This is a genomic window from Roseovarius albus, assembly GCF_900172335.1.
Lineage (GTDB): Bacteria > Pseudomonadota > Alphaproteobacteria > Rhodobacterales > Rhodobacteraceae > Roseovarius > Roseovarius albus.
Genome location: NZ_FWFX01000002.1, coordinates 167,576 through 385,968 on the forward strand (window position 1 = coordinate 167,576; position 218,393 = coordinate 385,968).

The window sequence follows — 218,393 nt, forward strand, 5'->3', positions numbered from 1 at the left end:
GGCCAATTTCTCTTCCGATGTCGTGCACCAGACCTGTTTCTTCAAGCAGTTCGCGTTGCGCGGCTTGCTCGAAGCTTTCATCTTTTTCTACGCCACCACCGGGGGTGGCCCAATAATCTTGGCCAGCAAGTGGGCCGTCATTGAAGGTGTAGCGAAAAAGTAGAATACGATCTTCAGGGTTTAAAACTAAAATCCGCGCGGCAGGCCTTGTTCTCATGAGAGTGTCTCCGCTGTGAAGTGGTATCCTTGAAAGCCGATCGAGGCTCCTAGCATGAAAATTGCCGGTTCAGAGGTCGCCGGCATCAATTCCCGAGTTATGCTCACTGTCATAGCGAGACGCATTTTCACGCTTTCTCCTTTTCGCAGGGGAATCGAAAACAGTAAAAATGAAATGTGCCGCCAGAGCGAAAATTGCGATTGGTGCCACTGCAGTTATGAAATCTGATAGCATTGGCACCTCTCTTGTCCGTCTCCTTAAAATTGCATTTTTCTAAGAGATTAGCAACTTTTGAGTTCTGTGAAAGAGCTGGTGCAGCGCTGGGCTGGCACCCACCCAACGGGCAAACGAGTGGGTGGGTTTCGGGCAAAATCATTATTTTTGATGATCTTAGCCCAAAATTTCCCCGTTTATGTTATGCTGCGTTCAGCGCAGGGTCATGCGCAGGTCCGGGGAACGGCCCGGAAGGCAAAAGGAACAGTGAAATGAAGAAGCAGATAGCAGAATTTATTGGCACGTTTACGTTGGTCCTGCTGGGCTGTGGCGCGGCGGTGATTGCGGGGGATCTGATCGGCTTTGCCGGGATCAGCCTCGCGTTTGGTCTGGCGTTGATCGGTATGGCATATGGTATTGGCCCCGTGTCGGGCTGTCACATCAACCCGGCGGTGTCGCTGGGCGCGGTGGCGGCAGGCCGGATGGAGATGGGCGAGGCGGTGAGCTACATCATCGCGCAGGTCGCCGGTGCCATCGTGGCCGCATTGGTGTTGATGGCCATTGCTAGCGGAACCGAGGCCTATAGTGTCGCTGAAAACGGTCTGGGTCAGAACGGTTGGGGTGCCGGATATAACGGCGAGTACAGCATGATGGCCGCGCTGGTCTTTGAGATTGTTGCAACCTTCCTGTTTATGGTGGTGATCCTTGGCTCGACCGGGGCAAGCGCGCCTGCAGGCTTTGCCGGGTTGGCGATTGGTCTGGCGCTGGTGGTGATCCACCTCGTGGGCATCAACGTGACCGGTGTGTCGGTAAACCCTGCGCGCTCGATCGGGCCTGCATTGTTTGTGGGCGGCACCGCATTGTCGCAACTTTGGTTGTTCATCGTGGCCCCGATTATCGGTGCCGTGGCGGCGGGCTTGCTATTTCGCAGCGGATCATTGGACGGCGAATAAAATACAAATAGGGGTCGGACTGAACCGACCCCTATCTATTTCTATCCGTCAAATTCGTAGGCTGACCCCCGCCGCAATTTCAAAGTGCTATTCGACAGCAGCCTCTTCAGATCCTGTATCTTCGTCTTCGGAGGCTTCGGCATTGGCCAAAATACCGTTGTCCCATTCGCCGGATTCTTCTGCGCCTGTAGCATAGCGCATGGTGCCGTTGCCCTGACGTTTGCCGTTCTTAAACGTGCCTTCGTAGATGTCACCATTTCCGTAGGTAGCTTTGCCGCTACCGCTGATTTCACCGCTTTTCCAGTCGCCGGTGTAACTGAAGCCGTCAGCCATCTTGATCGAGCCTTGGCCATCGCGTTGACCGTTTTTGAAGGTGCCCACATAGACGGTTCCATCAGGATAGGTGGCAATGCCCTGGCCGTTGCGTTGGCCATTTTCCCAAGTGCCGTTGTAGTTGTAGCCATCGGGGTAAGTCATAATGCCTTGCCCTTGAAGCTGCGCGTTGACGAATTCTCCTTCGTATATCAAACCGTTGGGGTAGGTTGCTGTGCCCTGACCCTCGATCACACCACCGACCCATTCTCCATCGTAGGTGGCCCCGTCCGGGTAGAGGATTTTGCCTTGACCATTGGCCAGATCGTTTTCCAGTTCGCCCTCGTAGACGGAACCATCAGGATAAGTGACCGTACCGGAGCCTGCGATTTTGCCTTCATTCCAGCTGCCAGAGTATTTGTATCCGTCGATACCGGCGAAGGTACCGGTGCCGTGGCGATGGTCATCCTTGAAGTCGCCTTCGTAACTGTCACCATTGGCGTAGGTGACCTTGCCTTTGCCTTCGCGACGGCCATTGACCAGCTCGCCCTCGTAGATGTCGCCATTGGGTTGAGTCAATTTCCCGGTGCCATCGATCTGACCAGCTTTCCATAGGCCCGTGTAGACCAGCCCGTCAGACATGGTCAGGGTGCCCTCGCCTTCGCGCTCCCCATTCAGAACTGCACCATCATATCGTGCGCCGTCAGGGTAAGTGATCTTGGCTGTGCCCTCTTTCACGCCGTTGACCCAATTGCCGTCATAAACGTAGCCCGCCGGGCTGGTCATAACACCAAACCCATGGTGAATGGCATTGCGGAACTCGCCCTCGTACCGGACGCCATTGTTATAAAGGGCGATCCCCTGACCGGTGATTTTTCCGTCTTGCCAATCGCCTTCGTAAGTGCCGCCATCGAGGAAAGTGATTTTGCCGACCCCTGCGGGCTTGCCCTTGGCGAATTCGCCTTCATAGAGCGAACCGTTTGGAAAGCGGGCAGTGCCCTTGCCGCGAATTTCACCCTCGAGCCATTCGCCCACGTATTTGTAGCCATTGGGAAGCGTGTAAGTGCCGATGCCGTGCTGCAGACCGTCCTTGAACGTGCCCTCGTAGACGCCGCCATCATCATATTCTTTGGTTGCGACCTCGCCCTCTTGAGCGAAGAGCGGGCTGGCTGTCGCCATCAAGGCCGCCATCAGTGCAATACTGGTGAGTCTATGTATCATGCTATTCCCTGCATCTCTGGCCATGTATGGGCCACCACCCCCCGCGGGTTGGATGGAAATCTAGAGGACCAAACGCGCGGTGACAACGGGGTTTGGGCAAATCCGCTTTCACTTATGTGATGATCTGCTAAATCAGAGGGGATTTTGGTACGAGGCACGACGTATGACCGACAGGTTTCGCCTGACATTGGCACAATTGAACCCCACCGTGGGTGATCTGGATGCAAACTTCGCGCTGGCGCAGGATGCGTGGCAGCAGGGCCGGGATGCCGGCGCACAGATGGTGGCGCTGCCCGAAATGTTCATCACCGGCTACAATACACAGGATCTGGTGATGAAGCCCGCGTTTAACAGAGCAGCGATTGCCAAGCTGGAAGAACTTGCCGAGGCCTGCAAGGACGGCCCGGCACTTGGTATCGGAGGGCCGGCGGTTGAAGGCGAGGGATTGTATAATGCCTATTACATCCTCAAGGGCGGGCGAATTACGGCGCGAGTGCTGAAGCACCATCTGCCGAATGAGACCGTGTTTGATGAAGTGCGGATTTATGACGCCGCGCCAGTTGGTGGGCCATATGTAGTAGATGACGTTCGAGTCGGTAGCCCGATTTGCGAAGATAGCTGGCACGAGGATGTGCCCGAAACGCTGGCGGAGACGGGGGCAGAGTTTCTGTTGGTGCCCAATGGCTCGCCGTACTACCGCGACAAGATGGAAGTGCGGCAGAACCTGATGGTTGCTCGGGTGATCGAGACTGGCCTGCCGTTGATCTATCTGAACCTTGTCGGCGGGCAGGATGATCAGGTGTTTGATGGCGGCACCTTTGCGCTTAACCCCGGTGGGGAACTGGCGCTGCAGATGCCAGTAATGCGGGAAGCGGTGACGACGATCGACCTGACCCGCGGTGACGAGGGCTGGCGGATTGAACCGGCGGAGCTGGCCCGGATCCCAGACTCGTTTGAACAGGACTATCACGCCATGGTGCTGGCGCTGCGCGATTATCTGCGCAAGACCGGGTTCAAGAAGGTGTTGCTGGGTCTATCTGGCGGGATCGATAGCGCAATTGTTGCCGCTGTTGCGGTGGATGCGCTGGGTGCCAACAATGTGCGCTGCGTGATGCTGCCGTCAGAGTATACCTCGCAAGCGTCATTGGATGATGCCAAGGCGATCGCGGAAAATCTGGGCTGTCGCTATGATTTTGTGCCGATTGCTGAGGGGCGGGCGGCGATTACCAATACATTGGCACCATTGTTTGATGGCACCGAGGAAGGGCTGACCGAGGAAAACATTCAGTCACGCCTGCGCGGGTTGCTGTTGATGGCCCTGTCAAACAAGTTTGGCGAGATGCTGTTGACCACGGGCAACAAATCCGAAGTCGCGGTGGGCTATGCCACGATCTATGGCGATATGAACGGCGGCTATAACCCGATCAAGGACATGTACAAGACGCGTGTTTTTGACACCTGCCGCTGGCGCAATGCCAATCATCGCGATTGGATGATGGGGCCGGGTGGTGAAGTGATTCCCGCGAATGTGATCCAGAAACCGCCAAGTGCAGAGCTGCGCGAAGATCAGAAAGACAGTGATTCACTGCCCGACTATCCGGTACTGGATGCGATTTTGGAAATTCTGGTGGATCAGGACGGTAGTATTGAAGATTGCGTTTCCGCCGGGTTTGAACGGGATGTGGCCAAAAAGGTCGAGCATCTGCTTTACATCAGCGAATACAAACGTTTCCAGTCAGCCCCGGGCACGCGCCTGTCGAAAAAAGCCTTCTGGCTGGATCGGCGGTATCCAATTGTGAACCGGTGGCGGGATGGCAGCGGATCTTGAACCGGGGAAAGGGTGCAATCCAATCGCTTTCTTTGAAACGCCGAAATAACAAATAAAATTTGACTTCTTTTCAAGTCCCGGGATCTGGCAGCTGATCCAAAAGCCATTGGCGAAAGGCGACGATATTTGCGATCTCGGCTTTTGCGGGGGGGATGGCAAGGTAGTAGGACTTAAGGGATTGGATCGCCAGATCAAAGGGGCGGATCAACTGGCCGTTTGAGATGGCTTCGCCGCAAATGAATTCATCCCCTAATGCGATGCCCTGCGCCTTGATCGCCGCGTTATAAATCAGGTTCATATCCGCGAAGATGATGCCTGGCTTGATTGGTTTTGAATGAACATCCGCCAGCTTCAGCCAGCGCTCCCAATCCTCACGCTCGGACAGGTGCAAGAGCTCACTACGAAGAACATCCGCCGGGGTCTGCACGTTGCCCATTCGATTGGCCAATGCCGGGCTCAGTAAGGGCGTGAACTCAACTTTCTTCAAAAGCTCAACGTTTACACCTGTGAGGGTTTCATTGGAAAATGTAATGAATACATCAGCTTCCGGATTAGATGCTTCGTCTAATGTGCGGGGTGTGATGATGGATAGCGCGACATCGGGACAGATGGTGCGAAAGCTTTCAATCTTGGGGCTGAGCCAGCTTGCAGCAAACCCGGGGGTGCAACTGATCGTCAGTTGACCCGAAAGCCCGTGCGCCGCGTTGCGCGAGGCGGAGCCGCTGATTTGTGTCAATGCGCCCCTGACATCTTGGGCAAAGGCCTCACCACGACTGGTGAGAATGAGACGCGTTCCCACGCGGTTGAACAGAGCAAAACCCAGATCCCTTTCCAACAATCGCAACTGATGGCTGACGGCGCTGCGTGTCAGGTGCATTTCCTCTGCCACCGGTCGCACCGCCCCGTGGCGCGCAAAACTTTCCAGCGCGCGTAGGGCTTGGGTCGAGGGGATACGGGTCATTTAATTCTCTCTTTCTGCAGCACTGTACGCAATCTTGAGAGTGTTCACTAAGGATTTGACAAAAATAATTTGTCAGTATGGCGAAAAAGTTTCACTTGGAATTTGTCGATCAATTGGCTTGAATTCCGGGCAACCGAAGATGAGCGAGGAACTCCTATGGCACTCGGTAAATCAACTGGCGACTTTACATTACAACGCCGCAATACGAACGGAGGCACCGCGCCGCTGACCAACTGGGGCTTTCGCAATGAGACGGATCCTTTGACCGATGTGCTGTTGGGCTCACCCGCGCATTTGTTTCATCGGGCGACCTCGAGCCTGTCGCGCAAGCACCTGCGCGAGGCCCCCTGCAATATCCAGACCGCGCAGGCACAGCACGCCGAACTGGTCGATGCCTACCGCCATTTCAACGTGAACGTGCATATGCTGGAGGCTGAGCCCGAGCTGACGATGCAGGTCTATTCGCGCGACAGCAGCTGTATGACACCTTATGGGGCGTTTATCACCGCCATGTCGCAATGGTGGCGTCGGGGTGAAAACTATGCCGCGATCCGGGCTTACGAAAAGCTCGGCATTCCGATCTATGACATGGTCACGGCGGGCACCTTTGAGGGCGGTGATTTCAATGTGATCGAGGAAGGCTGCGTACTGATCGGATGCGGCGAGGCCCGCACCAACGAAGCCGGGGCCAAGCAGGTTGCGGGCTGGTTTGAAGCCGAGGGCTGGGAAACCCGGATTGCCTATATCGACGAATATTACGTGCACATCGACCTGATGGTCGTGCCTGTGGCGGATAAGCTGACTGCCGTTTGTCTGGCCTGTACCGAGCCTGCGATTGTTGAGTGGCTCAAGGCGAAAGGCCATGAGATCATCGATGTGCCCTTTGCCGACACCATGGCGCTGGGCTGCAATATGATGTCGCTGGGCAATGACAAAGTGATCGCGCCGTCGTCGTCAACCGTGTTGATCGATCAGCTGCGCGCCCGCGGCTTTGAGGTGGCCGCCGTGGAGACGGCCGAAATTTCAAAAACCGGAGGTGGCATTCACTGCATGGCGCAGGCGCTCAAACGCGTGGCCTAAGGGTCAAAGCTGGAGCTGATAGCTTTCGGGCACATAGACGTAGCTGTTGCCGTGGGCCAATACATAGCCGACACCGGGCCATGGCATGTGATAGCCGACAAAGGGGACTTTGTCTGCAGCCATCATATCCAGCAGACTGCGGCGGGTGGCGGCTGCAGCGGCTTTGTCCATGTCGAACTTCACTTCCCAATCGGGATGCGCCAGCGACCAGACATAGTGGTTGGCAAAATCGGCGGCGATCAAGAGCTGCTGACCATCGCTTTCGATCATATAGGTCATGTGGCCGGGGGTGTGGCCAAAAGCCGGGACCGAGGTGATGCCTGACACGACGTCCTGTCCGCCCTCAAGCATGGTGGTCTGATCACCCAGCGGACGCATCAGGGCTTCAAACCCTTCGTTCCCGGCTTTGGCCCAGGTATCAAATTCCACCCGTCCGGTTATATAGCGCGCGTTGGTGAATGTTGGTGAGCCATCGGTCATCAAACCACCGATGTGATCTGGGTGCATGTGTGTGATGACTACGACGTCAATCTGATCGGGGGCGTAGCCTGCGGCTGTCACGGCGGCGGCCATGCCTGCGCCATTCAAGCCTGTGTCAAACAGCACCAGCTCACTCCCGGTATTGACCAGCGTGGGGGTGAAAAAGAACTTGGCTTTGTCGGTTGGCAAGTTGGCCGCGGCTGACACTTCGGCAAATTCCTCGGGGCTGACATTCATGCCAAAGATTTGTTGTGGGCCTTCGACGGTGCGGCTGTCGACCAGCAGGGTTGTGACCTCAAACGCACCAACGCGGAAGCGATTGAACGGCGTGACGGCGGCCCCCAGCATCGGGGCGGCGGCCTTGACTGAGGTGGCTGCAGCCAGCGGTGCGGCGGCGGCGGCGGTCAGGAATGTGCGGCGGGCGAGTTTTGTCTGGTGCATGATAGTCTCCCTTGGATGCGCGGATGATAGCGCGCTGGGCCATGGTCGGGCAGGGGGAGTCACGCTATTGTGAGGAAGCGGGTATGTATAAATAGTGGGGGTACAATTATCAGTTGACCGTTTGCCCAACCCGTGTACCAATTTAATATTGAAAGTACATCATGGTTAATGGAATTAAGGCTTGCCATCTTTTTCACGGACACTCGAAATTGCGGTTCATGCGGCTCTGGAATTTGCAAATGCTCGCAGGCATGAATTCACAACACTCGAACATCTCTTACTTGCGCTTATAGATGAGCCAGACGCATCTAGAGTGATGAAAGCCTGCAGTGTTGATTTAGACCGATTGCAAGAGACACTTATCGATTTTATTGATGAAGGGCTGGCAAATCTCGTGGTCGACTATGAAGGCAATGAGTCTGTACCGACTGCAGCCTTTCAGCGAGTTATTCAGCGTGCTGCAATACACATTCAATCATCGGGTAGAACAGAAGTGACTGGTGCAAACGTAATCGTAGCAATGTTTGCAGAAAGGGAAAGTAAAGCAGCGATTTTTTTACATGAGCAAGATATGACGCGCTACGACGCTGTGAATTTTATTGCTCATGGCGTGGCCAAAGATCCAGCGTATAATGAATTTAGACAAGTAGAGGAAATTGAAGGCGATTGGGATGAGGAACCTGCCGACGAAGAAGAGCGCTTAACAGAAGCCGAATGGCGGGCTCGATACATGCCGATAGAGACGCAAAGTTCTAGTGAACGAGACGGCAAGATCGAGTCTGAAACTAAAACTCGGAAAAAGGTAATTTCTTCCGGTCCATTTGTGTTTTTGTCTTATGCGCATTTGGATCAAGAAATCGTCACAAATTTTCTGCCGTTTATACACAGCAAAAATATTAGAACATGGTGGGATCAGGACATAAGCCCGGGAGATGAATGGCGTTCAGAAATTGCTGACAAGCTGGAAAAGTCCAACGTTATTCTCACTTTTTGGACGGAAAGCAGTACGGTTTCTACTTCAGTAATCGAAGAGGCATCGACTGCGCAGTCTAAAAAGAAACTTGTTCACGTGAGAATGGATGATAGCACAATTCCATACGGTTTTTCTGAGACGCAATATGTAGATTTGCGAGCTTGGGATGGCACCGAAAGCGATCCTAACTTCCAGCGGCTGATTTATGCGATTCAGGACAAGCTTGGCAGCCAAACCATTGAATTTGCAAGTTCCAGAATTTCGCACTCAAGTCCCATGGAGATCGTGGCGCGAGAGGGGAAGCTGTCAGTTAAGGATGCGCCTTCAAACGTACCGCCGGAAGTTGTTAACCCGATAGATTTGGATGTGCGCCTGAAGGGCGTCCAGCAAACATTGAACAACATGTGCATGATGTGTTCTGACAATAGAACATATCAGTTACCTCATACTCTTCATCATTGTTTGGAAGCACTAAAATCTGCGGCCACCACAGAACCTGTGACGTGGTATGCTTTGGAAGACGCAAAGTGCCTTTTAGTAGATTGCATGACTGATAGTTATGCGGCTGAAACTTGGAACGTCGTTGTATACAAGGGACTTTCCAACTTGATTGTCCGAATTGAAGAAATTCGGCCATTGTTACAACCAAGGCAAATCGACCCGGAGACAAATGAAGCCAAGCCGCCACCTCCCGAACCGACAATTAGGGAAGATCAAATATCTGACGTCGTTAGTATAGCAGAAGATGTGAAATCTGAGCTTTCCTCCGCAGAAAGTCAGGATGTTTTAGATAACAACACCAAGCAAAACTTTGAAAGTACGGTTGAGCAAATTGCCGAATTGGGTGCATCCACCGAACCGAAAGATAAAAAGCTATTCAAACTTCGTCGGGCAATGAAAGGATTGGCGTATTTAACTGGCGGGGTCGTGACTGCAATTGGAACAGGAGTTATGGTTAACCTTCTGACTTCGCCCAGCGCTGCCACCACGTTGCTAGCGCGATTGAAACCAATTTTTGAGAGTATTCTGCAGTTCTTTGTTTAAGTCAGGTGTATCGAGAAAGGCCTTATGGGTTTAGAAGGGATGACGCAGAATAAGACACAACCTTCGGATATTGACCCGGCTGCCTTCATTTCAGGCGTAGAGCATCCGACGCGGCGCGGGGATGGCGAGGCGTTGCTGGACCTGTTCGGCAAGGTCACCGGGTTTCAACCGCGTATGTGGGGGCCGACGATCATCGGGTACGGGCGGTATAACTATCGCTATGCGTCCGGGCGCGAGGGGGATTTTCTGGCGACCGGGTTTTCACCGCGCAAGGCGAACCTGTCGATCTATATCATGCCGGGGTATCAGGATTACGGTAAGATCCTTGCGCGACTGGGCAAGCATAAGCTGGGCAAGTCTTGCCTTTATGTGAACAAGCTGGCGGATATTGATCTGGAGGTTCTGGGCGAGTTGATCCGGGCGGGACTGGCAGATCTGGATAAGATCTGGCCGGTGATGCCCGAATAGCCCGCCTTGTACCCCAAATGAACAGCGCCTGAGGCCCTGCCAATTCTGGACAATCGCAGCCACCTGTGACATTGCCCCGTCTGAAGCAGGAGCCTTGATATGACCACCACCCGTTTTGCCCCGTCGCCCACCGGATATATCCACGTTGGCAATTTGCGCACCGCGCTGATGAACTATCTGATCGCCCGTAAAAATGGCGGTACGTTTATCTTGCGGATCGATGATACCGACCCGGAGCGCTCAAAGGAAGAATATGTCGACGGGATCAAGGCCGATCTGGAATGGCTGGGCTTGCATTGGGACCGGGTTGAACGCCAGTCAGAGCGGTTGGACCGCTATGCCGAAGCCGCTGACAAGCTGCGCGAGATGGGCCGGTTTTACGAGGCGTTTGAGACGCCGGTCGAATTGGATCTTAAGCGCAAAAAGCTGCTGAATATGGGCAAGCCGCCGGTGTATGATCGAGCGGCGCTGGATCTGTCAGAGGCAGAGAAAGACGCTTTGCGTGCTGAGCGTGGCGAAGGTGTGTGGCGCTTTAAGCTACACCAGCAACGCATTGAGTGGGCTGACGGCATCGTGGGTGATGTGTCGATCGATGCTGCGTCCGTGTCTGACCCGGTTTTGATCAAGGCGGATGGTCAGGTGCTTTATACGCTGGCATCGGTTGTCGATGACACGGAAATGGGCGTGACCCATGTCGTGCGTGGATCAGATCACGTGACCAATACCGCCACGCAGATTCAGATGATCGAAGCGCTGGGCGGGACGGTGCCAAGCTTTGCGCACCACTCGCTGATGACCGGCCCAAAGGGTGAGAAATTCTCGAAACGCTTCCAGATGGCGTCTTTGCGCGATCTGCGGGATCAGGGCGTGGAGCCAATGGCACTGCTGAGCCTGATGGCGCGCTTGGGGTCGTCCGATCCGATGGAACTGCGCACCACGATGGAAGAACTGATCGAAGGCTTTGAAGTCTCGCATTTCGGCACCGCGCCGACGAAACTGGACACAAACGACCTGTTTCCACTGAGTGCGCGCATCTTGGGTGGGCGCGACTTTGCGGATGTGGCCGATAAGATTGCCGAGATTGGAGTGCCTGCTGATCTGGCCGAGCAGTTCTGGGCCGTGACACGCGAAAACATCAACACGATGTTGGATTTGGGCAGCTGGTGGAGCCTGTTCCGTGACGGCGTTGATCCGGTGATCGAGGACGAGGACAAAGATTTCGTCGCTGAGGCGATGACGCTGCTGCCTGACGGCCCTTATACTGCGGACAGCTGGGGTCAGTGGACTGCTGCAGTGAAAGCGGCCACAGGTCGCAAAGGCCGTGGATTGTTCATGCCCTTGCGCAAAGCCCTGACCGGCCAAAGCCACGGCCCGGATATGTCGCAGGTTCTGCCGCTTTTGCAGGTGATCCGCGCGAAGGGATAATCGCCTTGACGCTTTGAGAGCAGTGTCAATGAACCAAGAGCCGCTTTGTCGGCTCTTGGTTTTTTTAGTGTTTTGACGAACCGAATAATTGGCGCGCGACATCCGGGGCGACAGCCCGTGCTGCTTCGAGCGAGGGGTGGGACCATTCATCCCGGTACAGAATGATGGTGTCATTGGTGCCGTAATTGCACACCGGGCCGGGGCAGAAAAAACCGAACAGATTGATGAACTGCAGAACGCCTTCCTCCTTAAGCGTGGTCAGCTGTGATTGCAGAGGCTTTAGTCGCTTGAGGGTCTCGTCACGGGTATAAAGATGACAGGGGCCACCTTTGGGGGCGAACCATTGACTGATGGCGACGTTGGGGGTGCACTCGGCCTCGCGGACCAAGGGTAGCGGTCCCAGCACGGCGAGTTTCAGGCCGGATGCCCTTAGTGTTGTAGAGAGAGAACGCAATCCGGTTTCATAGGTTTGGCGGCGTTTCTCTGTATCCGCCGGGTATTTCGGGGAAAGCTCTGCAAGGTCGCTGACCATCAAGATCAGATCCCCCTCTTGCAGGTCTTCTGCCATGCTCGGGATCGCATCTTGCCAGTAATATGCGTTGGCGTGTTTCCAAGGGCCGTGAAAGCCGAATTCGGGAACTGCGGGCGCACCCCAGCTGGAGGTGAGTAGGATGGCGGTGTCTGTCTGCTTTGCAAGCTCTTGGAATGTGCCGGCAAAGGCGGTCGAAAAGGAATTCCCGATCACGAGGATCCGCTTTTGCGCCGTGTCCCATTGGCCAAATGTGCATTTATCGATTGGGATGGCGGTTCCGATGCCGCCCTCTCCGGTGATGACACAGGGTTCCCCGGCCCAGCCTTGGCCATTGCTGTCGCGCAGGGGTGTGACAAGGCTTTCTGCGCCGCGCTGCTTCAGATTGGCGGGGGTGCCAGAGTACAATGTCCCCACGGCAGGGTTGTTGATCATGGTCAGAATGCCAATGGCGACCAGCAGACCCAAGAAACCAGTGAGCGCTCCGTACACCGGAGTTTTGCCCCAGGATTTATGACGTAGTGGCGTCTCAATGTATGTGAATGACAATTTGGCCAGCGCATACATCAAGAGGCTCAGGAATGGTAAGAGTGCCCAGCTCAGGCCGATGGTCCATTTGGCCAGCACCACGACGGGCCAGTGCCATAGGTAGAGCGAATAAGAGATCAGACCCAATTCGCACAACGGGCGGCTGCAGAGTGTCGACAGAGTCAATGGGCTGGATTGGGCACCCCAGAGCAAGACACTGCTGAACGCGACCGTTGCAATTGTCAGCGCGGCTTGATTCAGGGGAATGGGAGTAACCAGCAGAACCACCATCGCCGCGAAAGCAATGACAATGATCCCAGCCATACGGTCCGGGGGCTGATAGCGGCTCGACACCACAAACACTGCTGCCCCAGCGGCCAATTCCCATGCCCGGAAGGGCAGCAGGTAAAAGGCGGCTTGCGGATTGCGGGGTGACACGTAGATGTAGCTGGCAAGCGACAATAGGCTGAGACCCATGAGAGCCCAAATTACGGTTTTTCTCACCATTGCCGGTTGCCTGCCAGAGAGCACCAGCCAGGCTAGGACTGGAAAGACAAGGTAAAACTGTTCTTCAACGCCCAAGGACCATGTGTGGGTAAAGGGGTTCAGTTCTAGTGAGGAACTGAAATAATCCAGTTCTCTTGCGTAGAGAAAGATATTGGCCAGCCCAAATGCGGCAAATCCGGCCGTGTCGCGGTAATCATCCATGTCCTGAATAAAAAACGAGGCAATGACCGAGGACAGTGTCAGGCAGACCAGCAAGGCAGGGGCCAAGCGCTTGAACCGCCTGGCAAAGAAGTGCGCTGCGTTGGATCGGAACGAGGACCAGTCCCATTTGGAGATTGATGCGGTGATCACATAACCGGAGATGACAAAAAAGACATCGACCCCCAGATAGCCGTTCGGCACAAAACTGAAGCCAAAATGGTGCAGGATAACGACCAGCACTGCGATACCACGCAGGCCTTCGATTTCGGCGCGAAATGAACGGGATGGCTGGTGCACGCGTTATGGGCCTTGTGGTGTTATTGGGTCAAAATGCTGGCCGTGAAGTTCGTGTGACGGCGAATTTTTCAAGTCTGCTTTGGACTAGCTGTCCTGTGTTTTCTTGGCAAGCCTTTGCGCCATGCCGCGGATATAGGATGGTCGAAGTGAGGGTTTCAGATCGCGCTGGAAATGATTGGTAGACCTCGACTGCGTAGATGTTCATCCACCAATGCTCTCTCATACGGTGAAAGGTTTTGATGGCGCGGGTAGATCGGATCACTTCGGTCGTTGATGATGGGGGCATCCCATCCGTCGGTCGTTTCAAAGAACCGGCTCACGCCGGATTTACCAAATTCGTTCAGGTATCCTTGCACCACGACATCGAGATAACTCAACAGCACAGAGGTTTGTGTTGCGGGTTTATCGTGCTTGATTTCAGATATGGCATAGACGGCGATATTGGGTGTGGGCTGCAGTGCATGTTCAGTCTGCTCTGTGGCGCTGATCCGGTCATAGGCGCGCTCGCGTTCGTCCAGTGCAGCCCAATCCGCCCCGGGCACCGGGGCGATCAGACCTTCAATCTCGGCTCCGGGAGCGGGATGCACAGTGAGGTAGGCCACTGGGCGCAACGTTGTGTGCCGCCAAACACGGCGCCATCCCTGCAAACGGGCAGGATGCGCCGGGGCAAAGTCGTGGGTGCTGCGATTGACCAGGCTGCCATAGCCGAAGAAATAGGCGAGTGGATCCGTGGTCTTCATCAATGAACCTTCGGGCAGAGCGGGGTTGCCCTTTTGTGCAGTGAAGGCGCGCTGGACGCAAGCCACAGATATTGACGGATTGTCATGCGCTGCATTTATTGATTGTAATAGTCCAAGGGCTAAGTTTAACAGCCCGGCGTACCATCAAGGGAGAGCGTTATGAAATTCACCGAAGAACACGAATGGCTGCGGGTCGAGGACGATCTGGTGGTTGTCGGGATCACGGCACATGCCAGCGAACAGCTGGGCGATGTAGTGTTTGTGGAGCTGCCTGAGGTGGACACCGAAGTTGCCAAAGATGATGAGATCCTAGTTATCGAAAGTGTCAAAGCCGCCAGCGATGTTTTAGCCCCGATTGATGGTGAAATCGTTGAGGTCAACGAAGCGCTGACGGATGATCCGGGCAAAGTCAACGAAGACCCAATTGGTGACGGCTGGATGTTCAAGATCAAACCGAGTGATCCGTCACAGATGGATGATTATATGAACGAAGCGGCCTACAACAAATTCATCGCCTGAGGCCTTTATTTTGTTGTTTGCAAAATGAAGAAATCAAGGCCACTCCCCATAGGCTGGCCCTGTTCTGTAATCATTTCAGGATCTGGCGAGCCAGCTTCATCAGATCTTGTGCGTTTAGATATGATATACTAAGCGCCACCGGAATTCCGGGCGGAGCCAAGCCATGACCAAGACGGAAACGTTTGTCTTCTACCTCGTCGATGAGTTTGCGCATATTGCGATGTCTTGCGCTGTGGAGCCGCTTCGAATTGCCAATCTGGTCAGTGGCAAGCAGCTTTATGAGTGGAGCTTTGCCTCGGAAAACGGGCAGACGGCCCTGGCCTCTGATGGCACCGTGATGTTGGTGCATGGTGGATTTGACAAACGGGTGCGCTCTGATCGGTTATTTGTTCTGGCCGGATCGAACGTCAAAAACCACCTGTCGAAACCGCTGCTGGCAGCCCTACGGCGCGAACGTTCACATGGGGCCAGAATTGGGGGGCTGTGCTCGGCTTCTTACATTCTGGCGCACGCCGGATTTTTGGACGGGATGCGTGCTGCGTTACATTGGTTCTATCACGATGCTTTTGTTGAAGAATTCTCAAATGTCGAATTGGTTCCAAGTGTGTTTGTCGCTGATGAAAAGATCATCACCGCCTCAGGCGGGACGGCGACGGCGGACTTGATGTTGCACCTGATCCGGGAAACCCATGGCGAGGATCTGGCCAACCAGGTTGCGGATCAAATGGTCTACAACACTGTGCGCGAATCCTCAGCTGAACAGAAGATGTCAGTGCAGTCCCGCCATGGCATGCGCAATCAACGCTTGACCGAGGCGATCAAGTTCATGTCGGAAAACATTGAAGAGCCGCTATCAACAAAGGAAATCGCATCTGAGGTCGGGATTTCCACCCGCCAGTTGGAGCGGTTATTCACACGCTACCTGCAAAGCACGCCCAGCAAGTATTATCTGGAAATGCGCTTGCAACGGGCACGTAACCTTTTGCTGCAGAGTGAGCGATCCGTGACAGAGATCGCCGTGGCCACCGGTTTTCGATCGACCACGCATTTTGCGCGAGTCTATCGTGGGTTCTTTGGCGTATCGCCCACGGCGCAGCGGGCGCGGTTGACTTAAAGATCCATTAAAAACGCAAACCGTTCTTGCAGCGCGCTCCATGCGGTTTCGCTGTTTGTGGTGAGCAGGAACCCTTCGGTGATACCTGCATTGTAATCTGTGCCGTCCAGCATACGGGCAATGCCGCCCGCTTCCTGACAGGCGACGATGCCGGCTGCATGGTCCCATGGGGTCATCATGGCGGAGAGGCAGAAGTCTGCCCCGCCTTGCGCCAAGGTACGGTATTCGTGGCAGGAGCAATTGAGCACCTGCGTGCGGGCGAATTGCGGCAGATGCGGAGCAATCGCTTCTTGTAGATCCTGTGGCATCAGATGTAGATGGATGAAGCCTGACATGTTTCCAGGCGTTTCTTCGCTGCCCATTCTCAATGGGCGTGGTGTGCCCGATTGTCGAACTTTGCGTGCGCCATGGCCTGTGCTGGCAATGATCCAGTCGTCGCGCACGGGATCATAGAGCAGGCCGAAAATGGGCACGCCATAGCGGGTGATTGACAGAATTACCCCGAAGAGCGGCAGGTCATTCGAGAAGTTCCACGTTCCATCCAAAGGGTCGAGCAAAATGCAGAATTCAGCCTCGGCAATCTGCGCGCGCACCTCTGAGTGTTCGGATGCTGATTCTTCGCCTATGATCAACGCATGTGGAAACATCTGCTGCAATCCGCGCCGCAACATTGCCTCGGCGGCAAGGTCAGCCTGCGTGACCAGATCGAATCGCCCCGATTTGCGGGTCACATCCTGCACGCCGTGATTCTGGAACAATGGTATAATCTCTGTGCGGGCGGTGCGGCGGATCAGGTTGATCACAGCGGCCTCTTGCGCCTTGGTCAGCGGGGTGGTGAGGGCGACGGGCAATGAGTTGGGCATAGATAAGTCCATAAAACAGGCGTGTAACTCTGAATGCCACCCGGGCCGGCAAAGTTCAACGCGCTTCCGGGATTTGACACAATATGTCGCTTTCTGACTTGTACGTGCCCCATGTCCTGCTACGTTCAAGGTCTGAGGTGCCACCTTTCGCAAGGTGGAGAATTGGGAAGCTGGTGAGAAACCAGCGCTGCCCCCGCAACGGTAAATGCAGGAGGCGAGACGACAATATGTCACTGGGATAGCTCCCGGGAAGGCGTCGGATCGCACGGTTTTTTAAGCCACCTGTTTCAGCCCGGAAACCAGCCTTGGAGTACGTCAAACCGCGGAGGGCGGTGCGGGCGGAAACAGTCAGGTTTCTAAACTGCCGGTTTTCCCCAATCCCCTTTCGCCCCAATTCAGCCCGGGGTGTGGCTGGGGAGAAGAAGAACATGGTCCTGACACGTATTCTGGACGGATTGGAACAAAGCCCGGCACAGGGCGATGAGGCCCAAAACATGGCCCGGCTGGGGTTTTTGGAGTGGGTGCTGTCCGCGCCCGAGGGCATTACGGTGCAAGATGCGAAAGACGCATTGCAGCAGCCACATGTACGCGACGCTGAAAGTGCGGCGGCGCAGGAGTTTGTGAATTTTCTAGAGCAAGCCACGCTGAAGGTTTCTGCACGTCGTTCGCGTCGGAAACGGACGGAACGGCTGCATTAACAACTCTGAATCTGTGGCGGTTGCTTTGACCGCCACAGATAACATTGGTTTTTTGTTGTCGACAGTTGTGAATGATCTTGCTGCCATTTTGCGGACCGAATCCAACGTTCGCTTTGGTTATGTCGTCACCACCAAAACACGAGCAAAAACAATCTAATGACATGTGCATTGACGCGTCACGCTCAGGTATAGTTTGCGGCTAAGACAAGTTTTGTACATTGATGGTAAGAAAGATACATCAAACAACATGAAACGTATCTGTCTATAGGTCGTCATGCATTGGGCCCGACGCATGGCTTCCTACTCGATAACCTTTAGATATTGAAGCGGATCGCCGTCTGCAGAAGCGGGCATTTTCGATAGTGCTTCAAGAAAAATCGAGAGTAATTCTCCCTGCGAGGCGACATTAAGTTTGGTATATATACGTTTGCGATGCACTTTTATCGTCTCGGGACTGTTGTTGAACTCCCACGCAATTGCTTTCGATGAATGCCCTTTCAGGATCATGCGAACAATCTCTCCTTCGCGGGGGCTTAAAACTGATGTGCCGAAGGCTTCGAATGCTGCTTGCAAGTGGGCTCCTAACCGACCTGATCCATCTGTGTTGCCCAGTGAAAGATTTGTCCAATGACGACGCGAAAGTGACGCGACAATTGGGAAGGCTTTTTTTAACCGATACGGATTCGCTGAAACACCTGCCTTTTCTATACCCATGGAAAAGAAAAGCGCGGTTGCCTCATCAAAATGCAGAATCATTCCACATTCATCCGTCAGCCCCATATCGCTCCAAAACTTTGCGAAATAATCCGATTGTCTAAAATTATCCGGGGCTATTTCATCCAGCGATAACACTTGGTTTCCCAATTTTTTGCGGAACTGGAGAACGAATGGATCCAATAGGTATGCAGCCTTAAGATAAGCATTCAGCAAAACCCTTTGCGAGGCTTTGGAGTGATTGCCATATAGGGCGACAGGTGCGTTATTGTCAAAAAGAACTGTCAAGTACACGTTGTCTGAATCGCAAAGAAAAGCGCAAAACTGACCTATTGTCTGCGGAAATTCAGGTGTGCCAATCGCGTCAACGCAATCGGCAATCAGCTTGGTTTCATCATCGGAAAGTATCAAATCCATCCCCTAGATAATGTACTAAGCCAAGCCAAAACGAAAGCAGCGCAACTACTCAAGTTGCTGAAGATCTGCGAGTTGAGTGGAAAGTGGAATTCCATGTTTGCAACGACTGTCAGGTAGTTCTGCGATGTATAGTCCGGTGTTCTCTCGACTGGACACGAGGGAGCTACCATCAGATCCATATATGGAAGACATGCCTGTGTAAGAAATTCCCCCCTCTGAACCACTATAGTTTGCGTAGACAATGTTTATACCGTTTTCCGCTGCGCGGCTGGGCACCATGATCTGATTGACGTTTACAAATGGCATCATATTGGCTGTCGGCACCAGAACAATTTCCGCACCGGCGCGAGCAAGAGCCCGGACATGCTCAGGAAATTCAACGTCGTAGCAGATTAGCAATCCCCATCGTTTGCCTCGATAGTTGAATGCCACGTAGCGATTTCCAGTAACGTATATCTCCTTCTCGCTGGAGCCAAAAAGCTGGATCTTGCGATAGTGCGCTAGTGTGCCACCGTCGGGACCAATAACAACTGCAGTGTTGAAGACTTGTCCCAAGTTGTATTCAGGCAATCCAATTGTCAGTGCTGTTGTGTAACGTCGACATAGTTTTGACAGGCGGTTTGCAACCGTGTTCCATTCAGCGGGCTTAGTTTGGGTTGTTGCCCCATACCCCGGTAGAAAAGCCTCGGGCAGCACGAGCATGTCGACTTTAGCGTCGGACGCCTCTCCGAGCGCCTTTTCGACTGTTGCCAGTCCCGCATGTAAATCACCTTTGGGGGATGGGCATTGGTAAAATCCAACAATCATGTCTCACAGCCACAAATGAGTAAAGGGAATACGTTTTTGTAAAGGGGCTGAGAAAACTTTTTTAGTGCAGTTAAATCACTATCGCGTTCAATCGGATCTAGGGCACTTGTCGAATTCCATGTGTCTGTCATAGCGTATTTCCTGTTTTTGCCAAGGCTGGAACAGGAATCCAAGCTTGAGCTAATTGAAACTCTAGCAAAGCAAATCCGCCAGGTGCAGTTCCCATGAAGGGGTATGATCTCTTAGTAAGTGGGAATGGCGACTTGTTTCCAATCACCAGTCTGACAGTGGCGCGTCAGTAATTTGGGTCGATCATTATACATCCGGAGACAAGATTATTTTGTTCAATGTCATCGCGGCAGGTTATGTCGTTGAGCGGATTGGCCCCAAACCAGAAATATATTCTTGCACCGAGAATCAGAAACGGCGGCACCCGGGAGGAGGGTTGCCGCCGTTCTGATTACGTCCGGCCCAGGGAGGAGGAGGGGCCATTCGCAAAGGGGGTGGATCAATCTGAAAGGCAAATTGATCCGGTAACAGGCGCGGGAAGGGAGGAGGAGGATTGCGCCCGTATTCTGCTGTGGTCTTAACCGTAGACTGCTTCGCGTGCTGCGGCGTGAATGCCGGCGCGGTAAATGCCCATATCGGCCAGTGTCTTGCTGTCCAATTTGGACAGCTCACGCACGGTTGTGCGGTAGGCGCGATAATCGGCGACGTTCTGCATCAGCTTGTGAACGCCTGCGCTGATTTCAAGCGCGAGGCTATCGGTGCGGGTTTCGGTTGCGAATGCCATGTTCTTCATCCTTGGGTCATGCGCCGAAAGTGGCGCTGTTGTTGAAACTGAAAATAGTCGAATGCTGCGGGTGCACAACGGATGAGATCGCAATCCCGATATGCGTCACGCGCATGACTCTGCGGAGTTTGGCTGACCTTAGGTCATACCTCCGACACATTTGGTGAATTCTACGACATTGCGGCGTTGCCCCCTTGCAGAGCGGGAAAATTCTGCCACCTATGCCGCAAATGGATGGAGACCTGAGATGAGCGACTTGAAACAGGATTTGCTGGCAGAGCTGAACCGACTGGAATTGCCGGGCGGCGGCACGCTGGTGTCGCGCGATATGGTGCGGGCGGTGTCGATTGAAGATGGCGTGGCAAAGTTTGTGATCGAAGCGCCTTCAGCCGAGATGGCGCAGCAGATGGAACCGCTGCGCGCGGCGGCGGAACGAGCGGCGCTGTCCGTTCTCGGGATCACCAAGGCAAGTGTCATTCTGACCGCACATGAGGCGAGTCCAGTCAAGAAACCTACGGACCCTAAAGGACCGGCACCTAGCCTCAAGATGGGTGGTCACCCGACCGGGGGGGATAATTCCATCCGGCCATCAGGGGTAAAGTCCATTCTGGCTGTGGCTTCGGGAAAAGGCGGCGTCGGCAAATCCACGGTGTCTTCAAATCTGGCTGTGGCACTGGCCAAGCAAGGCCGCAAGGTTGGCTTGCTGGATGCCGATATCTATGGTCCCTCGCAGCCGCGCATGATGGGGGTCAACAAGCGCCCGGCCAGCCCTGATGGCAAGATAATCGAACCCCTGCAGGCCCACGGCGTGACGATGATGTCAATCGGGCTGATGCTGGACCCGGATAAGGCGGTGGTCTGGCGCGGGCCGATGTTGATGGGGGCGTTGCAGCAGATGATGTCTCAGGTCCGTTGGGGCGAGCTGGACGTTTTGATCGTCGATATGCCTCCCGGCACTGGTGACGTGCAACTGACCCTGTGCCAACGCGCGGCACCCACAGGCGCGCTGGTTGTTTCGACACCGCAGGATGTGGCCCTATTGGATGCGCGCAAGGCGCTGGATATGTTCAACACGTTGAAGACGCCCGTGCTGGGCCTGATTGAAAACATGTCGACGTTCCATTGCCCCAAATGTGGGCACGAGGCGCAAATCTTTGGCCATGGTGGTGTAAAGGATGAGGCTGGCAGGCTGGGGCTTCCGTTCCTTGGAGCCTTGCCGATCGATCTCGATACTCGTCTGGCAGGGGATGATGGGACGCCGATTGCCGCGGGCGATGGACCCATTGCACAGGCCTATGCGCAACTGGCGGATCGTCTGATCAAGGGCGGAATGGCATAAGGCATGGTTTTTGTCGCAACTCTTTCAGATCTATGTCGCAAAAGGGGCTGGCCTCAAGGGCCGCGCTTTTGTAGGAACACCTGAATCATAAGTTTAGCGGAGTCCCGACTCATGGCGAAAATTACCTATATCGAGCACAACGGCACGGAACACGTCGTCGAAGTGGCCAATGGCCTGACCGTGATGGAAGGCGCGCGCGATAACAACATCCCCGGTATCGAAGCTGATTGTGGCGGTGCCTGTGCCTGTTCGACTTGCCACGTCTATGTACATGCCGATTGGGCGGAAAAGGTTCCGGCCAAGGACGATATGGAAGAAGACATGCTCGACTTCGCATTTGAGCCTGATCCCTCCCGCTCGCGCCTGACCTGCCAGATCAAAGTGACCGATGCGCTGGACGGGCTGGTTGTTCAGATGCCGGAAAAACAGATCTGATGCATCTTTGGGCGGTTTCGAGTGCTTGTGGCACTTTGTTGCGTGACCCTGCAATAGTGTTGAATAGAGGGCTGATAGCAGCTCTCTTTTTCTTTTGTGCGGTTCCTGCTGCCGGAGCGCAGGACCGTATTTCACCAGACGCATTCTTGGATCAGGTGGTCGGAAAAACGGTTACTTTCATCGACCGCGTTTCAAGACAGCGAACTGGAGTAGAGCAGTACCTGCGGCGGGATCAGTCCGTTTGGGCAGATGAGACAGGCCGATGCACCTATGGGCAAATCGAAATACGCGGGCCATATCTGTGCTTTCTCTATGAAGATTTCCCCGAGGCTGACAATTGTTGGCTTCCGCATATTCTTGAGGGGCAATTGACGGTTCTGTCCGGTAAAGACTGGCAGATCCAAATCGCATCAAAATACAGCGACGAGCCGGTCGTGTGCGAGGGCGTACCGATCTCATAGTGGACAGGCGCGCGCTTGTCTTGAAGGTCAGCTAAGATAGAAGTTTTTGGGCGACAAGGGTTTGGGTGGCTCGAGCCCCAAATGTGGAGTCAGGCTGATCTCGATTGTGCGGCACATTGCATCCAACGGCAGGCCGTTCACAGTTTCCCCAAAGGGATCGGCCAGTTCTTCGGTAACCTCGGCCAAGCCAAAGAACATATACGCGACCACGCCAACAAATAACGGCGTCAGCCAACCTGCGCCTTCGAGCAGGCCAAAAGGCAGGAGCAAGCAATAGAGATAGGTCGTGCGGAAGATCAGCAAGGAATAGACATAGGGCAATGGTGTTGTGGCGATGCGCTCGCAGCCTGCTTGAGCGAGCGCGATGGAACCCAACCGTTCGCTCAGTGCTTTGCGGGCAAAGCCATCGACTTCGACCTGTGTGATCTCTGCACCCATCTGATTGAGCGCAGCGCAGGGGGGATGGGGGGCCTCGGCGAAATCGGTTTCGCACCAGTCTTTGGCGGCCTGCGTATCAGAGAGACGCCGCAGATTGATCCGGTGCAGGTGGACGAAGCCCAAGGCCAGCCGGATCAACCGCTCGCGGACTGCACCGTCGGGTAGGAACATCTGAGCCTCGCGCCCCAGACTGCGTAGATCAGCGACTAGTTGCCCCCAGAGCTTGCGCCCTTCCCACCAGCGGTCATAGGCGGCATTGTTGCGAAAGCCCAGAAATAGCGACAGGGCCACGCCAAAGACAGCGAAGGGCGCGGCGTTGGTGTGGGGCAGGGTGACGCCGTATTTGTCGATGGCCACCAAAATGGCGGCCAGAACGCTGACGCCCAATACACGTGGCAAAATGCGCGGCAGAACCGAGCCGCGCATGGCGAAAAGCAACTGCCAGAACCCGGGTTTGTCGCGTACGATCATGGCGTTGCTCCTGTCCTGTTACAAAGCTCGCCAGCCGATGTCACGGCGGTGGAACCCTTGTGGCCAATCAATCTGATCAACCATGGCGTAGGCGCGATCACGCGCCTCTTGCAGGTTTGCCCCGCGTGCGGTGACGTTCAGTACCCGGCCACCAGTAGCGACGATCTGGCCATCGCGTGCGGATGTGCCCGCGTGGAACACCATATTCTTGCTGTCTTCAGGGCAATTGCCCAAGCCGTTGATCACTGTGCCCTTTTCGTATGATCCGGGGTAACCTTCGGCGGCGAGAACCACGGTCATCGCATGATCATCGGCCCAATTGACCTGTGCCTTGTCCAGACGCCCCTCGGCTGCGGCCTGCATCAGGTCCAGCGCCTGTGCGCCCAGACGCATCATCAGCACCTGACACTCTGGATCACCAAAGCGCACGTTGTATTCGACCAAGCGGGGCTGGCCGTCTTTGATCATCAATCCGGCGTACAAGACACCCTGATAGGGCATACCACGATCAGCCATCGCCTTCATCGTGGGGCGCACGATTTCATCCATCGCCTTGGCTTCAATCTCGGCCGACAAAACTGGCGCAGGGGAATAGGCGCCCATGCCGCCAGTGTTGGGGCCGGTGTCGCCTTCACCAACGCGCTTGTGGTCTTGTGCGGTGCCGATGGCCAGAACGTCTTCACCGTCCACTAAAACGAAAAGCGAGGCTTCCTCGCCTTCCATGAATTCTTCGATCACGACCTCGGCGCCCGCGCCGCCAAAGGTGCCGCCGAACATGTCGTCAATGGCGGCAAGCGCTTGCTCTTCGGTCTCGGCCACGATTACGCCTTTGCCTGCGGCCAGACCATCGGCTTTGACTACAATGGGTGCGCCCTGTTCGCGAATGTAGGCCTTGGCCGCCTCGGAATTGGTGAAATGGCCGTAGCCTGCGGTGGGGGCCTTGGCCGCATCGCAGATTTCTTTGGTGAAATTCTTTGAGGCTTCTAGCTGAGCCGCCGCTTGCGAGGGGCCGAAGGTCAAAATGCCCGCTTCGCGCAGCCGGTCAGCTACGCCAGCCGCCAGCGGGGCCTCGGGGCCGACAATGACAAAATCAATCGTGTTTTCGCTGCAGAAGGTGGCCACGGTGGCCCCATCCTCGATATCCAGTGCGGCGCATTCAGCAATCTGTGCCATGCCCGGGTTGCCAGGGGCGGCGATTAGTTTGTCGCATTTGGGGTTCTGCATGACCGCCCATGCCAGCGCATGTTCACGCCCGCCACTGCCGAGGATGAGAATATTCATGTTCAGGGGCTCCGATCTGCTTGGCCTTGCTTGCCGGGCGTTCTAAGCTGGCTTGGCAAACGACACAAGACACCCCCGTCATAAGGCAGCCAATATGTCAGACCTGATCGACGACCCGCATCCGGGTCAGAACATGCCAGAATTCACCGTGTCCGAGATATCGGGTGAGGTGAAGCGCACGCTTGAGGGCACCTTTGGGCGTATCCGGGTGAAGGGTGAAGTGGGACGGGTGTTCAAGGCGCGATCCGGGCATCTCTATTATGACGTCAAGGATGACAAAAGTGTGCTGGCCTGCACCACTTGGAAAGGGCAGGTGTCCGGCTTGTCTGTGGTGCCCGAAGAAGGTCTTGAGGTGGTTGTCACCGGCCGTCTCACGGCGTTTGGGGCGCAGTCCAAATACAACATGAACGTTGATGAGGTCGCGGTTGCGGGACAGGGCGCGTTGATGGCGCTGTTGGAAAAGCGCAAAAAGCAGCTCGCCAGCGAGGGATTGTTTGAGGCGTCGCGCAAGAAGCGCTTGCCGTATCTGCCGGGTGTGATCGGGGTGGTCACCTCACCCTCTGGCGCGGTCATTCGGGACATTCTACACCGGCTGCGCGACCGATTTCCGCGCAAGGTGCTGATCTGGCCTGTGGCAGTGCAGGGTGATCGCTGTGCGCCCGAGGTCTCGGCCGCGGTGCGTGGCTTTAACCAATTTACCCCGGGCGGAGCGCTTCCTCGGCCCGATCTGATCATCGTGGCGCGTGGAGGCGGATCGATCGAGGACCTTTGGGGCTTCAATGAAGATTCAGCCGCCCGCGCGGTGGCTGAATCTGAAATTCCGGTGATCTCTGCTGTCGGCCACGAAACCGATACAACACTGATTGACTATGTGTCCGACCAACGTGCGCCGACGCCCACAGCAGCTGCTGAGCTGGCGGTGCCGGTGCGCTTGGACCTGTTGGCCTGGCTGGGCGAGCAAGACGCGCGGCTGACCCATGCTTTGACATCCGGGTTGAGCCGCCGACAACAACGCTTGCGGGATCTCTCTCGCGCCTTGCCGCGCCCCGACAGTTTGCTGGAAGGGCCACGCCAGCGGCTAGACCTGCAGGCCGAGCGCCTACCGGCCATGCTCACCGGGCTGGTCCAGCGCAAACGGGTGCATCTGCTGGAACGCGCCGGAGCCCTGCGACCTGGTTTGCTGCGTCGTGGGTTGGACAATGACACGCGTCGGTTGGCGCAATTATCGGCACGTTTGAACCCTGAGGCGCTGCTGCGGGAAAACGCCCGCCGCCAAAAGGATTTGGCCCAGATTGGTGCGCGATTCAACACGGCAGCCACTCGACAAGTTGGTACATGGCGCGACCGGCTGGAGGGGTTGGAGCGCTTGCGTCAAACAGTTGGCTATGAAGCCACGCTGAATCGTGGCTATGCGGTGGTGCGCAAGGGTGACAAGGTGCTGACAACCAAGGAAAAAGCGCAAAAAGAAGCCGCGCTCGACGTGCAGTTCGCCGATGGTGTTCTACCGGTGCAGGTGGGTGGCAGCCCAGTCGCGAAGACAGCGCCTAAGCCTCGAAAAGCAATGCCGTCTTCAGACGATCAAGGCAGCCTATTCTAAACCCCGATTTTGGGCCCCAGACACAGCAATGGCTCTGAGCTTTGTTCTACCTCGTAGAGCGTGGTGCTGGTCGGGTCGTTTTCAAACCGGGCCACCAGCCCGCCGCCGGATTGGGCAAAGCTCCAGCATTGCGGCTCGGGTGTTTCATCGTAGCGAAAGCAGATCAGATCGCCCTCAGGGTACCAATATCCTTCTTGGCATTCGCCATCGAGGAAAGACCAGCGCACCCGGCGGTTTTTTAGATATTCCTCGGCGCCATAGGCATTCCCATCCGAACCATAGTAGAAAGTCTTGGACTCGGTATAGGCTTCAAACTCCTGTGCACTCATCAATGGTTGGGCATTGATGGCCAGCGGCCAGCCAACCAAACAGAAGATAAATGCGCAAAATTTCATAACGTCAGCTCATCAAGATGTTACCGATAACCGTTACCGCGACCATTGTCCGGTTTCCTATCCACGACATTGGTGCCGGATCGGGTGAATTTCCAGCGTTTATTAGGGACTTCATGTCGCTTTTGGTCTCGCCTTGGCGGCATCTCCCTTGTATCTGTGCAGGCCAGACAAAGACAGAGGGCATCTCATGGCACTGGACGATCGCAAGGGCGTGTGGAAATCGGGTAAAGGCAAAGGGCGTAAAACACCCAAAGGCCGTCAAGTGGATGACACAGCCTGGGAAGAGGTCCGCGACCTGCTGGGCGATACCCCGCGTGACCGTGATCTGCTGATTGAGTTTCTGCACCTGATCCAAGACCGTTTTGGCCACCTTTCAGCAGCGCATTTGCGGGCTCTGGCTGAAGAAATGCGGATCGGTCAGGCCGAAATTTACGAGGTTGCCACCTTCTATGCTCACTTTGATGTGGTTAAAGAGGGCGAGACACCCCCGCCCGCGCTGACCATTCGTGTCTGCGATTCGCTGAGCTGCGAATTGGCGGGCGCCGAGCAATTGCAAAAGGCGCTTGAGGACGGTCTAGATGCCTCGCAAGTGCGGGTGCTGCGCGCGCCCTGCATGGGGCGGTGTGACACTGCGCCGGTACTGGAAATCGGTCACAATCATATCGATCACGCCACACCGGAAAAAGTGCAGGCTGCGATTGCTGCCGATGATACCCATGCGCATGTGCCCGAATATGAAGACTTTGCCGCATATAAGGCCGATGGCGGTTACGCCAAGCTGGCCGAGCTGCGTGCTGGTGGTGATTTTGAAACGGTTCAACAGGAGTTGCTGGATTCTGGCTTGCGTGGTCTGGGCGGAGCGGGATTCCCATCGGGTCGTAAATGGGGTTTTGTCCGGGCCGAAGCAGGCCCTCGCTATCTGGCCGTAAACGGTGACGAGGGCGAGCCGGGCACCTTCAAAGACCGCTATTATCTTGAGCGCACGCCGCATCCGTTCCTTGAAGGCATGCTGATCGGTGCTTGGGCGGTTGAGGCTGAAAAATGCTTTATCTACATGCGCGACGAATATCCTGCCGTGCTGAAGATTCTGGCAAAAGAAATTGCGGCACTGGAAGAGGCGGGCATTGTCGAGCCGGGCTATATCGACCTGCGCCGCGGTGCCGGGGCCTATATCTGCGGCGAAGAAAGCGCGATGATCGAATCGATCGAAGGCAAGCGCGGCCTGCCACGTCACCGCCCGCCATTCGTGGCGCAGGTCGGGATCTTCAACCGTCCGACCTTGGTGAACAACGTTGAAACCCTTTATTGGGTCGCGCGCGTGCTGCGGGAAGGCAAAGACATCCTCAGCAGTGTTGAGAAAAATGGCCGCAAAGGCCTGCGTTCCTACTCGGTTTCGGGCCGTGTCAAGAACCCGGGCGTACACCTGCTGCCAGCCGGTTCGACCATCACCGACATCATCGAGGCCTGCGGTGGCATGCTTGATGGCTGCAGCTTCAAGGCTTACCAGCCGGGTGGTCCTTCATCGGGCCTGCTGCCTGCGTCGATGGATGATGTGCCGCTTGATTTCGACACGCTTCAGCCGCATGGCACGTTCATCGGTTCGGCGGCTGTTGTCGTGCTTAGCGATCAGGACAGCGCCAAAGATGCCGCGCTGAATATGCTGCGCTTCTTCGAGGATGAAAGCTGTGGTCAGTGCACGCCGTGCCGTGTGGGTTGCGAAAAAGCCGTCAAGCTGATGCAGGCCGACACATGGGATCAACCGCTGCTGGAAGAGCTGTGCACCGCGATGGGTGACGCTTCGATCTGTGGTCTGGGTCAAGCGGCACCAAACCCGATCCGCCTGACAATGAAGCACTTCCCAGACGAGGTGTAAGCTGAGATCTGCCATTCCGGGCGCTGACGTAACGGCATCCGGGACAGGCCGCACAAGACAAGGTTAACTGCTCTCAAAGACCTTGAGGCAAGAGCACAGATGACCGTTTTTGAAGAAATCGCCTTGAGACAGTCCATCATGTTTGGTGGGCTGTCTTTTGGTTTTCTGGCTGCGATTATCTTTGCGTTTTTCTTCTGCTATCGCGGGCCATCGACGCTCAAAACCTTCATTAAGGTCCTGACACCGCTTGCCTTTGCGGTTGCGGGATACGTGAATTTTGCGGCACCGCTTGTGGTGCTTGGGTTGCTGGTATCTGCGATTGGTGATGCGTTCCTGTCGCGCGATGGCAAAAAGAGCTTTCTCACCGGCTTGATCGCCTTCGCTGCGGCGCATGTCTTTTACATCGCGCATTTTCTGCCAATGGCGTCGCTGGCGGATTTGACGTGGTTGCCTGCTGTGCTGCTTGTGGTGTTGGCTGTGTCGACAGAACGCTGGTTGATCCCGTACACTGATGACATGGCTTGGCCTGTGCGGATCTATGTTTTGCTGATCACGGTAATGGGTTGTGCGGCATTGGGGCTGAGCGGGCGCGAGATTGCAGTGCTTGGGGCCTTTGCCTTTATCTTGTCGGATCTGATTTTGGCGATCAACCTGTTTCGCTTGCCTCCAGACTCCCGCCTGCGCATCCCAAGTGAGATCGCGCTGTGGATTTTCTATGTTTTGGGGCAGGCGGGGATCTTGATCGGGGCAGGCTTTGCGCAGCCGCTCTTTTCAATCTGATCATCACCCTTTAGGGGAAAAGGAGGGTTGATCGGAGGCCGCAATGGCATTTTTCAAAAAGCTCAAGGATAAGCTGTTCAAATCTTCCTCAAAGCTTGAGGAAGGGCTGGATGCTATCGTCGAGGATGGCGGCGAAGAAGAGGTGGTAACACCCGAGCCTGTAGTGGTTGTTGACACGCCCGCTGCGCCTAACGAACCCACTCCAGAGCCAGAGCCAGAGCCAGAGCCAGAGCCAGAGCCAGAGCCAGAGCCAGAGCCAGAGCCAGAGCCAGAGCCAGAGCCAGAGCCAGAGCCAGAGCCAGAGCCAGAGCCAGAGCCAGAGCCAGAGCCAGAGATCACGTCCGCGCCGGAGCCTCAAGCCTCGGCGGAGCCAACTCCTGTGGCGCCGACGCAACCCGCGCCAGCCAAGCCCGGTCTGTTGGGCCGTTTGTTGGGCCGTGGCGACAAGAAAACCGTGGTCCGCCGCGTGCTCGATGATGACATGTTGGAGCAACTTGAAGAGTTGCTGATCACCGCTGACATGGGCGTCGATACTGCCCTGCGCGTCACTGCCAACATGGCCGAAGGCCGGATGGGCAAACGTCTGTCCACCCAAGAGATCAAAGAGCTTCTGGCCAGCGAGATTGCCCGGATCATGGAACCAGTCGCCCGCCCAATGCCGCTTTATCCGAACCGACCACAGGTAGTACTGGTGGTCGGTGTCAACGGCTCTGGCAAAACCACAACCATCGGCAAGCTGGCCAGCCAGTTCCGCGCTGCGGGTAAAAAGGTGGTCATCGCGGCCGGCGATACCTTTCGCGCTGCCGCTGTGGAACAGCTGCAGATTTGGGGCGACCGCGCAGGTGTACCGGTTCTGACAGCACCCGAAGGTTCCGATCCCGCTAGCCTGGCATTTGATGCCATGGAGCAGGCGCAAAAAGACGGCGCTGACCTGCTGATGATCGACACCGCGGGCCGCTTGCAAAACCGTCAGGATTTGATGGAGGAGCTGGCCAAGATCGTTCGTGTGATCCGCAAGAAAGATCCAAGCGCCCCGCACAACACATTGCTGGTACTGGACGCCACCACAGGTCAGAACGCGCTAAGTCAAGTTTCGACATTCCAAAAGCTTGCGGATGTCTCAGGTCTTGTTATGACCAAGCTCGACGGCACTGCTAAGGGCGGTGTTCTGGTGGCATTGGCGGACAAGTTCGGCCTGCCCATCCATGCCATCGGCGTGGGCGAGCAGATCGACGATCTGGCCCCGTTTGATCCCGAAGAATTTGCGGCTGCGCTCACCGGTTTGGATGCGAATTAAACGCCATAACATTGGCGGTTCCCAATGAGTGATTGGCTCATCTCGCTTGAAGGCACTGAGGCCGGTCATCATTGGGCGCTGGGTCTGGCGATTTGGGCGGCGTTTTTGCATGCGGTGTTTGGCGCGCTGCAAAAGGGGCGGCATGACCCATGGCTTACCCGTGGTGCGATTGATTTCAGCTATTGCCTGATGTCGGCACCGTTTGCGTTTTTTGTGGTGCCCTGGCCCGAGCCGCATATGTGGCCGATCTTTTTTGGCGCATGGGCATTGCATCTGATCTACAAGATCCTGCAGGCGATGGCTTACACCCGTGGGGCCTATACCGTGGTTTATCCGGTGGTGCGGGGGACGGGGCCGCTGTTTACCGTGATCGGGGCCTATCTGCTCTTTGGCGAATCCTTCACGGCAATTCAGTGGTTGGGCGTCTTGGTACTGCTTTGCGGGATTTACGGCCTTGCTGTTTACAACATGCGCACCATCGTGGCGCAGCGAGAGACATTGATCGCGGCTTTAGGACTGGCGGTGCTAACTGGTGTGTTCGTTGCGCTCTACACCACGTTTGATGCTTACGGCATTCGCGCGACGGCTGACCCTTTCACCTTCCTAGCGTGGTTTTTCATGTTTGATGGGTTGGTGATCCCATTCTACGCCTACTACCGCTGGAAGCACATGCCGGACGCACCAGCCCCTGCACCGTTGATGTTCAGGGGTTTTGTTGGTGGCTTGGTTGCCTATATGTCATTCGGGTCCATCATGCTGGCGACCCGGTTGGACAAAGTCGGAGAGGCGGCGGTGCTGCGTGAAACCTCGACTGTGTTTGCAGCCATAATCGGCTGGCTGGTGCTGCGCGAAACCGTGGGGCCGCGCCGCATTGCATTGATGGCTTTGATTGCCGCAGGTGCGGTGATAGTGGAGATGGGCGGCTGATGGCCCGCGACAGTAAGGACAGACAGATGAGCGAAATCAATTCCCCCAAATGGCTAAAACCCGCGTTGGAGTTTGGCCCGATTTTGTTGTTCTTTATGGCTTATCTGAAGCTCAAGGATCATGTGTTTACCGTCAGCGGGACTGAATATCAGGGTTTTATCGTTGTGACCGCTGGTTTTATCCCTATCTTTCTGCTGTCGATGGTGGCACTCTGGAAATTGACCGGGCATTTGTCGAAAATGCAAATCATCACGGCAGTGTTAATCGTGGTTTTTGGTGGGTTGTCTGTCTGGTTCAATGACCCGAAATTCTTCAAGATGAAGCCGACGATCATTTATCTGCTATTCGGAGGCGCGTTGGCGTTAGGGCTGATGCGTGGTCAGTCTTATCTGCAATACGCCATGGACGGGCTTATGCCCTTGACGGACGAGGGTTGGATGATTCTGACCAAACGGATCATGTTGTTTTTCTTCGGGCTTGCTGTTCTGAACGAGCTGGTCTGGCGCACACAGACCGAGGAAACTTGGGTCTATTTCAAAACCTTTGGTTTGACAGCGGCGATGTTCGTTTTCTTCATGACGCAAGGTAAGTTGTTTCAACAACATGGCACAGAAGACGACAGCGCGAAATAACCGCATTCACAAAGGGTTGAAGGACAGAGAAAGTCATTCGTTTGCCAGTCTTTTGACGTAATTTCTGTGTAGGCAAACATTATGGTTAGCAGTCTGTCTTATCGTTTATGGAACGCAATTTCGTCGGTGCCCCCGATAAATCCGGGGAATATTCTGCCTTTGGTGATCATGCTGATTCTCTGGGTTGGTTTACATCAGTTCCAGATCGATGAAGACACGATCTTTGTTATCTCGGTTGTGGTGGCCGAAGGGTATATGATCTGGCGAAACCTGCCCACAGCCGCGGCAAGTCTTGGGACAATTCAAAAAGATAAGCCCCGTCTTCTGCGGTGGCCAGTCATGGCTGTGATTGGGCTGATCGCCATTCAGCTTTGGCTGAATGATCCCCTTTTCACTCAGCGCGTCTTAACCGGTGCATGCTTGTTTGTGCTAATTGTTATGTTGTTGGGTTTGCGGCGCGAACAGATTCTGCTTGATCGGGTGGTGCCGTTGAAACAGCACTCGGGTCGCCAGATCAAACGTGTCGGACTGCTGCGAATCAATGCGCTGGTGCTGGCGATTGTGATCACCGTGAACGAGACTCTGATTGCATCAGAACCTCTGGCGGTCTGGATTACGGTAATGCCACTGCTGGCGATCTTGCTGCATGGGTTTTACTGGTTCGCCGTCTTGATGGTATTACCCTCCGAAGAAGCTTCATAATAACGCGCCTTTCAGAACGCATTGCGTTCAGTAACTATGCTTTGGTACTGAGAACGATCAGCGAGAAACGCGTGTTTGCGATTGCGGGCATCTGAGTGCGAATGCTTGTTCTCCAGATCTTAAGCAAGTTCAGCCGGTCTATTCGTTGGAGTCTTCATCTTCGCATTCGGCCTGAACATTGCGACACTCTTCTGAATGTTGATCATCGCACAAGGCTTCGGCCAATTCAGAGATATGAGGGCTATGGAGAAATCTTGCACCAAGAAGGATATCCCGAAGTGTTGGATAGAACATAGTTTCACCTGTTGAATTCGGGTTTTGGGTTCTGCGGGATGAGGTGTTGCCCCCTGAGGAAAGGCACCACCTCACCCCGACGCTGGCAGGGCATGGCCATCAAGCCATCGCCGCACCTGCCAGAAGTGTTTTCAAGCGGCCTTCGCAATGCACAAGCTCATCTTTCAACTGCAACTTGCGGCGCTTGTATCCTTTAAGAATGAGCGTGTTCGGGCGGAGGCGAACTTGTTCCGCTTGCACTTGGAGGTCAGCCTCTTGATGGCGTTTGTGGAGCGCTTCGATGCGGGAAGAGATCGCGTTGATTCCCAGGTGTTTTGTAACGGCCACGGCAGATACCTCCTCGTCAGCCCCAAGCCTGCACAGGCGATCGAAACTTGGGTTTTCCGTTTGCATTGATCTCAGTGACATTGAAATGGGGACATTGGGTATTTGCTTCAAGGCTATTGTTTTTGAAAATACGATAGGAATAAGCTATTATGCAGTATCTCTGTTGCACCGCCGTGCAGTCGCTCTTTTCTGGGCAAGCCTGAGCAGGCCCTTGACGTGAATTGCCCGCAAGGATAAAGCAGCGCCGTGGCGATTTGTTACCGGATTGCGGGCCACGTTAAACAACACCGCTAAAAGGTCAGGATGAAAGCCCCCTTTCGCTTGACCGCGTTAGGGGTTTTTTCATGGGTTAGGCGCCCCGGAGGAAGAAGATGACAAAAGACTGGAACACACGTACCAAGCTGGTTCACGCGGGTAGCCGTCGCAGCCAATACAACGAGGTGAGCGAAGCGATCTTCATGACGCAGGGCTTTGTGTATGAAACTGCCGAGGACGCCGAGGCGCGGTTTATAAACTCTGGTCCTGATGAATTTATCTATGCCCGCTATGGCAACCCGACCGTAGCGATGTTCGAAGAACGTATCGCCGCTTTGGAAGGCACCGAAGATGCCTTTGCGACTGCCAGTGGTATGGCTGCCGTAAGTGGTGCGCTGACCTCAATGCTTCGCGCGGGCGATCACGTTGTTGCGGCAAAGGCGCTGTTTGGGTCTTGTCTCTACGTGCTCGAAGAGATCCTGGCGCGCTTTGGGGTCGAAGTGTCCTTTGTTGACGGCACGGATCTGGCCCAATGGAAAGCTGCAATCCGGGAAGACACCAAACTGGTGTTTTTCGAATCTGTTGCGAATCCGACGCTGGAAATTGTCGATATCCGTGCGGTGTCCGAACTGGCGCATGCGGTTGGCGCACAAGTGGTCATCGACAACGTTTTTGCGACCCCGGTGTTTTCGCGCGCGGTGGAGCAGGGGGCGGATGTGGTGATTTACTCGACCACCAAACATGTCGATGGTCAGGGTCGTGCACTTGGGGGGGTCATTCTGGGGACACAAGAATTCATTCGCGGCACGATCGAGCCCTACATGAAACACACGGGCGGATCGATGTCGCCATTTAATGCCTGGGTGATGCTCAAAGGTATGGAAACGATTGATCTGCGGGTTCGGGCGCAGGCGGCGTCTGCCTTGGCGATTGCGGATTCTCTGCAAGGACACAAGAAACTTTTGCGCGCCATCTATCCGGGACATTCAAGCCATGCCCAGCATGATCTGGTTGTTGAACAGATGACCAAAGGTGGCACTGTAATTGCTCTGGACATCGAAGGCGGGCAGGAAGGAGCGTTTCGTTTCCTCAATGCACTGGAGATTGTAGTGATTTCCAACAATCTGGGCGACGCAAAGTCGATTGCAACACATCCGGCAACGACCACGCACCAGCGCCTTTCAGACGAGCAGAAAGCCGAGCTTGGTATCACTCCCGGTCTGATCCGGATGTCCGTTGGCATCGAAGATACGGACGATCTGATTCAGGATGTCCTGAATGCGTTGAGCAAAGTCTAAGATTTTGGAAATCGGGCATGTTTCCTAGGCGTGCCCGGCATCCGCTGACAAAGCAAGCGCACTGACCCCCAATTTGCTCAGGGCTGCCTCCCATTTGTTGGCGTCCGCTGTTTCAAACACCAGCATCTGATCGGCCTCAGCCGTGAGCCAGCCATTCTGGGCAATTTCCGATTCCAACTGCCCGGGCCCCCAACCAGCATAGCCAAGCGCCAGAATGGCGCGCTCTGGGCCCCGGCCATCGGCGAAATCCTCAAGGATATCAAGGGTCGCGGTCATCGCGAATTGGGTGTTCACATCCATGGTCGAAATCGCGGAATGATAGCCATGCTCATGTAAAACAAATCCTCTGCCATGTTCTACGGGGCCGCCAAAATGAACGGGTGTTTCGCGTGTCTCAGGACCGGTTTTGATCTCTAGCTGCTCCAGCAGATCATGGAGTTTGAGCTCATCTGTGGGTTTGTTGATGACCAACCCCATGGCCCCATCTTCGGAATGGGCGCACATGAAGACAACTGACTGTGCAAACCTTGGATCAGCCATACCCGGCATGGCGATAAGTACTTGACCGCTAAGGTCTATTTCGCTTTCGCTTGTGTTTTCTATATCACTGCTCATGGTTCAATGATGGGTCTCTTACGGTCAAAGTGCAAGGGAAATGACATATTTGTCGCTGGAATGTGAGTTGGCATTTCCCTTTGCATGCCCCAAGTAAGGGACATGATAAAAACTCTATTTACCCTTTGTGCTGCGTGGTGTTTGGCGCTTGCTGCCCCGGTTGTGGCAGGCCCTGCTGACGATATAGTTGATGCCCGGATTTTGCCAGGCTGGCGTGGTTCAAATGGCGAACATGTTTCGGCCTTGCAGATTACGCTGAAGGACGGTTGGAAAACCTATTGGCGCGCACCCGGTGATGCGGGCATTCCACCGCGATTTGACTGGCAGGGGTCCGACAATCTGGCGGGTGTTCATGTTGTTTGGCCGACGCCAATTGTCTTTCGCCAAAGCGGTTTGCAAAGCGTGGGCTACAAGGATGTGCTGATTTTGCCGCTAAAGATCACGCCGAAGCAAGGGGCGGGATCTATCTCCTTGCGGGGCGATATCGAGATCGGTGTGTGCGAGGATATTTGTGTGCCCGTGAACCTGAAAGTGTCTCAGGACTTGCCGTCAACCGCTGGAAAGCGTGACCCGCGCATTGTTGCAGCACTGGCGGATCAACCTTATTCGGCAACGGAATCAGGGGTTTCGCATGTGTCTTGTCAGGTCACGCCGGTAAAAAATGGCATGAAGCTCAAGGCTAAGATCACACTGCCACGCAAAGGCAAATCGGAATTTGTGGCTATCGAAGCGGATGATCCAAAAATCTGGGTGGCGCAGGCGGAAACCAAGCGCGAAGGTCGGGTATTGTATGCCGAAACCACGCTTTATCATGCGGATGGACGCCCATTTTCGCTCAATCGTTCGGGGCTTCGACTGACAGTGATTGGCGGCAAATCCGCAGTTGATATTCAGGGCTGCCCGGCGGGCTAAGGCGCATTATTTGCGTTTCAAATGCTCATCCAGACGCGGCATAATTTCCACGAAATTGCAGGGGCGATGGCGGAAATCCAACTGATAAGCAAGGATCTCGTCCCAAGCGTCTTTGCAGGCCCCGGGACTGCCCGGCAGGGCAAAAAGATAGGTGCCACCGGCTACGCCGCCGGTGGCACGGGATTGAACAGCGCTGGTGCCGATTTTGTTCATCGAAACGATGGTGAATACTGTACCAAAGGCATCGATTTCCTTCTCGTAGACATCACGGTGCGCTTCGACCGTAACATCGCGACCGGTCAAGCCAGTGCCGCCGGTTGAGATCACGACGTCAATTTCAGGGTCCGCGATCCATGTTCTGAGCTGGTAGGCGATGGTGTCTCGTTCATCCCGGCAGATGGCACGGGCGGCGAGGATGTGCCCTACTCCTTCGAGCCGGGCTACCAAGGTGTCACCAGACCGGTCGTCGGACATGTCGCGGGTGTCGCTGACCGTCAGAACGGCAATGCGTACGGGGATAAACTCTTTGCTGTCGTCGATGCGGCTCATGATGTGTCCTGCAGGTTAGATGTCGAACCAGTTTGTTGTCGGGCCGAGGTTCACCACTTTGGTGCTCCCGATCAGCCCAGTTTGGCCCCAGCTGTCGTGGATATGGCCACAGACGGCGAGCTTGGGCTGGAGCCGTTCGATGGCTTCATAGAGTGCAACAGAGCCCACCGATTGGCCAATTGAGGTCTGATCGGCAATGCCTTTGGGTGGAGAATGCAGAATCAGAATGTCTGCCTGTTGGCATTGATCCAGATAGTCGAGTGCAGCTTCTTCGCTCAGATCACAGGACCAATCTCCGAATGGGGTTTCCGGTATTCCGTATCCGAGGCCAAAGATATTCAGACCTTCGAAAGCGGTGCCCGTGCCGTGTAGCACCAGCATGTTGGGGGGGGCGGCGGCGGTCAATTCATCCGCGCTTTCGCCATTTCCGGGCACGGCGATGATTGGGGCGGCGATGCCTGACAAAAGCTCCAAGGCCTCGGGCAGGCCCCGGCGCATGTTGCAGAAGTCACCAGCGCCGATCACCAAGTCAGCGTCTTTGCTGGCCTCGACCAGTTTCACCGCGTGGCGGCTAGAATGATGCAGATCGGAAAAAGCGAGGATCTTCATGAGCCGTCTTTCAGACGGGCCTTCAGCTCCAGCAGGTCAGCCCAGGCCTCACGTTTGGCATGAGGGTTACGGAGCAAATAAGCGGGATGGAACATGGGCAGGGCCGGTTTGCCGTAGGCTTGCGTCCATTGCCCGCGCAGGCGGGTGATGCCCCGCCGGCCAAGCGCGGCCTGACAGCTGATATTGCCAACCAGCACGATGACATCAGGGTTGGCCAGTTCCACATGCCGTTCCACAAAGGGAAGCAGCATGGCGATCTCTTCCGGCTTGGGGTCGCGGTTTTGCGGAGGCCGCCATGGCAGAACATTGGTGATATAGGCAGATTGCGCCGGATCATCGGACGTGCGGGAAAGACCAATCGCCGCCAGCATCTTGTCGAGCAGTTGGCCTGCGCGCCCGACAAAGGGGCGACCTTGCAGATCTTCGTCGCGTCCCGGGGCCTCGCCCACCAGCATGACGCGCGCGGCAGGGTTGCCATCGGCAAAGACGGTATTGCGCGCGCCGCGTTTGAGGTCGCAATGTGGGTAGGCGACTAGTGCCTCTTGCAAGGCGGGCAGAGTGGTGGCGGCTTTTGCCGTATTTCGCGCTTCGGCGACAGGGTCCGATTTTGTCTCTTGCACTTGCGCCACCGGGGTCGGGACAGCTTTGCGTGGCTTGGGTTTTTCAGGTGCCTCATAGCGGTTGATGGGAGCATCACAAATCGCCTCGGTCGCGCCAAGTTCGACCTGCCATTCCAGCAAGGCTTTTGCGGTGTGATAATCAAGCGCCGAATCCATGGAATACAGGCTAGCCTTTCGTGCCAATGAGTGAAACAGTCAAACGCAGATGGTCATGGGCCAAAGCGATAACATCAGCGAAAGATCGAGGAACGGAATGGACGAGATCGAAGTCGTATGTCTGTGCCAGCACTATGATATGAAGGAATTCTATGGCCATGGATTTGCCGCCAAGGCCCCTTGGATCAAGTTGAAGTTTCCACATGAGGTCAAGGATCCCCTAAGAATTCGCCACGCACTGGCGTTTTCCCCGGCGGATCAGGACTTTGCCCCTTACGGAAACCTCGAACTGGTTTCGAGCGGCGGGGCTGGCGTGGATGCGATCCTGAGTAACCCAAGCTTGCCTGCAGATGTAGCCGTGAGCAGGATCATTGTACCCGAGCAGGCGCAAAGCATGGCCAGCTTTGCCGTCTGGCACATCGTGAATTGGCAGCGGCAGATGCAGAGCTATCCAGCGCAACAACGAGAGGCGAACTGGAACATCATCAATCGCACGCCACCGTCAAATTTCCCGGTTGGCATTTTGGGCTTTGGGAAAATCGGATCACAATTGGCCGCCCCACTTAGGTTGCTGGGGTATCCGGTGACGGTTCTGGCGACCTCTGAACGTGAGATTGAAGATGGAACAGTTGTGGTGACCGGGGATGAGGGTCTGGGTGAGATCATCCAAAACAGCCGCGCGATTGTGAACCTTCTGCCCCTGACCGAGCAGACCGAAGGAATTTTGAATGCCGACACCTTTGCGCAGATGCGGGACGATGCCATCGTGATCAATCTGGGGCGCGGTGGGCATCTGATCGAAGATGATTTGCTGGACGCGCTTGAAAAAGGCCGACCCGCAGCAGCGGCGCTGGACACCTTTGCAACCGAGCCTTTGCCGACAGATCACCCGTTCTGGAAGCATGACAAGGTGTTTGTGACGCCGCATGTCGCAGGTGATGCGGATGCTGACGATGTGGCCGTATTCATCGCTGAAGGTATCCGCCAGTTCGAAGCAGGCAAAAACCCTGCCGGACTGGTTGATCGCGCCACAGGATATTAAACGCAGGCTCTTGCCCATTGGCCCTTTCGCCCCCTATAAGCGGGGCGAAACCGAACAGGAGCGGCGGATGACCTTTTCACATTCCCATCTTCTTGGGATCGAACCCCTAACGCCCTCTGATATTACTGCAATTCTGGATCTGGCGGATCAATATGTCGAGCTGAACCGGCGCGATGTGAAGCACAGCAATGTGCTGGCGGGATTGACGCAAGTGAATATGTTTTTTGAAAACTCCACCCGGACACAGGCCAGTTTTGAACTGGCGGGCAAGCGGCTGGGTGCGGATGTGATGAACATGGCAATGCAGGCTAGCTCGATCAAAAAGGGCGAGACCCTGATCGATACGGCGATGACGCTGAACGCCATGCATCCTGATCTTCTGGTGGTGCGGCATCCGCATTCCGGTGCCGTGGACTTGCTGGCGCAAAAGGTGAACTGCGCTGTGCTGAATGCAGGGGATGGCCGGCACGAACACCCGACACAGGCCTTGCTGGATGCGCTGACCATTCGCCGGGCCAAGGGACGCTTGCACCGGTTGAGCATTGCGATCTGCGGCGACATCGCGCATTCGCGCGTGGCGCGGTCGAACATCATGCTGCTGGGCAAGATGGAAAACCGCATTCGTCTGATCGGGCCTCCAACCCTGATGCCGTCAGAAATCGGTGCTTTTGGGGTCGAGGTTTATGATGACATGGCCGAGGGTCTGAACGATGTCGATGTGGTGATGATGCTACGGCTTCAGAAAGAGCGGATGGATGGCGGATTTATCCCGTCCGAGCGTGAATATTATCACCGCTACGGGCTGGATGCTTTGAAACTCAACCACGCCAAAAATGACGCCATCGTCATGCACCCCGGCCCAATGAACCGCGGGGTTGAAATCGATGGCGAGATTGCCGACGACATCAACCGCAGTGTCATTCAGGAGCAGGTCGAGATGGGTGTTGCCGTCCGTATGGCGGCGATGGAGCTTTTGGCGCGCAACCGTCGCGCCAAGTCGCCGGAGGTCATGGCTTGAGCGACCGGTTTGAGATCAGTGCAAATGAAGCCGGCCTGATACGCCTGTTTCAAATCGATCTGCCGGCAGATGAGATAGAGGGATTTTCCGGCGATCTGCACAATCTGCAGATGGCTCTTGGGACCAAGTGGTTGAACGCCGACTATGTCGAGGTGTTTGCCGTGTCTGATCTCAAGGGGTTGGGGTTGGCGGGATATATGACCGAAGGGTTGGGAGTCGCCACCACTGATCTTGCCGCAGAGCGGTCGCGTCTGGATGCCATGCAAGGGCATGTGCTGGTGGTTCTTTCAAAAGCCTTTGACGAGGTCGAGCAAACGTTGATTCCAAAGGCCCCACTGCGCTGGGTTGGCACCTATGCGGAAGAGGCGGCAAACATCACTTTTGAGCCACTCCCGGACGAAAGCGCGCAGGGTGTAGCCCCGGCGAAGGACAAGAAAGCGCCATCGCAGGCGGCGGTTCAGGGAAAAGTGGCGACACTGGTTTTGATTTTTCTGGCCCTGTTCGTCTGGGTTCTGATTAAGATTGCAGGATGAGAGGAACACGATGACCATCCTATTCAAGAACGCGCGGTTGATAGATCCGGAAGCCGGGACAGACAGCGAGGGTTGGCTGCTGATTGACGGCGGTACGATTAGCGCGGTTGGCGGCGGGTCCGAATTGCCAAAGGCCGCGCAGGTTATTGATTGCCAAGGAAAATGTGTAGCACCTGGGATCGTGGATATCGGTGTGAAGGTCTGTGAGCCGGGCGAGCGCCACAAGGAATCCTATCGCTCTGCCGGGGCCGCTGCGGCTGCAGGTGGCGTGACCACCATTGTGACGAGACCTGATACTGCCCCAGCGATTGATAACCCTGAAACGCTTGAATTCGTAGCGCGCCGTGCCAACGAAGATGCACCTGTAAACGTTTTGCCGATGGCAGCGCTCACCAAGGGTCGTGAAGGCCGTGAGATGACTGAGATCGGGTTCTTGAAAGACGCCGGTGCGGTGGCCTTTACCGATTGCGATCATGTGGTCCGCGACACCAAAGTGCTGAGCCGGGCCTTTGCCTATGCGCGTTCCTTGGGTGCGCTGGTGATGTGCCATCCGCAAGAGCCCGGCTTGTCTGCCGGGGCGGCGGCGACGTCGGGCAAGTTTGCCTCGCTTAAGGGCCTGCCTGCCGTGACACCAATGGCAGAGCGCATGGGGATAGATCGTGACATCGCCTTGATCGAGATGACCGGCGTCAGTTATCACGCAGACCAGATCACGACGGCTCGCGCCTTGCCCGCGCTGGAACGCGCCAAGCGCAATGGGTTGGACATCACCGCTGGCGTGTCGATCCACCACCTGACACTGAACGAGCTGGATGTGGCGAATTACCGGACCTTCTTCAAGGTCAAGCCGCCGCTACGCTCAGAAGATGATAGGCAGGCAATCATTACTGCCGTGCGCGAAGGGTTGATCGATGTAATCTGCTCGATGCACACACCGCAGGATGAAGAAAGCAAACGCCTACCATTCGAAGAAGCCGCCAGCGGTGCGGTCGGGTTGGAGACGCTGCTGCCTGCGGCGATGCGACTATATCATTCAGGTGATTTGAGTCTGCCGCAGCTGTTCAGGGCCATGGCCTTGAACCCGGCGAAACGGCTTGGGCTGGCGTCTGGGCGTTTTGCAGAAGGGGCGCCAGCGGATCTGATCGTATTCGATCCCGATTTGCCGTTTGTGATGGACCGCAGCACGTTGCGCTCGAAATCCAAGAATACGCCGTTTGACGAGGCGCGTATGCAAGGTAAAGTTCTGGCGACCTATGTCGACGGTGAATGTGTTTACGAGGCTTCTTGATGCCCCCGATTGAAAGCAGTGTAACCCTTCTGATCCTGTGGGCCATCATTGGTTACTTGCTGGGCTCCATCCCATTTGGCATGGTGCTTACACGCTTGATGGGATTGGGAAATCTACGTGAAATCGGGTCTGGCAACATTGGCGCCACCAATGTTTTACGGACCGGAAACAAGGCCGCGGCGGCCGGGACGTTGGTATTGGATGGAGGCAAAGGCGCTGCGGCGGTTGTGCTGGCGCGCTGTTTGGCAGGGGAAGATGCAGCGCAGATTGCGGCCTTGGCGGCGATGATCGGGCACTGTTATCCGGTCTGGCTGGGCTTTCGTGGCGGCAAAGGCGTGGCAACGTTTCTGGGGTTACTGCTAGCGCTGGCTTGGCCCGTAGGGGTGGCCTGCTGCCTGACCTGGCTCGCCGCGGCAGTGGTGTCGCGTATCTCTTCCCTGTCGGCCATCGTGGCGGCGGCAAGCTCTTCGGTCTGGGCGGTTCTGTTGGGGCACGGTATGATGCTGGTCTTGGCTATCATACTGACATTGCTTATTTGTTATCGGCATTCTGACAATATAAAACGGATCAAAGCCGGGGCAGAACCCAAGATTGGAGAGAAGTGATTGCCGTGTTTCTGGCGGCCTTTGATGCGCTGCCTCTGGGCAGTTTCACCGGGCGGGCACATGGGCGGCAGTACCTTGTAACCCGGCAAGACTTCTCGGGCGCGAAAAGCCAAAAACTGGTGGCAAGAGAGATGGGCGGTACGGATTACATCAGCCTCAATCTCTACCGCCTTGCAAGTGGTGCACGCCTAAAACCCTGTGAAATGCCTACGCAAAAAGTGGTGGATTTCGTGCTGGATCTGCGCCCGGACAAGATCGAAGACCACCCATAAAACATGTACAACTTGTACAAGCTGTACGCGGGTTTTGTACATAACGATATGGAGTACGGCACATCCAAATCGCTGGTTCAAGAACCTCGACCTCTAAATTGCGCAACGGCTTGCCACGCGAGCGTTATCACCGCTATTCTAATGTTGGGGGTGGTCTTATGTGGCGTCTCGCTTTTTTGTTTATTCTTTTTTCAAACGCAACATTGGCGTGTGAATTTTGCAGTACTTCAGCGGTGGTTGATGAACGCCGTGCCCAGTGCTTTTCCGAAATTTTCGATGACCGAATGGAGCGATTACAACGATCTGATCGTGGGTTTATTCAGATTGACCTTGATAGTTGTGATGCTGGCAATGGCGATGATAGTGCGGCCAGGGCCGTTGGCACTGCACTCGATGACCCAAGCGGTGCATATGCGGAGGGCGGCAATTTAATCCTATCAGAGCAGCAGATGGTTTGCTTGCAGGCAATGATAGTAGATAAATCTGGGGCACTCGATCCTGGCCTTCTTATCGTAGTCCCGAATGAGTGTTAAATGATCCGTTCACTTGTATCGAAAATCGTTAATTTTTTACGAAACGCCGTGCGAGCTGAAGGCAAGCCAATTACGCTGATTTTCGTTGCAACTGGCCTCGTTATTACTCTCGTACAGTACCGGGAACACCTCGAAACGAAGCGCATCAAAACGTCTTATGAGCATGTCCAAGAGTGGGAAGAGGAAGGGTATAAGGCGGCCTTTGATGTACTCTCGAATACCATCCGCAAGGCGGAAGCCGCTTCGGTCTCAGTTCTCCCGGATGACTTGGATGCCGAAGCCTATGAGGCGGCGAAGCTTAATGTAGTGCAGCGGGAACTTGCGAATGCGTCTGAAGGCGAGTTGGGCGCAGAGATTGATAAGCTGATCTATTTTTTCGACAAGCTTTCCGTATGTGTGGATCGAAATCTGTGCGACGAAGATCTCTTGTCGGTTTTCTTTAGGGATAATCTCACGCGCATGTGGATTTATTCCAGCAGCTTTGTCGCCAAACGGCGACAAGAAATTGATGGGTATGCCGCGTTAACCATTGCTTATCAGGAGCGCCTGAAGAATCCGCCCAAGCCATCTGTTTGGGATAGCTTGCCGTTCTGAATGTTTTATTCAACGCGGGTTTGCAGTACGTATCTCCAAAGCTGTACTGGTCAGCTTCGTAGTTGCGGTTGTAATTTGGTTGCCGGAAAATAGCTTACCTGCAATTCAATGCGTTTTCGCGGGCAAGAAGGCGCTCAACCTCTCGTCGCTCGGCAGTCGAGAGTGGAATATTTTGAGCCGCAACACCCTGCCGACAGCCTGCATTGGAGAACGTTGCGCGTCCGCGTGCTCCCCGGAAGCAATATCCGTTGCGCGCGAAAATCGCGTTACGTTCATACCATAAGGTTTCGCAGTTTTCGGCTGGGCTCGCGGATTGCGAGCCAATAAATCGGATCCAGTTGGAGTGCGCCCATCCTTGCAATCCTGCTTCCGTTCGCACATTGAACCAAACGCCTTTTTGCCCCAAGAATTCCAGCTTTGTGCCCTCGGTCATTTTGGCCAGCCGTGTCGCCTGCGATGTAGTTCCGTTGCGCAGCGCCAAAAAACCATCACCGTTCGGGTCAAGGCCGCTGACTTGGTAAGTATAAACAGTCTTTGGTGGCGAAGGTTCGGAGATTTCGCTTGGCAAAGCGTTGGAGGGCTGCTGGCTGGTTAGCCCGCCCGGATTCGACAGGTAGATACGGTCGATCAAGGAAGAATTTTCCCACGGTATCTGCGAGCTTTGTGTTGCATTCACGACGTCGCGACGCACTTTCCTCATAACCTCGTGCAGGTCGTCCTGAGAGGACGGGAGATGACGTAACAATGCTTCTGTAAAGGGGCTGTTTTCACCGCTGCCATCAAGCGCAACGTTGCCGGGTTGTGTGGAAAACGCGATGAAGGATCCGACACCAGCATCCACTTTGGCCAATCCGCGCGCCACACCTCCAATACTTCGGTTTTTGTCGTCCAGCTCGAACGGGTTATTGCGACACGCATCCAGAATGACGATATTCCGATCTGCCTTTTGTTCCATTTCAGCCAGAATGGTCTGCAAACTCACTGAGGTCGAGCGAAGCATCTCGGCGTTGGTGCCAAACGCATCAACCGGGATGATGTAATTTTCGGACCCGATCTGAACGCCGTGGCCAGAAAAATAGAACAGGGCGACATCCTCTGGTGACAAACGGCGCTGCATTTCTTGCGCACGTGACAGAATTTCAGACTGCGTTAGGTCGAAACCATCGATCACCTGGAAACCAAGGTTGCGAAGCGTTGAGGACACATCCCGCGCGTCTTTTGCCGCATTCGGTAGATAGGAAACACTGTCATAATCAGAATTTCCAATGACGAGCGCAACGCGGTTTTCGGCCCATGACGATCCAGGAGAAAAGCAGCAAAAGCAGATAAATAAAATGCGTAGCAACATGCTAAGCATTATTCATAACTTAAATCTTCACACAACCCGCGTAAACATCACAATGAAAAATGGTCACTCAAGCAATCTGATACCGCGTGATCCCGTCAGCAGTATTGCGCAGCGGGGCGATCTTCGCCAAAATCCAGCAACGCGCTGACCTGATCAGTCATTTCCGGGCCGGACATGAAGATATCGGGCAGCGTCTCTATGATGGCATCGATTGGATCGTAAACAGCATGGGCCTTGGCGGCCAGATCCGGCTCAATCGCTTTTGGTGCGCGTTTCTCGAACGGAGGCGGCTGGAAGCGATAGCCGGTGAATTCGGCCACCTGATCGACCCGATCCCAGAGCGTCTCATACCGGATGCACAGCACAGTGGCGGCGTCAAACGTGGCCCAGGACGCCAGATTACGCGCCATATTCAGGGCATCGCAGTCGAACAGATGCGCGATATTGCTGGTGCTTTTGAGGTGTCGAAAATGCTCTTCCACCCAGTCTGCGCCGCGACGATCGAGACAGGAGTGCACCGAGAGGGCAGATTCGTATGCCGAGCCGAAAATATAGACCGCGCGAAAGTCACGCGTAGCCTGCCGCAGATCATCAGGATAGTCATGGGTCTTGCAGATGATGCCGGGGGTCAGTGGGGCGTCAGCAAGCGACTCTTCAAAGGTAAAAACATCGTCGTATTCGGGGCGTATGCCAAAGACGGTGCCCAAGGGGCCATGCCACTGTTTGCGGGCCAGAGCGCTGAGGCTTTGGGTCAACATCGTGCTGCCCGAACGCCCCATGCTGGCGACGATGACACAAGGTTTACGTGAAAACAGTCCCATTCTTCCCAGCACCTGCCGTTGTCCGTTTCACGGGCTATGACAGGTCTGGGGGGGACAGGCAAGCGTCGTACCGGGACGGGACGAGCAGGAGCTGAGAAGAGGGGAACAGGGGCCGTGAATGGCCCTTGTTCTAGGAGCGTAGAGTTTAGCGGCCGATGCGCGCGTCATGGGCGCGGGCGATCCGCTCGTCTTGCGTGATCGAGGACTGCGTGCTGACTTGTGCTTTGGTCACGGTGTTTTCGGACGATTCCTGAAAGTTGCGCAGCGGCTGGCGCTCGCTTGGGTCAGGCTGGGCAAAGGCCGGGGCCGAGGCGATGGTTGCAAGGGCGGCCACGGTCAGAGCGGCGGTTTTGATCAAGGTTGGACGTGTCATTTTCAAAGTCCTTTCTGTGTTGTTCATGACCATGATGTGGGGCGCAATCTGGGCGTTTAAACCCTTGGGGCGATCAACCGTGATCGCGTTTCGGTGAGAGGGCGTGAGAGAGTTTGTGAGATGCTGAAACAAAGGCTGTGATGGACCTTCCGGAATGCAAAACGGGCAGGCCCTGCGGCCCGCCCGGTGGGGGAGTTTATAATATTTGCAGCGGCTTAGCGGTCGCGACGTTCAACCAGTGCTGGGGAAATCCGCGCCTGTTGACCGTTGCGCGATTGAATGTTGGTCTGCGTCTTGGTGACGGTCTGCGCATGGGCCTCTTTGAAGGCGCGCAGGGGTTGGCGCTCGCTGGGATCGGGGCCGCCCTGGGCGGTGGCGGATACGGCCAGAGTGGTGACAGCGGTCAAAGGCAGGGCGGCGGTTTTGAAAATGTTTACATACATCATGGATCAGATCCTTCGGTTTGTTTGTGCGTCTGATCCAGATGTGGGGCGGCGCGCGTTGGATGGAAGGTTTGCACAGATCAACCCTGATCGCGTTTGAGTTAGGTGGGCCTGAGGACCAACTGAGCAGCGTACAACTTGTACAAGTTGTACGTGGGTTTTGTACAAAACTCGGGTGAGGTCTGCGGGTTAAAAACTGATCTGTGTCACGATCCGCAAACCGGTGTCGCGGGCGATGCTCTCAGCGGCGGTGTCGGCGAGGGTGAAGCCGAGCGCGGCGTTCACGTCATCGCGCAGGTCATCGGGAATCAGGCGCGCCTGACAGCTGGCGGGGTCCTCTTTCCATTTCGCGCGGCTGATTGACCCGCTGACGGCCGAGGTGATGGCGGCGGGGGCAATCTCACTGCTGCCGACCTGAGCGCTGTCTTCCATGGTGCGGATCACGTCGCCCATCAGGGTGGCGCTTTGGCGGAATTCCATGGCGCTGATGGCCCGGATCTCTTGCGGGTCCCAGCCTGGGGGATAGTCGGTCAAACCGGCGCAGTTTTTGACGACAAAGATCCAGTCATGCAGCATATAGGCCGGGGCATAGCCCCATGGGTTGAAGCCCCTGAACGCCTGCGCGATGCGGGGGATGGAGCCGCCATCGGTATACATCATCTGCGGGGTGATGCGGGTGACCGCGCCGTAGGGTTCGGCTGGGACAAAAACCAATGGGTCATTCGGGGCGGGGACAAAGAGAAACTTGCCGTCGCCGGAATTGCTGTCAAACCCCGGCTCCAGCCACATCACAAAGATCGACCCGGACAGCGTGCCGGGTTTGCTGTCGCTGTAATTCACAAAGCCACAGGCAGAGAGATTGGCCGAGAGAAAGGCCATGAGGAAAAAGGGAATGCAGGCACGAGGTGGCATCGTGCGGTCCTGTAATGAATGAACAATAGGGAGAGCATAACACAGGTTTGGGATTTTGCAGCGTGACCCCGCAGGTTTCGCGTGGGGCAGATGGGGAATGGTGGGTTGGCACCCACCCTACGGCGTTTAGCTGGCGTCACACCGACGGTGCCATATCACGAAAGCCGACCGCGGGCGAAGCGAACGCGCCGCCCATGGGGGCGGTCGGCGTGTGGCCTCTCTGTGAGTGGCTGGGAAACAGAGACGTCTTGTTTTTGGGAAGTTAATCGCTATTGGATTTTTTAGGTGTGTCGAGATTAATTTTTCTACCTCAGGATGTTGAATGTGAGTGCGTCGAATACCATATTTTAGGTGCCAATAAAAAAGGAGGCATTCTTTGAGTTACACAGAAGCAGACATCCGAATTGAAGCGCTAAAAGAATTGGACGCATCGCCAACCGGGACATTGACGACCGCTGAGCTAATTACCCTTTTAGAAGCTCGACTATCACCAACTGGGCAAGACGCAGAAATTTTGGATGACAGGTCTGATACCTATTTTTCCCAAAAAGTTAGAAACTTAGTTTCCCACAAAGATCAAAGTACCAGCTTACAAACGAGAGGGTTAGCGATCTATAATGGCGATAATGAGAGTTGGACGATTACCGACAAAGGCCGCGCTGAAGTTGCTGCTTTGACATAATTCATTTCTTGGTTTTATAGCCAACTGGCAACCAATTCAATTGTGTGGGGCCTTGATAGTCATGGTCCCATACGAACCATGCGTAGGCGGTTGTTCCGCTACCCTTGCGTACCGCGCCTTTAGGATAAAAAGTTATTCTTTCGCTAAAGACCCATACTGTGCTGGGAGGGCAAATAGAAAAGATTGATTTCTGCCGTCCCGCGCTCTCTAGGAAAGCTAGTCGAAGCAATAGAGCCAATTTCTTCTTGCATTGTCTCAACCCTGCATGAACGAATTCTTCAGCACTGTTAAACGGAGGGTTGGTTATAATGTTGTCAACGGACTTGTTAGATGTCCGGAAGTCTATTCCTGCATCACCAAATCCACGATCGAAAAGGTCCGATGACTGGACTTTGTAACCTCGTTCTTCAATCACTTGTGACATTGCGCCATCGCCGCAAGCAGGTTCCCAGATGTCACCCGAGAAGTTTTCGTTATCAATTAATACACGAGTTGCCCATTCAGGAGTGGGGTAAAAATCTGGCCCATCCATATCGGCCACGCGCTTCATTGTCGGCTGGGGTGCCGTTACGAATAGTTGGTTCATTGCCTGCCTCTATTTTATTTTTAGCCTGTCAGGTATTGAGGAATTTCGCAACTCAGCTGTGAATCCAGTTTGGTTTCAATGAATTAGCGAGAAAAGGCATTGAAATCCGCACAGACAGCGCTGTCTTTATCGCTCATGTGAACCAATACTGAAACAAATGGCCTCAGTTTTTCTGAGGCCAAATATCAATTATCCATCTTCAGCGCCGAGATGAACGCCTCTTGCGGAATATCCACCTTACCGAACTGGCGCATCTTTTTCTTACCGGCCTTTTGCTTGTCCAGAAGTTTGCGTTTCCGGGTGGCGTCGCCGCCGTAGCATTTGGCGGTCACGTCCTTGCGCATGGCGGACAGGGTCTCGCGCGCGATGACCTTGCCGCCGATGGCGGCTTGGATCGGGATTTTGAACATGTGGCGCGGGATCAGTTCTTTGAGCTTTTCGCACATGGCGCGGCCGCGCATTTCGGCGCGATCCCGGTGCACCATCATCGACAGGGCATCGACCGGTTCGTCATTCACCAGGATCGACATTTTCACCAGATTGTCCTGACGGTAACCTTCGAGGTTGTAGTCAAAGCTGGCGTAGCCTTTGGTGACGGATTTCAGGCGGTCGTAAAAGTCGAATACCACCTCGTTCAAAGGCAGGTCATAGACGGCCATGGCGCGGGAGCCGGCATAGGTTAGGTCCATCTGGATGCCGCGGCGGTCCTGGCAGAGTTTGAGCACATCGCCAAGGTATTCATCGGGCACCAGAATGGTGGCCTTGATGCGTGGTTCCTCAAGATGGTCGACCAGCGTCATGTCGGGCATGTCGGCGGGGTTGTGCAGGTCGATCTTGGTGCCGTCGCGCATGTAGACGTGGTAGATCACGCTTGGCGCGGTGGTTATCAGCTCGATATCATATTCGCGCTCAATGCGGTCGCGGATCACCTCGAGGTGCAAAAGACCGAGGAAGCCGCAGCGGAAGCCAAAGCCGAGGGCGGCGGAGGTTTCCATTTCGTAGCTGAAGGAGGCGTCGTTCAGGGCGAGCTTTTCGATGGCATCGCGCATGTCTTCGAATTCGGCGCTATCAACAGGGAAGAGGCCACAGAAGACCACCGGCTGCGAGGGGGCAAAGCCGGGCAGGGGCTCTTCGGCACCCTTTTTCTCATGCGTGATGGTGTCGCCCACTTTTGTGTCGCGGACTTGTTTAATGGAGGCGGTGATAAAGCCGATCTCGCCGGGGCCGAGCGCATCGATGTTTTGCATCTGCGGGCGGAAGACGCCGATGCGGTCGACGCCATAGCTGGCACCGGTTTGCATCATGCGGATCTTGTCGCCCTTTTTCAGAACGCCGTCCATGATCCGGACCAGAACGACAACGCCAAGATAGGAATCGTACCAGCTGTCGACCAGCATCGCCTTCAATGGCGCGTCGATGTCGCCAGTGGGGGCGGGTAGGTGTTGAACGATGGCTTCCAGCGTTTCGGTGATGCCGACGCCGGTTTTGGCCGACACCGCGATGGCGCCGGAGGCGTCGATGCCGATGACATCCTCGATCTGTTCTGCGACGCGGTCACAGTCGGAGGCTGGCAGGTCGATCTTGTTGAGAACCGGGATCAGCTCGTGATCGGCGTCGATGGCTTGGTACACGTTGGCCAGCGTCTGCGCCTCGACCCCTTGTGTGCTGTCGACGACCAGTAATGATCCCTCAACCGCGCGCATGGAGCGGGAGACCTCGTAGGCAAAATCGACGTGGCCGGGGGTGTCGATCAGATTGAGGACATAATCCTCTCCGTCGGCGGCGCGGAAGTCGATGCGCACGGTGTTGGCCTTGATGGTGATACCGCGCTCGCGCTCGATATCCATCGTGTCCAGAAGCTGTGCCTTCATGTCCCGATCCGCCACCGTATTGGTGGACTGAATGAGCCTGTCAGCCAGCGTGGATTTCCCGTGGTCGATGTGCGCCACGATCGAGAAATTGCGGATATGTGAGAGCGGTGTCATGGTAGGGGGATATGGAAGGGTTTTGAGGGTTGGTCAAGGTGAGCAATGCAGGCAGTGGCACTATAGGTGCGAAAAAAGAGGCTCAAGACAATGAACGCGTCTCATTGGGAAGCAAGAGAGTAATTTGGGAGCGTGTATTTTACGCCTTTGCCCTTTCCGGGCCTTATTGCAGTTATGAGCGCTATGGACAGCTAGTACTGGCTCAAACTACTACTTTAGCACTCTTAAGGGCATTATTGACCGCACATACTGAATTGCAAGGTGCGCTACCCAATTCTACTTTTGCTGAGGCTCTTGCAGATACATCGCTCAACTTACACCAATCTTTGATACAAGATGACAATGCTGAAATAGCTAGTAGCTTTGCTAAGGCCCGAGTAGGTGGTTCACCATATGGACGTGGTGAATATTTCGCTGCGCTAAAAAATAGAGACTTTTTCGGCATTGGAGATACTCTGGGGTTATTGTTGGCATCTCTATCTGATGAGATTGATTATAATACAATTTCAGCAGAAGAATTTGGAGAGATCGCGCGCACAAGCAGCTGGAATTTGTTAGCGGGCCATTATCATCGCGAAGAGTTCCTCAAAGGGATGGAAGAAGCTGAATCTCGGGGCCTACCGATAACTTCCCCTGACAATTCCAAGTTACTCTTGCTGAAGTATTTCTCAAAGCGTAAGTATTGGTCCTTCTGGCGTGAGTGGTATCAGGGATTTCTCGATGGCAATCCGATGGACCGGGAGTTGCAGCGTCGCGTTGCGTTGATTGAAGATCCGATCTGGGAATCAGGACCTGGTGCTGTAGCCAAGGAGATCGAGCGGATCCGGGCGGAGTATTTGCTTGAGAAGGTGCCGCTGGCTGAGAAAGTTGAGTTTAATCCCAAAACGGCGAAGTTTTTCGTCACTCCCATAGAAGTCGAGAAACCTGATCTGTTGGGCGCAACGCTGGCGCAGGTCGAAGATGCGCTTGAGGATGTCTTGGCCAGTGCCTCGAACGGGTTGCATGACAACGCGCGTGAGGTACGGGCGCTACGCCGGGTGTTTACCAAGTATGGTAATAACCCGCAGCAAATCGAAATGGGGTTTGTTGGCGTTCACAAAGGGTTGGTTCGGCAGATCCTTAATGATGAATTGCCGCCGAGTGAGGAAAACCTTGCCCTGCAGGATGCATTGGAAGAGGGTGCGCGGGCGATCCGGGCGACTCATCCGGATGTGGCCGAAAATCGAAAAATCCTGACGGAGCAAGCCATTCGTGAATTGCCTGAGGGCGCGAAGGAGCAACTGGAAGAGGCGCTGCCAATTTTGGTTGAGATTTCTGAATTTGAATTGGCGGAGGAATGGCAGCATGACATTCCGCAGTTGATCAATGATGCGACATTGCCTTTGCCCAGCGGGGCACCGCCCTTGCCGGGAGCAGATGAAACCACGCGAATTTTCTCTCGTGCCGCGAAGATTGCGCTGCATTTGAAGATTAAAGACGTCGTTAACAGAATAACAGAAAGTACGACGGTTAAAGCCGGAGCACTTATTTTATTGATTGAACAACTCGTGAAGTTGGGATTGTCGCTGTTCTGATTTATGTATGTCCCGCCCGGACGGAGGCCGGGCAGCGCCCGACCCCCCCCGTGGGAGGGCGCTTTTGCGGCTGATTTAGAGGTTGGCGCTTTTGGTGGGGTTTTGCGACTTTCTAAGGAAGATGTGCGCCCACCCAGGGTCGGGCGCTGCCCTTATCAATCATCGGTTCTGAGGCGGGAGTTTTGGACCAGGGCGATGGTCAGGAGAGGTGCGCCGACGGTGATCAGGGTGACCACGATCAGGAGTATCCCAAGCTGGCTGTAGTCGGCGGCGGTGGTGATGGCTCCCGTGCTGTCCGAAACCTCGCGGGTGACGATGAAGACCTCGTTGAGGTATTTGGTCAGCAAAGCACTCGCCGACAGCGCCAGATTGGTAAACGACGCCATGACGGCAAAGAAGGTGGCTTTGAGATCACCGGGCGCATTGCGAGCGATCCACGCCAGCATGGGGATGACGGCGACCTGCCCCAGCGGGGATTCCACCGCCGTGTCCAGAATGGCGATGAAACGCGCGTCGACCACGCCGCCGGTCAGGGCGGCGGTCCAGTTCTGGATGCCATAATACAATCCGATGTTGGGCAGGGACAGGATGCCGGCGGCGACGGTGAGGATGACCACAATGGCGGTGACCGAACGGCTGGCCATCAGCGGGCGTAGGACGACAAGGCCCACCAGCGTCAGTGCCGAGGTGATGAAGGACAAAAGCGACAGGAATTGTTGGTCAAAGCCGAGGATATCGATGCTGAACCATGTTTGCCCGTCACCGGGGCGGGGCACAGCGCGGAACACAAACAGGATCAGCGCGGTGCCGATGAGGGCGCGGGCTTGGGCGACGGGGAGGACCGTGAGCAGTTGGCGCATCAGCAGCGAGACGATGACCAGCGAGCCGAGAAAGATGATTTCCTGACCATATGGAACCTGTCTTAATCCGACGATCAGGGTGATGGCGACAAAACCGGCCCCGCCGATGAAATACCACGGATTTGGGGTGGTGGGTTCGTCTGGTGTGTCTAGGGCGGCGGTAATGGCTGCGGCGCTCAGGCCCTGTGCCTGCATCCGTTTGCGGCGGCTGTGACGGTGCCATGCGGCCAGCAGGATGCCCGAAACTGAGATCAGCGGGATCACCAGCCCGATCAGGTAGATATTGGCGTAGACGGTGGATTTCTGCGCCTGATCCAGCGCCTCGATCCCGGCGAACATAGTGATGTTGATGATGGCGACGACGACCGTGCCAAAGATCAGCGCAAAACGGCCCAGCGTTTGCATCGTGGTGTGCATCATGCGGGAGGTATCATGGTCGATGGCCATGCCGGAGTCGTCGGTGCGTGGCACCGCCTCGACCGACATGGCGTCGGCGACGGCGTCTTGCAGCACCAGCCCCGAGGGGGCGATGATGGTGCTGGCGATGAACCAGGATTTCAGCGGTGCGATGGTGCTCATCATCTCGGGCGCGGTCAAGACCAGATACATGATGAAGAAGCTCAGCGCTGTAAGTGCCGCGCCAAGCCACAAGAGCCAGGCCTTGTGTCGCCAGAGGATATCGACCAAATGGCCCAGCGGCATTTTTAGCGCCCAAGGGATGCCGGCCCAGAACCCCAGCCCCGCCAGATAGGCGGCAGAGAGATCAAGATATTCTTTGACAAAGAAGGTGCCGGTGATGCCGCTGATGGTGGCTAGGCCATAGGCAAAATAGACCATCAGGGGTGGCACATAGGACCAGCGCAATTGGCGGATCAGGTCGATGAAGATGTCATCAAACCACGTGGCGAATTTGCCCAATACCTGCATGCCAGCCCTGTGTGTTGTTCTTATTGCTCAAACATATAGGGGCAATTTGGCTTAGAGCCAATCATCGCGACCGGTGCCCACCGCCTCGGCCACGGTGGCAAAGCCATCGCGTTCCAGAAGCTGATCCAGCGCTTTGGCGATGTCACCGGCGAGCGAGAGGCCTTGGTACACCATGGCCGAATAAAGCTGCACGGCGCTGGCCCCAGCGCGGATCTTGGCATAGGCCTGCTCGGCACTTCCGATGCCGCCGACGCCGACAAGGGGGATTTGGCCCTGTGTCAGTTTTGAGAGCTGCGCCAGAACGCGGGTGGATTTCTCGAAAAGAGGCTGGCCAGAGAGGCCGCCGGCCTGATCGCGATTGATGCTTTGCAACCCTTCGCGGGAGAGCGTGGTGTTGGTGGCGATGATGCCGGAAAGCTTCGAGGAGGTCGCGACCTCGGCAATCTCGGCCAGTTCGTCACTGTTGAGATCCGGTGCGATCTTGAGGAAGATCGGGATCTGTTTTGGCAGGGTGTCGCGGGCCTCCATCACGCCTTTGAGCAGGGCGGTGAGGGCGGCGGCCCCTTGCAAGTCGCGCAGCTTTTCGGTGTTGGGCGAAGAGACGTTGACGGTGGCAAAGTCCAGATGCTGGCCGCAATGGGCCAGAACGCGGGCGAAGTCATCAGCGCGGTCGGTGCTGTCCTTGTTGGCCCCGAGGTTGAGGCCGATGATTGCGCTGGTCGGGCGCTGAGCGAGCAGGCGTTCGGCGGCTTCCATGCCGTCGTTGTTGAAGCCGAAGCGGTTGATGACGCCCTGATCGGCTGTGAGGCGGAAGAGGCGCGGTTTCGGGTTTCCTGGTTGCGGACGCGGGGTGATGGCCCCGACCTCGATAAATCCGAAACCTGCACGCGATAGAGGACCAAGCGCCTGCGCGTTTTTGTCGAAACCGGCGGCGAGACCGACGGGGTTAGGCAGTGCCATGCCCGCGAGATCGGTTTTCAGGCGCGGGGATGTGACCGGGCCGGAAAGCGGCACCAATCCGCTGCCCAGAGCCTTGAGGGCCAGGCCATGGGCGGTTTCCGGGTCAAAGCGGTGCAGGGCAGAGACGCCGAGGCGTTCGATCAGTTTCATGTCATGTCATCCGGAAAGATGTGGGTGCCATTTTCAAGGGGCAAAGGTTTTGTCCAGAGCACGTCAGGCATTGACAGCTCGCGGTAGAGGTGGGGAAACAAAGCGCCACCGCGTGAGACCTCCCACTTAAGGGTGTCTCCTGCAGCATCGGCATCCACGGCCAGCAGCATCAGGTCGGGTTCGCCCGCAAAATGCTTGGCCACGGTCTCGATCACCTGTTCGGCGGTTGAGAAATGGATGTAACCATCGGTCAGGTCGATAGGCGCGCCTTGGGTCTGGCCCTCGGCCTGCAATTGCGCCCACTCGGGTGCACGGAATATCTTGTAAATCAGCATGCGGGCCTGATGCCCTGATGCGCGGGGCGGGTCAAGATGGAAGCTGTCGCCAGCGTCTTGTTGCGGTGGCGATGCGTGCGCCGAAACGGCGGGCGGTTTCGAGATCATCGGTGTCGACCAGTTGGGTTTTGTCTCGTGAGGAGGTGGCGGCGAGGCCAAGCCAGCAGCCAGCGGTATTCACACCCGGGCGGTCGGGGTGCACCGGTGCGCCAACCTCGGCCTGACCGACCCAGATCATGCCCATCTGGGCGGCGTAGATCGCGAGGCGCTGCAAGGTGCTGAGCTTGTCGCCCGAGGGGAAAGTTGCCACAGTGAACCCGGCGGCGATCTTGTCGGCCCAGGCCAGATCAAGCCAACGGTCAGCGGCTTCTTCGAGAAACTGATCAAAGCGGGCGGCACTGGAACCCATGTAGGTGGGGGAGCCAAAGACCACCGCCTCGGCTGCGTCTAAGATCGCCCAGTCCTGATCGGTGATGTGTTCGACATCAATGGTACGCGCGCCGATGCCTGCGCCCTCAGATATGGCTTTGGCCACGGCACGGGTATGGCCGTTGCCGGAAAAATACGGGATCGCAATTTCGGGCGCGTGATCTGCGCCCTGATCCTGTGGCTTCATATCATAGGGGTTTGCGTGTGCCTGATCTTCCATGTCCCAATGATACTTTGATGGGGACAAAGATGCGATGGCTTTTCTTTTGGGATCATTGCGGCCTATCTTGCGGGCAAACCACCGAGAGGCCCCGATGAGCAGCGTCAAAGAACAATATGAGGCGTATCCTTACCCCGAGCGGAACCCCAAGGATGAGGCAAAGCGGTTGATCAGCGGATCGCCGTCCCTGCCGCAAGAGATTGACCATTTCATCTTTGGCGGGCAACGCGACTGGTCCAAGCCGTTGCGGGTCTTGGTGGCCGGGGGCGGCACCGGGGATGGGCTGATTCAACTGGCAGCGATAATGGCGCAGTTTAAAAAGCCCTGCGAGATCACCTATGTCGATTTGTCGAAAGCCTCGCGCAAAGTGGCCGAGGCGCGCGCAAAAGTGCGGAAGCTGAGTAATATCACCTTTGTGACCGGCAGCCTGTTGGATGCGCCTAAGCTGGGGGAATTTGATTACATCGACTGCTGCGGGGTGCTGCATCATCTGCCTGAGCCGGAAGAGGGGTTTAGGGCGTTGCATACAGCGCTGGCACCCGGCGGTGGTTTGGGCTTTATGGTCTATGCGCCTTATGGGCGATCAGGGGTGTATCCGCTGCAAGAGGCCTTCGGTGCGTTACTGGGGGATTTGCCGCCGAAAGAGCGTTTGAAACAGGGAAAACGGATTTTTGAGGCCTTGCCCGAGGGGCATCCGTTCAAGGCCAATATCAACGTGCATGATCACAAGGCCAGCGAGGCGGGGTTTTATGACCTGCTGCTGCACACGCAGGACCGCTTTTATGATGTGGCGCAACTGATGCAGACGTTCGCGGCCACGGGCTGGCACCTGAGTGGCTTTGTCACCCAGGCGCTTTATGATCTGTCGCGCGTGGCAAAGCGACCAGAAGGCATGGGTGATGTCGAAGCGATGGCGTTGGCGGAAAAACTGAACGGCACGATCAAAGTGCACACCGGTTATGCGGTGAAAGCTGAGGAGGCGCGCGGATCGGCCAATGGACGCAACCGGGCGGTGGTGCCGGTGTTGAAAGGCGTGCGGGCGCAGCAATTGGCTCAGGCGGTGGCGCAGGGAAAACCCTTGCCGATGGATATGGACGGATTGAAGGCCACGCTGAGTTTGCCCAAGTCGGCAGCTCCGCTGATCGCGGCCATAAACGGCCAGCGGAACTTGAATGAAATTGCATCGGCCAGCGGGTCTGATCCCATCAGCTTTGGGGCCAACTGGAGCAAGGTTGAGAATGTATTAGCCGGGTGGGGGCTGTTGCTTTATTCCGGGATTGCACGACAGGGCGTTTGAGGTTCAGCTGCAGAATTTTGTATAAAGCGCCGCGATCCAAAGAATGCCGGGGATAAGTGTTGCCAGTAGGACAGCGAGGGAACCGTAGTCCTTGGCCTGACGTGACAGTTCGTGCCGTTCCGGTCCGATACGGTCGATGGCGGCCTCAACGGCGCTGTTGAGGATTTCGACAATGACCAGCAGCAGAACCGAGATGATCAGCAGGGCGATCATGATGGCGTTCTGGCCGACCCAAAAGGCGGCGGGGACCGAAAGTACGAAGGCAATGAATTCGATGCGAAACGCCTCTTCCCCGCGCCAGATATCGCGAAAGCCGGTCATCGAATTGGCGTAGGCCGCACGCAGGCGCGCAAAGCCCTTTAACGGTTGATTGCCCATAGCTGCCTCTTGTTCTTCTGCCTGTGTGGCAGAGCATATTGCGCCAAGATTGACATGTCGAACACAATCACGGACGGTCATGAAAAACTGGAGCATACCACATGAACGAGATCAGCTTGCAGGGATTGGCGATTGTCACTGGTGCCGGACAGGGCATCGGCCGGGTGATTGCGGTGCGCTTGCTGCAGGCCGGATGTCGTGTGCTGGCGGTGGGGCGGACGCAGTCGAAACTGGAGGGACTGGCGGAAGAGGCGGGTGTCACTGAAGATCAGGTGACGATTGCTAGTGTGGATATCCAAGATAGTTCAGTCGTCGAACAGGTGGTTCAGGTAGCAAAAGAGCAGCACGGCGAGATCGCCTATTTGGTGAATGCGGCGGGGATTTTGGCTCCGTCAAAACTGCTGGAGACCGGCGTTGATGCCTTGACTGAGACAATTGCGGTGAATTTTACCTCGACGCTGGTGGTCACGCAAATTGTGGCGCGGGTGATGGCAGAGCAAAAAGCCGGCGCGATTGTGACCATCGGGTCGAATTCGGGCACGACACCGCGCACCGGGCTGGGGGCTTATCCAGCGTCCAAGGCCGGGCTGGCTCATGCGATGAAGTGTTTGGGGCTGGAGCTGGCTGAATATGGCGTGCGCTGCAATATCGTCTCGCCCGGGTCCACCGATACGCCGATGCAGCAATCGTTTCAAACCTCGGCCAGCGGTCTGGACCGGGTGCTGAAGGGCGACGCGAATTTGTGGCGGCTTGGCATTCCGCTGGGGCGGATGGCGGACCCGCAAGACGTGGCGAATATCGTGCTGTTCCTGCTCTCGGACATGGCGCGGCATATCACGATGGAGAATATCGTGATTGATGGAGGGGCGACGTTGGGGGCGCGGTAGGGGCGCGTTTGATCAAATCTTCATTTCACCCCTTGGAAATCTGGAAAACGCGCTTAAAAGTCAGATTTATTGACCTTTTGCGCCGGAGGCCGTGATGTCCCAAGATAAAATCAAGATTGCCATCAATGGATTTGGCCGGATTGGGCGGACGTTGCTGCGTATTCTGATGCGCGATCGCGATGCCTTTGAACTAGTGCTGATCAATGAAATCGAGTCGCTGGAGACCTGCGCCTACTTGTTCCAGTACGATAGTGTGTTTGGGCCGTGGATTGGGCATGTCTCAACCGGGGATCAGCGGCTGGTGGTTGATGGCCACAGCATTCCGTTTCATGCCGAGCGCGACATCCGGGCGCTGGACCTTAGTAGCGTGGATCTGGTGCTGGAATGTACCGGCATGGGTGGCAAACGTGCGATTGCCGAGCGAGGGTTGGAGGCCGGGGCCAAGGCGGTGCTGGTGTCGGGCCCGTCGGCCGAGGCGGATATCACGCTGGTGATGGGGGCGAATGATGAGGCTTTGAAGGATGAGCTGATCATCTCGAACGCGTCCTGCACCACCAACGCGTTGGCCCCGCTGGCGCGGGTCCTGGACGAGGCGTTTGGCCTGATTAGTGGGCAGATGACCACCGTGCACTGCTATACCGGCAGCCAGCCGACGGTGGACAAACCGCGGGCAGCACCAGAACGGAGCCGGGCGGCGGCGATGTCGATGGTGCCCACGACCACCAGCGCGCAGCATCAGACGGGATTGGTCCTGCCGCATCTGAAAGGCCGGATCGAGGCGCGGGCCATCCGGGTGCCGACGGCAAGTGTGTCGGCCATCGACTTGACCGTACAGACGCGGGACAAGGTGACAGAAGAGGCGGTGAACGAGGTGCTGCGCGCCGCCGCTGAGGTCAGCCCGGTGTTTGGTTGGATCGAGATGCCACTGGTGAGTTCCGATCTGCGTGCGCGGCCTGAATCCCTGATCATCAGCGGGCCGGAAACTTCGGTATCCACTGGCGGGCTATGCCGGGTGTTTGGTTGGTATGACAACGAGTGGGGCTTTTCCTGCAGGATGCTGGATATGGCCGAGAAGATCGCGCGGCGGGGGTGATATCGGGGTAGGTCAACGAATTAGCTTTGTCCGCTTTGCGAATAATGTTGTTGTTTGCAATCAACGGCATTTTTTCAAAAACGTTCCGTTGAGCTGCAGAAATACAACGCGAAAGAGACCTCCCCTGCACGAAGCAAATAGAAGATCATTTGGCCAAGAATATCATCATGAGTTCCGATAAGCCGCTTCGGTGATGCGTATCTCAGTAGATTTGAATCGTCGTCCTTTTGTTCCCAATCATTGATGATGTCGTCCAGGCGATCCATGATCTTTAAGGACAAGTATGAGCGCATATCTTGCGCGACCTACTCATCGCCGACAAAAGGATTGACCAGCAAGAGCGATCTAATGTCTAGCTCTAGTTGCCCCATAGTTTCTAGAAAATTACCGTCCGATCTCACTGTCATTCCCGCTAGGTGCGAGAAACTAGTATGTATGTACTCTGAAAATTCGCGGTCATCCGACGATTCTACGACAAACGCTTCTGCGAAGTCGGAGCGGCGGTCTTGGTTTAGGTAACTGATGCCGTCCAAGAAGCCACCGAGAGATGCGACCCTAGCGGCATAGGAAGGTACTGAAGATTCACTGTTCATATGAGGCGGCTTGCTAGAGCCGATGATTAACCACTGCTGTGGTATACACAGCTATTTGCTGCGGCTGCAAGCCCAAGCACTTTGGTCTCAAAGCAGATGAAAGATGGGTTGCATAGAGAGGGCGGTGTCAGACCGCGGGTGGGCGTTTGGATGGTCTCCAACTGGTGGTTTATCTTTCAAAGTACATCTGACCTGATTTAGGCTTGGAAGCGTAGCAAAAGAGCCCGCCCATTTGGGCGGTCGGGCTCTGCCCGGGGCGCCGCGCGCCTGATTCCGGGCTGGGATATTTACATATGTGAACTCTATTTATGAAGCGTGGTTCTTTGGGCCAATCTATTTGGGCGCCTTTCACACACCTACTGACAAATGGGCAGCTTGTACGGTTTTGGTTCGGGCAGGGACTGACGCCAGGAGTTGATGATCGGCTGGAGCTGTTGTTTGGGCCAGAACTTTGGGGCGCCGATGGCTTTGAGGCAGGCGGCGTTCCAGTAGAGCCCGGCCTTGGCGGGGGACTTCCCGCGTTTCACGGCTTTGGCGACGGCGTTGATGTCGCGCGCTTCCGGGTAGATGTAGAGGGTTGTTGGGTTGTTTTCGACCAATGCGAGGATCTCTTGTGTCGCGTTTCTGGACCAGGTGGTGCAGCCGTTGCTGCGGCCCGAGGTGTAATCAACTAACCTTCCATAGGGCGTGTAGCCGTCTTCGTCGGCATAGGGGCTTTGCGGGTTCTTAAAACGGCATTGCCATTTCAGGAACATGGCGCGGTGCCCGCCGATGGCGCGTTCGCGAGCGTTGCTGGTTTCGCCTTCTCCGTCGAATAAAAGGAAGGTGCGGTGAAACGGTTTTCTTTTGCCCGAGCTGGTGTAGTAACCTTTGAAGGAGGTGCGGAATTCAGCCGTGGTGTAGGCCCCGCCGGCGGTGAGTTTGGACCCTTCGGTGTTGCTGAAGTGTCTGGCGCATTGCCGCCCGTTTGCAAAATTTGCGCGTTGCAGTTTGCGCCCGTTTCCGTAACCGGAAGAGACTGCTTTGAAGGATCTCTTGTTTTCACAGATCACGTAGAACCGTGCCTTGGCGCTGCCGTTCGAAGCGGTGCTGGGGCGCGTGGCGTCCATGGCAAGATAGCAAGGGTTTTTGACTGCGCCGGATTTGAGTTTTTTCTTGTACAGAGCGCGAGCCCGTTCAAGAACAACAGGTGCGATCTGGCCGTTGCCTGTGCCGACATGTTTTTGCAGCCATCCGGGGATGGAAGATGAGAGGGCTGATGCCTGATTTGGCATTGTGATCGTCATGGCAGCGATTGCTGTTGCCATGATGGCGCACTGACGTAACTTCAAAATCATTGAAGGGTCTCCTGCTATTGTGCCTCGGGGGGAGTGTAGCAGAAATTGCACAAAAAAACACCTCCGTCCGTTTTCGAACGGGCACCTATTTTTTGTCGCGTGCGGCTTTCTCTTCTTTGGTCAGTTTGGCGTTCCAAACGTTATTGCTCAGGCCCAATTCGCTTGGCATTGGCTTGGTTTTGCCAACGTTGACTTTGCCACCCTTGTTCAGGAATTCCTGAACCAGAGCATCATCTGTTGTTTCTTTGGGAATGCGTTTCATGTTGTGAGCGTACACGTCGGGATGCATTGAAACAACAGGCGTTGTGCGGGACGTGAAACTTCTGCTGATCCGGAATGGGTGCTATGTTTTCTATCAGTTTTCTGAGCAATGATGCGAAATAACTTGTTTATGCCCTGCGTTGTTTGTTTTGCGACTTCAAGTTCAGAGGCATCAACTTTCACCATGTTGAAAAGCAAAACCCCGCCAGAAAGGCGGGGTTTCATGTTTCTTATTGATCTTAAATTTACCCGGCGATCAGGCCCATTTGTTCGAGCTTCAGAATGACCTGATGGGCGCAGTTGTCGACTTCGACGTTTTCTGTCTCGACGCTGAGTTCTGGATTTTCGGGCACATCGTAAGGATCAGAGATGCCGGTGAACTCTTTGATCTTGCCTTCGCGGGCCAGTTTATAAAGGCCCTTGCGGTCGCGACGCTCGCATTCCTCGATGGTGGTGGCGACGTGAACTTCGACAAAGGCGCCGAATTCTTCGACGTCCTCACGTACCGCGCGGCGGGTTGTGGCATAGGGAGCGATGGGTGCGCAGATGGCGATGCCGCCGTTTTTGGTGATCTCGGACGCAACATAGCCGATGCGGCGAATGTTAAGGTCGCGGTGCTCTTTCGAGAAACCCAGCTCGGATGAGAGGTTTTTACGCACGATGTCACCATCGAGCAGTGTCACCGGGCGGCCACCCATTTCCATCAGCTTGACCATCAAAGCGTTGGCGATGGTCGATTTGCCCGAACCGGAGAAGCCGGTGAAGAAGACCGTGAAGCCCTGTTTGGACCGCGCAGGTTTGGTGCGGCGCAGTTCTTTGACAACTTCGGGGAAGCTGAACCATTCAGGGATTTCCAGACCCTCAGAGAGACGGCGGCGCAGTTCGGTACCCGAGATGTTGAGGATGGTGACGTCGTCCTTGTCTTTGATTTCGTCCATCGGCTCGTATTGGGCGCGTTCCTGAACCCAGACCATGTGTTTGAAGTCGAGCATTTCGATGCCGATTTCTTCCTCATACTGGCGGAACAGATCCTGCGCGTCGTAAGGGCCGTAAAAATCTTCGCCGGCAGAGTTTTTGCCGGGGCCTGCGTGGTCGCGACCGACGATGAAGTGGGTGCAGCCGTGGTTTTTGCGGATCAGGCCGTGCCAAACCGCCTCGCGCGGGCCAGCCATGCGCATGGCAAGGTTCAGTAGGCTCATGGTGGTGGTGGAGGAAGGGTATTGATCCAGCACCGCTTCGTAGCAGCGCACGCGGGTGAAGTGATCAACGTCGCCCGGTTTGGTCATGCCGACTACCGGGTGGATCAGCAGGTTGGCTTGGGCTTCTTTCGCGGCGCGGAAGGTCAGTTCCTGGTGGGCGCGGTGCAGCGGGTTGCGGGTCTGGAAGGCGACAACCTTGCGCCAGCCCAGCTTGCGGAAGTAAGCGCGCAGCTCGTTTGGCGTGTCGCGACGGGCGCGGAAGTCATAGTGAACGGGTTGCTGAATGCCGACGATTGGACCGCCGAGATAGATTTTACCAGCGGTGTTGTGCAGGTAATTGACGGCTGGGTGGGCGTCGTCATCTGCGCCAAAGACCTTTTCAGCCTCATGGGCCTTGTTGGGCTCCCAGCGATCCGTGACAGTCATGGTAGCCAGAATGACGCCTTCTTGGTCACGCAGGGCGATGTCCTGACCCAGTTCGAGACCTTGTGCGAAATCCTCGGACACATCCAGCGTGATTGGCATTGGCCAAAGCGCACCGTCGGCCAGACGCATGTTGTCGACAACACTGTTATAATCTTCTTCGGACAGGAAGCCTTTGAGCGGGTTGAAGCCGCCGTTCATCAGCAGCTCCAGATCGCAGATCTGGCGCGGGGTCAGGTCGTGGCTGGTCAGGTCAGCCGCTTCGACTTTCAGCTTTTGCGCAGAGTCGTAAGAGACATAGAGCTCGGGGATGGGGGCAAGGTTGTTTTGCACGAGTTTGGTCCTGTGTTTAAAGGGCTCAAGGCCGCTGGTGGTACCGGTTAATTCCGCATGAAGCGCATCGTATTCGGCAAATTTCCGGGTGAGAAACTGATCGGTGAGGCGAAGTTTTTCCGCCGCGCCGCGTGATGTCAGGGTGTAGGTATAGCGCTGACGTTTGTCAGTGCCTGCGCGGTCGCTGATGGAGACCAACTTGGACTCGGTCGCTGCACGTAAAAGCGCGTTGAGGCGGCCAAGAGAAATACCAAGGGCCGATGCTGTCGCGCGCTGCGAAGCGTCCGGCGCCAGTTCCAACTGGCGCAGAAGGCGGAAGAGTTGATCTTCTTCCTGCAAAAGCGATTTTTCGGGCGCGGTGACCATGGTAGCGACTCAATGTGTGTTCATGGGTGAACGCATTGCATGAATTTGCACGGAAGGCAAAGAAAAAACACGCCGAGAGGTCAGTCTTGGCGTGTTTCAATTGAATTGTAATGTGATGCTGCTTCTAAAAGCGGCGTTTGGTTTAGTCTTGTTCTGCGAGGAACCGCTCGGCATCCAGCGCAGCCATGCAGCCCATGCCTGCCGATGTCACAGCCTGGCGGTAGGTGTGGTCGGTCAGGTCACCGGCCGCAAACAGGCCCGGGACAGATGTGCGGGTGCTGCCGGCTTCGACCTTGACGTAGTCGCCGTGGTGCATCTCGACCTTGCCTTTTACCAACTCGCTGGCGGGGGCGTGGCCGATGGCAATGAAGACGCCCTTGCAGGGGATTTCCGAAATTTCGCCGGTTTGGTTGTTGCGTACTCGCACGCCGGTGACGCCTTTGGGCATGTCGTCGCCCAGCACTTCCTCAAGCTCGTGGAACCACAGCGGTTCTATCTTGGGGTGTTTGAGTAAGCGGTCCTCAAGAATTTTTTCTGAACGTAGCTCGTCACGGCGGTGGATCAGTGTCACCTTGCTGGCGAAGTTGGTCAGGAACAGTGCTTCCTCGACCGCCGTATTGCCGCCGCCGATGACAACGATTTCGTCACCGCGATAGAAGAACCCGTCACAGGTGGCACAGGCCGAGACACCGAAGCCTTTGAAGGCTTCCTCGGACGGCAGGCCCAGCCATTTGGCACGAGCACCAGTGCAGAGGATCACCGCATCGGCGGTGTACACTGTTCCGCTGTCGCCCTTGGCCACAAACGGGCGGCTTTCTGTATCGAGCTCGGTGATGATGTCGCCGATGATTTCGCAACCCATCGCCTTGGCGTGGGCTTCCATGCGGACCATCAGGTCGGGGCCCTGCACTTCGGTATCGCCGGGCCAGTTTTCAACCTCGGTTGTGGTGGTCAATTGCCCGCCGGGTTCGATCCCTTGCACCAGGATCGGCTCCAGCATTGCACGGCTGGCGTAGACGCCAGCGGTATAGCCAGCGGGGCCGGAGCCGATGATCAGGGTTCTGGTGTGGCGGGTTTCGGACATGGGGGCCTCGTTCTGGCAGGACGGAAGTAAAAAGTTGATCTGATATAGCCATGGATGGCCAGGCTTGAAACCCCTTGGGTACGGGTTTTCCAATGTTCCATTGGATCGGGAATGCTGTGGCAGAATTTGCCTGCGAAATGGGACGTTGTGCCGGGATTCATGTTATGATTGTCTGCAGGCAAAGGAGAGCGAAGATGCGCATTTTGAAAAAGCTGTTTTTTGGACTTTTACTTCTGGTCGTGGCGTTCGTGATTATCGGAATGCTGTTGCCGCGTGAAGTTGCGGTTGAGCGCAGCATCGTGATTGAGGCACCTGCGTCAGAGATTTACCCGCATGTCAGTAATTTGCAAGCGACAACCGCGTGGTCGCCTTGGCTGGGGCAGGATCCGGAGACCAAACTGACCTTTAATGAGGTCGAAGCTGGTGTTGGCGCAGTGATGGAATGGGCGTCGGATAACCCGAATGTGGGCCGCGGACATATGGAGATTGTCGAAGCAGTCGAGAACCAGTCCGTCGCTGTGGCGCTGGATTTCGGAGACATGGGCACGGCCGATGCCAGTTGGACGTTTGAAGAGGCTGACGGTCAGACCACCGCGACATGGGGCATGGTGGCCGATATGGGGGCCGGGCCGATTGGCCGATGGATGGGGTTGAAGATGGACGATTGGGTTGGTGCTGATTACGAGCGCGGATTGCAAAACCTGAAGACACTGGTTGAGGGCGGATAAATCAGGGATGCCGCAAACGGTTTTTGAGATTTCCACACGCGGGCAGGGACTCTACGAGTTTACAGGTCTGGTCAAAGAGTGGGTTGCGGAACGTCAAGTGGACGAGGGGCTGTTGACGTTGTTTATCAGGCATACTTCGGCCAGCTTGCTTATTCAGGAAAACGCTGACCCTGAAGTGCAGACCGATCTGCGCAATTACTTTCACCGTTTGGTGCCACCGACCACCGATCCGTCGATGTCGTATTTGACCCATACCTATGAAGGGCCGGACGACATGCCTGCACATATCAAGGCGGCGATGATGCCGGTGAGCCTGCAGATCCCGGTGAGTGGAAGGCGGATGGTGCTGGGGACGTGGCAAGGGGTCTACGTGTTTGAACATCGCGATGCCCCGCATCGGCGGCAGGTTGTGGCGCATATGGCAGGGAGGTGAGCATGTTTGAAACCGCAGATGACTGGGTGGCGGCGCATCAGCAGGATTTATCTGATTGGTGTGCGACGATTTTTGATTATGCCGAGCCCGCTTGGCGCGAATATCGCTCGGCTGCGTGGTATGTGAAATGCTTGCGGGAAGAAGGCTTTTCCGTCGAGGAAGGCTCAGGCGGGATGCCGACGGCCTTTTGTGCCGAATGGTCGAATGGCGATGGTCCCAAGGTGGGGATGTATGCCGAATATGATGCAGTGCCGGGCAATTGTCAGGCCGCGCGCCCAGAACGCGCGCCGCGCGACGGGCTGGGCTATTTGGCGGCCGGGCACACCGATCCGCATTCGGGGTTGGGTATTGGGGCCTTGGGTGGGCTGTTGGCCACTAAGGCCGCGATGGAGAAGCATGGTATTCAGGGGGGGCTGCGGTTCACAGGGGAGCCTGCAGAGAAGGTGCGTGGCTCTAAACCAATCCATGCCGCCTTGGGGTACTATGACGGGTTGGCGGCGATGCTGTCATTTCATCCGTTTTATATGCTGCCGCTGTGCAACACGGTGCGTTGGAATACCCAATGCGGCGCGGCCTATTCGATGATTTACAGGTTTCGGTGTGAGACGCCAGAAACATGGGGTGCGCAGGATGGCACGCCGATCCCTCAAAGTCATTCTGATGTGCGGGCTCCGGGCGCCAATGACGCCTTGATGCTGATGTATCAGACGGTGCGGAACCTGCGCGATAGTATGCTGCCACATCGCGGTGGCTGGTCGGTGTCCGAAGCGATTTTGGGCATGGGGCAGGCGACGGCGGACAACTTGCCAGCCGTGCAGGCGGATATCCAATACATGATCCGGGTGCCGGATCTGGCGATGGCAGAACGGATCAGCGGGGAGCTGGACCGCATTTCCAACTCGGTCGCGGATATGACAGGCTGCGTGGTAGAAAAACATTGGGTCTGCAAATCGCGCCCCGGTTTGACCAATCATGCGATGGCCTCAGTCGTATGGGACAGCTTGCAAACTGTCGGTGCACCGGAATGGGACGCAGCAGCGCTGGATCTGGCGCGTCAAGTGCAGTTGGCATGCGGGAAAGAGGGGGCTGAGAACCCGTTGATAGACGCCTGCACGCAGATGATTTCGCCGCAGGAAGCGGAGCAGAAGTTGCGGCAATCACTGCCGCCTGAGCAGCGTAATTCCACTTCGGATGATTATACCGACATGAGCTGGCATGCACCGACGGCGCGCTTTTATATCGCACGGCCTGCGTTGCGTGATGGGCCATATCCGGCCTGGGCAATGAATGCGCTGGGTGGCATCCCGCAATTGATTGATCCGATGGTGACGACGGCGGCGCGAGTCTTGGCACATTCGGCCTTGCGGGTGTTGACGGATAAGGATGTTAGAGAAGCGGCTTGGGAGGAGTTTGAAGCACGCAGAAGCGGCGATAATTTCATTGCGCCTCTGTGCGATTATGAGCCTCCGCTCGACTTTGCCTGGCCTGAGTATGTGGAGACAAAACGCGGTCGTCACTGGCATTTGCCAGGGTAATTTGTCCAATTACCGTCTGGATGTAGCGGTGTAATTTCCCCTCTACCCAAAACCTTGCGGCTCCCCTATAGTGGCTGTGGATAAGTGGGCTTAAGCCCCATTGGGATGCAGGTAGATTAGAAAAGGGGATTGGCTGATGCGCTGCCCGTTTTGCGGAAATATTGATACACAAGTGAAAGATTCACGCCCGGCAGAGGATCACGTTTCGATCCGGCGGCGGCGGTTCTGCCCAGCCTGTGGCGGACGGTTCACCACCTATGAGCGGGTGCAGTTGCGTGATCTGGTGGTGGTGAAATCTAACGGACGCCGCGAAGATTTTGACCGCGACAAGTTGGAACGCTCAATCCGCATCGCCCTTCAAAAACGACCCGTTGAGCCAGAGCGGATTGACCAGATGATTTCGGGCATCGTGCGCCGGTTGGAAAGCCTAGGCGAGACAGATATTCAATCGAAAAACGTCGGCGAGATCGTAATGGAAAGCCTTGCCCGTATTGATACCGTGGCCTACGTGCGCTTTGCGAGCGTCTACAAGAATTTCCAGGCGGCGGATGACTTTGACAAGTTCGTTAGCGAATTACGCCCGGATTCCGTCACAGACAATTCCGAAGAAGAGTGACCCAGAACGACCAACGCTATATGGCGCTCGCCCTGTCTTTGGGGCGGCGCGGGCAGGGCAATTGCTGGCCTAATCCGGCAGTTGGCTGTGTGCTTGTGCGCGAGGGCCGGATTGTTGGGCGCGGATGGACCCAGCCAGGTGGGCGACCGCATGCGGAGCGTGTGGCATTGGATCAGGCGGGCGAAGCGGCGCGTGGTGCGACGGCCTATGTTACGCTGGAACCCTGCGCGCATCACGGGCAGACACCGCCCTGCGCCGAAGGGCTGATCAACGCTGGTGTGGCTCGGGTTGTCGTTGCGATTGAAGATACTGATCCACGAGTGGCGGGGCTGGGCTTTACCATGCTACGCACGGCCGGGATCGAGGTTGAAGTCGGCGTACTGGGCGATGAGGCGAGTCGCGATCTAGCGGGTTTCCTGCGCCGTGCGGAAACCGGGCGGCCTTGGGTGACGCTAAAGCTGGCCAGTTCCTTTGATGGGCGGATCGCCACAGCAAGCGGTCACAGCCAATGGATCACAGGCCCCGAGGCACGGCGCATGGTGCATGCGATGCGGGCTAGCCATGATGCGGTAATGGTGGGCGGCGGCACAGCGCGCGCCGATGATCCCTCGCTGACTGTTCGCGATATGGGAGTGACACATCAGCCGGTTCGGGTGGTGATGTCGCGCAGGTTGGACTTGCCGATGATGTCACAACTGGCGCGCACTGCGAAGGAGGTGCCGCTTTGGCTGTGTCATGGAGCAGATGCGGACGTCGCGCTGATCGAGGCTTGGGAAGGCATCGGTGCCAAGTTGTTGCCCTGTGCCACCCAGGGCCCGCAGCTGGATATGAGCGCGGTCTTGCAAACGCTGAGTGCCGAAGGATTGACACGGGTGTTTTGTGAGGGTGGCGGCGGAGTGGCCGCGTCCTTACTGGCGGCGGATTTGGTTGATGAACTGGTCGGTTTTACGGCGGGATTGTCTATCGGGGCCGAAGGGCTACCTGCCATCGGGGCGCAAGGACTGTCGCGGCTGGAAGAAACCAACCGGTTTAAGCTGATCGAAGCCCGCCCGATTGGCGGTGACGTCTTGCACCGCTGGGAACGTCGCTGAGCGCGACGGCTCTTAGTCTCGGGTGCCCGAGAAACGGGCTTGCCATTCTTCGCGTTGATCGTCGGTGATCTTGGCAAAAAGCACATCCGGGACGGTGAAGGCATGACCGGCGTTCAGGCTGTTGAGTGCGGCGGCAACGTCTTCAGGCCAGGTGGTGTCATCGCTGTTCATTGCTTTCAGCATTGTAGCGCTGGCGTCGGGAATGAAAGGGGCTGAGAGCACCGCGTAGAGATGGATGAGGTTCAGAGCCAGACGGATCTGTGCGGCGGCTGTTTCAGGATCTTCCTTGAAGGTCGACCAAGGCGCGGCCTCTTGCAGGTATTCATTGCCTGCGACCCAGATGGCCCGTAAATCTTGTGATGAACGTCTAACGAACTTTCTATCCATCATTTTTTGATAGCTCTCGATCCCTACAGTAAGGTCTTCGATAAGCTGCAATTCTTTAGCTCCGTATTCACCACCTGCGGGCACTACTTCGCCAAACTTTGACCGGCAGAATTTGGTGACGCGGCTGACAAAGTTGCCCAGCACGTCGGCCAGATCCTTGTTCACGCTGGCCTGGAAATTCTCCCAGGTGAATTCACTGTCCGAGCTTTCAGGCGCATGTGACAGCAGCCACCAGCGCCAGTAGTCGGACGGAAGGATTTCAAGCGCCTGATCCATGAACACGCCGCGCCCGCGCGAGGTGGAAAATTGCCCGCCGTCATAGTTCAGGTAGTTGAAGGATTTGATGTAATCCACCAGCTTCCACGGCTCGCCTGACCCCAGAATGGTGCAGGGGAAGCTGAGCGTGTGGAAGGGGACGTTATCCTTGCCCATAAATTGCGTATAGGTCACGTCATCCGCGCCTTTGTCGGTGCGCCACCAGCTCTCCCAGTCGGAGCCTTTGCCCGCGTCTTCCCATTCCTGCGCGCAGGCGATGTATTCGATCGGCGCATCGAACCAGACGTAGAAGACTTTGCCTTCCATACCGGGCCAGTCCTGATCGCCCTTTTTGACGGGCACACCCCAGTCCAGATCGCGGGTGATGCCGCGGTCTTGCAACCCGTCACCATCCGTCAGCCATTTCAGTGCAATAGAGGTAGTCAGAGTCGGCCAGTAGTTTTGGTCTTCGGGTTCGACTTTTTCCCCTTCAACTGTAAGCGTGGTCGGCTTCATCTTAGATTGAATCCAGTGCCGCAGTTCACCTCTCATTGCAGACTGGCGCAAGTAAAGGTGCTTGGTGTCACGCATCTCCAGATCGGTAGAGCCGGACACAGTGGAGCGTGGATTGATCAGGTCGACCGGGTCCAGCTGCTTGGTGCAGTTGTCGCATTGGTCGCCACGTGCGCTGTCAAAGCCGCAGTTGGGGCAGGTGCCCTCGATATAACGGTCAGGCAGAAAGCGGCCATCGGCGTGGCTGTACATCTGGGTTTCGTTGACTTCACGAATGAGGCCTGCGTCCTCCAGACGAGCGGCGAAATGCTGGGTCAGCTTGCGGTTTTGCTCGCTGGAAGACCGACCAAAGTGGTCAAAGCTGAGGCGGAAACCCTCGGCGAGGTCGGATTGAACCTGCCACATCTCGGCGCAATATTCGGCGACGGGTTTGCCGGCCTTGGCTGCGGCCAGTTCAGCCGGGGTGCCGTGTTCATCCGTGGCGCACAGAAACATCACCTCATGCCCACGCCCGCGCAGATACCGGGCGTAAAGGTCGGCTGGCAGCTGGCTGCCGACAAGGTTGCCCAGATGTTTGATCCCGTTGATGTAGGGAATGGCGGAGGTGATGAGATGCCGAGCCATGGGTTATGCCTTTGAATCTGTTTCAACGCCCCCTTTAGCGTGCTGCGGGCAGCAGGGCCAGAGGGTATCGGGATTTGCTTAGAATGCTGTGTTGTTAGCTAAGTGAAACGCGCTTAGGGTGACTAAAGATTGTTATAAGAGTGTAAAATGAATTTCATTTGTAAGGACGAAGGCGCGATCATACACTTTGCTGGCGACAACAGTTTGATTGATGGGCGGATTGAGCGCATTGATGTACGCGACACCGACCCATCTGTATCAATCCATATTGAAATCTGTATGAGACCGTCTTCCGAACATCGGAAGATTGAACTTAGATTTCTTGGCTGTAAGGAATTTGGTTTTTATTGGTCTGACGATTACTACTTTTACAACATTGAGCGAGTGAAGTTTTTCCAACGAGATGACGGCTTGCTCTACGTTTCATTCGATCCCGTGGATGAAGCCGAAACTGTTTCAGAATACGACCAGAGCTTCATTTCAAGTGCAGAGTTGCACGCTTACAGCTTCTAAGTGGCGCGAACGGTGATAAAGAAGTCTGCTCTATGTTTGTTAGGCGCTGATAAGCAGGTTTTAAATTTGTGAGACCATCTATGTAGGTAGGTTAGATAGCTTTGACGCGCGAAGGTCGTCTCCCAAAAGCCGCCTGACCGGCGATGGCAGTCAGGACGATGATCCCGCCGATGATCTCGGAGGATGACATCGCCTCATTGACAAACAGCCATACCCAGATCGGGCCAAGCACGCTTTCCAGCAGGACCAGAAGCCCAACTTCGGCGGCCGGCACGTAAGGTGTGCCCCAGGTGACAAACCCGATGCCGATACCAATGGTAAACCCACCCATGAACAGGCTGAGCCAGAGGTCATATTGTGAGACGCTTAGGCCGTTGCCCAGCAGTAGCGCGCAAGTAATGCCGATCACGACGCAGAAAATGCCGCCCATGAAGGTCCCGCCCAGCACATCGGTTTTGCGAGAGCGTCGTGCAAGAGTCAGCATCAATGCAAAGCAAGCAGCTGAGATGAAAGCGAATATATTGCCAAGGGAACGACCTTGCGTTGCGCCGCTTTGCACCATCAATCCAACGCCAATTATCGCCAGCCCCATGGCCACGAGAGTGATCTTGGTCGGGCGTTCGCCCAGCCATGCCCACGCCATCAGTGCCGCAAAGAGGGGAGAGATCGATAGAATGAACAGTGTCGAGGCAACGGAGGTATTGAGCATCGCAAAGACATAGGTGGTGAACGCGACAGAGAGGGCAAACCCCATGACCATATCATTGCGATCAAGGCTGCGCAGAAAACTGAGAGGAGACACTTTGCGCTTCAAACAAGCCATGAGTGCGATCATGCCGGCTAGCGCAGCTGAACGGTAGATTAGGATTTGAAAACCATCGGCCTGATCAATCATGCGCATTGTCAGGCCGACGAAGCTCATGAAGGTGGCACCGAGCAGGATGGTGGCGGTGGCTTGGGGTTTTGTCATTTGGGCTCGTGCTCTTCAGCCTCGTCGTCGCGCGAGGAACTGGTCAGGCGGCCAATCAGGAAGCTGGTGCGAGGTGACCAGACATAACGGGTTCGGTCGCCGCGTGTCGGGCGCGCGCGCATCCGGCCAAGACCAAAAACAATGAGTAGACCGTGCCCCACCGCGATCATCGCGAACATGGCCGGGGGGCCGAACATTTCGATCAGGTTTGAGGCCAGCAGGGGTGAGGCAATAGCCCCAATGGCGTAACAAAACATCAGAGCCGCTGATAGCTCGACCCGCTGACTGCTGTCAGCAAAGTCGTTGGCGTGGGCGGCAGAGACTGAATAAATAGGAAAAGACGTGAGGCCAAAGAAGAAGGCGGTGAGCAAGACCCCGGTTGTACTCAGATCATGCGAAAGCGCGGTCAGGATGCAGCAAATGATTGCAGCGATGGACAGAGCGATCAGCACCTTGCGGCGATCGTACTTATCGGCCAGCCAGCCGACAGGATACTGCGCTAGTGCGCCGCCCAGCACGAAAACCGCAAGGAAATAGGCGATTTGGCCCACTTCCAGCCCGACCTGTTGGCCGTAAAGCGGGCCGACCATGCGGAAGGTTGCGCTTGAAAGTGCAGCGACAACCACGCCAGCCGCCGCCAGGGGCGAACATTGCCATGCCAGCATCGGACGCAGGCGCGGGGCCTTGGGCACCGAGGGCGGGCTGGCACGCGTCAGGATCAAGGGCAGGATCGCGGCGCAACAAAACAGGGTCAGGATGTTGTAGGAAACGTAATGCGCAGGTGCGAGAACCGAGATCAGCATCTGCGCCATGAGGGATGCGCCCATGTCGACGATGCGGAACATGCCGAGGGTGCGGCCGCGGTTGTCATTGGTGACCTTGGCGTTGAGCCAGGATTCAACCACAGTGTAGCACCCGGCCACACAGAGCCCGCTGGCCATTCTCATTATGGCCCAGGCATAGGCATCGATGATCAGCATGTGCATCAGCAGGCCAAGCGCCCCAAGCGCGTTGAAGGCGGCAAAAGAGCGGGAATGACCGATGGCCCCCATCAGGCGCGGAGCCCACCAGCAACCGATGAAGAATCCCAAGAAATGCGCGGAACCCAACAAGCCGATCTGGGCTGTGGTGAAGTGCAGTGCAATGCCGGACAGGGCGTCAAGTGGCCCCACACCACCCGAGGACAACTGCATCAAGGCGATGGAGAGGAAGAGAGCGGCAAAGGAAATCAGCGTGCGCATAATGACTTAAGGATCGCAGGTCGGAAATTATTGGCCTGTGGTTATTCGACAAAGGCAGGTCGTTTTTAACCCTCTTTGTCGATTTGCGCTTGAATATTGAGCGTGATCAGATCGCCTACATAAGACGGAAAGCCGCTGGCACCGAAATCATGCCGGTTGATGGTGCCGGTCAGATGGACGACCAAGTTATTCCGGTTTTGTGCGTCGGTACCGCTTTGACGGAAGAGACCAGCATCAAGCGTGACATCACGGGTCACGCCGCGAATGGTCAGCTTGCCGGAGATCTTGGCCTTGGACAGGGAGCCAGTGATCTTGGTCGAGGTAAAGGTGATCTCTGGGAATTCCTGCGTGTGCAGGACTTGCGGACCCTTCATCGCCTCGGTGGCGAATATGAACCCCGCCTTTGCGTCATGGGCACTAAGCGTAACCGAGACCTGACTGGCCGAGATATTGCGCAGGTCCAATCGCATATCGGAGGATTTAACAGGCATTTGCCCCTTTTTAGGCGCGCCGCTGAATTCATAGCTGAAGCCGACTTTGGATTGTGCAGGATCCAACAGATAGATGTGCGGGGCGGCCTGCACGGCCGGGGTGGCCAGAGCGAGCAGGATCAGGCAGAAAGAACGTGAGATGAGTTTGATCATGCGGGGGACAGTAGGGCGCAGGTGCCGTGCTGGCGAGTCACTGTTTGTCACGCTTTTGTAATATGGGTCACGAAAAAGGGCAAAATTCATGCAGATGAAACAACTGGGTCGGACAGATCTGACGGTAAGCAAGCTGTGCCTTGGATCGATGACATGGGGGACGCAAAACACCCAAACTGAAGGGCACGCCCAGATTGATCGCGCGCTGGAGCGCGGGATCAACTTTGTCGATACGGCGGAGATGTACCCAGTCAACCCGATCTCGGCTGAGACCACGGGGCTCACCGAGGAGATCATTGGCAATTGGTTTGCGGCGACCGGGCGCCGGCAGGATATGATATTGGCGTCGAAACATTCGGGGGCGGGATTCAAGAATGCCCGTGATGGCGCACCCATTTCTGGACAGACGATTTCACAGGCAATTGAGGGGTCTCTGAAGCGACTACAGACGGACTACATCGATTTGTACCAGTTTCATTGGCCCAACAGGGGTAGCTATATGTTCCGGCAGAACTGGCGCTATGATCCGTCCAGCCAGCATAAAGCCGAGACATTGGACAATATGGCCGAATGTCTTGAGGCCCTGGAGCGTGAAATGCAGCGCGGGACAATCCGGACTTTTGGCCTATCGAACGAATCTGCCTGGGGCACGTCGCAGTGGTTGCGCCTGTCGGACGCGGGTCACGGTCCACGCGTGGCCTCAATCCAGAACGAATATTCGCTGATGTGCCGGATGTACGACACCGATTTAGCTGAGCTGAGTGTGAATGAAGATGTTGACCTGTTAGCGTTTTCGCCGCTGGCGGCGGGGTTGTTGACCGGAAAGTATCAAAATGGCGCCGTGCCCGAAGGTTCGCGCATGTCGATTGTCAGCGATCTGGGTGGACGGCGAACAGATCGGGCCTTTGCGGCCGTGCAGGCCTATCTGGATATTGCGCAGCGAAATGGACTGGAGCCGGTGCAAATGGTGCTGGCCTGGGCGATGCAGCGGCCATTCATGGGGTCGGTGATCTTTGGGTCAACCACGATGGAACAACTGGATTTGGCGCTGGGCAGTGTTGAGATCACGTTGAACGATGAAGTATTGGTCGAGATTGACACGGCGCACCGCGAGAATGCGATGCCGTATTGATTTCGAACTGGGTTCGGGGTGAGGTTGAGTCGTGCAGATGGAATCCTGTTTCGACACAGCCATAGCGAGGATGATTTGCGGTGACGCGATCCGAACACCCCACTCCGGCGGCTACGCCGCGCACCCGCGCCAAGGCGCGGCATATTCTGGACAACTACTATATTGGCCCCGCGCGTGACCCGGACGTATTGGAGATCTGGGGCTACACCGAGCATATATCTTATGCGCCGGGAGATACGGTGCAATTGCGAGTTTCGACCACGGCAGATCGTTGGGAATTGGAGGTGGGCCGAGATGGGTCGCGCTATGAGCCAAAGTTGTCCGAAGTCGGTTTGAGGGGAACACATCAGGATACGCCGGTTGATTGCTCGGTCCGAGGGTGTGATTGGGAAAGTTCCTACGACTTCTTGATCCCGGAAGATTGGCCAGCGGGGGGCTATCTGATCACACTACGAGCCGAACGGGACGGGGATCGTGTGGAGGAGCATCATATGTTTTTGCTTCGCCGATCTGAGGTCCCTGCACCTTACGTTCTGATTTGCGCAACGGGAACTTGGCTGGCCTATAATTGTTGGGGCGGATCAAACCACTACGAAGGGATCACCGGGCCTGAAGGGAATGCGTTTTCGCCGGTGGTTTCAACGCAAAGGCCGTGGACCCGAGGGTTTTGTAAACTGCCCGAAGGGGCCCCGCGTGCTGTGCCCGAAGTGCCGCATGTACCGAGGGCAATGGTGCGCTACCCCTACATGGAATGGGCCTATGCCTATGGCTACTCCAAGAAATACGCCTCAGCCGGATGGGCCGGTTATGAACGCCACTTTGCACGCTGGGCCGAGGCGCAGGGCTATGCGTTGGATTTTGCCACACAGCATGATCTGGAAACCGATCCAGATCTGCTCAGCCGATATAAATGCGCGATTTTTGTCGGGCATGATGAGTATTGGTCGGCCAATATGCGCATGACCGTCGATGAGTATACCGAGGCTGGCGGAAAGGTTGCTAGGTTTGGCGGGAATTTTCTGTGGCAGACGCGGATTGAAGACGGGGGGCACACGCAGGTTTGTTATAAATACGATGCGGAAAACGATCCGCTGGTCGGGAGTGATCAGGAGCATCTGGTGACAACCGCGTGGGAGGCGTCTCCGGTCGGTTGGCCCGGCACAAAGACTTTTGGTGTCAATGGATTGCAGGGCATGTATGCCGGATTGGGCCGGTGCGTGGGGCAAGGCAGTGGTGGGTTTACTGTGTATCGTCCGCAGCACTGGGCGTTTGAAAACGCGCAGATTGGTTATGCTGACCAACTGGGCGCGGGTTCTCGGATTTTTGGCTACGAGGTCGATGGAGTGGATTATCGGATGGAGGATGGTCTGCCATTTGTTACGGGGGCAGATGGGGCCGACCCGGCGATTGAAATTCTGGCGATGGGCCTTGCCACGCATGTTGAGCCGGATCATGGGCTATGGGGAGAGACCGTGTACATCGGGGACACCGACGCGCATTACAAAGCGCGGGTCCTGTTGGGCGAGGAAACACCTGAGGCGGTGGACCGGTCGACGCGCGGAAACGGCGCGATTGTTTCGTGGAAACGCGGTAAGGGCGAGGTGTTTACGGCGGGAACTTGCGAGTGGGTCATGGGGCTAACCCGACGTGATTGGCAGGTGGAGCAGGTCACGAGGAACGTGCTGGATCGTTTTGGTGCGTGAGAACGTGCAAAGCGCAAGAAACGGGTCGTGCGTGATCTAGCTCTGTGCGATCACGACACAATGGACGCGAACACAACACCGACGATTAACCTGACTTCTGGCCTCATGCTGCTGGCGCTAGCCGCTGTCTGGGGCGGGTCGTTTTTCTTTGCCGAAATTGCATTGCGCGAAGTGCCGCCGCTGACCATCACGCTGCATCGCGTATTCTGGGCGGTGCCGTTTTTGCTGGCGGTGGTTTGGTGGAAAGGTATTGCCTTGCCGCGATCGCCCAAAACATGGCTGTGCTACGGGGTGATGGGCGCGCTGAACAATGTGATCCCGTTTTCACTGATCTTCTGGGGGCAGACGCAGATTGAAGGCGGTCTTGCGTCTATTTTGAATGGCACGACCGCGGTATTCGGTGCCGTGGTGGCCGGGTTGCTGCTCAAGGATGAGCCACTGACCCCGCGCAAGATCGTCGGTGCTATCTTTGGCGTGATCGGCGTCGGTGTGATTATGGGGCCGGATGCGTTGACCAATTATGATCCGCGCAATCTGGCGCAACTGGCGATCCTGGGGGCGGCCTTGTCCTATGCCTTTGCTGGGGTCTGGGCCAAGCGCACTTTGGCGGGGCAGCCCCCCTTGATGAATGCGCTGGGCATGCTGGTAGGTAGCACGGTTTTGATGGTGCCGATTGTGCTGTGGGTGGATGATGTTCCATCGCTTGAGTTATCTTCTGGCATTTGGGCATCACTTCTCGCATTGGCCGCCCTGTCGACATCGCTGGCTTATCTCCTCTACTTCGCCATTCTGGTGCGGGCGGGCAGTGCCAACCTGATGCTGGTCACCCTGATGATCCCACCGTTTTCTGTCGGTCTGGGCGTGGCGTTTCTGGGTGAGCGGCTGGGGCCAGAAGCTTGGGCGGGCTTTGCGCTGATCGCGCTGGGATTGGTGGTGACCGACGGGCGGCTGTTACGTAAATTCCACCGGAGCCGTGTCGCCTAGCGAGCGTCCCATAGGCTTTGAATATGATCGGGCAGACCGCGTCCTCCGACGTGGGCCTCGCGCACTAGATGATCAAAATGGGCGGTCATGCTTTGCACCCGTTCAGTATCGCGAAACACCATATAGGTCTGGCCGATGTAGACAGCGGCCAGCAGCGGGCCGAAGATCGTGATTGGTGCTGAGAACAGGCGGCGAGCATCGTAGAGGTATATCCGCATGTTGGGATAGAGCTGTGCGGTGGTGCTTTGCAGGTGCGCAATTTGGGCGTCACGAATGCCTTCGGGCAGGCCGGAATAGTAGCCTTCGCCATGGACCAGAGATTGCATTTCATAAAGTGGGAAAACGATTTCGTAATCTGAATTGGTTTCGCGCATCCATTTCATCCGATCCTCGGAGGCACCAATCACCTGATCGGTGCTGCGGCCCAGATGCGGGGCATACTCCCATTCCAGCATCTCTCGGGTTTTGAGCATGTCGGGCAGGCCAGCGGGGACGTGGCGGATCTTGTAGCCGGCGGCCTCTTGGTGCCAGGCAAAGATCTGATCATCGATCAATGCACGTTTGGCCTGTGTCATCGAGAGCGAGCTGGCAAGGATATCGGCGGCGGATTCCGGGCGGTCCGTCAGGCCCAATAGCCAATCGGCCGAAACCCCAAGAGTTGAGGCGCATTCGCCGACAATCTGCGCGTTCGGCAGGCGCGCGCCATGATCCTTGAGTAGTTGTGAAATGGTTGATCGGTCCACGCCAATGGTGCGGGCCAAGGCGCTTTGATTGCTGCCGCGGTCTTTGATTGCCTCGGCCAGGCGGTTGCGAAACAGCGCGGCGCGGTCTCGTTTGTCGGTTTTATAACTCATATGGTGATAATAATCACAAATGCAGAAAAATGTTAACTGTATTCGGAATGCCGCCGCGGCAATTTATTCGGTAACAGAATTGTGAAGCTCACAAAGAGGTACGGAAATGGAAACGCAGCGGCGCACGCTGGTGAAGGCAGTCATTTGGAATGTGATGGGGTTAACTATGATGGCCCTTGTTGGGTTGATCATGACCGGATCGATGATGGTTGGTGGTGCGATGGCGATTGTGAATACCCTGATCGGCCTGTGCTGCTATTTCGCATACGAGCGTGCCTGGGCGAAAATTTCATGGGGACGGATTCATGGCTGATGTCAGCACTCCAACGCGTTCCATTGAGTGGCTAACTTTGGCGTTGCTGGTGTTTTGCTATCTGGGGTGGGCCATGGCCACAACTTGGCTCGCTGCGCTCTGGCTACCACTGGGCATGGTGGCGACGATCATCTTTGTGGCGTTGCATTCGTCATTGACGCATGAAGTTCTGCATGGTCATCCGTTTCGCGCCAAGTGGTTGAATGAGTTGACAGTTTTCCCCTGTCTTGGGGTGGCAATCCCCTATCAGCGATTTCGTGATCTGCATCTGCTGCACCATCAGGATTCGCGACTGACCGACCCTTACGATGACCCGGAATCAAACTTTTTCGACCCCAAGATCTGGGCGACCCTGCCGCGTTGGGGACAGCGGGTCTTGCAGTTCAACAACACCTTGCTGGGGCGGCTGACAGTTGGGCCATTGGTGGGGCAGTACGCCTTTATGCGGGCCGATTGGATCGCCGCGAACAAAGGTGACACTGCAGCGCGGAATGCCTGGCTGTGGCAGATCCCGGCGGTGATTCCGGTGCTTTGGTGGGTGGCCACTTCACCCATGCCGCTCTGGGCCTATCTGATCTGCTGCTATGTTGCCCTGTCGATCCTGAAGATTCGCACTTTTCTGGAGCACCGAGCCCATGAACGTGCCAGCGGGCGCACCGTCGTGATCGAGGACAAAGGGCCGCTGGCGTGGATTTTCCTTAACAACAACCTCCATGTCGTGCACCACATGCACCCCAAAGTGGCGTGGTACGATCTGCCTGCACTCTACGAAGGTGATCGCGAGAAGTACCTGCGGCGCAACGATGGCTATCGTTACGGTTCATATGCCGAGATTTTCCGCAAATATTTCCTCAAAGCCAAGGACCCGGTCCCACACCCCTTGTGGCGAGAGCTTGAGCCGGGAGAATAAAGCACTTTATTCGCGAGGAGATCGAAGGACGTTCTGGCCAAGCCGCGGAAAGGCGGGCAAGAAGGCCGGATGGAAGCCTGGATCTTTCTCTCAATCGCGGCCGCAGCGTTTCAAACGTTGCGATTCATGCTACAAAAGTCACTTAGCATGGGGACCCTGTCTTCGGGCGGGGCGACCTTTGCGCGCTTTGCATATTCCGCTCCCTTTGCGGCGACAGTAGCGGCTGGGTATCTGATTTGGTCCGGTGTAGGAGTGCCGGATCTGTCAGGGCGCTTCTGGTTGTTTGTGTTGAGCGGCGGATTGGCGCAAATCTTGGCAACATGGTGCGTGGTGGCGATTTTTGTGCAGCGCAACTTTGCCGTGGGCATCACGTTTAAGAAAACCGAGGTCATTCAGACCGCCTTGGTGGGCCTGCTGGTGCTGGGAGACCGGATCAGCATGGCGGGCTTTTCTGCTATCTTAGTTGGCCTTGTTGGCGTCTTGGTCTTGTCTGACCCACCCGAAGGGTCGGGTAAATGGTCAAGTCGGTTGATGAACCGGGCAGCGGGGCTGGGTGTGTTGTCAGGCGCATTCTTTGCCGTATCGGCGGTGGGCTATCGCGGGGCGACGCTGGAGATCGCCAGTAACGATGCTTTCCTGCGAGCGGTGGTGTCGATCGCTGCAGTCACAGCCTCTCAAACCATCGGGATGTCTTTGTGGCTGCGATGGCGAGAGCAAGGCCAGTTGGGCCGGGTCTGGGCGGCGCGGCGCCAGGCGGTGTGGATGGGTGTGACCAGCATGCTTGGCAGCCTGTGCTGGTTTACCGCCTTTGCTTTGCAGAATGCGGCCTATGTCTTTGCCGTGGGACAGATCGAGGTGATCTTATCGCTGCTCGCCTCGGTGCTGTTCTTTCGCGAGAAGATTACGGCGCGCGAGCTGTCAGGCATCGGCTTGCTCAGCGCCAGCATCCTGTTGCTGATCGTACTGGGGTAGCACGCGCTATTCGTCAGACTTGGGGCTATATCCACGCAGGCGGATGAACAGGCTGGCTTCGTCGTCATTCTTGAAAAACGGAACCGAAGCAGGCGGGGCCGGGTCATGTGCTTTGGCTTCAACCTCAGCCAACACCACCTCGGTGATGAAGGGCAGGTCAAACTCGCGCGCTTGAGAGAGCGGGATCCATTGCAGGTGTGACAGCTCATCACTGGCGGCGGAAAAATCATCCAGATCGCCGGAAAGATGGCTTGCGTCGAGCAGGAAGAACCGTGCATCGAACCGGCGCGGGCGACCCGGGGGAGTGATGGCACGGAAGAAGAATTGCAATCCATCGGCGGTGGGCAGAAAGCCACGTGCGGCGTAGCTCTGCCAGTCTTCAGGGATGTCGCCGTTCCAGCCACCGGATCGTCCCAGGATCAGGCCGGTTTCCTCCCAAAGCTCGCGAATGGCGGCGACGGCAAGTGCGTGCGAGAGATCTTCGGTGCTGTCTTCGAGCAAGCGGTCCGCGCACAGCGAAGGCAGGGGGCTTGATAGTGCAATGTTTGCGTCTTCTGCATCGACCGCGCCGCCGGGGAAGACAAATTTCGAAGGCATGAAGGCAGCCTTTGCGCCGCGTTGCCCCATCAGAACATGAGGGTTGCTCTCACGATCACGCAATACGATCACGGTGGCCGCATTGCGAATGGCAGTTTTGTCGATGGTCATGATGCCCCTTGCCTGTTGCGAAGAGGTTAGGGTTTGTCGGCGAACCCGTGCATGCGACGCGCCCACTGAAACGCGACAACCATCCCCTTCAGTCTGGGCAGAAGGTATAGCGAGAGCGCGACACAGCCAATAGAGAATATCGTTACCATCGTCATCGGGCTGGGGCGGAAATACACAAACACGAAGTGGATGGCGACAGCCAACAGGTGACCCACGATTAAAATTGTCAGATAGGCAGGTCCGTCATCGGCGCGTTGGTGGCTCAGGTCCTCGCGGCAGACCGTGCAGGTATCACGCACCTTGAGATATCCATTGAACAGCGGGCCGCTGCCGCAGTTCGGGCATTTACGCCGCCAGCCCTTGATCAGGGCCGGGCGCAGTTCACGTTCATGAATCGGTGCGTTGGTGATATCGGTCATGGTGGACTCGTACAGTTTGAATGGATCTAAAATAAGGGAAGTCCCCCTTAAAATAAAAGGTAGAATGCCGGGTTGCGTCCCGATGTCGCAAAATTCTGCAAAAACTTTCGAAACTGGCGACGGAAAGGGATTGCTGGTCCGTATAATAATAAGAACGGGCGATGAGGTACCGTTCAAACAACAAAAAATGGTAAAGTCCGGAGAACTGAAAATGAAAAACTCGATGTTGATGAGCAGCCTGGCAATCGCAATTGTTCTGGGTGGTGTAACACAAGGTGTCGCTGGCAGCGGCAAAGGCCACGGACCACATCATTCTTTCGAAGAACTGGATGCCAACGGTGACGGCCAGATCTCGCGCGAGGAAATGGCGGGCCACATGCAAAAACGTTTTGAAGGTGCAGACGCCAATGGTGATGGCAACCTGACCCGGGATGAGTTGGTCGAAAAGATCAAGGAGCGCAAAGCCAAGAAGGCTGAGAAATACGCTGACCACATGATTGAAAAACATGACGCCAACGGTGATGGTGTGCTGAGCACCGAAGAGATGACTGCGAAACGTGATGGTCGTTTGGAGAAGATGTTTGCCAAGGTAGACGCCGATGAAAACGGCACGATTTCCGCAGAAGAATTCGAGGCCATGAAGAAACACCACGGCAAAAAGGGTCACAAGAAGGACAAAGCCGACTCGGAATAATATCTTTATGCGCGGGGTGCGACCGCGCGCCCCGCATCCTATATGCACCACAAAGCAATGGTTGCAGGGTAAGTTTTGGCGAAGGATCTCTCATTGGCGTCGATCGAAGAATTGTCGGATGACGCGTTGCTGGTCATGTACGCCAATGGTGATCGTGATGCGGCGCGTGTCTTGACGCTTCGCTTGACGCCAAGGGTGTTCAATCATGCGCTGCGCTTGCTGGGTGACCGGGCCGAGGCTGAAGATGTGGCACAAGAGGCGATGTTGCGTCTGTGGCGGATTGCACCGGACTGGCAGCAGGATCAGGCGAAGGTGACCACATGGCTGTACCGTGTCGTGGCCAATCTATGTACAGATCGGTTGCGCAAGGCACGGCCAGTCGCATTGGATGCGGTAGAGGAGCCGGTGGATGAGGCAAGCGGTCCGGTCGAGAAGATGCAGGATCGGATCAGGGCGCAGGCCTTACAACGGGCCTTAAGCGATTTGCCTGAGCGACAACGCCAGGTGGTTGTTCTGCGCAACATAGAAGGGTTGAGCAACCCGGAGATTGCCGAGATCATGGAGATCAGCGTGGAGGCTGTGGAAAGTCTGAACGCGCGTGGACGTCGCAGGTTGGCGGCAAGTTTGAGTGATAAACGAGAGGAGCTAGGGTATGTCGACGCACACTGAAGACACGAAAGATATCTGGTTGGATGAGTGCTTTGCTGCTGCAAGACAGGACACCACGGCAGCTCCGGATGACTTGATTACGAAAATCCTTGCGGATGCAGGTACGATGCAGCAGGAATTTGCTACCCAGAGTCTGGTTGCGACTCCTGTGCGAGCGGGGCTGTTCGCCCGTGTATCGCAGGCGCTAGGAGGATGGCCGTCAATAACCGGGCTGGCGACAGCATCGCTGGCCGGAGTTTGGATCGGGATGAGCGCCCCGGCGGGGCTTGAAGGTGTGACGCAGGCCTTGGTCGGGGCTGAGGCAGTGATCGATGTGGTTGATCAGTATTATCAGGCAGAGTTTGAACTGGCGGGAGACCTATGATGCAGGATAATGCCAAAACACCAAAACCCAGTGGGCGCCGATGGATGCGGGGTGTGCTGGTAGCATCATTGGCGCTCAACCTGCTGTTTGTCGGTGCTGTGGGCAGCGCTTTCTTGAAACATGGCAAAGGGCACAAGCATCATGCGGGCTTTAGCAAGATGGGTGGGCCGTTGACGCATGCTCTGTCGCCTGAAGACAAAAAGAAAGTGCGCAAGAAACTACATGAAGCTTATGAGAAGAACGGCGCTGGCTTTCGACAGTATAAGGAAGAAAAGGCCAAGCTGATTGCTGTTTTGAATGTCGAGCCCTTTGATGTTGAGGCCGCCCGCACGCATCTTGATCAGATGCATGACGTTGTCTCAAGCCGGCTGTTGCAGGGGCGAGAAGTGTTGCTTGAGCGGCTGGTCGAAATGTCGCCGGAAGAACGTTCGGCTTTTGCCGAACGTTTGCAGAAACGTCACAAGAAATATCACAAAGACTGATCAGGCGGCGGAACGCATATCAAGAGTAACTGTGTTGCGGCCCAAAGATTTCGCGCGATAGAGCGCTTTGTCGGCGTGTTTCAACAGTGCATCTGCGGTGCAAGGGTTAGTTTTGTTGTCTTCGTGGGGGGCAAAGGTGACGCCGATACTTATTGTGATATGAATCGGCGACATCTCATCGGATAGCCTGATAGGCATTTCGCGAACTAGTCGACGCAGGCTGTTGGCGATGTTACGGGCTTTGTCTTGCGTGGCCGTTGGTAGAACGATCAAGAATTCCTCACCACCGATACGGGCGATCATGTCATGAGCATCCAAAGCACCACGTAACTTGTCTGCAACATGAGTGAGAACTTGATCCCCTGCGGCATGGCCATGTTGATCATTGATGCATTTAAAGTGATCCAGATCCGCCAACATGACAGTGAATTGCTGACCGCTTAAACGAGCGCGTTCTATTTGTTGTTGAAGGAAGGGCACCGCGTAGCGGCGATTGTAAAGCCCGGTCAGGGGATCTGTCATCGCAGCGTCGAGGCGTTTTCGCAACATTGCGCGCATTTCATCGATACGATGTTTGTCTTGCGCTTGGGAATGCAAGCGATGTGCCAATTCTTCCAGCGATGCATCGGCATCTAAGACATCATTGGCACCCAGATCCAGTAATGAGCTGGTCACGGCTGGATTGGGTTTATGCAGATATGCCAAGATACGGCAGGATCTAGTGCTTGGTTCACTGCTCAACCTCGCCAATCGGAGTAGATCCGCTTCGGGTGTGTCACTTGCTGCGATTGAAAATAGATAGATGTCGGCTTGTGGCGGAGCATCAGCAAGTGAGGTGAGGCAGTCGGGGTGATATCGCGAGATCGTATAGCAGCCAAGATCTTCCAATTTGTTATCAAGAGATGAAAGGGCGTTCGTATGAGGCGTGAATAAAGCAACTTTCAGCGGGAGCGCAAATTGCGATGACATCTCTGAAAAGCCAAATCCATCGGTTGTTTGGATGCTGTCGCGTAAATCAAGTTCTGCAATGTGTCCGCGCATGTGGTTGCGCAGGCGAGCAAGGAGTACAGGCTCATCCACAGGATGGGAAATTACGTCATCCGCACCGTTGCGGAATGCTACTAACCGCTGTTTCTTATTATAGTTTGATTGTAAAACGAGTACGGGTTGATTTTGATATGTTACTAATTTGCGAAGCCGTTTCGAGAACTCCTCTTGAAACAAATGCTCGGCGACAATGAGCAAATCAGGAGACTGGAATTGCACATGTGCAAGCAGTTCATCCGCCGTATCCACGAAGGTCACCTGATAATACGCCGCTGTCAGCTTGGCCTTGAGGAGAATTCTGCTAGTGATTGAGCCATCTGCGATCAGAATTTTTCCGGGCATTCGCTGGCCTTTCGTCTTGCTCTTTTCAATGGCTCGACTATCCATAGATTTGGTTAAGAAAACCTTTCCGGGAATTAATACAAATGAGCCTTTCTCAAGATGCAGCAGAGATGATCGGCCTGAAATGTTTGGCGTGGTTGGCAGGTGATGAAGAGTTGTTGCCAGTCTTCATGGGTACAACGGGTGCTTCTGTTGATGATCTGCGGGAAGGAGCGAAAAACCCAGAATTTATTGGTGCTGTGTTGGATTTTGTGTTGATGGATGATGCATGGGTGGAGGCTTTTTGTACTGCGAATAGCTTGGCGAATGACATGCCAATGCACGCGCGCGCGGCGCTGCCCGGTGGGGGGCAGGTGAATTGGACCTGACGGTCACAGAAATGAGCGAGAAAAGAAATGTTAACAGAAGTTGATGGGGTCTTGTTCGACAAGGACGGTACACTGTTCGAGTTTCAAGCGACTTGGGCGGTGTGGGCAAGGCAAACTATTGAGGATTTGTCGGGCGGCGATTCCGCACTTTGCACCGATTTGGCGCATACGTTGGGATTTGACCTAAACAGTAATCTGTTTACCTCCGACAGTCCGATCATAGCAGCATCGGTGAGGGAGATTGCTGAACATGTCCAGAAAGTTTTATCTGAACGCACCGTCGATGCCATAGAACAAGAGCTGGCGATCAGTGCGCAAACCGCCCCCTTGGCGCCCGCTGTTCCACTAGCAGCCTTCCTTGAAGCTTTGAAAGGGCTCGGTCTAGCGGTTGGTGTCATGACCAATGATGCCGAATCCGTGGCGCATGCGCAACTCAAGCAGGCCGGCGTTTTTGAGCAGTTCGATTTCGTTGCCGGATACGATTCTGGTTATGGTGCCAAGCCTTCCCCAGATCCGCTGCTTGCCTTCGCCAACAAGATGGAGCTATCCCCTGACCGCATCCTGATGGTGGGCGACAGCACGCATGATCTGGTTGCCGGACGTGCGGCGGGGATGAGGACAGTTGCTGTTCTGACCGGGGTTGCACTTGAGGAAGAGCTCAGCCCTTACGCAGACGTTGTATTCCCCAATATTGGTCATATCCCCGGCTGGCTGGCTGCATGACGCAATCCCCCAGTTTTGGGATCTTGCTGGCACTGATTGGCACCTTGGTGCTCACGCCTGATGCGTTGTTGATGCGCCTGTCAGGCATGGATGGCTACCAGATGGTTGGCTGGCGCGGCGGGTTGATGGGGCTGATCTTTTTACTTAGCTGGATCATCCTGAGCCGTGGGCGCTGGGCGGATATCATGCGGATGGCGACACCGTTCGGGCTATTGATTGTCGTTTGCCAGTATTTCAATGCCTCGCTGTTTGCCTTGGGCGTGTCCTGGGCCCCGGCGGCGATTGTTCTGATTGGCGTCGCGACAGTACCAGTGTTTGCGGCAGTGTTTTCATGGGTGCTGATGGGAGAGAAGGCCGGGCGATTGACCTGGATTACGATCGCCGTTGTGTTGGTCGGGGTGATGATCGCGGTGCTTGGCGGTGAGGCAGCGCATGTCAGCTTCGACGCAAAAATCATCCCCGGGGCGTTGGCCGGCCTTGGGGTAGGGGCGGTTTTGGCGATGAACTTTGTGGTGCTTCGCGCACATCCGTATCTGCCTATTTTGCTGTGCATTGGAGTCGGCGCCCTGATGGCAGGCCTGACCGGGGTTCTGGTGACAGGTCCTGAAGCGATGACGGATGGCACGGTCTGGGCGATCATGCTCGCGGGTGGGTTTGTGCTGCCGTTTTCGTTTTTCTCTCTATCCCTCGCCTCACGTTATACGGCAGCGGCCAATGTCAGCCTGATCATGCTGTTGGAAACGGTGCTCGGCCCGCTTTGGGTTTGGTGGGGTGTGGGCGAGGCACTGAACGCTAGCATGGTGATTGGTGGCGTGATCGTGGTGGTGAGCCTTGCGATCTACATCGTCTTGACCAGCCGGAATGGCCGTCAGGTCAAAGTGGAGAAATAAAAACGACGAGGTTTGTCGCAAACCGGCATACCTTTTTGGACTGAAGGTGGTTGCATAATTGAAACGCCTCTAGGAGATCAGCATGCCTCAGGACAGCAAACGCAGACGCCGCAGCGGTGGCCGGGCCGGAAACGCAGAGCGACGCGGCGCGATGGCCATTGAGCAAATGCCATGGAACCCGCCGGTTAATATCGACCGGCCAGTTGAGCCGCTCTACGAAGAAGGCGTGATGGCTGTGCATGACGGGGCCATGCGTATTCTTGAAGAGATCGGGATCGAGATCCTGAACCCTGAAGCATTGGAGATTTTCCGCGCCTCGGGTGGCTGTACCATCAAAGGTGAAAACCTTCGCATGGGCCGCGATTTTGTGATGGAGATGATTGCGAAAGCGCCTGAGCAGTGGACGATCACGCCGCGCAATGCGGATCGGACAATCACTGTTGGTGGTAACAATCTGCTCTTTGGCAATGTGTCATCGCCACCCAGCTATTGGGACATGAACTTGGGCCGCAAGGTGACCGGCAATCGCGAAATGTGCCAGAACCTGTTCAGGCTGAGCCAGTATTTCAACTGCATCCACTTTGTCGGCGGCTATCCGGTAGAGCCACAGGACATTCATCCGAGCATTCGCCACCTCGACGTTTTGTTCGACAAGCTGACACTGACCGACAAGGCGGCGCACGCCTATTGTCTGGGTAAAGAGCGGGTCGAAGACGTGATGGAAATGGTGCGCATCGCGGGCGGTTTGACAGACGAAGAATTTGAAGCCACGCCAAGGATGTACACCAACATCAACTCGACCTCGCCGCTGAAACACGACTTTCCGATGCTAGATGGCTGGATGCGCCTGGCGCGGCGCAATCAGGGCCTGATCGTGACGCCGTTCACCTTGGCGGGGGCAATGGCCCCGGTGACCATGTCGGGCGCTGTGGCGCAGTCGCTGGCCGAAGGATTGGTTGCCGTTGTTCTTGCGCAGTTGATCCGCCCCGGCGCAGCCTGTGCGATTGGAACGTTCACCAGCAACGTGGACATGAAATCAGGCGCGCCCGCATTCGGCACGCCCGAGTATATGCGCGCGACGCAGATGACCGGGCAGTTGGCGCGGTACTACAAGCTGCCGATGCGGGCCAGTGGGGTCTGTGCCGCGAACGTGCCGGACGGGCAGGCCATGTGGGAAACCTCGAACAGCCTGTGGTCGGCGGTGCAGGCGGGGGCAAACGTGGTCTATCACGCGGCGGGATGGCTTGAGGGTGGGTTGATTGCCAGCCCAGAGAAATTTGTGATGGATTGCGAAATCCTGCAGCAAATTCAGCGCTATATGGATCCATCCCTGACTGCGACGGGCCCAGATGAGATCGCCATTGATGCGATTCGCGAGGTGGGTGATCAAGGCCACTTCTTTGGCATCCAGCACACGCAGGACCGGTACGAGACCGCCTTCTACCAGCCGTACTTGAGTGACTGGCGCAACTTTGAAGCCTGGGAAGCTGCCGGCGGCGTCTGGACCGCACAGCGCGCGCATCAGACTTATCAGGATATTCTGGCCGAGTTCGAGGCACCGCCCATGGATGTGGCGATTCGCGAAGAACTGTCAGCCTTTGTTGAGCGTCGCAAGGCCGAAGGTGGCGCGCCCACCGATTTCTGATTTAGCATCATATGTTGGTTTTGAAGCCCGTCCCATTTGGGGCGGGTTTTTCTTTGATCGAGGAATCGTAAGGATTTTCGATAGATTTATAGTGATCAACTGACAGACGTTGAACCTTTGTTAATCCGGGCTTGCCACGCTCAGGCATCTGTAAAGGAGGCTGCGATGCACGGGTTGATCAACCAGTCAATTCAAGGGTTCGTTTGTGACACCTACGGTCACACAGTGTGGGAAGGGGTGATGCGGCAGATCGATCCTGGTTTTGCCGAGTTCGAGGCGATGCTGACTTATGAAGATGATGTGACCATCGCTGTGATTGATGCGGTATCAAACGCATTGGATAAATCACCTGATGATGTGCTTGAGGATGTTGGAACGTATTTGATTTCACACTCCAAGGTCAGAGCCGTACGGCGGCTGTTACGTTTTGGCGGGGTCGATTTTGAGGATTTCCTGCACTCGCTTGACGATCTGCCTGCACGCGCAAAATTGGCAGTTCCGGATCTGATATTGCCCCGCCTGGAACTGCGAGATCATGCGCCGCAGGCTTTTAGTCTCATGGTCTATCCCCTGCCCAGAGTTGCGGTTGCATTCGGACATGTGGTGTTGGGCGCGTTGCGCGCGATGGCGGATGACTACGGTGCATTGGTTTTTTTAGACCACCGTGGTCAGAGCGGAGAGGCGGAAATGATCGATATCACTTTGTTGGAAGCGGCTTTTGCCGAAGGAAAATCATTTGAGTTGGGTGTGAGGGCTTCATCATGACATCTAATCGGGCCAATCTGAATGTAGACGTGTTGGATGCTTTTTGTCCGTTGCATGTGGTTGTGAATAAATCCGGGCATATCACGCAGGCTGGCAGGGCTTTTCATAAGCTGTGCCCGGGACAGGATGCCGTCAATCGGCGGATTTTGGAGGTGCTGGAAATCAAGCGCCCGGGGCAGATCTATACTCTGGATGACCTGCTTGAGGCAGTTGGCACGAAATTGCATCTGCAAGTGCGCAACGAGCATCGGACGGAATTGAAGGGACTAATGGTGCCGTTGCCGAATGGGGGCGGGGCAGTTTTGAATCTCTCGTTCGGGATTTCAGTAGTCGAGGCGGTTTGTGACTATGAACTGACCAACGCTGATTTTGCCCCCACCGATCTGGCGATTGAACTGCTCTATATGGCCGAGGCGCAATCGGCAGCGTTGTCAGCGTCAAAGAAGATGAATTTGCGCCTGCAAGAGGCGCGGATGATGGCCGAAGAGCAGGCGTTTACCGATACGTTGACGGGGCTGAAGAACCGTCGCGCATTGGAGCCTATATTGGAGCGTTTGATCGACCGCGAACAGGATTTTGCCCTGATGCATCTGGATCTGGATTTCTTCAAAGCCGTGAATGATGTACAGGGGCATGCGGCGGGGGATCAAGTGCTGAAAGTCGTAGCCAAACGCATGTGTCATGAGACCCGCCCGCAAGACAGTATCGTCCGTACGGGGGGGGACGAATTTGTAATAGTCCTTCCCGGCCTTAAGGATGCTGCACAGTTGGATGGGTTGGCGACACGTCTGATCATCTCTATCGAAGGGCCGATCACTTTCGAAAACCAACTGTGCAAAGTCTCGGCCAGTATCGGAACAGTCTTGAGCCTGAACTACGATAGCCCTGAAATTGACCGCATGATGGATGATGCCGACGTCGCCTTGTATGGCGCGAAACGCGAGGGGCGCGGATGCCACGTAACCTATCGCACTGCGCTGAGATTGGATGATACTTCGGATCACTCTGCCGATGATCAACGGGCGGTGTCCTAGGGGCACGAACACTTAATCGCGACCGCCCCCTTGCGGCCCCCGGAGCGCGTGACTAAGACTCCGTTAGCACCTGATCAGGAAAGATCGTGACATTTAGACAGGCAGGCGGATGATGAGAGACCCAATTGATACGTATATGAATACCCTCGTGCCCATGGTGGTTGAACAAACCAGCCGAGGTGAACGAGCTTATGACATTTTTTCCCGCCTGCTGAAGGAGCGGATTATTTTCCTCAGTGGCCCGGTGCATGACGGGATGTCGAGCCTGATCGTGGCACAGCTGCTACACCTAGAGGCGGAAAACCCGTCAAAAGAAATCAGTATGTACATCAACAGCCCTGGTGGCGTGGTTACCAGCGGTCTGTCTATCTATGACACAATGCAATACATCCGCCCGAAGGTGTCCACCTTGGTTGTGGGCCAAGCAGCGAGCATGGGGTCGCTGTTGCTGACCGCGGGTGAGCCAGGCATGCGCTTCTCGCTTCCCAACAGCCGAATCATGGTGCACCAGCCCTCGGGCGGTTACCAAGGTCAGGCAACCGACATCATGATTCACGCCGAAGAAACACTAAAGCTGAAGCGCCGGTTGAATGAAATCTACGTGAAGCACACCGGTCAGACGCTGAAAAAGGTTGAAGAAGCGTTGGAGCGCGACAACTTTATGACAGCAGAAGATGCAAAAGCCTGGGGTTTGATCGATGAAATCGTTGAAAACCGGGCTAAGACGGATGACGAAAGTTAAGTGAGCGAAAGCAGACCGTTTCAGCCGGTGATTTTGCGATTGTGGTGCCGCGGCACCTGTTTTAAGCTGGCTGAGACGACCACAGGTTTGGGTCGGAAGACTCATTTATGCATTGTGCGAACGGCCCGAAAGGTAAAGTAGATGGCGAATAATTCAGGTGGCGACAGCAAAAACACCCTTTATTGCAGCTTCTGCGGCAAGAGCCAGCATGAAGTCCGCAAACTGATTGCTGGCCCGACTGTCTTTATCTGCGATGAATGTGTCGAACTGTGCATGGACATCATCCGCGAGGAAACCAAAAGCGCCGGCTTGAAGGCCAGTGATGGCGTTCCGACGCCACGCGAGATTTGTGATGTTCTGGATGACTATGTCATCGGACAAGCCGTTGCGAAACGCGTGTTGTCTGTGGCTGTCCACAACCACTACAAACGCCTGAACCACTCAGGCAAGAGCGACATCGAACTGCAAAAGTCCAATATCATGCTGATTGGTCCGACCGGATGCGGCAAGACCCTGTTGGCACAGACCTTGGCGCGCATTCTGGATGTGCCGTTCACCATGGCTGATGCGACCACGCTGACCGAAGCGGGCTATGTCGGCGAAGATGTCGAAAACATCATCCTGAAACTGTTGCAGTCTAGCGAATATAATGTTGAACGTGCGCAACGCGGTATCGTCTATATCGACGAAGTCGACAAAATCACGCGTAAGTCAGAGAACCCTTCGATCACACGTGATGTGTCGGGCGAAGGTGTACAACAAGCTCTGCTGAAGTTGATGGAAGGCACAGTTGCTGCCGTACCACCCCAAGGTGGGCGCAAGCACCCGCAGCAAGAATTCCTGCAGGTGGATACCACCAACATTCTGTTTATTTGCGGCGGGGCCTTTGCTGGTCTGGACAAAATCATCGCACAGCGCGGCAAAGGCAGTGCGATGGGCTTTGGCGCAGATGTGCGTGATAACGATCAGCGTAACATCGGAGAGATCTTCCAAGATCTTGAGCCCGAGGATTTGCTGAAATTCGGTTTGATCCCGGAATTCGTGGGCCGTTTGCCTGTGATTGCGACACTCGAAGATCTGGATGAAGACGCGCTGGTCACTATTCTGACTGAGCCTAAAAATGCTTTGGTCAAACAATATCAGCGGCTCTTTGAGCTGGAAGATACCGCGCTGAAGTTCACTGATGATGCACTCAAGGCGATTGCCGTACGTGCAATCGAGCGTAAGACCGGGGCTCGCGGCCTGCGCTCAATCCTCGAAGACATTCTGCTGGATACGATGTTCGACCTGCCGGGCATGGAAAACGTCAGCGAAGTGGTTGTGAATGAGGAAGCGGTGACATCAGATGCCGCGCCTTTGATGATCTATGCCGACGCGCAGAAAGAAGGCGCTAGCGCCTGATCCTTCAAAACGCAGCGGGTCCATAAGCGGCTGGCTGCGTTTGTCTTTCCCGGTGTGATGCAACGCTGGACCTTTCCGAACATTTGCGCCATATCTGTGACACGCATCGTCGGAGGAATTGATGGGCATTCTCAACACGCTACTACGTGCTGTGACATGGTGGAACGGCCAGACCCTGAATACGCAGCTATACACGTGGCGCAAAGGCGAGCGTGTGGGCGAAGACGAACAGGGCAATGTGTTTTACCGCACCCGTGATGACAAGCGCCGCTGGGTGATTTTTAACGGCGAGGCCGAGGCCAGCCGCGTCAGCCCTGATTGGCACGGCTGGTTGCATCACACCTTCAAGGAACCTCCTACCGACAAGCCGCTTGTCCATAAAACGTGGGAAAAACCACACGAAGAAAACCTGACGGGAACGGCACTGGCCTATGCGCCAATTGGGTCGATCCGACGTGTCGCGGCCCCGGCTGAGCGGCGTGATTATGAGGCATGGAGCCCGGAATAGTCGGGCCCTCAGAGTAGGCAGTACAATATGTCAGAAAATACCACTGAAGTCATCGTTGGCGGCGCAGTTCTTGCCATCGCAATAGGGTTTTTAGCCTATGCCGGTCAGGTGACCGGCGTCTCGGCAGCGGCCAAGGAATACCCGTTGGCGGCCAGTTTCCGCAGCGCAGATGGCGTAGATGTGGGCACCGATGTGCGCCTTGCGGGCGTCAAGGTGGGGCGAGTAACGCAGCTAAACCTTGATCCTGAAACCTATCGCGCTGAAACCGTGTTTACCGTGCGAGAGGGGATTGAAATTCCGGACGACAGTGCGGTCTTGATCAGTTCTGAAGGGCTGCTGGGAGGTAACTTCGTTGAGATCCAGCCCGGTGGATCACCTTTCTATCTTGAAGTGGGCGATGAGATTGAATTCACTCAAGGCTCGGTCAGCCTGATCTCATTGCTGCTCAAATTCGTCAGCGGTGACGATAAGGAGTCTGACGGATGAGGTCAGCAACGCTTGCTTTGCTGGTGGCCTGTGCCGCAGGAACAGTATCAGCACAACAAGAGGTCAGCACTGGCACTGGGGCCGTGTTGCGTGGGTTGGATAAACTGACCGGCCACGTCGAAGATATCACATTGGAAAATGGCGGCAGCTATCAGCTGGGCCGTTTGACAATTGCACTTGATGAATGTCGGTTCCCCAAAGGCAATGCGGTCTCCGACGCATTTGCCTTTTTGACGATTATGGACGAAGGCGAGGCAGAGCCCGCGTTTCGCGGCTGGATGATGGCCTCGTCTCCGGCGCTGAATGCGATGGAACATCCGCGTTATGACGTTTGGGTCATGCGCTGTAGCACCCTGTCCGAGGCAGGATCAAACGAGACCGAGTCTAGCGTAGAAGAGTGAACCAACGCTAGCTTGAGCAATTCTCGGTATTCGGCACGCGGGATTTCAACGGCCCCAAGGCTGGTCAGATGTTCGGTGATGAATTGAGTGTCCAGCAAAGTGAACTGACAACGGCGCAGATGGTCACAGAGGTGCGCCAGCGCCAGTTTTGACGCATCGGTCTGGCGCGAAAACATGCTCTCGCCAAAGAACGCCTGACCAAGCGCCACGCCGTAAACGCCACCGACCAGCGCTTCCTTTTCCCAGATTTCGAGTGAATATGCGTAGCCCATCTCGTGCAGCGCGGTGTAGAGCTGCCGGATTTCATCATTGATCCAGGTCTGCTCCCGATCAGCGCATCCATTTAAAACGCCGGGAAAATCGCGGTTCCATGATGCAGTGTATTCTGCCTTACGCATGCGGCGGGCGAGGGAGCGGGAAATGTGAAAGCCATCCAATGGCAGGATGCCACGCTGACGTGGATCGACCCAGAAAATTTCGGGGTCATCCTGCCCCTCGGCCATCGGAAATATGCCTGAAGCATAGGCGCGCAGCAATAATTGAGGGGTAATTTCAGGCAGTGCGTCGGTCATGAAGCATCCTGATCAGTAGTCGCACATTTGAAGGAAAACCTACCGGCCACATGCATCTGCGGCCGGTAGGGCAAAGCATCACGGCTTAGTCCTGAAGATTGGTCTCCAGCCATTTTTCGAGCCAGTGAATGTTGTATTCGCCGGTGTGAATGTCTTCCTCGGCCAGTAGGGCATCGAACAGCGGAACGGTTGTGTCGACACCATCAACGATCAACTCCCCCAAAGCGCGCGATAGCCGGGCCAAAGCGGCAGGGCGGTCACGGCCATGCACGATCAGCTTGGCGATCAGCGAATCGTAGTAGGGCGGAATCGAGTAGCCATCGTAAAGCGCCGAATCCATCCGCACACCCAGACCGCCGGGGGCGTGGAACTGGGTGATCTTGCCAGGACGTGGCGCAAACTCGGGCACCTTCTCGGCGTTGATGCGGACCTCGATGGCGTGGCCATTGATTTCCAGATCATCCTGACCAAAGGACATCGGCAGACCAGCAGCCACACGGATTTGCTCGCGCACCAAATCAACGCCGAAAATCGCTTCGGTTACCGGGTGCTCCACCTGCAGGCGGGTGTTCATCTCGATGAAATAGAACTCACCATTCTCATACAAGAATTCGATCGTGCCGGCGCCTGTGTAGTTGATCCGTGCAACAGCATCCGCACAAACTTCGCCAATTCTGGCGCGCTCTTCCGGTGTGATGCATGGGCCGGGTGCCTCTTCAAACACTTTCTGGTGACGGCGCTGCAGGGAGCAGTCACGCTCGCCCAAATGCACCGCCTTGCCCTTGCCATCGCCAAAGACCTGAATTTCGATGTGGCGCGGTGTGGTGAGGTATTTTTCAATATAAACTTCATCGTTGCCAAAGGCGGCTTTACCTTCGGACCGTGCGGTCATAAAGGCATGTTCCATCTCGCTGGCGTCGGCGGCGACTTTCATGCCGCGCCCACCACCACCGGCGGTGGCTTTGATGATAACCGGATAGCCGATCTCTTCGCCAATGCGACGGGCATCTTCCAATGTCGGAACACCGCCATCAGAGCCCGGCACACAAGGTACGCCCAGTTCTTTCATCGTATCCTTGGCGGTGATCTTGTCGCCCATGATACGGATGTGTTCCGCTGTAGGGCCGATGAAGGTCAGGTTATGATCTTCGACGATCTGCACAAAGTTGGCGTTTTCACTGAGAAAGCCATAGCCAGGGTGTATCGCCTGGGCGCCGGTCACTTCACAAGCAGCAATGATCGACGGGATCGACAAATAGCTGTCGGTGCCCGGAGGGGGCCCAATACAGACAGATTCGTCGGCCATTCGCACGTGCATTGCGTCGGCGTCAGCGGTCGAATGAACTGCAACCGATTGAATGCCCATTTCGCGTGCCGCCCGGATAACCCGCAGGGCAATTTCACCCCGGTTGGCGATGAGAATTTTATCGAACATCAGCCAGACCTTATTCGATGATCATCAAGGGTGTGCCGTATTCAACCGCTGCACCGTCTTCAACCAGAATACGCTTGACCGTACCGCCGCGTGGGGCGGGGATGTGGTTCATGGTTTTCATGGCTTCGACGATCAACAGGGTGTCGCCTTCACTGACCTGATCGCCAACGCTGACAAATGAAGGCGCGCCGGGCTCGGCCTGCGTATAAACCGTGCCAACCATGGGCGAGGTCACTGCGCCGGGGTGGCTGGCTGGATCTTCAGCAGGAGAGGCTTCGGCAGCAGGGGCTGCGGCGGCTGGTGCAGCTGCAACCGGTGCTGCGGGCGCAGCCATTTGCATTGCAACAGGAGCGGCCACTTCTTGACGGCGGCTCACGCGCACGTTCAGGCTATCGTTTTCGCCGTAGTCGCGTTTCACCTGCAGCTCGGTCAGGTCATTTTCATTCAACAGCTCGGCGAGCGCCTTGATAAAGGTCACGTCGGTTTCGTGTGTCTTATTTGGCATCAGTATCCTCGACCATAGGCGGGGTTTTGATCAGTTTGTCCCGCACATTTGTTTTGCTTCTTATAGGCCAGTCTTCCGCCCGAGAAAAGCAAGCAATTGTGGTGTTATGTGGGGTTAGATCGTTGAAATGACCATAGGGAAGCCGATTTTATTCGACATCGGGCCACTTCAAAGCGGCATGCCCGAAAGTTTGGCCACCAATTCAGGTAATTTACGCGCCTGAAACTTCTCCAATAACCGTGCGCGATACATCTCGATCGTGCGGTAGGACAGGTTCAGATCCAGCCCAATTTCCTTGGAGGTCATGCCCTGACAGGTCAAGATTGCGACCTGTCGTTCGCGGGCGGTCAACTCCACCAATGGCCGCTCGTCCGACAGGTCGGTAAAGGACCAGACTCCTTGTTGAAACGGGGCCTCGGGCGTGGTGGATTGACCCCGGACCCGGCACCAGAACAAATCGCCATCGCGCCGCTTCATAATGCGCTCGTCGTTATACCTCCCGGTTTCGCGCATGATGCTCAGACTGCGCGCGCCGATGCGGCGGTAATCCTCGATAGAAGGATAATAGAGTGCAAGCGGCACGTCTTTGTAGTCTTGCGGGGTATCGCCGAATATATCAGCAAAACGCTGGTTGCATTGCCGGATGATCCGGTGTTCCAACACTACCAGCCCCATGGGCGCATTTTCAAAGGCAAGTTCCTGCAAAGTCATACGCGCACTATGCCGCTCTGGCCAAGCGATGCCAAGGCCGCCTATAAGGGCAAAAATTGTGGGCGTGGCTTGACGGCAGGATATGGTCAGCGCAGTGTCCGCGCAAAATGTAACATTGGCCACAAGACGTTATGTCCGGGTCAACATAAAATACCGAGGTTGAACGTGGCAGGCACCCCAGCCCCCTTTGCCCCCTTTGAATGGATGATCGCATGGCGATACCTGCGCGCCCGTCGGGCCGAAGGTGGAGTCAGTGTGATGACATGGATCAGCTTGATCGGCATTACATTGGCAGTATTTGCATTGATCGCGACCTTGTCCGTGCGCTCAGGTTTTCGCGCCGAATTGGTCGATACCATTTTGGGCTCAAATGCCCATGTGACCGTCTATAATCTTGGTGTCGTGAACGAGCAGACCGGCCGGCTGGACCGGACTATCGAAGATTACACTGCCATGGCTGAACGTGTGCGCGAAGTCGAAGGTGTCACCCGCGTTGCCCCACTGATCAAGGGGCAGGTCATGGCCAATATGCGCGACCGCAACGCAGGGGTGCAAGTTTTTGGCATTTCGTTTGAGGATCTGCAGACCATTCCGCGGGTTGCAAACCCGGAAACCGGGTTGGGGGATATCGCCCGCTTCAACGAAGGCATCGCGCTTGGCTCTGGCGTGGCGCGTGAACTCGGAGTGACCATCGGTGATCGGATCAAACTAATTTTGCCGAATGCGAACAAAACAGCTTTCGGATCAACCCCTCGGATCAACGCCTACGAAGTGGTCTACATCTTTACTGCCGGGCGTTATGACATCGACAAGGTGCGGGTCTATCTGCCGTTTGCAGAGGCGCAGAGCTTTTTCAACCGCGAGGGACGCGCGGATGAGCTGGAGGTCATGGTCGCAAACCCTGAGGGAGTAGACGGAATGAACCTCGACCTCATCAAAGCCGCCGGAGAACGCAGCCAGCTCTGGAGCTGGCGTGATGCCAGCGGCGGGTATCTGCGCGCGCTTGAAGTCGAGGACAACGTGATGTTCATCATCATGGCCATTCTGGTCCTGATCGCGGCGATGAACATCACCAGCGGACTGATCATGCTGGTCAAAAACAAGGGCCGCGACATTGGCATTTTACGCACCATCGGCTTGACGCAGGGATCAGTCATGCGAGTGTTTTTCATCTGTGGAGCATTCACAGGGATGATCGGTACGGTCTGTGGCGTGATCTTGGGTTGCTTGTTTGCGGTGTATATCGATCCGATCTTTTCGGTTGTGAATGCCATGATGGGCGGTGGCGTTTGGGATCCGTCCATTCGTGGAATCTATCACTTGCCGGCCAAGCTGGAATTTGCGGATGTGCTCTCGGCAATTGGCTTGTCGCTGGGGCTGTCGTTCATCGTCACAATCTTTCCCGCCCGCCGCGCGGCGCGGCTGAACCCGGTAGAGGCGCTGCGCTATGAGTGAAGTGAAGCTGAAACTTTCAGATGTGTCCAAGACCTACAACAAGGGTTTGGAACATGAAGTGCCGGTGCTGAACAGTGCGGCGCTGGAATTGAAGGCTGGCGAGATCGTCGCCCTCGTCGCCCCCTCGGGTGCGGGTAAATCCACCTTGATGCATATCGCAGGCCTGCTGGACACGGCTGATGCGGGGCAGATTGAAATCGCCGGTACCGATATGACCCGTCTCAGTGATCGCCGCCGTACCAATGCACGGCGTCGCGACATCGGATTCATCTATCAGTTCCACCACCTGTTGCCCGAGTTCACCGCCAAGGAAAACATCGTCCTGCCGCAACTGGCCAATGGCATCCCGCGTAAACAGGCTGAACTACGGGCCTACGATTTGTTAACCCGCGTCGGCATCGCCGAGCGCGCGGATCACCGGCCTGCAGCCTTGTCTGGTGGGGAGCAACAACGCGTTGCCTTTTGCCGGGCTGTGGCCAATGAACCAAAGGTGTTGCTGGCAGATGAGCCCACTGGGAACCTTGATCCAAACACTTCGGATCAAGTATTCGAGGCGCTGGTCGGGTTGGTACGCGACACAGGATTGGCGGCGCTGGTCGCGACCCACAATCTGGAGCTGGCCGCGCGCATGGACCGGACGCTCAGGTTGGAAAACGGACAACTGGTGTCGGCTTAACCTACTTAACTTGCTGAGTCACAAAGACCCCAGCGGCCATGAGGCCTATCCCAGCAGCACGCGTGAGGGTTAAGGGCGTGACCGGAGAGCCGAACAGGCCGAAGTGGTCAATTGCAGCGGCACTGATCAACTGTCCCAGAAGGACGGCGAACACCGCGTTCCCCACTCCAAAATGTGGTGCGATATAGGTGATCGACAAGACATAAAAGGCGACCAGCACACCGGCCAAAAACAGGTGTTTGGGAGCACTGATCGCAGTAAACAAAGTGCTTGGTTTGTCGAAGAGCACCAAGACCACAAGAGCGCAGATGAACGCGATCGTGAACAGGAAAACCGCTGCACCCGCAGGAGAGCCAATTCGTACCCCGAGGGCGGCATTCAGAGCAGCCAGAATGGGGACACCGATGCCAGCGGCGAGCATGATCATCGCATAGAGGGTTGTTGTCGGCATAGCGTCCTCGTTCGTTAGAGTTTGCGGAAAGTGATAGCATCGCCTCTGCTAAAGGGGTTCAAATTTTTGACCTCGGATTTGACTTTTCGTGAAAGGCACGCCGGGATGAGTGCGTAGCTATTTAAATTTAGAGGTCGTTGATGACATTCCAGTACAAACCCGGGGACGACGTGGGCATTTTGGAAGACTGGCCCTTTGATAATCCGTTAAGCGACTATGTAATCCGCGAAGGACATCCACGCACTTCAGGGCGAATCGATGCGGGCGGTCCGGGGCACGCCAGCCGCTATGGCATATGGTGCTGTACCAAAGGCACGTTTGAATGCACTGAACAAGGTGACGAGTTGATGATGATCCTGTCTGGGCGGTGCCGGGTAATTGATCAAACAAGTGGAGTTACCAATGAACTCAACCCGGGGGACAGTCTGTTTGTGCGAGATGGTAGCCGGGTTATTTGGGAGATCATAGAAGATGTAACCAAGGTGTTCTTTGGTCAGAAGGCTGATGGGTACTGAGCGCTTATTGATCTATTGTGACATAAGAATCGTAATACTCAATGAAACATAGGGTTAATTCATTGAAAACGGCATTGGTCATTGGTGCATCCGGTGGGATTGGAGCGGCGGCTACTAAGGTTTTGGCCACAAAAGATGTGATCGTCACGGAGTTGTCGCGTTCGGTTGATGGTTTTGACATTTGCGATGAGCAGGTTGTTGTAGAAAGATTGGGACGTTTCGGTGCACCTTTTGATTTGATACTGGTCGCAACGGGCGCTTTGGAAATTGAAGGCTCGGAACCGGAGAAGACCCTAAGGCAGGTGAATGCACATGACATGACTAAGCAGTTCATGCTCAACAGCGTAGGTCCGTCATTGGTGTTAAAACACGCAATTCGGCTGTTACCCAAGGATCGTAGATCAGTTTTTGCCGCGCTTTCAGCACGGGTGGGTTCGATTGGTGATAATCGTCTAGGTGGCTGGTATTCTTATCGCACAGCTAAGGCTGCGCTGAACCAGATGATCCACACGGGTGCGATTGAATTGGCACGAAGTCACAAAGAGGCGATTTGCGTGGCGTTACATCCGGGGACTGTCGATACGGCTTTTACGCAGAAATACGTGGGACGGTACCCCGCAGTTCCACCTGAAAGGGCCGCTCAAAACCTGCTGTCAGTGATAGACGATCTGAAAATTGAAGACAGCGGAGGATTTTTCGACTGGAAGGGGGATGCCGTTCCTTGGTGACTTAAACTGTTGTGCCCGTTGTCAGATCCATGAACGCGCGAATGACGCGAACGTCCCGGCGGGTGGCCAGGTGTACCATGGTTTCGCTCATGCTAAGGGTGGTGTCACGCAGCGGAATTTTGACTAGGCGGGAATCGTTGCCAAACTCCGCTTCAGAGACAAACCCGATCCCGGTGCCTGCAGCCACCACTTCACGCATCGCTTCGCGGCCTTCGACTTCGAGTGCGGGAGTGAGTGTGATCTTTTTCTTTCGAGCCTCCTCTTCGAGTTTTTGACGGGTTTTCGATCCTGGTTCACGAAACACCAGCTGTTCGTTTTTCAGATCCTTGAGCGAAAGAGAATCGATGCCCCTGGGGAGATAGCCTTTGACACTGAATGCAGTGATTTTTGTGGCGCCTAAATCGACGGCAGTAAATTCGTGACCCGGATCAATGCTGCCGACAATGCCGATTTCGGCATTAAAAGTGCGCAACTCGTTCAGGATTTCTGTAGTGTTTCCGGTGCGTAGCGACACGAACACATTCGGATACCTGCGACGAAACCGGCTGAGGTGATCCGTCACGTGGTGGGCGGAATCAGCGATGATTCTAAGCTGCCCTTCGATGGCTGCCCCGGATTCCGAGAGATATTCTTCGACCTGCTGTTCGACTTCGAAAAACTGCTTGGTCAGCAGAAACAAATGCTCGCCTGCTGACGTCAGCTGAACGCCTTTTTTATCTCGGTGAAACAGCAAAATATCGTGGTCCTGTTCCAACCGCCTCACCTGTTCGGACAGGGCTGGCTGGGTCTGGAAAATGGCCTCGGCCGCGCGGGAAAATCCACCATATTTAGCCACATTATGAAAGGCTTTGATCTGACTGTATCGCATTTTTGTATGACACTTATATGATATATGTATTTCCTATGATGCCATACCAAATAACAATTTTACATATAAAAGATCATTGATCATTTATTCGGTATTGCGTTTATCTGGAGATGATCCGTGGAACACGTTGGTAACAAGATTGAAGCCCCTAAATTGGGTGAACCTTACTTGCTTACCCCGGGCCCGTTGACAACATCAATTGCTGTAAAGGAAGCCATGCTCAAGGACTGGGGAAGTTGGGACAAAGATTTTCGCGCTGTGACGCAGGAAATTCGCCAACGTTTGTTGACTTTGTTGGGGCAAGGGCATGAGGATTTCGATTGCGTTCCAATGCAGGGTTCTGGCTCTTTCGCGGTTGAGGCGATGCTTGGCAGCTTTATCCCGGAAGATGGCAAGGCGCTGGTGTTGGCAAACGGTGCCTATGGCCAACGCTCGGCCAAGACGATGGAATATTTGGGCCGTGATTTCGTATTGCTGGACAAAGGTGACTATCTGCCGCCACGCGGCGATGAGGTCGCGAAGATTTTGGCAGATGATCCGGCTATCACTCATGTCGTTGCGATTCATTGCGAGACCTCGTCGGGCATTCTGAACCCGGTTGAGGAAATTTCAGAGGTGACCTATGCCGCTGGTCGCAAATTATTGGTCGACAGCATGTCCGCCTTTGGCGCGGTCGAGTTGCAACCCAGCGAAGTACATTATGAAGCGATGGTGTCTTCGGCGAATAAATGTATCGAAGGGGTGCCCGGCTTCGGCTTTATCATCGCACGCAAGGATGAGTTGGAAGCGGCGCAGGGCAATAGCCATTCCCTGAGTTTGGATGTGCATGCCCAATGGGCGCATATGAACAAAACCGGCCAATGGCGTTTTACCCCGCCCACTCATGTTGTCGTGGCATTCCTTGAAGCGCTCAAAGCGCATGAAGCAGAGGGCAATGTTGCGGGGCGTGGCGCGCGCTATACCCGTAATCGCGATGTGGTGGTCGCCGGGATGCGTGAGTTGGGGTTTGAAACGTTGCTACAAAATCGGTGGCTCAGCCCCATTATCGTGACCTTTTTCTGCCCGGCAGATGAAAATTTCGTCTTCGATCAGTTTTACCAACTGATGAAGGACAAGGGCTTTATCATTTATCCCGGCAAGCTGACTGTGGTGGACAGTTTCCGCGTCGGCTGCATTGGGCAAATGGATGAACACATCATGCAGCAGGTTGTGACTGCCGCAAAGGAATCGCTTGCTGAGATGGGGGTTGCAAGCGCGGCCCCGCCGTCGGCAGCACTGGAAGAACGCGCCAAATTGGCGGCCTGATCAAAGGACCAAAGACTATGACCTTTCACTCTCCTGTTATTGCCAATGAGCGGGTTTACCCGGCGCCAAAAATTCCGGCGATTGCGATCTGTCTGGACGGCTGCGAGCCGGAATATCTGGATGTGGCCATCGCCAAGGGCTTGATGCCCAACCTCAAGCGGATGCGCGAAACCGGCACGGACCGACTGGCGCATTCGGTGATCCCGTCGTTCACCAATCCGAACAACCTGTCGATTGCCACTGGTCGCCCGCCAATCGTGCATGGCATCTGTGGCAATTACCTGATCGATCCCGATAGTGGCGAAGAGGTGATGATGAACGATGTGCGCTTCCTGCGCGCGCCGACCATCTTCTCGCAATTCTACGACGCCGGGTATCGCGTGGCGATGGTCACGGCCAAGGACAAGCTGCGTGCACTATTGGGGTCTGGGTTGAAGTTTGATGAGGACCGTGCGGTGGCATTTTCCTCCGAACGTTCGGGCGAGACGACGAAGTCGGAGCATGGCATCGATAACGCCAGTGAGTGGCTGGGCATGGATGTTCCAGAGGTTTATTCTTCGGAGCTGTCAGAGTTTGTTTTTGCGGCGGGTGTGAAGCTGCTGAAGGACTTCAAACCCGATGTGATGTATCTGTCGACCACGGATTACATTCAGCACAAATATGCCCCTGATCAAAAAGGTGCGCTGGATTTCTATGAGATGTTCGACCGCTACCTTGGGGAGTTAGATGAGCTGGGCGCAGCCGTTGTCGTTACCGCCGACCATGGCATGAAACCCAAGCACCACGCTGATGGATCGCCTAACGTGATCTATGCGCAGGATTTGATGGATGAGTGGCTGGGCAAGGATGCCGCCCGCGTTATCTTGCCGATCACCGACCCATACGTTGTGCACCATGGTGCGCTGGGGGCCTTCGCCACTGCCTACCTGCCCGAAGGCGCGGACAAATCTGACATCATTGCAAAACTGAAGGCGCGTGATGAGCTAATCCTTGTGATCGACAAGGAAGAGGCAATCAAACGGTTCGAGCTGCCGGGCGACCGAATTGGCGATATCGTGATGATTTCCGGCGAAAACATCTGCATTGGCACCTCCGAGCACCGGCATGATCTGGCGGCTCTCAAAGAGCCGCTGCGCAGCCATGGTGGCCTGACCGAACAGGAAGTGCCGTTCATCGTCAATCGGGTGATTGATCTGCCAAATGAGCCTGAGTTGCGCAATTTTGATGCGTTTTTCTACGCAACGACCGCAGCCGCGCTATAAAAGGGGATCAAAGAATGGATGGAAACATGACAAAGAGCGATATCCGCGTTGAAGGCATGCGAATCGGAGGCGAGATCGTCCATACCGATGATGTGGTTGAGGTGCTTTACCCCTATACCGATGAGGTGGTGGGTACTGTGCCCGCAGGGACGGCGGAACATGCGCGCAAGGCGTTCGAAATTGCAGCGAATTACAAGCCGAAACTGACACGCTATGAGCGCAGCCAGATCCTGCAGCGCGTAGGCGAGCTGATTGGAGAGAAACGCGACTATCTGGCCAAATGGCTGACGCTAGAGCTGGGCATTTGTCATCAACACGCGATTTACGAAACCAAGCGCGCGCAGGATGTGTATCAGTTTGCAGCAGCTGAAGCGCTCAAGGACGATGGTGAAATTTTCTCTTGTGATCTCACCCACAACGGCAAGGATCGCAAAATCTTCACCACGCGCGAGCCGGTGAAGGCGATTTCTGCGATCACGCCGTTCAACCACCCGCTCAACATGGTGAGCCACAAGATTGCGCCGTCGATTGCGACCAACAATTGCATGGTGTGTAAACCGACTGAGCTGACGCCGATGACCTGCCTGACGCTGGCCGATATTCTTTATGAGGCAGGCTTGCCGCCAGAGATGTTCCAGGTCGTCACTGGAATGCCGCAAGATATCGGTGACGAGATGATCACCAATGACAATATCGACATCATCACCTTCACCGGTGGTGTGCCGGTGGGCAAGATCATCGCGGAAAAAGCAGGCTACAAACGTCAGGCGCTGGAACTGGGCGGCAATGACCCGTTGATCATCTGCAACGACCTGTCTGATGCGGATCTGGACAAGGCGGCCACCATTGCCGTAGCCGGGGCAACCGGGAATTCAGGCCAGCGTTGCACCGCGATTAAACGTATTCTGGTGCAAGAAAGCGTCGCGGATAAATTTGTCCCATTGGTGCTGGAAAAGGCCAAGAAGATCAAATTTGGAGACCCTCAAGATCCTGCAACCGAGCTGGGCTGCGTGATCCATTCGCAAGCGGCAGAATTGTTTGAAAATCGGGTTTACCAAGCAGAGAAAGAAGGGGCCGAGATCCTTTATCATCCAGGCCGTCAGGGCGCTTTGCTGCCGCCGATTGTCATCGACAAGGTGCCACATGACAGCGAGTTGGTGATGGAAGAAACCTTTGGCCCCATTGTGCCAATCGTGCGGGTGCCTGATGACGATGAAGAGGTCATGCGTATCTCGAATTCGACTGAATTTGGCCTCTCCTCGGGCGTCTGCACTAACGATCTGAACCGGGCAATTGCCTATATCAATGGTTTGGATGTTGGTACCTGCAATATTTGGGAACAGCCCGGCTATCGCATTGAAATGTCACCCTTTGGTGGCATCAAAGACAGCGGCAACGGTGTGAAGGAAGGCGTCATTGAAGCGATGAAATTCTTCACCAACGTCAAGACCTACTCTCTGCCCTGGCCACGCTGAGGTCAGCACTCACGGTGAGAGAACGCCCCGGGCCGATGTGGCCCGGGCGCCAATACGATCAAGCGCGGTTTAACCGGCGCTGAAACAGCGAGGCGGCCCGATGTCAACCACCCATACCGAAGGCGAATCCAATACCTCTGAGGCGCGGGCGAAATGGTCCGCACGCGAAGGGGATGTCGCGACAAAGTCGCTTCTCAAGCGCGATGCAGATGTGTTCCTGCATCAGGCTCTGTCGTCGCCATGTGTCTCGACCATCGCCAAGGCTGAAGGGATTTGGATCGAAGATACTGCCGGTCGCCGGTATATGGATTTTCACGGTAATTCCGTTCACCACATTGGATACGGCCACCCGCGTCTGCTTTCGGCGATCAAGGCACAGTTGGATGACTTACCGTTTGCGCCACGACGTTTCACCAATGAGCCTGCGGTGGCATTGGCCGAGAAGCTGGCACAGGTTGCGCCCGGTGATCTGGGGAAAATCCTGTTCACTACTGGCGGGTCAGATGCCAATGAAGTGGCGCTTAAAATCGCCCGTGCAGCCACGGGTCGGTTCAAAACCATCAGTTTCTGGGATGCCTTTCACGGGGCCGGGTTTGGGGCCTCCTCCATCGGGGGGGAATCCACGTTCCGCAGCCATATCGCAGGGCCGTTGCTGCCGGGCGCGGAACATGTTGCACCATTCCATCCGACGCATTGCCCCTATGGCCACAAAACCCTGGAAGCCAGCGCCGAGGCCTGCGCCAATATGATAAACTACGTGCTCGAGCGTGAAGGGGATGTTTGCGCTGTCGTGGCTGAGCCGATGCGTGCCGTGCCAATTGTGCCACCGCCGGGCTTTTGGAAAGCCGTGCGCGCCGCATGTGATCGCCACGGGGCGCTGCTGATCTTGGATGAAATTCCCACAGGCTTGGGCAAAACCGGTCGGATGTTCTCGTTTGAGCATGATGAGATCGTGCCAGACATCGTTACCATTGGCAAAGCCTTGGGCGGGGGCATTTTACCGATTGCGGCCTGCGTGGCGCGGAAAGAATTGGATGTTTGCGGGGATTTTGCCATCGGGCATTACACGCATGAAAAAAACCCCGTAACCGCTCGTGCTGCATTGACCACCATTGAGATCATCGAAGATGAAAATCTGGTGGAACGTTCCGCTGAGTTAGGTGTCTATGCGCTGAACCGCTTGAAAGACGCACTTGGCCATCTTCCGATTGTAGGTGACATACGCGGTCGTGGTTTGATGTTCGGTGTTGAGATCGTCGAGGATCGAGAAACCAATGCGCCCGGTGTTGAAGCGGCAGAGCGGATTTACTACGCCTGCCTTGCTGCAGGGCTGAGCTTCAAAATCAGCCAAGGATCTGTGCTGACGCTGTCACCGCCTCTTACCATCTCCAAGGCCGAGTTGGACGTCGCCCTGATCATTGTTGAGAAAGCTGTTTTGACCGAGGCGGCGTGACCCCTGCAATTGTCTTGACGGTTCTGGCTGCTGCATTGCTGCATGCGGTCTGGAACGCGATGATCAAAGGGTCAGGTGACAAAACGGTTATGTTGGGCCTGATCGCTTTGGGGCATGTGGTGCCTGGCGTCGCAATGGCGTTTCTGTTTCCTGCGCCTGCATTGGAAGCGGTGCCCTATATCATTGCATCCACGGTCATCCATTGGGGATATTACTATTTCCTGAGTGCGGCCTACAAATTTGGCGACCTGTCATTTGTCTACCCGATTGCACGGGGCACGACACCGGTCATGATTGCAATGGGCGCAACGATTTGGGCCGATGAATATCTGTCTTGGCAGGCATGGGGCGGCATTTTGATTGTCTCGTTGGGAATCATAACCTTGGTGATTAAACGCAGCGGCTTTTCTGGTCCGGCGTTGCTGGCGGCGGTGATCACGTCTTTTACGATTGCGGCTTACTCTATTGTGGACGGCATTGGCATTCGGCTGTCGGGCAGCCCGTTGGGGTACATCGCATGGCTCTTTGTTGCCGAATTTATCGTGTTTGCGTTTGTGGGGTTACGCTTCGGTACACGCATGCGCGCGTTGACGCGGCGGATCGGCCTCATTGGTATTTGCGGCGGTGTGTTGTCTGGCGCTGCTTATGGGCTTGTTCTTTATGCCAAGATGTTTGCGCCGCTCGGGATTGTTTCGGCCTTGCGGGAAACATCGGTGGTCTTCGCGGCTTTGATCGGGGTGATATGGCTGCACGAAAGGCCTGTATTCCGAAGGCTCTTTGCCTCTGTGATTGTGGCATTTGGAATCATCGTTATCAGTCTTTAAAGGCAGTGTTTGTATTGCACCGAAGATGTCGGAAACCGTGTCATGAAAGACGATTCTTGATTTGCAGCGGAACAGGTTGATCTCTATAGACCATGATTGACGAAGCCCGTTCGCGGGCCGGAGAGGTGTGTATGCTGGGCTGACCCAAATCGGGGGCTTGCGGATACGTCGTCAGGAGGGGCAAAGCCCCTGTTGTGCTTTCCAGTCATTGTAAAGCTTTTGAAAAGGGAGGTCCCTGAATGAAATACGCAATGATTATTCCAGCACTGCTGGTTGGTTCCATGGCCAAGGCTCATGTTGGGCATTTGGGTGAGGTCGCAGGGCATGGCCACTGGTTGGGTGCGGCTGCAATTGGCGCTGCGATTGCCATCGGTCTGTGGGCCGGGTTGAAAGGCAAGTCGGACAAGGCGGATGAAGTCGAAGTCGATCAAGATACCGACGAAGAGCTGCAAGAGGCCTGAGTATATGACCAAAACAGGTGTGATGATCTGCGGGCACGGCTCGCGGAGCCAGTCGGCGGTAAATGAATTCGCTACGCTAGCTGAGAAACTCCCCCCCTATCTGCCCGATGACTGGGAGATGGAATATGGCTATCTGGAGTTTGCCAATCCGGTGATCCGCGATGGGCTGAACAAGCTGCGCGACAAGGGCTGTGATCGCATTCTCGCTGTGCCTGGCATGTTGTTTGCTGCGATGCATTCAAAGAACGATATACCAACAGTTCTGAACACCTATTCCACCAAACATGACGTAGACATTTCTTACGGGCGCGAATTGGGTGTTGACCCCAAGATGATCGCGGCAGCGGGTGGCCGCATTCAGGAAGCGATTGATGCGGCGAATGCAGCCTCTGGCGAAGTGTCCTTGCATGATACCTGCCTTGTGGTCATCGGGCGTGGGGCATCTGACCCCGACGCGAACGGCAATGTCTCAAAAATTGCCCGTCTGTTGCAAGAGGGGATGGGCTTTGGTTGGTGCGAGGTGGGCTATTCTGGTGTGACCTTCCCATTGGTTGAGCCATGCCTGCAGCACGTCGTGAAGCTGGGCTACAAACGTGTTGTTGTGTTCCCGTATTTCTTGTTCTCGGGTATTCTGATCGACCGGATTTACGGCTTTACCGATCAGGTCGCAGCGGAAAACCCCGGAATTGAATTCGTCAAAGCTGCCTACCTTGGTGATCACCCCAAGGTGCTTGAAACATTTGCTGAGCGGATCACTGAGCAAGTCGGAGCTGTGCCGCCGCCCAATTGTGGGACTTGTCAGTATCGCACACAGGTTCTGGCGATTGAGGGAGAAGGCGAACGCACAATCACACCTGAGCAGCGCGCGACAATAGCCGCTGAAAATGGCGCGGGTCATCCCGCCTTTGGTGATGTTCCACCGCCCACTTGCGTGATGTGCAAATACCGTACGCAGGTTCTGGGTTTTGAGGCCGAAGTGGGTGCTGTTCAGGAAAGCCACCACCACCATGTAGAGGGGCAAGGCGCCTCTGCTCCCGGATCGAACGTTGAAGATTGCAATCACTGCGACACATTCTGCACCGGCATGTGCCGTTTGTTGATGGGTGGGCATCACCACCATCATCATGATCACGACCACGATCATCACCACCATGAACACGGGCATAGCCACGATCATGACCACGGGCATCATCACCACGACCATGACCATCACCACGCCGAATACCCGCATGCTGACCACCCGCACGGGCCGGAAAGCGCCCGCAACGCAAAGGTATGACGCTGGACATGATGCGCCCTTATGAAAAAGATCCCTCGGCTATTTACGCCGAGAGCTTTGCAACCGTGCGCCGCGAGGCACGATTGGATCGTTTTGGCCCGGGATTGGAAGCACTGGCCATCCGATTGATCCATGCCTGTGGCATGGTCGAGGTGGCAGATTGGTTGGATTTCTCGCCGGATGTTTACGAATCTGGCCATGCCGCTTTGCAAGCCGGAGCACCAGTGTTGTGTGATTGCGAGATGGTCGGTGCAGGCATCATCCGTAGGTATCTGCCAGCAGACAATCAGGTGATCGTCACGTTGAATGATCCATCGGTGCCGGGCCGGGCCAAAGACATTGGTAATACCCGATCTGCCGCTGCAGTTGAGTTATGGGCAGAGCATCTTGAGGGTGCTGTTGTGGCGATTGGCAATGCTCCAACCGCTTTATTCCACTTGTTGGAATTGCTGGATCAAGGCGCGCCGAAACCGGCGGCGATCTTGGGCTTCCCAGTTGGTTTTGTTGGGGCTTCAGAATCCAAGGCAGAGCTGGCAGCACGTCCGCGGGGCTGTGAGTTTGTTGCCTTGCGCGGACGACGCGGTGGGTCGGCGATTGCCTCTGCAGCGGTGAATGCTTTGGCGGCTGGCCTACCGGAGATTGCCAAATGAGCGAAGCCTGGTTGCATATCGTCGGTATTGGCGAAGATGGGATGGACGGATTGGTTCCTGCGACCCGGGCCATTGTTGAGGCGGCTGAGGTGATTATTGGCGGCGACCGGCATCACAAGCTCTCGGATAATACAACAGCAGAGCGCGTGGCATGGCCATCACCATTTGATGCGCTGATTGATCTGTTGATTGCCAAGCGCGGCAAGCGCGTGGTGGTACTGGCCACAGGAGATCCGCTGTGGTTCTCGGTCGGTGCGCGGATTGGGCGTGAAATTGAAGCTAATGAGGTCGTCTATCATCCGCAGTTGTCAGCGTTCCAACTGGCTGCAGCGCGCATGGGCTGGTCGATGGCAGATCTTGAAACGCTGACCGTGCATGGACGCCCGGTCGAGCAGATGATTGCCTTTATCCAACCCGAGGTGCGATTGCTGATCCTGACTACGGGTGCGGAAACGCCGGGGCAGATCGCGCAGTTTCTGACCGAACGTGGGTTTGGCCGTTCTAAAATGAGCGTGTTGGCGGCGATGGGTGGCAAAGATGAAGCGCGCTTTGATGGCGTCGCGGAAAGCTGGGACCACGACGTGCCGGCTTTTAATACGCTTGCCGTCGAATGTGTAGCAGCCCCCGATGCGGCGCTGTTGCCACGTGTTCCGGGGCTTGCGGACGAGTTGTTTCAACACGATGGCACAATGACCAAGCAAGAGGTGCGCGCGGCGACCTTGGCCAAGCTGATGCCGATGCGCGGGGCGCTCTTGTGGGATGTCGGCACAGGTTGCGGTTCCATCGCAGTTGAGTGGATGCGTGGCGCGCGCTATGCCCGTGCGATTGGGATTGAGCCGCGTGCTGATCGCCGGGCGATGGCGGCAGCCAATGCCTTGGCGCTTGGGGTTCCAAAGCTGCAATTGGTCGAAGGACGCGTTCCTGACGCATTGAATGGCTTGGATGCCCCGGATGCGGTGTTCATTGGTGGTGGTCTGAGCCGCGAGACCTTTGAAGCCTCTTGGGCGGCTTTGCGTCCGCTGGGGCGGATGGTCTGCAATGCGGTCACGCTGGAAAGCGAGGCGCTGCTTTTGGAATTGCACAAGGAACATGGCGGGCAACTTGTAAAGCTGAGCGTCAACCGGGCGGAACCTATTGGTGGTCTGACGGGATGGCGGCCACTAATGCCAGTGACGCAGTGGAGCCTGATCAAACGATGAGTGAAACTGTGATGGTTGGTAAATTTTACGGTGTCGGCCTTGGGCCCGGCGATCCTGAGCTAATGACGCTGCGGGCGCATCGGTTGATTTCCAATGCTGCGGTCGTGGCCTATCCTGCTTTGGCGGGCGCAGAGAGTTTTGCACGAGCGATTGCCGCCGATGTGATTACACAAGGAGCGCGTGAGATCGTTATGGATGTGCCGATGACAGTGGAACGCGCCCCGGCACAGGCCGCTTATGACAAAGGGGCCGAAGAGATCGCATCGGCACTGGAGGCCGGGCAGGATGTTATCTGCCTGTGTGAAGGTGACCCGTTTTTCTACGGCTCTTTTATGTATCTCTTTATGCGTCTGTCAGATCGGTATGAGGTCGAAGTAGTGCCGGGGGTGACTTCGATCACAACCTGTGCGGCCCGGGCGGGCATGCCTCTGGTCGCGCGCAATGAACGGCTGACTGTTTTGCCGGGGCCTTTGCCTGAGGACGAGCTCCGCACGCGCATTGAAGGCGCGGAAAGCGTGGCGATCATGAAAGTCGGGCGGCATCTGGCCAAGATCCGTAGTGTGATTGACAAATTGGGCTTTGCTGACAAGGCCATGTATGTGGAGCGTGCAAGCCTGCCCGATGAGGTGGTGTTGCCGCTGAGAGAGGCGCCTGAAAAAGCGCCTTACTTTTCAATGATTTTGCTAACAAAAGGGGCCGATCCATGGCTGTGAATCCAGTGGTACTGGCGCTGTCGCGCTCGGGTGAGGAAGTGGCGCACAAGGTTGCTGCGCTGATCGGTGCGCCGGTGCATGGGCGCGAGGGACGCGTGGAAAAGGCCGATGCGTTTTTTTCCAACGCGCTGGATCATGCGCGGGATCTGTTTGCCGCAGGTGTGCCGGTTGTGGGCGTCTGTGCCAGTGGGATTCTGATCCGCGCCGTGGCCCCGATGCTGTCAGATAAACGTGCCGAACCGCCGGTGGTTTCTATCTCTGACGACGGATCGGTTGTGGTGCCGCTATTGGGAGGTCATCGCGGAGCGAACCGCTTGGCCACGGAGATTGCCAAAGGCTTGGAAGCCGTGGCCGCCGTAACCACGGCGGGCGATGTCGCCATGGGCGTGGCTTTGGATGAACCCCCTGTTGGATATCGTCTGGCGAATCCTGAAGATGCCAAAGGCTCGATGGCGGCGATGTTGTCGGGTGGCGGCATTTCGGTCGCTGGCGAAAACATCTTTGACCTTGAGAACAGCGGTGATTCTGTCGAACTTTGCGTGACCGAAGCGCCTGCCGAATCAAGTGAAGCGCGTTTGGTCTATCATCCTCAACGCTTTGCATTGGGCCTGGGTTGTGCGCGTGGCTGTGACAGCGACGAGCTGTGGACGCTGGTGCAGAAGAGCATGGCGGCAAATAACATTGCGGCAGGCGCGATTGCTTATGTGGCCTCGATAGATCTGAAAGCAGATGAAGTGGCGATGAATGACGTGGCCCGTCGTTTGGGCGTGCCGTTCCGCTTGTTCACGGCAGATGAATTGGAAGCGCAGGCTGGCAAATTGGCGAATCCATCCGATGTGGTTTTTGCTGAAGTGGGCTGCCATGGCGTCTCTGAAGGAGCGGCGCTGACTTGTGGTGGTGTCTTGGTCGTTGAGAAACAAAAAACCGCCAATGCGACCTGTGCGATTGCGCGGGCGGATGAAGTGATCACCGACATGCCGGGCCGTGCGCGCGGTCGACTATCTGTCGTGGGCATCGGTCCAGGTCAGGCAGCGTGGCGGACGCCGGAAGTGTCGAAGCTGGTGTCCGAGGCGGAAGAACTGGTCGGTTATGGCCTGTACATCGACCTGCTGGGACCGCTGGCCGCTGGCAAGGAACGCTCTGACTTCCCATTGGGCGGAGAAGAGGCGCGGTGCCGCTATGCACTGGAACAGGCCGCCAAGGGCAAGAACGTGTCGCTGGTTTGTTCGGGTGATGCCGGCATTTATGCAATGGGCGCATTGGTGTTTGAATTGCTGGATCGCGGTGAAGACGAGCACGGTGTCTCGGATGCGGCGCATCGGGTTGACGTCGTGTGCTCGCCGGGCGTGTCAGCCCTGCAAGGGGCCGCAGCGCGGGCCGGGGCACCCTTAGGGCATGATTTCTGCACCATCAGCCTATCGGACCTTTTGACCCCGCGTGACGACATCATTCGGCGCTTGCACGCGGCAGCGGAAGGGGATTTTGTGATCGCTTTCTACAATCCGGTTTCAAAAACCCGTCGGACCTTGTTGGCGGAGGCCCGTGATATCTTGCTGCAGCACCGCCCGGCGGATACGCCGGTAATGTTGGCTAGCTCACTCGGGCGACCAGAAGAATATATCCGCTATCGCCGTTTGGATGCGCTGGAAGTGGATGAGGTGGACATGCTGACCGTGGTGTTGATCGGGTCTTCTAACTCCCGTCTGGCGCAGCTGGGCGAGGGACCACGGATGTTCACACCGCGCGGGTATGCCCGCAAGATTGATGGTGATTTGGCACAACAGGCGTGATGGGGTCGGGCGCTCGTTGCCGGTTTCGGCAACATCGCCCCGCCCACAATCCCGCAATGGAGAGATGAGATGACGGTATTTTTTATCGGAGCAGGTCCGGGCGATCCGGAGCTTTTGACCAAGAAGGCAGAGCGGATCATCGGGGAATGCCCGGTCTGTCTGTACGCCGGGTCTTTGGTGCCACCTGAAGTCGTGGCTTGCGCGCCAGACGGGGCGAAGGTGATGGACACGGCACCAATGACGTTGGATGACACACATGCCGAGATCAAGGCTGCACATGATCGGGGTGAGAACGTCGCTCGGGTGCATTCGGGCGATCCGTCGCTTTATGGCGCGATTGCCGAGCAGATCCGCCGCTTGCGGGCGGATGGTATCGATTATCAAATCATCCCGGGTGTGCCGGCTTATGCAGCGATGGCGGCGGAAATGAAGCAGGAATTGACCATCCCCGAGATCGCACAATCGATCGTGCTGACACGGATGTCGATGCAATCAACCTCGATGCCCGAGGGCGAAACACTGGAAAACTTTGCCCGGACGGGGGCGACGCTGGCAATTCATCTTGCGGTGCGCAACATGCGCGAGATTGAGCGAGTGCTTGTGCCACATTACGGTGAGGATTGCCCGGTGGTCGTAGGATACCGTGTGGGGTGGCCCGATCAGATGCTGATCCGCGGCACGCTGAGTGATATTCGCAAAAAAGTGCGTTCTGAGAAGATCACCCGGACGGCACTGATCATGGTGGGACCTGCCTTGCGTGAAATGCAGGATTTCAAGGATTCCGCGCTGTATGACCCGTCGATTCCGCATGTATTACGACCGGTGACGGGTGTTGATTTGGTTGAAGATCACAACACTTAAGCCGATTCTTTTGCATCACGTTCTGCCGGGAGCGGTTTCGGCAGAATGCTCTATGATCCGCGCGGGGTGCGGTCATTGCGGTCGGATGGGAAACAATTGTTACTCAAAGGCAGTCTCTTTGGGGTTAAATTGTGGCAGTGCTCGCAATTTAACGTGATTGTTACACCGTTCTGCGACATCATTTATGCATTGTAGTGAAAGTGATGTGAACGATGATGAGTTTTTTGCCAAAGGAAATTTCCGAAGGATTGGAACGCGCTCGCAAATTGGCAGAGCGGAAGAATACCAAGTTGAAAATCCACGTCGATGGCAAATCCTATAAAGTAATGTCGGCTTGGGAAAACGGTTTCGCTTTGGAGCCGAGCATTCTTATCAGGGGACGTGTGGCGCTTTATGATGGGGAACGGTTGATTTCACATTGCCTGATCGTTGCCTCGGAAGAGGGAGACGGTGAACGTCGGTTTGAATACAAGCGCATCACCGAGGCGGTGGAAGAACAGCCTTTGGATTTTTACCGTGCGCCGGATGCACCGGTGGCGTTGATTACACAGCACTAAGCTTTAGGGGCGAATGACCACGACCGTACCATCAGGCGTGATGCGCCAAAGCTCTTCGATCTCAGCATTGCTGACCGCGATGCAGCCTGCGGTCCAATCTCCTGAGAGAGTAACATCATCTCCAAATTGATTTGGCTGGCCATGAATGAAGATGTCGCCGCCGGGGGAAACACCCGCGGCTTGCGCTCGTAAGCGGTCCTCTGGTTGTGGATAATCAATGCCCAATGACAGGTAAAAGGCGCTTTCCGGGTTGCGACGATTGATGGTGAATGTGCCCTCGGGAGTTTTGCCGTCGCCTTCACGAAATTTATTCCCTTCGGGTGCGAAGCCAAGGGCGATGTCATAGCTGCGCAGGGCGTCATCGCCGCGATAGACCGTCATCGTGCGGTCGGATTTGTCTATCTCGATGCGGTCAATCTGGCCCGTTAGAGGTGGCAACGGTGGGACGGCTGGTTGCGGGGCGAAGCGGATCCAGCCGATCAGGGCAAGCAAAACAATCACGCCACAGGCTATGGCATAGAGGATTGCCCTGATCAGCCGTTTAATCATTGCAGATCGGCAAAGGCCGTCTGTAGCCGTTCCAGCGCCTCTTGCAACAGCGGGCGTGGTAGCGCGATGTTGAATCGCAGGAAGTTTTCACCGCCTTTGCCGAATTCAGCACCAATGCTTGGGGCGACTCGCGCCTCTTGCTTGACGCGTTTCGTGACCTCGGCCATGTTCATGCCGGTGTTGGTGAAATCCATCCAACTGAGGTAAGTCGCCTGCATGGGCATCGGAACCACGCCGGGTATCTGGGCCATGCCATCAAGGAACATGCGGTGGTTGCCGTCGAGATAAGCGGCCAACTCATCAACATAGGCCGCGCCGCGTTCGCTGTAAGCGGCTTGCGTCAGAACCTTGCCAAACAGGTTTGGTTGAATATTGAGCGCGTTGACGAAGGACTTAAAACGTTCTCGCAAACCGGCATCCGGGATGGTGACACTGCCCAGACGTACGCCGGCGGTGCTGAAGGTTTTTGAAGAAGCGGTCAGTATGACGCTATGTGCGGCCGCATCAGGTGCGGCATTCAACATGGGCGTGTAGGTTTGACCCGGGTAAACCAGATCATGGTGAATATCGTCCGAGACCAGCACCAGATCATTGCGCGCACAGAAAGCGGACAGGTCGCGCAGTTCATCTGGCGTCCAGATGCGGCCGGCCGGGTTATGAGGCGAACAGAACAGCACCACCTTTTCCTTGCCAGTCAGCGTGGCTTCAAGCCCCTCCAGATCAAGCTGGTAGACGCCATTCTCAATTGGCATCGCCCATTGTTTGGGTGTGCGGCCTGCACGCAGAACCTTGGAGGTGAATTCGTGATAGACGGGCGTGAACATGATGATTTCGTCGCCGGGTTCACTATACACATTTATGCATAGCGCAATCGCATTGCCCAAGCCGTAGGTGTTGGTGATCCAATCGGTTTTGATTTCCCAGTTGTGGCGGGCCTTCATCCACCAGGCGACTGACTCCTTGAGTTCATTCTCGCCGGTGAAATAGCCGTAATTGGCCAAATCGACCTGTTTTTTCGCCGCTTCCTGGATAAAATCAGGCGCTGCGAAATCCTTGTCGGCGATCCACATCGCGATGCCATCGGGGGCCGAGACGCCGGTAAAGGCGGCCATGCCGTCCCATTTGGTGCTATTGGTGCCGTGGCGGTCGATGATGTCGTCGAAACTCATGGGGTACTCCGTATTGATCGGCGGCAAGCTAACCGATTGCAGGACAGGTGCAAGAGGCGTTGCGCAAATGTGAGCAATCCCCTACATGAGCGATATGATTAGGCCGATTTTGATCCACCCCGACCCGCGCTTGAAAAAGCTGTGCGAGCCCGTTGCAGACATCACCGATGAGCTGCGCGCGCTGGCGGATGACATGTTGGAAACGATGTATGACGCGCCCGGTGTCGGGCTGGCTGCACCGCAAATAGGCGTGTTGCAGCGCCTGTTCGTGCTGGATTGCGCGAAGGACGACACCGAAGAGCCGCAGCCTATGGTGATGTTCAATCCTGAAATTGTTGCCTCTTCGGAGGAGCTGAATGTCTACGAAGAGGGATGCCTGTCTATCCCCGAACAATATGCCGAAGTGACCCGCCCAGCCGAAGTTGACGTGTGTTGGATAGATCGTGATGGAAACGAACAGAAAGCTACCTTTGATGGTCTGTGGGCGACCTGCTTCCAGCATGAGCTGGATCATCTGAATGGTAAGCTGTTCATTGACCATTTGGGGCCGATGAAGCGTCAGCTGATTACGCGTAAAAGCCAAAAGTATAAACGCGAAAAGGCCCGTGGCTGATGGTGGTGCGCAAGTGCCTGCCCTGGCCGGATAAACGTCTGCGGACCAAAGCTGCGCCAGTGGAGGCGATCACCGATGAGGTGCGTGCTGTGTGGCAGGACATGATCGACACGATGGAAGCCATGCCAGGTGTTGGCATGGGCGCGAACCAAATCGGTGTGATGCAGTGTTTGGCAGTTGTGGATGCGAGCGTTGAGCGCGGCCAAGTCGTGCGTATGGCCAACCCTGAAGTGCTGCATGCCAGTATCGAGTTGCGCCCGCATGAAGAGGCCAGCCCCAATTTGGTTGGGGTTTCGGCCGAGATCAAACGCCCACGTGCGGTTACGGTGCAGTTCATGAATGATCAGGGCAAGGTGGAAGAGCGCGACTTTGTTGGGCTCTGGGCCACCAGCGTGCAGCATCAGATCGACCATCTGAATGGCCGGATGTATTTCGACCACCTTAGCAAGGTGAAGCGTGACATGTTGCTGCGCAAAGCAAAAAAGATGGTGGGGTAGCACCCAACCTATGGGGGATGGCATGCGAATTGTCTTTATGGGAACGCCCGACTTTTCGGTGCCGGTGTTGGATGCATTGGTGCAAGCCGGGCACGAGATTGCCTCTGTGTATTGTCAGCCGCCGCGCCCGGCGGGTCGCGGCAAGAAAGACCGCCCAACCCCTGTCCATGCGCGTGCTTTGGAACTCGGGCTGGAGGTGCGGCATCCGGTGAGTCTGAAGGGCGAGGTTGAGCAGGCAGAGTTTGCTGCGCTCAATGCTGATGTGGCCGTGGTTGTCGCCTATGGGCTGATCTTGCCAAAGGTGATTTTGGACGCACCGCGATTAGGCTGCCTGAACATCCATGCGTCGCTCTTGCCGCGCTGGCGTGGAGCGGCGCCGATCCATCGGGCAATTATGTCGGGGGATGCACAGACCGGTATCTGCATCATGCAGATGGAAGAAGGGCTGGACACAGGGCCGGTATTGATGCGGAAAGCAACGGACATCGGTGCTGAAGAAACCACAGGGCAATTGCATGATCGATTGTCCGATATGGGGGCGGCGTTGATTGTTGAAGTGCTAGAGCAAATTGATGCCTTTGCGCCGGAGCTCCAGCCCGAAGACGGCGTGACCTATGCGGCCAAGATCGATAAAGGCGAGGCGAAACTCGATTGGAGCTGGACCGCTGCAGAGGTGGATCAACACATTCGCGGACTGTCGCCGTTCCCGGGGGCTTGGATAGAACACGAAGGTGAACGGTTGAAGCTGTTGGCATCGCGTGTGTCATATGGATGTGGTGCGCCCGGAGTGGTTTTGGATGACCAGTTGAGGGTCGCCTGTGGCCGAGGTGCGGTTCAGATTTTGCGCTTGCAACGCGCAGGGCGTGGCGCGCAGGATAGCGAAACGTTTTTGCGCGGGATGCCTTTGACCAAAGGCGCGCGTTTGTAAGCGAGGGTTGGCATGTTTCTGCATCTGTTTGGCACTGTGGTGATCGCAGGGATCGTGGGCTACATCTCCGAAAAATCCCGCTTTACCAACAATGGTTATGTCCCATCGATCATCATTTGCGTCGGTGGGGCGTTCTTGTTCTATTTCATCCGGATCATGTTCGGAGTGAAGTTTGGCGCACCGGGCGTTGATGCGATACTATCATCCATAGGTGCGCTGATCATTGTGCCGACGCATTGGCGCAAGCGCAAATAAGGAGGCGGGCATGTCTGTCATTATGTTGTTGATCATCGGGGCTGCCGCTGGGTTTTTGGCAACCCGCCTGATGAAAATAGAGACCGGAATTCTGCCGACCGTGGCCATTGGTATGGCCGGCGCTTTGGTGGGTGGTTTGGTGCTGCGGTTGTTGCTCAGCGCTTTGGGCGCATTGTCCGGGCTGGTCGGAGCCGTGCTAGGGGCGATGCTGCTGATCTGGCTCTGGCAGACTTACATGAAGTGAGTGGATTACACCCGTGGTGGGCGGCTGCGGTATGTTGGTAGCTGCCAGCCCATCAACATGGATCCCGCGCGCAGGCCCCAAGTGACCACGGCGCAGCTGATCATGACATAGGTCATGTTGTTGGTGAAGGCATGCACCCAAAAGCCGGTCAACGATCCGGCAAAGGTTGCGGTGACGTACAGCTCGCCTTGTTTAAGGACAAGCGGCACTTCGTTGCACACCACATCGCGCAAGAGCCCACCCATGCAGCCGGTCAACATTCCCATCAAGACAACGATCATCGCGGGTTGCTGCATGTCCAGCGCCAGGATGACCCCGGCGGGCACGGCGATTGCTAAGGCAAAGCTATCCAGCCAAAGCAGCCAGCGATAGCGGCTTTCAACCATGGGCGCGGTGAAAAAGATCACGATTGCAGCGGCGCAAGCGATCAGAATGTAGTTTGGATTCCCGATCCAGAACACAGGATCACGATTGAGCAGTACATCGCGGATCGTGCCACCCCCAACCGCAGTAAGGCAGGCGATGAAAGCAAAGCCGATCAGATCGAGTTGGGCGCGGCTGGCGACCAAGGCACCCGTTAAGGCAAAGACCAGCACAGAGGCATAATCCAGAAATGACAATGCCGTCATTTCGCAGCCTTCTGCGGTTTGAATGGCTCCATTCCTGCCCGGGCGAGCTCATCGGCGCGTTCATTTTCGGGATGACCTGCATGACCTTTGACCCATTCCCATGTCACCGAATGGCGGGCTTGGGCGGTATCAAGCTGTTGCCAGAGCTCAGCGTTTTTCACGGGCTTTTTGGCGGCTGTTTTCCAGCCGTTTTTCTTCCAACCGTGGATCCACTTGGTGACGCCATCTTTGACATAAGAACTGTCGGTGACGACGGTGATGATGCTGGGGCGTTCCAACGCTTCCAACGCACTAATCGCCGCCAAGAGTTCCATCCTGTTGTTGGTGGTCTCAGGCTCACCACCGTTCAACTCGCGCTCCTTCAAGATTTCGCCGTCCTTGGATGCGCGCATCAACACGCCCCAACCCCCCGGGCCGGGATTGCCAGAGCAGGCGCCGTCTGTGTAGGCAAAAAGCTTAACCATGGGCTTCGATCACGATCCAACCTTCGGGATTCCCAGCCAGGCCTTCGGCCTTGCCGAGCCAATGGTTGACCGGATTCAGGCCTGCGTTTCTAAGCAGTGCTTCGAGCTCAACTTGTTCGTAATATTCATAAAAACGATCCAGTTTGTCACGTTTGCCACCGCTACCACGTTTCATACCGATGAAGAAAACGCCACCTGGGCGTAGTGCCGTGGCAATGCGAAACAAATGGTCGGGCAAGTCCTGACGCGGAGCGTGGAGCAAGCTGAAATAGGCCCAGATACCGTTGTAAAGGTTCTCACCGCTGACGTCTTCAAATCGGCCAAGCTGCGCTGAAACGCCTGGGATTGCGGCTGCGTGTTCTATCATCGATTCCGACGCATCAAGTGCACTGACGATCAACCCCGCTTCGGCCATCCGTCTGGCATAATGGCCTGCTCCGCAGCCCAGATCGAGCACATCTCCACCATCAGAACAGGTCGCAATGAAGTGGCGGATCATCGGGTCCTTGGCAGCCTCTTGATCCATCATTGCGACGTAGTCGTCGGTTTGCCGGTTATAGACAGCGAGAGTGCGGTCGTCGCTCATGCGATCTCTCGCAGTACACGTGGAACCTTGAAATGCACGCGCTCTTGAGCCGTTTCGACCAACTCCACATCTACGTCATAACGCTCACGGAAGGCGTCAATCACTTCGTTTACCAGAATTTCAGGGGCGGATGCACCGGCGGTTATCGCGATGCTCCGAATCCCTTCCAATGTGCGCCAGTCTATATCGCCTGCGCGCTGGACTAATTGGCTGTAATTGCAACCCGCCTTGGAGGCAACTTCAACCAATCGGCGTGAATTGGATGAGTTTGGGGCGCCAACAACCAGAAGCGCGTCGGATTTGGGGGCCACGGCTTTTACGGCCTCTTGCCGGTTGGTGGTGGCATAGCAGATGTCTTCCTTATGGGGGCCTTTAATGGCGGGAAAACGGGCCTGAAGGGCTGCGACAATATCCTTGGTGTCATCAACCGAAAGCGTGGTTTGAGTTACAAAGGCCAGTTTTTTTGGATTACGTATGTCAACTTTGGCAACATCATTCACGGTTTCGACCAACAACACTTCGCCATCCGGCAATTGCCCCATTGTGCCTATGGTTTCCGGATGGCCGTCGTGGCCGATCATGATGATTTGCAAACCCGCATCGAAGTGACGCTCAGCCTCGATATGAACCTTGGAAACCAGCGGGCAGGTGGCATCAACATAGACCATATTGCGGCGCGTGGCTTCTGAAGGGATAGATTTTGGGACCCCGTGTGCAGAGAATATCACAGGACGGTCGTCAGGGCATTCATCCAGCTCTTCGACAAAAACAGCGCCCTTGGCCCGCAGGTCATCCACCACGTATTTGTTGTGCACAATTTCATGTCGCACGTAGACAGGTGCGCCCCATTTCGTAAGCGCCATCTCGACAATTTTAATAGCGCGATCAACGCCAGCGCAGAACCCGCGTGGCGCAGCTAAATACAATTTGAGCGGTGGATTGGTCATGAGAGCCTCCTGTCTGGGCAGAGGTAAGCTGTCTTGCCGCGCACGTCCAGAGCCGAGGTGCCGCAAATGAAAACGCCCGCTGAGTGTGCGGGCGTTTTCATGATGGTTTTGGCAGAAAATCAGCCTAAAGCGCTATGGCTTTCAAGTTGTACGTCACGCTCGCCATGATTTTCACGCGGCGGACGTCCTACGACCTCGCGCAGGCCTTCAAGCTCGATGAAGTTGTCGGCCTGACGGCGCAGATCGTCCGAAATCATTGGCGGTTGGCTGCGAATGGTCGAGACCACCGAAACGCGGACACCTTGACGCTGCAGGCTTTCGATCAATGGGCGGAAATCCCCATCGCCTGAAAACAGCACAATGTGGTCAACGCGAGGCGCGAGTTCCATCGCGTCAACAGCTAATTCGATATCCATGTTGCCTTTGACTTTGCGGCGGCCTTGGCTATCGGTGTATTCCTTCGCAGGTTTGGTAACCATGGTGAAGCCATTGTAATTCAACCAATCAACCAATGGGCGGATCGGGGAATACTCGTCATTTTCAAGCAAGGCGGTGTAGTAAAACGCACGAACAAGTTTACCGCGGCGCATGAACTCTGTCCGGAGTAGCTTGTAATCGATATCAAATCCAAGTGCTTTTGCAGCGGCGTAGAGATTCGACCCATCGATGAACAGCGCCAGCCGTTCGTCCTTGTAAAACATTAAAACATCCTTCCAAATTCAAAAATCTATTCGCCGAAAAATTATTGAGTGGTTATAAAAACGAACAGATTTGTTTGGTTAAGCTAGAATTTCAGGTGCTATTATGCAAGAGGAGTGATCCTGAGCAAAAGGATAGGTCGCGGTGGGTGAATTGCAAGAGTTTCTGATCGCCTTTGGTGGGAACCAAGATGAAGATCCGGAAAAAATTATAAATATCATTAACTTATCAATTTTCGAACTCGAAAGTTCAGGTATCGTTCTGGATGCAATTAGCCGGTTTTATCGAACACCTTGCTTTCCAAAAGGTGCAGGTAATGACTATGTGAACGCTGCGGCACGATTTCATTCAGGTGAAGCGGCTGAAAATGTGTTGGAAAATTTACATCGAGTCGAGGCCCGTTGCGGTCGCGAACGTGTGCAACGTTGGGGAACGCGCAGCTTGGACCTGGATTTGATTGCTGCAGGAAATCAGGTGCGGCCAGATGCTCAGATTCAAAAAGAATGGATGGACTTACCGCTCGAGGACCAAATGAAGATCGCGCCGGAGCAGTTGATCTTGCCACACCCCCGCATTCAAGACCGTGCATTTGTTCTCGTTCCGCTTGCAGATGTTGCGCCGAATTGGATCCATCCCTTAACCGGTACTTCAGCCTCTGAAATGCTTGCAGCCCTCCCAGAAGAGCAAATTTCAGAAGTGGTTCCTTTGTGAATTCTGCCCTTGTAAATCCTGTTTGATGGCCTTAAATATCGCCTTTCTAGAATTGTCTGCCCTATGGGAGAGGTCCTGATGGCCCGCGTTACCACAGAAGATTGCGTTGATAAGGTTCCAAACCGGTTTGACCTTGTGATGCTTGCTGCGCATCGCGCACGTGAAATTTCGGCCGGAGCGCCACTGACCGTGGATCGTGACAACGATAAAAACCCGGTTGTTTCCCTACGCGAGATCGCAGAAGAAACCCAGTCCGCCGAGGATCTGCGCGAACGCCTGATCGAATCGAATCAGACCCAGATCGAAGTGGACGAGCCAGAAGAAGATTCTATGGCTCTGTTGATGGGTGGCGGTGAGCCAGAGGCACCAGCCGAAGACGACATGTCCGAAGAAAAATTGCTCCGGGCGTTGATGGAAGCTCAAGGTCAGGGCTGAACCTGACCCAAAGGTTGGGGTGCAGGCCGAATGATTGCCGTAGAAGACCTGATTGAACTGGTCCGGGCCTATAACCCAAAAACAGACGAAAAGCTCATTCGCGCGGCCTATGACTATGGCCGCGACATGCATGAAGGCCAGTTTCGCCATTCTGGTGAGCCCTACTTCAGTCACCCCGTTGCTGTCGCCGCAATTCTGACAGAACAGCGGTTGGATGATGCGACCATCATTACAGCTTTGTTGCATGACACGATTGAAGATACACGTGCATCCTACAACACAGTCGCCGAGCTTTTTGGAGGTGAAGTGGCTGACTTGGTTGACGGTGTTACCAAGCTGACCAACCTGCAGTTGTCCAGTACCGAAACCCAGCAGGCCGAAAATTTCCGCAAACTATTGATGGCGATGTCAAAGGACATGCGGGTGATCTTGGTCAAGCTGGCTGACCGGCTGCACAATATGCGTACGATCAAGGCTATGCGTCCGGAAAAGCAGCTCAAGAAAGCACGAGAAACCATGGATATCTTTGCGCCGTTGGCTGGGCGCATGGGGATGCAATGGATGCGTGAAGAGCTGGAGGATCTGGCATTTCGGGTGATCAATCCAGAGGCGCGCGCCTCGATCATTCGCCGCTTTATCACACTGCAAAAAGAAACTGGCGATGTGATTGCTCGTATTACTAATGATATGCGTCATGAACTTGATGAAGCGGGGATTGATGCTGAGGTGTTTGGCCGCGCCAAAAAACCCTATTCGATTTGGCGCAAGATGGAGGAAAAAGAGATGGGGTTTTCCCGTCTCTCTGACATCTATGGCTTCCGGATCATCACTCGCAGGGAGCGCGATTGCTACGGCGTTCTCGGGGTTATCCATCAGCGGTGGCGTGCCGTTCCTGGTCGGTTCAAGGATTATATCAGCCAGCCCAAGTCCAATGGTTATCGCTCCATCCACACCACAGTCAGTGGCCGAAACGCCCGCCGGGTAGAGGTGCAGATCCGAACCCGTCAGATGCACGATGTGGCCGAAACAGGCGTCGCCGCGCATTGGTCGTACCGAGATGGTGTGCGCAGCAAGAACCCTTTTGCCGTTGATCCGGCCAATTGGATCGCCAGCCTGACCGAACAATTTGACGCTGAGGATGATCACGCCGAATTTCTTGAGGCCGTCAAGCTCGAGATGTATGCAGATAAAGTGTTCTGTTTCTCCCCAAAAGGCGATGTAATCAAATTACCGCGTGGGGCGACTCCGATTGATTTTGCCTATGCGATTCATACCCGAATCGGAAATGCTTGTGTTGGCGCCAAGATCGACCACATGCGCGTACCACTTTGGACACGAATCAAGAATGGTCAATCGGTTGAAGTGATCACGGCGGATGGTCAAACACCGCAGGCGACATGGCTGGACATTGCGACAACAGGCAAGGCGCGCTCGGCCATACGTCGTGCATTGCGGGAACTAGACCGGGATCGCTATATAAAGCTTGGTCGCGAATTGGCACGTTCTGCCTTTGAACATATTGGTAAAAAGGCGACAGACAAGGCGTTGGATACCGCGTCCAAGACACTACGTTTGAAAGATAGAGACGAGGTGTTGGCGCGGCTTGGCAGTGCGGAACTTACGGCACACCAAGTGTTGAGCTCAGTCTATCCGGATTTCGCGCCTATCGAAGGGGCCGAAGTTCGGCTTGACCGTGCTGTAATTGGGTTAGCTGCAGATCAGAGTTTCAAAAGGTCGCATTGTTGCCAGCCATTACCGGGTGAGCGTATTGTCGGCATCACTTACCGTGGTAGCGGAGTATGGGTGCACGCGATTGATTGTGAAGTGCTGTCAAAGTACGAAAATCAGCCCGAGCGATGGCTCGACTTGCATTGGCACACCGGTACACACCCTCCTGTCTATGACGTGTCGATTGATGTCACTATCGGGAATGATGCGGGCGTGTTGGGGCGTGTATGCACGTTAATCGGAGAACAAGGTGCGAATATCGCCAATCTGGCTTTTCTGGATCGCAAGACAGACTTTCACCGTGTCTTGATCGATGTTGAATTGCGTGATGCCGAACATTTGCATGGCGTCATGTCTACACTTGATGCAGAAAGCGATGTAGCAGCCGTAGAGCGCCATCGAGATCCGAATCGGCTCGGGGATGAGTGAACCACGTAATTAGTCAGGAGTCCTAAATAAGTGGTCTTCAAAAGACGCGACAAACGTCCCCTGTGGAAAGTGGTTACAGATTTTGTGTGGCCAAAGGGCGGCTGGACGCGTGGTTTTCACTATGTAAAGCACCGATTGCGGCGTTTGCCTGATCCACCGCATCGTATTGCGCGTGGGATTTTCTCTGGCATCCTTGTGACATTCACACCATTTTTTGGACTGCATTTCTTCCTCGCGGCGGGGCTCGCATGGCTTATTCGGGGAAATATCGTTGCCTCGCTGTTATCGACGTTTGTCGGAAATCCGCTGACTTTTCCAATTATCGTTACGGTCAGCTTGCGCTTTGGTCATTTTCTTCTTGGACAACCAATGCCGACGGAAGTTGATGAAGGGCTGGCACGGATTTTTTGGGAAGCCATCAAGGAATTGTTTTGGAATATCTGGGCTGGGCTGACTGATGCGTATGCCGATTGGACACGTTTGGCAGATTTTTATCACGAGATATTCTTGCCTTATCTCGTCGGTGGGATCATCCCGGGATTGATCGCGGCCTTTATCGGGTATCATGTCAGCCTGCCATTGATCCAAGCCTATCAGAAGCGTCGCAAAGGCGCGTTGAAAGCTAAATTGGCGGCCTTGAAGGAAAAAGCCTCCTCCAAGGCTGACGGGCGGAACAAACACGACTAGGCTGCACGAGAATCGGACTTCGGCTGGGAAGGATAGAACATGCAAGGTTTAGGCAAGCTGCGCCTGGGTATAAATATTGACCATGTGGCGACGGTACGAAATGCACGTGGGGGAGAGTACCCCGATCCCGTTCGTGCGGCGAAACTGGCAGAACAAGCTGGTGCAGATGGGATCACCGCCCACCTGCGTGAAGATCGTCGCCATATCTCCGACACTGATATTGATGGGTTGATGGAAGCGCTGGACGTACCTTTGAACTTTGAGATGGCCGCCACAGATGAGATGCAGGCGATTGCCCTGCGCCACAAACCCCATGCTGTTTGTATCGTGCCCGAAAAGCGCGAAGAACGCACCACAGAGGGCGGATTGGAAGTCGCGCGCGAAGAAAATAGATTAGCGCATTTCATCGCGCCTTTGCGTGAAGCTGGCAGCCGGGTTTCCATTTTCATTGCCGCAGACAGCAAACAGATTGAAGCCGCGCATCGGATCGGTGCGGAAGTCATTGAACTCCACACTGGGGCTTATTGCGATGCTCACGCCGAAGGTCGGTTTGAAGAGCGTGATCAAGAGTTGAAAATGCTGCGCGAGATGTCTGCATATGCCCATTCCTTGGGGCTAGAAGTGCATGCCGGGCATGGGCTGACGTATGATTGTGTACAACCGATTGCGACTTTCCCAGAGGTCATGGAGCTGAATATCGGCCACTTCCTGATCGGTGAAGCCGTCTTCCGTGGCTTGACGCCTGCCGTGCAGGAGATGCGCCGTCTCATGGACGACGCGCGCAGCGGCGAATATCGGTCTGCCGTATGATCTGGCTTCGTTATGCAGGCGTGTTTTTAGCTGCGGCCTTAGGCACTGGGCTGATTGTCTCTATGCTCAATCAAAACATGTCTGGTCAATTGGGGTCGGCGGCACAATTGATGGTGCCTGCGATGATCGCCGCTCTGGTTGAGGGGCAAAATTGGGCGAAAAAGCGAAAAGCCAAGCCGAATTCGTCGCAGGTTTGGGGGTTTGCCTGGATAGGGGCCGCAATTGCGACAGGCTTGAACGTTGTTTTGGCCTACGGGGCTGGGGCGCTGTTGCCGGAATTTGCCAAACTGGCGATCGCACCCGCCTTGTCACAGCAATTTATCATTTTGCTTGGCATCTACGCGGGTGGTTATCTGATCTGCAACTGGTTCTTCTACAGGTTGGGCGCTGGCAACCAATTAACTCTGATGCAAGATCGCGACAAGTCGAAGTGATGAGGCACAGATGATTTTGGGAATCGGGTCTGATCTGGCGAATATCGAGCGGATCGCAAAGACAATTGAACGCTTTGGCGACCGGTTCAAGAACCGTGTCTTTACTGAAACTGAACGCGCCAAGGCCGAACGCCGGCGTGATGTGGCCGGCACCTATGCTAAGCGTTGGGCCGCAAAAGAGGCCTGCTCCAAGGCGCTGGGCACGGGTTTGGCCATGGGGATCTCGTGGAAAGACATGGCTGTTAGCAATCTGAAAACAGGCCAACCGGTTATGCAGGTGACCGGCTGGGCTGCGGATCGCTTAGCTGAAATGACACCGGATGGATATGAGGCGATCATCCATGTGACGCTGACGGATGATCATCCTTGGGCCCAGGCTTTTGTTGTCATTGAAGCGCGGTCAAAATTACCGTGACCTTCAGTCACAAATCAGTGCAAGCCTGTCTGCTTGACACCCGCTGCCCCACACCGCATGTAGCACCTGTATTGGGGACGGAGATTTTCGATGGCGAGTAAAGAAAAAAAGGGTGGCGCTGTACTTGAAACGATCAAGACGGTGTTCTGGGCATTGATCATTGCCGGTATCTTCCGCACAGTCTTTTTTCAGCCTTTTTGGATCCCTTCCGGGTCGATGAAAGACACGCTGCTGGTGGGGGATTTTCTGTTCGTCAATAAGATGGCCTATGGCTATTCTTATGCCTCTTGCCCGTCCATTCGTATTCAGCGCCTAGGCATAAATATTGACGCTGAGGATATCTGTGGTTTTCTGGACAGCGAAAATACCCGCATCTTGGGGAGAGAGCCCACACAGGGTGATATCATCGTCTTTCGCCATCCGGTCACCGGCGCTGATTTTATCAAGCGTCTGATCGGCATGCCCGGAGACCGTGTGCAAATGGTCGACGGTGTTCTGTTTCTCAACGACGAACCGGTGGATCGCGAAGAGGCCGGAGTGTTCGAAGAGGTGTACGAGGCGCAGGGTCCTATTGGTGCGCGACCGCGCTGCGAAAACGGTGTGATCGGCCAAGGTGCGATTTGCCGCAAAAGTCGCGAGCGGGAAACATTGCCAAATGGCGTCTCTTACGACATTCTAAACATCGGAAACCAACGCTCAGATAATACAGGTGTATACACGGTTCCAGAGGGGCATTATTTCTTCATGGGGGATAACCGCGACAACTCGACCGATTCTCGTTTTCCGCAGACGGTTGGCGGAGTTGGGTTCGTGCCCTTTGAAAATCTGGTCGGCCGTGCTGATCGCGTGGTCTTTTCCTCGGCTGGACGATCGATGCTGTATTTCTGGACCTGGCGCAGTGATCGCTTCTTCAAGAGGTTGGATTGAAACTATCCGCAGAACTCAAGGCCTTTGAGGTCCGGTTAGGGCATGAATTTTTCCAGCCCGAGTTGTTGGTGCGCGCGGTGACGCATTCGTCGATGTCGTCGCCAACACGCGATGATAATCAGCGGTTGGAATTTCTGGGGGACCGGGTGCTTGGTTTGGTGATGGCCGAGGCCGTTCTTGAGCATGATCAAGCCGCCAGCGAAGGACAATTGGCTCCACGGTTTAATGCACTGGTGCGCAAGGAAACCTGCGCTGAAGTGGCTGCCGAAATCGATTTGGGGCGCGTTCTAAAGTTGGGTCGTTCCGAAATGCTCTCAGGGGGACGTCGGAAACAGGCGCTTTTGGGCGATGCGATGGAAGCGGTGATCGCTGCTGTTTATCGTGACGCTGGATTCGAGATCGCGAAGAATACCGTTTTGCGCCTTTGGGGGGATCGGGTGAAAACCGTCAAGGCGGATGCGCGTGACGCGAAAACCGCCCTGCAAGAATGGGCGCAAGCGCGTGCATTACCACCACCAGAATATATTCAGATTGCCCGATCTGGCCCCGATCATGCGCCCCAGTTCACTATTGAGGCGCGTCTGAAGTCAGGGGAACACCAAAGCGCCTCAGCCGGATCTAAACGGCAAGCTGAGCAGGCTGCAGCGCAGGCACTTTTATCAAGCTTAAACTGATCAGGCGACGCGAATGTAACCGGCCAACCCGGTTTTCTGGTGTTCAATCACATGGCAATGAAAGGCCCAGTCACCGGGGTTGTCAGCAACCAGTGCGATGTCCACCACCTCATCCTTTAGCAGCAACAACGTGTCGGTGAAAAGCGGTGGAAGGTTCCGCAGGTTTGATCGCAAAGGAACAAAGGCCAAGCCATGTAAATGGATCGGGTGCAGGTTGGGGGATTCGTTGCGCAGGCGCAGGATATAGCTGCGGCCATAGTCCAACGTTGCCAGAGGGCCAGTACCTTCGACTGCATCCCCCAGCCACGGGGTGCGATTAATGGACCAGAACGTGTAGCCGAGCGATCCGCAATATCCATCGTTTGGAGCTGTGCCCTCCGGGCTCCAGCCAAAGATAAATTCATGGATTTGGGCGGCACCCAAGTCGGGAATTGCCAATGGGTTTTGGGGTAAGGCGGGCAGATCGTGCAGATCTCGTTTAAGATCGACACCAACAGATCGAAGTTGCGTCATTGCGCGCGCGGGCGCTCCGGGGAACTTTGCCAACAGCGATACGAATTGCCCCTCTCTTGTGGGCATCTTGATGGCAAAATCGACCCGCTGTCCAGGACCGAGTAACATTGGGTCGTCGGGGGATGGGAGCTTTAGATCGATGTTTACCGGATGCCCGTCCCACGCAACGATCCGGGCATCTGTCGTATCCAGATGCAGCTTGTAAATACGGGTGGTATCGGTGTTGAGCACACGCAACCTGATCAACCCGCCACAGGGGTGGTCGTAACTGGGCGAGTGCTGCCAGTTCGCGGTTTGAACGTTGCCAAATGTCCCAGCCCGCGCTGCGCCACGTGCGGTGTAGGATGGCAAAAGGCTGCCATCATCATTAATTCGGAAGTCGCGCAAGTTTACCACCTGATCTGCATCGAATTCAGGGTCGTTCGCCTCTTCAATGATTAAGGCTCCGGTCAGGCCATGCGCCATTTGTGACATGGTCATGCAATGCGGGTGATACCAATATGTACCAGCATCTGGCGGAGTGAATTCGTAGACGAAGGTCTCATCCTGCCCGATGGGCAACTGCGTGAGGTAGGGAACACCGTCCATCTGATTTTCGATGCGCATGCCGTGCCAGTGCATGGCGGTATAATCGTGGAGTGTATTCTTGACCGCCAGACGCAATGGCACGCCTTGTCTGCCGTATATGACGGGCGGTGGTGCATCTGGCGATAGGCTGACCAGATCTTGGGTGGGTTCTGCGCCAAACTGATAGCTTGCCGGTTGAATCGTTAAATCGTGTGCGATTGAGGTTGCGGCCCCCTGCGATGCGCGTGCCAGGCAAGCTGTGCCTGCGATTGCGGCGGATCCCAGCAGGAAAGAGCGGCGTTTCATGGCCGTATCCTCGTTGATGATGTGGGTAGGCTGCTGGCGTCTGGCTGGCAGGGATTTAAGAGGGGTACGGTGCCCAACGTACCCGCATATTGTGGCATGAAAATCCAAAAGGGTGCAATGTGTGTTCGTGCCGCATTGCCAAAAATTGCCCTCTGGCAGGCGTAAGCAAACTGATGTAGGGCATAGCGCTTAACACAGGAGCCGAAAAGATGAGCACACGCGCCGGATTTATTGCCCTGATCGGAGAGCCGAACGCAGGTAAATCCACGCTTCTTAACCGGATGGTGGGGGCGAAGGTCAGCATTGTGACGCACAAGGTGCAAACTACGCGTGCGCGCATTCGCGGTGTGGCATTGGAGGGCGATAGCCAACTGGTATTTGTTGACACGCCAGGCCTGTTTCGCCCACGCCGCCGGTTGGACCGTGCGATGGTTGCTGCTGCTTGGGGGGGCGCGGCGGATGCTGATGTAGTTGTGCTGTTGGTTGAGGCGCATCGCGGGATCACCGAAGGCGTGCAAAGCATCATTGAAGGTCTGGGCGATGTCACCAAGGGTCGCAAAGTTGCGTTGGCGATCAACAAGATCGACCGTGTGAAAGCCGAAGACTTACTGGCCTTGACGGGCAAGCTGAATGAGCAATTTGACTTTGCCGAAACATTCATGATTTCGGCCGAGAAAGGCCACGGGGTTGACGACTTGCGCAAGTGGTTGGCGGAGCAATTGCCTGAGGGGCCGTGGCTCTACCCTGAAGATCAGATTGCCGACCTGCCATTGCGGATGATCGCGGCCGAAATGACTCGCGAAAAGCTGACCCTGCGTTTGCATCAGGAATTGCCGTATCAGTTGACGGTTGAAACCGAGAGCTGGGAAGAACGCAAAGATGGATCCGCTCGGATTGATCAGGTGATATATGTCGCACGAGATGGCCATAAGGGTATCATCTTGGGCCATAAGGGCGAGACGATGAAAGCCGTCAGTAAAGCCGCGCGTGAAGAGCTACAGGAGTTTCTTGGCCGTCGTATCCATCTGTTTTGCCAAGTCAAAGTTCGCCCCAATTGGCTCAACGAGGCCGAGCGTTATTCCGAGATGGGACTAAATTTCAAGGATGGCAATGCATGAGCCGTTTGACGGCGGAAATTTGGGTGCAAGCCTATATGACACGGTTGCGCTTACATGAAATCCCGGCCTTTGTGGTCTCGCATGGGGACGACACGGCGGGGGCTGTGCTGGTTAAATTGAATACGCTGGACGGGCAGGCGCAGGCGTATCAGCGCAGTTTTGACCTGATGAGCGGCGAGCGTCAGTGGATCGTGCTGTCAGAAGGTATCGAATCCGAGGTGGATGAGGCGATAAAACGCCAACGGGGCTTCGACCCTGATCTGTGGGTGATCGAGGTCGAAGATCGCGATGGCCGTCACTTTCTGGATCAACCCGGGTTGGCGGACTAGCGGTTATTCCACCTTGATGACTTGCCGTGCCAGAATGTCCTGATTGCTGACATCCAAAAAGCGCAACTCATAAACTCCGGATGCATCAGGCATCTGAATTTGAACGGACGTGCCATCTGCGATCTTTATGGCAGAAATCCAAGTGAAGATCGCTTGTTCCGCCTTAGCCAGAGTGATCCGCTGATCCGCGCTGTCACTTTCTACCGTCCACGACACATCTATTGTTGAACCCGCAGCGGCATTTTCGGGTGCAGTCAGGCTTGCGCCTGTTTCAAGCGCGGCTTCGGCAGGCAAAACCTCAACCGTGTGACGCGTGATGACCCGATTGTTGGCATTCAGCATATACCTTAGCTCATATAGCCCCGTGGCGGATGGCACTGACATATCGTGCTCGGACTGAGATCGAACCGAGAAGTAATCGACATAAGTGCTGTCGTCGGTTCCGATTGGCACAAGATTGATATAGTCGCGTTTGTTCACCGCGCCGGACCATTTCACCCGCAATGTATCGCCAAGCCGAATCTGATCAGGAGCGTCTATCGTAACCTCGGGCAGGGTGACTTCGAATGCATGGCTCGCCATTGTTTTCGCGCCTTCGCGTAGAACATAGCGGACCTCGTACATGCCGGGATCACCCGGCACCATGATATCATGCTCCGATCTTTTGTTCACAGTGACGTACGTGCCAAATTGCCCGTCATCTGCGCCCATTGGGACGATGTTGATGTAATCGTTGTTGGCAACGGCACCTGTCCATGAAAAGCGGGTGTCGGCCCCTGCAAGGGCGGTTGCCGGACCCGAGATGGTGATTTCAGGCTCCGTCACCTCGATGGCTTGGCTGGCCATGGTCTTTGCCCCTTCACGCAGCACATAGCGGATTTCGTACATGCCCGGATCGGCCGGGGCTTTGAGTTCGCGTTTGGCGGCGTTGGAAACGGTTTGATAATTGCCGTAGGTGCCTTCCTCGGCGCCCATGGGAACGATGGTGACATAATCGCCCTTATCAACGGTGCCGGTGTAACTCACCTCGAACGGCGCGCCAGTGACCACGGATGCAGGGGCGCTGACCGTGACCTCGGCCAAGGCCACCTCTACCGGGGTGCTGGCCATAGTTTTAGCGCCTTCACGCAGAACATATCGCACTTCGTACATGCCGGGATCTGCAGGAGCCTTGAGGTTCTTTTTGTCTTTATCATTGACGGTCTGGTAGTTGCCGTATGTGCCCTCATCCGCGCCCACCGGTACGATGGTCACATAGTCGCCCTTATCCACCGCATTGGTCCAGCTGACCTCAAAAGACTGGCCGGTCAACACGGTTTCTGGCGCGGCAACGGTAACCTGCGCTTCGGTCACCTCAACTGGCGTGCTGGCGAGGGTTTTAGCCCCTTCGCGCAGTACATAGCGGACCTCGTAAAGGCCAGGATCTGCGGCGGCTTTCAGCGTGTTCTTGGATTTGTCGCGCACAGTGATGTAGTTGCCATAGGTGCCTTCATCGGCCCCCACGGGAACGATGGTGATGTAGTCACCTTTGTCCACTGCGCCGGTCCAGCTCGCTTCAAACGTAGCGCCACGCACAACGGTTTCAGGGGCAGAAACGGTGACATTGGCATCAACCACTTCGATCGGTGCAGAACCAAGGGTGGTCTTGGATTTGCCATCGACATAGCGCAGCTCATAAAGGCCAAAGTCTGCCGGGGCACGCAGGTTTCCCTCGCTCTTCTTAGCAACCCGCAGATAATTCCCGTAAACGCCTTCATCGGTGCCGACAGGGACAATGGTGATATAGTCGCCATCATTTAGGAGAGGGGCCCATGAAACCTTGAACTCTGATCCGATGATCGCAGAATCCGGCCCGCTGATCGTGACCTTCGCCAGTTCCGGTTCTGGTACGGGCTCGGGTTCTGGCTCAGGGGCGGCGGCAGCCACGGCTGTGCTGACGGTACTGAGCGCTGTTTCCAGCTCGCTGGCATTGCGTGCTGACAGAAACTCACCGCCGGTCTTTTCCGCGATGCACGACAGAGATGCGGTATCTTCATCGCCACCAAGGCCAAATCCGACAACATGTGCGGTGAAATCCACGCCACGCTTTTCAAGTGCTTCTGCCAGGGCGCAGGGATCGCGTTCGCAGCTTTCCAAACCGTCTGAGATCAGCACGACCGTCGCGGGCTCATCGGTGTAAGACAGGGCGACGGCGGCCTGTTCAACCGCCTCGGTCAGTGGGGTTTTGCCGGTGGGTGTGATGTTATTGATCCGGTCCAGTATATTCCCCCGAGCCCCAGCGCCAGGCTCAACAAGCGTTTCAATATCCGTGCAATCCCCACGGCGGCGGTGGCCATAGGCCATCAAACCGACCTGTCGGTCATTGGCCCATTCGCCGAGCAGTTTGTCCATGACGCTGCGGGCGATTTCGATTTTTGCTGTGCCATCGATCTGGCCCCACATGGAGTTGGAGCCATCAAAGACTACCATGACATTTTCATCGGCCGAACTGGCGACAGCCCAGGATGACAAAGCACTGGAGCAGGCAAGGGCGAAAGCGGTGCGTTTAAATGGCGTCATGAATTCCTCGAAAATGCTAAAAATATCTACGAACAGTGAACCACAATTGAGAGGCATTTTCCATCATTTGCGTCTGGTCGGCTTATGTCGGGGCTTGGCAATCCGGTTGGGCTGGTGTCGAATGGGGAAAACGGCAGGTCGTCGAGAGGATCCCGGCGCATGGAATGGCGCGATACAGGCATATTGCTATCCAATCGGACGCACGGGGAAAACGCTGCGATTATCGAAGTGTTTACACCGACACGTGGCCGCCATGCCGGTGTGGTGCGTGGGGGGGCGTCACGCAAGATGGCGCCAGTATTGCAGCCCGGGGCTCAGCTTGATCTGACATGGCGCGCGCGGCTGGAAGATCATATCGGGACATTTCACGCCGAGCTGCAGCAATCGCGCGCCTCGCAGTCGATGAACGACCGTTTGAGCCTTGCAGGGTTGAATGCGGTGACGGCGTTGCTGTTGTTTTGCCTGCCAGAGCGTGAGGCGCATGAACGACTGTATGAACGTACGCAAACTTTGATGGACCTCTTAGGGCAGCGCGACGTGTGGCCCTTGGCCTATTTGCAGTGGGAAGTGGCGTTGCTGGAGGACATGGGGTTCGGTCTGGACCTCTCGACTTGTGCGGTTGAAGGGGCGCAGGCCAATGATCTGAGCTATATCTCTCCCCGCACGGGCCGGGCCGTCTCGCGCAAAGGGGCGGGGGACTGGGCGGATCGTTTGTTGCCATTACCACCTTGCCTGATGGGGCATGGCCCTGCGCCCGATTCCGAGATCGTTCAGGGGTTCGAGGTGACCGGGCATTTCCTGCAGAACCATCTGGCACCTGAGATTGGCAATAAGCCTCTGCCGGATGCGCGGCAGCGTTTTGTTGATCGTTTTACGCAAAATCACTGCGCCTGAAACACCAATTCGCGCCCTGAATCATTGCTCAGGATAAGCGTTGGAGCGGCGATTTCAGACAGCGTCATCTCGGACAAGGCGGTGAGATATTGGCCCTCAAAAGTGAGTTCCGGACATGCCCGCTCTGTGCTGCTGATCTGTTCGGCCTTGAACCAGGGATAAGGCGCAGTTTGCTTACCGCTGTAACTGTTGCAAGGGCCAAGCCCGGTGAGCGCGCCGTGAGAGGGAAAGGTTAGGGTTGTTCCGGCGGGCACAGATTGTCCGTCCATTTCCAACAAGGCCCACGTTGTATCAGCACCGCCATAAGCAGTTAAGGTTTCATCGCGGCTACATTTCGACAGAAAAACCAAACTCAAAGTGGCCAGAACACGGATCACGGTCATCTCAGTGCTAAAACCAAATCAACCAGCGAGCCGATAGAGTCCTGATCCGATACTTCGCCCCGGCTTGGTAGCGAAGCCATACCTATGGCCGCCGAATAGAGGATTCGCGCCATTTCAGGATTGCTGATGCCGGTTTGGCTCAACAATCTTTCCTGTTGTTCGAGGCGGGTCGTGTCCACTTGCGAAACCGCAGCTTTGCATAGGGATTTGCCTGACCCCAAGACCGAATCGCATCGTCTGCGTCCGATGTTCTTTCGACAAGACTCTGCAGGTAGTCTCGCAGTTCCGAGACCGGGTTTTTGCTGATGTCCTGTACAGGGCAAATTGTTCGTTCGGTCCAATAAGACAAAAGCCTCTCGTGAAAGGCGTGAACGTCTTTGAAATGCAAATAGAATGAGCCCTTGGTCGTGCCTATCCTTCGCGCCAGTGGTTCGGCCTTCAATAAGTCTGGACCGTCTGAAATGAGAGCTGCAAGCCCGGCCTCTAGCCAGTCCTCTACTCCAAGACGGTGCTGTTTGTTCTGCTGCATTCCTTCTCAATACGGGAGCGAATGGTGCCTCGCAACCAAATGTATGAAAGCTTTGAATGTGACTATCGCTAACCTGCACATTGAGGCAGGATGACCGCATGAGTAGCGGTCTGTCCCATATTACCTTCATGGTCTCTGACTTGGATCGGATGCAGTTGATCTTGGAGAAGGTGTTCGATGCGCGCTGCGTGTACAACAGTGGCGCAAATCAGTTTTCGCTGTCCGAGGAGCGGTTTTTCCTGATCGGCAACGTGTGGGTCGCTACCATGTTGGGAGAGCAACTGCCCTCACGCACGTATAACCATGTGGCCTTTCATATTGAAGAAGATGAGTTCGAAGACCGTCAGGCACGCATCGAGAGCTTGGGTCTTGATCTGCGCCCGCCGCGTCCTCGTGTCGAAGGGGAAGGGCGCTCGCTTTATTTTTACGGGCCCGACAATCACCTGTTCGAGCTTCACACCGGGACACTGGCGCAAAGGCTGCAACGCTATGCACAGTCGCCAAGGGGGTAACGCTTGATCTGGTGGAAAAACCCATTGTCATCCTCGCCTACGAGACTGATGGCATCAAGGATCAGAGATCCGGTGAAGGGCGTTATCAAGGGCTCTAGACAAGACTGCACTGTGGGGATCTGTGCCTTTGGCATCTTACCTGTCAGGGTGATGTGAAAGCGGAAACCTTCCATCACATGCGGATATCCCCATTGTTGCAGGCGCTTTTCTTGTTCCGCAGAAAGTTTCACTGAACGGCGGCGCTCCAATTCAGCCTCGCTCATAGGTGCGCGAAAACCGTCGAACTGCTGCACTACATCGGCGGCAAAGTGATTGATCGGACTGCTATCACCCGTTGGTGTGAGAGCAAGAAACCGGCCTAGTGGTACTAGCGCGAGCCCTTCGATTTGCAGTGCAGAAGTTTGCTGTGAAAACTGCGCCAACTCTTCTGAGAGCTGAGATTCCGTCCGGCTATCAGCAAGGCGAAAGGGGGGCTTGAGAGTTGCGTGCAACCCGTACTTGCGGGGTGAATTGGTCAATTCAGATAGGGTGATTGGCAGGTTTTCGCATCTGAGCTGGGGATGCACACGCCCTTGCGTGATATTCCAACCCAACCAAGCCGCGCCGAAAGCCGCGAAGTCACCTGGTGGTGGAATGTAGTAAAGTGCATAGCGTTTGAACCGCATCTGGTGCCTTTTGAATTGATCAGGTTGTTCACCTCTTCGCACAACTTGGTGCGCAGGCCAATGATATGGGCGGATCTGTTTTGACAAGTGACGGTGCGCCCCGCATAACCAGAGCACGCGCCACCCAATTTGAGGCCAGATCATGACCATCGCCCCACTGTTTCCTTTGACGCCTGCCCCCGAAGTGCCGATCAGCGGCGAAGATCTGAGTTATCCAGTGCGGCGTATTTTCTGTGTTGGTCGAAACTATGCAGCGCATGCGGCGGAGATGGGCAATGAAGTGGATCGTGAAGCGCCGTTTTATTTTACCAAATCACCGTCAGCCATTTGTCTGACAGGGGCAGAAATCGCCTATCCACCGGGTACGCAGGATTGCCACTATGAAATGGAGTTTGTTGTGGCCATAGGTGCGTCAGCCTTTCAGGTAAGCCCCGAGCAGGCGAAAGATGCAGTATATGGCTATGCCTGTGGTATCGATCTGACTCGGCGTGATTTACAGGCCGCAGCCAAGGAGAAACGCCGCCCTTGGGACATTGGCAAAGATTTCGAGAATGCGGCCGTGATCGCGCCAATCACTCCGGTCACGCGTTTTGGCGATATCGCTGATCAGAATATCGCCTTGCAACACAACGGGCAGGTCGCCCAGCAGGCGCAGCTTTCGGATATGGTATGGTCTGTGCCCGAAGTAATCGCGCATTTGTCGGGCTTCTATCATCTCGAGCCGGGGGATCTGATTTATACGGGCACACCGGCGGGTGTAGGGCCGGTTACGCCGGGCAGCCGTTTACGCGGCATCATCGAGGGGCTGGACCCTGTCGATCTGACGATTGCACTGGCATGAATTTGGCATCGAGGGCGCAATGGCGTTAAAGCGACTGACGTGGTTGGAGCATTTTCCCATTGCGATGTTCACCATCACCATGGGGTTGAGTGGGCTCGCAATGGCCTTGCGAGGCGCCGAGCAAGTGTTTGATTGGGCGGGTGTTTTATCAACCGCAGTCTTTGGGTTCACGCTTGCGTTGTTTTGCCTGTTCATTGTTTTTTACCTGATCAAACTGTCCGGTTGCGTTCGTTCGGTTTGGGAAGAGTGGAATAATCCCGTGCAATTGGCGCTGTTCCCATCGATGTCGATTTCGCTTTTGCTGTTATCTGCTTTGATGTTGGACACATGGACCGGCTTGGCGCATGTGATGTGGATGCTGGGCATGGCGTTGCAGGGTATCCTGACCTTGGCCGTCATTTCTGGCTGGATCAGTTCCCGGGCATTTCAGCATGGGCATCTCAGTCCGGCGTGGTTCATTCCGACGGTGGGCAACGTGATTGTCAGTTTTGCCGGGGTGCCGTTGGGCTATCTTGAGATCAGCTGGTTCTTTATTTCGGCGGGGCTGATGTTCTGGCTGATTCTTGTCTCTCTGGTGATGAACCGGCTGATTTTTCATGATCCGCTGCCCGAACGATTGCAACCTACACTGGTGGTTCTGATTGCTCCTCCGGCGCTTATTTTTTTGGCGTGGGTGCGGTTAATTGGGGGCATCGATGCGTTTGCTCATATCTTGCTGAATGTGACCTATCTGTTTGTATTGATTGTCACAATCCAACTTCCAAAGATGCTGCGCCTTACCTTTACCCTCTCGTTCTGGGCACTGTCCTTTCCCATCGCGGCGGCCACGAGTGCAAGCTTTGCCTATGCCGCAGCGACAGGGTCCAATGCGCATCGGTTGATTGGGCTGGGGTTGCTGCTGGCGCTTTGCGTGATCATCGGGTTTTTGGTGTTCCATACCGTGCGTGCAATTGTATCTGGCAAACTTTTTACGCCTGATTGACCGGATTTCGCTTCGGATTTGAAGCGAGCCTCTCCAGTTCGGCTGGGTAAAAGTTTTGTACAACTTGTAGGTTTTACACCCCAGTTTTGTACAAAACTCGTTTTGATAAAAAGCGAGACCGTCTGTGACAACCGCGGACAGGAGAGAGCGTTTTTCGGTGAGGTGGACAGAAGGTGCCCACCTCGGATCGGCTTTAGCCCAGCAGGCGGCGGGCGATGACCTGCGCCTGAATTTCGGCGGCGCCCTCGAAGATATTCAAAATACGCGCGTCGCACAGGATGCGACTGATAGTGTATTCGGTCGCAAAGCCGTTGCCGCCGTGGATCTGCAGGCCGTTATCGGCTGCAGCCCAAGCGACGCGGGCACCCAATAGTTTGGCCATGCCAGCCTCAAGGTCGCAGCGGTGGCCGTGGTCTTTTTCCCAAGCGCTGAAATAGGTCAGCTGGCGGGCGATCATGATCTCGACCGCCATCATCGCCAGTTTACCGGAGACGCGGGGGAATTCGATCAGGGATTTGCCGAACTGTTTGCGGTCGATGGCATATTGCATCGCGACGTCCAGCGCCGATTGCGCGACGCCGATGGCGCGGGCGGCGGTTTGGATGCGGGCGGATTCAAAGGTTTCCATCAGCTGTTTGAAGCCTTTGCCTTCTTCCCCGCCAAGTAGGTTTTCACCTTTGACGTGGAAGTTATCAAAACCCAGTTCGTATTCCTTCATGCCGCGATAGCCCAGAACCTCGATCTCGGTGCCGGTCATACCTTGGGTCGGGAAGGGGTGTTCGTCTGTGCCCGGCGTTTTCTCGGCCAGCAGCATCGACAGGCCGCGGTGGTCGGAGGTGTCGGGGTTGGTGCGGGCCAGCAGGGTCATCACATGGGTGCGCGCGGCGTGGGTGATCCATGTTTTATTGCCGGTCACTTTCCAGTCGCCGTTTTCATCCTTGACCGCGCGGGTGCGCAGGCTGCCGAGGTCGGAACCGGTGTTTGGCTCGGTAAAGACGGCGGTGGGCAGGATTTCACCGCTGGAGAGTTTGGGCAGCCAGTTGGCTTTCTGCTCGTCCGTGCCACCGCAAAGGATCAGTTCGGCGGCAATCTCAGACCGGGTACCCAGAGAGCCAACACCGATGTAGCCACGGCTGAGTTCTTCGGAGACCACAACCATTGATGCCTTGGAGAGGCCCAGGCCGCCAAACTCCTCAGGAATAGTCAGGCCAAAGACGCCCATTTCGGCCAGCTCTTCGATGATCTCCATCGGGATGAGTTCGTCCTTGAGGTGCCAGTCGTGGGCGTTTGGAATGACCTTGTCGACCGCATAGCGGCGGAACTGTTCGCGGATCATTTCCAGTTCTTCTTCCAGACCGGTTGCGCCGATGGTGATCTCGGCGCTGCGCTCTTGCATCAGTTCAACCAAACGGGTGCGGGCGGCCTGCGAGTTGCCCTGCGCCATCAGGGTTTGCACCTCGGGACATTGGAAGCCGCCAAGTGCATCCCAGCCAAGGCCCAGATCCGCTAGTCGTACGACCTCGCCCTGATTCATCGGGATGCCGCCAGCGATTTGGTGCAGGTATTCGCCAAAGCCGATCTGCAGGAGAAGCTGTTCGACCTCGCCAAACTTTCCATCCGCGTCCAGTCGTTTCGCCCAGTTTCGCATTTGACGCAGAGCTTCCACATAGGTGGCGAGCCATGCCAATCCATGTGTAGCGTTCTGATTTGCTTCCATTGCTGCGCCAGCGACACGCCCATCGACGGTTACTAAGTCGCGCAATTTCTGCTTTGCAGCATCGAGCACGGATTCAGCGGGTGGCACGGCGGCTTCGACCAGTGAAATCAGGTTATCGAGAACAATCGGCTGGGTCATGGGGGCGTCCTGTCTTGGCGGAAAGTGAATCACAATTCCGTCCTAGCTATTTTGCACCTGCAGCGCAACTATTATGCATAAGAGTGCGTCGATTTGTTCAAATCTTGCGCGATGAAAATTGTGCTGCACACGTCAGGCAACCTGATATGTGTGGCATATGGAGATGTTGTTTGGTCCCGAAGCGCTCTGGATTGTGAGCTTTTGCTGTCTGGTTGCAATGGTGGCCGGGACGGTCAAGGGCGTTGTCGGGTTTGGCATGCCAATGGTGCTGATTTCGGGGTTGAGTACGGTGATGCCACCGGATCTGGCGCTGGCCGGATTGATCCTGCCGACACTGATCACCAATGGCTGGCAGGCCCTCAGGCAAGGGGTCGCTGCGGCCTGGGAATCAGTTCGCAAGTACCGCGTGTTTTTATTGGTGGGGCTGGTGTTCTTGCTCGGCTCGGCGCAGGTTGTTCGCGCTGTACCAAGTCAGGTGTTGCTGTTGGGGATTGGGGTGCCAATCGTAGCCTATGCGCTGACCTCACTTGCTGGGCGTCCGTTGCGCTTGCCCGCGGGGGCGGGTGCGCGGACAGAGGCAGCGATTGGTGCTGTGGCCGGATTCTTTGGCGGCATATCAGGTGTTTGGGGTCCGCCAACAGTGGCGATGCTGTCGTCGCGTGATACGGGAAAAACCGAACAGATGCGCGTGCAAGGTGTGATTTACGGCCTTGGCGCAGTCGCGTTGGTCGTGGCGCATGTCTCCTCGGGCGTGTTGAACCGTGATACAGCCCCTTTTTCGATGATTCTGATTGTTCCGGCGATGGTGGGCATGTGGATTGGGTTTCGTATTCAGGACCGGTTGGATCATGCCACGTTTCGCAAGCTGACGTTTTTGGTACTGTTTCTGGCGGGGGCCAATCTGGTGCGCCGGGGGCTTTGGGGCTGATGAGGCGCACAGGCGATGTGCGGGGATGCCGACTGGTTCTGATGCGATGATGGGTTAGGTTAGAGGCAACCGTATAAGCCAAGGAGCCTTAGCCATGAGCTGGAACCCGATGTTGGAGCCGCACCATTCTGATGCTGGATCGCTGGACGATATTGAAACCGTGATTATCCCGCGTGCGCGGGATCTGGGTGGGTTCGAGGTGCGGCGCGCTTTGCCTGCGCCGCAGCGGCAGATGGTCGGGCCGTTTATCTTTTTTGATCAGGCGGGACCGGCAGAGTTTGTGACTGGCAAGGGGATCGACGTGCGTCCACATCCGCATATCGGGCTGGGGACAGTGACTTACCTGTATAAAGGTGAATTTGAGCACCGCGACAGTCTGGGCACGCATCAGATGATATATCCGGGCGAAGTGAACTGGATGGTGGCTGGGGATGGCGTGACTCATTCCGAGCGTACCAGTCAGGCCACGCGCCAGAGTCCGAGCAGCCTGTTTGGCATTCAGACTTGGGTGGCCCTGCCGGAGGATCACGAGGAACGCGCGGCGAGCTTTGAACATCATGGAGAGGCGGCGTTGCCGTTTCTGGAGGCTGAAGGCAAGCAATTGCGCCTGATCATGGGGCGCGGCTGGGGCGAGACGGCCCCGGTCAGCACGTTTAGCGATATGTTTTATGCCGATGTGGTGCTGGAGGCGGGGGCCTTGCTCCCCTTGCCGGATGACCATGAAGATCGTGGGGTTTATGTGACTTCGGGATCGATTGAGATTGCAGGCGAGGTCTTTGAGGCCGGGCGCATGATGGTGTTCCGCCCCGGTGACGCGATCACCCTTATGGCGGGCGAGCAGGGCGCGCGGCTGATGGCGCTGGGCGGTGAGACGCTGAACGGCCCGCGCCATATTTGGTGGAATTTTGTGGCCTCATCTCGTGAAAAGATCGAAGCCGCCAAGGATGCCTGGGCGCAGGGGGATTGGGAGCATGGACGGTTCCAGCTGCCGCCGGGGGACGATGCGGAGTTTATCCCGTTGCCGTGACGCGGCCTATCGTAGCCAGACAGGTGGGTTGCCAATTTTTTCGACGAGGAAATCAATGAAGACCCTGACTTTGGATGTCAGCACATTTGATTTGGGATAAACCAGCCAGATGGCAGAGCTGTCTTTGATTTCATAATCGGGCAAGACTTGGACCAAAGACCCGTTTTGCAGTTCGCGGTACACGCTCCACATTGAATTCATAGAAATACCAGCCCCGGCGACGGTGGCCAGACGCATGCTGGCCCCATCATCGCAAGTCACACGGCTGGAGGTATCGGAAGGTGGAAAGCTGTGATCTTGCATGTCTCCCGCCTCGGATAGTTTTCGTTGCCCGCTGCTCATGAAGGTGAGGATTTGGTGACTGGAGAGATCCTCGGGTGTGGTTGGGGTGCCGTGCCGCGAAAGGTAGGTTGGAGAAGCGCAGAGGATCCGGGGATCATCTGCCAGTTTGCGGGCCTTCAGGCTGCTGTCTTCGATGGCATAGACGCGCAGAGCTAGATCGAAGCTGCCTTCGATCAGGTCCATCTGTGTGTCAGAGAACTTGAGCTCAAGATTGATGCCGGGGTAGCGTTCAAGGAATTCGGGCAGAAGAGGTACGATGAAAAGTTGCGCGAATGTGCTGGAGGCGGCAAATCGCAATGTGCCGGTGACGTCTTCATTGCCGTGGCCAAGTGCGGCAAAGGCGGCGTCTTCTTGGGCCAGTATTTCTTTGGCATAGGGCAGGAATTCTGCCCCTTCAATCGAGAGGGAAACCTTTCGGGTGGACCGATGAAGCAGGTCGGCACCGACTTGATTTTCAAGTTTTGCCAACCGTGCACTTGCAACGGCCGGAGCCAAGCCAAGTCTGCGCCCGGCTTCGCTGATGTTCAATAATTCAGCTGCCATGACGAAGAGTTTGAGGCCTGCTGTATCCATTATTATATCCAAATTACGAATTCTAAACCAATATTATGGGAATTTATTTATTTTATGTAGCTAATATTTTGCGCAGCAGATGCCGAAGACCTCGCCTGCATCTAACTCAGCGCCTCGGACATAAATCGTACCGGAGTCGTTTCAATGCTTGGGCAGATATAAGGATAGCTGCAATGAAATATGAAAACTTCACGACCTTTGACGTCGTTGTGAAAGATGCAATCGCCACGGTGACTTTTGATTTCGGTACTGTGAACGTTCAGGGTCAGGAAATGTTGGCGGACTTAAATAGCCTTGCTATGCGGCTTGAGCGCGACCGAGAGACAAAGGTTGTTGTGTTCCAGTCTGCCAATCCGGAAATCTGGGTTTGTCACTATGATACGGAATTGCTGAAAGATATGTCGACGGAAGCCGTATCACGTGACGAGGCGCAGCTGCTGGACCTGCAATCAGTTTGTGAACGCATCAGCAAGGTGCCACAGGCCACTATCGCGAAACTAGAGGGTTTTGCGCGCGGTGGTGGGCATGAGCTTGCTCTCGCATTGGATATGCGGTTTGCCGCGCGCGGTAAGTTCAAGTTCATGCAGATGGAAGTCGGAATGGGTATTCTGCCATGTGGTGGTGGCGCTTCACGTATGGCGCGCCAAACTGGTTTGGGTAGAGCGCTGGAAATCATTCTGAGCGCACGAGATTTCGGTGCTGATGAAGCTGAAGCAATGGGAACGATCAACAAAGCGCTAAATCCCGATGAAATTGGTGCATACGTTGATGACCTGGCAAAACGCATTGCCCAGTTCCCGGCTGAGTCAATTAATGCCTGCAAGCAGATGGTATATGAGTCCATCGACAAGCCGATTAATGAGGCGCTCAAGGCTGAGGCTTATTGGCTGTATCAGGCAACCAGTAAAACCGCAGCCATCAAACGGTTTACAATCGCTGATGAACAGGGACTGGAACACGAGATCCAAAACCAACGTAACTGGAATGAGCTTGTTATGAAGGTTCAGGAAATCAACAACTGAGTTTGGTCATTTAGACGGGTTTCGCCTGTGAGTTGGTGAAACTCGTTTTGGCCGCGATGATGGTACTGATCAACTTGGTTAAAAAAACACTCTCCACGCCAGTAGGGATAATGAAGAGTGTCTTTGTGACGATCAGGGATGCGTTTGATGAAAGCATGCGTTTCGATAGCTCCAGTCAGCAAAGACTATTCGCTTTCGGCTTTGGCAATATCACCTGAATCCGCACCGGCGGTTAAATCGGCGTCCGAGAACGCCTGTGTCTCGGGCAGTTCCAGATGCAACGAAGAGGTGTGGTCAATTTCGATTTGCCCCGTTTCCAACGTGTAATCCAGTACATGCCCTCCGGTTTGGCGGTCTTCGGAGATGAAATGCAAATGATATCCGGGCACGCCGATTCCGACGGCGTAGTTTGGGCAGCGGAAACCCAGGATTGTTCCAGTTACATCGCTCAATTCGAATTCAGCCTGTGACTTAACAACCTCTAACAGGGGTTTGTATGGCCGTGTCTGGCGCCAGACGTTTCGATATTTGATATGTCCGATCTGCCCAGTGAAGCGTACAGCGTAAAACAAATTGTGTGAAGCGGCCAAGGCATCAAGCCCGTCTTCGAAGGGGCCTTTGTGTATAGGGTTGTCCAGCGTTAGTGAAAAATCTGGTTCAAATTCGATGACAGCAGCGTAAGGGGTCAGGGCGTTATCGTCGGCCACCTCAGCCTTGCCGTCTCCTGTCAGGCGGTATGCGACGCGGTCTATGACGATCATTTCCCCATCGAGCGCATTGAATGTGCCCAATCCAAAGTCTCCATGTTTGAGCAATTCTCCGATTGAGACATTGCCATCGTATACGCCTTGCATCACGGCGCTGAGAAGCGATGTCTGGTAGTATTCATGCGCGCTGTCATGCGGTTTGAATTCTGGTGCTTTATGATGTGTGGCGATCGCTTCAGCGAATGTCAGTTCATGGTCGGGATGCATCGTAGAGCCTCGTTATGGATCAAACCATCTTAATGCGTTTCAGAGGGTTGCGCATATGTTTGTTTAAAGTAAGGAAATTGACGGTATCGGTTATGGTCATGATGGGCATTCGATTTCAATTGTAGTCGTGTTAAAACCACATACTGTGGCGAGTACAAGCCAAGCATTCGGAGACCAAAATGATTGAACGCGCCGACTATGTTTCTCTTAACGGCCTCGCCATCGCTGGGATGGCAAAATCTAAGGATATGATGTCTTCGATTGATGCGCGGTTGAGGGCCATTGTCGAACTTCGTGTCTCGCAAATCAACGGCTGTGCCTACTGCGTTGACCTTCATACAATGGAAGCGCGGCAAGCCGGTGAAACGCAGCAAAGGCTTGATTGTCTAACGGTTTGGCACGAGGTGCCGTTTTTTGATGACGCGGAAAAGGCCGCACTTGCTTGGGCGGAAGCCGTTACCTTGATCGCTGAAAGTGGTGCATCGGATTCTGTTTATGACGCTTTGTCACCGCATTTTTCCGAAAAGCAGATTGTTGATCTGACACTGATCATTGCGCAAATGAATGCCTGGAACCGTTTGGCGATCAGTTTTCAACATCTTCCAGACGCTAGGCCGGAATAAAATCATTTGTGGCAAGTAGTGGTCAACAGGATATCAGCAGGAGCAACATTGGAAAGTTGCGCCTTATGTTTTGTACGAAGGGAAGCAAGGGACATTTTATGCCACTTTTAAAGATTGCTTTGATCGTGTGCGCAGTCGCCTACTTAGTGGCTGCAGCGGGAATGTTTTTTCTGCAACGCCAGCTCCAGTATTTTCCGTCGCAGAACAACCCCTCGCCATCGGCGGTTGGTCTGTCTGGCGTCAACGTCGAGAACCTTGTGACCTCCGATGGGGAAACGCTTGTGATGTGGTATGCAGCTGCGGTCGAAGGGCAACCTACACTTCTCTATTTCCAAGGGAATGCTGGCGAAATCTCAGATCGTGCTGATCGGTTCGCCGCCTATCGTGCAGCGGGGTTCGGCGTGGCCTTTCTATCATGGCGTGGCTTTGGCGGCAGCACGGGAACGATTAGCGAGACAGGTTTTCTGATCGATGCTCAGACCGCATATGAATGGTTGATTGCGAAAGGCATCGCACCTGAAACCGTCGTCGCCGTCGGTGAATCCTTGGGGACGGGCGTGGCTGTGCAATTGGCTGCTGACCGGCAAGTTGGGGCTGTGGTGCTGGGTGCACCCTATGCCGCAGCAGTTGATATCGCGAAAAGTCGTTATCCTTGGTTACCTGTGCGGTTTCTGATGAAGGATCAATTCCATAGCATTGATTTCATCGGTGCCATCACGGCTCCGATTCTGATTCAGCATGGCACCGAAGATCTGGTTATCCCATTTGCAGAAGGCCAACGGTTATACGAGGCGGCCGTGGCGCCCGCGATATTCAAGGCGTTGGAGGGCAAAGGACATGAGGCACTGTATCAGCCAGCGACATGGGGTCATGAGATCGCATTTGTGCAAGATGTCTTCGGACCCTGATTGAAAGAAACCTGCACATGCGGGTATTCGAAAACTATTGAGTAGCGGGCTGCAACACGGAGAATGGCGCTAAAGTGTATACTCAGGATTAAAACGCTTCTGGCTTTGCCTCGCGTGCCATGTGGTCCAGTACGGCGTTGACGAATTTGGGCTCGCGGCCTTCGGGGTAGAAGCTTTTGGCGATGTCGACGAATTCCATGATCACCACCTTGGGCGGGGTATCAGCCTGCGTCATCTCGGCCCCGGCGGCGCGGAAAAGCGCGCGAATGGTCGGGTCGATCCGGTCGATGGGCCATTTGGCGACCAAAGCGCGGTCGGTCATCTGGTCAATGCTGGCCTGATGGTTGACCGCGTCTTCGAGCAGTTTGGTGAAGAGGTTAACGTCACCTTCAACCATATCGGTGTCTTCATCCACCTCGGCCCCGAAGCGAAAGTCAAGAAATTCAAGGCGCACCTTGTCCAGCGGCTGGCTGGAATGCTCCATCTGGAACAGCGCCTGCACGGCATAAAGCCGCGCGGCTGATTTCATCTGCCGTTTCTTGTTGCCCGAAAGCGGTTTGACTGCGTCGCTCATGCCTTTGGCGTGTCCTCTGTGCTGCCTGCCAGCTGGTATTCATCGGGGGTGGGTATGAAACCCACACCCTTGCGCTGACCGCCCCACTTACGGCTGAGTGCGATGAGATGCAAGGCCGCAGCAGCAGCGCCAGCGCCTTTGTTCATACGAGTCGGATCGGCGCGCACTTCGGCCTGTTCACGGTTTTCCACGGTCAGGATGCCATTGCCGATACACAGACCTTCGAGACCCAGCAGGGTGATGCCGCGCGAGCTGTCGTTGCAGACGGTTTCATAGTGGGTGGTTTCACCGCGGATGACGCAGCCAAGGGCGACATAGCCGTCGTAATTGCTCAGCTTTTCGGCCAAACCGATGGCAGTCGGCACTTCCAAAGCGCCGGGCACTTCGATCAGATCATAGGTGCCACCGGTGGTCTCAATCTCGGCCACAGCGCCCTTGATCATGTTATCGGCGATGTCGCGATAGAACGGGGCGACAACGATCAGCAGTTTCACCGGCTTATCAAATTCAGCGCGGGGCAGGGTGTATTCGGTTCCAGCCATGGGGTTATCCTTCGGTGATGCGGCGGGTGCCGACGATTTTGATGCCGTAAGCATCAAGGCCCAGATACCGGGTGTCAGGGCTGTCAGTCAGCAGGATCAGCTCGTGCAGGCCTATAGTCGACATGATCTGTGCGCCAAGGCCGGTTTGCTTGATGGTGCGGGGGCCTTCGTCGTCTTCGATCTCGCTGGAGAGTTTTGGACGGGGCTGGCGGAACAGGAAGACCGCACCGCGACCCTCAGTCGCGATGATGTCCATCGCATTGGAGAGCTTGCCGGAGTCGTCGTTGAGGCCAATGCCAAGTACATCCTCAAGCGCGTTCAGGGCATGGGTCCGAGACAGAACCGGTGCGCCATCGGCGATGTCGCCTTTGACCAGGACAACATGTTCGGTGCCGCTGATCTGATCCGCAAAGATCCGCATCTCCCAGTCGCCGCCATGCACAGAGTTTACGGTCTCGCGACGAACTTCGCGTACCAGATTGTCGTGCTTGTGGCGGTAGGCGATCAGATCGGAAATGGTTCCGATCTTGAGGCCGTGTTTTTGGGCAATTTCAATCAGCTCGGGCAGGCGCGCCATTGTGCCGTCTTCGTTCATGATTTCGCAGATCACGCCAGCGGGCGCGCAGCCTGCAAGGCGCGAGATATCAACAGCCGCTTCAGTATGGCCGGCGCGAACCAGGACGCCACCGTTTTTGGCCCGCAGCGGGAACACGTGGCCCGGTGTTGCGATCTCGGCCGACGTGTTTTGCTCATCGATGGCCACGGCAACCGTGCGAGCGCGATCTCCGGCGGAAATGCCGGTGCTGACACCTTCGCGGGCCTCAATCGAGACGGTGAAGGCGGTTTCGTGACGTGAGGAATTGTTCACCGCCATCATCGGCAGGCCCAGTTGGCCTACACGCTCGGCTGTCATCGGCAGGCAGATCAAGCCTCGGCCATGGGTAGCCATGAAGTTGATCGCGGCCGCATCGGCATGTTCGGCGGCGATGACAAAATCGCCCTCGTTTTCGCGATCTTCGTGATCGACCAGAATATACATCCGCCCAGCTTTGGCCTCGGCGATGATTTCTTCGGTTGTGGCAAGCGCCGTGCGCAGCCCCTCTTCGATGGGGCCAGGTGTTTCATATGGTATAGTATCGGACATGGGTGCCCTCTTGGCTGTCAGCGTTAGCCCGTCTATCGCAGGCGTGGCATGAAGGCCAGAGGGGATGTGAAAATCGACAAGCGCGGCAACGCAAGTTGGGCCGGGCTATTGGCATACATTTGATTATGCACTTTGTGGGCGAATGATTATGCACTTTGTGGGCGAAAAACAGCCGTCGAAGTGACACTGGGTTATGTCTGTTTCGTATTTCCTTGAGACTCGTTAATCTTGTGCTAGCTTGATTGCCATCACTGCAGAAGAATTGATCTATGCCGAAACTCATACGCCTTTACATTATTAATGCTGCCATTGGATTTGGTTTGGCGGCTGTGTTTGTTGGTATGCTGCTGTGGTTCAATATCGCCAATCTATGGCATTTGATCAGTACATCTGACAAAGGGTGGCAGGCCTTGCTGATATTGTGGGTTGCAAATGGTATTGTGTTTGCCGGTGTGCAATTCGCAATTGCAGTGATGCGAATGAAAGATGACGATGATGATGAGCCGCGCGGCGGGCTGCGGCAGCATGTGCTGAGACATGAGCCAGCGCGGATTCCCGTACGCATCGACGATCGCAAGGCGAATCCATTTACGGACAAGCGTTGAGTTTCTGACCTCCGTTGAGGTTGGACTGTTTTCAAATGCAGCAGAGTGCGGAGTAGATAAGTCTACGTCGTGCACAGATTATGTGGGCTGCTGTGGGAGGTCTTTTTGAACACAATTTTAGAATTTATTACTGCCACATTCGATCATTGATTTGCACAACTCTCGGCAAACTGACGCCACATTCTCAACGTCTCCTGCAGCCTCGTTATCTGCAAACTGGGTGGGTTGATTAAATGTTGATAGAAGTTGAAAACCAAAGAGCTAAGGGTGCCAGGACAGGTACGCTTGCCAACATGGGCCTTATGGCTAAAGGCTTTGCGAAGTTTGCAATTTGTGTCATGGCTCCGGTATTGTTTTCTGCCGGCGCTGCGAGTGCGGATACCGCGGGAAGAATCCAACCAAAACGTCAGATGGCAGCTCCGTCAGGGGCGGTTGAACTTTGTGCGCGTTACGCCTGGGCTTGCGCCAAAACGTCTGGCGGGGTCAAAATCAGCGCCCAACAAATTTCGACAGTTCAAAAAATCAACCGCAAAATAAATCAATCTGTGCGCAGTGTGCCGGATCAGCGGCAATATCGCAGCAAAGATGTCTGGGCTTTGCCGACACGGGCCGGCGGTGACTGCGAAGATTATGCATTGGCAAAGAAATTGAAGCTTGTGCAGATGGGCTATGCGCCGCAGGAGCTTTTGATCGCGACAGTCGTCCACAAAAGGCTAGGGCCGCACGCTGTCTTGGTCATGCGAACCGATTCCGGAGATTATGTTTTGGATAATCTGACCAATCGAGTATTGCCATGGAACGAGACCGACTACTTCTTTGTTCAGATGCAAGATCCCCGGAATCCTAAGGGATGGGTTGGCGTCTTTTTAGGTTAAGTTTGCTTATTGGAAATTTGCACCACTGCTATATATACGAGTGCCCCCAATGCAGAATTGGAGGCACTGATCTGATTCGACAGCTAGACAGCTAAAAGGTTCAGAAAATCAGTTTTAGTCAAAGCCCCCGCCCGTTGGGCCGCCATTAGGATCGTTTGATCCCCCGCCAGTCGGTCCCCCACCAGTCGGCCCCCCACCAGTCGGTCCAGCACCGGTTGGTCCGCCGCCAGTCGGTCCGCCGCCAGTCGGTCCACCGCTATCATTTCCACCATTGCTGCCGCCGGGATCACCGGAGCCACCCCCGGTGGCCGCAGGGGCAAAATCGGCCAGAACCGTGGCCAATGCTGGACATGCCGAATACAGTTCCGACGCCACATCACCAAAATTGCGTGAGCGTTGCAGGTAGCGCAACAAGCCCTTGGTGACGGTTTGACATTCGCAAAGCTCGGTTACATCGCTTACTGACTTTGCAGTTTGAACAGTGCAGGCCGTTTCGGCATGTGCTGACAAAGGTGCCAAGCTGAGGATGATAGCACCGGCAATTCCGGAAATGCGGCTCGATTTGATACAATACATTTTGGTCTCCATTTAACCTGTCGATGACGCTTGCCTGTCTTTCTGCGCCATTACTCATCACCCAGATAACACTCTACATGTATCTAAAATTTGCCACAATTTGCAATGTTATCGGGGTAAGGAATACCTCTATTGGGTGCTTTTTGGCAGTAATAGTGTGAATTACAAGTAATAGTTTCCGTATTCTCGCATAATGATGGAGTTCCTGTGCCTAAAATATGGCGTGAAAGTGGAGGGTTTGGCTGAGAATCATCGAGCCACTCTCGCCGGATTTCGAGCGCGGCTTTTTAGGGGGCGGTGCCGCCGGTTTCGAGTGAAATTTAAAAGTGGTGTGGCGGGCCCGCACGCAGCCGTTTGGTTATCTCATTCCCGAGGACCTGTATATACAGGTGGGCGCCGGGTAACCGAACCAGGGCCCGGACAGAGCCAGCTCCCTCGGAATTGCTTAAGGCCACCGGAATGCAACCGTAGACGAGAAGGGCAGCACCCGCCACCGGCCTTACCTAGTGTCTGAATGTCCGCGGGGCAAGGGGTTGCGTTTGTTCATGATTTGTTCATAATTGAGTGATGCAGAACATCAGGTCCAATGCCGAGCAACCCGGGCAGCTTTTGGCGCGTGGTGTTTGCCGTGGTTTACTGGGTTATGATTTTGCGTGCGTGACCGAATTTACGCCGGAGCGGGGGCGGCGTGTAGATGTCATGGCTGTAGGACCGAAAGGTGAGATTTGGGTCGTGGAATGCAAATCATCGCGCGTGGATTTCCAATCCGACGGAAAATGGGAGGGGTACCTTGGTTGGTGCGACCGGTACTTTTGGGCGGTGGATGCGTCGTTTCCCGTTGAGTTATTACCAGAGGATACCGGGCTTTTGATCGCTGATGCTTATGGGGCAGAGATTGTCAGGATGGGGCCAGAGAGTAAGTTGCCTGCCGCTCGACGTACAGCGCTTATACGCAGATTCGCCCGCCATGCCGCACAGCGCCTGCAGGCAATCCGTGATCCGCGATTATGAATTGCGCGCTTCGGTGGCGGCCACGGCCGCGAGAATCTCATCTGCGATTTCACGCGCTTCATCGGGATCAAAGTCCATCGGAATTTCGATGCCCTGAGCCTCAATATACAAACGAATCATCCCCTGATCGGTCGGGCCGATCTGAAGGTTGGCTTCGATATTGCTTTCTTTGTTGATCCCCATGGGTGTCTCCATCCTGATAAAGGGCTGGTAGACATTTTACCTGAAAATTACAAGCAGCCACAGGATTGACTCGGAGGCAAATTTCCTGCGAAATTGGTGATTAGTGCCCTTGCATTCATCGCGCGGGCCGGGTAAATCGCCCGACAGTGCCGCCTTAGCTCAGTAGGTTAGAGCGCCTGATTGTGGATCAGGAGGTCCCCCGTTCGAGCCGGGGAGGTGGTACCACTTCCAAACATCTGAAGATACTTTTACTGCCCGGCTTCGACTTGAATTGTTTGTTGCAGCTGTCCGGACACCCGGTTGTAAATCAGGATCTGGTTGTCTTTTGTCACAACGGCGTACCAACCATCCCCTTGGGTGAAGGCCGCCGCTTCACTGCCATCTGGTAAGGTGATGGTTTCAGGAAGCTCGGTTGCGCCAATGTCAGAGAAGCGGATGACAAACAGGGCGGTGATCACTATGAAGCCGATAATCATCGTCGCCGACAGGATTGTGACCAGCAGGCGCAGATATTTTACCATCGCCGGGTCGACCGGCTGAGATTCAGGATTATCCGTCATGGGCGAGGCCCCTCTTTCGTTTCAGATCGCTGCCGATCCGCCTGCGCGCCTTGATAAGGCGCTTTCACGGGATGTGCCAGAGGCGGTATCGCTTTCGCGGACCCGGCTGGCCAAGCTTCTGAGTGACGGGGCTGTTACCGTAAACGGTGTGGTTGCCTCGAACCCAAAGGCGCGGGTGAATGAGGGGGATTCGATTGAGATCTCTGTGCCCGAGGCACGCGAAAGCCATATCGAGGCTGAGGATATCCCGCTTGAGGTGGTTTATGAGGATGACGATCTGATTGTTGTCAATAAACCAGCGGGGATGGTAGTGCATCCGGCCCCGGGTAGTCCGAATGGGACACTGGTCAATGCTCTGCTGCATCATTGCGGTGAGAGCCTGTCTGGCGTCGGCGGGGCCAAACGGCCCGGTGTGGTGCACCGGATCGACAAGGATACCAGCGGATTGCTGGTGGTGGCCAAATCAGATGCCGCTCATCATGGTTTGGCGGATCAGTTTGCGGCCCATACAATTGAACGCAAGTATCAGGCGCTTGTCTATGGCGTGCCAGATGTGGCGCATCCGCGATTGCGCGGCGTGCGTGGTGTGGGAATGGAGCCGGGCAATATCATCCGCATCACCACAAACCTGAGCCGTCACAAGATGGACCGGCAAAAGCAGGCGGTTTTGTTCGAAGGCGGTAAACATGCCATAACCCGCGCGCGGGTGGTTGAGGCATTCGGCCAACCACCTGCGGTGGCGCTGATCGAATGCTGGCTGGAAACCGGACGCACGCATCAGATCAGGGTGCATATGGCCCATACCGGGCATGGGTTGATCGGAGATCCAGTCTATGGTGGGCGGCGCAAAATTTCGGCACGTGCTTTGCCCGAAGGTGCTGCGGACGCTTTGAGCGGTTTCACGCGGCAGGCTCTGCATGCGGCCGTTTTGGGGTTTGAGCATCCTGTTGGTGGAGAGCAAATGCGGTTTGAGGCGGCTTTGCCCAAGGATATGCAATATTTGCTGCAGGTTTTGCACGGATAGAGGCCATTTTGGCGATTTCTTGCGGAAATTCCCTGCAATAATCCGCACAGTTTCGTGTAAGATCTGACATAGATCTCGTAATGCGCCATGGGCGTATTCATATAATTTTAAACAATTTGGTTCAGTGGCTTGAAACGGACGTCACTCGTTCCTAAATAGAATGTTAAGCCAATATACATTGGAGGGACAGAGCATTGAGTAATTATCAGAATCTCCCGGCGCCGACGCCAGAAGGTGGGTTGAACCGCTATATGCAGGAAATCCGTAAATTTCCGCTGTTAGAGCCGGAAGAAGAGTACATGCTGGCCAAGCGCTGGGTCGAAGAGCAAGACAGTCAAGCCGCGCACAAGATGGTCACCAGCCACCTGCGTCTGGCGGCCAAGATTGCCATGGGCTATCGTGGCTATGGATTGCCGCAAGCCGAAGTGATTTCCGAGGCCAACGTCGGCCTGATGCAGGCTGTGAAACGGTTTGATCCCGAAAAAGGCTTCCGTCTGGCGACCTATGCCATGTGGTGGATCCGTGCCAGTATTCAGGAATATGTCCTGCGCAGCTGGTCAATGGTGAAGCTGGGCACAACGTCGGCGCAGAAAAAGCTGTTTTTCAACCTGCGCAAAGCCAAGTCACGCATAGGTGCGTTGGAAGATGGCGACCTGCGCCCCGAGAACGTCAAGCGGATCGCGCATGATCTGGGTGTGACCGAGGATGAAGTCATCTCGATGAACCGGCGGATGTCGGGTGGGGATGCTTCGTTGAATGCCACGGTTGGCTCTGAAGGCGAAGGCACGATGCAATGGCAGGATTGGCTGGAAGACGAAGATGCCGATCAAGCAGGCGATTATGAAGCGCGTGACGAGCTTGAGGCGCGGCGCGAGCTGCTGGCCGATGCGATGAGTGTGCTGAATGATCGAGAGAAGGATATTCTGACCCAACGCAGGTTGAGCGATCAGACGATCACACTGGAGGATTTGAGTGAATCCTATGGCGTCAGCCGCGAGCGTATTCGGCAAATTGAAGTGCGCGCGTTTGAAAAGCTACAAAAGCGCATGCGCAGCCTGGCTCAGGAAAAGGGCATGCTAAGCGCAAGCTGACGCCTTGGCGATGCCATAGAATCACGGTAGCCTCTCTCCGTCCCCGGAGGGGGGCTTTTGATTTTCAGGATATACGGTACGCACAAACATGTTTCTTCTCACGATTGCCAAACGCGGACTTATGATCAGCCTGTTTGTGGGCTTGGCGAGTTGTGGCCCGCGTTATTCTGCGCAACGCGCAGCACCATCACCGAATGCGACGATTACACCGGTCTATGTGGCGACTGGACGGGCCTTGGATCAAACAGGGCCTGCCTTTGGCGCGCGCCGAACGGCCGGGCTGAACTACTTCCGGGCTGACGTGTCGATCCCGCCGTCGCATATACCTGGTCATATTGAGGTGCATAAGGGCGAGGCGAATGCGGATGAGCATTTTGTGGTGACGGCAACACGGGTCTACGAGACAGAAAATGATTTTCGCGCACAGGTGATGCGCCATGCTCCGAACCGCGAAAGCATTGTGTTTGTGCACGGCTATAACAACACGTTGTCGGAGGCGATGTTCAGATCTGCTCAGATCAAGCATGACTTTGAGGCCAAGGATCCAATGGTCTTGTTTTCGTGGCAATCTGCAGGGAATGCCAAGGGCTACATCTATGACCGTGACAGTGTGCTGTTTGCGCGCGATGATCTGGAGGGCCTGCTGCAAACGCTTACGAAGGGAGGCAATGACAAGGTGTTTTTGTTTGCCCATTCAATCGGCTCGCATCTGGCAATGGAGGCTCTGCGACAGGCAGCATTGAGGGGGGATCAGCGGTTGTTATCGCGGATCAGTGGTGTGGTGTTAATGTCGCCAGATTTGGATATAGATCTGTTTAAAAGACAAGCCGCTGCGATCGGCGAATTACCTCAACCATTCTATATTTTCACCACACAGGATGACAAAGCCCTGGGATTGGCCGCCTTTGTGACTGGTAAGAAACCTCGGCTCGGACTACTTAACAGCACCGAGGAAGTCGAAGGTCTTGGCGTAACAATTATCGATTTTACCGCCTTGGAAGAAGGTGAAGGCGGAAATCACGCTGTGCCAGTCAGCTCACCGGCGGCTATTTCGGTCCTGCAGGGGATCGGACGACAAGCTGAATTGGGAACGAGCGGGTTCTCGCAATATTTGGCGCTTGAAGCCCCTCTGAACTGAGAAGGAGTGACGACATGGCAGGTGGTTGGGCCCGCGATGGGGCGGTCAGCGAACAGATCGAGGCGTCGATCTCAGATGAGCTTGCACGGATGAAGGCTCAGAGAACCCCGGTTGGTGAGAGCCTGACGCATTGCGCCGAATGTGAAGAGGAGATTCCCGAAGCGCGGCGTCAGGCCTTGCCTGGGGTCAAGCTGTGCATTGACTGCGTGCAAGAACGCGACGCTGCGTTCAAAGCACGTGGTGGGATCAATCGGCGCGGCTCAAAAGACAGCCAGTTAAAGTAGTTCAGGGTGTCTACTCCTGCATCAGGCAAACTCTCATCTAAGTTTCTGTGCAAAACTCAGATTGCAGCAAAGTTATACGCTTTCCATGGATGAGGCACTTTTCTTATTTTTTAACCGATTCAACACTGACGAGCTGGATCAAGTCTTTTTGGTTTTATCCAGCGAATATCTGAAATCGGTTCCGTTTATGCTAATCGTCTGGGCGCTCTGGTTCCTATCTGGAACGGACGCGCAACGAACGATGCGCCGAGAGCGCTTGACGGCCGTTTTACTGGCGACGATACCGATCATTGGCATCACGCGGTTTTTGGCGAACAACCTGCCATTCAGTTTGCGCCCCATTTATTCCAACATCGCCGGACTTCAGCTTAGAGATGATCAAAGTGTCGAGTTCATGGATGGATGGAGCTCTCTTCCATCAGATCATGCATCGCTCTTTTTTGGGTTGGCCGTAATGATATTTCTGATCAATCGACGCTTTGGTGTTTTTCTCTTATTCTGGGCTGCTTTTGTTGTTTGCCTGCCTCGGGTGGTGACAGGGTTGCACTGGCCTTCTGACATTGTTGTGGGCGCACTGTTGGGGGCTGCGTTGGGCGTCACTTTATTGGGCCCGATGACGCAGATTGTGCGACAGGTTCAGCTTGTTCCATTCTGCGAGAGGCACGAGGCCTTTGCCTATCCGCTGTTGTTTTTGGCGACTTACGAGGTAACCCAGATGTTTCAAATGACCCGCTACATTGTCTTCGCACTCGGCGGTTGATGCCGCAATTGAAAAGTGAGCGGGGGCATTTCACCGCTCACTTTGTTGCCGGGCGTGCTTATCCTTCCATCGCTTCCAATTCATCGATGAAGCGTGAGATCATGCTGAGACCTTTGTCCCAGAATTTGGGGTCTGAAGCGTCGAGACCGAAGGGCGCGAGTAGTTCTTTGTGGTGTTTTGAACCGCCAGCGCGCAGCATGTCGAAATACTTGTCCTGGAAGCCATCGGGGTTTTCCTCGTAGACGGCGTAGAGCGCATTCACCAGCCCGTCGCCAAAGGCATAGGCGTAGACATAGAAGGGCGAGTGGACGAAGTGCGGGATGTAGGCCCAGAAGCTTTCATAACCTTCCATGAACTCGAACACAGGGCCGAGGCTTTCGGCTTGGACCGACATCCACAAGGCGTTGATGTCATCGGGCGTCAGTTCGCCTTCACGGCGGGCGGCGTGGAGTTTGCATTCGAAATCGTAGAACGCGATCTGACGGACAACCGTGTTGATCATGTCTTCGACCTTACCCGCGAGCAGGACCTTGCGTTCCTGATCGTTGGCGGCACCGTCCAGCATTTTGCGGAAGGTCAGCATTTCGCCAAAGACACTGGCGGTTTCGGCCAATGTCAGGGGCGTGCTGGAGAGCAGTTCGCCCTGATCAGCGGCCAGCACCTGATGCACGCCGTGGCCCAGCTCATGCGCCAGTGTCATGACGTCACGTGGCTTGCCCAGATAGTTGAGCATCACATAGGGGTGCACGTCGGTGACGGTGGGGTGGGCAAAGGCACCGGGGGCCTTGCCGGGTTTTACACCCGCGTCGATCCAGCCTTTATCAAAGAACGGTTGCGCGATCTCGCCCATGCGGGGATCAAAGGCGGTGTAAGCCTCCATCACTGTGTTTTGAGCGCTGGCCCAGTCGACAGTTTTGGTGTCTTCAATGGGCAGCGGTGCGTTGCGGTCCCAGACTTGCATCTGGTCCAGGCCAAGCCACTTGCGTTTCAGCTCGTAATATCTGTGCGACAGCTTGGGGTAGGCGGCGACAACGGCGTCACGCAGGGCCTCGACCACTTCGGGCTCAACATGGTTGGACAGGTGTCGCCCGGTTTGCGCCGTGGGCATGCCGCGCCAGCGGTCGATGACCTCTTTTTCTTTGGCAGTGGTGTTGTGAACACGCGCGAAGGTGCGGATGTTTTCGCCCAGCACACGGGCCACTTCGCGCGAGGCGGCCTCGCGGGTGGCACGGTCTTGCTCGGTCAAAAGGTTGAGCGTGCCTTCGAGGTTCAGTTGCTCGCCGTTCACTTCGAATTCCAGCCCGGCGATGGTTTCATCGAACAGACGTTCCCATGCGTCGCCGACGACGCCCATGTCGTGCAGAAACTTTTCCAGCTCATCGGAAAGCTGGTAAGGCTTCATTGCGCGGATACGGTCCAATACAGGCTTGTAGCGAGCAAGGTCCGTGTTTTCAGCGTACATCGCTTCGAGCGCGTCTTCTTCCAGACGGTTCAGCTCGAGCGAGAAGAACACCAAGGGCGTGCTGAAGACAGTAACCTTTTCCTGGCAATCGGAGAGGAATTTGGCGCGTTCTCCATCGGTTGTCTGCTGGTAGTAACGCAGCCCGGCGAAAGACATGACGCGCCCGGCGATAGTGCTGATCTTCTCGTCGCGCTGGATGCATTCAAGCATGCCTGCGGCATCGAGTGTGTCGAGCTTCCCTTCATAGTCGGCGGCGAATTCAGCGCAGGCCTTTTCCAACCACTCCAAATCGCGCTCCAGCTCCGGTGCGTCTTCGCCTGAGTACAGATCGCTCAGATCCCATTCCGGCAGATTGCCAAGGTCTTTGCCCCCGGCAGTGGCGTTGGCGTCTTTGACAGGAAAGGGAAGGGTCAGCATGGGATACCTCGGCTTATTATTTGTTGACCCAGACATATTGTGCCGGTGCGGAGGGAACAAGGGCCGGGCTTGTCATTTATGTGGTGCAGCGTAGGGTGCACGAAAACAAGTGACGGGAGAAGGCACAATGCGGTTTGTGAGATATGGTAAAGCCGGGGCGGAACAGCCCGGTGTCCTGGATGCGGATGGGCGGGTGCGAGATCTGAGTGGTGTAGTGACAGATCTGGCGGGTGATGTTCTGGCTCAGTTGCCAGTTGCTGATCCAGAAAGCTTGCCTTTGGTGCAGGGGGAACCTCGTTTGGGGCCGCCTGTAGCAGGCGTGGGCAAGTTCATCGGGATTGGGCTGAACTATTCGGATCACGCCGCCGAGGCCGGGATGGAGCCGCCAAAAGAACCGATTGTGTTCATGAAGGCGACGTCATCCATCAGTGGTCCCTATGATCCTGTGCTCTTGCCTCGGGGATCAGAGAAATCGGATTGGGAGGTGGAGTTGGGCGTGGTGATCGGTAAGCCGGCCAAATACGTTTCGAACGCAAAGGCATTGGAGCATGTTGCGGGCTATTGCATCGTGAACGATGTGTCTGAACGGGCGTTTCAGATTGAGCGCGGTGGTCAGTGGACCAAGGGCAAGGGATGCGACACATTTGGGCCGATTGGGCCGTGGTTGGTGACACCGGACGAGGTTGGGGACCCGCAATCTCTGGACATGGCGCTGGATTTGAACGGCGCAAGAGCGCAAACCGGCAACACCGCTTCGATGATCTTTTCCGTTGCCGAGATTATTTCCTACCTGAGCCAGATGATGAGCTTGCAGCCGGGTGATGTGATCGCCACGGGAACCCCGCCAGGTGTGGGCATGGGCGCTAAGCCACCGCGCTATCTGAGCGAAGGGGATGTGATGGAGCTGACGGTTGCTGGGCTGGGCCATCAACGTCAGACGGTTGGCCGGGATATATAGCTGCTGCTTTGTCGAAGTGGTCACAAAGCCGTCGGGTGATGTCGGCACGTACTTCGGGGGTATCCATCAGAACTTCGTGGTGGGCGCCTTCAACAACATAGAGCGTGCCATTGGGCCAACGCGCCATGCGGTCCTCGATCCGGGGGATATCAACTATGGCTTCGAGCGAGCCATAGAAAGTAAAGCACGGCAAGTCGGGTGAGGGCTGCTTGTGCAGCCAGCGTGTGACTTTCAGTGATTCGATCAGCCATCCCATGCTTGGTCCGCCAAGACCAAGGTCGGGCTGCGCGCGAACCTGATCGATCATGTAATCATACATCGGGCGATCATTGGTTAGCTTGTTGTCTTCAAAAGCCTCTTCCAGCACGTAGCTGCTTTTGGACGTACCGGGAGTGAAAAGATGCCCAAGGCCGGTTTTTTGCGCCAGCGTCGAGAGGGTCCAGGCCACAGGCCGCATCGGGGTTGAGATCGAGATGCCCCACATTGGACCAGAGAAGGCGCAGGAGGCAACCTGCAGGCCCTTCATCACAGCCTGCAACCCGATACCGCCGCCCATGGAATGCCCTAACAGATGCCAAGGCTTAGGCAGCTCAAGTTGTTCGGCCATCTCAATAACAACGTCGATATCTTTCAAGTAATCGTCGAACTTGATGACATGACCGGACATCGGATTGCGGGTCAATCGGTCAGCCAGTCCCTGACCGCGCCAGTCGATGGCAATTGTGGCATAGCCACACTTTGCGAGATCATGGGCGGTGCCACTATATTTTTCGATATATTCGGTGCGGCCGGGAAACAGCAAAACGGTGCCCTTGGCCCCGTCTTGTGTCCAAACGCCCGCACGAATGCGCACCCCGTCTTCGGTCTTCAGCCAATAGGCCTGCCCTTGGTCAGGCCCATCTGTGATGTCCGTATAGAGGGGTGCGATTTCCATCACGACAAAACGCTGCCTAGCTGCATTGCCATGCCCATGTCACCATCAACGGTCAGTTTGCCGGACATAAAGGCGCCGGTTGGGTTCAGGTCGCCTGACAGGATGGCCTGAAAGGTTTCGGCGTCTGCGGTCAATGTAACATCCGCGTCGCCGTCTTCGGCGCGCACGCCGTCACCATCCAGCATGATCGCGCCTTCGCCTTCGATCATGAATTTGGCCGATCCTGCAAAAGAGCCGGACAGCTTATCGTTCAGGGCGTCGACGGCAGCGTTTACGATGTCGCTCATGGTTATCCTCCTAAAGTGATCAAGCGGGGGCTATGATTCCCGCTGATCTGCGCTAAAATCATACATGTTATGAGCGCACAAACCTGCATATACAATTGTATCGTCACGGCATTTTTGACGATAGTCATAAATTGCTTACCTGCGCAGGCTGAAAATGCAGCATTGAACCGCATGTTCGCCCTATTGCAGGAGGCAGAGCCGGATGAGGCGCGGAAAATCGCTGATGAGATTGAGTTGGAATGGTCGAAATCGGGATCGCCCGCGATGGATCTGCTGCTTAAACGTGGCAATGACGCGCTTGAAGTGGGTGATTCGCAAGTTGCTATCGAGCATCTAACGGCTTTGACTGATCACGCGCCGGATTTTGCCCAAGGCTGGCATATGCGGGCTGTGGCCTATGCGCACGCCGGACTGTACGGGCCAGCCGTCGCAGATTTAGAGCGCGCATTGGCACTAGAGCCCCGGCATTTCAATGCGATCATCAGTCTTGCTGTGGTTTTGGAGCAGGTGAATAAGCCGGAACTGGCCTTTGAGGCCTATAAGCAGGTACAGGCTATACATCCGCACCAAGAGGACGTAACCACAGCGCTGGAACGTCTGGGTGGGACACTCGGCTCGGACCTTTGATCAACACTCCTTTGGTTCAAACGGAGAACGCCAATGGGCGAGCAATCGCGGGTTCTGGCCGTTCTGGGCCCGACCAATACAGGGAAAACGCATTTCGCGATTGAGCGCATGCTGGCGCACCGGACTGGCGTGATCGGATTGCCGCTGCGTCTGTTGGCGCGCGAGGTCTATGACAAGATCGTTTCCCTGCGCGGGCCATCAGTTGTGGCGCTGGTCACCGGCGAAGAGCGCATTGTCCCTGACAGGGTCAAGTACTGGGTCTGCACCGTTGAGGCGATGCCCGAGGGTATGGGCGCAGATTTTGTTGCGATCGATGAGATTCAGCTGTGTGCTGACCCGGAACGTGGCCATGTGTTCACCGACCGTTTGCTGCGCATGCGCGGGTTGCTGGAGACGCAGTTTTTGGGTTCGCACACGATGCGCAGTGTGATTGCGGCCTTGGTGCCGGGCGTGGAGTTTGTTGGCCGTGAACGGATGTCGCAGCTTTCCTATACCGGCCCGAAGAAGATCTCAAAAATGCCTGCACGCAGCGCAATTGTTGGGTTTTCTGTTGATAATGTCTATGCCATCGCCGAGTTGATCCGCCGCCAAAAGGGCGGGGCTGCGGTCGTGATGGGGGCCCTTAGCCCGCGGACGCGAAATGCGCAGGTCGAGCTCTATCAAAACGGCGACGTTGATTATCTGGTGGCGACAGACGCCATCGGCATGGGCCTCAATCTGGATATTGACCACGTCGCGTTTTCGTCGTTGACCAAGTTCGACGGTCGTCGGATGCGACTGCTAGCTCCGAATGAGTTGGGTCAGATTGCGGGCCGGGCAGGGCGCGGGATGAGCCACGGCACCTTTGGGGTGACGGGGGAAGCGCCGGATTTGCACGCTGAGGTCGCTGAGGCCATTACCGACCATCGGTTTACCCCGATCCGCAAATTGGAATGGCGTAGTGCGCAGCTACAGTTTGGCACTGTGGATGCGTTGATCAATTCGCTGGAACGAAAATCAGACAACGAGCTGTTGACCAAAGCACGCGAGGCGGATGACTTGGGGGCGCTCAAGTCGCTGTCACAAGTTTCAGATGTGACGGTCCGGGCGCGGGATGGTTCTGCGGTGCGATTGCTGTGGGATGTGTGCCGAATCCCTGACTTCCGAGGCATCAGTCACGCTGAACATGCCAGCCTGCTGGAGCGGATTTTCTGCGATCTGCACGAATACGGGCGCGTGGCGGATGATTGGTTTGGTCGGCAGGTGCGCAGATTGGACCGAACGGATGGCGATATTGACACATTATCGAAACGATTGGCGTATATCCGCACATGGACCTACGTTGCGCAAAGAAAAGGCTGGGTTGACAATGAAACCCATTGGCGAGAAGCCACTCGCGCTGTAGAAGACCGCTTGTCAGATGCGCTGCATGGGGCGCTGACGCAAAGATTTGTGGACCGGCGGACATCCGTGCTGCTTCGCCGGCTCAAGCAGAAGGAGGCCATGGTGGCCGAAGTAAACGACAAAGGTGATGTGACGGTCGAAGGTGAATTCGTTGGCCGTCTCGAAGGATTCCGTTTTATTCAGGACAAAGGTGCCGCCGGGCAAGAGGCGAAAGCAATCGCTCAGGCCAGTTTGCAAGCACTTGCGCCGCATTTCCATTTGCGCGCGGACCGTTTTTACAACGCACCCGATACCGAAATTGATTTCACCGAACAAGGTGGCCTGATGTGGGGCGAGCACGCGGTTGGCAAGCTGACCGGAGGCAGTGACGCGCTCAAACCGCAGGTTGTGGCCTTTGTCGATGAGACAGCTGGGACTGAGGTTGAAGAGAAGGTGCAGCGTCGCCTACAGCATTTCATCGACCGCAAGATTGCCACGCTGTTCGAGCCGCTGTTAAACATTCAGCGCGACGAGGAACTCACCGGATTGGCGCGCGGCTTTGGCTTCCGCCTGATCGAAAACTTTGGGATCGTGCCCCGTGGTATGGTTGCCGAAGACGTCAAAGCACTGGACCAAGATGCGCGCGGATTGTTGCGCAAGCATGGTGTGCGCTTTGGGCAGTTTACGATCTTCATGCCCTTGTTGCTGAAACCCGCACCAACGCGGTTGCGTCTGGTGTTGTGGGCTCTGTCGAAAGATCTGCAAGAATTCCCAGAATCTCCACCACCAGGTCTGGTGACGGTTCCGGCTCAAACCAGTGATGCCAAGCTGGCAGGCTATCACAGCATGTCGGGTTATCGCGCGGCTGGTGAGCGGGCGATTCGCATCGATATGTTGGAACGTCTGGCAGATATGCTGCGTGGCCAAGACAGCCGTGGTGGATTTGAAGGCACTGCTGACATGCTGTCGATTACCGGCATGACATTGGAGCAATTCGCCGATCTGATGCAGGGCCTTGGCTATAAGGCCGAAAAAGGCGAGCGCGAGAAGGCGAAGGCCACGCCTGCGCCAGCGGCAGAAGCTGAGGTTGCACCTGCCGAGGGCGAAGCCGCAGATGTGACTGCTGTAGAAACGCCAGTTGCTGAAGCTGCTGTGGCCGAAGAGGCTGGTTCTGAGGTGGCGGAAGCCCCGGTTGTTGAAGAGGTAGCTGCAGAGGTGGCCGAAGCTGCGCCTGCGGCAGATGCCGAGCCAACGATTGAGGTGTTTTATACCTTCACATGGGGTGGCCGTGCCAACCAACAGCAAAACCGGGGGCAACAACGTGGCCGTCGCGACAATGCGCAGGGTGGCAAGCCCAAAGGCAAAGGTCAAAAGCCCAAGGGCAAAGGCCGCCGCGATGATGGCCCACGCCAATTCCAGGCGCGCCCTGCGAAAAAGGAAAAGCCGATTGATCCGGATAATCCGTTTGCAGCCGCACTGATGGGGTTGAAGGACAAAGGGTGATCCTGAATGGCGGAAGCCAGCCCTAAGATCCGGCTTGATAAATGGCTCTGGCAGGCGCGGTTTTTCAAAACCCGCAGCCTGTCGGCCAAAGTCATCTCGGGCGGGCATATGCGGGTCAATAGCCAGAAGATTGCCAAACCGGCCTACGCTGTGGGGCCGGGGGATGTTTTGACCTTTCCGCAGGCGCGGGATGTGCGGGTGATTAAGATCAAAGCCATCGGAGAACGGCGCGGTCCGGCACCCGAAGCGCAAGCGCTTTATGAGGATCTGGACCCGCCAAAACCGCGTGAGAGGGATATTGTTCCGCCTGCGCCGCGTTATGAAGGACAGGGTCGCCCAACCAAGCGGGAGCGGCGGCAGCTTGATCTCAAACGATCAGACCTGCTTGATTGATTGGTTCGGCTGGATTAGGTGAGGCGCAAGCCGCTTTGGATTGAGAGACTCAGATGACTTATGTTGTCACAGAAAACTGTATCGCCTGCAAATATACCGACTGCGTCGAGGTGTGCCCCGTCGACTGTTTTTACGAAGGTGAAAACACGCTGGTGATCCACCCCGATGAATGTATTGACTGTGGGGTCTGCGAACCCGAATGCCCAGCCGATGCCATCCGCCCAGATACAGAGCCTGACATGGAAAAATGGGTTGAGTTCAATCGCAAATATTCCGAGATGTGGCCAGTGATCATCTCCAAGAAAGAGCCGATGCCTGACGCGGAAGAGCGCGACGGCGAAGAGGGCAAGATGGAGAAGTATTTCTCTGAGGCGCCGGGCGAAGGCGGCTGAACCGATTCGTTTTGATAAAATAGTGGGTATCGCGAATTATTGTGTTAGCCACTTGAATTAAAACAATAATCACCCAATTGGATCCCATGTTTCGGCAGACCCAATTTTGTGATATGATACCATCATAAATGAAGTTTACTGCCTGATATCCATTTGCCCTTAAGATCTGTTAAGGGGATGGATTTCTTTGCGTCTGAATGTTCCGCTCACCGGTCAGATTGACCCAAGAGATGTATGTTTTACACGTTGAGTGGGCGAAGCCACTGAAGGAAAACCTGAATGAGCAAATCGAAAAAGTCCGAGTTTCGTCCCAATGATTACGTTGTCTACCCTGCGCACGGGGTTGGGCAAATAGTTTCGATTGAGAAACAAGAGGTTGTCGGGATCGAACTGGAACTGTTTGTGATTTCCTTTGAGAAAGACAAGATGACCCTGCGGGTGCCGACCAACAAGGCAACCGAAATTGGCATGCGTGGCCTGTCCAGCCCTGATGTGATCTCCAAGGCGATGACCACACTGAAAGGCAAAGCCAAGGTCAAACGCGCCATGTGGTCTCGTCGGGCGCAGGAATATGAACAAAAGATCAACTCGGGTGATTTGATTGCGATTGCCGAGGTTGTCCGCGATTTGCACCGCACTGATGACCAGCGCGAGCAGAGCTATTCTGAGCGTCAGCTGTATGAAGCGGCTCTTGAACGGCTGACCCGCGAAGTCGCGGCTGTGAACGGTGCAGACGAAGTGGCCGCTGCCAAGCAAGTTGGTGATGTTTTGATCTCGCGCGCTGCAGCTGCGTAAGCGAAACACATTGAATTTAGAACCGCCGTGCGCCATGGGGTGCGCGGCGGTTTTTTTACGCCACGAGGCTGAACAGAATGGCGATTTCGCTGATCTGTTGGGTGGCACCCAGAATGTCACCCGTCTGACCACCAATCTTATTTCGGGCGACCAGCCCCACCGCGACGGCGCCTAAAATGGCCCAGAAGACTGCGCCAAAGACTGACATGCCCGACATCAGAATCGCCAAGGTCACAGCTATGGCAAAGGCTGCGCCCGCTGTTTGTATTGATGACTGGCCCACGCTGTGAGAGAGTCCCGACGCGCGTGCATTTGGCAAGACGGCCATTACCGCAACCATGGCCGCCCGTGACAGGCAGGCGGAGGTGGCGATGAACAAAGCCGCAACGACAGGGTTTTGAGACAGAAGCAGGCAAATGGCAGCCCAACGCGCAGCCAGTGACAAGATCAGTGCCAGCACACCGTACGCGCCGATCCGGCTGTCCTTCATGATTTCCAATCTACGAGTTTTGTCCCACCCGCCCCAGAGGCCATCCGCCGAATCCGCAAGGCCGTCTTCGTGCAACGCGCCGGTGGTAACAATTTGAATCGTAAGGCAAATCAATGCAGCCAAAGGCGCAGGCAGGCCAAGCCATAGGGTGAATAAGGCGGTGCAGGCGGACGCGGCCCCAACCGCTAATCCAACCACAGGATAGGCCCAAGCCGATTGAGCGATGCGATTGGAATCAACAGCGCTGAAGGGTAGGCGGGTCAGCAGATTGAAGGCCAGAGGCAGGTCAGATTGTGCAAACAGGGCGTCGTTTTTTGTCATGTAAGAGGCCCTTTTTCGGCTGCTCAAAGGATGGTCTTGCGATACACAGGCCAGGCGCAACATGCAATGAGAGATAAAATGGTAAATGAATTCAATACTCTGGCAGAGTTTTCCGACCTGTTGCGTGGCCTGCCTATGCGGGATGAGGCTGCCTTGACGGCAGCAAGGGCGCGTGATGGCGTTTTGACAAAACCCCCCGGTGCCCTTGGTCGTTTGGAGGAGTTGGCAGCCTGGTATTGTGCCTGGCGGGGCGTTGAGCGGCCACAAGTCATAAGTCCGCAAGTAATTGTTTTTGCGGGAAATCACGGCGTGACAGCACAGGGTGTATCCGCCTTTCCCGCGGAAGTGACCGCTCAAATGGTAGCGAATTTCGAGGCGGGTGGCGCGGCTGTGAATCAATTGGCCAAGGCGGTTGGGGCGCGGATGGATGTGCATTCGTTGTCTTTGGAGACCCCGACGCAGGATTTCACCACTGGTCCAGCGATGAGTGAGGCGGAGTTTGTCGAGGCGTTGCAGACCGGTTGGCAGGCGGTTGACCCCCAAGCGGATCTGCTGGTTGTTGGGGAGATGGGCATTGGCAATACCACCTCGGCCTCGGCTATTTGTCAGACGCTCTATGGTGGGGAGGCTGCCGAGTGGTGCGGGCGTGGGACCGGGCTGGACGAGGCTGGTGTGACGCATAAGGCGGATGTGGTTGCGCGTGCCGTGAACCTGAATAAGCCCAACATGAATAATGGCTTAGAGGTCTTGCGCTGTCTGGGAGGGCGCGAGCTGGCGGCGATGGTCGGGGCGATGGTGCGGGCACGTACATTGCGTATTCCACTGGTTCTGGATGGATTCATCTGTTGCGCGGCGGCGGCCTGTTTGGAGGAGACGCAGGCGGGTGCATTGGATCATACAGTTGCCGGGCATGAGAGTGCGGAAGCCGCGCACAAGACCCTGCTCGCGAACCTGAAAAAGCAGCCCTTGCTATCACTAGGGATGCGTTTGGGCGAGGGTTCGGGCGGGACCTTGGCGATCAGCGTGGTCAAGGCGGCGCTGGCCTGTCATTCGGGCATGGCAACCTTTGCTGAGGCGGGCGTTTCTGACGGGTGATTTGCGTACATGTGGTACCAATTACCCCCCTGTTTGGTACACAAATGTACTGTGGCAGCTATGATTTGATTTCCCCCTTGGTCGGGCTAGGTCTGCCCGCAAGGGAGGAACAGGATGAAACAAGTTTTATGGGCCGGGATTTTGGCGCTCTTGGCCGTGTTGCCTGCACGTGCGGATGAGGCGGCAATCCAGTCGGTGATCTCATCCCAGATCGAGGCGTTTCTGACGGATGATTTTGAGCGCGCCTTTGAATTTGCCAGCCCGACCATTCAGGACATTTTCAAAACTCCGGATCAGTTTGGCCGCATGGTGCGCGAAGGCTATCCCATGGTCTGGCGTCCGGCGGATGTGCAGTTTCTTTCGGTCGATGAAATCAACGGCGTCTTGTGGCAAACCGTTTTGGTACAGGACGGGCAGGGCAATGAATTTCTGCTCGGCTATCAGATGATCGATGGCCCCGAAGGATGGAAGATTAATGCCGTTCGTATGAAACCCCTCCCGCTGGGCGCAGTTTGATGTGATGATGTCTTAATCTCTCGCGTTCGAGGATTCTTGAAGGCGCGCTTTTAAAGTTCCAATGATCTTTTGAGCAATCTCGATGTTATCTGTTGACAGGCCTTCGGAGAGCTCATTTACCCACGGAACTTGTAATGCGATAGCTGCTTCGAAAAGTTCTTGACCTTTTGAAGTGAGGACCACCAGATGCGCACGTTTGTGATGCGGATTTGACTGGATCTCGACAATTTCTTCTTTTTTCAGCTCGTTTACGATGCGCTGAACGCCTTGTCGGTGAACCCCCATGGTTCGGGCGTGCCAGGCAACTGATTCTGGTTGTTCGGCGTAGGCAATTGCCCCCAAGATCTGCCAGCGCGCACTGGTTAATCCAAGCTCTGCAACGAGTCGATCGCCAGCGAGTTGCAATCGGCCATTCAGCCTAAATACGTCCAGAATAAGCGTTGTCACGGCTTCTCCGGCCTCTGTCCATTGTTTGTCTGTCATGAGGTATGTGTATTTAGTTGACAACGTATTGTCAAATTATGTAAAGAGTCAATTGTGACAACATGTCACCATATATCGTCACTCACGGAGTAAGACTGATGGTCAATTTCAAACCTCTCGATCCCGAGTTCCCAATTGAGCAACAACTGGGCGTCGATACTGGGCCCGTTGTTTTGGTGAACCTGTTCACGATTGATCCTGCCGATCACGACGCGCTGATTGCAGCTTGGAAAGATGACGCCCTCTGGATGAAGAAGCAGCCAGGCTACATCAGCACGCAAATGCATAAAGCCGTTGGTGATAGTGGCATGTATCTGAATTATGCCATTTGGGATTCTGTTGCTGATTTTCGTGTCGCCTTCTCGAATCCTGAGTTCAAAGAGGCGCTCAGTCACTACCCATCCAGTGCTGTCACAGCCCCGCATCTGTTCGAAAAGATCGCCGTGTCTGACTGTTGCACGGCCTGACGGAACGGTGAGTGAAAGATCTTTGAGGAGGATACCCACGTGATGATACGTATTCACCCGATTGCCGGTGTTGTTGGATTTTTGACGATCCTGACGTTTTGGGCGTCCACCTTATATGTCGAACTGTTTGGAACTTACGCAGATGTTGTGGCGGTTAAGTTGATGGTCTTGAAAGGTCTCTGGCTGTTGATCCCTGCGATGGCAATCGTTGGGGCGTCAGGCATGAAAATGGGGCATCGGCGTAAAGATGCGCCTGCGCGGGCCAAGAAAAAACGTATGCCTCTTATTGCGGCCAATGGTTTGCTGGTTCTTGTTCCTGCCGCGATTTACTTAAGCAGCAAAGCGAGTGCCGGATCATTCGATTTGAGTTTTTACGTTGTGCAGGTGATCGAGCTTACGGCCGGGGCTTGCAATTTGGCCTTGATGGGTCTGAGCATCAAGGACGGGCGCGCGATGGCGAAACGGCGCAGGGCTGCTGCGAAGTGAAGCGGGGTGACGCGGTGGTCAGTTTGGCCAACCGTAAGCCTCGGGTGTGTTGCCATGGGATTTCAGGTGATTTAGCCGATCAAAAGCCTCGCCAAAGCTGGGGCGGGATGTGGTTGTGACGGGCCAGATCACCAGTTGGGGGCCGGAAACTGTTTCGAACCATTCGTGTTTGCGGCTCAGGAAGTCGCCGTGCAGAGTTTCAAAGGTGTAATCTTTGAGTGTCTCGGCGTTTTCCCAGACGGACACGGTGGCGGATGTTTTGTCGTCAAAGCCGAGATCTTGCAGTTGCTGGGTGGCCTCGGCATCTGGGATGCGCCAGATGAAACCGGGATGGGCCTCGGCGAGGGCGTAAATCTGAGCAAGCGCATCCGAGAATTCAGCCATGCGCGGATCGTCCAAAGGATAGCGCATTTTGCCCCAGTTCATCTGTGCGATTGCCATTTTGGACCTCCGGTGATCTGTTTCCAACTTAACAGTTCTGTCCATAATCGCATAGCGGGGGATCAGTATGAATGAAGTCACAGGTGGCTGCCTTTGCGGAAAGGTGCGTGTGCGGGCCGTGGGCGCGCCGAAACGGGTGGGCATTTGTCATTGTCTCGACTGCCGCAAGCACCATGGGGCGGTGTTTTATGCGGCGGCGATCTTTGCGCAGGACGCGGTGGAGGTCACGGGTGAGACCCAGAGCTATGAAGGGCGGCACTTTTGCCCCGGCTGCGGATCGTCGGTTTTTGCCCTTACAGGGGATGAAGTTGAGGTGCATCTAGGGACATTGGATGCGCCGGATCAGTTTACGCCGAGCTATGAGATTTGGGCGGAGCAAAGCGAAGGGTGGCTTCCGGAGTTCCCTGATATGAAGCGATGCGGGCGAAACTGCGGGAGCGAGAGCTAAGGCGTGTTACTCAGCCCGCCCGTAGAAACCTTGGCGTTCTTCGGGTGAGAAGGTGACATCGGGTTGCTCGAAGTATGAGAACACGGCGATGACACGTGAGGTTTCGCCCTGAACCGTGGTAACGCGGTGGGCGGTGTTGCGGCCGCGGAAAACGTTGAGCGTGCCGGGAGAAAGGGTAAGGCTTTGAACCTGATCGTCTTGCACCTGCAACATCTGCGCGACGCCGTCATAGTTAGGGTCATCCTTGCTGCGCAAGTCGGTGCGGTATTCAAACGCGCCGCCATGATCGGGGGACTGCAGTAAAAGTGTTGTGGTGAATTCAGAGCGGTCGAAGTGCCAGTTAAGGGTCTGGCCTGCGTCGTAGGACATCACGTTGACCCGCGCCATGTGGTCCTGCATCGGATAGAGCTTCGGCATGTCCATGGTGGCGGCGAGAAACTGTGCAAACTCGGGCCACTCATACAGCTGGATGAGGGCGCTGTGCGGGATCTGGTCGGCGCAGAGTGTTCGGTTCGAGGTGCGAAAGCGGGTGAGGGCCGGGTGGTCGGCGGGAAGGTCGGGCAAGGACTTCAGGAAATAGATGTTGTGCTCGCGTTCGTGCAGGAAGGCTTCTGTGTCGAACTGTGACGCCATATCCAAGGCTTCTTGTGCCGCCACGGTGGGGTGCATCAGGCCATCAAGGTTGAACATGCCCTGTTCGGCCAGATCTGTGCGGCAACGCGCGACCAGAGCCTCCCATTCCGGAGTTCCGGGGCGATCAATGGGAAAAGTTTCGAGATCAAGAATGTCACGCATGTTCGAGCCTCCTGTCGAAGCCACCATTGTGAATTACAAAGCTGTTGCCAAGAGGGATTTTCACATGGTCAGAAACCGTGAGGTGTAGCTCAGTCTGGCTTGCGTGCGGTGATGATATACGCGGACGTTGGGAAAACGGCTTCACCTGTTGGCGACGCGTATTTTGACAGCGTTGCATCGGATTTCATCAGGATATCGGCTATTTTCTCGTCGGTGAGGTGGATATCGAAGAGAGGCAACCAGCCGCGGAGTTCGACTTCGACCATCGTTCGGGTGTTTGGAAAGCTCGCCTGTTCTGTTCTGGTTTCAACGGCAATATTTTCATACCCGACTTGCGCCAACCAACCTTCAACGTCTTCGGGGTGACCCAGACAGAATGGTATTTTCACGGCGTCTCCTGCCTTTGATGAGACATACTGGTCCAACAGGGCGACGATATCTTTGTAGGCAGGGTTTTGATCAATGGAGTGCCAAATCGCGATTGCCAAATGGCCACCTGCCCGGGCGACCCGGAACATTTCTTGTAGTGCTTTCAAGCGATCTTGAAAAAACATGATGCCGAACTGTGAAATTACACAGTCGAATGAACCGTCTGCAAAAGGCAGATCTTCTGCGCTACCCAAGATCCATTCAATGTGAGGTTCGACCTCCCTTGCGGCTGCGATCATCCCTGGTGCTGGGTCAACGCCTACAACGCGACCAGACGTGCCGGATTTCTGAAGTGCGGCACGGGCCAGGACCCCTGAACCACAGGCGACATCCAATACGCTTGATCCTGCGGTGACCCCAGATTTTTGCAACAGATGGCCGGTCCATTGCGAGAACAGGGCGGGCACAAACAGCGATTCATAATCCCGGCCAGCTTGAAGTTCTTCTTGTGTTACGGTGCCGGTCATATGTTTCACTCCACAAGATCATAGTGTTTGATTGTTCGGCTTTCGACGAGCTCAGCTTCGGCCGGATCGATATGTGGCGATTGATAATCATCGCCAACAAAAGCCTTGAGTGACGCGAGATCTTTCCATATCATCACGAAACTGAACTCATTCGGGCTGTCTTTTCGGGGGGCACCGGGCAAGACCTGCACGATTCCATCAGTCCCCTGCATCAGCGGGATCGCTACATTATGGAAGAATTCACCGAATTCAGATGCTTTGCCTTGTTTGGTTGTGACCTGAAAAATACGCATAATCATAAAACGTCCCTCCCAACGGTTGGGTTGTTGCTTGAATGACTACCTTGTGCACGTTCTATACCACATCTAGGCGAAAAAGTCGCGTAAACGCCTGCGCAGGTCCTTTGTGGGACAGGTGAGGATTCTTTTGGAGTAAATCACCTGTCGCTAGATAACGACGCGAGATTCAGGACTTGCGGTCGCTTTTGGCTGCGATACATGCGATATTAGCAATTTGCGCTGGGGTGATTTATGTAAGGCTCCGGCAATCTGCAACGGAAGGCATGGGCCATGAACATACACGCATCTGAGCTGGAAAAACAGCGCGAGCGCGAAGCGGCAGAGGCCGCGCTGGCGCTGTTGCGAGAGTGGGCCGAAAATGCCTCGCCCGAGGAAGTTGCTGATCTGGACCCGACGGTGGCCCGGTTGTTGCCAGATGCGCCCTTGCCGAATTATCCGCAGATGCACCGAGAGTACCCTGAGGACTTCGTGCCGGATGATGCCTATCGCGCCTTAATGCCGGACCTGCAGAATGGACCGAGCTCCCTGATCAAGGGCGCCAAGCAGCATTTGCAGCATGTGGGGATTTCCAATTTCCACCTGCCGATCCGGTTTCATACCCGTGATGCGGGGGACCTGACGCTGGAAACCTCGGTCACCGGGACGGTGAGCCTTGAGGCCAGCAAGAAAGGCATCAACATGTCGCGGATCATGCGCAGCTTTTATAAGCATGCACAGAAAACGTTTAGTTTCGATGTGATCTCGGACGCGCTGGATGATTACATCGCCGATCTTGGCAGTGTGGACGCGCGGCTAATGATGAAGTTCCGTTATCCGGCTGAGGTTAAATCCCTGCGCTCTGGGCTGGTGGGGTATCAGTATTACGATATAGCGCTGGAGTTGGTCGATGCCGGCGGTGTGCGCCGCAAGTTCATGCATTTGGATTATGTCTATTCCTCGACCTGCCCCTGTTCGTTGGAGTTGAGCGAACATGCCCGTGAAACACGCGGTCAGCTAGCGACGCCACATTCGCAGCGGTCGGTTGCGCGGATTTCGCTGGAATACAGTGGCGAGGATTTCCTGTGGTTCGAAGATGTGATCGACATGGCACGGGAAATGGTGCCAACCGAGACGCAGGTCATGGTCAAGCGCGAGGATGAACAGGCCTTTGCCGAGCTGAACGCGGCCAATCCGATCTTTGTCGAAGATGCGGCGCGTTTGTTTTGCGAGCCTTTGTTGAAGGACAAACGCATTGGCGATTTTCGCATTGTCGCCAGCCATCAGGAAAGCCTGCACAGCCATGATGCGGTCAGCATCCTGACAGAAGGGCCGACCTTTGCGTCTGACAGCATTGACCCCAAACTGTTCTCGACCTTGTTCCACGTTGGTTAATCAAAGGGTGACCGGCTTGACAGCGCTCTGTTAGCCGGACAAGGGTCGCTTCATGTTGGATATTCGCCCTATTGGATATGTGATTGGCCTCGCTCTAGTAGCGTTGGGCCTGACCATGTTGATGCCAATGCTGGTGGATATTGCCGAAGGGCGCGACCATTGGGATGTGTTTGCACAAAGTTCTGTCGGAACGGTACTAATTGGCGGGCTAGTCTCGCTGAGTTGCAAAAACGGGGTGCGCGAAGGGCTAACCCTGCAACAAACCTTTTTGCTGACAACCGGTGTTTGGGTGGTTTTGCCCATCTTTGGTGCGCTGCCTTTCATGCTGGGTGAGACAAATTCGGATGTGACCGATGCGATTTTCGAGGCTATGTCGGGGCTGACGACCACCGGGTCAACAGTGCTGAGCGATCTGGACAATCTGCCCAAGGGTATCCTGCTTTGGCGCGGGATTCTGCAATGGTTGGGCGGCGTTGGTATCGTTGTCGTGGCGATGGTGTTCTTGCCAGAGCTTCGGGTCGGAGGGATGCAAATCTTCCGCTCGGAAGGGTTTGATACGTTTGGAAAAATCTTGCCGCGGGCCACGGAAATTGCCTCGCATATCTCGGTGATCTATCTGGGACTCACGCTAGCCTGCGTGCTGGCCTACATCATGAGCGGGATGAGTGCCTTTGACGCTACGGTGCATGCGATGACTACGGTGGCGACGGGGGGCTTTGCCAATTATGATGCGTCATTCGGGGCGTTTGGCATGGCCAGCGAATATGTGGCCGTGGCCTTCATGATGCTGGCGGCACTGCCGTTTGTGCGATTTGTGCAGATGACGGCGGGGTCCATTCAGCCGCTTTTGGCTGACCGCCAGATTCGGGCGTTTTTTGGGACCTTGGCGGTGCTGGTTGGGGTGTTGACAGTCTGGCAGGTCTGGCAGGCGGGGGACTGGTCAGAACTGGCGTTTCGCAAAGTGCTGTTCAACACCGTGTCGATCGTCACCGGGACGGGTTATGCAAGTGCCGACTATATGCTGTGGGGGGCTTTCCCGATAGCGGTGTTGTTCTTTGCTGGCTTGATCGGGGGGTGCGCGGGATCAACTGCCTGTTCAGTGAAAATTTTCCGGTATCAACTGCTCTTTGCCTCGATCAAGGTGCAGTTACAGCGGATCTATAGCCCGCATGGGGTGTTTACTCCGCGCTATCAGGGACGTGCCATTGGCGATGATGTTCTGAATTCGGTTATGGCGTTTTTCGTGTTCTTCATCCTGTCGCTGGGTGTTCTATCCGTTCTGCTAGGATTGACCGGATTGGATTTCATCACGTCGATTTCTGGCGCGGCGGCAGCCCTGGCCAATATCGGGCCTGGGCTAGGAGATACCATTGGTCCGGCAGGGAATTTTGAGCCGCTGAACACTGGTGCCAAATGGATGTTAACCGCCGGAATGCTGGTGGGGCGGCTGGAGCTGTTAGTGGTTTATGCGATGTTCACGGTTGGATTCTGGAGAGCATAGGCGGAGTGATTGAGCTCACTTTGGTTTTTTACGTTTTGTGCGACGGTTGCTATTGGTCTCATAGGTGTTTGCCATACCTGCAGAGACGAGGCCGACGTCACGCACCTCTGATTGACGCGGGCGGGCTTTAGTCTTGGCATCTTGTTGCTGTTCAAGAGCGTCTTGCTTCATCCGGTGACGGGTGGCGAAGATCAGAACACCGATGATCAGCAGGACGGCGATCACCGCCAGAATTTCGTAGACGTTGAAGAAGATGTAACGGAACATGGGGTCTCCGTGTGGGTTGCGGGGCGGCTCACGCCCCTTTGAAATTGACGCTGCCCTCAAGTTCGAGAGACTTTTGCGCGGCTTGTTGTTCAGCCAATACGCGGCGACGGCGACCATATTGGGCGACACCAATGCCTGCGAGGATCACCAATGCACCGGGGATGAGCCCGGGGCCAGGATCTTCGCCCAAGAGCAGCATGGCGATGCAGATTGCGGCCAATGGCGAAAAGGAGGTGGCAAGTGCCACGTCGCCCGCACTGGCGTGTTTGAGGCCGAGATTCCAGGCGAACTGGCCGATGATTATGACGATGATGGCGTAAACCCAGATCCATTTTAGCACGACAGGTGCGAACAGGTCCTGAAAATGGTGTGGGCCGAAAAGGTACATGGCCCAGGTGAAATAGACGATGGTGCCCAACACGGTGCGGAAGATTGAAAAGATTCCCAATGGCACGCCTTGCAAGCCGATGCGCGTGACCAGCGTTGAGGCGATGAACGACAGCGTCGCCAGTACGGCGGCGACCTCACCTTTGCCGAGCGAAAAGGATGCACCGCCATCCTTGAGTGCGATGATCAAAACCGCGCCGACCAGCGCAATCAACCCTCCCGCGAGTGCCCAAAGATCGAGTTCTTCTTTGAGGAAAAATGCGGCGGCTAGTAAGAAGAGCGGCGGGTCGATCCGGCCGATCAGAACCACATTGGTGACAGTGGTGTATTCGAGTGCAAAGAAGAACAGTCCGGGGGTCAGGGCCGAGGAGAGCACGGCAGAAGTGGTCAGGAACATCCAATCGGTTTTGCTCAGGCGCCGGAGGTTTTCCATCGTCCAGTCGCGCCAGAAGAAAAACACCATCGGGATGAGCGAGATGAGAGAGCCAAGAAAGAGCAAATTGCAAAAGGTGATGGCGTTGCGACCATGCACTGGGTTTTGCCGCCCGATGTCTGTCAGTAATGTGATGATCGAATTGGATGAGGCATAAATCAGCACCGCCACCCAAGCCAAAGTCACGCCAAACCAGGCGGTGGCCTTGGGGGTCGGGATATCACTGACGCTGGCCATGGCGGCGCTCGCTTCTCTGTCTTTGGATTGCAACTGTGCAACCATAATCTGACAGGAAAAGCGTTGCTTCAAATCAACTTGCGGCACAAAGACGTGAGGAGGTTGTTGCAACGTTGCGCAGTGCTGCAAGATTGATAGCAGCACGCTGCATTTTGACAAAATGGCCTTTCCAAATTTTCAAATTGAAGCGCAGGTTTTGCTCCGAACGCATTCAACCTTTGCCGGTAAGAAGACATGTATATATTTTGGGTTGGCAAAAGAGATCTAGCCGAATTTGAAACAACTGATTTCAGGTTGGGGGTTATGCCTGTGAAATCGCCGAGGGCACCCTTTGCTGCGCGCCCTCGGGTGTGCTTTCGAGCCGCTAACCGCCTTGGTTACGTTGCAGAGAGCTTAGCACTTGATCAATTGAGAAACTCGCCGGAGTCTGCCGAGGCGGATAGTCAACAAAGGTTTGCAAGAACTCTCCTACAAATACCTGTGCTGGTACTAACAAATACAAGCGCTCAAAACGCCATTGAATATAAGCAGACGCCTCTTCCTGAGCCCGTTCAAAGGGGTCGCTGTACAGATCGATAAGCTTTGGGACACGCAAGGGAACAAATGGCTCTTCCCAAACATCGAATCCTTCGGCGCGTTGTTCCGCAAAAACGAGTTTCCAACGATTATACCGCAGATTCACCAAGTCTCCTCCATCTGAGAAGTAGAAGAACTCTTTTCTCGGGCCTTCTTCGGTTTCACCTTTGAAGTACGGAAGGAAGTTGTAACCATCGAGATGGACGGGCTCGTTACTTTCACCAAATGGAGCCTCTGTTAGCATGCGCTCTTTCATATCTACATCGCCCTGCGATGCCATGAAGGTAGGAAACCAATCCAAATGGCTAATGATGTCGTGTGACTTGCGACCTGGCTCAATAACTCCTGGCCACTTTAGCAAAAGAGGTACACGATACCCGCCTTCCCAATTGTCGTTCTTTTCTCCCTTGAATGGTGTTGTGCCACCGTCAGGCCAAGAGAAAACTTCGGCACCGTTATCAGTAGAGTACATTACGACGGTGTTGTCTGCGATACCAAGTTCTTCGAGCTTGTCGAGGAGCTGGCCGACCATGCCGTCATGTTCAACCATGCCATCAGGGTAGACGCCTAAGCCGGTAACGCCTTCGCTTTCTGGTTTCAGATGCGTGTTAATGTGCATCCTTGTCGTGTTGTACCAAAGAAAGAAGGGTTTATCTTGATCAGTCGCACGTTCCATGAAGTCGATCGCACCGGCAGTGACTTCTTCGTCGATGGTTTCCATTCTTTTGCGTGTTAAAGGGCCAGTGTCTTCGACTGAGCCGTCCGCATTCGAACGAATGACGCCGCGAGGGCCGAAATTCTCCCTAAATGCGGGATCTTTTGGATAGTCAACACTTTCGGGTTCTTCTTCAGCGTTCAAATGATATAGATTGCCGAAGAACTCATCAAATCCGTGGTTCGTGGGTAAATGCTCGTCTCGGTCACCCAAATGGTTCTTGCCATATTGACCGGTCATGTAGCCTACGGATTTCATATATTCCGCAATTGTCGGGTCTTTTTCGGACATTCCTTCTTTGGCACCAGGCAGGCCCACCTTTAGCAGGCCCGTCCTGAATCCTGACTGCCCGGTGACGAATGACGCACGGCCAGCTGTACAGGACTGTTCACCGTAAGAGTGAGTGAATAGCATTCCTTCATTTGCAATTCGGTCGATATTCGGGGTTTCGTAACCCATCATGCCCTGATTGTAGGCGCTGATGTTCCAATACCCGACGTCGTCACCCCAAATAATAAGGAAGTTCATCGGCTTTTCTTCTTGGGCGATGGCGCCGAAACCGACGATTGATAATGGCGCGGCCAATGCCAGTCTTCTCAACCACTTTGAACGTAATCGCATTTATTCAGTCTCCCTTTTTGGTGTTAATGTGTCCTTTATACACAAAAAGCTGTTCAAGGGATGAACTTTGCAAATGATACGTGAATAAGCCTTTGATTGGTCATGAAAATTCAGGTTCATTCATCAGAATATAAAACATCCGTGTGGCCCTCATTACGATTCTTCGCAAATGTGGCTTCGTTCAATGCGCGGATGGAACATTTTGCCTGCGATATAATAAAAGGCAGTTTGATAACTTTCGACCGTTGGGCAGCGTGTTTACTTATGAGCGCGCAACTGGCTACGGCCGATCTGGATTCATTTTGCGTTTGATCACGCCGGATCCCATAAAAGCCCCGTCGATGGGCATGGTGACACCACTGACGTAGGCGGCGTCGCGGCTTAGGAGGAAGGCGGCGACATTTGCGACCTCTTCCGGGGTGCCATAGCGGTTTGCCGGGATGCGCGCGCAATAGCTTTCGCGGGTTTCAGCGTCGTGCATTTTCTTGACCAGCTCAGTCTCGATGGCCCCGGGGGCCATGGCGTTGACGGTAATTCCAAGCTCGGCCAACTCAACCGATAGCACGCGCGTCAATGCGTGGACCCCGCCTTTGCTGGCGCCGTAAGCTGCGCGGCCTGTGCCGCCGCGCTCGCCTGCAGCAGAGCCCATCAGGAGGAGGCGCCCGTAGCCTTGAGCGGCCATGATCTCGGCTGCGGCTTTGGCGCAGAGGAAGGTACCCGTGAGGTTGATGCCGATGATCTTGTTCCAGTCCTCAAGCGAGGTTTCCAGAATGGTTTTCTCGATACCGATACCAGCGCAATGGGCCAGGCCATCAAGGCGTTTGTGGACTGCCTGTGCAGTTTGAAACATCTTCTGGACAGATGCAGGGTCAGAAATGTCAGCACAGATTGGTGTGGCGGCATGTCCTTGATTTGTCAGCTCAGTTGCGGTTTCGACAGCGGCATCGCCATTTCGATCCGCGATTGTGACCGCTCCGCCGCCTGCGGCGATTTTATGCGCAATCGCACGCCCGATGCCGCTTGCCCCACCGGTGACCAAAACATGCTGACCTTCGAAATCTGACATCGCGCCCTCCATTGCTTACATTCAGAGTGACACGGGAATCGTAATCGACCTATCCAGCGCCGCCCATCATGTGCCCAAGAGCGACATTTGGGGGCACTTGGGTGGATGCCGTTGCGCGTGAGGTGAGGTTACTCTCCCCAGCAACTGACCAGAACGGTGATGTGGCTGGCTTTATCGGTCAGTTGTTCAGCAGGGAGCTGCGTGGTCTCGTTGGCCACGTCGGCATTGATGCCCGCGGTTGAGAGGAATTTTTGCAGGGTTTGCGCGTCGGTGGCGAGGCTTACGTTTTTGGGGAGCCGTTTGCCTGTTGACGGCTGGGGCAGAAGCATCCCAACAACGCTGCCGCCAGCATCCAGAACAGGCCCACCAGCATCACCTTCGAGGGCCGCCAGTTCAAGGCGCTTGAGGTGTGGCTCACCATTCAGCCCGCGCACATCGGCCAATTGGCCAAAGGTCAGGGTGGGTGCGCCCAGAATGCCGCCATAGGAATAGCCAGCAACTGCGATATCTGAATGTAGGCGCGGCGCGCCCTGACTAAATGTGGCATAGGCGCGGGGTGCTAGATTTTCACTGGGGCGCAACGTGGCCAGGCCCAGATCGGTGTCATGGCTGACAATTTCGGCTGTGTAGTCGTTGTTGATGGTCAGGCGGTTACAGCCGGTGGCAAATTCAGCGCTGGTAACGATTGTGCCACTGCCATCGACAAAGAATCCGGAGCGCGAGAAAACTGGTTTGCGGATCTTGAGGCCGGAGACCAGATCGATATCTTGGACTTCGTCATAACCTGCGGCCGGATCCAGAACGCCGTCGATGCGGGTAAAACTGTCTTGTATGATGCCCAGCAGGCGGGTGCGGCGTTCTTCATCACCGGCCGGCCATATCAGGGTAAAGCCCTTGATCTCACCATCCTTGAGCCAGGCTTGCGTATGTGAGATGGCAAAGGCGCTTTCACCGATCAGGGTGAAGCTGTCTTTGGTGAGCTGGCGCGGGCCGTCTTCGGGGACGATTTCCAGCGTTTGCATGATGTCATACAGTCCGGCAAGGGTTGAGGTGCCGCCTTCCTGGCTGATCAACAGAATGCTGGCGTCGATGTTGCCAGAGGGTCCATAGTGCGCGAAGGGCGGATCGTATTTTGACAGTTCCACCACACCAAGGGGGAGTTTGATTTCGATCCCGGTTTCTTCGTTGCGGACTGTTTGGATGTCCAACCCTTCGAGCACGGCATAATACTGGCGCAGCAATTCGGCGCGTTGGCCGGTGGTCAGGACGCCGGTGTCGTCAAAACCGCTGGCCTCTTGCCAGCGGGCCATGGAACCCCGGGTGCCACGACCAAAGGCGGCATCAACAGTGCCGCCATAAAACCCGGCCCATTTGAGGGCGGTCTGAATTTCGGCACGCTGTTCGCGGGTCAGGTCGCGCTCGCTGGCGCGGGCTTGAGCCGGGGATTCATCGGCCTCTTGTGGGGCGGGCAGAATGATTGTGGCGGTGTTGTCGGGCAATTGGGTGACGATATCCGACTGCGGCGCGACCTCGATTACTTGTTGGCTGAGGGCGTTGGCCCCCACCGGCCAGAACTGGCGCTGATAATCCGAATTGCGTGTGATGTAGCTATCGCGGGGAATGAGACCTTGCGCACGCAGGTTGCGCAGCACCTGACTGGCGTCATCCTCGCTATAGGGGCCAAGGGCAATACCGTACCAACCGCTGCCAAGGGCAAAGCCGTTGATGTCCTGCAATTGTCGGGCATAGTCACGGATACGTTCCTGCGCCTCCGAGAGGCTCGGCTGAGCTTCGATCTGGACCCAGGATTGCTGTGCCCAAGCAGTAGGAACAGCGAAAAACAGAGCCATCACCAAAGAGTAGAAAATGCGCAACATGAAAGGGCCTTTGCCAAAATTTGCCTCGAAACAGCGATTGGATCACCATTGCGCGTCCTTGTATCAAATCCACAGCCGAGTGCACCTAAAATATACCGGTGAAATAGTGCGGTTCACGCAATTGACCCTTGCGGTTCACGGACGTAGGTAAGGGCGGCAATTTCATGGGTGAGGTCAGAGGATATTATGGCGGACAAAACCGGCAAACCCCGCAGCTTTCAGGACATCATTCTGCGGCTTCAGACTTACTGGGCTGAAAAGGGCTGCGCTGTGATGCAACCCTATGATATGGAAGTTGGTGCGGGAACGTTTCACCCGGCCACGACCCTGCGGTCTCTGGGCTCAAAAGCCTGGGCGGCGGCCTATGTGCAACCCTCGCGCCGTCCGACCGACGGGCGCTATGGTGAAAACCCGAACCGGATGCAGCATTATTATCAGTACCAAGTACTGATCAAACCTAGCCCGCCCAATCTGCAGGCGTTGTATCTGGGATCGCTTGAGGCGATTGGCGTCGATATGGAACTGCATGACATTCGCTTTGTCGAGGACGACTGGGAAAGCCCAACGTTGGGTGCCTGGGGTCTGGGCTGGGAGGTTTGGTGTGACGGCATGGAAGTCAGCCAATTCACTTATTTCCAGCAAGTTGGCGGACATGACTGCCACCCGGTGTCCGGCGAGCTGACTTATGGTCTGGAACGTCTGGCGATGTATGTATTGGGCGTTGATCATGTGATGGACATGCCGTTCAACGACCCGGACGCGCCAATTGCGCTGACTTATGGGGACGTGTTCCGCCAGACCGAGCAGGAATACAGCCGCTGGAACTTTGATGTAGCCAACACCGAGGTGCTGCTGCGCCACTTTGAAGAGGCTGAGGCCGAATGCGAGGCGATTCTGGCACAAAAGTATGACGACCCCAAGACCGGCAAGCGGATCGTGATGGCGCACCCGGCTTATGATCAGTGCATCAAGGCCAGTCACATGTTTAACCTGCTGGATGCACGTGGGGTGATCTCGGTGACGGAACGTCAAGCCTATATCGGCCGAGTGCGGGCGCTGGCCAAGAAATGCGCCGATGCCTTTGTGCAGACCGAAGCCGGGGGATATGCCGCGTGACCGGCAAGATCCTTGCAGCAATGATCCTGATCGCGGCCTTGGCGGCTGGGGTGGGGATGTATTACCTCCAAGTCTACCACTTCTATGAAGAGGTTGAGGGCAATGGCACCTCGGACGTGCAGGTCACTGCGCTGACGAGTGGCGCGGCGCAGGCTATTGCTTTCGCCGATTTCGAAGCCATCGATTCGGAGAGTTCGCCCATTCGCTATCGGGCCTGTTTTACGACGGATCTGTCGTTGGATGACCTGAAAGCGGATTTCACTCCGTATCCGGATGCGGTGCCACTGACCGCGCCGGGCTGGTTTGACTGTTTCGATGCAAAAGAAATCGGCGCAGCATTGGAAGCGGGTACCGCGCAGGCGTTTTTGGGTGTGAAAGATATCAAATACGGCATTGATCGGGTCGTGGCCGTGATGGACGATGGGCGCGGCTTTGTTTGGCAGCAGATCAACCGCTGCGGCGAGGTGGTGTTTGACGGCCAGCGCGCCCCGGAAGGATGCCCGACACCGCCCAAGGTTTCCGGCCAGGATGGCTGATGCGATCACCATATCGAACTTTGCCACCTTCACGCTGGGGATGTTGGTGTACTTTGCCGGGGCAGCACTGACGCGGCGCTGGGCGATCCTGCGCGAGTTCAATATTCCTGAACCAGTGGTGGGTGGTATCACCGTGTCGCTGTTGATCTGGGCGTTTTACATCCTGACCGGCACCGAGGTGTCTTTTGATCTGACGGTGCGTGACGGATTGTTGATTATCTTTTTCACCACCATCGGTTTGAATGCGCGCCTGTCCGAGCTGAAGCGTGGTGGCAAGGCACTGGGCATCCTTCTGGTGCTGACAGTGGTCTACATCGTGATTCAGAATGCAGTGGGCCGATTGGGTGTTGGGTTCTTCGGTTTGCCGGAACAGCTGTCGATCATGTTGGGCTCGGCCGCGTTGATTGGCGGGCATGGTACGGCGATTGCCTGGGGTCCGGAGCTGTATGAGCAGTTTGGGATTGCCGAAGGGGCTGAGGTCGGGCTGGCAGCGGCCACCGTGGGCTTGATTTTGGCTGCTTTGATTGGTGGGCCGATTGCGCGGTTCCTGATCAAGCGGCACGATCTAAAGCCTGAGAATGAAGATGCCGACCCAATCGTCGGGCTGGATTATAACGAGGCGGGTTCTGCGCCGCTGAACTATGTCGGGTTCATGGTGACGCTGATTACCATCAACCTGACCGTGATTGCCGGGATGGCGCTGAACGAGGGCATTGCCGAAACCGGGCTGAAGCTGCCCGACTTTGTGCCCTGCATGATTCTGGGCATCGCAGTCGCCAACCTGAAACCAATACTGCTGCCAAAGGTGCCTGCCGTGGCGGGCACGCCGGTGCTGGCACTGATCTCGGAATTCTCTTTGGCAGTGTTTCTGTCGATGTCGCTGATGAGCATGCAGCTGTGGACTCTGGCGGAACTGGCCGGGCCGCTGTTTGTGGTTCTGGGCGTTCAGGCCGTGGTGGCCGTCCTATTCTGTATCTTCGTGCTGTTCCCTGCAATGGGTCGCAATTACCGGGCGGCCGTGTTGGGCGCGGGTTTTGGTGGTTTTGCGCTGGGGGCGACGCCGACAGCGATTGCAAATATGACGTCCGTGACCAAACGCTATGGCCCATCACCGGTTGCCTTTCTGATCCTGCCGCTGGTATCAGCTTTTTTCGTGGACTTGGCCAATGCGGCCATCATCCAAATCTTTCTGTCTTTCTAAGGGTGCAAGATGCCTGACCTTCTGATCGAACTGTTTTCCGAGGAAATCCCGGCCCGCCTGCAGGGCCGTGCCTGCGAGGATCTGAAAAAGCGCGTGACCGATGGTTTGGTTGAGGCGGGGCTGACTTATGCGGGTGCAGCGGCGTTTTCGACACCGCGGCGGCTGGCGCTGACAGTGCAGGGCCTGCTGGCGGAAAGCCCGACCACCAAGGAAGAGCGCAAAGGCCCACGGGTTGATGCGCCGGAAAAGGCCATCGAAGGCTTTTTGCGCGGGGCAGGGGTGAGCCGCGATGATCTGGAAGTGCGCGACGAGAAAAAGGGTCAGGTCTATTTTGCCGTGATCACCAAGCCGGGACGAGCCGCGTCTGGGATTGTGGCGGAAGTGCTGGAAGATACCATTCGCAATTTCCCATGGGCCAAATCGATGCGCTGGGGCGCGGGCAGCCTGCGCTGGGTGCGACCATTGCATTCAATCCTGTGTATCCTGAGCGATGACGCGGGCGAGGCCACTGTTGTGCCGATGGATGTGGATGGGATTGCCGCAGGTGATACGACTGAGGGTCACCGGTTCATGGGCAACGGGCGATTTGCAGTTACTGGCTTTGACGACTACCGCGCCAAGCTGAAGGCGGCGCATGTGATGTTGGACACCTCCGAGCGGGCTGAGGCGATCTGGCAGGAAGCGACCAATCTGGCCTTTGCGCAGGGGCTTGAGGTGGTTGAGGACAAGGGCCTGCTGGCCGAGGTTGCCGGGCTGGTTGAATGGCCGGTGCCGTTGATGGGCAACATTGACGATGAATTTCTGGGGCTTCCCCCTGAAGTTTTGCAGACCTCGATGAAAGAGCATCAAAAGTTCTTCTCGGTCCGCAATCCGAAAACCGCGCGGATTGAAAAGTTCATCACCGTGGCCAATCGGACCACGGCGGACAATGGCGCGACCATTCTGGCCGGGAATCAAAAGGTTCTGGCGGCGCGCTTGGCGGATGCGAAGTTTTTCTGGGAGAATGACATTCGTGTCGCCGAAGCCGGTGGTCAGCCGTGGTTGGATGCGCTGGACAATGTGACCTTCCACAACAAGCTGGGGTCGCAAGGGGAACGGGTGGCGCGGATTGCGGCGCTGGCGCGAGAGCTGGCCCCGGTTGTGGGCGCGGATGCCGATCTGGCCGAGGCAGCGGCGAAATGGGCCAAGGCCGATCTGTCGTCGGAAATGGTTTATGAATTCCCTGAACTGCAGGGCCTGATGGGCCGCTACTATGCCGCCCCCGCCGGACATGGGACTGAGGTGGCCGATGCCGCGCAGGAACACTATTCGCCACTGGGGCCGTCAGATGATGTGCCCTCGGCCCCCGTTTCTGTCGCCGTGGCGCTGGCGGATAAGCTGGATTTGTTTACAGGTATGTGGGCTGCAAATGAGCTTCCAACTGGCTCGAAAGATCCGTTTGGTCTAAGAAGGAGCGCTATTGGACTAATTCGCCTGATACTAGAGAACTCTTTGCGTGCGAATATCAAAGGGATTTTAGAAGTATCGTTCAATGATCTTGTTGAGGTTACTGAAAATAGCGTGAGAAATGCTGTGAAAGGCGCTGCTAAAAGTTATCCAGCTGAAACAGAGTACTTTGAAAATGTTATGCAGGAAGAGCTGGAGAAACTGCGAAAAACTGTTGAAGCCCGCAGAAACAGCCTCCTTTCCTTCTTCCATGACCGGCTCAAGGTCTACCTGCGCGATCAGGGCATTCGCCATGATGTGATCGATGCCTGCCTTGCGATGCCGGGCAATGATGATCTGACGTTGTTGGTGAAACGCGCGCGGGCGTTGTCGGACTTCCTGAAAACCGATGACGGGGAAAACCTGTTGCAGGGCTATAAGCGCGCCAACAACATCCTGTCTCAGGCCGAGGAAAAGGATGGCGTTGAATATTCCTATGGCGCCGATCTGAAGTACACCGAGGCTGAGGAAGAAAAGGCGTTGTTCAACGCGCTGGCCGGGGCCGAGGGCACAATTGCCACGGCGATGCAGGCGGAAGATTTCGCCGGGGCCATGGCGGGCATGGCAGCGCTGCGCGCGCCGATTGATGCCTTCTTTGAAGCGGTGCAGATCAACACCGACAATGATGTCGTGCGCCGCAACCGTCTGAACATGCTTAACCAGATCCGCCAGATCTGTTTGCAGGCGGCGGATCTGACCAAGATCGAAGGTTAGGAAAACCGCGCTATCCACAGCGCGCAGCGTTTGGCGTCGCGCGCCTCGTAGGCCGCGATGGCTTCGGCTGGGGTAAGGTTGAAGTTGCTTTCGTTATCCTCGCCAAGGGCGGTCAACAGCATCGAATACCACGCCGTCACGCCGCCGCGCGGGGGCGCGTCAAACACCGGAAACTCTGGATCGCCACCTGCGTCGCTGAGCCATGTGTTGGCCAGATTGGCGTTGAGCGCCATGGAGCGGGCGAGGCTAACGGCATCCGTTTGACCGTTCTCAATCGCCTGTACAGCCTGACCCCGGGTTTCAAACCCGCCAGTGGTGGCGATGGGGATCGAGGTGAGGGTTTTGGCGTGTTCCGCGAAGGCGATGTAATAGGGCCCGGTTGAGGACACGCCATCCGAGCTGGAGGCCGCGCCGGGGAAATAGGTGCCGCCGCTGATGTCGATCAGATCGATGGAGGTTTCATCGATGGCGCGGATCACTTGCAACGCGTCTTCCTCGGTCAGCCCACCGACGAGTTTGTCAGTGGAGTTGATCTTGATCCCGATGGGGAAGGCGGGGCCGACGGCGGTGCGGACCTCTGCGATCACCTCGTGAATGACGCGGAAACGGTTGGCGACTGATCCGCCGTAAGCATCGCTGCGTTTGTTGAACAGGGGCGACAGGAACTGGCTGAAGAGGAAACCATGCCCTGCGTGGATTTGCACTCCGGTGAAGCCGGCTTCTTGGGCGAGCTTGGCCGCCTTGGCATAGCCGGCGGGCAGGGCTTGGATGTCATCCCGCGACATGCCTTCACTTTTGAGCCCTTCAACATCCAAGGGCGATGGCCCTTTGGGCGTGCTGATTGGCCCATGCGACAGTGCCCCGGCATGACCAAGCTGCGGCCAGATATGCGTGCCATTGGCCGAGCCACGTTTGGCGAGCGCCTTAAGGGCGGTCATGTTGATACTGGGCGTCAGAACGAGATTGCCGGGTTTCTCAGGGTAAAGTGGGGAAGTTTGCACCTCGCCGATCAGGGAGAGGGCCGCGCCGCCTTCGGCCCAGCGTTCATAAAGCCGGATTTGTGCCTCGGTCGGGTTGCCTGCGCCATCGCCAAGCGAATCGGACATGGAAGATTTGATCAGACGGTTTTTGAGGATCGCGCCGCTGGGCAACTCTAAGGGGCGATTGAGGATGGAGGCGTTCATTTTGTTCTCCTTACTGTATATTTCGATATTTCGATATTTAATTTCATTCTTGCATGGTTGTGGTTGTTTAGACTTGGCAGTGTTGCGGGGTTACAAGAGCTCTTTTTGAACCGCGTCGAAGAAGGCTTTGATGTTGTCCTCATCCCGGCGGTAGAAGGTCCATTGTCCGTGGCGTTCAGCGATGACAAAGCCAGCTTGTTTCAGTAGGCCCATGTAGTTCGAGATCGTGGACTGGGATAGGTTGGCCTTTTCCTGAATATAGCCAACGCAGACGCCTTCGAGACCTTCATGTTCCGGCAGGGCGGGCGGGAAATTCGACCGGTCCTTGAGCCATTCCACGATCTTGCGGCGCACGGGATTGTTCAGCGCGGATATCGATCTTTCTAAGTCCATATATTTAGATATCTCGATATTATGGTGTATGTCAATAGGAAGCTGCCTGCGTCGATACTGTTACCAAATTGTCATGGTTTTCCTTGCCTTGTCGATGTGGCGGGGTATGCTGCACTGACAGAAATGGAGCGCCGCAGTGCAGCAATTCGACGAGCATACTACCCTGATCACCTCTGAGGCGCCAATGGCGCCAGAAACTCACGGTGGGCGGGCGAAATGTTTGCAGCGTCTGGTGCGGCTGGATCTACCCGTACCGGAGGCCGTCGCGTTATCCTTCAAGGCGGTACACGGAATTGCCGCTGGCGAGATGCCGGATATGGACCGGATTCTATCGCCCTTTGGTGATGCTCCATTGCTTTGTGTGCGACCGTCCTCGGAAGACCCTGATTGGGGCGGGCCGGGGGCTGTGCTCAATATCGGGATGAATGACGACCGGTATAAAGAGCTGTCCGAGCAGATGGGCGAGGAGGCTGCGGCGACGCTGTATCTGAGGTTTGTGCAATCCTTTGCGATCAACGTCGCGCGGCTGGATCCGGATATGCTGGACGATGTTTCGGATGATCCGATCGAGGGGCTGCAAGAGGCGCTTGACGCCTATGAGGAAGAGGCCGAAGAGCCGTTTCCGCAAGACCCTGCAGTGCAGTTGAAAGCGGTGTTGCGATCAATGGCACGGGCCTGGGAAGGCACCACGGCACGGCTGTTGCGTCAGGCCAAGGGTGCCCCTGCCGATGCCGGTTTGGGGCTTGTAGTACAGGACATGATTTTTGGTTTGGGGCGCGGGGAATGCGGATCAGGGGTGATGCAACTGGTCAACAGTGAAACCGGCGTGGCCAAGATCACCGGTCGGTATCTGAGCCAAAGTCAGGGGCGTGATGCGCTTACGCCGGGGGCGGAGTCGCTTTATCTTGAAATAGATAGACGAGGGCCATCTTTGGAGGAACTTGCTCCCGAGGCATTTTCAGACCTCAAAGCCCATACGGCGCTGATGCGGCATAAGCTGCGCGAGGAAATGCAGGCTGAGTTTACCATTCACAATGGTAAGGTTTATTTGCTGGATGGAGTGAGGGTTGCACGTACGGCGCGCGCCGCGGTGGCAATTGCCGTGGCCTTAGCCGAGGATAAGATTATCCCCAGAGAAGAGGCTCTGATGCGGGTGGAACCACGCGCTCTCAATGAGCTGCTGCATCGCCAGGTGGACCCCGAAGCACCGCGCGATGTGCTGGCCCGTGGCATTGCGGCCAGCCCAGGTGCCGCGAGCGGTAAGATTGTCTTTACTGCCAATGAAGCACAGGCGGCGGAATCGCGTGGCGAGCCCAGCATTTTGGTGCGCCGCGAAACCAGCCCCGAAGATATTCGCGGGATGCATGCGGCAGCGGCGATCTTGACCGAACGCGGTGGCATGACGAGCCACGCGGCGGTGATCGGGCGGGGCATTGGCCTGCCCTGTGTGGTGGGGGCATCCGAGGTCCGGTTTAACACCAAGAAACGACATCTGACGTTCCCTGATGGGACGGTGTTGAGGAGCGGTGATGTGATCACCGTGGATGGCACCAATGGCGAGGTTCTGGCCGGTGAGGCCAAAATGCTGGAGACCGCGCGGGACGCGGCCTTGATGACACTGATGATTTGGGCCGATGAGGTGCGCGATATTGATGTGCGTGCCAATGCTGACACCCCCGCCGATGCCAAGGTGGCGCGCGGCTTCAAGGCGCAGGGCATAGGGCTGTGCAGGACCGAGCATATGTTTTTTGAGCCTGAGCGCCTAACGGCGATGCGCGAGATGATCTTTGCCGATTCGAGCGAAGACCGCGCGGCGGCGTTGGAGGTGATCTTGCCGATGCAGCGGGCGGACTTTGCCGATCTGTTTCGAATCATGGAAGGGCAACCCGTGTGCATCCGGTTGTTTGACCCACCGTTGCACGAGTTTTTGCCAACTGATCGCTCCGGCCACCGGGCGCTGGCCGAGGCGCTGGATCTCCCCTTGTCGGATGTGACACGGCGGGTTGAGGCGCTTGGCGAGTATAACCCGATGCTTGGGATGCGCGGGGTGCGGTTGGGGGTAACTGTGCCCGAGATTTATGAGATGCAAGCTCGTGCGATTTTTGAAGCCACGATCGAAGCCAGCCGCGATGGTGAGCCCGTGGTGCCTGAAATCATGATCCCGCTGGTGTCCGCCCGGCGAGAAGTGGAGCTGGTGCGTGCACGTGTCGAGGCGATTGCTGCGGCTGTGCGCAGTGAAACCGGAGAGGACTTTACTTACCGTTTGGGTGTGATGGTTGAGACACCCCGTGCCGCGTTGCGGGCTGATGACATCGCTTCGCAGGTGTCGTTCCTGAGCTTTGGGACCAATGACCTGACCCAGATGACCTATGGCCTGTCGCGCGACGATGCCGGGCGTTTCATGTCGGATTACGTGCGTCAGGGTGTCTATCCTGAAGATCCATTTCATCTGCTTGATACCGATGGCGTGGGCGAATTACTTAGGCTGGGCGCAGAACGGGGCCGGCGCGTGAAACCCGAGGTGACCCTGTCGATCTGCGGGGAGCATGGTGGTAATCCCGAATCGATTGCATTCTGCCGCGAGGTAGGATTTGACTATGTTTCGTGCTCGCCCTTCCGGGTTCCGGTGGCGCGACTCGCTGCCGCACAACTGGCAATCAAAGATCGGATCAGCTGAAAATAAATCAATTTGCGCAACATATGGCGCAATTGCGGCGAAAATCTGGCTGATTGTTTCTCATTCGAGAACGCTGGAAGCGAAAGACTCGACTCAACGCCCTTCAATGTCTATTTGGCCCGGATGTTTGCGGCGCAAGCCGTCTGGGATTGGGAATAAGATCATGCTTCGCTTTGGCGCAGTACTACTCTTGTTGTTGTCTGGTGTAACGGTTCAGGCCGAGACGCAAGACCATCGCTCATATGATCGGGCGCATTCAGTGATGCGGTCAGCCTTAGTGAAGGGCTGGGCCAGAAATCTTGCTGCACGGGAAACCGTGGCAGAAAATATCGAAATGGAATATACCCGCAAATGGCTGGCATCCCAGCCGGAGGTGAAAGGCGATGCTGAATGGGCGTGTCTTTCAGAGGCGCTGTATTTCGAGGCACGCGGTGAAAGCGTGAAGGGGCAGTTCGCTGTGGCCGAGGTGATCTTGAACCGGGTCGATAGTGCCAATTATCCTGACACGGTTTGCGGTGTGATAAATCAGGGTACCGGCAAGAAGTATCAGTGCCAGTTTACCTATACTTGTGATGGCCACAAGGAAGTGATCCATGAGCCCAAAGCCTATAGCCAAGTGGGCAAGGTTGCGGGGTTCATGCTGGGCGGTGCTGAGCGTCAGCTGACCGATGGCGCTACGCATTATCACACCAAGGCGGTGAACCCACGCTGGGCGCGCAAGTTCCCACGGACAGCCACCATCGGCGTGCACCACTTCTACCGTCAGCCGACCCGGCTGTCGAAGAACTGAAACGAAACAAAACGCCGCGTTTTTGTAGGATTTGCATAATCGCGGTTGACTCGAGCGTCGCTGCGAGTAAAAGGCAGCTTCAGAGAATTTCACAGGTGGGAAGACCACCTGCTGCAGGAGAATGAAAAATGGCTAAGCCGACGACAATCAAGATCCGTCTGAATTCGACCGCAGGCACGGGCCATTTCTATGTCACCAAGAAAAACGCTCGTACCATGACCGAAAAGATGGTTGTTCGTAAATACGACCCGGTTGTGCGCAAGCACGTCGAATACAAAGAAGGCAAGATCAAGTAAGATCTGTCTTTCTGGATTTAAAAAACCGCTCCATCCGGGGCGGTTTTTTTGTTTTCTATGCGCTAATGAGCTTTGGGGCGCTCGGTTGGTTGCGATCTAACCGATGAAGCCACCGGATTGCCGAGCCCACAGGCTGGCATAGAGGCCCTTCTGAGACAGCAGTGCATCGGGTGTACCATCCTCGACAATGCGACCCTCGTCCAGCACAACGATCCGGTCCATCTTGGCGATGGTCGACAGGCGGTGGGCGATGGCGATGACTGTTTTACCTTCCATTACGTTGTAGAGCGTGTGCTGGATCTCTGCTTCGACCTCGCTGTCGAGCGCAGAGGTCGCCTCGTCTAAGATCAGGATGGGCGCGTTTTTCAAAATGACTCGTGCAATGGCGATGCGCTGCCGCTGGCCGCCTGAGAGTTTGACGCCGCGTTCGCCAACCTGCGCGCTGTATCCTCGATGCCCCAGGGGGTCTCGCAGATCTTGAATGAACGCATGCGCTTCAGCGTGTTTGGCGGCGTTAATCATTTGTTGTTCGGTCGCGTCTGGTTTGCCATACAGAATGTTGGCCCGCACTGATCGATGTAGGAGTGAGCTATCCTGCGTCACCATGCCAATTGCACTGCGAAGGCTATCTTGGGTCACCTGCGCGATGGGCTGTTCGTCGATCAGAATGCGCCCGTTCTCGGCATCGCGAAAGCGTAGCAAGAGATTCACTAAGCTTGACTTCCCTGCACCAGAACGGCCGACAATACCGACCTTTTGCCCTGCGGGAATAGTCAGGTTTATATGGTCCAGTCCACCGTGGTTTTTGCCATAATGATGACTGAGGTTCTCAAACCTGATCTCGGCCTGCTTCACATTCAGCGGCACTGCATCAGGGGCATCTAACACATCCTGTGGTCTGGCAATCGAGCGCAGGCTTTCACGGATCACACCGGCGTGCTCAAACAGCTCAATGGTGACCCAGACGATCCAGCCACTCATGCCGTTCAGGCGAATAGTCAGTGCTGCTGCTGCCGCAACCTGACCGACGGTAATTTCTCCATAAGACCACAACCAAATGGCCGGGGCGACAACCCCAACCATCAACATGCCGTTGATCAGATTCAGACCAAACTCCAGTTCGGTCATGATTCGCAAAAACCGCTGAAACCGCAGGCGCAACCGTCGCATGGCCGAAAGGGCGTATTGCTCTTCACGGTTTACATGGGAAAACAGCTTGACCGTTTCGATGTTGGAATAGGCGTCAACTACTCGACCTGTGACGAGAGATCGGGCATCTGACCATTTCTCGGACGCCACAGCGACGCGCAAGGCTGTTTGACGCACGAACAGGACGTAGACGATTAGCCAGAGGACAAGTGGTATCGCTAGCCTGATGTCGACGTCACCCAATATGACGATTGCACCAAACACATAAGTGAGCGAGAACCAGATCCCTTCGAGCGTGAGATAGGCGCTGTCTTCGACGGCTGGTCCGACTTGCATGACGCGATTTGTCAAACGCCCGGCGAAGTCGTTTTGAAAGAAGCTGGAGGATTGTCCCAACAGATGCTTGTGGGCGCGCCATCTGGCCTGCTCTTGCAGGTTCGAGGCCATGGCTTGCCCCAGCAACAGGTGATTCAAAGCGAATAGAATGGGCCGTAGAAAGAGGATAAAGAGAGCTGCGGCAATAACTTCGACCTTGTGAGCCTGCCAGAACGTCGCGGGGCCTGCATCAGTCATCAAGTCGATCAGCCTGCCCGAATAGAAGATCAACCAGATCTCCATCAAAGCCACGACAAAACCGATCAGGAGAAACCAGGGGAGCCATTTGCGAAATGGTGCAAGTTGGGACTGGAGGTAAGCCCACAGCGTCGCAGGAGGGGGCCCTGCTGAAGCAGGCGCAAATGGGTCAATAAGATTTTCGAATTTATGAAACATGATGCCCTCCAACGGGCGCAGAAATGGTGTGATGAGTTGTGGGAGGCGCAAGCCACCCGTCAGGATCGGCGTGTCAGCCTATGCTTGGGATCCTGAACAGTCTCATCAACATCACTCCTTCATGAGTCGTATTATGATTATCAAAGAATAAATGAATTGTCAGTTTTTAAATATGATTGGGTTTTGCTTCTGGGTGGTCGGATCTGGTTCTCAACAAAAAAGCCCCGCCCAATAACATTGGACGAGGCTTTAGAAGATAATGATTTGAGTGCTGTTATTCGCGGTTGCCCAGCAGTTGCAGCAGCATCATGAACAGGTTGATGAAGTCCAGATACAGGCTCAGGGCGCCCATGATCGCAGCTTTGCCCAGCCACTCTTGGTCGCCAGCATGGGCCATCTGCAGGTAGGTGACCTTGATCTTTTGCGTGTCGTAGGCGGTCAGGCCAGCAAAGATCAGAACGCCGATCACAGAGATCGCGAAGGCCATCCCCGAAGATGCGAGGAAGATGTTCACGATTGATGCGAGAATAATGCCGATCAACCCCATGATCAGGAAGGCCCCCATTGGCCCCAGATCACGTTTGGTCGTGTAACCATAAAGCGACAGGCCAGCAAAGGCGATTGAGGTGATCAGGAAAACCTGAACGATGGATTCACCCGTGAACACTAGGAAGATCGAGCTGATCGAAACGCCCATCACGGCGGCAAAGATGTAGAATACGGTTTGCGCGGTGGCGGCTGACATGCGGTTAATACCTGCGCTGAAGCCGAAGACAAAGATCAGCGGGGCAAACATCACGACCCATTTCAGCGGCGACATGTAAAGTGCCGAACCCAGTGACGTCAGGTACTTGTCAGCACCGATTTGTGCGGCCGCACCAGATGGGTCGCTTGTCACTGCGAGGCCAGAGAGCGCCCAAGCTGCAAGGAATGTGATCAACGTACCTACGGACATTGTGCCGTAGACTTTGTTCATATGAGCGCGTAGCCCTGCATCAATCTCGGCAGAACGTGCGCCGGCCGTTGTCCGGATTGTGTCGAATTGAGCCATTAAAGCCTCCGATAAGTTAACTGACGAAGCCCCCGACAGGGGCTTTGCCGTTAATATCGGGTAGTCTGCGCCGGTTTTCAAGGATTTCTGGACGGTTGAGTGCGCAAAAGACTGTTTATGCTTTCCAATTGCTTGGCACATCCCACGGGGCGCGTTTTGCCTCGGCTTGCGCCTCGGTGCGGCTGACTCCGATATCATTCAGTGACGCGTCGTCCAGTTTGCTCAGAGCGCGGCGCTGACGATAGAGGGAGACGAGCGTGCTGAGACCACCCCTGCGGGTTGGTTGCAGACGGGCGGTTGGATGTGTTCTTGACAGAAGTTCCATTGTGTTTCCCTTTTATGAATGTGATGGTTCGGTGTGAACTCATCTTTTCTGTTGATGTATATGGGGGAAAGATTTACATTATGGAAATGAATGTTTGTTCGATTGATCATCAAGGAGTGTGATGAATGCGAAATCTGGACATGACGACGCTTCGGTCTTTCATGACGGTTGCTGACCACGGTGGGGTCACACGGGCTGCCACAGTGTTGAACCTGACCCAGTCAGCGGTGTCGATGCAGCTCAAGCGTTTGGAAGAGTTGTTGGATGTGGAACTACTTGATCGTAGCAACCGGACCATCGCCCTGACGGCGGCGGGAGAGCAGCTGTTGGGCTATGCCCGCAAGATTATTCAACTGAATGATGAAGTGGTTGGGCGGTTAACCGATGACCTTTACGAGGGCGAACTGGTGCTGGGTGTGCCGCATGACATTGTCTACCCGGTGATTCCGCGTGTGTTGAAGACATTCAACAGCGTCTTTCCCCGTGTGAAGGTGGTGCTGCGGTCTTCCAGCACAATGAAACTGCATGAAGCACTGACTAAAGGGGAGGTGGACCTAATTCTGACCACCGAAGGAACGCCAAAGCAGGGTGGAGAAACTTTGGCCGAGGTGCCGCTGCGCTGGGCTGGGACGGTTGACGGCCAAGTATGGAAGCGACGTCCGTTGAAGTTGGCGTTTTGCAATGTTTGTATTTTCCGCCCCATCGCAATCCGAGAATTGAACGAGGCGGGTATCGAGTGGGAGCTTGCGCTGGATGCAGATGATGATCGGTCTGCTGATGTCTTGATTAGCGCAGATCTGGCCATTGGGGCAATCTTGGAAAGCAGCATCCCACCACATCAGGTCGCGATCCCAAATAATTCGGGCCTGCCGGACTTGGGAGTGCAGCAAATCAATATGTACCATGGGGCAAACCCTGATCTGGCACAGCAGCAACTGGCCGACTTGCTGCGGCAGGCCTATCTGGGCGGTGCGGCGCCAACTTTGCTTAGGTCGGCGTGACCACCACTTTGCCGGTGGACTTGCGCTGACGCAGCAGCTCCAGCGCCTCATCCGCCTGTTCCAAAGGTAGGACATGGCTGATGTGCGGCCGCAGGTGGCCCTGGGCGTACCAGCCAAACAGAGTGCACATGCTGTCGGTCAAGACCTCGGGGCGGAATTTCAGATAACCGCCCCAATAAAGGCCGATCACGTCGATGTTCTTGACCAGCAAGTGATTGGCTGGGATTTGCGGCACATCTCCACTGGCGAATCCTATAGGAATGACGCGGGCGCCGGGGTTGCAGGCCCTGAAGGCGGCCTTGAATTGCTCGCCACCCACTGGATCATACACCACATCCAACCCACCCAGAGCTTTGCAGGCCTCGCGAATGTCTTCGGATGTGGCATCGATCAGATGATCAGCCCCGGCCTGGCGCGCGATCTCGAGCTTGTCAGCGCCACGGGCACAGGCAATGACGCGCGCCCCCATCAGTTTGCCGATTTCCACGGCTGTCAGCCCAACCCCCCCAGCGGCACCTGTCACAAGGAGCGTTTCGCCGGGTTGCAAGCGTGCCTTGTGATCCAAAGCAACGTGGCTGGTGCCATAGGCAATCTGGAAACCTGCCGCGTCATTAAAGCTCATGTTATCCGGCAAGGTCACGCAGCGGTTTGCCGCGAAGCAACCGTACTCAGCGAGGCCCCCTTGGCCAGCATAAACGGCGACGCGCGTGCCGACAGCAGGACCATCAGTGCCAGGGCCAAGGGCCTCAACCGTACCGGCGATTTCAAGGCCAATGATGAAGGGTGTGGGTGGGGTATCTTGATACTTGCCCTTGATCATCAGGAGATCGGCAAAGTTCAGACCGCAGGCGGCGATTTTGATCAGCACCTGCCCAGAGGTCGGTTGCGGTTTGGGAAGTGTTGTGAGCGAGGGAATCGCTTCGTGCGACTCGACTTGAAATGCGCGCATTTGGGGCCTTTGGTCAAAAAGTGGTCGAAAAACGCGGATCACGTTTAAAGGGAAATGTCAAAAAATTGTTACCGTACTGGCAACAATAATCATAAAAACACGGTATTTTCCATGCCCGTAGTGATTGTAATCCTGTATAAGGGACCCGTTATTCGAGAGCGATATTTCTTGAGTTTTAACGAATGAATGGTATTTTTGAACTACGTTGCAGGGAGGCGCAACGCTGAATGACACTCAAGGTCGCGACGACTTACGGGGCCTGAAAAATTAGGAAGAGGATAATCGTATGCCGCATCCGGTTGATGTACATGTAGGGAAGCGTGTTCGACACCGTCGCTGGCTGGTTGGGATGACCCAACAGCAGCTGGCCGAAAGCGTTGGCATCAAGTTTCAACAAATTCAGAAGTACGAAACCGGGGCCAATCGGGTCAGTGCGTCGCGTCTTTGGGATATTGCTGATGCGCTTGATGTTGATGTGAGTTTCTTTTTTGAAGGACTGGAAACTGAGGAAAAATCGGGTGAGTCTGGCTCGGTTCCGGCGGATCTTCTTGGCGACAAGGAAGCACTAGAGTTGGTGCGCTCCTACTATGCCATTCCAGAAAACCAACGCCGCCGCCTTTTCGATCTGGCGCGGGTTCTGAGCGACGTCGCTTGAGGCACCGCTGAATCCGTTCTACTGAGAGCGTGAAGCGCAATCAGGGGGCGGGTATGAATAGCGACAAGATCATAGAATCAGCACACGCGATGGCAGATGCCGCGCGTGTTGCTGTTTTGCCTTACTTCCGGTCCGCCAACCTGAATGCCGAAGACAAGGGCGTAGGGGGCTATGATCCTGTGACAGAAGGGGATCGCGCGGCAGAGCGAGCCATGCGGGATGTCCTGGCGCAACTTCGTCCACAGGATGGGATTCTGGGCGAGGAGTTTGCCAACAAACCCACAGAAAGCGGTCTGACCTGGGTGTTGGACCCAATTGATGGCACCCGCAGCTTTATCGCAGGGGCACCAACATGGGGCGTGCTGATCGCTGTTTCAGATGAAAGTGGCCCGATATACGGCATCATTGATCAACCTTACATCGGAGAACGGTTTGAGGGCGGATTGGCGCGCGCCAAGATGACCGGGCCGCACGGGACAGGTGCGTTACGGGTACGGGGCAGTCGTCCGCTTTCGCAATCGATGCTGTTCAGCACCTATCCGAATTTGGCGGACGACACAGACACAGAGGCGTTCAACGAAGTTTCGGCGCAGGTTCAGCTGACACGCTTCGGGATCGACTGCTACGCTTATGCGTTGGTCGCTTCGGGGCAGATTGATCTGGTGATCGAAAGCGGTCTGCAAGCCTATGACATCCAGGCTCCGATCGCGGTGATCGAGGCGGCAGGCGGGGTCGTGACTGATTGGCAGGGTGGCAAGGCGCATAACGGTGGCCGGGTGGTGGCAGCTGCCGGACCAGAGCAGCATGCCGCGGCGCTGGAGATTTTGTCGAAGTATTAAGTTTTCCAGATCACGGGATCGGGAGTTTTCTTAAGGTTAAGGGTGAAGTGATCGCCAGTTTCTGTTAGTAAAAGTGGAACTGCAGCAAGGTTTTGGCTCGGTAGCCCCTTTCGAAAGCGTCCCGCCATATCGTAATGCGCGCCGCAACAAGGGCAGAAGAAACCCGAATAATCACCCATTTTCGCATGAGTTAAGCACCCTCGCCATGTACACATCGCCCAAACGGCGAGCCATCTGTGACTATTGGTTCTGAGTGTATCGTAGGCCGGAAGGCCGGGTTGTTTTGCTGCCATCCGCAGCTTTTTATCTGGCCAGTCCGCGTAGTTGTCTTGCGCGAGCGCCTCGGAAATCTGCCGGTTCGAGCGGTGCCAGATGTAGAGGGGCTGGTCGTCAATTTTCAATAGATTGACTTCGCCCTGAGCAAAGTCATCAACCTTGTAGAACCTGTCGCGCCACGTTCTGCGTGCGGTGATATCAGCCGTAGGGGCGGTCGCGTTCATGAGTGCGGCACAGGAATACAGCGCGCCGCCAGCCATTGTCAGGCTTGTGGCGATATAAAGGAAATTACGGCGTTGCATGTTTTGCCTGTGCGTTCAGTGGTGTGTTCACCCACAGGTTATCCCGCCACGTTGTGCGCGACAACGTGGCAAATGTGCCTGACTTCAGATCAGGTGACCTTGTCGCGGTTTTGCGGCAACAGGAAGATCGATGTCGTCAGCAGGCTAAAGATCAGCTCGTAAACTTCCCACTTCCGCGACACATCGATAGAGGCGATGATTAGGCTGGCCAGAATGGCAAAGAACGTGTGGCGCATGTCGGGCACAGGCACGACAAGACGGTTGGCCAGATTGCGGATCTTTTCAAACCGTTTGTAAAGAAAAGGTAGAACTGCCAGATACAGCAAAATCACCGTGGTCAACACCGAGCCGAACAGGGTCTTGGCCAGATGCATGTCGCCAAACGGCGTTGGAATGATCATGTTGTGTAGGTTAGTCTCAAACTGCTTATTGTTCGCTTCGAAAAACTCATTCGATTCCCAACCAAAGATACGCTGGCCCCAGGAAATTTCTTCGCCTGCTGCCATGAAGAACAGGAAGGCATAGAAAAGGGTCAGACCGGCCGCAAACAGGCGTTTCTTGGCCGACAGACTGGCGGCGTTCTTTATCAGGACAAAGGACGAGATCAGCAAAAACACGGCTGTTCCATATTCAACGAGCTTGTCTTCGGCGGCAAATGTCAGGCTAAAGTATTCCTTGTCCCAGAAGTAGACGCCCAAAGTGGCAATCAATGTCACCACAATCAGCCCCATCAGGGCCCGGTCAATTTTAACGAGGTTTGTCATCTGGGTGTCCAAGTCTTTGCAAAGATTGTCAGGAGATAGGCGAGGGGGGTGTTTGGTTCAAGCGGTATGGGCGAAAATTTGCATGTCCGATGGTAGAAATGACAAACCCCCGAAGCGGATGCCCGGGGGTCGTCTTATTTTGTGTTGGTCGAAACCAAGAAATGAAAGAGCTGCTTAAAGCATTCCTTCGCGCTGAGCTTTCTTACGTGCCAGTTTACGGGCACGGCGGATCGCTTCTGCTTTCTCGCGCGCTTTTTTCTCGGACGGTTTTTCGAAATGTTGCTTAAGCTTCATTTCGCGAAACACACCCTCGCGCTGCAGTTTCTTCTTCAGGGCGCGGAGCGCCTGATCGACGTTATTGTCGCGAACACTAACCTGCATGTGGTTTTCACCACCTTTCTAAGTTTGAATTGCAAAAAATTGCAGGAACTCCGCTCTATACCAAGGGGAAGTTTGCTTGTCTAGTGGCCGCACAGGCAGGCGAGCTCGCCTATACGAAACGTGCAACAAGCTAGTGTCATGAAGACCTTGAGGATTTTCCCGGCAGTTTGCTGCTCTGCCATTGTGCCGGCTTGGGCGATGGGCCTAGAATGGCGCAACCTTTCTGGAGGCCGGACATGAACACAGAATCAGACCTGAAGACAGAATTGCTGGACGCGGCCAAGTTGCATGTGCCGTTTGACGGGTGGAGTGCGGACTGTTTCGAAGCGGCCTGCGCGGATATAGGCGTCGATCTGGCGACCGCTCGCGGCATCTACCCGCGTGGGCCGGTTGATCTGGCACTGGCTTATCATGACGCTGGCGATGCGCAGATGGAGGCAAGGCTTGAGGCCGAAGACCTGAGCGAACTACGCTTTCGAGATCGGATCGCCGCGGCGGTGCGGTTCCGGCTGGAAGCAGTGGAAGACAAGGAATTGGTGCGGCGGGGCATGACCCTGTTTTCCCTGCCGCATCACGCGGCAGACGGGGCGCAGGCGCTGTGGCGGACCTGTGACAAGATCTGGAACGCATTGGGCGATACCTCGGATGATTTCAATTGGTATAGTAAACGCGCGACTTTGTCGGGCGTGTATGGCTCGGTTGTCCTTTACTGGTTGGGAGATGAGAGCGAGGGCTATGAACGCACATGGGAATTTCTGGATCGCCGGATTGACGATGTGATGCAGATCGAGAAATTCAAAGCCAAGGCGCGCGAAAGCAAATTGATGTCCACCGTATTGGCCGGGCCGATGGCGGTATTAAACAAGGTCAAAGCACCGAATGCGCAACATCAGGCAGGCATGCCGGGGCGTTGGAACGGGCGGAGTTGAGGAGAGCAGAATGAGTGAGACAATGCGGGCGGTAGAGATCACCACACCGGGTGGGCCAGAGGTGCTGGCACTGACCGAGCGGCCAATGCCGCAGGCTGGCCATGGTGAGGTTGTCATTCGCGTTGCCTGGGCCGGGGTCAACCGCCCGGACGCGCTACAACGCGCTGGGCTTTATGCGCCGCCGCCAAGTGCCAGTGATCTGCCGGGGCTCGAGGCCTCGGGGGAAATTGCCGCCGTTGGGGCGGGGGTGAGCGATTGGTCCGTGGGCGATCAGGTTTGCGCTTTGCTACCCGGTGGGGGATATGCGGAATACGTGACCACGCCCGCGGCGCATTGCTTGCCAATTCCTGAAGGGTTGAGTCTCAAGGAAGCGGCTTGCTTGCCCGAGACGTTTTTCACCGTTTGGTCGAATGTGTTTGGCCGAGGTGGATTGCAGGCTGGCGAGCGGTTTTTGGTGCATGGCGGATCGTCGGGCATCGGGACAACCGCGATTCAATTGGCCAATGCCTTTGGGGCGCGGGTGTTTGCCACCGCAGGCTCGGATGAGAAATGCAAAGCTTGTGTTGATCTGGGGGCGGAGCGGGCGATCAATTATCGCGATGAGGATTTTGTCGAGGTCCTGAAGGCCGAAGGTCGCGCCAACCTGATCTTGGATATGGTCGGGGGCAGTTACTTGCCGCGCAACGTCAAGGCGTTAGCAGACGAGGGGTGCCTGGTGCAGATCGCATTCTTGCAGGGGCCAAAGGTTGAATTGAACTTTGCCCAGATCATGCTGCGCCGGTTGACGATCACCGGCAGCACGCTGCGCCCACAAAGTGATCTGATCAAGGCTCGGATTGCCGAAGACCTGCGTGCACAGGTCTGGCCGCTGATTGCAGCGGGCAAGATTACGCCGGTGATGGATTCAGAATTCCCTCTGGAAGAGGCCGCCGCTGCACACGCCCGCATGGAGAGCAGCGGTCACATCGGCAAGATCGTGTTGAAGGTGGCCTGATCCGGTGGCTTTCGTGCACCTGACCCTTTCTGCGCTAGTGGTGCTGAGCCTTGTGCTCAGCGGTTGGGCAATCTGGCGCGATCAACCACCGGTATGGCGTTTTGCAATGCCCGCCACCGTTGCCATTGAAGGTGCGCCGCTGTTTGAGCAGGTGTTGAATTACGCCGCTGCCGAAGGGCAGGCGCATTCGCCGGGGATTGTCTTGAGTGAAGATGGCTTTTCAGTGCTGTGGTTCGAGGGCTCGGAAGAGGCCCAGGCAGATGTGGATATTCACGGTGTAAAGGTACGCAAGGTTGACGGCGCATGGCAAGCCAGCGCGCCGGAACCGGTTGTGACCCGGCAGAATCTGGCAGCAGCGTTTGAACCAGGGCAGATTGTCATCACGCTGGGCAATGTCATCGAAAATGAATCCGTTCGCGATGCGCTCTATGTCACCGCTGTTTCCGTAGGTGGTTGGGCGATGGCCTCGGTCGCGGATGTACGCATGCAGGATGGTGTCCCCACCAAGGCGCGCAAACTGAATCTTTCTCCAGTGATCAATAGGTCTTTTCTAGTCAAATCACCAACGGTGGAAATGGCGGATGGCTCGCAGGCCTTGCCCGCCTACTTCGAGATGGGCCCCACTTATGGTGCCTTCATTCGTACGGCGGCCGATGGCCGCGTTCGCGATCAGCGGCGGATGGCGGGGCAAGGCACCAAGCCGATCCAGCCGATGGTGGTGCCGCTGAGCGAAACAATTGCAGTCGCCTTCCTGCGCGATTTTGACCGCAGTAATGTGGTGCTGATCAGCCGGACCGAGGATGGCGGGCAAAGCTGGTCGGTGGCCGAGAAAACCAAGATCTTCAACCCGAGCGCCCCGGTTGCGGCCATGCCGGTGGGCGACGGACAGATTTTGGCGGTGATGAACAGCGATGCCGAACGTGGTAACCGGTTGCAAATGATGCTGTCGGATGATGAGGCGCGGACATGGCGTGTGATCCATGAAGTGGAAAGCGGCAAGGGCGCGGCGCGTTATCCGATGCTACGGCGGTTGCCAGACGGAGAGATTGCACTGGCTTTCTCGCATTATGACAAACGCGGCGTGCAGCTTTATATCTTCAACGAATCTTGGGTAATGGCGCAATGACCGGCATGGTGACACAGTTGTGGATGGCGGTCCTGCTGGGCTGGCTTGGATTCGTTGCGATTAGTTTTATGACCGACACACAAATGGCGGCCATCGCTGGATTAGCCTTCGGGATCTCTTGCGTTGTGATGTTACGTGAAACCGTTGTCTTGCGCGGGTTGGTGGCTGTGTTGGAGCCGGTGGGGGTGATCCTGCCCGTACTTGCGTTGCGGCATGTGGCTGGCAAGCTCGGGGTTGAGATTACCCCTCTGACCACGGTTGAGCTTTTGGTCTTTCTTGCCCTTTACATCGCGTTTCTACTGACCGCCTTCGACGTGATCCCGGTCGAGGCGTACCGGCTTGGCTATGCCCCCGTGCCAGTGGCCGTTATGGTGTTGCTGGCCTGCGCCTACGGGGCGGCGACGGGTAACTTGCTAGTGCCTTTGGTGGCCGTGGTCGGGCAGTTATTGTGGGTGTTGGGTTGGGGAAGCAGCAATTGGTTTGACCATGTGCTGCATGTGCTGCTGGTCCCGGTTATCTTTGCCACTCTGATCGGGCGACTGTTTTAGGTTTTGAAACTGGGGTAATGAGCTTCGAAATGCGCGCGCATGGCAGCCAACCCATCCTCGAAGACTTGCCCGCGTCCAAAGCCGACGCGGAAGTGATTATCGGGAATGTCTGACAGTTCCGAGGCGTAGATCGATCCCGGCAGCAAGAGCACACCGCTTTCTTGTAAAATCTCGCGGCAAAAGATTTCGCCATCGCCTGGCCCGATGTAGCGTGGAAAGGCCACGCAGCCGCCCTTGGGGCGCGCCCATTCGACCAGACAGGGGAAGTCGGCAAAAAGCGATTCTAACGCGACAACGTTTTTGCTGAGCAATTGCTGGTTTTCAGCAAGGATCTGGTCACGGGCTTTGAGGGCGATCAGCGAAAGCGTTTCGGATGGGGCTGAGTTGCAGATCGACAGGTAATGTTTATAGCGTTCAACCCTTTGCAACAGCTCCTTGTCCTGCGCTGCGATCCAGCCAACGCGCAGCCCAGGCAGGCCGTAAGCCTTGGACATGACGTTGAGCGAGATGCCACGCTCGTAGAGGTCCGCGATCTGCGGCATACGATCATCAGGGTTCAACTCCACTCCGCGATAAACCTCGTCACTCAGGATCCAGATCCCATGCTTGCGGCAAAGCGCGACCAAGGCCTCAAGATCATCACGGGCCATCAGCATGCCCGTTGGATTGTGCGGGAAGTTGAGCGACAGCAATTTGGTGTTCGGGCGAATGGCTGCGCGCAGATCATCCAGATCCAACCGCCAACTGCCGGGCGTATTGTCCTGGCGTAGTGGCACACCGGTGACCTCGCAAACCGACAGCGGTATGGTTTCTGCGCTTTGATAGTTTGGCGTGGGGACAATGGCGTGTGATGCGGCATCCAACAAAGTCCTCGACACTGTATAGAGCCCTTCACCTGCGCCCGCGAGGCAGAGGATGTTTTGAGCGTCCATCGTGTCGTATGTGTTGGCGATTTCCGCGCGCAGCGCCGGGGCGCCCCAGGTTTCGGTATAGCCCAGCCATTGCGCCTCGTACGTTGCACGATCCTCTTCTGAGGCCAGTGCCAACAGATCGGTGGCAGAGCGGCTTTCGATATCCGAGGCGGTCATATGATGGCGGGCTTTGAATTCCCATTCAGAGAAAAACACCTCTAACCCGAAATCACGCATGGGGCGGGGATTTGTCATTTCTCTTACCTCTTTTGGGGCCAGCCTATAGATTGCCGTAATCTGCTAAGGAAATCATCTGATGGCCGAGAAATGCGCATCTTTCAACGAGCAATCCTTGCTTGTGCCTCGACCGCATGGCACTGGCTCTAAATCTCTCGACAGACAAATCCGAACCTCTTGAATATGGTGTTGACGGCAGGTGACAGTGATCATATCGCGTTTCAACTCCGGATTGGCTTTAACAAAGGCGTCTTCGACGACTGAAGCAGGCAGTTTAACTGGTTCTTTCAGTTTTCGAAACACACCCGGTTTTGCGATGGATTCAAACGCTCGGCGCGACAGGTCATAGTAGGTATCGGCAGGCAGATCGGTGCAGCGCCCGTGTTTCTTCCATTGGTACCAGGCGAGACCGGAAGAGCCCATGATATCCACCATGTTCCGGGTCATTGCGCGCGATGGTGGGCGCTGGGCCGTAGGGCAGAAACTGGGCCAGCCACGGTGATACTGGGGCCACAGACCATGCAAGGACCAGCCAAGGTCAGATTCACACTGCTCCGCATTGCGCGCGTCACCTTCGAGTTCGCACCAGTTCGGAGACCAGCTGAGTGCCAGAACGTAATAGTCGAATTGACCCGCCCGTTCACCATCCGCTTGGGCCGCTGACGTTACCAAACTGGCCAATAAGGATATCAACAAAAGCACTCGCATGTTTTATCTTTCCATTTACTCTTTGGCGCACTATATAGCGCTGAAGTTCCCCGACAATGGTAACTCGTTCCGTGCACCGGAACCGCCGCGAGGCGACGGGGAAGATATGCGTTAAGGAGACCTGAGAGATGGCAAAACCGCTTATGGCCAGAGCCACGGCTGTGTGGCTGGTGGATAACACGACAATCAGCTTCAAGCAGATCGCCGATTTTGTCGGTATGCACGAGTTGGAAATTCAGGGCATTGCAGATGGCGATGTGGCCGTTGGTGTGAAGGGCTTTGATCCGGTTGCCAACAACCAGTTGACCCAAGATGACATTGAAGCGGCGCAAGACAGCCCGTTGTTCAAGCTGAAGCTGAAGTTCAATGCTGCCGCCGTCGGTGAAGAAAAGCGTCGAGGTCCAAGGTATACGCCCCTGTCCAAGCGCCAAGACCGTCCGGCCTCGATTCTGTGGCTGGTGAAGTTCCACCCAGAACTGGCCGACAGCCAGATTTCTAAACTGGTGGGCACCACCAAGCCAACCATTCAGGCGATCCGCGAGCGGACCCATTGGAACATCGCTAACATTCAACCCATCGACCCGGTGGCACTGGGCCTGTGTAAGCAATCCGAGCTGGACACGATGGTGCAGAAAGCCGCAGCCAAACGCGCCAACGAAGGCGGCACCATGGACGACGAAGAGCGTCGCAAACTGCTGAGCACCGAGCAGAGCCTGGGCATGGAGGCAGAGCCTCGTATTCCAACCGCGATCGAGGGTTTGGAAACCTTCAGCCTGAGCGGATCGGATGATGATGACAAAGAAGACGAGACAGGCGACATCCTAGATGCCGACAGCTTCTTCAATCTGCCAGACAATGGCGATGAAGACGAGCAGCCTTAAGTCTATTTTCATGTGATTTGAGAGCCCGGGGGTTTCCCCGGGCTTTTTATTTGGATCAGAGTGATTTCCGCGCTGTCAGAGCGGCGCTGATGGTGCCGTCATCCAGATAATCCAATTCACCGCCAATGGGCACACCTTGGGCCAGCGAAGTCAGCGTCACACGCTGCTCCAGCTGATCGGCGATATAATGTGCAGTGGTTTGGCCATCGATGGTGGCGTTGAGGGCCAGAATGATTTCAGTCACGTTTTCCGTGTCTACGCGAGTGATCAGTTGCGGAATGCGCAATTGTTCCGGGCCGACCTGATCAAGAGCTGAGAGCGTGCCGCCCAGTACGTGGTAGCGGCCGTGAAACACCGCCGCGCGCTCCATCGCCCAAAGATCGGCAACGTCTTCAACCACGCAGATCTGTCCGTTGCCGCGTTTTTCCGAGGTGCAAATGTCACAAACATCGGTGGTGCCAATATTGCCGCAGCGCATACATTCGCGGGCGCTGACGGCGACCTGCTGCAGCAGATCGGCCAATGGGGTCAGCAGCAGCTCGCGCTTGCGGATCATATGCAGCACTGCACGACGCGCCGAGCGGGGGCCAAGCCCGGGCAGCTTGGCCATCATGTCGATCAGGGCGTCAATGTCGCGGGTGCTGTTCATACTTGATCAGAACGGCAGTTTCATGTCCTTAGGCAGGCCCAGATCTTCGGCAATTTTGCCCAGTTCTTCCTGCGAGCGTTCAGCCGCTTTGCTTTGTGCGTCTTTGATGGCAGCCAGAATCAGGTCTTCGGCAACCTCTTTGTCGTCTGGGCTGAAGATCGATGGATCAATGTCCAGGCCTTTCAGTTCGCCCTTGGCTGAGGCGGTCGCCTTAACCAGACCTGCGCCGGATTCGCCGACAATCATGATGTTGTGCAGCTCTTCTTGCATCTGACCCATCTTGGCCTGCATGTCCTGCGCTTGTTTCATCATCTTGGCCATATCGCCAAGTTGGCCCAATCCTTTAAGCATATCTTTACTCCGGCTCTGTTCCGTTGTGTTTGAGCCTAGATACGGGTGCGCGCGCATAAGAACAAGGTACAGCAGTGCGAATATAAAAAGGGGTGGGAAAATCCCACCCCAAGGTACGCCTTCAAGAGTAAGCCAGGTGACTTACTTTGGAAGGAGCACTTTATCGATGACGTGGATCACACCATTCGATGCAATAATGTCGGCCGCTGTGACGTTGGCATCATTGACTCGCACGCCGCTACCGTATTTGCCGACACGTCCATCCACGATCACGTTCTGACCTTGCACGGTTGGCACGCTCAGGCGCTCGCCCAGCACCTGATCGGACGTTACAGCGCCGGACAGGACGTGGTAGGTTAAGATCTCGGTCAGCTTGTCTTTGTTTTCAGGCAGCAAGAGCGACTCGACTGTGCCTGCAGGCAAGGCGGCAAAGGCATCGTTGGTTGGTGCGAAAACCGTGAAAGGCCCATCGCTTTTCAAGGTGTCGACAAGACCTGCGGCCTGCACAGCAGCCACGAGTGTTGAGAAGTCATCGTTGCTTGCAGCAATATCTACAATATCTCCCGGTCCATCTGCCTGAGAGGCGCAGCCTGCAACAAGCGCAGATAGGGCCACAGCAGCGGCAGTTTTGGCGAAAAATCGTCTATTCATAAGGTAGTCCCCCTTGATGTGATATGCGCTGAATACGCGCCGAGAGGAGGGCTGGATCACTTTTCAAGCGTAATGGGGGATAGATGCTTAGTCTTCTTCGAAGGGATCCCACTCATCTTCGACCTCTGGCAGCGCTTCAGCGAGGGCTTCGAAGGCCTGTTCTTGCGCGGTTTTCACGTCGATGATTTTGGCTTTGGGAAAGGCAGCCAAAACTGCCTGCACCATTGGGTGTTCTGTGGCTTCGGCTTTGATGGCATTTGTGACGGCATCGCGCTTCTCGGCGATGGTTTCCGCGCCGCCTTCGTTGACTACTGAGACCGCCCAGCGATTTCCAGTCCAACGCTGCAATGCTGAGCCAAGACGTTGGGACAAGTCCGCTGGGGCATTGCTGGTTGGAACAAATTCGATACGGCCGGGTTGATAGGCCGCAAGGCGCAAATTGGTCTCGACCTCGACCAGCAGTTTGACATCGCGATTGGAACGTATCAGCTCAACCACATGTTCGAATGTCGGGTAGTGTGCTAGCGCTGCGCCGACTTGCGGCGCCAACGCAGTTGCCTGACCAGTCGGGCCAGAACCACCAGTGGGGGCTGCCGTCGTGCTGGCGGCATAGTTTGATCCGCCTCCGGAAGGTGCCCCGTTTGGAGTGGCTGGGGTGGGGCCGGGCGCGGGTGGTGGAAGCGTATCTTGCAGCTTGCGCATCAGATCTTCGGGCGCGGGCAGGTCGGCGACATGGGTCAGGCGGATTACGGCCATTTCAGCCGCCATCATCGCATTGGGGGCGGCGGCGACCTCTTCCAGTGTTTTTAACAACATCTGCCACATGCGGGTGAGGATCCGCATCGGCAGGGCTTCGGCCATCGACTGACCGCGCTGGCGCTCATCCGGGCTAATGGTTGGATCTTCCGACGCCTCGGGCGTGATTTTCACCACGCTGACCCAATGGGTGATCTCGGCCAGATCGCGGAGCACCGCCAGCGGGTCAGCCCCATCGGCATATTGCGCGCCCAGTTCGGTTAGCGCCCCCGCAGCATCGCCCTTGAGGATCAGGTCAAATAGATCAAGCACGCGCCCGCGATCCGCTAGCCCCAGCATGGCCCGCACCTGATCAGCGGTGGTTTCCCCGGCACCGTGGCTGATTGCCTGATCCAACAGTGACGTCGCATCCCGGGCAGAGCCTTCGGCGGCGCGGGTGATCAGGGCGAGAGCGTCATCGGCGATTTCGGCATTTTCCGATGTAGCGATCTTGCGCAGCAGGGCAATCATCACTTCGGGTTCAATCCGGCGCAGGTCAAAACGCTGGCAGCGCGACAGCACGGTGACCGGAACCTTGCGAATTTCTGTGGTGGCAAAGATGAACTTCACATGCGCAGGTGGTTCCTCAAGCGTCTTGAGCAGCGCGTTGAACGCGCTGGTCGAGAGCATGTGGACTTCGTCGATGATGTAAATCTTGTAGCGAGCGGAAGCCGCACGGTAATGCACCGAATCGATGATTTCGCGGATGTCATTCACACCGGTGCGAGACGCAGCGTCCATCTCCATCACGTCAACATGCCGCCCTTCCATGATGGCAGTGCAATGTTCGCACTGTCCACATGGGTCGGTGGTGGGACCGCCATTGCCATCGGGGCCGATGCAGTTCATCCCCTTGGCAATGATCCGTGCTGTGGTGGTTTTACCGGTGCCACGGATGCCGGTCATAATGAAGGCCTGCGCGATGCGATCGGCGTCAAAGGCGTTCTTGAGCGTGCGCACCATCGCATCCTGCCCGACAAGATCAGCAAAGGTTTCCGGCCGGTATTTACGGGCAAGGACCTGATAGACGGGCGTGTCGGACAAAGGGGCCTCCGAAGCTGTTAGAATCCGTTGTCGCCACAGTAGGCGGAGCTAGGACGGAGGTCCAGCAGGGAGATGGCGAATCCAGGGTCCGAATCTAGGGCTAAATATTCAAGCTGGTGTTTGTCTTAGTACGATCCATGGTGACAAAGGTTTTGAACTTGCGAATGTTGTGATTGCTGAAAAACAAGCGCTGAGTCAGGTCTTCGTATTCAGCCATGTCACTGACAATCACAATCAGAACAAAATCTACCTCGCCGGTCACGTAATAGCATTGCTGGATTTCAGGGGCCTCAAGGAACGTCTCTTTGATCTCGTCAATTTTGCCGCCGGTTTCGGCTTTTAGTTCGATCTCGACAATGATGGTTAGGGGCAAGCCAACGCGGGCCGGGTCTACAATGGCGGCTTGTACGGCGATGACACCGTCTCGTTGCATGCGTTTGATCCGCCGCTGCACGGAGGGGGCCGATAGATTAACCTGTTCGCCGACCTCACGCTGCGGGGTGGTGCTGTCATTTTGTAAAATCCTGAGAATCGCCAGATCAAAGGAATCCAATTCGGATGAAAAAGTTGATCGCGACATCGATCTCTCGTGCAAGTTTGTTTCGTTGATTGGCTGATAATAGAGCACAAATATCGAAAGTGGTGAACTATTTTTGCGCAAACTCAATCAGGAGCGCAAAATGAACGCCACCTTCAAAACCACAAATGTTTCATATTTCCTAACCAAGGCAAGTTTTTCGAATGAAGGGGTGAACACCCTGCCAAGCGAAGGCTTTGATCGGGCCGAACGCGAGATCACCGGTTGGGATGGGTATGCCAAGACGCCACTGGAGTCATTGGAACGTTTGGCTGAGCAACTGAATCTCCGTGAAATCTATTACAAAGACGAAGGTCCCCGGTTTGGGCTCGGCAGCTTCAAGGCGCTCGGCGGGGCATACGCGGTGCAATGTGTTCTGGCCCGTGCGATTTCCCAGAGGGTGGGCAAAGACGTGTCTTTGGATGACATTCGCAATGGTATCTATGCAGAGCAGGCGGCGCAAATCACCGTCACCTCTGCCACCGATGGAAACCATGGCCGTTCCGTTGCCTGGGGGGCGACTCGGTTTGGGGCGCAATGCCGGATCTATATTCATGCTGAGGTCAGCGAACACCGCGCCGAGGTGATGCGCGGTCTTGGTGCCGAAGTGGTGCGTGTAGATGGCGACTATGACGCCAGTGTTGCGCAGGCCCGGAGGGAGGCCGAGGAAAACGGATGGCTGGTTGTATCAGACACCTCATGGCCCGGATACACACAGCCCCCGCTGGATGTGATGGCCGGATACGGAGTCATGGCACGCGAAATCGTGCGGGATCTGCCGACCCCACCGACACATGTATTCCTGCAAGGTGGTGTTGGCGGGCTGGCCGCCTCTGTCGCGGCAGTGTTTCAGCAGGAATGGGGGGCTAAGGCACCACAGGTGATCATTGTCGAGCCTGAGCTTGCGCCTTGTCTGTATGCCAGTGGGAAGGCAAATGCGCCGACATTGGTTGAGATTCAGGAAGAAACGCTGATGGCGGGCCTGTCCTGTGGGGAGCCATCTGAATTGGCTTGGTCCGTACTGGCAGCGGTGTCGCGCGGGTTCATGACCATTCCTGAAAGTGTGGTTGCCCCGGCTGTGCGTTTGCTAGCCAATGGAGATGCCTCACAAAGCGCGATTAACGCAGGAGAAAGCGCTGTTGCCGGGTTGGCAGGGGTGATGTGGGCGGCCTCTGATCCTCAAGCAAGAGAGGATTTCAACCTCGGCACAGGTTCACGTGTCGTTCTGATCGGCTCTGAGGGCGTGACCGATCCGAACGTTTTTCAACAAATCATGGCAGGTGAAATCTGAGCCCTCGTGACATCAGGCTTTTCCAATCCCTGCGCAGCTTGGTATAATTGATCCAAGGTGTCCAGGAGGTATGAGTATGAAACTGCGCGGGATTGGCCGAAGCCGCAATATCGAAGACCGCCGCGGAAGGCGCGGCGTTGGCAGGGCCAAGATTGGCGGCATTGGCCTGCTGTTGTTGCTTGCAGTTGGGTATTTCACCGGTCTGGATGTGACGCCACTTCTGGAAGAGCAGGGCGGGCAATCCAACGCCTCGCGCCCGATCTCAGCTGAAGAGGAGCGTGCTGCCGAATTCTCCGCACAGGTCCTGACCACGACCGAGGCGGTCTGGACTCAGATCTTTGATCAGCAATTGGGGCGGCAATATCGCCCGCCGGTGATGGTGCTTTACTCGGGTGTGACACAAAGCCCTTGTGGTGGGGCATCCGGTGCAACAGGTCCGTTTTACTGCCCTGCAGATAGCAAGGCCTATCTCGATACCGAGTTTTTTACCACCCTGTCACAACAATTGGGCGCACGCGGGGATTTCGCGGCGGCCTACGTGATTGCCCATGAGGTGGCCCACCACGTGCAGAATGAGCTTGGCATCCTGCCCGAGGTTCATCGTGCTCAGCAGAGCGCCACGCAGGTGCAGGCGAATGCTTTAGCTGTGCGATTGGAATTGCAGGCCGACTGCCTGAGCGGGGTGTGGGCCCGTGCGGTCGGTAATCTTTTGGAACCCGGTGACCTGGAAGAGGCGGTGAATGCCGCACAGATGATCGGGGACGACCATCTGCAACGCCGCGCAGGACAAGTGCCACAACCGCATACCTTTCAACACGGCACATCTGAACAGCGCGCGCGCTGGTTTGCCACCGGCTACCAAAGCGGGATGGTGCAGGGCTGCGATACCTTCAACACGAACCAGCTTTGAGTATGGAACCTTTCGCAATTCATGCCTTGCCTGTTGGTATTGGGACATTGGCGCTGAGCCCCTTGCCAGGACGTACGGGTGACTACCTTGCAGATATCAAGACGCTCAAAAAGTGGCGACCCAACCTGCTGATTTCCTTGACGGAAGGCTTTGAGATGTCCCAGGCAGGGGCC

The 218,393-nt window shown here is 55.7% G+C and carries 242 protein-coding genes, 1 tRNA gene, 1 pseudogene and 2 riboswitches (2 of these 246 running past the window's edge); of the genes and pseudogenes, 143 read left to right on the forward strand and 101 right to left on the reverse strand.

Going from position 1 to position 218,393, the window contains the following annotated elements:
* Positions 1-217, reverse strand: partial view of an NUDIX hydrolase gene (locus tag ROA7450_RS03545; RefSeq protein WP_085804294.1) — the 5' end (the start) only. The gene continues 230 nt to the left of window position 1, outside the view; 217 of the gene's 447 nt are visible here — the first part of the coding sequence; the start codon lies at positions 215-217; the stop codon falls past the left edge of the window.
* 485 nt (positions 218-702) lie between these two features.
* Here ROA7450_RS03545 and aqpZ point away from each other — a divergent pair, with 485 nt between their 5' ends.
* Positions 703-1,383: an aquaporin Z gene (gene aqpZ, locus ROA7450_RS03550; protein ID WP_085804295.1), complete on the forward strand. Its 681-nt coding sequence runs from the start codon at positions 703-705 to the stop codon at positions 1,381-1,383.
* Positions 1,384-1,470: 87 nt separating this feature from the next.
* On the opposite strand, the gene ROA7450_RS03555 is transcribed toward aqpZ, so the two are convergent.
* On the reverse strand, positions 1,471-2,916 hold the full coding sequence (locus tag ROA7450_RS03555; protein WP_143534347.1) for an MORN repeat-containing protein: 1,446 nt from the start codon (positions 2,914-2,916) through the stop codon (positions 1,471-1,473).
* Positions 2,917-3,079: 163 nt separating this feature from the next.
* Between ROA7450_RS03555 and ROA7450_RS03560 the strand changes: the two genes are divergently transcribed.
* Positions 3,080-4,744, forward strand: coding sequence for an NAD+ synthase (locus tag ROA7450_RS03560; RefSeq protein WP_085804297.1), 1,665 nt, complete (start codon positions 3,080-3,082; stop codon positions 4,742-4,744).
* Positions 4,745-4,814: 70 nt separating this feature from the next.
* Here the strand turns inward: ROA7450_RS03560 and ROA7450_RS03565 are convergent, their stop codons facing one another.
* Positions 4,815-5,705 (reverse strand): LysR substrate-binding domain-containing protein, encoded by an 891-nt coding sequence (locus ROA7450_RS03565; RefSeq protein ID WP_085804298.1) that lies wholly within the window; start codon positions 5,703-5,705, stop codon positions 4,815-4,817.
* Positions 5,706-5,861: 156 nt separating this feature from the next.
* Between ROA7450_RS03565 and ROA7450_RS03570 the strand changes: the two genes are divergently transcribed.
* Complete coding sequence (locus ROA7450_RS03570; protein ID WP_085804299.1) at positions 5,862-6,785, forward strand: dimethylarginine dimethylaminohydrolase family protein; 924 nt, start codon at positions 5,862-5,864, stop codon at positions 6,783-6,785.
* A 3-nt stretch (positions 6,786-6,788) separates the two neighbouring features.
* On the opposite strand, the gene ROA7450_RS03575 is transcribed toward ROA7450_RS03570, so the two are convergent.
* Positions 6,789-7,706 (reverse strand): MBL fold metallo-hydrolase, encoded by a 918-nt coding sequence (locus tag ROA7450_RS03575; RefSeq protein ID WP_085804300.1) that lies wholly within the window; start codon positions 7,704-7,706, stop codon positions 6,789-6,791.
* Positions 7,707-7,887: 181 nt separating this feature from the next.
* Here ROA7450_RS03575 and ROA7450_RS21475 point away from each other — a divergent pair.
* The 3 genes and pseudogenes from ROA7450_RS21475 to gltX form a co-directional block, all read left to right on the forward strand.
* Positions 7,888-8,871, forward strand: a pseudogene (locus ROA7450_RS21475) (toll/interleukin-1 receptor domain-containing protein); the annotation flags it as partial.
* An 891-nt stretch (positions 8,872-9,762) separates the two neighbouring features.
* Positions 9,763-10,191 (forward strand): DUF1801 domain-containing protein, encoded by a 429-nt coding sequence (locus ROA7450_RS03585; RefSeq protein ID WP_085804633.1) that lies wholly within the window; start codon positions 9,763-9,765, stop codon positions 10,189-10,191.
* Between the two features lie 99 nt (positions 10,192-10,290).
* Complete coding sequence (gene gltX / locus ROA7450_RS03590) at positions 10,291-11,616, forward strand: glutamate--tRNA ligase (protein WP_085804302.1); 1,326 nt, start codon at positions 10,291-10,293, stop codon at positions 11,614-11,616.
* Between the two features lie 64 nt (positions 11,617-11,680).
* Here the strand turns inward: gltX and ROA7450_RS03595 are convergent, their stop codons facing one another.
* The gene (locus ROA7450_RS03595; RefSeq protein WP_085804303.1) at positions 11,681-13,678 is read right to left on the reverse strand and encodes an acyltransferase family protein; all 1,998 of its coding nucleotides are present in this window, start codon (positions 13,676-13,678) and stop codon (positions 11,681-11,683) included.
* A 155-nt stretch (positions 13,679-13,833) separates the two neighbouring features.
* The gene (locus ROA7450_RS03600; RefSeq protein ID WP_085804634.1) at positions 13,834-14,418 is read right to left on the reverse strand and encodes a gamma-glutamylcyclotransferase family protein; all 585 of its coding nucleotides are present in this window, start codon (positions 14,416-14,418) and stop codon (positions 13,834-13,836) included.
* Positions 14,419-14,577: 159 nt separating this feature from the next.
* Here ROA7450_RS03600 and gcvH point away from each other — a divergent pair, with 159 nt between their 5' ends.
* Entirely contained in the window at positions 14,578-14,937 is a 360-nt protein-coding gene (gene gcvH / locus ROA7450_RS03605; RefSeq protein ID WP_085804304.1) for a glycine cleavage system protein GcvH, read from the forward strand.
* 163 nt (positions 14,938-15,100) lie between these two features.
* Positions 15,101-16,051 carry a GlxA family transcriptional regulator gene (locus ROA7450_RS03610; protein ID WP_085804305.1) on the forward strand — a complete coding sequence of 317 codons (951 nt, stop codon included), beginning with the start codon at positions 15,101-15,103 and terminating at the stop codon, positions 16,049-16,051.
* On the opposite strand, the gene ROA7450_RS03615 is transcribed toward ROA7450_RS03610, so the two are convergent.
* Complete coding sequence (locus ROA7450_RS03615) at positions 16,048-16,914, reverse strand: inositol monophosphatase family protein (RefSeq protein WP_085804306.1); 867 nt, start codon at positions 16,912-16,914, stop codon at positions 16,048-16,050. The genes ROA7450_RS03610 and ROA7450_RS03615 overlap by 4 nt on opposite strands.
* A 118-nt stretch (positions 16,915-17,032) precedes the next feature.
* A riboswitch (cobalamin riboswitch) is annotated at positions 17,033-17,236 on the forward strand.
* Between the two features lie 106 nt (positions 17,237-17,342).
* On the opposite strand from ROA7450_RS03615, the gene ROA7450_RS03620 reads away from it, so the two are divergent.
* Positions 17,343-17,612 (forward strand): hypothetical protein, encoded by a 270-nt coding sequence (locus ROA7450_RS03620; protein ID WP_143534348.1) that lies wholly within the window; start codon positions 17,343-17,345, stop codon positions 17,610-17,612.
* 300 nt (positions 17,613-17,912) lie between these two features.
* Here ROA7450_RS03620 and ROA7450_RS03625 read toward each other — a convergent pair whose 3' ends face one another.
* The 3 genes from ROA7450_RS03625 to ROA7450_RS03640 all read right to left on the reverse strand — a co-directional run bounded on the left by ROA7450_RS03625 (position 17,913) and on the right by ROA7450_RS03640 (position 20,343).
* Positions 17,913-18,743 carry a helix-turn-helix domain-containing protein gene (locus tag ROA7450_RS03625; protein ID WP_085804308.1) on the reverse strand — a complete coding sequence of 277 codons (831 nt, stop codon included), beginning with the start codon at positions 18,741-18,743 and terminating at the stop codon, positions 17,913-17,915.
* 45 nt (positions 18,744-18,788) lie between these two features.
* Positions 18,789-19,550, reverse strand: a complete 762-nt coding sequence (locus ROA7450_RS03630; protein WP_085804309.1) for a carbon-nitrogen hydrolase family protein — start codon at positions 19,548-19,550, stop codon at positions 18,789-18,791.
* Positions 19,551-20,136: 586 nt separating this feature from the next.
* Positions 20,137-20,343 carry a DUF1127 domain-containing protein gene (locus ROA7450_RS03640; protein ID WP_159453990.1) on the reverse strand — a complete coding sequence of 69 codons (207 nt, stop codon included), beginning with the start codon at positions 20,341-20,343 and terminating at the stop codon, positions 20,137-20,139.
* 247 nt (positions 20,344-20,590) lie between these two features.
* On the opposite strand from ROA7450_RS03640, the gene ROA7450_RS03645 reads away from it, so the two are divergent.
* The 3 genes from ROA7450_RS03645 (at position 20,591) to ROA7450_RS03655 (ending at position 22,578) form a co-directional block, all read left to right on the forward strand.
* Positions 20,591-21,682: an Mrp/NBP35 family ATP-binding protein gene (locus ROA7450_RS03645; protein ID WP_085804312.1), complete on the forward strand. Its 1,092-nt coding sequence runs from the start codon at positions 20,591-20,593 to the stop codon at positions 21,680-21,682.
* A 111-nt stretch (positions 21,683-21,793) separates the two neighbouring features.
* Entirely contained in the window at positions 21,794-22,117 is a 324-nt protein-coding gene (locus tag ROA7450_RS03650) for a 2Fe-2S iron-sulfur cluster-binding protein (protein WP_085804313.1), read from the forward strand.
* Between the two features lie 56 nt (positions 22,118-22,173).
* Positions 22,174-22,578, forward strand: a complete 405-nt coding sequence (locus tag ROA7450_RS03655) for a hypothetical protein (RefSeq protein WP_143534349.1) — start codon at positions 22,174-22,176, stop codon at positions 22,576-22,578.
* A 27-nt stretch (positions 22,579-22,605) separates the two neighbouring features.
* Here the strand turns inward: ROA7450_RS03655 and ROA7450_RS03660 are convergent, their stop codons facing one another.
* Positions 22,606-23,487: a bestrophin family protein gene (locus ROA7450_RS03660; RefSeq protein ID WP_085804315.1), complete on the reverse strand. Its 882-nt coding sequence runs from the start codon at positions 23,485-23,487 to the stop codon at positions 22,606-22,608.
* A gap of 18 nt (positions 23,488-23,505) precedes the next feature.
* On the reverse strand, positions 23,506-24,768 hold the full coding sequence (purD, locus tag ROA7450_RS03665; RefSeq protein ID WP_085804316.1) for a phosphoribosylamine--glycine ligase: 1,263 nt from the start codon (positions 24,766-24,768) through the stop codon (positions 23,506-23,508).
* 94 nt (positions 24,769-24,862) lie between these two features.
* On the opposite strand from purD, the gene xseA reads away from it, so the two are divergent.
* Entirely contained in the window at positions 24,863-26,365 is a 1,503-nt protein-coding gene (xseA, locus tag ROA7450_RS03670) for an exodeoxyribonuclease VII large subunit (protein WP_085804317.1), read from the forward strand.
* On the opposite strand, the gene ROA7450_RS03675 is transcribed toward xseA, so the two are convergent.
* A complete protein-coding gene (locus ROA7450_RS03675) occupies positions 26,362-26,760 on the reverse strand; it encodes a hypothetical protein (protein ID WP_085804318.1) in 399 nt (132 codons plus the stop codon). The genes xseA and ROA7450_RS03675 overlap by 4 nt on opposite strands.
* A gap of 187 nt (positions 26,761-26,947) precedes the next feature.
* Here ROA7450_RS03675 and ROA7450_RS03680 point away from each other — a divergent pair, with 187 nt between their 5' ends.
* The 6 genes from ROA7450_RS03680 (at position 26,948) to ROA7450_RS03705 (ending at position 32,971) form a co-directional block, all read left to right on the forward strand.
* Entirely contained in the window at positions 26,948-28,633 is a 1,686-nt protein-coding gene (locus tag ROA7450_RS03680) for an NAD(P)H-dependent oxidoreductase subunit E (RefSeq protein WP_085804319.1), read from the forward strand.
* A 99-nt stretch (positions 28,634-28,732) separates the two neighbouring features.
* Positions 28,733-29,413 carry a lysoplasmalogenase gene (locus ROA7450_RS03685; RefSeq protein WP_085804320.1) on the forward strand — a complete coding sequence of 227 codons (681 nt, stop codon included), beginning with the start codon at positions 28,733-28,735 and terminating at the stop codon, positions 29,411-29,413.
* Positions 29,414-29,456: 43 nt separating this feature from the next.
* A complete protein-coding gene (gene ftsY / locus ROA7450_RS03690; RefSeq protein ID WP_085804321.1) occupies positions 29,457-30,710 on the forward strand; it encodes a signal recognition particle-docking protein FtsY in 1,254 nt (417 codons plus the stop codon).
* A gap of 24 nt (positions 30,711-30,734) precedes the next feature.
* Positions 30,735-31,637: an EamA family transporter gene (locus ROA7450_RS03695; RefSeq protein ID WP_085804322.1), complete on the forward strand. Its 903-nt coding sequence runs from the start codon at positions 30,735-30,737 to the stop codon at positions 31,635-31,637.
* A gap of 26 nt (positions 31,638-31,663) precedes the next feature.
* Positions 31,664-32,269, forward strand: a complete 606-nt coding sequence (locus ROA7450_RS03700; RefSeq protein WP_085804635.1) for an inner membrane-spanning protein YciB — start codon at positions 31,664-31,666, stop codon at positions 32,267-32,269.
* A gap of 168 nt (positions 32,270-32,437) precedes the next feature.
* Positions 32,438-32,971, forward strand: coding sequence for a hypothetical protein (locus tag ROA7450_RS03705; RefSeq protein ID WP_143534350.1), 534 nt, complete (start codon positions 32,438-32,440; stop codon positions 32,969-32,971).
* A gap of 393 nt (positions 32,972-33,364) precedes the next feature.
* Here ROA7450_RS03705 and ROA7450_RS03710 read toward each other — a convergent pair whose 3' ends face one another.
* A complete protein-coding gene (locus tag ROA7450_RS03710) occupies positions 33,365-33,673 on the reverse strand; it encodes a YdcH family protein (protein ID WP_143534351.1) in 309 nt (102 codons plus the stop codon).
* A 155-nt stretch (positions 33,674-33,828) separates the two neighbouring features.
* Positions 33,829-33,906, forward strand: a riboswitch (SAM riboswitch).
* A 57-nt stretch (positions 33,907-33,963) separates the two neighbouring features.
* Between ROA7450_RS03710 and metZ the strand changes: the two genes are divergently transcribed.
* Complete coding sequence (gene metZ, locus ROA7450_RS03715; RefSeq protein ID WP_085804325.1) at positions 33,964-35,145, forward strand: O-succinylhomoserine sulfhydrylase; 1,182 nt, start codon at positions 33,964-33,966, stop codon at positions 35,143-35,145.
* A 24-nt stretch (positions 35,146-35,169) separates the two neighbouring features.
* Here the strand turns inward: metZ and ROA7450_RS03720 are convergent, their stop codons facing one another.
* Positions 35,170-35,760, reverse strand: coding sequence for a YqgE/AlgH family protein (locus ROA7450_RS03720; protein ID WP_085804326.1), 591 nt, complete (start codon positions 35,758-35,760; stop codon positions 35,170-35,172).
* A gap of 102 nt (positions 35,761-35,862) precedes the next feature.
* On the opposite strand from ROA7450_RS03720, the gene ROA7450_RS03725 reads away from it, so the two are divergent.
* Positions 35,863-36,672 (forward strand): protein-disulfide reductase DsbD domain-containing protein, encoded by an 810-nt coding sequence (locus tag ROA7450_RS03725; RefSeq protein WP_085804327.1) that lies wholly within the window; start codon positions 35,863-35,865, stop codon positions 36,670-36,672.
* A gap of 6 nt (positions 36,673-36,678) precedes the next feature.
* Here ROA7450_RS03725 and moaB read toward each other — a convergent pair whose 3' ends face one another.
* From moaB to ROA7450_RS03740, 3 genes are read right to left on the reverse strand one after another with little or no spacing between them, the layout of a single operon-like run.
* The gene (moaB, locus tag ROA7450_RS03730) at positions 36,679-37,221 is read right to left on the reverse strand and encodes a molybdenum cofactor biosynthesis protein B (protein ID WP_085804328.1); all 543 of its coding nucleotides are present in this window, start codon (positions 37,219-37,221) and stop codon (positions 36,679-36,681) included.
* A 15-nt stretch (positions 37,222-37,236) separates the two neighbouring features.
* Positions 37,237-37,830 carry a metallophosphoesterase family protein gene (locus ROA7450_RS03735; protein ID WP_085804329.1) on the reverse strand — a complete coding sequence of 198 codons (594 nt, stop codon included), beginning with the start codon at positions 37,828-37,830 and terminating at the stop codon, positions 37,237-37,239.
* Positions 37,827-38,606 (reverse strand): uracil-DNA glycosylase, encoded by a 780-nt coding sequence (locus ROA7450_RS03740; RefSeq protein ID WP_085804330.1) that lies wholly within the window; start codon positions 38,604-38,606, stop codon positions 37,827-37,829. Before ROA7450_RS03740 ends, ROA7450_RS03735 begins: the two co-directional genes overlap by 4 nt.
* A gap of 97 nt (positions 38,607-38,703) precedes the next feature.
* Here ROA7450_RS03740 and ROA7450_RS03745 point away from each other — a divergent pair, with 97 nt between their 5' ends.
* The 8 genes from ROA7450_RS03745 (at position 38,704) to ROA7450_RS03780 (ending at position 44,491) form a co-directional block, all read left to right on the forward strand.
* On the forward strand, positions 38,704-39,648 hold the full coding sequence (locus ROA7450_RS03745) for an NAD(P)-dependent oxidoreductase (RefSeq protein ID WP_159453991.1): 945 nt from the start codon (positions 38,704-38,706) through the stop codon (positions 39,646-39,648).
* Positions 39,649-39,715: 67 nt separating this feature from the next.
* Positions 39,716-40,666 (forward strand): aspartate carbamoyltransferase catalytic subunit, encoded by a 951-nt coding sequence (locus tag ROA7450_RS03750; RefSeq protein ID WP_085804332.1) that lies wholly within the window; start codon positions 39,716-39,718, stop codon positions 40,664-40,666.
* Positions 40,663-41,199, forward strand: coding sequence for a hypothetical protein (locus ROA7450_RS03755; RefSeq protein ID WP_085804333.1), 537 nt, complete (start codon positions 40,663-40,665; stop codon positions 41,197-41,199). The genes ROA7450_RS03750 and ROA7450_RS03755 overlap by 4 nt, the downstream gene beginning before the upstream one ends.
* Before the next feature lie 10 nt (positions 41,200-41,209).
* Entirely contained in the window at positions 41,210-42,487 is a 1,278-nt protein-coding gene (gene pyrC, locus ROA7450_RS03760; RefSeq protein ID WP_085804334.1) for a dihydroorotase, read from the forward strand.
* Positions 42,487-43,092 (forward strand): glycerol-3-phosphate 1-O-acyltransferase PlsY, encoded by a 606-nt coding sequence (gene plsY, locus ROA7450_RS03765; protein WP_085804335.1) that lies wholly within the window; start codon positions 42,487-42,489, stop codon positions 43,090-43,092. The genes pyrC and plsY overlap by 1 nt, the downstream gene beginning before the upstream one ends.
* Positions 43,089-43,364: a hypothetical protein gene (locus tag ROA7450_RS03770; protein ID WP_085804336.1), complete on the forward strand. Its 276-nt coding sequence runs from the start codon at positions 43,089-43,091 to the stop codon at positions 43,362-43,364. Before plsY ends, ROA7450_RS03770 begins: the two co-directional genes overlap by 4 nt.
* Positions 43,365-43,522: 158 nt before the next feature.
* Positions 43,523-43,897, forward strand: a complete 375-nt coding sequence (locus ROA7450_RS03775) for a hypothetical protein (RefSeq protein WP_143534352.1) — start codon at positions 43,523-43,525, stop codon at positions 43,895-43,897.
* Complete coding sequence (locus ROA7450_RS03780; RefSeq protein WP_085804338.1) at positions 43,898-44,491, forward strand: DUF4760 domain-containing protein; 594 nt, start codon at positions 43,898-43,900, stop codon at positions 44,489-44,491. It begins immediately after the preceding gene.
* Between the two features lie 94 nt (positions 44,492-44,585).
* Here ROA7450_RS03780 and ROA7450_RS03785 read toward each other — a convergent pair whose 3' ends face one another.
* The 5 genes from ROA7450_RS03785 to ROA7450_RS03805 all read right to left on the reverse strand — a co-directional run bounded on the left by ROA7450_RS03785 (position 44,586) and on the right by ROA7450_RS03805 (position 48,388).
* Positions 44,586-45,839, reverse strand: a complete 1,254-nt coding sequence (locus tag ROA7450_RS03785) for a caspase family protein (RefSeq protein WP_159453992.1) — start codon at positions 45,837-45,839, stop codon at positions 44,586-44,588.
* Between the two features lie 95 nt (positions 45,840-45,934).
* A complete protein-coding gene (locus ROA7450_RS03790) occupies positions 45,935-46,660 on the reverse strand; it encodes a hypothetical protein (RefSeq protein WP_085804340.1) in 726 nt (241 codons plus the stop codon).
* Between the two features lie 145 nt (positions 46,661-46,805).
* The gene (locus tag ROA7450_RS20730) at positions 46,806-47,033 is read right to left on the reverse strand and encodes a hypothetical protein (protein ID WP_143534353.1); all 228 of its coding nucleotides are present in this window, start codon (positions 47,031-47,033) and stop codon (positions 46,806-46,808) included.
* A gap of 215 nt (positions 47,034-47,248) precedes the next feature.
* Positions 47,249-47,479, reverse strand: coding sequence for a hypothetical protein (locus tag ROA7450_RS03800; protein ID WP_143534354.1), 231 nt, complete (start codon positions 47,477-47,479; stop codon positions 47,249-47,251).
* A gap of 186 nt (positions 47,480-47,665) precedes the next feature.
* Complete coding sequence (locus tag ROA7450_RS03805; RefSeq protein ID WP_085804343.1) at positions 47,666-48,388, reverse strand: hypothetical protein; 723 nt, start codon at positions 48,386-48,388, stop codon at positions 47,666-47,668.
* Between the two features lie 376 nt (positions 48,389-48,764).
* On the opposite strand from ROA7450_RS03805, the gene ROA7450_RS03810 reads away from it, so the two are divergent.
* Complete coding sequence (locus tag ROA7450_RS03810) at positions 48,765-49,070, forward strand: hypothetical protein (protein ID WP_085804344.1); 306 nt, start codon at positions 48,765-48,767, stop codon at positions 49,068-49,070.
* 1 nt (position 49,071) lies between these two features.
* Here the strand turns inward: ROA7450_RS03810 and ROA7450_RS03815 are convergent, their stop codons facing one another.
* Positions 49,072-49,656, reverse strand: coding sequence for a hypothetical protein (locus ROA7450_RS03815; RefSeq protein ID WP_085804345.1), 585 nt, complete (start codon positions 49,654-49,656; stop codon positions 49,072-49,074).
* Between the two features lie 185 nt (positions 49,657-49,841).
* Positions 49,842-51,641: a translation elongation factor 4 gene (lepA, locus tag ROA7450_RS03820; protein WP_085804346.1), complete on the reverse strand. Its 1,800-nt coding sequence runs from the start codon at positions 51,639-51,641 to the stop codon at positions 49,842-49,844.
* A 38-nt stretch (positions 51,642-51,679) separates the two neighbouring features.
* Between lepA and ROA7450_RS20735 the strand changes: the two genes are divergently transcribed.
* A complete protein-coding gene (locus tag ROA7450_RS20735; protein ID WP_143534355.1) occupies positions 51,680-53,215 on the forward strand; it encodes a hypothetical protein in 1,536 nt (511 codons plus the stop codon).
* A gap of 155 nt (positions 53,216-53,370) precedes the next feature.
* Here ROA7450_RS20735 and ROA7450_RS03830 read toward each other — a convergent pair whose 3' ends face one another.
* From ROA7450_RS03830 to ROA7450_RS03845, 4 genes are read right to left on the reverse strand one after another with little or no spacing between them, the layout of a single operon-like run.
* Positions 53,371-55,002, reverse strand: coding sequence for an MFS transporter (locus ROA7450_RS03830; protein WP_085804347.1), 1,632 nt, complete (start codon positions 55,000-55,002; stop codon positions 53,371-53,373).
* A 51-nt stretch (positions 55,003-55,053) separates the two neighbouring features.
* Positions 55,054-56,112, reverse strand: a complete 1,059-nt coding sequence (locus tag ROA7450_RS03835; RefSeq protein ID WP_085804348.1) for a quinone-dependent dihydroorotate dehydrogenase — start codon at positions 56,110-56,112, stop codon at positions 55,054-55,056.
* Complete coding sequence (locus tag ROA7450_RS03840; protein ID WP_085804349.1) at positions 56,109-56,447, reverse strand: DUF952 domain-containing protein; 339 nt, start codon at positions 56,445-56,447, stop codon at positions 56,109-56,111. Before ROA7450_RS03840 ends, ROA7450_RS03835 begins: the two co-directional genes overlap by 4 nt.
* Positions 56,448-56,478: 31 nt before the next feature.
* Positions 56,479-57,096, reverse strand: a complete 618-nt coding sequence (locus ROA7450_RS03845) for a flavodoxin family protein (RefSeq protein WP_234999427.1) — start codon at positions 57,094-57,096, stop codon at positions 56,479-56,481.
* Between the two features lie 94 nt (positions 57,097-57,190).
* On the opposite strand from ROA7450_RS03845, the gene ROA7450_RS03850 reads away from it, so the two are divergent.
* Complete coding sequence (locus tag ROA7450_RS03850) at positions 57,191-58,393, forward strand: class I SAM-dependent methyltransferase (RefSeq protein ID WP_085804638.1); 1,203 nt, start codon at positions 57,191-57,193, stop codon at positions 58,391-58,393.
* 3 nt (positions 58,394-58,396) lie between these two features.
* On the opposite strand, the gene ROA7450_RS03855 is transcribed toward ROA7450_RS03850, so the two are convergent.
* A complete protein-coding gene (locus tag ROA7450_RS03855) occupies positions 58,397-58,771 on the reverse strand; it encodes a diacylglycerol kinase (RefSeq protein WP_085804639.1) in 375 nt (124 codons plus the stop codon).
* A gap of 101 nt (positions 58,772-58,872) precedes the next feature.
* Between ROA7450_RS03855 and ROA7450_RS03860 the strand changes: the two genes are divergently transcribed.
* Both ROA7450_RS03860 and ROA7450_RS03865 read left to right on the forward strand, forming a co-directional pair.
* Positions 58,873-59,658 carry an SDR family NAD(P)-dependent oxidoreductase gene (locus ROA7450_RS03860; RefSeq protein WP_085804350.1) on the forward strand — a complete coding sequence of 262 codons (786 nt, stop codon included), beginning with the start codon at positions 58,873-58,875 and terminating at the stop codon, positions 59,656-59,658.
* 94 nt (positions 59,659-59,752) lie between these two features.
* A complete protein-coding gene (locus tag ROA7450_RS03865; protein ID WP_085804351.1) occupies positions 59,753-60,751 on the forward strand; it encodes a type I glyceraldehyde-3-phosphate dehydrogenase in 999 nt (332 codons plus the stop codon).
* A gap of 949 nt (positions 60,752-61,700) precedes the next feature.
* On the opposite strand, the gene ROA7450_RS03880 is transcribed toward ROA7450_RS03865, so the two are convergent.
* The 5 genes from ROA7450_RS03880 to trxB all read right to left on the reverse strand — a co-directional run bounded on the left by ROA7450_RS03880 (position 61,701) and on the right by trxB (position 66,347).
* Positions 61,701-62,651: a murein L,D-transpeptidase catalytic domain-containing protein gene (locus tag ROA7450_RS03880; RefSeq protein WP_200812919.1), complete on the reverse strand. Its 951-nt coding sequence runs from the start codon at positions 62,649-62,651 to the stop codon at positions 61,701-61,703.
* A gap of 115 nt (positions 62,652-62,766) precedes the next feature.
* The gene (locus tag ROA7450_RS21130) at positions 62,767-62,943 is read right to left on the reverse strand and encodes a hypothetical protein (RefSeq protein ID WP_200812920.1); all 177 of its coding nucleotides are present in this window, start codon (positions 62,941-62,943) and stop codon (positions 62,767-62,769) included.
* Positions 62,940-63,167, reverse strand: a complete 228-nt coding sequence (locus ROA7450_RS21255; protein WP_085804355.1) for a hypothetical protein — start codon at positions 63,165-63,167, stop codon at positions 62,940-62,942. The genes ROA7450_RS21130 and ROA7450_RS21255 overlap by 4 nt, the downstream gene beginning before the upstream one ends.
* Positions 63,168-63,187: 20 nt before the next feature.
* A complete protein-coding gene (locus ROA7450_RS03890) occupies positions 63,188-65,263 on the reverse strand; it encodes a bifunctional sulfate adenylyltransferase/adenylylsulfate kinase (protein WP_085804356.1) in 2,076 nt (691 codons plus the stop codon).
* Positions 65,264-65,405: 142 nt separating this feature from the next.
* Positions 65,406-66,347 carry a thioredoxin-disulfide reductase gene (gene trxB / locus ROA7450_RS03895; protein WP_085804357.1) on the reverse strand — a complete coding sequence of 314 codons (942 nt, stop codon included), beginning with the start codon at positions 66,345-66,347 and terminating at the stop codon, positions 65,406-65,408.
* A gap of 194 nt (positions 66,348-66,541) precedes the next feature.
* Here trxB and ROA7450_RS03900 point away from each other — a divergent pair, with 194 nt between their 5' ends.
* The 5 genes from ROA7450_RS03900 to ribD all read left to right on the forward strand — a co-directional run bounded on the left by ROA7450_RS03900 (position 66,542) and on the right by ribD (position 70,750).
* On the forward strand, positions 66,542-67,075 hold the full coding sequence (locus ROA7450_RS03900) for an SRPBCC family protein (protein WP_085804358.1): 534 nt from the start codon (positions 66,542-66,544) through the stop codon (positions 67,073-67,075).
* 7 nt (positions 67,076-67,082) lie between these two features.
* Entirely contained in the window at positions 67,083-67,508 is a 426-nt protein-coding gene (locus tag ROA7450_RS03905) for a secondary thiamine-phosphate synthase enzyme YjbQ (protein WP_085804359.1), read from the forward strand.
* Positions 67,509-67,510: 2 nt separating this feature from the next.
* The gene (locus ROA7450_RS03910; RefSeq protein WP_085804360.1) at positions 67,511-69,043 is read left to right on the forward strand and encodes a zinc-binding metallopeptidase family protein; all 1,533 of its coding nucleotides are present in this window, start codon (positions 67,511-67,513) and stop codon (positions 69,041-69,043) included.
* Between the two features lie 136 nt (positions 69,044-69,179).
* Positions 69,180-69,659: a transcriptional regulator NrdR gene (nrdR, locus tag ROA7450_RS03915; protein WP_085804361.1), complete on the forward strand. Its 480-nt coding sequence runs from the start codon at positions 69,180-69,182 to the stop codon at positions 69,657-69,659.
* Positions 69,656-70,750 carry a bifunctional diaminohydroxyphosphoribosylaminopyrimidine deaminase/5-amino-6-(5-phosphoribosylamino)uracil reductase RibD gene (gene ribD, locus ROA7450_RS03920; protein WP_085804362.1) on the forward strand — a complete coding sequence of 365 codons (1,095 nt, stop codon included), beginning with the start codon at positions 69,656-69,658 and terminating at the stop codon, positions 70,748-70,750. Before nrdR ends, ribD begins: the two co-directional genes overlap by 4 nt.
* A 12-nt stretch (positions 70,751-70,762) precedes the next feature.
* Here the strand turns inward: ribD and metG are convergent, their stop codons facing one another.
* On the reverse strand, positions 70,763-72,529 hold the full coding sequence (metG, locus tag ROA7450_RS03925) for a methionine--tRNA ligase (protein ID WP_085804363.1): 1,767 nt from the start codon (positions 72,527-72,529) through the stop codon (positions 70,763-70,765).
* A gap of 147 nt (positions 72,530-72,676) precedes the next feature.
* Here metG and ROA7450_RS03930 point away from each other — a divergent pair, with 147 nt between their 5' ends.
* Complete coding sequence (locus ROA7450_RS03930) at positions 72,677-73,042, forward strand: hypothetical protein (RefSeq protein ID WP_085804364.1); 366 nt, start codon at positions 72,677-72,679, stop codon at positions 73,040-73,042.
* A gap of 91 nt (positions 73,043-73,133) precedes the next feature.
* Here the strand turns inward: ROA7450_RS03930 and ROA7450_RS03935 are convergent, their stop codons facing one another.
* The 3 genes from ROA7450_RS03935 to ROA7450_RS03945 form a co-directional block, all read right to left on the reverse strand.
* Positions 73,134-74,012 (reverse strand): DMT family transporter, encoded by an 879-nt coding sequence (locus tag ROA7450_RS03935; RefSeq protein WP_085804365.1) that lies wholly within the window; start codon positions 74,010-74,012, stop codon positions 73,134-73,136.
* Entirely contained in the window at positions 74,009-75,253 is a 1,245-nt protein-coding gene (locus ROA7450_RS03940; protein ID WP_085804366.1) for an MFS transporter, read from the reverse strand. Before ROA7450_RS03940 ends, ROA7450_RS03935 begins: the two co-directional genes overlap by 4 nt.
* 65 nt (positions 75,254-75,318) lie before the next feature.
* Positions 75,319-75,948: a YceI family protein gene (locus ROA7450_RS03945; RefSeq protein ID WP_234999429.1), complete on the reverse strand. Its 630-nt coding sequence runs from the start codon at positions 75,946-75,948 to the stop codon at positions 75,319-75,321.
* 37 nt (positions 75,949-75,985) lie between these two features.
* Here ROA7450_RS03945 and ROA7450_RS03950 point away from each other — a divergent pair, with 37 nt between their 5' ends.
* The 3 genes from ROA7450_RS03950 (at position 75,986) to ROA7450_RS03960 (ending at position 79,716) form a co-directional block, all read left to right on the forward strand.
* Positions 75,986-77,029, forward strand: a complete 1,044-nt coding sequence (locus tag ROA7450_RS03950) for an aldo/keto reductase (RefSeq protein WP_085804367.1) — start codon at positions 75,986-75,988, stop codon at positions 77,027-77,029.
* Positions 77,030-77,109: 80 nt separating this feature from the next.
* On the forward strand, positions 77,110-78,732 hold the full coding sequence (locus ROA7450_RS03955; RefSeq protein ID WP_085804368.1) for a N,N-dimethylformamidase beta subunit family domain-containing protein: 1,623 nt from the start codon (positions 77,110-77,112) through the stop codon (positions 78,730-78,732).
* 27 nt (positions 78,733-78,759) lie between these two features.
* Positions 78,760-79,716, forward strand: coding sequence for a DMT family transporter (locus ROA7450_RS03960; RefSeq protein ID WP_234999430.1), 957 nt, complete (start codon positions 78,760-78,762; stop codon positions 79,714-79,716).
* On the opposite strand, the gene ROA7450_RS03965 is transcribed toward ROA7450_RS03960, so the two are convergent.
* Entirely contained in the window at positions 79,713-80,570 is an 858-nt protein-coding gene (locus ROA7450_RS03965; protein WP_085804369.1) for a helix-turn-helix domain-containing protein, read from the reverse strand. The two genes, ROA7450_RS03960 and ROA7450_RS03965, sit on opposite strands and share 4 nt — an antisense overlap.
* A 106-nt stretch (positions 80,571-80,676) precedes the next feature.
* Between ROA7450_RS03965 and ROA7450_RS03970 the strand changes: the two genes are divergently transcribed.
* From ROA7450_RS03970 to ROA7450_RS03980, 3 genes are all read left to right on the forward strand, one after another.
* A complete protein-coding gene (locus ROA7450_RS03970; RefSeq protein ID WP_085804370.1) occupies positions 80,677-80,883 on the forward strand; it encodes a DUF2061 domain-containing protein in 207 nt (68 codons plus the stop codon).
* On the forward strand, positions 80,876-81,793 hold the full coding sequence (locus ROA7450_RS03975; protein ID WP_085804371.1) for a fatty acid desaturase: 918 nt from the start codon (positions 80,876-80,878) through the stop codon (positions 81,791-81,793). Before ROA7450_RS03970 ends, ROA7450_RS03975 begins: the two co-directional genes overlap by 8 nt.
* Before the next feature lie 69 nt (positions 81,794-81,862).
* Positions 81,863-82,765 carry an EamA family transporter gene (locus ROA7450_RS03980; protein WP_085804372.1) on the forward strand — a complete coding sequence of 301 codons (903 nt, stop codon included), beginning with the start codon at positions 81,863-81,865 and terminating at the stop codon, positions 82,763-82,765.
* 6 nt (positions 82,766-82,771) lie between these two features.
* Here the strand turns inward: ROA7450_RS03980 and ROA7450_RS03985 are convergent, their stop codons facing one another.
* A complete protein-coding gene (locus tag ROA7450_RS03985; RefSeq protein ID WP_085804373.1) occupies positions 82,772-83,473 on the reverse strand; it encodes an NUDIX hydrolase in 702 nt (233 codons plus the stop codon).
* Between the two features lie 26 nt (positions 83,474-83,499).
* Entirely contained in the window at positions 83,500-83,892 is a 393-nt protein-coding gene (locus tag ROA7450_RS03990) for a DUF983 domain-containing protein (RefSeq protein ID WP_085804374.1), read from the reverse strand.
* 211 nt (positions 83,893-84,103) lie between these two features.
* Here ROA7450_RS03990 and ROA7450_RS03995 point away from each other — a divergent pair, with 211 nt between their 5' ends.
* From ROA7450_RS03995 to ROA7450_RS04010, 4 genes are all read left to right on the forward strand, one after another.
* Positions 84,104-84,586, forward strand: coding sequence for an EF-hand domain-containing protein (locus ROA7450_RS03995; protein ID WP_085804642.1), 483 nt, complete (start codon positions 84,104-84,106; stop codon positions 84,584-84,586).
* Positions 84,587-84,721: 135 nt separating this feature from the next.
* On the forward strand, positions 84,722-85,255 hold the full coding sequence (locus ROA7450_RS04000; RefSeq protein WP_085804643.1) for an RNA polymerase sigma factor: 534 nt from the start codon (positions 84,722-84,724) through the stop codon (positions 85,253-85,255).
* Positions 85,239-85,619: a hypothetical protein gene (locus tag ROA7450_RS04005; RefSeq protein WP_085804375.1), complete on the forward strand. Its 381-nt coding sequence runs from the start codon at positions 85,239-85,241 to the stop codon at positions 85,617-85,619. Before ROA7450_RS04000 ends, ROA7450_RS04005 begins: the two co-directional genes overlap by 17 nt.
* On the forward strand, positions 85,619-86,101 hold the full coding sequence (locus ROA7450_RS04010; protein ID WP_159453993.1) for a periplasmic heavy metal sensor: 483 nt from the start codon (positions 85,619-85,621) through the stop codon (positions 86,099-86,101). Before ROA7450_RS04005 ends, ROA7450_RS04010 begins: the two co-directional genes overlap by 1 nt.
* On the opposite strand, the gene ROA7450_RS04015 is transcribed toward ROA7450_RS04010, so the two are convergent.
* A complete protein-coding gene (locus ROA7450_RS04015) occupies positions 86,102-87,490 on the reverse strand; it encodes a diguanylate cyclase (protein WP_159453994.1) in 1,389 nt (462 codons plus the stop codon).
* 83 nt (positions 87,491-87,573) lie between these two features.
* On the opposite strand from ROA7450_RS04015, the gene ROA7450_RS04020 reads away from it, so the two are divergent.
* The 11 genes from ROA7450_RS04020 to ROA7450_RS04070 all read left to right on the forward strand — a co-directional run bounded on the left by ROA7450_RS04020 (position 87,574) and on the right by ROA7450_RS04070 (position 96,453).
* Positions 87,574-87,858 (forward strand): DUF3572 domain-containing protein, encoded by a 285-nt coding sequence (locus ROA7450_RS04020; protein ID WP_085804378.1) that lies wholly within the window; start codon positions 87,574-87,576, stop codon positions 87,856-87,858.
* Positions 87,859-87,885: 27 nt separating this feature from the next.
* Positions 87,886-88,581 (forward strand): HAD family hydrolase, encoded by a 696-nt coding sequence (locus tag ROA7450_RS04025; protein WP_085804379.1) that lies wholly within the window; start codon positions 87,886-87,888, stop codon positions 88,579-88,581.
* The gene (locus ROA7450_RS04030; RefSeq protein ID WP_085804380.1) at positions 88,578-89,471 is read left to right on the forward strand and encodes a DMT family transporter; all 894 of its coding nucleotides are present in this window, start codon (positions 88,578-88,580) and stop codon (positions 89,469-89,471) included. Before ROA7450_RS04025 ends, ROA7450_RS04030 begins: the two co-directional genes overlap by 4 nt.
* A gap of 82 nt (positions 89,472-89,553) precedes the next feature.
* Positions 89,554-91,116 carry a trimethylamine methyltransferase family protein gene (locus ROA7450_RS04035; protein WP_085804381.1) on the forward strand — a complete coding sequence of 521 codons (1,563 nt, stop codon included), beginning with the start codon at positions 89,554-89,556 and terminating at the stop codon, positions 91,114-91,116.
* A gap of 165 nt (positions 91,117-91,281) precedes the next feature.
* Positions 91,282-91,881 (forward strand): heme NO-binding domain-containing protein, encoded by a 600-nt coding sequence (locus ROA7450_RS04040; protein ID WP_085804382.1) that lies wholly within the window; start codon positions 91,282-91,284, stop codon positions 91,879-91,881.
* A complete protein-coding gene (locus ROA7450_RS04045; protein WP_085804383.1) occupies positions 91,878-92,915 on the forward strand; it encodes a diguanylate cyclase domain-containing protein in 1,038 nt (345 codons plus the stop codon). Before ROA7450_RS04040 ends, ROA7450_RS04045 begins: the two co-directional genes overlap by 4 nt.
* 112 nt (positions 92,916-93,027) lie before the next feature.
* Positions 93,028-93,657, forward strand: coding sequence for an ATP-dependent Clp protease proteolytic subunit (locus ROA7450_RS04050; protein ID WP_085804644.1), 630 nt, complete (start codon positions 93,028-93,030; stop codon positions 93,655-93,657).
* A 141-nt stretch (positions 93,658-93,798) separates the two neighbouring features.
* Complete coding sequence (clpX, locus tag ROA7450_RS04055; RefSeq protein ID WP_085804384.1) at positions 93,799-95,058, forward strand: ATP-dependent Clp protease ATP-binding subunit ClpX; 1,260 nt, start codon at positions 93,799-93,801, stop codon at positions 95,056-95,058.
* A gap of 121 nt (positions 95,059-95,179) precedes the next feature.
* Positions 95,180-95,566 (forward strand): NADH:ubiquinone oxidoreductase subunit NDUFA12, encoded by a 387-nt coding sequence (locus tag ROA7450_RS04060; RefSeq protein WP_085804385.1) that lies wholly within the window; start codon positions 95,180-95,182, stop codon positions 95,564-95,566.
* Positions 95,567-95,593: 27 nt separating this feature from the next.
* Positions 95,594-96,052: an outer membrane lipid asymmetry maintenance protein MlaD gene (mlaD, locus tag ROA7450_RS04065; protein WP_085804386.1), complete on the forward strand. Its 459-nt coding sequence runs from the start codon at positions 95,594-95,596 to the stop codon at positions 96,050-96,052.
* Positions 96,049-96,453 (forward strand): DUF2155 domain-containing protein, encoded by a 405-nt coding sequence (locus tag ROA7450_RS04070; RefSeq protein ID WP_085804387.1) that lies wholly within the window; start codon positions 96,049-96,051, stop codon positions 96,451-96,453. Before mlaD ends, ROA7450_RS04070 begins: the two co-directional genes overlap by 4 nt.
* Here ROA7450_RS04070 and aat read toward each other — a convergent pair.
* From aat to ROA7450_RS04090, 4 genes are all read right to left on the reverse strand, one after another.
* The gene (aat, locus tag ROA7450_RS04075) at positions 96,375-97,025 is read right to left on the reverse strand and encodes a leucyl/phenylalanyl-tRNA--protein transferase (protein ID WP_085804388.1); all 651 of its coding nucleotides are present in this window, start codon (positions 97,023-97,025) and stop codon (positions 96,375-96,377) included. The two genes, ROA7450_RS04070 and aat, sit on opposite strands and share 79 nt — an antisense overlap.
* 85 nt (positions 97,026-97,110) lie before the next feature.
* On the reverse strand, positions 97,111-98,460 hold the full coding sequence (gene accC, locus ROA7450_RS04080) for an acetyl-CoA carboxylase biotin carboxylase subunit (protein WP_085804389.1): 1,350 nt from the start codon (positions 98,458-98,460) through the stop codon (positions 97,111-97,113).
* A 10-nt stretch (positions 98,461-98,470) separates the two neighbouring features.
* A complete protein-coding gene (accB, locus tag ROA7450_RS04085; protein WP_085804390.1) occupies positions 98,471-98,965 on the reverse strand; it encodes an acetyl-CoA carboxylase biotin carboxyl carrier protein in 495 nt (164 codons plus the stop codon).
* 168 nt (positions 98,966-99,133) lie between these two features.
* Positions 99,134-99,676, reverse strand: coding sequence for a LuxR C-terminal-related transcriptional regulator (locus tag ROA7450_RS04090; protein WP_370738199.1), 543 nt, complete (start codon positions 99,674-99,676; stop codon positions 99,134-99,136).
* Between the two features lie 165 nt (positions 99,677-99,841).
* On the opposite strand from ROA7450_RS04090, the gene ROA7450_RS04095 reads away from it, so the two are divergent.
* Both ROA7450_RS04095 and ROA7450_RS04100 read left to right on the forward strand, forming a co-directional pair.
* Positions 99,842-101,131, forward strand: a complete 1,290-nt coding sequence (locus ROA7450_RS04095) for a lipoprotein-releasing ABC transporter permease subunit (RefSeq protein WP_085804646.1) — start codon at positions 99,842-99,844, stop codon at positions 101,129-101,131.
* On the forward strand, positions 101,124-101,807 hold the full coding sequence (locus tag ROA7450_RS04100; RefSeq protein ID WP_085804391.1) for an ABC transporter ATP-binding protein: 684 nt from the start codon (positions 101,124-101,126) through the stop codon (positions 101,805-101,807). The genes ROA7450_RS04095 and ROA7450_RS04100 overlap by 8 nt, the downstream gene beginning before the upstream one ends.
* Position 101,808: 1 nt before the next feature.
* On the opposite strand, the gene ROA7450_RS04105 is transcribed toward ROA7450_RS04100, so the two are convergent.
* A complete protein-coding gene (locus ROA7450_RS04105; protein WP_085804392.1) occupies positions 101,809-102,258 on the reverse strand; it encodes a DMT family transporter in 450 nt (149 codons plus the stop codon).
* Between the two features lie 140 nt (positions 102,259-102,398).
* On the opposite strand from ROA7450_RS04105, the gene ROA7450_RS04110 reads away from it, so the two are divergent.
* Both ROA7450_RS04110 and ROA7450_RS04115 read left to right on the forward strand, forming a co-directional pair.
* The gene (locus ROA7450_RS04110; protein WP_085804393.1) at positions 102,399-102,773 is read left to right on the forward strand and encodes a cupin domain-containing protein; all 375 of its coding nucleotides are present in this window, start codon (positions 102,399-102,401) and stop codon (positions 102,771-102,773) included.
* Positions 102,774-102,835: 62 nt separating this feature from the next.
* Positions 102,836-103,501 (forward strand): SDR family NAD(P)-dependent oxidoreductase, encoded by a 666-nt coding sequence (locus ROA7450_RS04115; protein WP_143534368.1) that lies wholly within the window; start codon positions 102,836-102,838, stop codon positions 103,499-103,501.
* A gap of 1 nt (position 103,502) precedes the next feature.
* On the opposite strand, the gene ROA7450_RS04120 is transcribed toward ROA7450_RS04115, so the two are convergent.
* Positions 103,503-104,369 (reverse strand): LysR substrate-binding domain-containing protein, encoded by an 867-nt coding sequence (locus ROA7450_RS04120; RefSeq protein ID WP_085804395.1) that lies wholly within the window; start codon positions 104,367-104,369, stop codon positions 103,503-103,505.
* Positions 104,370-104,486: 117 nt separating this feature from the next.
* Between ROA7450_RS04120 and ROA7450_RS04125 the strand changes: the two genes are divergently transcribed.
* From ROA7450_RS04125 to ROA7450_RS04185, 13 genes are all read left to right on the forward strand, one after another.
* Entirely contained in the window at positions 104,487-105,674 is a 1,188-nt protein-coding gene (locus ROA7450_RS04125; RefSeq protein WP_085804396.1) for a 2-aminoethylphosphonate--pyruvate transaminase, read from the forward strand.
* 17 nt (positions 105,675-105,691) lie between these two features.
* Positions 105,692-106,936 carry a phosphonoacetate hydrolase gene (gene phnA, locus ROA7450_RS04130; protein ID WP_085804397.1) on the forward strand — a complete coding sequence of 415 codons (1,245 nt, stop codon included), beginning with the start codon at positions 105,692-105,694 and terminating at the stop codon, positions 106,934-106,936.
* 26 nt (positions 106,937-106,962) lie between these two features.
* Entirely contained in the window at positions 106,963-108,411 is a 1,449-nt protein-coding gene (gene phnY, locus ROA7450_RS04135; protein WP_085804647.1) for a phosphonoacetaldehyde dehydrogenase, read from the forward strand.
* A gap of 100 nt (positions 108,412-108,511) precedes the next feature.
* Positions 108,512-109,864 carry a (R)-1-hydroxy-2-aminoethylphosphonate ammonia-lyase gene (pbfA, locus tag ROA7450_RS04140; RefSeq protein ID WP_085804398.1) on the forward strand — a complete coding sequence of 451 codons (1,353 nt, stop codon included), beginning with the start codon at positions 108,512-108,514 and terminating at the stop codon, positions 109,862-109,864.
* Positions 109,861-110,688, forward strand: coding sequence for an EamA family transporter (locus ROA7450_RS04145; protein ID WP_085804399.1), 828 nt, complete (start codon positions 109,861-109,863; stop codon positions 110,686-110,688). Before pbfA ends, ROA7450_RS04145 begins: the two co-directional genes overlap by 4 nt.
* Positions 110,689-110,927: 239 nt before the next feature.
* Positions 110,928-111,149 (forward strand): DUF6732 family protein, encoded by a 222-nt coding sequence (locus tag ROA7450_RS04150; protein ID WP_085804400.1) that lies wholly within the window; start codon positions 110,928-110,930, stop codon positions 111,147-111,149.
* A 4-nt stretch (positions 111,150-111,153) separates the two neighbouring features.
* Entirely contained in the window at positions 111,154-112,428 is a 1,275-nt protein-coding gene (locus ROA7450_RS04155) for a sirohydrochlorin chelatase (protein ID WP_085804401.1), read from the forward strand.
* Between the two features lie 11 nt (positions 112,429-112,439).
* The gene (locus ROA7450_RS04160) at positions 112,440-113,078 is read left to right on the forward strand and encodes a precorrin-8X methylmutase (protein WP_200812925.1); all 639 of its coding nucleotides are present in this window, start codon (positions 112,440-112,442) and stop codon (positions 113,076-113,078) included.
* Positions 113,075-114,277 carry a precorrin-6y C5,15-methyltransferase (decarboxylating) subunit CbiE gene (gene cbiE / locus ROA7450_RS04165; protein WP_085804402.1) on the forward strand — a complete coding sequence of 401 codons (1,203 nt, stop codon included), beginning with the start codon at positions 113,075-113,077 and terminating at the stop codon, positions 114,275-114,277. Before ROA7450_RS04160 ends, cbiE begins: the two co-directional genes overlap by 4 nt.
* A gap of 11 nt (positions 114,278-114,288) precedes the next feature.
* Positions 114,289-114,990 carry a precorrin-2 C(20)-methyltransferase gene (gene cobI, locus ROA7450_RS04170; protein WP_085804649.1) on the forward strand — a complete coding sequence of 234 codons (702 nt, stop codon included), beginning with the start codon at positions 114,289-114,291 and terminating at the stop codon, positions 114,988-114,990.
* Positions 114,981-116,780, forward strand: coding sequence for a precorrin-3B C(17)-methyltransferase (cobJ, locus tag ROA7450_RS04175; RefSeq protein ID WP_085804403.1), 1,800 nt, complete (start codon positions 114,981-114,983; stop codon positions 116,778-116,780). The genes cobI and cobJ overlap by 10 nt, the downstream gene beginning before the upstream one ends.
* A gap of 69 nt (positions 116,781-116,849) precedes the next feature.
* Positions 116,850-117,641 carry a precorrin-4 C(11)-methyltransferase gene (gene cobM, locus ROA7450_RS04180; RefSeq protein WP_085804404.1) on the forward strand — a complete coding sequence of 264 codons (792 nt, stop codon included), beginning with the start codon at positions 116,850-116,852 and terminating at the stop codon, positions 117,639-117,641.
* Positions 117,642-117,856: 215 nt separating this feature from the next.
* The gene (locus ROA7450_RS04185; protein ID WP_234999432.1) at positions 117,857-118,198 is read left to right on the forward strand and encodes a hypothetical protein; all 342 of its coding nucleotides are present in this window, start codon (positions 117,857-117,859) and stop codon (positions 118,196-118,198) included.
* 3 nt (positions 118,199-118,201) lie between these two features.
* Here the strand turns inward: ROA7450_RS04185 and ROA7450_RS04190 are convergent, their stop codons facing one another.
* Together ROA7450_RS04190 and ROA7450_RS04195 are read right to left on the reverse strand one after the other, a co-directional pair.
* Positions 118,202-118,747, reverse strand: a complete 546-nt coding sequence (locus tag ROA7450_RS04190; protein WP_085804406.1) for a L,D-transpeptidase family protein — start codon at positions 118,745-118,747, stop codon at positions 118,202-118,204.
* Positions 118,744-119,916 (reverse strand): MalY/PatB family protein, encoded by a 1,173-nt coding sequence (locus ROA7450_RS04195; protein WP_085804407.1) that lies wholly within the window; start codon positions 119,914-119,916, stop codon positions 118,744-118,746. Before ROA7450_RS04195 ends, ROA7450_RS04190 begins: the two co-directional genes overlap by 4 nt.
* A gap of 94 nt (positions 119,917-120,010) precedes the next feature.
* Here ROA7450_RS04195 and def (ROA7450_RS04200) point away from each other — a divergent pair, with 94 nt between their 5' ends.
* From def (ROA7450_RS04200) to ROA7450_RS04220, 5 genes are read left to right on the forward strand one after another with little or no spacing between them, the layout of a single operon-like run.
* Entirely contained in the window at positions 120,011-120,529 is a 519-nt protein-coding gene (gene def, locus ROA7450_RS04200; RefSeq protein WP_085804650.1) for a peptide deformylase, read from the forward strand.
* Positions 120,529-121,026 carry a peptide deformylase gene (gene def, locus ROA7450_RS04205; protein WP_085804408.1) on the forward strand — a complete coding sequence of 166 codons (498 nt, stop codon included), beginning with the start codon at positions 120,529-120,531 and terminating at the stop codon, positions 121,024-121,026. The genes def (ROA7450_RS04200) and def (ROA7450_RS04205) overlap by 1 nt, the downstream gene beginning before the upstream one ends.
* Before the next feature lie 22 nt (positions 121,027-121,048).
* Positions 121,049-121,954 carry a methionyl-tRNA formyltransferase gene (gene fmt / locus ROA7450_RS04210; RefSeq protein ID WP_085804651.1) on the forward strand — a complete coding sequence of 302 codons (906 nt, stop codon included), beginning with the start codon at positions 121,049-121,051 and terminating at the stop codon, positions 121,952-121,954.
* A 12-nt stretch (positions 121,955-121,966) separates the two neighbouring features.
* Positions 121,967-122,209: a hypothetical protein gene (locus ROA7450_RS04215; protein ID WP_085804409.1), complete on the forward strand. Its 243-nt coding sequence runs from the start codon at positions 121,967-121,969 to the stop codon at positions 122,207-122,209.
* 10 nt (positions 122,210-122,219) lie between these two features.
* Positions 122,220-122,453 (forward strand): GlsB/YeaQ/YmgE family stress response membrane protein, encoded by a 234-nt coding sequence (locus ROA7450_RS04220; RefSeq protein WP_085804410.1) that lies wholly within the window; start codon positions 122,220-122,222, stop codon positions 122,451-122,453.
* A gap of 5 nt (positions 122,454-122,458) precedes the next feature.
* On the opposite strand, the gene ROA7450_RS04225 is transcribed toward ROA7450_RS04220, so the two are convergent.
* The 5 genes from ROA7450_RS04225 to ROA7450_RS04245 all read right to left on the reverse strand — a co-directional run bounded on the left by ROA7450_RS04225 (position 122,459) and on the right by ROA7450_RS04245 (position 125,780).
* Entirely contained in the window at positions 122,459-123,082 is a 624-nt protein-coding gene (locus tag ROA7450_RS04225; RefSeq protein WP_085804411.1) for a trimeric intracellular cation channel family protein, read from the reverse strand.
* Positions 123,079-123,546, reverse strand: a complete 468-nt coding sequence (gene rnhA / locus ROA7450_RS04230; protein ID WP_085804412.1) for a ribonuclease HI — start codon at positions 123,544-123,546, stop codon at positions 123,079-123,081. The genes ROA7450_RS04225 and rnhA overlap by 4 nt, the downstream gene beginning before the upstream one ends.
* Positions 123,539-124,132 carry a class I SAM-dependent methyltransferase gene (locus tag ROA7450_RS04235; protein ID WP_085804413.1) on the reverse strand — a complete coding sequence of 198 codons (594 nt, stop codon included), beginning with the start codon at positions 124,130-124,132 and terminating at the stop codon, positions 123,539-123,541. Before ROA7450_RS04235 ends, rnhA begins: the two co-directional genes overlap by 8 nt.
* Positions 124,129-125,079 carry a 4-hydroxy-3-methylbut-2-enyl diphosphate reductase gene (ispH, locus tag ROA7450_RS04240; RefSeq protein ID WP_085804414.1) on the reverse strand — a complete coding sequence of 317 codons (951 nt, stop codon included), beginning with the start codon at positions 125,077-125,079 and terminating at the stop codon, positions 124,129-124,131. The genes ROA7450_RS04235 and ispH overlap by 4 nt, the downstream gene beginning before the upstream one ends.
* A 119-nt stretch (positions 125,080-125,198) precedes the next feature.
* Positions 125,199-125,780 (reverse strand): LabA-like NYN domain-containing protein, encoded by a 582-nt coding sequence (locus tag ROA7450_RS04245; protein WP_085804415.1) that lies wholly within the window; start codon positions 125,778-125,780, stop codon positions 125,199-125,201.
* Between the two features lie 142 nt (positions 125,781-125,922).
* On the opposite strand from ROA7450_RS04245, the gene folK reads away from it, so the two are divergent.
* The 9 genes from folK (at position 125,923) to rnc (ending at position 133,028) form a co-directional block, all read left to right on the forward strand.
* The gene (gene folK, locus ROA7450_RS04250) at positions 125,923-126,489 is read left to right on the forward strand and encodes a 2-amino-4-hydroxy-6-hydroxymethyldihydropteridine diphosphokinase (RefSeq protein ID WP_085804416.1); all 567 of its coding nucleotides are present in this window, start codon (positions 125,923-125,925) and stop codon (positions 126,487-126,489) included.
* 78 nt (positions 126,490-126,567) lie between these two features.
* The gene (gene rpoZ, locus ROA7450_RS04255) at positions 126,568-126,924 is read left to right on the forward strand and encodes a DNA-directed RNA polymerase subunit omega (protein WP_085804417.1); all 357 of its coding nucleotides are present in this window, start codon (positions 126,568-126,570) and stop codon (positions 126,922-126,924) included.
* Between the two features lie 30 nt (positions 126,925-126,954).
* Positions 126,955-129,081, forward strand: coding sequence for a RelA/SpoT family protein (locus ROA7450_RS04260; RefSeq protein WP_085804418.1), 2,127 nt, complete (start codon positions 126,955-126,957; stop codon positions 129,079-129,081).
* A 30-nt stretch (positions 129,082-129,111) separates the two neighbouring features.
* A complete protein-coding gene (locus ROA7450_RS04265) occupies positions 129,112-129,768 on the forward strand; it encodes a DUF2062 domain-containing protein (protein WP_085804419.1) in 657 nt (218 codons plus the stop codon).
* 39 nt (positions 129,769-129,807) lie between these two features.
* Positions 129,808-130,578: a pyridoxine 5'-phosphate synthase gene (locus ROA7450_RS04270; protein WP_085804420.1), complete on the forward strand. Its 771-nt coding sequence runs from the start codon at positions 129,808-129,810 to the stop codon at positions 130,576-130,578.
* Positions 130,575-131,012, forward strand: coding sequence for an ABZJ_00895 family protein (locus ROA7450_RS04275; RefSeq protein WP_085804421.1), 438 nt, complete (start codon positions 130,575-130,577; stop codon positions 131,010-131,012). Before ROA7450_RS04270 ends, ROA7450_RS04275 begins: the two co-directional genes overlap by 4 nt.
* Before the next feature lie 10 nt (positions 131,013-131,022).
* The gene (acpS, locus tag ROA7450_RS04280; RefSeq protein WP_085804422.1) at positions 131,023-131,427 is read left to right on the forward strand and encodes a holo-ACP synthase; all 405 of its coding nucleotides are present in this window, start codon (positions 131,023-131,025) and stop codon (positions 131,425-131,427) included.
* Between the two features lie 90 nt (positions 131,428-131,517).
* Positions 131,518-132,354, forward strand: a complete 837-nt coding sequence (gene lepB / locus ROA7450_RS04285; RefSeq protein WP_085804423.1) for a signal peptidase I — start codon at positions 131,518-131,520, stop codon at positions 132,352-132,354.
* Positions 132,351-133,028: a ribonuclease III gene (gene rnc / locus ROA7450_RS04290; protein ID WP_085804424.1), complete on the forward strand. Its 678-nt coding sequence runs from the start codon at positions 132,351-132,353 to the stop codon at positions 133,026-133,028. The genes lepB and rnc overlap by 4 nt, the downstream gene beginning before the upstream one ends.
* On the opposite strand, the gene ROA7450_RS04295 is transcribed toward rnc, so the two are convergent.
* The gene (locus ROA7450_RS04295; RefSeq protein WP_085804425.1) at positions 133,029-134,414 is read right to left on the reverse strand and encodes a multicopper oxidase family protein; all 1,386 of its coding nucleotides are present in this window, start codon (positions 134,412-134,414) and stop codon (positions 133,029-133,031) included.
* A gap of 209 nt (positions 134,415-134,623) precedes the next feature.
* Here ROA7450_RS04295 and era point away from each other — a divergent pair, with 209 nt between their 5' ends.
* Together era and ROA7450_RS04305 are read left to right on the forward strand one after the other, a co-directional pair.
* A complete protein-coding gene (era, locus tag ROA7450_RS04300) occupies positions 134,624-135,532 on the forward strand; it encodes a GTPase Era (RefSeq protein ID WP_085804426.1) in 909 nt (302 codons plus the stop codon).
* On the forward strand, positions 135,529-135,861 hold the full coding sequence (locus tag ROA7450_RS04305; RefSeq protein WP_085804427.1) for a DUF1491 family protein: 333 nt from the start codon (positions 135,529-135,531) through the stop codon (positions 135,859-135,861). The genes era and ROA7450_RS04305 overlap by 4 nt, the downstream gene beginning before the upstream one ends.
* 3 nt (positions 135,862-135,864) lie before the next feature.
* Here ROA7450_RS04305 and ROA7450_RS04310 read toward each other — a convergent pair whose 3' ends face one another.
* On the reverse strand, positions 135,865-138,420 hold the full coding sequence (locus tag ROA7450_RS04310) for a VWA domain-containing protein (RefSeq protein WP_159453995.1): 2,556 nt from the start codon (positions 138,418-138,420) through the stop codon (positions 135,865-135,867).
* 159 nt (positions 138,421-138,579) lie between these two features.
* Here ROA7450_RS04310 and recO point away from each other — a divergent pair, with 159 nt between their 5' ends.
* Positions 138,580-139,314, forward strand: coding sequence for a DNA repair protein RecO (gene recO, locus ROA7450_RS04315; RefSeq protein ID WP_085804429.1), 735 nt, complete (start codon positions 138,580-138,582; stop codon positions 139,312-139,314).
* Here the strand turns inward: recO and ROA7450_RS04320 are convergent.
* From ROA7450_RS04320 to ROA7450_RS04325, 3 genes are read right to left on the reverse strand one after another with little or no spacing between them, the layout of a single operon-like run.
* Positions 139,302-139,697, reverse strand: coding sequence for an META domain-containing protein (locus ROA7450_RS04320; protein ID WP_085804430.1), 396 nt, complete (start codon positions 139,695-139,697; stop codon positions 139,302-139,304). The two genes, recO and ROA7450_RS04320, sit on opposite strands and share 13 nt — an antisense overlap.
* Positions 139,694-139,840, reverse strand: coding sequence for a hypothetical protein (locus tag ROA7450_RS20940; RefSeq protein ID WP_159453996.1), 147 nt, complete (start codon positions 139,838-139,840; stop codon positions 139,694-139,696). The genes ROA7450_RS04320 and ROA7450_RS20940 overlap by 4 nt, the downstream gene beginning before the upstream one ends.
* Positions 139,837-140,226 carry a TetR/AcrR family transcriptional regulator gene (locus ROA7450_RS04325; RefSeq protein WP_085804431.1) on the reverse strand — a complete coding sequence of 130 codons (390 nt, stop codon included), beginning with the start codon at positions 140,224-140,226 and terminating at the stop codon, positions 139,837-139,839. Before ROA7450_RS04325 ends, ROA7450_RS20940 begins: the two co-directional genes overlap by 4 nt.
* A gap of 98 nt (positions 140,227-140,324) precedes the next feature.
* Here ROA7450_RS04325 and fosX point away from each other — a divergent pair, with 98 nt between their 5' ends.
* Entirely contained in the window at positions 140,325-140,738 is a 414-nt protein-coding gene (gene fosX, locus ROA7450_RS04330; RefSeq protein ID WP_085804432.1) for a FosX/FosE/FosI family fosfomycin resistance hydrolase, read from the forward strand.
* On the opposite strand, the gene ROA7450_RS04335 is transcribed toward fosX, so the two are convergent.
* Positions 140,714-141,403: a DUF1045 domain-containing protein gene (locus ROA7450_RS04335; protein ID WP_085804652.1), complete on the reverse strand. Its 690-nt coding sequence runs from the start codon at positions 141,401-141,403 to the stop codon at positions 140,714-140,716. The two genes, fosX and ROA7450_RS04335, sit on opposite strands and share 25 nt — an antisense overlap.
* Before the next feature lie 142 nt (positions 141,404-141,545).
* Between ROA7450_RS04335 and ROA7450_RS04340 the strand changes: the two genes are divergently transcribed.
* Complete coding sequence (locus ROA7450_RS04340; RefSeq protein WP_085804433.1) at positions 141,546-142,244, forward strand: fumarylacetoacetate hydrolase family protein; 699 nt, start codon at positions 141,546-141,548, stop codon at positions 142,242-142,244.
* A 19-nt stretch (positions 142,245-142,263) separates the two neighbouring features.
* Positions 142,264-143,226: an SLAC1 anion channel family protein gene (locus ROA7450_RS04345; protein ID WP_085804653.1), complete on the forward strand. Its 963-nt coding sequence runs from the start codon at positions 142,264-142,266 to the stop codon at positions 143,224-143,226.
* A 193-nt stretch (positions 143,227-143,419) separates the two neighbouring features.
* Here the strand turns inward: ROA7450_RS04345 and ROA7450_RS04350 are convergent, their stop codons facing one another.
* Positions 143,420-145,081, reverse strand: a complete 1,662-nt coding sequence (locus ROA7450_RS04350) for an acyl-CoA dehydrogenase family protein (RefSeq protein WP_085804434.1) — start codon at positions 145,079-145,081, stop codon at positions 143,420-143,422.
* Positions 145,082-145,238: 157 nt separating this feature from the next.
* On the opposite strand from ROA7450_RS04350, the gene ROA7450_RS04355 reads away from it, so the two are divergent.
* Positions 145,239-146,009, forward strand: a complete 771-nt coding sequence (locus ROA7450_RS04355) for a sulfite exporter TauE/SafE family protein (RefSeq protein ID WP_085804435.1) — start codon at positions 145,239-145,241, stop codon at positions 146,007-146,009.
* Positions 146,010-146,103: 94 nt separating this feature from the next.
* Entirely contained in the window at positions 146,104-147,036 is a 933-nt protein-coding gene (locus ROA7450_RS04360; RefSeq protein WP_085804436.1) for a pirin family protein, read from the forward strand.
* Positions 147,037-147,042: 6 nt separating this feature from the next.
* Here the strand turns inward: ROA7450_RS04360 and ROA7450_RS04365 are convergent, their stop codons facing one another.
* Positions 147,043-147,951 carry a LysR family transcriptional regulator gene (locus tag ROA7450_RS04365; protein ID WP_085804437.1) on the reverse strand — a complete coding sequence of 303 codons (909 nt, stop codon included), beginning with the start codon at positions 147,949-147,951 and terminating at the stop codon, positions 147,043-147,045.
* Positions 147,952-147,986: 35 nt separating this feature from the next.
* Between ROA7450_RS04365 and ROA7450_RS04370 the strand changes: the two genes are divergently transcribed.
* Entirely contained in the window at positions 147,987-148,973 is a 987-nt protein-coding gene (locus ROA7450_RS04370) for an enoyl-CoA hydratase/isomerase family protein (RefSeq protein WP_234999434.1), read from the forward strand.
* A 185-nt stretch (positions 148,974-149,158) separates the two neighbouring features.
* On the opposite strand, the gene budA is transcribed toward ROA7450_RS04370, so the two are convergent.
* The gene (gene budA / locus ROA7450_RS04375; protein ID WP_085804439.1) at positions 149,159-149,947 is read right to left on the reverse strand and encodes an acetolactate decarboxylase; all 789 of its coding nucleotides are present in this window, start codon (positions 149,945-149,947) and stop codon (positions 149,159-149,161) included.
* A 179-nt stretch (positions 149,948-150,126) separates the two neighbouring features.
* On the opposite strand from budA, the gene ROA7450_RS04380 reads away from it, so the two are divergent.
* Both ROA7450_RS04380 and ROA7450_RS04385 read left to right on the forward strand, forming a co-directional pair.
* Complete coding sequence (locus ROA7450_RS04380; RefSeq protein WP_085804440.1) at positions 150,127-150,570, forward strand: carboxymuconolactone decarboxylase family protein; 444 nt, start codon at positions 150,127-150,129, stop codon at positions 150,568-150,570.
* A 98-nt stretch (positions 150,571-150,668) separates the two neighbouring features.
* The gene (locus tag ROA7450_RS04385) at positions 150,669-151,478 is read left to right on the forward strand and encodes an alpha/beta hydrolase (protein WP_143534356.1); all 810 of its coding nucleotides are present in this window, start codon (positions 150,669-150,671) and stop codon (positions 151,476-151,478) included.
* An 88-nt stretch (positions 151,479-151,566) separates the two neighbouring features.
* On the opposite strand, the gene nusB is transcribed toward ROA7450_RS04385, so the two are convergent.
* The 3 genes from nusB to ribB are packed head-to-tail and all read right to left on the reverse strand — an operon-like array spanning position 151,567 to position 153,726.
* The gene (gene nusB / locus ROA7450_RS04390; protein WP_085804442.1) at positions 151,567-152,052 is read right to left on the reverse strand and encodes a transcription antitermination factor NusB; all 486 of its coding nucleotides are present in this window, start codon (positions 152,050-152,052) and stop codon (positions 151,567-151,569) included.
* Positions 152,049-152,594, reverse strand: coding sequence for a 6,7-dimethyl-8-ribityllumazine synthase (locus ROA7450_RS04395; RefSeq protein WP_085804443.1), 546 nt, complete (start codon positions 152,592-152,594; stop codon positions 152,049-152,051). The genes nusB and ROA7450_RS04395 overlap by 4 nt, the downstream gene beginning before the upstream one ends.
* Before the next feature lie 4 nt (positions 152,595-152,598).
* Positions 152,599-153,726 carry a 3,4-dihydroxy-2-butanone-4-phosphate synthase gene (gene ribB, locus ROA7450_RS04400; protein WP_200812926.1) on the reverse strand — a complete coding sequence of 376 codons (1,128 nt, stop codon included), beginning with the start codon at positions 153,724-153,726 and terminating at the stop codon, positions 152,599-152,601.
* 281 nt (positions 153,727-154,007) lie between these two features.
* Here ribB and ROA7450_RS04405 point away from each other — a divergent pair, with 281 nt between their 5' ends.
* Positions 154,008-154,343, forward strand: coding sequence for a hypothetical protein (locus ROA7450_RS04405; RefSeq protein ID WP_085804445.1), 336 nt, complete (start codon positions 154,008-154,010; stop codon positions 154,341-154,343).
* Between the two features lie 233 nt (positions 154,344-154,576).
* Positions 154,577-155,218, forward strand: a complete 642-nt coding sequence (locus ROA7450_RS04410) for a transglutaminase-like cysteine peptidase (protein ID WP_085804446.1) — start codon at positions 154,577-154,579, stop codon at positions 155,216-155,218.
* Between the two features lie 114 nt (positions 155,219-155,332).
* Here ROA7450_RS04410 and ROA7450_RS20740 read toward each other — a convergent pair whose 3' ends face one another.
* Positions 155,333-155,794 (reverse strand): hypothetical protein, encoded by a 462-nt coding sequence (locus ROA7450_RS20740; protein WP_143534357.1) that lies wholly within the window; start codon positions 155,792-155,794, stop codon positions 155,333-155,335.
* Positions 155,795-156,361: 567 nt separating this feature from the next.
* On the opposite strand from ROA7450_RS20740, the gene ROA7450_RS04420 reads away from it, so the two are divergent.
* Positions 156,362-156,805 carry an MmcB family DNA repair protein gene (locus ROA7450_RS04420; protein WP_085804447.1) on the forward strand — a complete coding sequence of 148 codons (444 nt, stop codon included), beginning with the start codon at positions 156,362-156,364 and terminating at the stop codon, positions 156,803-156,805.
* Here the strand turns inward: ROA7450_RS04420 and ROA7450_RS04425 are convergent.
* Positions 156,800-156,988: a DUF6324 family protein gene (locus ROA7450_RS04425; RefSeq protein WP_085804448.1), complete on the reverse strand. Its 189-nt coding sequence runs from the start codon at positions 156,986-156,988 to the stop codon at positions 156,800-156,802. The two genes, ROA7450_RS04420 and ROA7450_RS04425, sit on opposite strands and share 6 nt — an antisense overlap.
* A 148-nt stretch (positions 156,989-157,136) precedes the next feature.
* Here ROA7450_RS04425 and ROA7450_RS04430 point away from each other — a divergent pair.
* A tRNA-His gene (locus ROA7450_RS04430) sits at positions 157,137-157,213 on the forward strand.
* Between the two features lie 23 nt (positions 157,214-157,236).
* Here ROA7450_RS04430 and ROA7450_RS04435 read toward each other — a convergent pair.
* The gene (locus ROA7450_RS04435) at positions 157,237-157,548 is read right to left on the reverse strand and encodes a DUF6476 family protein (RefSeq protein ID WP_085804449.1); all 312 of its coding nucleotides are present in this window, start codon (positions 157,546-157,548) and stop codon (positions 157,237-157,239) included.
* Here ROA7450_RS04435 and ROA7450_RS04440 point away from each other — a divergent pair.
* From ROA7450_RS04440 to ROA7450_RS04460, 5 genes are all read left to right on the forward strand, one after another.
* Positions 157,547-158,572: an RluA family pseudouridine synthase gene (locus ROA7450_RS04440; RefSeq protein ID WP_085804450.1), complete on the forward strand. Its 1,026-nt coding sequence runs from the start codon at positions 157,547-157,549 to the stop codon at positions 158,570-158,572. The genes ROA7450_RS04435 and ROA7450_RS04440 overlap by 2 nt on opposite strands.
* Before the next feature lie 194 nt (positions 158,573-158,766).
* Positions 158,767-159,663, forward strand: a complete 897-nt coding sequence (rpoH, locus tag ROA7450_RS04445) for an RNA polymerase sigma factor RpoH (protein ID WP_085804451.1) — start codon at positions 158,767-158,769, stop codon at positions 159,661-159,663.
* Positions 159,664-159,751: 88 nt separating this feature from the next.
* Complete coding sequence (locus tag ROA7450_RS04450; RefSeq protein WP_234999436.1) at positions 159,752-160,801, forward strand: alpha/beta hydrolase; 1,050 nt, start codon at positions 159,752-159,754, stop codon at positions 160,799-160,801.
* A 14-nt stretch (positions 160,802-160,815) separates the two neighbouring features.
* Positions 160,816-161,085, forward strand: a complete 270-nt coding sequence (locus tag ROA7450_RS04455; RefSeq protein ID WP_085804452.1) for a DksA/TraR family C4-type zinc finger protein — start codon at positions 160,816-160,818, stop codon at positions 161,083-161,085.
* Between the two features lie 85 nt (positions 161,086-161,170).
* The gene (locus ROA7450_RS04460) at positions 161,171-161,845 is read left to right on the forward strand and encodes a phosphatase PAP2 family protein (RefSeq protein WP_085804453.1); all 675 of its coding nucleotides are present in this window, start codon (positions 161,171-161,173) and stop codon (positions 161,843-161,845) included.
* A gap of 58 nt (positions 161,846-161,903) precedes the next feature.
* Here ROA7450_RS04460 and ROA7450_RS04465 read toward each other — a convergent pair whose 3' ends face one another.
* Positions 161,904-163,724 carry a M3 family oligoendopeptidase gene (locus tag ROA7450_RS04465; RefSeq protein WP_085804454.1) on the reverse strand — a complete coding sequence of 607 codons (1,821 nt, stop codon included), beginning with the start codon at positions 163,722-163,724 and terminating at the stop codon, positions 161,904-161,906.
* A gap of 127 nt (positions 163,725-163,851) precedes the next feature.
* On the opposite strand from ROA7450_RS04465, the gene ROA7450_RS04470 reads away from it, so the two are divergent.
* On the forward strand, positions 163,852-164,682 hold the full coding sequence (locus ROA7450_RS04470) for a fumarylacetoacetate hydrolase family protein (protein ID WP_085804455.1): 831 nt from the start codon (positions 163,852-163,854) through the stop codon (positions 164,680-164,682).
* Here ROA7450_RS04470 and ROA7450_RS04475 read toward each other — a convergent pair.
* Entirely contained in the window at positions 164,588-165,616 is a 1,029-nt protein-coding gene (locus tag ROA7450_RS04475; RefSeq protein WP_085804456.1) for an alpha/beta fold hydrolase, read from the reverse strand. The genes ROA7450_RS04470 and ROA7450_RS04475 overlap by 95 nt on opposite strands.
* Complete coding sequence (locus ROA7450_RS04480; RefSeq protein ID WP_085804457.1) at positions 165,616-165,903, reverse strand: SCP2 sterol-binding domain-containing protein; 288 nt, start codon at positions 165,901-165,903, stop codon at positions 165,616-165,618. The genes ROA7450_RS04475 and ROA7450_RS04480 overlap by 1 nt, the downstream gene beginning before the upstream one ends.
* Before the next feature lie 114 nt (positions 165,904-166,017).
* Between ROA7450_RS04480 and ROA7450_RS04485 the strand changes: the two genes are divergently transcribed.
* The 5 genes from ROA7450_RS04485 (at position 166,018) to ROA7450_RS04505 (ending at position 170,975) form a co-directional block, all read left to right on the forward strand.
* Positions 166,018-166,530: a tetratricopeptide repeat protein gene (locus tag ROA7450_RS04485; protein WP_234999438.1), complete on the forward strand. Its 513-nt coding sequence runs from the start codon at positions 166,018-166,020 to the stop codon at positions 166,528-166,530.
* 33 nt (positions 166,531-166,563) lie between these two features.
* Positions 166,564-169,395, forward strand: a complete 2,832-nt coding sequence (locus ROA7450_RS04490) for a helicase-related protein (protein WP_085804459.1) — start codon at positions 166,564-166,566, stop codon at positions 169,393-169,395.
* A gap of 6 nt (positions 169,396-169,401) precedes the next feature.
* Positions 169,402-169,788, forward strand: coding sequence for an RNA-binding S4 domain-containing protein (locus tag ROA7450_RS04495; RefSeq protein ID WP_085804460.1), 387 nt, complete (start codon positions 169,402-169,404; stop codon positions 169,786-169,788).
* 53 nt (positions 169,789-169,841) lie between these two features.
* The gene (gene fdxA, locus ROA7450_RS04500; protein ID WP_085804461.1) at positions 169,842-170,180 is read left to right on the forward strand and encodes a ferredoxin FdxA; all 339 of its coding nucleotides are present in this window, start codon (positions 169,842-169,844) and stop codon (positions 170,178-170,180) included.
* Between the two features lie 279 nt (positions 170,181-170,459).
* Positions 170,460-170,975 carry a CarD family transcriptional regulator gene (locus tag ROA7450_RS04505; protein ID WP_085804462.1) on the forward strand — a complete coding sequence of 172 codons (516 nt, stop codon included), beginning with the start codon at positions 170,460-170,462 and terminating at the stop codon, positions 170,973-170,975.
* Between the two features lie 55 nt (positions 170,976-171,030).
* Here the strand turns inward: ROA7450_RS04505 and cobS are convergent, their stop codons facing one another.
* On the reverse strand, positions 171,031-171,786 hold the full coding sequence (gene cobS, locus ROA7450_RS04510) for an adenosylcobinamide-GDP ribazoletransferase (RefSeq protein WP_085804463.1): 756 nt from the start codon (positions 171,784-171,786) through the stop codon (positions 171,031-171,033).
* Between the two features lie 78 nt (positions 171,787-171,864).
* Between cobS and cobT the strand changes: the two genes are divergently transcribed.
* Together cobT and ROA7450_RS04520 are read left to right on the forward strand one after the other, a co-directional pair.
* Positions 171,865-172,881 (forward strand): nicotinate-nucleotide--dimethylbenzimidazole phosphoribosyltransferase, encoded by a 1,017-nt coding sequence (gene cobT / locus ROA7450_RS04515; RefSeq protein ID WP_085804464.1) that lies wholly within the window; start codon positions 171,865-171,867, stop codon positions 172,879-172,881.
* A 114-nt stretch (positions 172,882-172,995) separates the two neighbouring features.
* A complete protein-coding gene (locus ROA7450_RS04520; protein ID WP_085804465.1) occupies positions 172,996-173,397 on the forward strand; it encodes a DUF4864 domain-containing protein in 402 nt (133 codons plus the stop codon).
* A 12-nt stretch (positions 173,398-173,409) separates the two neighbouring features.
* On the opposite strand, the gene ROA7450_RS04525 is transcribed toward ROA7450_RS04520, so the two are convergent.
* Entirely contained in the window at positions 173,410-173,880 is a 471-nt protein-coding gene (locus ROA7450_RS04525; protein WP_085804466.1) for a MarR family winged helix-turn-helix transcriptional regulator, read from the reverse strand.
* A 98-nt stretch (positions 173,881-173,978) separates the two neighbouring features.
* Here ROA7450_RS04525 and ROA7450_RS04530 point away from each other — a divergent pair, with 98 nt between their 5' ends.
* Entirely contained in the window at positions 173,979-174,347 is a 369-nt protein-coding gene (locus ROA7450_RS04530) for an antibiotic biosynthesis monooxygenase family protein (protein ID WP_085804467.1), read from the forward strand.
* A 42-nt stretch (positions 174,348-174,389) separates the two neighbouring features.
* Entirely contained in the window at positions 174,390-174,833 is a 444-nt protein-coding gene (locus ROA7450_RS04535) for a hypothetical protein (protein WP_085804468.1), read from the forward strand.
* A gap of 18 nt (positions 174,834-174,851) precedes the next feature.
* Here ROA7450_RS04535 and ROA7450_RS04540 read toward each other — a convergent pair whose 3' ends face one another.
* Positions 174,852-175,274, reverse strand: coding sequence for a DUF3291 domain-containing protein (locus ROA7450_RS04540; protein WP_159453997.1), 423 nt, complete (start codon positions 175,272-175,274; stop codon positions 174,852-174,854).
* A gap of 67 nt (positions 175,275-175,341) precedes the next feature.
* Between ROA7450_RS04540 and ROA7450_RS04545 the strand changes: the two genes are divergently transcribed.
* The gene (locus tag ROA7450_RS04545) at positions 175,342-175,722 is read left to right on the forward strand and encodes a GFA family protein (protein ID WP_085804655.1); all 381 of its coding nucleotides are present in this window, start codon (positions 175,342-175,344) and stop codon (positions 175,720-175,722) included.
* A 6-nt stretch (positions 175,723-175,728) separates the two neighbouring features.
* On the opposite strand, the gene ROA7450_RS04550 is transcribed toward ROA7450_RS04545, so the two are convergent.
* From ROA7450_RS04550 to ROA7450_RS04560, 3 genes are all read right to left on the reverse strand, one after another.
* Positions 175,729-176,517 carry a HalD/BesD family halogenase gene (locus ROA7450_RS04550; protein WP_085804470.1) on the reverse strand — a complete coding sequence of 263 codons (789 nt, stop codon included), beginning with the start codon at positions 176,515-176,517 and terminating at the stop codon, positions 175,729-175,731.
* A gap of 89 nt (positions 176,518-176,606) precedes the next feature.
* A complete protein-coding gene (locus ROA7450_RS04555) occupies positions 176,607-177,413 on the reverse strand; it encodes a methyltransferase domain-containing protein (RefSeq protein WP_085804471.1) in 807 nt (268 codons plus the stop codon).
* A 5-nt stretch (positions 177,414-177,418) separates the two neighbouring features.
* Positions 177,419-177,712 carry an antibiotic biosynthesis monooxygenase family protein gene (locus ROA7450_RS04560; protein WP_085804472.1) on the reverse strand — a complete coding sequence of 98 codons (294 nt, stop codon included), beginning with the start codon at positions 177,710-177,712 and terminating at the stop codon, positions 177,419-177,421.
* A gap of 270 nt (positions 177,713-177,982) precedes the next feature.
* Here ROA7450_RS04560 and folE2 point away from each other — a divergent pair, with 270 nt between their 5' ends.
* Both folE2 and ROA7450_RS04570 read left to right on the forward strand, forming a co-directional pair.
* Positions 177,983-179,083: a GTP cyclohydrolase FolE2 gene (gene folE2, locus ROA7450_RS04565; protein ID WP_085804473.1), complete on the forward strand. Its 1,101-nt coding sequence runs from the start codon at positions 177,983-177,985 to the stop codon at positions 179,081-179,083.
* A 52-nt stretch (positions 179,084-179,135) separates the two neighbouring features.
* Positions 179,136-180,584, forward strand: coding sequence for a TrkH family potassium uptake protein (locus ROA7450_RS04570; RefSeq protein ID WP_085804474.1), 1,449 nt, complete (start codon positions 179,136-179,138; stop codon positions 180,582-180,584).
* Positions 180,585-180,599: 15 nt separating this feature from the next.
* Here the strand turns inward: ROA7450_RS04570 and ROA7450_RS04575 are convergent, their stop codons facing one another.
* The 5 genes from ROA7450_RS04575 to ROA7450_RS04595 form a co-directional block, all read right to left on the reverse strand.
* Entirely contained in the window at positions 180,600-180,851 is a 252-nt protein-coding gene (locus ROA7450_RS04575) for a hypothetical protein (RefSeq protein WP_085804475.1), read from the reverse strand.
* 28 nt (positions 180,852-180,879) lie between these two features.
* Positions 180,880-181,953, reverse strand: coding sequence for a DMT family transporter (locus ROA7450_RS04580; protein ID WP_234999439.1), 1,074 nt, complete (start codon positions 181,951-181,953; stop codon positions 180,880-180,882).
* Between the two features lie 319 nt (positions 181,954-182,272).
* Positions 182,273-183,820: an arylsulfatase gene (locus ROA7450_RS04585; RefSeq protein WP_085804476.1), complete on the reverse strand. Its 1,548-nt coding sequence runs from the start codon at positions 183,818-183,820 to the stop codon at positions 182,273-182,275.
* A gap of 280 nt (positions 183,821-184,100) precedes the next feature.
* Positions 184,101-184,886, reverse strand: coding sequence for an SDR family NAD(P)-dependent oxidoreductase (locus ROA7450_RS04590; RefSeq protein WP_159453998.1), 786 nt, complete (start codon positions 184,884-184,886; stop codon positions 184,101-184,103).
* 128 nt (positions 184,887-185,014) lie between these two features.
* On the reverse strand, positions 185,015-186,763 hold the full coding sequence (locus tag ROA7450_RS04595) for a serine protease (RefSeq protein WP_085804478.1): 1,749 nt from the start codon (positions 186,761-186,763) through the stop codon (positions 185,015-185,017).
* Between the two features lie 186 nt (positions 186,764-186,949).
* On the opposite strand from ROA7450_RS04595, the gene ROA7450_RS04600 reads away from it, so the two are divergent.
* From ROA7450_RS04600 to glyS, 4 genes are read left to right on the forward strand one after another with little or no spacing between them, the layout of a single operon-like run.
* On the forward strand, positions 186,950-187,879 hold the full coding sequence (locus ROA7450_RS04600) for a glycine--tRNA ligase subunit alpha (protein ID WP_085804479.1): 930 nt from the start codon (positions 186,950-186,952) through the stop codon (positions 187,877-187,879).
* Positions 187,876-188,415 (forward strand): DUF6446 family protein, encoded by a 540-nt coding sequence (locus ROA7450_RS04605; protein ID WP_234999440.1) that lies wholly within the window; start codon positions 187,876-187,878, stop codon positions 188,413-188,415. The genes ROA7450_RS04600 and ROA7450_RS04605 overlap by 4 nt, the downstream gene beginning before the upstream one ends.
* Positions 188,408-189,616 (forward strand): sodium/glutamate symporter, encoded by a 1,209-nt coding sequence (gene gltS, locus ROA7450_RS04610; protein WP_085804481.1) that lies wholly within the window; start codon positions 188,408-188,410, stop codon positions 189,614-189,616. The genes ROA7450_RS04605 and gltS overlap by 8 nt, the downstream gene beginning before the upstream one ends.
* Positions 189,617-189,625: 9 nt before the next feature.
* Positions 189,626-191,815, forward strand: a complete 2,190-nt coding sequence (gene glyS, locus ROA7450_RS04615; protein ID WP_085804482.1) for a glycine--tRNA ligase subunit beta — start codon at positions 189,626-189,628, stop codon at positions 191,813-191,815.
* Here glyS and ROA7450_RS04620 read toward each other — a convergent pair.
* The gene (locus tag ROA7450_RS04620; RefSeq protein WP_085804483.1) at positions 191,812-192,999 is read right to left on the reverse strand and encodes an oxidoreductase; all 1,188 of its coding nucleotides are present in this window, start codon (positions 192,997-192,999) and stop codon (positions 191,812-191,814) included. The genes glyS and ROA7450_RS04620 overlap by 4 nt on opposite strands.
* 90 nt (positions 193,000-193,089) lie before the next feature.
* Positions 193,090-193,392, reverse strand: coding sequence for an ArsR/SmtB family transcription factor (locus ROA7450_RS04625; RefSeq protein ID WP_085804484.1), 303 nt, complete (start codon positions 193,390-193,392; stop codon positions 193,090-193,092).
* Positions 193,393-193,576: 184 nt separating this feature from the next.
* Between ROA7450_RS04625 and ROA7450_RS04630 the strand changes: the two genes are divergently transcribed.
* The 3 genes from ROA7450_RS04630 to rpmG all read left to right on the forward strand — a co-directional run bounded on the left by ROA7450_RS04630 (position 193,577) and on the right by rpmG (position 197,155).
* Positions 193,577-196,069: a putative PEP-binding protein gene (locus tag ROA7450_RS04630; protein ID WP_085804657.1), complete on the forward strand. Its 2,493-nt coding sequence runs from the start codon at positions 193,577-193,579 to the stop codon at positions 196,067-196,069.
* A gap of 163 nt (positions 196,070-196,232) precedes the next feature.
* Entirely contained in the window at positions 196,233-196,859 is a 627-nt protein-coding gene (locus ROA7450_RS04635) for a cell wall hydrolase (protein ID WP_085804485.1), read from the forward strand.
* A gap of 128 nt (positions 196,860-196,987) precedes the next feature.
* Positions 196,988-197,155: a 50S ribosomal protein L33 gene (gene rpmG, locus ROA7450_RS04640; protein WP_007814563.1), complete on the forward strand. Its 168-nt coding sequence runs from the start codon at positions 196,988-196,990 to the stop codon at positions 197,153-197,155.
* 96 nt (positions 197,156-197,251) lie between these two features.
* Here rpmG and ROA7450_RS04645 read toward each other — a convergent pair whose 3' ends face one another.
* The 3 genes from ROA7450_RS04645 to ROA7450_RS04655 form a co-directional block, all read right to left on the reverse strand.
* Positions 197,252-199,075 (reverse strand): ABC transporter ATP-binding protein, encoded by a 1,824-nt coding sequence (locus tag ROA7450_RS04645; RefSeq protein ID WP_085804486.1) that lies wholly within the window; start codon positions 199,073-199,075, stop codon positions 197,252-197,254.
* Positions 199,076-199,349: 274 nt separating this feature from the next.
* Positions 199,350-200,126 (reverse strand): Bax inhibitor-1/YccA family protein, encoded by a 777-nt coding sequence (locus ROA7450_RS04650; RefSeq protein ID WP_085804487.1) that lies wholly within the window; start codon positions 200,124-200,126, stop codon positions 199,350-199,352.
* 115 nt (positions 200,127-200,241) lie between these two features.
* Positions 200,242-200,451 (reverse strand): DUF1127 domain-containing protein, encoded by a 210-nt coding sequence (locus tag ROA7450_RS04655; protein ID WP_085804488.1) that lies wholly within the window; start codon positions 200,449-200,451, stop codon positions 200,242-200,244.
* A gap of 125 nt (positions 200,452-200,576) precedes the next feature.
* Between ROA7450_RS04655 and ROA7450_RS04660 the strand changes: the two genes are divergently transcribed.
* Positions 200,577-201,452, forward strand: a complete 876-nt coding sequence (locus ROA7450_RS04660; RefSeq protein WP_085804489.1) for a LysR family transcriptional regulator — start codon at positions 200,577-200,579, stop codon at positions 201,450-201,452.
* On the opposite strand, the gene ROA7450_RS04665 is transcribed toward ROA7450_RS04660, so the two are convergent.
* Positions 201,439-202,401 carry an NADPH:quinone oxidoreductase family protein gene (locus ROA7450_RS04665; RefSeq protein ID WP_085804490.1) on the reverse strand — a complete coding sequence of 321 codons (963 nt, stop codon included), beginning with the start codon at positions 202,399-202,401 and terminating at the stop codon, positions 201,439-201,441. The genes ROA7450_RS04660 and ROA7450_RS04665 overlap by 14 nt on opposite strands.
* Positions 202,402-202,687: 286 nt before the next feature.
* Between ROA7450_RS04665 and ROA7450_RS04670 the strand changes: the two genes are divergently transcribed.
* On the forward strand, positions 202,688-203,056 hold the full coding sequence (locus ROA7450_RS04670; protein ID WP_085804491.1) for a helix-turn-helix domain-containing protein: 369 nt from the start codon (positions 202,688-202,690) through the stop codon (positions 203,054-203,056).
* 53 nt (positions 203,057-203,109) lie between these two features.
* The gene (locus ROA7450_RS04675) at positions 203,110-203,895 is read left to right on the forward strand and encodes an inositol monophosphatase family protein (RefSeq protein WP_085804492.1); all 786 of its coding nucleotides are present in this window, start codon (positions 203,110-203,112) and stop codon (positions 203,893-203,895) included.
* Here ROA7450_RS04675 and ROA7450_RS04680 read toward each other — a convergent pair.
* From ROA7450_RS04680 to rpsU, 3 genes are all read right to left on the reverse strand, one after another.
* Positions 203,892-204,473 carry a Rieske (2Fe-2S) protein gene (locus tag ROA7450_RS04680; RefSeq protein ID WP_085804493.1) on the reverse strand — a complete coding sequence of 194 codons (582 nt, stop codon included), beginning with the start codon at positions 204,471-204,473 and terminating at the stop codon, positions 203,892-203,894. The genes ROA7450_RS04675 and ROA7450_RS04680 overlap by 4 nt on opposite strands.
* A gap of 89 nt (positions 204,474-204,562) precedes the next feature.
* Complete coding sequence (locus tag ROA7450_RS04685; RefSeq protein ID WP_085804494.1) at positions 204,563-205,237, reverse strand: hypothetical protein; 675 nt, start codon at positions 205,235-205,237, stop codon at positions 204,563-204,565.
* Between the two features lie 174 nt (positions 205,238-205,411).
* Positions 205,412-205,618: a 30S ribosomal protein S21 gene (gene rpsU, locus ROA7450_RS04690; protein ID WP_008207378.1), complete on the reverse strand. Its 207-nt coding sequence runs from the start codon at positions 205,616-205,618 to the stop codon at positions 205,412-205,414.
* A gap of 236 nt (positions 205,619-205,854) precedes the next feature.
* Between rpsU and ROA7450_RS04695 the strand changes: the two genes are divergently transcribed.
* The 4 genes from ROA7450_RS04695 to ROA7450_RS04710 are packed head-to-tail and all read left to right on the forward strand — an operon-like array spanning position 205,855 to position 209,215.
* Complete coding sequence (locus tag ROA7450_RS04695) at positions 205,855-206,547, forward strand: COQ9 family protein (RefSeq protein ID WP_085804495.1); 693 nt, start codon at positions 205,855-205,857, stop codon at positions 206,545-206,547.
* A gap of 10 nt (positions 206,548-206,557) precedes the next feature.
* Positions 206,558-207,541 carry an NAD(P)H-quinone oxidoreductase gene (locus ROA7450_RS04700; RefSeq protein ID WP_085804496.1) on the forward strand — a complete coding sequence of 328 codons (984 nt, stop codon included), beginning with the start codon at positions 206,558-206,560 and terminating at the stop codon, positions 207,539-207,541.
* Positions 207,542-207,554: 13 nt separating this feature from the next.
* A complete protein-coding gene (locus ROA7450_RS04705; protein ID WP_143534358.1) occupies positions 207,555-208,667 on the forward strand; it encodes an exo-alpha-sialidase in 1,113 nt (370 codons plus the stop codon).
* A gap of 5 nt (positions 208,668-208,672) precedes the next feature.
* Complete coding sequence (locus tag ROA7450_RS04710) at positions 208,673-209,215, forward strand: hypothetical protein (protein WP_234999441.1); 543 nt, start codon at positions 208,673-208,675, stop codon at positions 209,213-209,215.
* Here ROA7450_RS04710 and ROA7450_RS04715 read toward each other — a convergent pair.
* On the reverse strand, positions 209,212-210,381 hold the full coding sequence (locus tag ROA7450_RS04715) for an aminotransferase class I/II-fold pyridoxal phosphate-dependent enzyme (RefSeq protein WP_200812922.1): 1,170 nt from the start codon (positions 210,379-210,381) through the stop codon (positions 209,212-209,214). The genes ROA7450_RS04710 and ROA7450_RS04715 overlap by 4 nt on opposite strands.
* Positions 210,382-210,435: 54 nt before the next feature.
* Positions 210,436-211,071 (reverse strand): ribonuclease T2 family protein, encoded by a 636-nt coding sequence (locus ROA7450_RS04720; protein ID WP_085804500.1) that lies wholly within the window; start codon positions 211,069-211,071, stop codon positions 210,436-210,438.
* 128 nt (positions 211,072-211,199) lie between these two features.
* Between ROA7450_RS04720 and ROA7450_RS04725 the strand changes: the two genes are divergently transcribed.
* Positions 211,200-211,952, forward strand: coding sequence for a DUF1013 domain-containing protein (locus ROA7450_RS04725; RefSeq protein ID WP_085804501.1), 753 nt, complete (start codon positions 211,200-211,202; stop codon positions 211,950-211,952).
* A gap of 55 nt (positions 211,953-212,007) precedes the next feature.
* Here the strand turns inward: ROA7450_RS04725 and recR are convergent, their stop codons facing one another.
* The 5 genes from recR to ROA7450_RS04750 form a co-directional block, all read right to left on the reverse strand.
* A complete protein-coding gene (gene recR, locus ROA7450_RS04730) occupies positions 212,008-212,601 on the reverse strand; it encodes a recombination mediator RecR (protein ID WP_085804502.1) in 594 nt (197 codons plus the stop codon).
* 6 nt (positions 212,602-212,607) lie between these two features.
* The gene (locus ROA7450_RS04735) at positions 212,608-212,952 is read right to left on the reverse strand and encodes a YbaB/EbfC family nucleoid-associated protein (protein WP_085804503.1); all 345 of its coding nucleotides are present in this window, start codon (positions 212,950-212,952) and stop codon (positions 212,608-212,610) included.
* A 141-nt stretch (positions 212,953-213,093) separates the two neighbouring features.
* Positions 213,094-213,603: a fasciclin domain-containing protein gene (locus tag ROA7450_RS04740; protein WP_085804504.1), complete on the reverse strand. Its 510-nt coding sequence runs from the start codon at positions 213,601-213,603 to the stop codon at positions 213,094-213,096.
* A gap of 87 nt (positions 213,604-213,690) precedes the next feature.
* Complete coding sequence (locus ROA7450_RS04745) at positions 213,691-215,442, reverse strand: DNA polymerase III subunit gamma/tau (RefSeq protein ID WP_085804505.1); 1,752 nt, start codon at positions 215,440-215,442, stop codon at positions 213,691-213,693.
* 100 nt (positions 215,443-215,542) lie between these two features.
* The gene (locus ROA7450_RS04750) at positions 215,543-216,022 is read right to left on the reverse strand and encodes an Lrp/AsnC family transcriptional regulator (RefSeq protein ID WP_085804658.1); all 480 of its coding nucleotides are present in this window, start codon (positions 216,020-216,022) and stop codon (positions 215,543-215,545) included.
* A 100-nt stretch (positions 216,023-216,122) separates the two neighbouring features.
* Between ROA7450_RS04750 and ROA7450_RS04755 the strand changes: the two genes are divergently transcribed.
* The 3 genes from ROA7450_RS04755 to ROA7450_RS04765 form a co-directional block, all read left to right on the forward strand.
* Positions 216,123-217,310, forward strand: a complete 1,188-nt coding sequence (locus tag ROA7450_RS04755; RefSeq protein ID WP_085804506.1) for a diaminopropionate ammonia-lyase — start codon at positions 216,123-216,125, stop codon at positions 217,308-217,310.
* Between the two features lie 76 nt (positions 217,311-217,386).
* The gene (gene ypfJ, locus ROA7450_RS04760) at positions 217,387-218,220 is read left to right on the forward strand and encodes a KPN_02809 family neutral zinc metallopeptidase (RefSeq protein WP_085804507.1); all 834 of its coding nucleotides are present in this window, start codon (positions 217,387-217,389) and stop codon (positions 218,218-218,220) included.
* A gap of 2 nt (positions 218,221-218,222) precedes the next feature.
* On the forward strand, positions 218,223-218,393 hold the 5' portion of the coding sequence (locus ROA7450_RS04765; protein ID WP_085804508.1) for a protein-tyrosine phosphatase family protein. The gene runs 315 nt beyond the window's last position; only the first 171 of its 486 coding nucleotides appear in the window; its start codon is at positions 218,223-218,225; its stop codon lies beyond the right edge, outside the window.

Coding starts and splice junctions, on each gene's coding strand:
- aqpZ (WP_085804295.1), top strand. CDS start 703: ATGAAGAAGCAGATAGCAGAATTTATTGGCACGTTTACGTTGGTCCTG.
- ROA7450_RS03555 (WP_143534347.1), bottom strand. CDS start 2,916: ATGATACATAGACTCACCAGTATTGCACTGATGGCGGCCTTGATGGCG.
- ROA7450_RS03560 (WP_085804297.1), top strand. CDS start 3,080: ATGACCGACAGGTTTCGCCTGACATTGGCACAATTGAACCCCACCGTG.
- ROA7450_RS03565 (WP_085804298.1), bottom strand. CDS start 5,705: ATGACCCGTATCCCCTCGACCCAAGCCCTACGCGCGCTGGAAAGTTTT.
- ROA7450_RS03570 (WP_085804299.1), top strand. CDS start 5,862: ATGGCACTCGGTAAATCAACTGGCGACTTTACATTACAACGCCGCAAT.
- ROA7450_RS03575 (WP_085804300.1), bottom strand. CDS start 7,706: ATGCACCAGACAAAACTCGCCCGCCGCACATTCCTGACCGCCGCCGCC.
- ROA7450_RS03585 (WP_085804633.1), top strand. CDS start 9,763: ATGACGCAGAATAAGACACAACCTTCGGATATTGACCCGGCTGCCTTC.
- gltX (WP_085804302.1), top strand. CDS start 10,291: ATGACCACCACCCGTTTTGCCCCGTCGCCCACCGGATATATCCACGTT.
- ROA7450_RS03600 (WP_085804634.1), bottom strand. CDS start 14,418: ATGAAGACCACGGATCCACTCGCCTATTTCTTCGGCTATGGCAGCCTG.
- gcvH (WP_085804304.1), top strand. CDS start 14,578: ATGAAATTCACCGAAGAACACGAATGGCTGCGGGTCGAGGACGATCTG.
- ROA7450_RS03610 (WP_085804305.1), top strand. CDS start 15,101: ATGACCAAGACGGAAACGTTTGTCTTCTACCTCGTCGATGAGTTTGCG.
- ROA7450_RS03615 (WP_085804306.1), bottom strand. CDS start 16,914: ATGCCCAACTCATTGCCCGTCGCCCTCACCACCCCGCTGACCAAGGCG.
- ROA7450_RS03620 (WP_143534348.1), top strand. CDS start 17,343: ATGGTCCTGACACGTATTCTGGACGGATTGGAACAAAGCCCGGCACAG.
- ROA7450_RS03625 (WP_085804308.1), bottom strand. CDS start 18,743: ATGGATTTGATACTTTCCGATGATGAAACCAAGCTGATTGCCGATTGC.
- ROA7450_RS03630 (WP_085804309.1), bottom strand. CDS start 19,550: ATGATTGTTGGATTTTACCAATGCCCATCCCCCAAAGGTGATTTACAT.
- ROA7450_RS03640 (WP_159453990.1), bottom strand. CDS start 20,343: ATGGCATTCGCAACCGAAACCCGCACCGATAGCCTCGCGCTTGAAATC.
- ROA7450_RS03645 (WP_085804312.1), top strand. CDS start 20,591: ATGAGCGACTTGAAACAGGATTTGCTGGCAGAGCTGAACCGACTGGAA.
- ROA7450_RS03650 (WP_085804313.1), top strand. CDS start 21,794: ATGGCGAAAATTACCTATATCGAGCACAACGGCACGGAACACGTCGTC.
- ROA7450_RS03660 (WP_085804315.1), bottom strand. CDS start 23,487: ATGATCGTACGCGACAAACCCGGGTTCTGGCAGTTGCTTTTCGCCATG.
- purD (WP_085804316.1), bottom strand. CDS start 24,768: ATGAATATTCTCATCCTCGGCAGTGGCGGGCGTGAACATGCGCTGGCA.
- xseA (WP_085804317.1), top strand. CDS start 24,863: ATGTCAGACCTGATCGACGACCCGCATCCGGGTCAGAACATGCCAGAA.
- ROA7450_RS03675 (WP_085804318.1), bottom strand. CDS start 26,760: ATGAAATTTTGCGCATTTATCTTCTGTTTGGTTGGCTGGCCGCTGGCC.
- ROA7450_RS03680 (WP_085804319.1), top strand. CDS start 26,948: ATGGCACTGGACGATCGCAAGGGCGTGTGGAAATCGGGTAAAGGCAAA.
- ROA7450_RS03685 (WP_085804320.1), top strand. CDS start 28,733: ATGACCGTTTTTGAAGAAATCGCCTTGAGACAGTCCATCATGTTTGGT.
- ftsY (WP_085804321.1), top strand. CDS start 29,457: ATGGCATTTTTCAAAAAGCTCAAGGATAAGCTGTTCAAATCTTCCTCA.
- ROA7450_RS03695 (WP_085804322.1), top strand. CDS start 30,735: ATGAGTGATTGGCTCATCTCGCTTGAAGGCACTGAGGCCGGTCATCAT.
- ROA7450_RS03700 (WP_085804635.1), top strand. CDS start 31,664: ATGAGCGAAATCAATTCCCCCAAATGGCTAAAACCCGCGTTGGAGTTT.
- ROA7450_RS03705 (WP_143534350.1), top strand. CDS start 32,438: ATGCTGATTCTCTGGGTTGGTTTACATCAGTTCCAGATCGATGAAGAC.
- ROA7450_RS03710 (WP_143534351.1), bottom strand. CDS start 33,673: ATGTCACTGAGATCAATGCAAACGGAAAACCCAAGTTTCGATCGCCTG.
- metZ (WP_085804325.1), top strand. CDS start 33,964: ATGACAAAAGACTGGAACACACGTACCAAGCTGGTTCACGCGGGTAGC.
- ROA7450_RS03720 (WP_085804326.1), bottom strand. CDS start 35,760: ATGAGCAGTGATATAGAAAACACAAGCGAAAGCGAAATAGACCTTAGC.
- ROA7450_RS03725 (WP_085804327.1), top strand. CDS start 35,863: ATGATAAAAACTCTATTTACCCTTTGTGCTGCGTGGTGTTTGGCGCTT.
- moaB (WP_085804328.1), bottom strand. CDS start 37,221: ATGAGCCGCATCGACGACAGCAAAGAGTTTATCCCCGTACGCATTGCC.
- ROA7450_RS03735 (WP_085804329.1), bottom strand. CDS start 37,830: ATGAAGATCCTCGCTTTTTCCGATCTGCATCATTCTAGCCGCCACGCG.
- ROA7450_RS03740 (WP_085804330.1), bottom strand. CDS start 38,606: ATGGATTCGGCGCTTGATTATCACACCGCAAAAGCCTTGCTGGAATGG.
- ROA7450_RS03745 (WP_159453991.1), top strand. CDS start 38,704: ATGGACGAGATCGAAGTCGTATGTCTGTGCCAGCACTATGATATGAAG.
- ROA7450_RS03750 (WP_085804332.1), top strand. CDS start 39,716: ATGACCTTTTCACATTCCCATCTTCTTGGGATCGAACCCCTAACGCCC.
- pyrC (WP_085804334.1), top strand. CDS start 41,210: ATGACCATCCTATTCAAGAACGCGCGGTTGATAGATCCGGAAGCCGGG.
- plsY (WP_085804335.1), top strand. CDS start 42,487: ATGCCCCCGATTGAAAGCAGTGTAACCCTTCTGATCCTGTGGGCCATC.
- ROA7450_RS03775 (WP_143534352.1), top strand. CDS start 43,523: ATGTGGCGTCTCGCTTTTTTGTTTATTCTTTTTTCAAACGCAACATTG.
- ROA7450_RS03780 (WP_085804338.1), top strand. CDS start 43,898: ATGATCCGTTCACTTGTATCGAAAATCGTTAATTTTTTACGAAACGCC.
- ROA7450_RS03785 (WP_159453992.1), bottom strand. CDS start 45,839: ATGTTGCTACGCATTTTATTTATCTGCTTTTGCTGCTTTTCTCCTGGA.
- ROA7450_RS03790 (WP_085804340.1), bottom strand. CDS start 46,660: ATGGGACTGTTTTCACGTAAACCTTGTGTCATCGTCGCCAGCATGGGG.
- ROA7450_RS20730 (WP_143534353.1), bottom strand. CDS start 47,033: ATGACACGTCCAACCTTGATCAAAACCGCCGCTCTGACCGTGGCCGCC.
- ROA7450_RS03800 (WP_143534354.1), bottom strand. CDS start 47,479: ATGATGTATGTAAACATTTTCAAAACCGCCGCCCTGCCTTTGACCGCT.
- ROA7450_RS03805 (WP_085804343.1), bottom strand. CDS start 48,388: ATGCCACCTCGTGCCTGCATTCCCTTTTTCCTCATGGCCTTTCTCTCG.
- ROA7450_RS03815 (WP_085804345.1), bottom strand. CDS start 49,656: ATGAACCAACTATTCGTAACGGCACCCCAGCCGACAATGAAGCGCGTG.
- lepA (WP_085804346.1), bottom strand. CDS start 51,641: ATGACACCGCTCTCACATATCCGCAATTTCTCGATCGTGGCGCACATC.
- ROA7450_RS03830 (WP_085804347.1), bottom strand. CDS start 55,002: ATGCAGGTATTGGGCAAATTCGCCACGTGGTTTGATGACATCTTCATC.
- ROA7450_RS03835 (WP_085804348.1), bottom strand. CDS start 56,112: ATGAAACTGATCGAACGCCTCGGCGTCTCTGCCCTGCACCGCTTTGAC.
- ROA7450_RS03840 (WP_085804349.1), bottom strand. CDS start 56,447: ATGCTGATTTACAAGATATTCCGTGCACCCGAGTGGGCGCAATTGCAG.
- ROA7450_RS03845 (WP_234999427.1), bottom strand. CDS start 57,096: ATGGAAGATCAGGCACACGCAAACCCCTATGATATGAAGCCACAGGAT.
- ROA7450_RS03850 (WP_085804638.1), top strand. CDS start 57,191: ATGAGCAGCGTCAAAGAACAATATGAGGCGTATCCTTACCCCGAGCGG.
- ROA7450_RS03855 (WP_085804639.1), bottom strand. CDS start 58,771: ATGGGCAATCAACCGTTAAAGGGCTTTGCGCGCCTGCGTGCGGCCTAC.
- ROA7450_RS03860 (WP_085804350.1), top strand. CDS start 58,873: ATGAACGAGATCAGCTTGCAGGGATTGGCGATTGTCACTGGTGCCGGA.
- ROA7450_RS03865 (WP_085804351.1), top strand. CDS start 59,753: ATGTCCCAAGATAAAATCAAGATTGCCATCAATGGATTTGGCCGGATT.
- ROA7450_RS03880 (WP_200812919.1), bottom strand. CDS start 62,651: ATGGCAACAGCAATCGCTGCCATGACGATCACAATGCCAAATCAGGCA.
- ROA7450_RS21130 (WP_200812920.1), bottom strand. CDS start 62,943: ATGAAACGCATTCCCAAAGAAACAACAGATGATGCTCTGGTTCAGGAA.
- ROA7450_RS21255 (WP_085804355.1), bottom strand. CDS start 63,167: ATGAAACCCCGCCTTTCTGGCGGGGTTTTGCTTTTCAACATGGTGAAA.
- ROA7450_RS03890 (WP_085804356.1), bottom strand. CDS start 65,263: ATGGTCACCGCGCCCGAAAAATCGCTTTTGCAGGAAGAAGATCAACTC.
- trxB (WP_085804357.1), bottom strand. CDS start 66,347: ATGTCCGAAACCCGCCACACCAGAACCCTGATCATCGGCTCCGGCCCC.
- ROA7450_RS03900 (WP_085804358.1), top strand. CDS start 66,542: ATGCGCATTTTGAAAAAGCTGTTTTTTGGACTTTTACTTCTGGTCGTG.
- ROA7450_RS03905 (WP_085804359.1), top strand. CDS start 67,083: ATGCCGCAAACGGTTTTTGAGATTTCCACACGCGGGCAGGGACTCTAC.
- ROA7450_RS03910 (WP_085804360.1), top strand. CDS start 67,511: ATGTTTGAAACCGCAGATGACTGGGTGGCGGCGCATCAGCAGGATTTA.
- nrdR (WP_085804361.1), top strand. CDS start 69,180: ATGCGCTGCCCGTTTTGCGGAAATATTGATACACAAGTGAAAGATTCA.
- metG (WP_085804363.1), bottom strand. CDS start 72,529: ATGGCTCGGCATCTCATCACCTCCGCCATTCCCTACATCAACGGGATC.
- ROA7450_RS03930 (WP_085804364.1), top strand. CDS start 72,677: ATGAATTTCATTTGTAAGGACGAAGGCGCGATCATACACTTTGCTGGC.
- ROA7450_RS03935 (WP_085804365.1), bottom strand. CDS start 74,012: ATGACAAAACCCCAAGCCACCGCCACCATCCTGCTCGGTGCCACCTTC.
- ROA7450_RS03940 (WP_085804366.1), bottom strand. CDS start 75,253: ATGCGCACGCTGATTTCCTTTGCCGCTCTCTTCCTCTCCATCGCCTTG.
- ROA7450_RS03950 (WP_085804367.1), top strand. CDS start 75,986: ATGCAGATGAAACAACTGGGTCGGACAGATCTGACGGTAAGCAAGCTG.
- ROA7450_RS03965 (WP_085804369.1), bottom strand. CDS start 80,570: ATGAGTTATAAAACCGACAAACGAGACCGCGCCGCGCTGTTTCGCAAC.
- ROA7450_RS03970 (WP_085804370.1), top strand. CDS start 80,677: ATGGAAACGCAGCGGCGCACGCTGGTGAAGGCAGTCATTTGGAATGTG.
- ROA7450_RS03975 (WP_085804371.1), top strand. CDS start 80,876: ATGGCTGATGTCAGCACTCCAACGCGTTCCATTGAGTGGCTAACTTTG.
- ROA7450_RS03980 (WP_085804372.1), top strand. CDS start 81,863: ATGGAAGCCTGGATCTTTCTCTCAATCGCGGCCGCAGCGTTTCAAACG.
- ROA7450_RS03985 (WP_085804373.1), bottom strand. CDS start 83,473: ATGACCATCGACAAAACTGCCATTCGCAATGCGGCCACCGTGATCGTA.
- ROA7450_RS03990 (WP_085804374.1), bottom strand. CDS start 83,892: ATGACCGATATCACCAACGCACCGATTCATGAACGTGAACTGCGCCCG.
- ROA7450_RS03995 (WP_085804642.1), top strand. CDS start 84,104: ATGAAAAACTCGATGTTGATGAGCAGCCTGGCAATCGCAATTGTTCTG.
- ROA7450_RS04000 (WP_085804643.1), top strand. CDS start 84,722: ATGTACGCCAATGGTGATCGTGATGCGGCGCGTGTCTTGACGCTTCGC.
- ROA7450_RS04005 (WP_085804375.1), top strand. CDS start 85,239: ATGTCGACGCACACTGAAGACACGAAAGATATCTGGTTGGATGAGTGC.
- ROA7450_RS04010 (WP_159453993.1), top strand. CDS start 85,619: ATGCAGGATAATGCCAAAACACCAAAACCCAGTGGGCGCCGATGGATG.
- ROA7450_RS04015 (WP_159453994.1), bottom strand. CDS start 87,490: ATGCCCGGAAAAATTCTGATCGCAGATGGCTCAATCACTAGCAGAATT.
- ROA7450_RS04020 (WP_085804378.1), top strand. CDS start 87,574: ATGAGCCTTTCTCAAGATGCAGCAGAGATGATCGGCCTGAAATGTTTG.
- ROA7450_RS04025 (WP_085804379.1), top strand. CDS start 87,886: ATGTTAACAGAAGTTGATGGGGTCTTGTTCGACAAGGACGGTACACTG.
- ROA7450_RS04030 (WP_085804380.1), top strand. CDS start 88,578: ATGACGCAATCCCCCAGTTTTGGGATCTTGCTGGCACTGATTGGCACC.
- ROA7450_RS04035 (WP_085804381.1), top strand. CDS start 89,554: ATGCCTCAGGACAGCAAACGCAGACGCCGCAGCGGTGGCCGGGCCGGA.
- ROA7450_RS04040 (WP_085804382.1), top strand. CDS start 91,282: ATGCACGGGTTGATCAACCAGTCAATTCAAGGGTTCGTTTGTGACACC.
- ROA7450_RS04045 (WP_085804383.1), top strand. CDS start 91,878: ATGACATCTAATCGGGCCAATCTGAATGTAGACGTGTTGGATGCTTTT.
- ROA7450_RS04050 (WP_085804644.1), top strand. CDS start 93,028: ATGAGAGACCCAATTGATACGTATATGAATACCCTCGTGCCCATGGTG.
- clpX (WP_085804384.1), top strand. CDS start 93,799: ATGGCGAATAATTCAGGTGGCGACAGCAAAAACACCCTTTATTGCAGC.
- ROA7450_RS04060 (WP_085804385.1), top strand. CDS start 95,180: ATGGGCATTCTCAACACGCTACTACGTGCTGTGACATGGTGGAACGGC.
- mlaD (WP_085804386.1), top strand. CDS start 95,594: ATGTCAGAAAATACCACTGAAGTCATCGTTGGCGGCGCAGTTCTTGCC.
- ROA7450_RS04070 (WP_085804387.1), top strand. CDS start 96,049: ATGAGGTCAGCAACGCTTGCTTTGCTGGTGGCCTGTGCCGCAGGAACA.
- aat (WP_085804388.1), bottom strand. CDS start 97,025: ATGACCGACGCACTGCCTGAAATTACCCCTCAATTATTGCTGCGCGCC.
- accC (WP_085804389.1), bottom strand. CDS start 98,460: ATGTTCGATAAAATTCTCATCGCCAACCGGGGTGAAATTGCCCTGCGG.
- accB (WP_085804390.1), bottom strand. CDS start 98,965: ATGCCAAATAAGACACACGAAACCGACGTGACCTTTATCAAGGCGCTC.
- ROA7450_RS04090 (WP_370738199.1), bottom strand. CDS start 99,676: ATGACTTTGCAGGAACTTGCCTTTGAAAATGCGCCCATGGGGCTGGTA.
- ROA7450_RS04100 (WP_085804391.1), top strand. CDS start 101,124: ATGAGTGAAGTGAAGCTGAAACTTTCAGATGTGTCCAAGACCTACAAC.
- ROA7450_RS04105 (WP_085804392.1), bottom strand. CDS start 102,258: ATGCCGACAACAACCCTCTATGCGATGATCATGCTCGCCGCTGGCATC.
- ROA7450_RS04110 (WP_085804393.1), top strand. CDS start 102,399: ATGACATTCCAGTACAAACCCGGGGACGACGTGGGCATTTTGGAAGAC.
- ROA7450_RS04120 (WP_085804395.1), bottom strand. CDS start 104,369: ATGCGATACAGTCAGATCAAAGCCTTTCATAATGTGGCTAAATATGGT.
- phnA (WP_085804397.1), top strand. CDS start 105,692: ATGACCTTTCACTCTCCTGTTATTGCCAATGAGCGGGTTTACCCGGCG.
- phnY (WP_085804647.1), top strand. CDS start 106,963: ATGACAAAGAGCGATATCCGCGTTGAAGGCATGCGAATCGGAGGCGAG.
- pbfA (WP_085804398.1), top strand. CDS start 108,512: ATGTCAACCACCCATACCGAAGGCGAATCCAATACCTCTGAGGCGCGG.
- ROA7450_RS04150 (WP_085804400.1), top strand. CDS start 110,928: ATGAAATACGCAATGATTATTCCAGCACTGCTGGTTGGTTCCATGGCC.
- ROA7450_RS04155 (WP_085804401.1), top strand. CDS start 111,154: ATGACCAAAACAGGTGTGATGATCTGCGGGCACGGCTCGCGGAGCCAG.
- ROA7450_RS04160 (WP_200812925.1), top strand. CDS start 112,440: ATGCGCCCTTATGAAAAAGATCCCTCGGCTATTTACGCCGAGAGCTTT.
- cbiE (WP_085804402.1), top strand. CDS start 113,075: ATGAGCGAAGCCTGGTTGCATATCGTCGGTATTGGCGAAGATGGGATG.
- cobI (WP_085804649.1), top strand. CDS start 114,289: ATGGTTGGTAAATTTTACGGTGTCGGCCTTGGGCCCGGCGATCCTGAG.
- cobJ (WP_085804403.1), top strand. CDS start 114,981: ATGGCTGTGAATCCAGTGGTACTGGCGCTGTCGCGCTCGGGTGAGGAA.
- cobM (WP_085804404.1), top strand. CDS start 116,850: ATGACGGTATTTTTTATCGGAGCAGGTCCGGGCGATCCGGAGCTTTTG.
- ROA7450_RS04185 (WP_234999432.1), top strand. CDS start 117,857: ATGAGTTTTTTGCCAAAGGAAATTTCCGAAGGATTGGAACGCGCTCGC.
- ROA7450_RS04190 (WP_085804406.1), bottom strand. CDS start 118,747: ATGATTAAACGGCTGATCAGGGCAATCCTCTATGCCATAGCCTGTGGC.
- ROA7450_RS04195 (WP_085804407.1), bottom strand. CDS start 119,916: ATGAGTTTCGACGACATCATCGACCGCCACGGCACCAATAGCACCAAA.
- def (WP_085804650.1), top strand. CDS start 120,011: ATGATTAGGCCGATTTTGATCCACCCCGACCCGCGCTTGAAAAAGCTG.
- def (WP_085804408.1), top strand. CDS start 120,529: ATGGTGGTGCGCAAGTGCCTGCCCTGGCCGGATAAACGTCTGCGGACC.
- fmt (WP_085804651.1), top strand. CDS start 121,049: ATGCGAATTGTCTTTATGGGAACGCCCGACTTTTCGGTGCCGGTGTTG.
- ROA7450_RS04215 (WP_085804409.1), top strand. CDS start 121,967: ATGTTTCTGCATCTGTTTGGCACTGTGGTGATCGCAGGGATCGTGGGC.
- ROA7450_RS04220 (WP_085804410.1), top strand. CDS start 122,220: ATGTCTGTCATTATGTTGTTGATCATCGGGGCTGCCGCTGGGTTTTTG.
- ROA7450_RS04225 (WP_085804411.1), bottom strand. CDS start 123,082: ATGACGGCATTGTCATTTCTGGATTATGCCTCTGTGCTGGTCTTTGCC.
- rnhA (WP_085804412.1), bottom strand. CDS start 123,546: ATGGTTAAGCTTTTTGCCTACACAGACGGCGCCTGCTCTGGCAATCCC.
- ROA7450_RS04235 (WP_085804413.1), bottom strand. CDS start 124,132: ATGAGCGACGACCGCACTCTCGCTGTCTATAACCGGCAAACCGACGAC.
- ispH (WP_085804414.1), bottom strand. CDS start 125,079: ATGACCAATCCACCGCTCAAATTGTATTTAGCTGCGCCACGCGGGTTC.
- ROA7450_RS04245 (WP_085804415.1), bottom strand. CDS start 125,780: ATGTTTTACAAGGACGAACGGCTGGCGCTGTTCATCGATGGGTCGAAT.
- rpoZ (WP_085804417.1), top strand. CDS start 126,568: ATGGCCCGCGTTACCACAGAAGATTGCGTTGATAAGGTTCCAAACCGG.
- ROA7450_RS04260 (WP_085804418.1), top strand. CDS start 126,955: ATGATTGCCGTAGAAGACCTGATTGAACTGGTCCGGGCCTATAACCCA.
- ROA7450_RS04270 (WP_085804420.1), top strand. CDS start 129,808: ATGCAAGGTTTAGGCAAGCTGCGCCTGGGTATAAATATTGACCATGTG.
- ROA7450_RS04275 (WP_085804421.1), top strand. CDS start 130,575: ATGATCTGGCTTCGTTATGCAGGCGTGTTTTTAGCTGCGGCCTTAGGC.
- acpS (WP_085804422.1), top strand. CDS start 131,023: ATGATTTTGGGAATCGGGTCTGATCTGGCGAATATCGAGCGGATCGCA.
- lepB (WP_085804423.1), top strand. CDS start 131,518: ATGGCGAGTAAAGAAAAAAAGGGTGGCGCTGTACTTGAAACGATCAAG.
- ROA7450_RS04295 (WP_085804425.1), bottom strand. CDS start 134,414: ATGAAACGCCGCTCTTTCCTGCTGGGATCCGCCGCAATCGCAGGCACA.
- era (WP_085804426.1), top strand. CDS start 134,624: ATGAGCACACGCGCCGGATTTATTGCCCTGATCGGAGAGCCGAACGCA.
- ROA7450_RS04305 (WP_085804427.1), top strand. CDS start 135,529: ATGAGCCGTTTGACGGCGGAAATTTGGGTGCAAGCCTATATGACACGG.
- ROA7450_RS04310 (WP_159453995.1), bottom strand. CDS start 138,420: ATGACGCCATTTAAACGCACCGCTTTCGCCCTTGCCTGCTCCAGTGCT.
- recO (WP_085804429.1), top strand. CDS start 138,580: ATGGAATGGCGCGATACAGGCATATTGCTATCCAATCGGACGCACGGG.
- ROA7450_RS04320 (WP_085804430.1), bottom strand. CDS start 139,697: ATGACCGTGATCCGTGTTCTGGCCACTTTGAGTTTGGTTTTTCTGTCG.
- ROA7450_RS04325 (WP_085804431.1), bottom strand. CDS start 140,226: ATGCAGCAGAACAAACAGCACCGTCTTGGAGTAGAGGACTGGCTAGAG.
- fosX (WP_085804432.1), top strand. CDS start 140,325: ATGAGTAGCGGTCTGTCCCATATTACCTTCATGGTCTCTGACTTGGAT.
- ROA7450_RS04335 (WP_085804652.1), bottom strand. CDS start 141,403: ATGCGGTTCAAACGCTATGCACTTTACTACATTCCACCACCAGGTGAC.
- ROA7450_RS04340 (WP_085804433.1), top strand. CDS start 141,546: ATGACCATCGCCCCACTGTTTCCTTTGACGCCTGCCCCCGAAGTGCCG.
- ROA7450_RS04345 (WP_085804653.1), top strand. CDS start 142,264: ATGGCGTTAAAGCGACTGACGTGGTTGGAGCATTTTCCCATTGCGATG.
- ROA7450_RS04350 (WP_085804434.1), bottom strand. CDS start 145,081: ATGACCCAGCCGATTGTTCTCGATAACCTGATTTCACTGGTCGAAGCC.
- ROA7450_RS04355 (WP_085804435.1), top strand. CDS start 145,239: ATGGAGATGTTGTTTGGTCCCGAAGCGCTCTGGATTGTGAGCTTTTGC.
- ROA7450_RS04360 (WP_085804436.1), top strand. CDS start 146,104: ATGAGCTGGAACCCGATGTTGGAGCCGCACCATTCTGATGCTGGATCG.
- ROA7450_RS04365 (WP_085804437.1), bottom strand. CDS start 147,951: ATGGATACAGCAGGCCTCAAACTCTTCGTCATGGCAGCTGAATTATTG.
- ROA7450_RS04370 (WP_234999434.1), top strand. CDS start 147,987: ATGGGAATTTATTTATTTTATGTAGCTAATATTTTGCGCAGCAGATGC.
- budA (WP_085804439.1), bottom strand. CDS start 149,947: ATGCATCCCGACCATGAACTGACATTCGCTGAAGCGATCGCCACACAT.
- ROA7450_RS04380 (WP_085804440.1), top strand. CDS start 150,127: ATGATTGAACGCGCCGACTATGTTTCTCTTAACGGCCTCGCCATCGCT.
- ROA7450_RS04385 (WP_143534356.1), top strand. CDS start 150,669: ATGCCACTTTTAAAGATTGCTTTGATCGTGTGCGCAGTCGCCTACTTA.
- nusB (WP_085804442.1), bottom strand. CDS start 152,052: ATGAGCGACGCAGTCAAACCGCTTTCGGGCAACAAGAAACGGCAGATG.
- ROA7450_RS04395 (WP_085804443.1), bottom strand. CDS start 152,594: ATGGCTGGAACCGAATACACCCTGCCCCGCGCTGAATTTGATAAGCCG.
- ROA7450_RS04405 (WP_085804445.1), top strand. CDS start 154,008: ATGCCGAAACTCATACGCCTTTACATTATTAATGCTGCCATTGGATTT.
- ROA7450_RS04410 (WP_085804446.1), top strand. CDS start 154,577: ATGTTGATAGAAGTTGAAAACCAAAGAGCTAAGGGTGCCAGGACAGGT.
- ROA7450_RS20740 (WP_143534357.1), bottom strand. CDS start 155,794: ATGTATTGTATCAAATCGAGCCGCATTTCCGGAATTGCCGGTGCTATC.
- ROA7450_RS04420 (WP_085804447.1), top strand. CDS start 156,362: ATGCAGAACATCAGGTCCAATGCCGAGCAACCCGGGCAGCTTTTGGCG.
- ROA7450_RS04425 (WP_085804448.1), bottom strand. CDS start 156,988: ATGGGGATCAACAAAGAAAGCAATATCGAAGCCAACCTTCAGATCGGC.
- ROA7450_RS04440 (WP_085804450.1), top strand. CDS start 157,547: ATGGGCGAGGCCCCTCTTTCGTTTCAGATCGCTGCCGATCCGCCTGCG.
- ROA7450_RS04435 (WP_085804449.1), bottom strand. CDS start 157,548: ATGACGGATAATCCTGAATCTCAGCCGGTCGACCCGGCGATGGTAAAA.
- ROA7450_RS04450 (WP_234999436.1), top strand. CDS start 159,752: ATGTTTCTTCTCACGATTGCCAAACGCGGACTTATGATCAGCCTGTTT.
- ROA7450_RS04455 (WP_085804452.1), top strand. CDS start 160,816: ATGGCAGGTGGTTGGGCCCGCGATGGGGCGGTCAGCGAACAGATCGAG.
- ROA7450_RS04460 (WP_085804453.1), top strand. CDS start 161,171: ATGGATGAGGCACTTTTCTTATTTTTTAACCGATTCAACACTGACGAG.
- ROA7450_RS04465 (WP_085804454.1), bottom strand. CDS start 163,724: ATGCTGACCCTTCCCTTTCCTGTCAAAGACGCCAACGCCACTGCCGGG.
- ROA7450_RS04470 (WP_085804455.1), top strand. CDS start 163,852: ATGCGGTTTGTGAGATATGGTAAAGCCGGGGCGGAACAGCCCGGTGTC.
- ROA7450_RS04475 (WP_085804456.1), bottom strand. CDS start 165,616: ATGGAAATCGCACCCCTCTATACGGACATCACAGATGGGCCTGACCAA.
- ROA7450_RS04480 (WP_085804457.1), bottom strand. CDS start 165,903: ATGAGCGACATCGTAAACGCTGCCGTCGACGCCCTGAACGATAAGCTG.
- ROA7450_RS04490 (WP_085804459.1), top strand. CDS start 166,564: ATGGGCGAGCAATCGCGGGTTCTGGCCGTTCTGGGCCCGACCAATACA.
- ROA7450_RS04495 (WP_085804460.1), top strand. CDS start 169,402: ATGGCGGAAGCCAGCCCTAAGATCCGGCTTGATAAATGGCTCTGGCAG.
- fdxA (WP_085804461.1), top strand. CDS start 169,842: ATGACTTATGTTGTCACAGAAAACTGTATCGCCTGCAAATATACCGAC.
- ROA7450_RS04505 (WP_085804462.1), top strand. CDS start 170,460: ATGAGCAAATCGAAAAAGTCCGAGTTTCGTCCCAATGATTACGTTGTC.
- cobS (WP_085804463.1), bottom strand. CDS start 171,786: ATGACAAAAAACGACGCCCTGTTTGCACAATCTGACCTGCCTCTGGCC.
- cobT (WP_085804464.1), top strand. CDS start 171,865: ATGGTAAATGAATTCAATACTCTGGCAGAGTTTTCCGACCTGTTGCGT.
- ROA7450_RS04520 (WP_085804465.1), top strand. CDS start 172,996: ATGAAACAAGTTTTATGGGCCGGGATTTTGGCGCTCTTGGCCGTGTTG.
- ROA7450_RS04525 (WP_085804466.1), bottom strand. CDS start 173,880: ATGACAGACAAACAATGGACAGAGGCCGGAGAAGCCGTGACAACGCTT.
- ROA7450_RS04530 (WP_085804467.1), top strand. CDS start 173,979: ATGGTCAATTTCAAACCTCTCGATCCCGAGTTCCCAATTGAGCAACAA.
- ROA7450_RS04535 (WP_085804468.1), top strand. CDS start 174,390: ATGATACGTATTCACCCGATTGCCGGTGTTGTTGGATTTTTGACGATC.
- ROA7450_RS04540 (WP_159453997.1), bottom strand. CDS start 175,274: ATGGCAATCGCACAGATGAACTGGGGCAAAATGCGCTATCCTTTGGAC.
- ROA7450_RS04545 (WP_085804655.1), top strand. CDS start 175,342: ATGAATGAAGTCACAGGTGGCTGCCTTTGCGGAAAGGTGCGTGTGCGG.
- ROA7450_RS04550 (WP_085804470.1), bottom strand. CDS start 176,517: ATGCGTGACATTCTTGATCTCGAAACTTTTCCCATTGATCGCCCCGGA.
- ROA7450_RS04555 (WP_085804471.1), bottom strand. CDS start 177,413: ATGACCGGCACCGTAACACAAGAAGAACTTCAAGCTGGCCGGGATTAT.
- ROA7450_RS04560 (WP_085804472.1), bottom strand. CDS start 177,712: ATGATTATGCGTATTTTTCAGGTCACAACCAAACAAGGCAAAGCATCT.
- folE2 (WP_085804473.1), top strand. CDS start 177,983: ATGAACATACACGCATCTGAGCTGGAAAAACAGCGCGAGCGCGAAGCG.
- ROA7450_RS04570 (WP_085804474.1), top strand. CDS start 179,136: ATGTTGGATATTCGCCCTATTGGATATGTGATTGGCCTCGCTCTAGTA.
- ROA7450_RS04575 (WP_085804475.1), bottom strand. CDS start 180,851: ATGTTCCGTTACATCTTCTTCAACGTCTACGAAATTCTGGCGGTGATC.
- ROA7450_RS04580 (WP_234999439.1), bottom strand. CDS start 181,953: ATGGTTGCACAGTTGCAATCCAAAGACAGAGAAGCGAGCGCCGCCATG.
- ROA7450_RS04585 (WP_085804476.1), bottom strand. CDS start 183,820: ATGCGATTACGTTCAAAGTGGTTGAGAAGACTGGCATTGGCCGCGCCA.
- ROA7450_RS04590 (WP_159453998.1), bottom strand. CDS start 184,886: ATGTCAGATTTCGAAGGTCAGCATGTTTTGGTCACCGGTGGGGCAAGC.
- ROA7450_RS04595 (WP_085804478.1), bottom strand. CDS start 186,763: ATGTTGCGCATTTTCTACTCTTTGGTGATGGCTCTGTTTTTCGCTGTT.
- ROA7450_RS04600 (WP_085804479.1), top strand. CDS start 186,950: ATGGCGGACAAAACCGGCAAACCCCGCAGCTTTCAGGACATCATTCTG.
- gltS (WP_085804481.1), top strand. CDS start 188,408: ATGGCTGATGCGATCACCATATCGAACTTTGCCACCTTCACGCTGGGG.
- glyS (WP_085804482.1), top strand. CDS start 189,626: ATGCCTGACCTTCTGATCGAACTGTTTTCCGAGGAAATCCCGGCCCGC.
- ROA7450_RS04620 (WP_085804483.1), bottom strand. CDS start 192,999: ATGAACGCCTCCATCCTCAATCGCCCCTTAGAGTTGCCCAGCGGCGCG.
- ROA7450_RS04625 (WP_085804484.1), bottom strand. CDS start 193,392: ATGGACTTAGAAAGATCGATATCCGCGCTGAACAATCCCGTGCGCCGC.
- ROA7450_RS04630 (WP_085804657.1), top strand. CDS start 193,577: ATGGCGCCAGAAACTCACGGTGGGCGGGCGAAATGTTTGCAGCGTCTG.
- ROA7450_RS04635 (WP_085804485.1), top strand. CDS start 196,233: ATGCTTCGCTTTGGCGCAGTACTACTCTTGTTGTTGTCTGGTGTAACG.
- rpmG (WP_007814563.1), top strand. CDS start 196,988: ATGGCTAAGCCGACGACAATCAAGATCCGTCTGAATTCGACCGCAGGC.
- ROA7450_RS04645 (WP_085804486.1), bottom strand. CDS start 199,075: ATGTTTCATAAATTCGAAAATCTTATTGACCCATTTGCGCCTGCTTCA.
- ROA7450_RS04650 (WP_085804487.1), bottom strand. CDS start 200,126: ATGGCTCAATTCGACACAATCCGGACAACGGCCGGCGCACGTTCTGCC.
- ROA7450_RS04655 (WP_085804488.1), bottom strand. CDS start 200,451: ATGGAACTTCTGTCAAGAACACATCCAACCGCCCGTCTGCAACCAACC.
- ROA7450_RS04660 (WP_085804489.1), top strand. CDS start 200,577: ATGCGAAATCTGGACATGACGACGCTTCGGTCTTTCATGACGGTTGCT.
- ROA7450_RS04665 (WP_085804490.1), bottom strand. CDS start 202,401: ATGCGCGCATTTCAAGTCGAGTCGCACGAAGCGATTCCCTCGCTCACA.
- ROA7450_RS04670 (WP_085804491.1), top strand. CDS start 202,688: ATGCCGCATCCGGTTGATGTACATGTAGGGAAGCGTGTTCGACACCGT.
- ROA7450_RS04675 (WP_085804492.1), top strand. CDS start 203,110: ATGAATAGCGACAAGATCATAGAATCAGCACACGCGATGGCAGATGCC.
- ROA7450_RS04680 (WP_085804493.1), bottom strand. CDS start 204,473: ATGCAACGCCGTAATTTCCTTTATATCGCCACAAGCCTGACAATGGCT.
- ROA7450_RS04685 (WP_085804494.1), bottom strand. CDS start 205,237: ATGACAAACCTCGTTAAAATTGACCGGGCCCTGATGGGGCTGATTGTG.
- rpsU (WP_008207378.1), bottom strand. CDS start 205,618: ATGCAGGTTAGTGTTCGCGACAATAACGTCGATCAGGCGCTCCGCGCC.
- ROA7450_RS04695 (WP_085804495.1), top strand. CDS start 205,855: ATGAACACAGAATCAGACCTGAAGACAGAATTGCTGGACGCGGCCAAG.
- ROA7450_RS04700 (WP_085804496.1), top strand. CDS start 206,558: ATGAGTGAGACAATGCGGGCGGTAGAGATCACCACACCGGGTGGGCCA.
- ROA7450_RS04710 (WP_234999441.1), top strand. CDS start 208,673: ATGGTGACACAGTTGTGGATGGCGGTCCTGCTGGGCTGGCTTGGATTC.
- ROA7450_RS04715 (WP_200812922.1), bottom strand. CDS start 210,381: ATGACAAATCCCCGCCCCATGCGTGATTTCGGGTTAGAGGTGTTTTTC.
- ROA7450_RS04720 (WP_085804500.1), bottom strand. CDS start 211,071: ATGCGAGTGCTTTTGTTGATATCCTTATTGGCCAGTTTGGTAACGTCA.
- ROA7450_RS04725 (WP_085804501.1), top strand. CDS start 211,200: ATGGCAAAACCGCTTATGGCCAGAGCCACGGCTGTGTGGCTGGTGGAT.
- recR (WP_085804502.1), bottom strand. CDS start 212,601: ATGAACAGCACCCGCGACATTGACGCCCTGATCGACATGATGGCCAAG.
- ROA7450_RS04735 (WP_085804503.1), bottom strand. CDS start 212,952: ATGCTTAAAGGATTGGGCCAACTTGGCGATATGGCCAAGATGATGAAA.
- ROA7450_RS04740 (WP_085804504.1), bottom strand. CDS start 213,603: ATGAATAGACGATTTTTCGCCAAAACTGCCGCTGCTGTGGCCCTATCT.
- ROA7450_RS04750 (WP_085804658.1), bottom strand. CDS start 216,022: ATGTCGCGATCAACTTTTTCATCCGAATTGGATTCCTTTGATCTGGCG.
- ROA7450_RS04755 (WP_085804506.1), top strand. CDS start 216,123: ATGAACGCCACCTTCAAAACCACAAATGTTTCATATTTCCTAACCAAG.
- ypfJ (WP_085804507.1), top strand. CDS start 217,387: ATGAAACTGCGCGGGATTGGCCGAAGCCGCAATATCGAAGACCGCCGC.